This window comes from Thioalkalivibrio sp. ALE9, from assembly GCF_000377445.1.
Taxonomy (GTDB): domain Bacteria; phylum Pseudomonadota; class Gammaproteobacteria; order Ectothiorhodospirales; family Ectothiorhodospiraceae; genus Thioalkalivibrio.
The window spans coordinates 1-222548 of record NZ_KB898123.1 but is presented as its reverse complement, the minus strand read 5'-3'; the positions used below and the strand labels follow the sequence as shown (position 1 = coordinate 222548).

Sequence of the window (222548 nt, the reverse complement as noted above, 5' to 3'; positions counted from 1 at the left end):
TGATGAACGTGCAGGAGCTGGAGACCGCGGTCCGGCTGGGCCTGAATTTCGTGGTGCTGATCTGGAACGACAACGCCTACGGCCTGATCGAGTGGAAGCAGGTCCGCGAGTACGGGCGCAAGGCCTTCGTCGAATTCGGCAACCCGGATTTCGTCCAGCTGGCCCGCGCCTTCGGCGCCCGCGGCGTGCGCATCGAACCGGGAGACAGCCTCGAAATGGCCCTGCGCGAGGCCCTGGTGGAGCCGGGCGTGACCGTGATCGACTGCCCGGTCGACTACAGCGAGAACATGAAGCTGACGGAACGTTTGGGCGAGCTGGTTTGTCCATTCTGAGAACACGGACTTTCCCTCCAGCAGGAGACCTTTCGCGATGACGTCGATCGCGCCTGGCGACCGTCGCGCCACGCCCCCCGGCCCCGAAGGCGAGGCGCAACCGGAAACCGCCGCCCCGGAACAACTGAGCTACCAGCACGAACAGGGCAGCCAGCGCCTGCGCCTGCTGAGCTTCAATGCCCAGGTGGGCATCCACTCCTCCCGCCTGCATCACTACGTCACCAACAGCTGGAAGCACGTGCTCCCCTATGGCGGGCGCATGGACAACCTGGACCGGGTCGCGCGGTTCATCTCCGAGTTCGATATCGTCGGCGTGCAGGAGCTGGACGGCGGCAGCATCCGCAGCAATTTCGTCGATCTGGCGTCCTATCTCTCCGAGCGCGCGCAGTTCCCGTACACCTACAACCGGATCAACCGGGATCTCGGGCAGTTCGCCAAGCACTCCCTGGCCCTGTTCTCGCGTCTTGAACCGGACCGGGTCGAGATGCACCGCCTGCCAGGCGCCCTGCCGGGACGCGGCGCGATCGAGGCGCACTACGCGATGGGCGACGGAGACGAACTGGTCCTGTTCCTGCTGCACCTCGCCCTCGGCAAGCGGACCCGCAAGTCCCAGCTGGCCTACGTCGCGGAACACATCCAGGACCTCCCCCATGCGGTGGTCATGGGCGATCTCAACTGCCAGCAGGACAGCGAGGAACTGCGCCAGCTGGTCGCGCGCACCGGCCTGATGGAGCCAATGGCCTGCCCCGCGACCTACCCCGCCTGGGACCCGCGCCTGGTCTTCGACCACATCCTGCTGACCCCCGACCTGCATGTCAGCGACGTGCGCGTCTACAACGTTGCGCTGTCCGACCATCTCCCGGTCGGCATCGAGATCGAACTGCCGCAGCGCCAGGCCCTTCATGATCCAGCGCACTAAACCGTTGCCCGTATACGGGTACGATCCCGGTGGCATCTACCCGTATTACGCGTTTAAATAGACACGCCTCCTTTCCGGGATTTCCCGATGTCCGACAGCGATCTGCGTAGAACCATCATCGAGCTCGAACGCTTGCTGGACCGGGAACGGGCCCTGCAGGACACGATCCGCCGAGTCGCGCTGCGTTCGCTTGCGGTGGTGTCCGCCAAGGTGCCGGCACTGGAGGGCGCGGTCCGCGACCTGACCCGGGCCATCGAGTCCGACCCCGGCGACACCGCCTGGCTGGACCGCCTGAGCGGCCAGCTCGCTGACGCGGTACGTTCCAGCGACCATCGCCAGGATCTTGCCGAGGGCATCCTCGAGGTGGTGCGCCGCGGCCTGCACGGCTTCGAGTTCCTCGATTCCGAGGTGGACGCCCTGACCCGGGCCGCTGACCGCCGCGACAAGGCGGAGATCGAACGCACCCTCAACCGTCTGTTCACGGTCCTGCACGACAAGTGCCAGAAGGCCATGACCGAGCGCGAGGAGCTCACCGAGGTCGTCGGCGAGATCTGGCACCGCCTCGAGGATGTCGACACCGCCTTGTCCGAGGACGAGGCCCGCGGCGAACGCGCCCGCGAATCCGTGTCCGAGCTGCATGCCGGGATCTCCGGCGATGTCGCCCATATCAAGGGCCGGGTCGTCGACGTCGACGATCTGGCGACCCTGCGCACCGAGGTCAGCCGCGGCCTCGACCGCATGGTGGAGCGGGTCACCGCGTTTCGCGATGAACAGGAAACCGAGCTGCTGGCAGCACTGGAGCGCAACCGCGCCCTGCGCTCCAAGGGCCGCAGTCTGGAGGGCCAGGTGCAGGCCCTGCGCACGCGCCTGGAACAGGCCCGCGCCGAGGCCACGCGCGACAGCCTGACCGGCCTGCCCAACCGCACCGCCTTCGAACAGCGCCTGGCCCAGCTCCCGGCGGAGCTGAAAAAGGCCGGCGCCGCCTCCCTGCTGGTCTGGGACATCGACCACTTCAAGACCATCAACGACGAATACGGACACAGCGCGGGCGACAAGGTCCTGCGGGCGGTCGCCGAGATCCTGGCCGAAGGGGTCCGCGCACCCGACTTTGTCGCGCGCTACGGCGGCGAGGAATTCGTGATGATCCTCTACCGCGAACCCGCGGCCGCCCATACACAGGCGGACACTATCCGCGAGGCGGTCGATCGCCTGATCGTGCGCGCCGGGAACACCCGGCTGAAGGTCACCATCTCCGCGGGCCTGGCCGGCATCAATCCCGCCGCGACCCCGGAGGCGATCTTCGACGCGGCCGACCACGCCCTGCTCCAGGCCAAGAAACGCGGGCGCGACCGCATTGAACGCGCCAACGACTGACCGATCCCGGGAGACGCCATGCGCGGCACGCCCCCATCTCACCTGATCTTCGGCGAGGTCCTGTTCGACGGCTTTCCCGACGGCACGCGCGTCCTCGGCGGCGCGCCCTTTAACGTCGCCTGGAACCTGCATCAGCTGGGTGCCGCCGCCTGCTTTGTGGGCGGCATCGGCGACGACGCCGATGGCCGCCGCGTGCGGGAACGCATGCACCACATCGGGATGGATACACGCGGGCTGTACCAGCACCCCACGGCCCCAACGGGGGAGGTCCGCGTCACCCTGGAGCAGGGCGAGCCGAGCTACACCATCGTCCCCGGCCAGGCCTATGACGACGTCCCGGCGGACTGGGCGGAGCAGCTGCCGGCTACGGCCACGCTCCTCTATCACGGGACGCTGGCCCTGCGCACCGGCAATCGCGAGCTGCTGGAACGCCTGCGGGCCCGCTCACGCCAGCGCTTCGTCGACGTGAACCTGCGGGCACCGTGGTACGACGCCGACGACGTCCTCGCGCTGATCCGCGGCGCCGATGTGGTGAAGCTGAACACCGACGAGGCCGCGACCCTGGCCCCGGATGTCGCCGAGGCCGAGCGCCCGACCGCGCTGCTCGAACGGGCCGCGATCCGCTCCGCCCTGATCGTCACCCACGGGGCCGGTGGTGCCGCCATCCACGAGCCCGATGGCCAGCACTGGCAGGCACCCGCACCGCCCGTCGACGGGTTCCGCGACGCCGTGGGCGCCGGCGACGCCTTCGCCAGCGTCGCCATCATCGGGCTGCAGAACGCCTGGCCCTGGGCGACCACCCTGGAGCGCGCCCTCCGGTTTGCCGCCTCCGTCTGCACCCTGCAGGGCGCCACCACCGACGACCCGGCCTTCTACCAGCAGGCCACGCGCGACTGGCCCCGGGCCTGACGACACGCCGGGACGCCGGACACCCCAGCGTGAACCAAAAGGGACACCGCGACTTCACGCCCACGCGATTTGTTTGCGTCAGGAAGAACCTGGCTCTATATTTTCTATAGAAATACTCCTTCTTGTCCCGGAGGGCCATATGGAACAAACGGCAAACGCGGAACAGCGCCAGGAGGTACTCACCAGGGCTGTCGCGCAGGCCGGGGCACGGCTCGGCATGAAACAGTCGGAGCTGGCCCGGGCCCTGGGGCTGAGCCCCGCTACAATCAGCCGCATGTACGCCGGTGGTTATTTCCTGGACGAGCGCACCAAGCACTGGGAGATCGCGGCCCTGCTGGTCCGTCTCTACCGTGGGCTTGACGCCATCACGGCCGGCGACGAGCGTTCCCTTCGGGCCTGGATGCGCAATCCCAATGCCGACCTGCACGGTGTTCCGGGAGACCTGGTGGACAATGTGGCGGGGCTGGCTCGCGTAGTCGAGTATGTGGACGCACACCGCGCTCGCATCTGAAGCCGCGCCTGCGAACGGCGAGGGATGGCGGGTGGTGGAGCATCAGTACACCGTGTCTACCCGCAAGCTTGTGAGTACCCGGGACGAGCAGGAAGTGCTGGAGGCGATTCTGGAGGAGACCAAGCCCGCCTTTCCCGCCAATACGGCGCATTTGCATTACCTCCTCAAGACGCCGTTCCGCTATCCGCCGTCGCCCTTCGGTTCCCGGTTCCGTCGGCCACAGGAGGGGGAGGGCGTCTTCTACTGTGCCGAAGCCGTCCGCACCGGACTGGCCGAGTTCAGCTACTGGCGCCGACACTTTTTCGAGACGTCCCCGGGCACACCGTTACCTGAAGCCCACGAATCGCTCACGGTCTTCAACGTCGCCTGGCGCACCCCGAGTCACCTGGACCTGACCCGTCCGCCGCTCAACAAGGATCGCGCCCAGTGGACCCACCCGGACGACTACACCGCCACCCGGGCGCTCGCTGCCGAAGCGCGACGAGCCGGTATCCAGGCCATCCGTTATGAATCTGTGCGCGACCCTCAGCGAGGCGCCAATCTGGCGCTCCTGGCCCCGGCAGTATTCACGCAGCCGGAACCTCTTACCCAGCAAACCTGGTATCTCTACCTGGGCGCCAGCGAAAGCAACTGCATCCGGGCCGGCCGGGATGAGTCCTTTACCTTCCCGGCCTCGTCCTCCGCCTGATCCGCCCCCCGTAGGATTCCGGTCAGCGAGAGGCGTCAGGCCGGGGCCCGGTGAGCTCCATTCGGATGTTCTCGCAAATCCGGACAATGGCAACTGAGATCTCGGGGGAGAGCCCTGCGCCATCCTCGAGGCGGGCGGGCTCGATGCCGTGGACGATGACGTGCTGGGGAAGCTCGCCCAGGGAGCGAGCGAGTTCGACGGCTTCGGCGAGGCCGATACCGTGGGAGGAGTAGCGGGCGCCGCGCGGCAGGGGCTCGCGGGCGTCCAGGCGGTGCAGGGTGCCGGGGGCAGCGCCGGTGACGATGGCATCGACGAGGATCACCGGGTCGTGGCCCTGCCACAGCTCCATCAGTTCGGCGGGTTCGCCGTGGCTTTTCGCGGTGGCGAGGCCCGCCGTGCCTTCGAGTGCATCGATTACCGCGTGGCCGATGCCGTCGTCGCCGCGCCAGGGGTTGCCGATACCGATCACTAGCGGGCCCTTTTCAGTACTCACGAGCTTTGTCCCACGATGCGATTCGCTTGCCGGATCGGTTCCCAGCAAGAGTGATGGTCTCCGGCCAGCCCTGGGATGCCCAGGCTCGCTGGAACACGCTCCGGTACAGGCGTAACCTGAAAGACTCCCATCCCTCGGGGACAGTGTCAGACATGCCGGGCGACGACTTCGAAACGATTCTTGACCAGGCGCGAGCGCTCCCGGACTCGGAGCGTGCACGGCTGGTGCATGATCTTCTGGAGACCCTGGAGGGGGCGCCGGACACCGGCGTCGCCGCGGCCTGGGAGCAGGAGATTGCCCGCCGCCTTGCGCAGGTCGAGAGCGGGGACGCGGAAACCCTCTCGCGTGACGAACTCAATCGACGTTTGCGGGACCGGACCGGATGAGCATGGATGCCCATACTGGAGATCGTCGCCGCCGCGGCCGATGAAGCAGAAGCGGCGGCTGACTGGTACGAACACGAACAGCCCGGGCTCGGGCGGCAGTTTCGCGAGTCGCTGAACGCGGGCCTCGAACTGCTTGAAGACGGTCTGGTCTCCGGCAGCCCCATGCCGGGGCATCTAGGCCGGAAAGGCCTGCGCCGACTGGTGTTGCGCCGCTTCCCGTATGACATCGTCTTCCTCGGGTCTTCCCGCCGCATCATCGTCCTGGCCTTTGCTCATCACGCACGGCGCCCCGGCTACTGGCGCTCCCGTATGAAACGGTAGACCCCGCGGGTCTCGGGAGGCCCTGGCGCGTCCCCCACCCTGAAGTGGCGCTCATTGGCGGTCGACGGTGAGGTCGAGGAAGTGGGTGGCGCAGGAGATGCAGGGGTCGTAGTTGCGGATGGCGACCTCGCAGTGGTGGCGCAGTTCGTCGTCCGGCAGGTGGAGGTGGGTCTGCACCAGTTCGCGCAGGTCGGCCTCGATGGTGGGCTGGTTGACCGAGGTGGGCGGGACGATCTTGGCGTCGGTAATGAGGCCCGCGTCGTCGATGCTGTAGCGGTGGTAGCAGATGCCGCGCGGGGCCTCGGTGGCGCCGAAGCCGGTGCCGGCGCGCGGGGTGACCGGCCGCGCGGGTTCGGCCGGTGCGTCCCGGTAGCCGTCGACCAGACGCAGGGCCTCCTCGAAGGCGAGCACGATCTCGATCATGCGCACCTGGATGCTGCGGAACGGGTTGCGGCAGGCGGCGCCCAGCCCGGCGCGCTCGGCCAGTTCGGCGGCGCGCGGGGTGAGATGTTCGCGGTTCAGTGCGAAGCGCGCCAGCGGACCCATGAAGACCGGTTCGCCGCTGTCGGAGCGGTGGCTGTGCAGGGCGTTGGAGTGGGCCACGTGCTCCTCGGTGAAGACGTCGTCGTAGTCGCGGATGGCGGCGTCCAGCCCGCTGCTCGAGCCAAGCCGGCCGTGGGTGATCGGGTATTCGTCCGGGTGCACCAGCGATACGAACTCGTAGTCGCGTTCCAGGTTCGGGTAGTCGAGGGTGGCGAGGAACTCGGCGACCTCGCAGGACGCGTCCAGGCCCCAGGCCAGCTCCTCGCGCAGGCCGGCGACCTCGTCGGGCGTCGGCGTGCGGTAGAAGCCGCCGACCCGCAGGTTGACCGGGTGGATCTCGCGCCCGCCCAGAAGGCGCAGGATGGAGTTGCCGATCTTCTTGATGCGCAGGCCGTTGCGCACCATGTCCGGGTGGTCCTTCGCGGCGGTGACCGCGTCGGGATAGCCAAGGAAGTCCGGCAGGTGGAGCATGAACACGTGCAGGGCGTGGCTCTCGATCCATTCGCCGCAGTAGGCCAGCCGGCGCAGGTCCTGCAGCACGCCATCCACGGTTACCCCGCAGACGTCCTCCATCGCCAGCGAGGCGCCCAGCTGGTAGGCGATCGGGCAGATGCCGCAGATGCGCGCGGTGATGTCCGGGGCCTCGCGGAAGTCGCGCCCGCGCAGGAAACCCTCGAAGAAGCGCGGCGCCTCGAAGATCGACAGCTTCACCTCCTCCACGCGGTCGCCCTCGGTGCGCACGTACATCGCGCCCTCGCCCTCCACGCGCGCCAGGTAGTCGACTTCGATGGTGCGGGTCTCGCTCATGGTCCGTTTCCTGATTCTTCGCGCTCGCTCTCCTCGCGGAAGGCGTCGGCGCCGGCATTGAAGGTGCGGTAGAAGCGCACGCGGGTGGCGCGCTCCATGCCGAGGGCCTCCAGCTGCCCGGACAGGCCGGGCGCATTGGGCGTCTCCTTGGGGCCGAAGCAGCCGTAGCAGCCACGGTGGCAGCCGGGGCACAGCGCGCCGCAGCCGGCGTGGGTGACCGGGCCCAGGCAGGGCGTGCCGTGGGCGACCATCACGCAGACCTGCCCGGCCCGCTTGCACTCCTCGCAGACGCTGGCGCTGGAGACCTGCGGGCGGCGGCCGTAGAGGAAGGCGCTGATGACCTCCAGCAGCTGGTACTTGTCGATCGGGCAGCCGCGCAGCTCGAAGTCCACCGGCACGTGCTGGCTGATCGCATCCGAGGTGGCCAGGGTCTCGATGTATTCCGGGTGGGCGTAGACCTGACGGGTGAACGCCTCGACATCGGCGAAGTTGCGCAGGGCCTGGATGCCGCCGGCGGTGGCGCAGGCGCCGATGGTCACCAGGAACTTCGACGCGCGGCGGATCTCGCGGATCTCTTCGGCCGCCTCCGGCGTAGTGATCGAGCCCTCCACCAGCGTCAGGTCCCAGGGCCCATCAATGCGGGTGCGGGTGGCCTCGGGGAAGTGCGCGATCTGCACCCGGTCGGTCACCGCCAGCAGCTCGTCCTCGCAGTCGAGCAGGCTGAGCTGGCAGCCGTCGCAGGAGGCGAACTTGAATACGGCAAGGGTCGGACGTTCGGCACTCATAGTTCGCGTATCCGAAAGGCCGGCTCCATCACCGGGTAGGGGAACACGGGCCCGTCGCGGCAGACGAAGTGCGACCCGATCTGGCAGTGGCCGCAAAAGCCCACCGCGCAGCGCATATTGCGCTCCATGGAGACAAAGATGTCTTCCGGCTTGACGCCGCGTCGCTCCAGCGAGGAGGCCGCGAAGCGCATCATCACCTCCGGGCCGCAGACCATCGCCAGCGTGTTGCGCCGGTCGAAGCCGCCGCGATCGACCAGCTGGGTGACCACGCCGACATCGCCGCGCCATGCGGCCGTGCCGCGGTCCACGGTGATGCGCAGGTCGAGATCATCGCGCGCGCCCCAGGCCTCCAGCTCGTCACGGAAGATCATGTCACCGGGCGAGCGGGCGCCGTAACAGATCACCACATGGCCGAAGTCGTCGCGCCGTTCCAGCGCCGCATGGATTACCGGGCGTAGCGGGGCCAGACCGATGCCGCCGGCGACCAGCACCAGATCGCGGCCACGGGCCTGCTCCAACGGCCAGGCGGTACCGAACGGCCCGCGCAGGCCGACCACCGCGCCGGGTCCCAGATCCTGCATCGTGCGGGTCACGCTGCCCACCGCGCGGGTGGTGTGCACGATGCCGCCATCGTCGGTGATTGCGGACACCGAGATCGGCACCTCGCCCACGCCGAACAGGTAGAGCATGTTGAACTGCCCGGGGGTCGGCGGTGGCCCCGGGTCGACTCCCGGTTCGGGGTACAGCGTCCAGCTGAACATCTCGTTGCTGGCGACATCCGGGCGCACCGAATGGATGCGCCAGGGCTGCGGCGCCATCGCCTGTTCCGGCAGGGCGCTGTCGGCTCGGGGCTGCAGGGTCTCAGGTGCCATCCCCGGGCCCTCCGTGGCTGTAGATGTCCAGCGCCTGCAACCGCGCGGCCTGCAGCCGCTGCACGATCAGCGCGGAGAAATGTTTCATCAGCATGTAGCCGAACGCCGGGTCGGCCTCCATGTGTTCCCGCAGCACGCCGGCATCGAAGCGCAGGGTGTGCACGTCGGTCAGGGCGCGGGCGTCGTAACTGGCGCGATACGGCGGTAGCAGCCACGACCAGCCGAGGATGTCGCCGGGCCCCAGGGTCTGGAAGGTCACGCAGCCTTCGCGCAGCGGGCTCTCCAGCGCGACCTGGCCCTCTCGGATCAGCCAGAAGGTCTCCGTCGGCTCGTGGTCGCGCATCAGCCGCGTGTCCGCCGGGTAGCTGAGCTTCGCGGCGCAGGCCGCCAGCAGGCGCCGGTGTTCCGGCTCCATGTCGGCAAAGAACGGCTGGTCTTCGAGGATCGCCAGCAGCTCGTTCATGCCCGGCCCTCGGGATCACGGCGCACCGCGGTCACCTCCTCGGTGATGTCGATCCCGACCGGGCACCAGGTGATGCAGCGTCCGCAGCCGACACAGCCGGAGGTGTCGAACTGGTCGTGCCAGGTGGCGAGCTTGTGGGTGATCCACTGGCGGTAGCGCGCGGCCACCGAGTCACGGTGCGGCCCGCCGACCAGGTGCGAGTGCTCCTGGTTGAAGCAGGAGTCCCAGCGCCGCACGCGCTCGGTGCGCTGACCTTCCAGATCGGGCACCTCCTCGACCTGGGAACAGAAACAGGTGGGACAGACCAGGGTGCAGTTGGAGCAGGACAGGCAGCGCTCGGCCGTCTCTTCCCAGCGCGGGTGCTCGAAGGCCCGGTTCAGCACCTCGCGGGCGTCCGCCGGCATCTGTCGGCCCATCTTTTCCGGCGCCTCGGCCCAGACGCGTTCGGCGGCGGCGTGCTCGGCGTCCGTGGCCGGGCGCGGCTCCAGCCGGTCGAGCACCGCGCGCCCGGCCTCGCTCCCCGCCTCGGCGACCAGGAAATGCTGCGTGGCGTCGACCACCTCGGTCAGGGCCAGATCGAAGCCCTCCCGCGCACGGGGCCCAGTGTCCATCGAGGCACAGAAGCAGGTGCCGCCGGGCTCCGCGCAGTGGGCCGCGACCATGAACACATCCTGGCGACGCGCCGCATAGCCGCGATCCTGCACCGCCTGGCCGAGGAACACCCGGTCCTGCACGGCGATCGCCGCCAGCTCGCAGGCGCGCATGCCGATGAACGCGCGCCGGGGCGGTGCCGGCTCGCCCGGCTCGGTCACGAAGCTGCCGTCCGGCTGGCGGGTCAGTCGGAACAGGGTCTCCTCGGGCGGGAACAGGTACTTCTTCCAGGAATGCGGCCCGACCACGTAGCCGAACAGGGCCGCGTCGTCACGCTCGCGCAGGCGGTAGTGGCCGGGGGCGTGCTCGTCCCCCCAGCCCGCCGGCAGGTCATCCAGGCCTTGCACGCGGTCGTAGACGATCGCCCCGTCGCGCCGCCTCGGACCCACCACCTCGTAGCCATCACCGGCCAGCAGACGGATCAGCGTATCCACGGCTTTTGGCGAGATCACGTCCATCGGCGACTCCCGGTCAGTGGCTCCGAACGGCAGGCAAGCAGGCCCCGCCGACCCGGGTGCCACTCATATTGCGCCAGGTGCCGACCATGATCCAGCGCGTGACGGACTGGAAATAGCGCCGATACGTGCCACACTCCGGGAAAGACGTGATGCGATCTTGACGGCCGGTGGCCCGGAGGTGGCAGTGGCGATTTCGGGGGCGCCGGTGAAGCGCAACATCTTTGTGGTCGGTCTGGATGACTTTCATCTGGCCCAGCTCCGGACCCTGCCCGGGGCGGAGGACTATGCCTTCCACGCGCTCTTCACGCGCGCGGAGGTCAAGCCCTGTGCCCGGTTTCCGATCCAACGGATACTGACCGAGGGTCGCGAACGGTTGCAGCGGTTTCCCGGCACGGTGGATGCCGTGGTCGGATTCTGGGACTTCCCGGTGAGCACGATCCTGCCCATCCTGCGACAGGCCGCGGACCTGCCGGGGCCGACCCTTGAAAGCGTACTGAAGTGCGAACACAAGTACTGGAGCCGGCTGGAACAGGCCCGCGTGGTGCCCGAAAACATCCCGGCCTTCTGTGCGGTCAACCCGTTTTCCAGCGATCCCCTGCGCGAGGTCACGCTGGCCTTTCCGTTCTGGATCAAACCGGTGAAGTCGGTGCTCTCCTATCTCGGCTTTCGTATCGGCGATGCGGATGACTTCCGGCGTGCCATGCAGCGGATCCGCCGGGAGATCGATCGCTTTGGCGAACCCTTCAACCATGTCCTGGGGCACGCGACGTTGCCGCCGGAGGTGGCCGGAATCGACGGCAACCACTGCATCGTCGAGGCCCTGATATCGGAGGGGCGCCAGTGCACCCTGGAGGGGTATGCCTGGCAGGGCGAGGTCCGGATCTATGGTGCGGTCGACTCCCTGCGCGAGGGTGCGGCCGGCTCGTCGTTCTCGCGCTACCAGTATCCGTCGACCTTGCCGGATGGGGTGCAGGCGCGCATGGGCGAGATCGCGGACCGCGTGATCCGCCAGGTGGGCTATGACTGCGCCCCGTTCAACATGGAGTTCTACTGGGACGAGGCCACGGACCGGATCTGGCTGCTGGAGATCAATACCCGGATCTCCAAGTCCCACGCCCCGCTGTTCCGGATGGTCGATGGCTGCTACCACCACCAGGTGATGATCGACCTCGGACTGGGCCGCGAGCCCGCCATGCCGCATCGCCAGGGGGAATTCGCGTGTGCGGCCAAGTTCATGGTTCGGCGGCATCAGGACGCGCGGGTCGTGCGGGTTCCGACGGCATCCGAGATTGCGGCCGTCGAGGCCGAGTTCCCGGGACTGGTCATTCAGATCGAGGTCGAGGAGGGCATGCTGCTGTCGGAGCTGTGCTGGCAGGACAGCTATTCCTACGAGGTGGCGACACTGTTTCTGGGAGCTGCGAACCACACCGACCTGGAACGAACCTACGTGCGCGTCATGGAGCGACTGCCCATGGCATTCGAGCCCGTCACGCCCCGCCGTGAGGAGAACGTGCCGACGTGAAAACAGTCACCGACCTTTCCTGCCCCGTGGCAATCGAGGAATACATCCCGATCCCGCTGTCCGACGGTACGCACCTGGCCGCCCGACTGTGGCGCCCCGAGGGCGCCGAACAGCGGCCCGCCCCCGCAATCCTGGAATACATCCCGTATCGCCGGCGCGACTCGACCCGCCTGCGCGACGACGCGATCCACCACTACTTCGCCGGTCACGGCTACGCCTGTCTGCGGGTGGACCTGCGCGGATCGGGCGACTCCGAGGGGGTACTGGAGGACGAGTACCTGCAGCAGGAGCTCGACGACGGCGTGGAGGTCCTGCGCTGGATGGGCGAGCAGCCCTGGTGCAATGGCAGCGTCGGCATGATCGGCATCTCCTGGGGCGGCTTCAACGGCCTGCAGATCGCGGCATTGCAGCCGCCGGAGCTGAAGGCGGTGGTCAGCGTCTGTTCCACCGATGACCGCTACGCCGACGACGTCCACCACATGGGTGGCTGCCTGCTGGGCGACAACCTGTCCTGGGCCTCGACCATGTTCGCCTACAACTCCCTGCCCCCCGATCCGGAGATCGTGGGCGAGCGCTGGCGCGAGATGTGGTTCCAGCGCCTGGAGGGCAGCGGGCTGTGGCTGGAGAAGTGGCTGCGCCACCAGCGCCGCGACGACTACTGGAAGCACGGTTCGATCTGCGAGGACTGGTCCGCGGTGCAGATCCCGGTGATGGCCGTCAGCGGCTGGGCCGATGGCTACTCCAACGCCGTGTTCCGCCTGCTGGCCAACCTCCGGGCACCCCGCCTGGGCCTGGTCGGCCCCTGGAGCCACAAATACCCGCATCAGGGCGTGCCCGGCCCGGCGATCGGCTTCCTGCAGGAGTGCCTGCGCTGGTGGGATCACTGGCTGAAGGGCATCGACAACGGGATCATGGACGAGCCGATGCTGCGTGCCTGGATCCAGGACAGCGTCCCGCCGACCACTCGCTACGAGGAACGCCCGGGGCGCTGGGTGGGCGAACCCTGCTGGCCCTCGAAGAACGTCGAGATGGAGCCATTGACCCTGGCCTGGCCGGGGCGGCTGGAGCACGCGTCGGCCGCGTCTCCGGAGCGCGAGATGACGCTGCAGTCGCCACTGAGCGTGGGACTTTTTGCCGGCAAGTGGTGCTCGTATGCAGCGACACCCGACCTGCCGCACGACCAGCGCGAAGAGGACGGGGGTGCCCTGGTATTCACCAGTGCCCCACTGGAGGAACCGCTGGAGATCCTGGGTGCCGCAGTGCTGGAGTTGCAGCTACGGGTCGACCGGCCCGTCGCCATGGTGGCGGCGCGGCTGTCCGACGTGGCGGCCGACGACAAGGCCACCCGTGTCACCTACGGCCTGCTCAACCTGACCCACCGGGAAGGCGCGGAGAACCCGCAGCCGCTGGAGCCCGATAAAACCTACCGTGTCCGGATCAAGTTCAACGATGTGGCCCAGCAGTTCCCGGCGGGGCATCGCATTCGCTTGTCGCTGTCCACTTCGTATTTCCCGCTGGCATGGCCGGCGCCGCATCCGGTGCGGCTGCGGATCATGGCGGGCGCAAGCCGTCTGCTGCTGCCACGGCGGGGGCGACGGGAGGATCTCGACGCCCGCATCACCTTCCCGCCGCCCGAGGGCGGTCCACCCTCGACGTCCGTCCACCAGCTGACCCCCCAGCAGCACAACTGGCGCGTGATCCGCGACCTGGCCGAGGACGAATCAACCCTCGCGGTTACCAATGACGCGGGGACCGTCCGGCTGGATGACCTGAATCTGGAGATGCAGCGCAAGGCGCTGGAGTGGTACAGCTACCGCGGCGACGATTTCAACTCCGCGCGCGGGGAAACCCTCTGGGAACGTGGCTTCCGGCGCGGCGACTGGGAAGTGCGCACGGTGACCCGAACGGTCCTCACCTCGACCCCCACCGAGTTCCAGATCCACGCACAGCTGGATGCGTACGAGGGTGAACGCAGGGTATATGCCCGCAACTGGGATGTCCGGATCCCCCGCGACCTCGTCTGAACTAGCCAGCTTGAACCCCCGGAAAGAGCGCGGGGTCAGTGGAAAGCACCCTGCAGTGGCAGTAGGGGTGTAGGCGGCTTGTGTGGCGACCACATGCTGGAATCGCTACCGGAGCGTTTGCCACACGCAGTAGCGAACTCGCTACGTGTGGCTCGAAACCGAGTGTGGCCATCCCGACTCGCGAGCCAATCAGGGTGTAACCTTTCCCGGTTATGCTGGAGTTTGGCCCAACCACTGTCCGGGGGATGCGATGAAGGTCGCCGTCTTCAGTACCCAGCAGCATGATCGCGAGCACCTGATACCGGCGCTGGTGGCCGCCGAAATGGTGCCGGTGGTGTACGCCGAGCGCCTGACTGCGGAGACGGCGCACCTGGCCCGGGGTGCGGATGCGGTCTGCGTATTCACCAACGACGACCTGCACCGCCGGGTGATTGACGGGCTGGCGGATCAGGGCATCCACGTGATCGCGCTGCGCTGCTCCGGGTACGACAATCTGGATGTGGCGCGGGCCCGCGAGCGCGGCGTGCGCGTGGGGCGGGTTCCGGCCTACTCCCCGAACGCGATCGCGGAGCATGCCGTCGCCCTGTTGATGACGCTGAACCGCCGGGTGCACCGGGCCTGGGAGCGGACCCGACGCGGCGATTTCCGGCTCGACCATCTGACGGGCTTTGATCTCGTCGGGCGTACCGTGGGTGTGGTGGGCACCGGGCGGATCGGCCAGGCCTTCGCGCGGATCATGCTCGGCTTTGGCTGCCGGGTGCTCGCGCACGACCCGTACCCGAATGCGGAGCTGCAGGCCGCGGGGGTGGAGTATCAGGACCTGGACACGCTGCTGGCCGCGTCCTCGGTGGTGAGCCTGAGCTGCCCGATGACACCGGAGAACCGGCACATGATCAATGCCGACACCCTGGCGCGAATGCCGCGAGGGGCCTTTCTGATCAATACGGCGCGCGGGGCGCTGGTGGATACCGATGCCGCCGAGGTCGCACTGGACTCGGGTCAGCTGGGCGGATTCGCACTGGATGTCTACGAGGCCGAGGCGGGGCTGTTCTTCCACGACTGGTCGCTGGCCGGTCTGCCGGACCGGCGCCTCGCGCGGCTGATGCAGCGCGACGACGTGCTGGTCACCGGCCACCAGGCCTTCCTGACCCACGAGGCGCTGACCAACATCGCCGACACCACCGTCGCCAACCTGACCACCCTGCACCAGGACCCGGACGCGCAACCCGAAGGCCGCGTCGTCTGAGGCATCTCCCCGCGATCAGAACGCGAGCTGGAAGCCCGCCCCCAGCCCCGCACAAACGAGGATCAGCGGGATGATCCCGACGCGAAAGCGGGCCAGGGCGATGAAGGCGGCGATGCCCAGCAGGGCGGAGAACCATTCGAAGGCGCCGTCAAAGCCGTCGGGCCACAGCACGTGCCAGGTGAAGAAGACCGCGAGGTTCACGATCACCCCGACCACCGCGGCGGTGATGCCGGTCAGCGGCCCCGTGAAGTGCAGATCCCCGCGCGTGCGTTCGACCAGCGGCGCACCGACCAGGATGAACAGGAATGATGGCAGGAAGGTAAAGAAGGTTGCGACCAGCGCACCCAGCACGGCCGCCAGAAAGACCTGATCCGGACCCAGGAAGGCCTGGGTCCAGCCGCCAATGAAGCCCACGAACGTGACCACCATGATCAGCGGCCCTGGTGTGGCCTCCCCCAGTGCGATCCCGTCGATCATCTGCGCGGGACTCAGCCACCCATAGGTCTCCACCCCACCCTGGTAGACATAGGGCAGGACCGCGTAGGCCCCGCCGAAGGTCACGAGCGCCGTTTGGGTAAAGAATTGCCCCATGCGGGTCAGCGTGGCGTCCCAGCCGAACAGCGCGAGCAGGGCCCCGAACACGGCGGCCCACAGCCCCAGACCCACCACCAGAAAGCGAATCACCCGCGACCAGCGAAACTGCATCCAGGGGGCGGGTGGCGTGTCGTCATCCACCACCGCCGGGCCCCGCGACTCAACACTGCCGGCCCCGTGAGATTCGCCGTTCTGGAAGCGTTCTGGCCAGACGCGGCTGCCCAGCCAGCCGAGGATCCCCGCCGTGATGATGATGTACGGGAACGGGACGTTGAGGGCGAAGATGGCCAGGAAGGCCGCGATGGCCATTAGCCACAGCAGGCCGTTATTGAGCACCCGTCCGCCGATACGCCAGCCGGCGTAGACAATGATCGCGACCACGGCCGGCTTGATGCCGTAGAACACCGCCTCCACCGCCGGCACATCGCCAAAGGCCAGGTAGACCCATGAAAGCCCGGCGATCAGGAATAGCGAAGGCAGGATGAACAGCAGTCCGGCCATCAAGCCGCCCAAGGTCCCGTGCAACAGCCAGCCGAGATAGGTCGCCAGCTGCTGTGCCTCGGGACCCGGCAGGACCATGGCGTAGTTCAGCGCGTGCAGAAAACGCTTCTCCGAGACCCAGCGCCGCCGCTCGACCAGATCCTCGTGCATCATCCCGATCTGCCCGGCGGCGCCACCGAACGAAATGAAACCGAGTTTCAGCCAGTAGCGAAAGGCCTCGCCCCGGCCCGGTGCAGGCGGCGGTCCGGGCTGGACGTCTTGCCGGCTACGATAGTCGGTCATGGTCGATTGCCTTCATCAAAAAGGCCCGGCGCCTTGCGGGGCCGGGCCTCGGACTGTAAAGGGCGTAGGGATCAGCCCTCGTTGTGGTAACTGGTGATGCGCTCCACTTCGTTCTTCGCGCCCAGGACCACCGGTACGCGCTGGTGGATGCCCTCGGGGCTGATGTCCATGATGCGCTCGCGGCCGGTGGTGGCGGCGCCGCCGGCCTGCTCGATGATGAAGCTCATCGGATTGGCCTCGTACATCAGGCGCAGCTTGCCGGCCGTGCCCTTGGCTTGCATCTTCGTGTCCATCGGGTACAGGAACACCCCGCCACGCGACAGGATGCGATGCACCTCGGCCACCATGGAGGCCACCCAGCGCATGTTGAAGTCCTTGCCGCGGGCGCCTTCCTTGCCGGCCAGGCATTCGTCGATGTAGCGCTTGACCGGGGCCTCCCAGAAGCGGCTGTTGGACATGTTGATCGCGAACTCCTGGGTGTCTTCCGGGATCTGCACGCTGTCCTTGGTCAGCAGGAATTCACCGAAGTCCTTGTCCAGGGTGAACATCTTCACGCCCTGGCCGGTGGTCATCACCATCATGGTGGACGGGCCGTACAGGCAGTAGCCGGCGGCGACCTGCTTGGTGCCCGGCTGCAGGAAGTCCTCGGTCTTGGGATCGGTGACGCCCTCCGGGGCCTTCAGGATGGAGAAGATCGTGCCGACCGAAACGTTCACATCGATGTTCGAGGAACCGTCCAGCGGATCGAACAGCACCAGGTAGTGGCCGCGCGGCTCGTTGGCCGGCATCTCGCAGATCTCGTCCATCTCCTCGGAGGCCAGGCCGGCGGCGTGGCCGTTGTGGCTCAGGCTCTCGATGAACACCTCGTTGGTGATGATGTCGAGCTTCTTCTGCGTCTCGCCCTGCACGTTCTCGGAGCCGGCGGAGCCGAGCACGCCGACCAGATCACCCTTGTCAACGAGGTCGGAGATCTTCTTGCACGCCACGGAGATGTCGTTCAGCAGACCGGTGAATTCGCCGGTTGCGCCCTGGATGCCGCGCTGGGTTTCGATGATGCAGTTGGTCAGAGTGGTACCGATATGCATGATGCAATCCTGATGCTGTTGTGAATCGGGCGACACGGCGCGAAATGGGGCACAGCAGCCCCGTCGCGGGGCGAACGGCCCCGGCGCGCCGGGTGTCAAAGGCGGCATAGTGTAGCAAAAGCACCCGGAGGGGCCGATCCACGGTACTGATCGTGGCGTGATCGGCCTGGCACTGTGTTTGCTCGGCCTTCGGGAACCAACAGGAAATGGAGGATTCGCATGCCGCAGAACGCGCTGTACGCCCAGTCGGGCGGAGTCACTGCCGTCATCAACGCCAGCGCCTGGGGGGTGATCGAGGCGGTGCGCGCCCACCCGGCCCATTTCGGCAAGATCTATGCGGCGCGCGACGGCATCCTGGGTGTGCTGCGCGAAGAGATCATCGACCTCGACCAGGAGGACCCGCTGACCCTCGCCGCCCTGCGCCATACGCCGGGCGGTGCGTTCGGTTCCTGCCGCTTCGATCTGGGTGACCCCGACAAGGACCCGCAACAATACGAGCGCCTGGTCGAGGTCTTCCGCGCCCATGACATCGGCACCTTCTTCTACAACGGCGGTGGCGGCTCCATGGATACCGCCTTGAAGATCGCAAAGATGGGCGAGCGCATGGGCTTTCCGATCAAGGCGATTGGGGTGCCGAAGACGATCGACAACGACCTTGCCGTGACCGACTCCAGCCCGGGGTTCGGCTCGGCCGCCAAGTTCATCGCCACGGCAGTGCGCGAGGCCAGCCTGGACGTCGAGTCCATGCACACCAGTTCCACCAAGGTGTTCGTGATGGAGGTGATGGGTCGGCATGCCGGCTGGCTGGCGGCCGCCGCGGCGCTGGCGCAGGAGTTCGACGGTCAGCCGCCGATGCTGATCCTGTTCGCCGAGGTCCCGTTCGACCAGGACGACTTCCTCGACCACCTGAACCGGACCATCGAGCGCCACGGCTACTGCGTGGTGGTCGTCTCCGAGGGCATCAAGAACCCGGACGGGGAGTTGTTCTCGGTCGCGCAGAGTCACGACGTGTACGCCTATACCCAGCTCGGCGGTGCCGCCCCGCGCCTGGCCGAACTGATCCGCGAAAAGACCGGCCACAAGCTGCACTGGGCCGTGGTGGACTATATCCAGCGCGCCTCGCGCCATATCGCATCGAAGGTGGACGTGGAGCAGGCCTATGCCTGCGGGCGCGCGGCGGTGGAGGGGGTGGTGGCCAGCGAGGACGCCTTCATGCCGATCATTCGCCGGGACTCCAACCAGCCGTACCGCTGGAGCATCGGCTTTACCCCGCTGGAGACCGTCGCGGACATCGAGCAGGGCATGCCGCGCAACTACATCACCCCGGATGGCTACGGCATCACCCAGGCCGCGCGCGACTACCTGCGCCCGCTGATACAGGGCGAGGATGCCCCGCCATTCGAACGGGGCCTGCCCTGCTACCCGCGCATCCGCGGCGAGCTGTTGCCAAAACGCTGCCCGCCATTCGACGTGAAGACCGAGTAGATACGCGGACTACGGACCCTAAGGCCTCCCGGGGGTACAGCAAGCACCGGGGCCCTCCTGCTGGATCGGCGGACAGGGCACGGACCCGTAGGAACAGAAGACGCAGCAATCCCCCGGCAACGGCCTCAGCAGGGCACCGCAGCCGGTGCACTCATAGAACCACTGGCAGGCATCGGTGGGCATCGTCTCGGTCTTCTGATGGCCGCACTCCGGGCAGGTCAGGGTCGAGTCGGGGATGATCTCGTTCATATGCGTTTCAGGTCGGTTTGCGAGGATGGGATGCAAGATCCAGGCGGGCAGGCGAAAAACCCCGCCGGACAACCGGGATCGGCACAAAACGGGCGGTTCCGGAGTCTACAGCACTGCAAGCCCGCGCAAGACGGGCGCCAACACCGGATACCGGATGGAGGAAACGATGTACACGCGAATCCTGAACCGCACGTTTGCCCTGTCGGCCGCTAGCGTCCTGGCCGCCGCATTCCTGGCGCCAGGCCAGGTCGCCGCGCAGGGCGCCTATTTCGCGCCGGCCGATGGCTCGCCGGACGAGGTCACCTTCGAGTACCGCATGCGCGAATACGGCTGTGCCAACGTGCGCGGCCAGTGGCGGGCGACCAACAACACCGACGACTGGCTGGAGGTGCGCGTCACCAAGACCGCCTACAACTGCCCCGGCGAGTTGGAGGACGATGTCCGCACGACCACCCGCCTGTGGCGCACCCTCGGTCCGGGCGAGACCCAGGAACGCACGCGTGACAACTCGGTGTGCGGTGGGGCCTGGGCGCGCGGGGTCGAGGTCCTGGAGTACGAGATCAACGTGGTTGACGCCCCCGACGAAAGCTGAGGCCTGTGATTCCGGCCGCGATTTTTCTTCGCGGCCGGTTCCCTTGCGCCGTGGGCGCGCTACACTCGTAAGCGTTATGCACCCCGTCCCCATTCGAGGAGTCTGTCCATGCGCGTCCCTTCGTTTCGCCAAGTCCTGTCCGCCCCTGCGGCCTTCCTGGTCGCGCTGACGCTGACCCTGCTGCCCGCCACTCCGGCCTTCGCCGGCGTGGGCATGCTCGACACCGGCAGCATGATCCAGCAGGCCAGCGCGGATGACACCCGCGCCCAGTTGCTGGAACAGCTCAATGACGCCGAGGTCCGTGCCCAATTGATCGAGATGGGGGTCGACCCCGAACGGGCCGAGCAGCGCGTGGCGCGTCTGACCGACGAGGAACTCGCCCGCCTGGAGGCGCACATGGAGACCGACCCGGCCGGCGCCGCCAGCGCCCTTGGTGTGGTCGCCATCGTGTTCGTGGTGTTCGTGATCCTCGATGCGGTCGGCGTGACCGACATCTTCTCGTTCGTGGGTCCGGCGCGCGCCAACCGCTGACGCGGTCATGGCATCGTGGAACCGACGGCGAGCCTCCGGGCTCGCCGTTCTTGTGTTCGGCCTGGTGATGGGCGCATTCGCCCTGGGCGGTTGCGCCACCGCGCCGCAGAGCGCGAGCCTGGCGAGTGAACGCCCGGCCGACCTGCCGACCCGCGTGGAACTGACGGACACGCCCTTCTTCCCGCAGGAGCAATACCAGTGCGGCCCCGCCGCCCTGGCCACGGCCCTGAACGCCCGCGGCATCGACGCCGCGCTGGATGACCTGATCGAGGAGGTCTACCTCCCCGGCCGCGAGGGCAGTCTCCAGGCCGAGATGCGCGCGGCGGTGCGGGCCCGCGACCAGGTCGCCTACCGCATCGAGCCGCAACTGGAAACCGTCCTGCGCGAAGTGGCCGCCGGCAACCCGGTGGTGGTGTTCCAGAACCTCGGCGTGGCCCTGATCCCGGAATGGCACTTCGCAGTGGTGATCGGCTATGACCTGGAAGATCGCGAGATCTTCCTGCGCAGCGGCCCCATCCAGCGCCATGTGAACTCGTTTGCCCGCTTCGAGCGGACCTGGGCCCGCGGGGAACGCTGGGCCTTCCTGGTGATGGCACCGGACACCCTGCCGGCAACGGCCACGCCCCTGCGCTGGCTGCGAGCGGTCAACGAGCTGGAGCAGACCGGACGCCTCGCGGCGGCCGCCACTGGCTATGAAACGGCGATGGAGCGCTGGCCCGACGAGGCCATCCCCTATGTGGGCCGGGCCAACGTGGCGTTTGCCCAGGGCGACCTGACCACGGCCGAGGACGCCCTGCGGAACCTCGTGGAGCGTGATCCGGCGCGTCACGAAGGGTGGAACAACCTGGCGCATGTACTGATCGCCCGCGAGTGCGGTGAGCAAGCGCGCGAGGCGGCAAGCTGTGCGGCCGGTCTGGCGGGGCCGGGCAGCTACGCTCGCACCCTCGGTGCGGCGGCGGATGCGCCGGACACGGGGGCCGAATGCCGCGCCCTGCCGCCTTGTGCCGCGACGATGGACTCCGCGGCTTTACCGGAGCGCCATTAGGCAGGTGCACGCTTGCGCGGGGCACGCCGGTCCTCTCCGGCCGGGGCGTGTGCGGCGCGCCTACTTGCGCTTCTCGAGCGTCTGTTCAGCGTGCTTGAGGACCAGGCCCAGGTTCTGTTTCTCGACGTCCGTGACCTGCGGGTCTTCCTTCACGGCGTGGCGCAGGTGTTCCACCAGTTGCGCCAGTTCGTCGCGCGAGATCTGGTGAAAATTGAAGCCGCCACCGTAGCGGGACTCGAGCTGATCCCAGTATTCGGCAAGCGGAGGGCGGTAGTCGTCACTCATGGGGCATTCCCTGGTTGCGGTGCGGCGGGCGCATTTTGTCTGCTTGCGGTGCTTGGGGTCTAATGGGGGCTTTCCCGGCCGGCCTTTCGCCCATGTCCGTTACCGCTATCTACCCCGGCACCTTCGATCCCATCACGCATGGTCACACCGATATCGTGCGCCGGGCCGCCCGCCTGTTCGATCGCGTGGTGATCGCGGTGGCCGCCAATCCCAACAAGGGCCCGGCCTTCCCGCTGGAGACGCGCGTGGCCCTGGCCCGCGAGGCCGTGGGCGAAATCCCCGGCGTCGAGGTGCAGGGGTTCAACGTACTGCTGGCGCATTTTGTCCACGCCCAGCGCGCCAACGTGATCCTGCGCGGTTTGCGGGCGGTGTCCGACTTCGAACACGAATTCCAGCTGGCGGCGATGAACCGCCAGCTGGCGCCGGAGGTCGAAACCCTGTTCCTGACACCGGCCGAGGAATACAGCTTCGTCTCCTCGAGTCTGGTACGGGAAATCGCCCGTCTGGGTGGCGACGTCTCAAAATTCGTGAGCCCCGGCGTGGCGCGCATGCTGGCCGAACAAAACGGCCTGGAGCGCTAGCGGCCGGGCCCTGCGACTGGATACGAGGATTGGCCCATGGCCCTGATGATCACCGACGAATGCATCAACTGCGATGTCTGCGAGCCCGAGTGCCCGAACGAGGCCATCTACCCGGGTGACGAGATCTACGAGATCGACCCCAATCTGTGCACGGAATGTGTCGGGCACTTCGACGAGCCGCAGTGCCAGGATGTCTGCCCGGTCGACTGCATCCCGCTGGACCCGGATCACAAGGAGACCCGCGAACAGCTCCAGGCCAAGTATGAAGCCCTGATGGCCGCGAAGTAGGCAACCTCGTGGACTGGCATCGACCCCTCCTGCGCGGCGCCGTCCTTGTCACCCTGGCACTGGCCGCCCCGCTGGCCTGGGCCGGGCCCGGGCAGCATGCGGTGGCCACTGCCCACCCCGCGGCCAGCGAGGCCGGCGAGGCCGTGCTGCGCGACGGCGGCAATGCCTTCGACGCCGCCGTGGCCATCACCGCCGCGCTGGGCGTGGCCGAACCCTATGGCTCCGGCCTCGGGGGCGGCGGGTTCTTCCTGCTGTACGAGGCCGACTCGAACCGCAGCGTGATGGTCGACGCCCGCGAGACCGCCCCGGCCGCGGCGCATCGCGACATGTACCTGGATGCGGAAGGCGAGGTGGTCGACGGACTGTCGCTGGACGGCGTGCTGGCGGCGGGCATCCCCGGCATGCCGGCCGGCCTCGATCACATCGCGCGGAACTACGGGCGTCTGTCGCTGGCGGACAGCCTGGCCCCGGCGATCCGTCTGGCCGAAGACGGTGTCCCCGTCAGCGGTCGCTATCGGCAGATGGCGGGGTTCCGCCACCAGGCCCTGCGCGACGGCGCAGACGCGCGCGACATCTACCTGGACGACGGCCAGCTGCCGGACGAAGGGGCGCCCCTGCGCCAGCCGGATCTGGCCGCGACCCTGCGGCGCCTGGCGGACGCCGGCCGCGACGGGTTCTATACCGGTGAACTGGCCGAGCAGCTGGTCGCGGGGGTGCGCGAGGCGGGCGGCATCTGGACGCTGGACGACCTCGCCGGTTACGCGGTGGTCGAGCGCGACCCGATCCGACTCGATTACCACGGGGCCGAGATCACCACGGCATCCCCGCCATCCTCCGGGGGGGTGGCACTGGGGCAGATCCTGAACATCCTTTCATTCTATGACCTCGAGGCGCTGGCGCCGGACATGCGCGCCCATCTGACCATCGAGGCCATGCGCCGCGCGTACCGCGACCGGGCCGAGTATCTGGGCGATCCGGATCATGTCGAGATGCCGCTGGAGCGGCTGTTGTCGCGCGACTACGCCGCCGGACTGCGCGCCACGATCCATCCGGACACGGCCACCCCCAGCCGCTACCTGCCGCTGTCGGTGGATCCGAAGGCCGACCACCCGGAGGCCGCCGCCACCGAGAGCCGCCAGACGACGCATTTCTCCGTGATCGATGCCGAGGGCAACCGCGTCGCGGCCACCCTGACCCTCAACTACCCCTTCGGCGCCGGCTATGTGGTGCCCGGCACCGGTGTGCTCCTGAACAACGAGATGGACGACTTCTCGGCGAAACCGGGCGAGCCCAACGCCTACGGCCTGGTCGGCTTCGAGGCCAACGCCATCGCCCCGCAGCGCCGGCCGCTGTCGAGCATGAGCCCGACCTTCGTCGACACCGGCGAGCGGGTGGCGATCCTGGGGACGCCCGGGGGCAGCCGTATCATCACCATGGTGCTGCACGGCATCCTCGGGGTGCTCGAGGGACAGTCCATCGAGGATGTGGTGGCGGCTCCGCGCTATCACCACCAGTACCTGCCGGACCGGGTCGAGCACGAGACCGGCGCCTTTGATGCCGAGTTGCGCGGCCAGCTGGTCGCGCGCGGGCACCAGCTGGTGCCTCAGGTCCGCCCGTTCGGCGACATGCACGCCATCCTGTGGGAGCCCGAGGCCGACCGTCTGGAGGCCGCCTCCGACCCGCGCGGTGAGGGCGAGGCGCGCGTCTTTCAGCTCCCGTAACCCTCATTGTGGAAGGAACGCGGCAGTCGCGGGTACCCCGAGAGCTCGCCACGTCGCTGTGCGACTCGCGATGACGGGGGATAGCGGCGAGGAATACGTTCAGGGGCGCGCCGGATGCCACCCACGCAAAAAGCCGCGCCCGTTTGCGGGGCGCGGCTTCGCGATTCAGCTATCCGCGGCCGGCGCGAGGCCGGCCAGATGGCCGGGGGCTTAGCCCTGGGCCAGGTCGCGGATGCGGGCGTTCAGACGGCTCTTGTGACGGGCCGCCTTGTTCTTGTGGATCAGGCCCTTGCTCACGGTCTTGTCGATCACCGGCACGGCCGACTTGTAGGCCTCGGCGGCAGCCTGGGCATCGCCCTTGTGCAGCGGCTTCAGCACGGCCTTCATGGCCGTACGGAAACGGGAGCGCAGCGCCATGTTGTGGGCGCGGTTCTTGACCGCCTGACGGGCCCGCTTACGGGCAGAAGCAATATTCGCCAAAGTACTTCCCTCGCGTTGAATCGCTAGGTTCTGGAAAAGGCGGCAGAGCATACCGCCGGGCCGGCTGCGCGTCAACCGGGAGCGGGGCGTGGCGGGAATGACAGGGGGGTTCCGGGGCGTCTACTCTAGAAAGAAACAACACCATACAAAGGAGACCACGATGAACCGCTTTCCCCGGACCCTTCAAACCACCTCGGCAACCGCCGCGGGCATGGCCCTCCTGCTGGCCACCCTGCTGGTCGCGAGCCTGGCCTTCATGCCCCAGGCCAAGGCCTTCGAGCCGGAGGCCAAGGTGGTCTATCACGCCGACTTCGCCGACCCGCGCCGCTTCTCCGCGATGCTGACCAGCATCAATAACATGATGACGCACTACCAGAACGAGTTCATCGACGCCGACGTGCGCATCGTGTTCGTGGCCCACGGCATCCGCTTCCTGACCGACGACAATCTCGCCGATACGCCGTTCGAGGCCGACGAGGAACTGAAGGAAGAGCGCGAGACCCTGCGCGGCCGCCTGATGAGCCTCGCAAGCACCCATGGCGTGAAGCTGGAACTGTGCGAGATCACCCGCTCGCAGATCGGCCTCGACGAGGATCTGATCTACGACCACGTGAATTTCGTCCCCTCGGGCGTGGTGCGCGTGGCCGAACTGCAGAACGAGGAAGGCTTCGCCTACATCAAGATCGAGTGATCGCCGTTCGGCTTGATGCTCACAAGCCCCGCCTCGGCGGGGCTTTTTTGTGTCACCACGAAGCGCACGAAGATACGAAGGGGATCAAGGGCGTTTGCACCAGAAACCCTGCGAAGAGGGGCAGGATGTGGCGAGCGCGGCGAATCGCATCGTGTCGCTATTGAGTACGTCATCGCGAGGAGCGAAGCGACGCGGCGATCGGGTTGGGACTCCCGCCAGTGTTAGCGAAAAGATTGCCGCGCGACGCTCACAATGCCAGCCCTGTTAATCCAGCCCTTCTCTTCCTGTCTCCCCACCTTCCTGTAAATCGCCCTGGCCCTTCTCCGTGCCCTCTGTGTTCTCCGTGGTGCAATAAGCGGCATTCCGCCTAACCCAGAACCTCCAGTTTGGCGAAGCTGAGCACCAGCCACTTGGAGCCGGCGTGGGCGAAGTTCACCTGTACCCGCGCCGAGTTGCCGGAGCCCTCGAACTGGGTGACCAGGCCCTCGCCGAACTTCGCGTGATGCACACGGGCGCCGATGGCCAGGCCCGCCGCGGAGGCCTCGGCGGCCTGTGCATCCATGGACCCGAAGCCCGCCGTCTTCTGCCGGGCCGCCGCAAAGCGTCCGGCGCCGTAGGGCGAGGCCTGCGGGCGCAGTACCTCCAGCGCGTCCTCCGGGATCTCGTTGATGAAGCGCGAGGCGACGTTGTAGGACTCGCGCCCGTACAACCGACGGGTCTCGGCGTGGATCAGGTACAGCTCCTTCTCGGCGCGGGTCATGCCGACGTAGGCCAGGCGGCGCTCCTCCTCCAGCCGTCCCGGCTCCTCCAGCGAGCGCGCGTTGGGGAACAGGCCCTCCTCCATGCCGGTCAGGAAGACCAGCGGGAACTCCAGGCCCTTGGCGGAGTGCAGGGTCATCATCTGCACCGCGTCCTCGTGCGGGTCGGCCGCGCCCTCGCCGGCCTCCAGCGCCGCGTGGGCGAGGAATTCGGTCAGCGGATTGCCCTCGCCTCCCTCGCTCTCGGCGGTGGATTCCATGTCAAAGGCGCGCGCCGCCCCCACCAGTTCGTCCAGGTTCTCGAGGCGCGCCTCGCCGCGCTCGCCCTTCTCCTTCTTGTAGTGCTCGCGCAGCTGGGCGCGTTCGATCGCCTGCTCCACCTGGTCCGCCAGCGGCTGGCGCGGGAGCTCCTGCTGCAGATCGCGGACCAGCTGCACGAAGCCGGCGACCGCGTTGCGCGCACGCCCGGGCAGGGCGTCGGCATCCACCGCGTGGGCCGCCGCCTGAAGCAGGCTGGTGTCCGCCGCCTGGGCCGCCTGGCGCAGGCCCTCCAGGGTCTTTTCGCCGATCCCGCGCGGCGGCTGGTTGACCACGCGCAGGAAGGCGGCGTCGTCATCGCCGTTGCCGGCCAGGCGCAGGTAGGCCAGGGCGTCGCGGATCTCCTGGCGCTCGAAGAAGCGCAGGCCGCCGTAGACGCGGTAGGGCATGCGCCGGCCGATGAAGGTCTCTTCCAGCACGCGCGACTGGGCGTTGGAGCGGTAGAGCACGGCGCACTCGCGGTACAGCCCGCCCTCGTCCACATGGCGGGCGATGGTCTCGGCGATAAAGCGCGCCTCTTCCTGCTCGTTCAGCGCGGTGTACAGGCGCACCGGCGCGCCCTCCTTGTCCTCGGTCCACAGCTCCTTGCCGAGGCGGCCGGCGTTGTGGCGGATCAAGGCGTTGGCCGCGTTCAGGATGTTGGCGCTGGAACGGTAGTTCTGCTCCAGGCGCACGACCTGGGTGCCCGGGTAGTCCTGCTGGAAGTGCTGGATGTTCTCGATCTTCGCGCCGCGCCAGCCGTAGATGGACTGGTCGTCGTCGCCCACCGCGAACACCGGGCTGTCGCCGGCCAGCAGGCGCAGCCAGGCGTACTGGATGTCGTTGGTGTCCTGGAACTCGTCGACCAGCACATGGCGAAAGCGCGTGCGGTAGTGCTCCAGCAGCGCCTTGTTGTCGCGCAGCAGCTCCAGCGAGCGCAGCATCAGCTCGGCGAAGTCCACCACCCCGGCGCGCTCGCAGGCCTGCTGGTAGGTGGTGTAGACGCGCACCCACTGGCGCGCGACGGGGTCGCCGGTATCCGGCAGGTGTTCCGGGCGCGAGCCCTCGTCCTTGCGCGCGTTGATGTACCACTGCGCCTGCTTCGGCGGCCAGCGCGCCTCGTCCAGTTCCAGGCCGCGCAGCACGCGCTTGACCATGCGCAGCTGATCGTCGGAGTCGAGGATCTGGAAGCCCTGCGGCAGTTTCGCCTCCTGCCAGTGCTGGCGCAGCAGGCGGTGGGCCAGGCCGTGGAAGGTGCCGACCCACAGCCCGGTGGCCGGGTGGCCCAGCAGCGCCTCGATGCGCCCGCGCATCTCGGCCGCCGCCTTGTTGGTGAAGGTGACCGCCAGCAGGCTGTGCGGGGCCACGCCCTCCACGCCGATCAGCCAGGCGATGCGGTGCACCAGCACGCGGGTCTTGCCGGAGCCGGCGCCGGCCAGTACCAACAGCGGCTGCGGCGGGGCGGCCACGGCCTCGCGCTGGGCCGGGTTCAGGGAATCAAGCAGGGGGGAGACATCCATGCGCGAATGGTAGGGAAACCCGGCCGGAATCGCACGTTCCACATGCGGGCCGTGTGCCTTCGGCCGGGCAAACGCGCTACTCTCGAAGTCAGCCCGCGTCGAAGCGCCAGGGTGCCTGCAAGGAACCTCGCACGCCGACGGAGTCACAAGGGTAGTCGCATCAGGAATGGGAAGACCGCGAATGAACGAGATGCCATCCCGGCACCGGCTGGACAGCCCCGTCTCCGGCCAGGAACTGCACCCCGACAATCTGGCCTTTGCCGAGGGTCTGCTGGAGCGCTACCGCGAGGACCCCGATTCGGTCCCGCCCGCCTGGGCCGACTATTTTCGCTCGCTGGAAGGTGTGTCGCGGCCGGAACGCCGCCGGCGTTCGACCGACCGTCCGGACCTGGCGCACGAACAACTGCAGATCCGGGTGCTGCAGTTCATCAACGCCTACCGCTATCTCGGGCACTTCGGCGCCCGCCTCGACCCGCTGGAACGCGAGTCCCCCGAGCCGCCGCGCGAGCTGAGCCGCGAGCATCACGGGCTGGACCAGGTCGGCCCGGACATCACCTTCGATCCGGGTTCCCTGTTTATCGAGGGGCGCGTCTCGCTCGATACCATCGAGCGGGTCCTGAAGGAGACCTACTGCGCCAGTATCGGCGCGGAATACATGCACCTGATGGCCACCGACGAGAAGCGCTGGCTGCAGGAACGCCTGGAGTCCGCGCATGGCCGGTTCGGCTTCGACGACGAGACGCGCCTGGCCATCCTCGAGCGTCTCACCGCGGCCGAGGGCCTGGAGCGCTACCTGCACCGGCGCTATGTCGGACAGAAGCGTTTCTCGCTGGAGGGCGCGGAGAGCCTGATCCCGCTGCTGAATGCCCTGGTCCAGCGTGGCGGCGCGCGCGGGCTGCACGAACTCGTGGTCGGCATGGCCCATCGCGGGCGCCTGAACGTGCTGGTCAACCTGTTCGGCAAGTCGCCGGAAGAACTGGCCAACGAATTCGAGGGCCGGCCGCGTGACGATCGCGGTACCGGGGACGTGAAATACCACATGGGATTCTCGTCGGATCTGGATACGCCGGGCGGGCCGGTTCACCTGGCGCTCGCCTTCAATCCGTCGCATCTGGAGATCGTCACCCCGGTAGTCGAGGGCTCGGTGCGCGCGCGCCAGGTCCGCGTTGGCGATCGCAAGGGCAACCGCGTGATGCCGGTGGTGATCCATGGCGATGCCGCGTTCGCCGGGCAGGGCGTGGTCATGGAGACCCTGAACATGTCCCAGACCCGGGGTTTCTCCACCAAGGGCACCGTGCACGTGGTGGTGAACAACCAGATCGGGTTCACGACATCGACCCTGAAAGACGCACGTTCGACCCATTACGCGACCGATGTGGCCAAGATGGTGAATGCGCCCATCCTGCACGTGAACGGCGACGACCCCGAGGCCGTGGTGTTTGTCACCCAGATCGCGCTGGACTACCGCATGCGCTTCGGCAAGGACGTGGTGATCGACCTGGTCTGCTATCGCCGCCAGGGGCACAACGAAGCCGACGAACCGGCCGCCACTCAGCCGCGCATGTACCACCGCATCCGCGAGCTGCCGACCACCCGCGAGCGCTACGCCACGCGCCTGATCCGCGACGGCCTGACCACCGAAGAGGCCCAGGATCAGGCCCTGGAGGACTACCGCGGCCGGCTGGATGCCGGACAGCCGGTGGCGCTGTCGCTGCTGCGCGAGCGCAATGGCCATACCGGGTCTTCGACCAACTGGGGCCCCTACGTGAACCAGACCTGGGACCAGGACGTGGAGACCGGTGCGCCCGCCGAGCGTCTGGCGCGCACCCTGGAGCAGCTGTCCACGCCGCCGGAGGGCTTTCGCCCGAACGACCGCGTGCAGAAGATCCTGGAGGCCCGCGTCGCCATGGCGCGGGGCGAACAGCCGCTCGACTGGGGCGCGGCCGAGACCCTGGCCTATGGGGCGCTGATCCAGGATGGCTACCGTATCCGTCTGTCCGGACAGGACTCCAGCCGGGGCACCTTCTTCCACCGCCATGCGGTGCTGCACGACCAGGAGACCGGGAAGGCCATCGTGCCGCTGCGGCGTCTGGACCCGGACCATCCGCGCTTCCTGGTAATCGACTCGCTGCTCTCCGAGGAGGGCGTGCTGGCCTTCGAATATGGTTACGCCACCGCCGCCCCGGAGGCCCTGGTGATCTGGGAGGCGCAGTTCGGCGACTTCGTGAACGGCGCCCAGGTGGTAATCGACCAGTTCATCTCCTCCGGGGAGCAGAAATGGGGCCGCCTGTCCGGTCTGACCCTGCTGCTGCCGCACGGCTACGAGGGGCAGGGTCCGGAACACTCCTCGGCGCGCCCGGAGCGCTTCCTGCAGCTCGCGGCGCAGGAGAATATGCAGGTCTGCGTGCCGACCACGCCAGCGCAGATGTTCCACCTGCTGCGCCGCCAGATGCTGCGCCCCTACCGCAAGCCGCTCATCGTGATGACGCCGAAGAGCCTGCTGCGACACAAGGACGCGGTCTCCGACCTCGATGCCCTGGCCAGCGGCCAGTACCAGACGGTCATCGACGACGCCGGCATTGACGACCCGAACCGGGTGAAGCGCGTCCTGCTCACCAGCGGCCGCATCTTCTACGACCTGGCCGCCCGCCAGGCCGAGGGCGAGCACGCGGACACGGCCATCCTGCGCCTGGAACAGTGCTACCCCTTCCCCGAGGCACGCCTGACCGAGCTGCTGGGCCGCTACCCGGAGGCGGACGAGTTCGTCTGGGTCCAGGACGAGCCGGAGAACCAGGGGTATCTGGAGTTCGTCGCGCCGCGCATCAACCCGCTGCTGGCGGTACGCGGCCAGACCCTGCACGCGGTGGCGCGGCCCCCGGCCGCGGCCCCTGCCGTCGGCTACCCCGAGGTGCACAAGGCCCAGCTGAAGGATCTGCTCGAACGTGCGTTCGGGCCCATCAGCTCGCGGGACACGCCGCACCCGACGCCCTGAATCTTCGAAACTGACGTACAGCACAAGGAAGCGAGATGGCAACCGATCGCACCCCGATCCAGGTCCCGGAACTCCCCGAATCGGTCGCCGACGCGACCGTAATCGCCCTGCACAAAAAGGCCGGGGACCCCGTGAAGCGCGATGAACTCATTGCCGAGCTGGAGACCGACAAGGTGGTCCTCGAGGTGTCGGCGCCTGGCCCCGGCACCCTGGTGGAGCTGTCCGCCAGCGAGGGCGACGTGGTCAAGGCCGATGCCGTGCTGGGCTATCTGGGGCCGGCCGAGGCCGCGCCAAAGGATGAGGAAGACGAGTCCGGTGACGAACCGGAGCCGGCGAAGACCGCGGCTCAGGGGCAGCCTGCCGAGCCCGCCCCGGCTGCCGACGCACAGGAGGAGCGCGCCGACGCGCAGCCCGCTGCCGAGTCCGCAGCGTCCGGTACGGGCGCGGATGATGCCGGCAGTGCGCCGCCGCCCTCTCCCTCCGTTCGGCGCTTGTTGCAGGAGGCCGGGCTCAGTGCCGGGGAGGTCGAGGGCACTGGGGAAGATGGGCGCATCCAGCGCGAGGATGTGGAGCGCGTTCGTGACCAGCGGGCCGCGGGTTCCGGGACCCGTACGGGTGCGCAGGCGGAAGACTCCGGTTCGGCCGCCCGCACGGCGCAACGCCCGACCGAGCCGACGGACCGTGCCGAACGCATCGAGCGCGTGCCCATGACGCGGCTGCGTGCGCGCATCGCCGAGCGCCTGCTGGAGGCCAAGCAATCCACCGCGATGCTGACCACCTTCAACGAGATCGACATGTCCGCGGCGATGGCCCTGCGCGGGCGCTACAAGGAGACCTTCGAGAAGCGCCATTCCATCAAGCTCGGCTTCATGGGCCTGTTCGTGGCCGCGGCCACGCGGGCGCTGGAGCGCTTCCCGGTGATCAATGCCGCGCTGGACGGCGAGGAGATTGTCTACCATCACTACAGCGACATCGGGATCGCGGTGTCGTCACCGCGCGGGCTGGTCGTACCGGTGCTGCGCGATACCGGCAACGCCAGCGTCGCCGACATCGAGCGCCGCATCCGCGACTTCGCCGAGCGTGCCCGCGACGGCAAGCTGGATATCGACGAGCTGCGCGGGGGCACCTTCACCATCACCAACGGCGGTGTGTTTGGCTCGCTGTTCTCGACGCCCATCCTGAACCCGCCGCAAAGCGCGATCCTGGGCATGCACGCGATCAAGGAGCGCCCCGTTGCGGTGGACGGCGAGGTGGTGATCCGGCCGATGATGTACGTAGCTCTATCCTACGATCACCGTCTGGTGGATGGCGCCGATGCGGTGCAGTTCCTGGTCGCCATCAAGGACGCCATCGAGGACCCGGCGCGCCTGCTCCTCGACGTCTGACCCCGGGCGCCGGACCGCTCCCCGTAGGAGGCCAGCCCTCTGGCCGATGGGGCGTTGGACAGGTCCCCATCGGCCAGAGGGCTGGCCTCCTACTGTCTGCAGCGACACGGCCCATGCATGAACGGGCGACGCTGCCTGTGGGGTTCAGGTGCGATCGACGGGGCGACGGTACGGGCCAGGGCGCAGGCCGAATAGCAGCATGGCGGCGCCAACCAGGCCGAGCGGCCAGGCCGGCCAGGCCAGGCCGAGCCAGGTGGACACGTCGAGCTGGGTGGCCAGCCCCGCCAAGGCGAGCAGTCCCGCGCCCCCCCAGGCCTCGTGGCGCCGACGGTTCTGGCGGCGCAGGCCTTCCTCCAGGTCACGGATCTGCTGGCGCAGAGCGGCGTCGCGCTCGGCGCGCTGCTCTTCGACCGTCAGGGCCTTTTCCAGGTGCATGGGCATCTCGGGCAGCTGGGCAAGCAGGCGCGGCAGGTGCTGCTGCGCATTGCGGATGAACGCGCGCACGCCCATGCGTTCGTGCATCCACTTCTCGATGAATGGCTTGGCGGTGGTCCACAGGTCCAGCTGCGGGTACAGCTGGCGGCCCAGACCCTCAATGTTCAGCAGGGTCTTCTGCAACAACACCAGCTGTGGCTGGACCTCCATGTTGAAGCGCCGCGCGGTCTGGAACAGGCGCAGCAGGACCTGGCCGAACGAGATCTCGTCCAGTGGGCGCTGGAAGATCGGCTCGCAGACGGTGCGGATGGCCGCTTCGAACTCGTCCACGCGGGTGTCTTTCGGCACCCAGCCGGACTCCACGTGCAGTTCGGCCACGCGGCGGTAGTCGCGGTTGAAGAAGGCGTGGAAGTTTTCCGCCAGATAGCGCTGGTCGGAGTCCAGCAGCGAGCCGACGATGCCGAAGTCCACCGCCAGGTAGGTCGGGTCGTCCGGGTGGGTGGCATCGACGAAGATGTTGCCCGGGTGCATGTCGGCGTGGAAGAAGTTGTGCTGAAACACCTGGGTGAAGAAGATCTCCACCCCGCGCTCGGCCAGCAGCTTCAAGTCCACGTTGCGCTCGCGCAGCGCGGCGATGTCGGCCACCGGGATGCCGCCGATGCGCTCCATCACCAGCACGCTGCGGCGCGTGTAGTCCCAGATGATCTCCGGGATGTACAGCAGGTGGCTGTCCTCGAAGTTGCGGTGGATCGCGGCGGCGTTCGCGCCCTCGCGGATCAGGTCCAGCTCGTCGGTGACGGTCTTTTCGTATTCGTCCACCACCTCGCGCGGGCGCAGGCGCTTGGCCTCGGACCAGTAGCGATCGGCCAGGTCCGCGATCAGGTGCATCACCTCGAGATCGGCGCGGATGGTCTTGAGGATGCCGGGGCGCACGACCTTGACCACGACCTCGCGCCCGTCCTGCAGCGTGGCCGCGTGTACCTGGGCGATGGAGGCCGAGGCGATCGGCGTGTCCTCGAACGTGGCGAAGGCGATCTCGATCGGACGCTCGAGTTCGGACTCTATCAGCGCGCGCGCCTGCTCGAACGGGAACGGGGGCACCCGGTCCTGCAACCGGGCCAGCTCCACCGCGATGTCGTCCGGCAGCAGGTCACGCCGGGTGGACAGCATCTGCCCGAACTTGATGAAGATAGGCCCCAGGTCCTCCAGTGCGCGGCGGATGCGCTCGCCGCGCGTACCTTCGGTACGGCGAAACCAGTTCCAGGGCGCGAGGTAGAGCAGGAAGCTGAGCGGGCGCAGCGGCTTCAGCGTAAACAGGATGACGTCCAGGCGATAGCGCACCAGGACCCGCGCAATGGTCCACAGCCGCAGGCCCCGGTACAGCGCGCGGCGCATCAGGACTGCCGGTCGTCAGGTGCGGAGGGCTGTGCCTCCAGACGGCGCAGCCGGGCATCTAGGCGGGCGACCCCGTCACGCAGGTCGGCGACGTCCTCGGCAAAGGCCTCGAAGGCCCCGCCGGCCGGCAGCCACTCGAGCTCGTCGCGCAGATAGTCGGCGGTATCCTCGGCGGAGCGGCGGCCGAGGTGGCGCAGGCTGCCGCGGGCCTGATCGAGCAGGTGGCGCAGCGGTCCGGCGGCCCCGGCGCCGGCAAAGCGCTCGAACAGCCCCTCCCAGTCGATTCCGGAATCCCGCAGCGCATGCTGCAGATCGGAGAGCACGGTGGCGTCACCGGTGATGGTCAGCCCGGAACGGTCGTCGCGGGCCAGCGCTGCGGCCAGCGACAGGGGCGAGCCCGCCAGCTGCACATCCACCGGCTCCTCGACACCGCCGATGACCTGCAGTCGGTCGGCGGCCCCGACCAGCGAAAGGGCCAGCCCCGGGGGCTCGATCACGATGGCGATTGCGCGCCCGGCCAGGCGCGCCCGGTCCTTCTCCGGCGCGCTCGCCAGGTGTTCGTTCAGCGTGGCCTCGATCAGGGCCGTGAACGGACTGGGCAGAGCGAAGGGTTCGGCCATGAAAACGTTACAGTTTTGTGCCGCGATGCAGCGCGACGATGCCGCCGGTCAGGTTGTCGTACTCGACCCTCTCCAGGCCGGCGTCGCGCATCATCCCGGCCAGGGTCTCCTGATCCGGGTGCATGCGGATGGACTCCGCCAGGTAGCGGTAGCTGTCCGCATCGTTGGCGACCAGCTTGCCCATCAGCGGCAGCATCTTGAACGAATAGACATCGTAGAGCGGGCGCAGCGGCGCCATCGGCTGCGAGAACTCCAGCACCAGCACGCGCCCGCCCGGCTTGATCACCCGGCGCATCTCAGCCAGTGCGCGTTCCTTGCGGGTCACGTTGCGCAGGCCGAAGGCGATGGTTACGCGGTCGAAGTAGTCATCCGGATAGGGCAACTGTTCGGCGTCCGCCTGCACGAAGTCGAGGTTGCCCACATGGCCCTCGTCCAGCATGCGGTCGCGCCCGGCCTCCAGCATCGAGGCGTTGATGTCGCAGACCACGATCTGCCCCTTCGGCCCGACACGTGGGGCGAAGGCCCCGGCCAGGTCCCCGGTGCCCCCGGCCAGGTCGAGGATCTTCATGCCCGGGCGCACCCCGGTGCGCTCCAGGGTGTAGCGCTTCCAGATGCGATGGATGCCCATCGACATCAGGTCGTTCATCACGTCGTAGCGCGATGCGACCGAATGGAAGACCTCGCCGACCCGCGAGGCCTTCTCGGACTCGGGTACGGTCTGGTAGCCGAAGTGGGTCTTGCCGGGTTCTTCTTTCATCAAGCTGCCGTTGTCAGTGCGTCTTGCGCTCGTGGCCGGCCTCTTTCAGCCGATCCAGATAATCCTGCCACAGACTTTCCTGCTCCGTGCCGAGCTTGTGCAGATAGTCCCAGTCGTAGATGCCGGTGTCGTGACCATCGGAGAACACCAGCTTCACCGCGTAGTTGCCGACCGGCTCGATCGCGGTGATGTTTACGTCCTCCTTGTCCACCTGCAGCACCTCCTGGCCCGGCCCGTGCCCGCGCACCTCGGCCGAGGGCGAGTACACGCGCAGGAACTCGCAAGGCAGCTCGAAATGCGAACCGTCGGAGTAAGTCAACTCCAGGATGCGCGACTTCTGATGCAGCTGGATATCGGTGGGTCGGTGCGTACTGCTCATGCAGCCTCCAGAATCCTCGGTCCGGGCGAGCCCGGAAAGATCGTGCGCGACCGCCCGCAGCGGCCACCTTCAACAGGCTGCGAGGATACCAGCCCTGCAGACCGGCGTGGCATCTCCCCGCGCATCAAAGGCCTGCCGCCCGGCAGGAGGGATCGCGCGGGCGATCCGGAACTCCGTGCGACAACGCTACTCGGCGTCGCGGCCCCGCTCGGGGACCGGGGGCGGCGTGGCGCGGGAGGACACGCTGAGGGCGGTGACGGTGACCAGGATCAGGGCCATGCCGATGATCTGAACCAGTGCCAGGCTTTCGTGCAGGATCACCACGCCGAACAGCGTGGCGGTGACCGGTTCGATCATCGCGACGATCGAGGCAACGGCGGGGGCCGTAGTCCGCAAGCCATTGATGTAGAACGCGAACGACAGCCCGGCACCGAAGATGCCGAGGGCCAGGAACAGCGGCCAGTCGGAGGTGCTCAGGACCTCCACCATCTGGGTATTGTCGCCCGGCAGCATCAGCAGGATGACCAGCACACCGAAGGCAATCGTCAGGATCGCTTGCGGGCTGCCGTGCTGCCCGGCGTATTTGAAGCCGAAGATGAAGATCGCGTAGGACAGGCCCGCCAGCAGGCCGGCACCGGCGCCGATCAGGGTCACATTGCCCGCTCCGGTGTCGTAGATCTGGGTCAGCAGCACGATGCCGACCATGACCATCGCGATGGCCACCAGCTTGAGCGTGGTCGGGGATTCCAGCCGCAGGGCGAAGGAGATGATGTAGACGAACACCGGGGCGCAGTACATCAACGTGGCGGCGACCGCCACACTGCCATGCGCGATGCTGAGGAAGTAGAACGCGAAGTTGCCGGCCACGCCCAGCCCGGCCACGGCCGACCAGAACCACATCTTGCCGCTGCCCAGCCCGCTGCCACCGGGACGCCAGGCGAGCCAGATCAGCACGAACAGCAGGCCGATGGCACCGCGGTAGAACGAGACCACGAAGGCGTCCCAGCCCTCGGCCATCAGGATGCCGCCGATCCCGCCGGACAACCCCCAGAAGAAAGCCGCCAGCACCACGAGTCCAACACCGAGGCCCATCAATCACTCCCTTTGATCGCTGGATGTAACGGGCCGTAGTCGGTGACTCGACGTGGCCAGCAATGGCGGGTATTCGGCCACGGGAGCGACCGGGCCGGCCTTCGAAACAAGCGTCACATCTTACAGGGAGGCCCGACACGGTTGGAAAGACCCGGCGCCGAACGTCGGCTCCGGTGGAATGCCCCGCATCCGACCGGTCGCTGGGGCCGGCCTTCCGGCACAAGGGCATTTTTTGCGCCCGCAGTGGTCTCATACAGTATGAATGGACGAGCACCCTCGCTCGCCCCGATCGTCAGCAGGTCTCCCCGATGTCCGAACGCTCCCCTCCGATTGCCTGGACCCCGGCAGTTTTCTTCGTACTGACCAACCTGGCCGCCGTCACGCTGGTGCCGTGGTGGTGGTTCACCCAGGGTTTCAGCGGCGCGGCCTGGCTGTTCTTCGGGCTGTTCCTGGTGCTGAGCGGGCTGGGCGTCACGGTCGGTTATCACCGGCTGTGGGCGCACCGCACCCTCAAGGCGCGTGGGCCTCTGCGCGTTCTGCTGGCACTGAGTGGCGCCCTGGCGCTGCAGAACAGCATCTACAACTGGGGCGCGCGGCATCGCGTGCATCATCGCTACGTGGATGACGTGGACCGCGATCCGCATTCGATCAAGCGCGGTTTCTGGCACGCCCACATGGGCTGGATGCTGCGCAACTGGCCCACCAGCGAGCCCGACTATTCGCGCGTGAAGGACCTGGCGAAGGACCCGGTGGTAATGTGGCAGCACCGTCATTACTGGACGCTCGCATGGGGGCTGAACCTGGGCCTGCCGCTGCTGCTGGGGCTGGCGTTCGGCGATGTGGTCGGCATGCTGCTGCTGGCCGGCGTGCTGCGCCTGGTGCTCAGCCACCACTTCACGTTCTTCATAAACTCCCTGGCGCACTGGTGGGGCCGGCGCCCCTACAGCGACGAGAACACCGCCGTGGACAACGGCCTGGTCGCCCTGCTCACCTGGGGCGAGGGGTACCACAACTTCCACCACGCCTTTCAGGCGGACTACCGCAACGGGGTGCGCTGGTGGCAGTACGACCCCTCGAAATGGCTGATCAACCTTTTTGCCTGGACGGGACTGGTGTATGACCGGCGCTGGACGCCGCGATTCAAGATCCTGCGCGCGCGGCTGCACACCGAGTTTCGCCGGCTGCTCAACGCCGACACAGCGGGCGCAATCCACGACAACTGGCGCGCGACCCTGGAGCGCGAGTACCAGCGCTTCCGTGAAATCGTGAACCAGTGGCAGGAGGTCCACGCGCGCAACATACGGGCCGGTCGCGAGGTCCTGAACGACCGCTGGCTGCGCACGGAACTGCACACCCAGTTCAAGGAGCTGGAGTATCGCCTCAAGATGCAGCGCCGCCGCCTGCGCGCTCTGTCCGCCTCACGCCGTACCGCCTCTGCATGAGCGCGGGCGCCGGATGACGCGGCCGAACGCCTTCCGGTTCAATCAGCACCCCAGCTTGGAAGCAACCCGATCGGCCACCTTGCCGCGGACCACGACCTCGTCGGCGCCCGCCTGGCGCGCGGCCTTGAGCATGGCCCCTTCCACGTGCGGGCCAAAGGCCAGGATCGTTGCGTCCGGGTAGCGCTCGCGCCAGCTCGATACCGCTTCCACGCCACGGCTGCCGAGATCGACCACCACCAGGTCAGGCGCCTCCGGTGTCTGGCTGGAGGTGACCACGGCGCCGGCCGAACGCCAGCGCGACTCCAGCCGTACGCGGGTCATCAGATCCGGGGTGTCGAGGTTAATCTGCATGAGGTCTCCCGAGGGGGTCGGCTGGTGGAAGGGGTCGCGCTTTACGGAGACTTGGCCGGACACGGGCAGCCTTGCCCGTAGGATCGCTTCAGCGCTGTCTCGTGGCACACACTCTAAACTATCGGGATCGTCACTTTGCCGACCCCGACTAGCCAGCGATTGGCCCCGACAGCAACGGAGAACGGATACATATGGCCCTGAGCGAATTCGAGCGCAAGCGGATTGAAAAAGTGATGGAGGGGTTCATGGAAAGGCGCCGACCGCCCGCCCATGTTCGAGACCGTCTGGACCTTGTCTGGCGTCTCGAAGGCCAAAGCGTGGTGCTGTACGAAGTGCGCCCGCTGATGGATGCTCCCACAAGGGTCATGGAACACCCGGTGTTCAAGGCCACGTTCGTGCGCAAATCGGGCCGTTGGAAACTCTATTGGCAACGGGCAGACCTGAAGTGGCACGGCTACGACCCACACCCGGAACTGGCCTCGCTGGAGGATGTGCTGAGTGTGGTGGAGAAAGACGAGTACGCCTGCTTTTTCGGATAGGGGAACACGGATGCACGAGTTTTCGTTGATGGCCGACCTGATGCGCAAGATCGAGCAGGTGGCGGCGGATAACAACGCCGAGCGGGTCACCCGGGTGCGGGTCTGGCTGGGCGCGCTGTCGCACATCACGCCGGAGCATTTTCGCGAGCACTTCGAGGATGGCACCCGCGGCACGCTGGCCGAGGGCGCCGAGCTGGAGGTGGAGACCTCCGACGACGAGACCCACCCCGAGGCGCAACAGATCCTGCTGCGGAGCCTGGACGTGGCGTGAACACGCCCGCGACACTTAGCCCGGCGCGGGAGCGCTGGCGCCTGGTCGTCACCGGCCGGGTGCAGGGCGTGGGATTTCGCCCATTCGTCGCGGCGCTGGCAAAACGGCTGGCGCTGGTCGGCACGGTCGGCAACACGCCCGAGGGCGTGGTGATCCAGGTCGAGGGGGACGCGGCTCGCCTGGATGCGTTTCGTTCGGCACTGGCGCAAGAGGCGCCGGTGGCCGCACGTGTCAATGACATCTCTGTCAGCCCCGTAACCCCCACCGGCGCAGCCGGCTTCCGGCTCACTACGGGGCCGAACCGAGGCGGCGCCCCGGCCCTGGCCCCGGACCGCGCCCCCTGTCCCGACTGCCTGGCCGAGATCCGAGACCCGACGGCGCGGCGCTACCGCTACCCGTTCACCGCCTGCACGGCCTGCGGCCCGCGCTGGAGCATTGCCACGGCGCTGCCTTGGGATCGTGCCGGCACCACCCTTCATGACTTCCCGCTGTGCCCGGCCTGTCGTGCGGAGTTCGAGAACCCGGGGGATCGGCGCTTCCATGCCGAGGCGATGGCCTGCCCGGACTGCGGGCCCCGGCTCCTGCTGCGCGCGCCGGACGGCACCGAACAGGCCACCGGGGATGCGGCACTGGAGGCCGCTGTGGCGGCCCTGCGCGCGGGGCAGATCCTGGCCCTGAAGGGCGCGGGCGGGTTCCAGTTGCTGGCGGACGCCACCCGCGAGGAGGCCATCGCCCGCCTGCGAGCGCGCAAGCAGCGCCCGGAAAAGCCGCTGGCGGTGTTGCTGCCGGACGGCGACTGGCTGGATTGTCTGGCCCACGTATCCGATGCGGAAAGGGGCCTGCTAGATGCCCCGGAGGCTCCGATCGTGCTGGTGGATCGCCAGCCCGGCGCGCCGCTGGCCGACAACATCGCCCCGGGGCTGAACCGCCTCGGGCTGATGCGGGCCGCCACACCGCTGCACCAGCTGCTGCTGGACGCACTCGCGACCCCGCTGGTCTGCACCTCCGGCAACCGCAGCGGCGAACCGCTTTGTATCTCCGGCGAGGAGGCGGTGGCTCGGCTGGGCGGGATCGCGGATGCCATCCTCGACCACGACCGTCCGATTGCGCGGCCGCTGGACGACAGCGTGTTCCAGATCGCGGCCGGGCAGCCGCAGTGCCTGCGCGTGGGACGGGGAGCCCTGCCCCTGCGCATCCCGCTGCCGCAGCCCGGCCCGGTCACGCTGGCGCTGGGCGGCCACCTCAAGGCGGCACCGGCGCTGGCCCTGAACCGCGAGGTCGTGGTCGGCGCCCACGTCGGCGACCTCGACAGCGATCCGGCCCTGCGCCGCCTCGACAGCGAGGCCCGCGCGCTGGCCGGGCTCTGCGGCGTGCAGACCGAGCGCATCACATGCGACCGACACCCGGACTATGCCTCTACCACACTCGCCGAGCGCCCGGGCGTGCCGGTCTTCCCCGTGCAGCACCACCACGCCCATGCCGCGGCCTGTCTGGCCGAGCACGGGGTGCAGGACCCGGTCCTGGCGCTGGTCTGGGACGGCGCGGGGCTGGGTACGGACGGGACGCTCTGGGGGGGCGAGTGCCTGACCGTGGACGCCGATGGTGGCTGGAAGCGCCTGGGCCATCTGCGCCCGTTCCGCCTGCCGGGGGGCGAGGCCGCAATCCGCGAGCCGCGACGCGCGCTGCTGGGGCTGCTGCATGCGCACTTCGCGGGCGATACGGCGGCCCTGGCGGCCAGCCCGGCGCGGGCCCTGTTCGACGATGCCGAGTGGCCAGCGCTGCTCCGCGCCCTGGATCGCGGCGTCAACGCGCCCTGGACCAGCAGCGTCGGGCGGCTGTTCGATGCTGTGGCGGCCCTGACCCGGCTGCGCACCGGTGCCGGCTTCGAGGGGCAGGCCGCGATGCTGGTGCAGCAGGCAGCAGAGGCCGCACCGGGCACGGTGGATGGCCCGGATCTCGTGCTGGATAACGCCATGCCCTGGCAGGCGGACTGGGGCCCGCTGATCACCGCCCTGCTGGCGGCGAAGGCGGCCGGTGCCACCCCCGGGGCGATCGCCGCGCGGCTGCATAGCGCACTGGCGCGGTTCGCGGTGGCGGCCGCCCGGACGGGCGAACGAGAAACCGTGGCATTGACCGGCGGATGCTTCCAGAATCGGGGACTGCTGCAACAATGCGTGGACGCCCTGCAAACCGCCGGCTTCCGCCCGTTGTGGCCGCAGCACATACCGCCGAACGACGGCGGGCTGGCGCTCGGTCAGGCGGTGATCGCGCGCCGGGCCGCTGTGCCACCGAACGGAGACTGAGCCGATGTGCCTTGCCATCCCCGGTCGTATCGACAGCGTGGAAGGTGACGACCCGCTGTTCCGCCAGGCGCGCGTGGCCTTCGGCGGCGTCACCCGCACGGTCTCGCTGGCCTGCACGCCGGAGGCCGGGCCGGGCGACTACGTGCTGGTACATGCCGGCATCGCGATCGCCACCATCGACGAGGCCGCGGCCGAACGCACCCTGGCCGCACTGCGCGAGATCCCCGAGCACGAGCCGCCCGCGCCGGAGGGCCCGTGAGGCACCTCGACGAATACCGCGACCCGGCGCTGATCCTGCGCCAGGCGGAGGCGATCCGCGCGGCCTGCACCCGGCGCTGGACCCTGATGGAGGTCTGCGGCGGCCAGACCCACGCGATCCTGCGCCACGGGCTGGACGACCTGCTGGCGGGCTCGGTCGAGCTGCTCCACGGGCCCGGCTGCCCGGTCTGCGTGACCCCGACCGAGACTCTGGACCAGGCCGTGCTGCTGACCCGCCGCCGGGAGGTGATGCTGTGTACCTTCGGCGACATGCTGCGCATCCCCGGCGCACTGGGCGACCTGAACGCCGCGCGCGCGGCCGGCGGCGATGTGCGCGTGATCTACTCGCCGCTGGATGCGGTCGCCCTGGCGCGCGAACACCCGCAGCGCGAGGTGGTGCTGCTGGCGGTGGGCTTCGAGACCACCGCCCCGGCCGCCGCGATCGCGGTACTGCAGGCCGAGGCCCTGGGGCTGCCCAACCTGTCGCTGCTGGTCTCGCACTCGCTGGTACCCCCAGCGATGGAGGCTCTGCTGACGGATCCGGACCACCGTATCCAGGGGTTCCTGGCCGCCGGGCATGTCTGCACCGTGGAGGGGGCGGCGGCCTATCAGGCAATCGCCGAGCATTTCCGGGTGCCCATCGTGGTGACGGGTTTCGAGCCGGTGGACCTGCTGGCCGGCATCCGGGCCTGCGTGGAACAACTGGAACGCGGCGAGGGCCGGGTCGAGAACCGCTATGACCGGGCCGCCCGCGACGACGGCAACGCGGCCGCGCGCGATGCGGTCAGCCGCGTGTTCGAGCCGGTCGAACGTGAGTGGCGCGGCATGGGCCGCCTGCCCGCCAGCGGGCTGGGTCTGCGCCCGGCCTATGCCCGCTTCGATGCGGTCGCGCGTTTCGGGATCACGGCCCCCGCGACCGGTGCGGACGGGCCCTGCATCGCCGGCGAGGTGCTGCGCGGGCTGCGCCGACCGACCGATTGCCCCGCCTTCGGCCGCGAGTGCACCCCGGACACTCCGCTGGGCGCGCCGATGGTGTCCTCCGAGGGGGCCTGTGCCGCCTATCTGCACTACCGGGGCGGGGCATGACCACTGAGGCGGTCCGCCTCGCGCATGGCGGCGGGGGTCGGCTGCAGGGGAAGCTGCTGGACGAGGTGATCCTGCCGGCACTGGGCACCCCGGCCCGCGGCGCCCCCGATGCGGCCGTGCTCGACGCACCGGACGGACGCCTGGCCATGACCACCGACAGCTTCGTGGTGCGCCCCCTGTTCTTCCCTGGCGGCGACATTGGCCGCCTCGCGGTGCACGGTACGGTCAATGACCTGGCGATGGCCGGGGCGCGGCCGCTGTGGCTGACGCTGGGGCTGATCCTCGAGGAGGGGCTGCCCCTGGAGGACCTGCGGCGCATCCTCGCCTCCGTAAGCGCGGCCGCCGAAGAATGCGGCGTCCGGGTGGTGGCCGGCGATACCAAGGTGGTCGAGGCCGGGCGCGGCGACGGGGCCTACCTGAATACCAGCGGGGTGGGCATCGTGCCGGAGGGGGTGCGGATCGCACCGGACGCGATCCGGCCCGGTGACATGCTGCTGGCCAGCGGTGACCTGGGCCGGCATGGCGTCGCCATCCTGGCCGCGCGCGAGGGACTGGGGCTGGACCCGCCGATCCCCAGCGACAGCGCCCCGGTCGCCGGGGCGGTGGCCGCGCTGCTGGCAGCCGATGTGCCCGTGCATGCCCTGCGCGACCCCACCCGCGGCGGCACGGTGGCCGCGCTGCAGGAACTGGCCCACGCCTCCGGCTGCCGCCTGGTTCTGGACGATGGGGCCATCCCGGTGCGCGCGGACGTGCGCGGGGCCTGCGAGATCCTCGGTCTGGACCCGCTGCACAGCGCTTCGGAGGGCCGCTTCCTGGCTGCTGTGCCGGAACCCGCGGCCGAACAGGCACTGGGCGTGCTGCGGTCACGACCGGAGACGGCCGGTGCCGTTGCGATCGGCCAGGCCAAGGCGGGCGAGCCCGAGGTCATCCGACGCCTCGCGACCGGCGTGGAACGCCGGGTGATCCTGCCCGCCGGCGAGCAGTTGCCCCGCATCTGCTGAGTCGCTGTTTGCAGCGCCTGCCGAGGGACCACGGAAACCGCCCGATGGAGTGCTCACGACGACACGGGATCACGCGCATGACGGCGGCGGCCGCCGGGCGTTATGGTGATCCCCCCGGTTCAATCAGGAGGAACCCCCGATGTCGATGCGCCCGTTGATTCCCGCAGTCCTCACGCTCGCCAGCAGCCCCGCTCTGGCCCACCCGGGGCACGGCCATGGCGAAGGGTTCTCGTTGCTTCACTTCCTGAGCGCTCCGGAACACGCGTGGCCGCTGGGCCTGGGCCTTCTGGCCATGGCGATCATCGTGGGGCTGTTTGCCCGACAGTGGCACCGCAAGCGCCCGCGGCGCTGAGCTCAGGGCGGAGAGGACGCGCCCTTCGCCGGCCACCAGTAACGCTGTTCGTAATCCCGGTCGCGATCGCGGACCGGCACCGGGGCGAAGCCCATGGCGGCGAAGAAACCGGCGGCGGAGGCCTGGGCCTTGACCAGCACCCCGGCGACACCGGCCTCCCTCGCGGCGGCGCGACTGGCCTCGACCAGTTGCCGCCCCACCCCCTGCCCGCGCGCGGCGCGCCCGACATAGAGGCCGTGGAGCAGAAGGCCATCCGGTATACCCTCCGGCAGTTCTTGGGCCCCCGCCGCCTCCCAGGCCGCGACGCCGACCACGTCGCCTGCGCACTCCAGCACGACCATGTCGAGGAACATCCGGTCGGCCTCGGTGTAGCGGTAGGCCGGCAGGGCCAGGCGGCGCACGCGTTCGGGCAACGGCCAGTCCTCAATCGCCTCGGCGACGAGGCGGTTGATGGCATCGAGATCCTCTGGGCGCGCGGCACGGGCAGTCAAGGTGGTAAGGGAGGTTGTGGTTTCGGGCATCGGTCATCAGGTTTGTCGGCACGGTTCCTGCTCGGACCTTTTGCGCAACGCGAAGTGCCAAACGCATGGAGCCACGAGGCCCTTCACGACAACGAAACCCCCGATCGGGGATAATCCGCGCCGCACCGAAAGGAGACGACCCCGCACCATGACGGAACTGAAGAAGGCGATCGAGCACCAGCGCGAGTACCTCGAGAACAAGCTGCAGGAGCCTCTGGCCAACATCGCGCGTCGGCTGTCCGCGGTCTGGCCGCGCCGCGAGGACCTGGACTCGATTCTGGAAGAGGCGATCCGCCAGATCCCTGAGGCCACGTTCGTCTATGCCCTGAATACCCGGGGCATCCAGCTCTCCGACAACATCTCGCGCAGCGGCGTACTGCCGGAGCATTTCGGGCGCGACCGGTCACAACGCCCGTACATGAAGGAGGTCGTGCCGGCGACGGGCTTCCTGCTTTCGGATGCCTACATCAGCCTGCTCGGACGGCGGCCCTCGCTGACCGCGCTGCAGCTGGTTCGCGACAGCGACGGCAATGCGCTGGGCTTTCTCGGAGCGGACTTTGACCTGCGCAACCTGCCCGACTTTTCCGAGGACCTGTACGAAGAGCCGAACGAGTGGCGGCAGATCAAGGGCGATCCGTCCATCCGCGGCACGCTGTTCCTGCAGAGCCGTACCGAGAGCCTGATGGACCAGAACATGGATACGGCCCTGGCCATCATCGAGGAACTGTTCACCGAGCGCGGGGTGTTCCAGGGGGTATTCCACTTCTCCAGTTCACGCGCCACGCTGTGGACCACCGAGGACCCGTACCGCTACCGCATCCTGACCCACGAATCCCTCGGCGATCCCGACGTGTGCCTGGCGTTTCCGCACGAGCCGTACCCCGAGGAGGCACTCATCCCGAAGGACGAGGTCGGCCGGGTACTGGAGGGGCTGAAGGCCTTGCGCTACGCGGACGAGACCATCTACCTGCGCTCCGCCTCCATCAACCTGTTCAACGGCATGGTCAGCCTGACCTTCTCCTGTGACGGCTCGCACTACATGACCTGGGACGAGTTTCTCGGCCGCTCCATCGAGTTCTGGATCGGCGCCACCGGGTAGGTGTCTGGCCCCCTGACGGGTCAGTGATGGTGATGGCCACCGGCCCCATGGCCCTGTCCATGGCCATGACCCATCCCTCCATCGGCTCGCCGGACTTCGGCCTCCACGGTGAACACCTCGCCTGAGCGGGTATGCAGCTCGATAGAGACTTCCTGGCCCTTCTGCAGGGGCTCGTGGAGGTCAATCAGCATCACATGCAGGCCGCCTGGCTGCAGCGCAACTTCGCCACCGGCCGGAATGGTGATGGCTTCCACCTCGCGCATGCGCATCACGCCCGCGTCGTCTTCCACATGATCGTGAAGCTCGGTGACCGCCGCCACCGGCGACGACCCGGACACGATCTCGATGTCTTCTTCCGTCGTGTTGCGCAAGGTCATGTAACCCGCGGTGCTGGGCATTCCGGGGGGCATCAGGCGCACCCAGGGCCGTTCATCGATCTCGACGCCCTCCATGCAGTCACAGAACCCCGGCTCTTCGTGGCCCTCAACATGATGGGCATGTACACCGGATGTGGCGAACAGACCGACCAGCGCGAATGCGCAAAGCGTGCGAATGGATGTGTTCATTTCTTGCTTCCTCGTAGTGGGCCGCCGGCGCAACCCATGCGCCCGATATTGGCTCAGAATTCCACGGTCCAGTTGGCCCATAGCGTTCGCCCCGGCTCGTTGATGGAGCGTGTCGCGGTGCCGAGCTCGGCCTGACCGCGCTGGATATGCTCGCGGTAGCTGCGGTCGAACAGGTTGTCGATACCGAAGGTGACCCGCGAGTTTCCGAAGACCTCCATCCCGACATAGACCGCGGTGGTGGCAAATCCGGGCGTTTCCTCGGTATCAAAGCTGTAGATGGTGCCGTGATCGAGGTGGATGCGGTCCTGGCGCGCAACGCCGCGCACCTGCGCCCCGGCAAAGCGGTTCCCGGCCGCGTACTCCAGGCCCAGCGTCAGCTCGGCAGGGGGCGTCTGCGCCAGAGGCACGCCATCACTGTCATTCCGGGCACGCACCCAGGCGGCGCTGGCGCGGGCGGTCCAGCTTGGGTGCAGCGCCCAGGCCAGGTCCAGCTCGGCGCCATAGGTGGTGGCATCGACGTTGCGCGCCTCGGGGGCGTCGCGGGCGATCAGGATGTAGTCATCGAACTGACCGTAGAACACGGCCAGCGACCCGGTCAGATCGCCATGATGCACCTGTACGCCCAGATCGAGCTGGGTGAGCGTCTCGGTCTCCAGCTCGAACACGCGACGGCGTTCCCAGAAGTCGGCGGCGCGTTCGGCCCGCCCGATACCCAGGTACCCGGTGGCCGGCCAGGCCGCGAAGTCCTGTTCGACCCGCAGGAAGCCGCTCATCTGGTTGCTGCTGTCGACGCTTCCGGTCGCGGCACCACCAAACCCGTTTTCGGCCTGGGCTTCGGCCCGCGAGCGATCCACGCGCAGCCCCGTGACCAGGCGGCGGGTATCCGTCAGCGGATACTCCAGCTCCGCGAACACGCCGGTATCGCGGAATCGGGCGGTGTCGTTACGTGGCACGTCACGCCAGCCGAGCGCCGCCATGCCCATCAGGCGGTTTCCCCGGTGCCGGTTACGCTGATATTCGGCCCCCGCGTGCAGCAGGGCCTCGCCCGGCAGCACGAAATCAGCGGCGAGGCGCGCCCCGGTCGTCACACGGTCGGGGTAGCTGACCATCGGCATGCCCGGTGGCTCGCGCAGCGTGAAGTTGTCCATCACGTGGTCGATTTCGTTGTAGAAGACCCGGGCCTCGATCTGGTCCAGCCAGGGTGCGAGGCGCTCTCGGGTCACGGCCAGGCTGTAGCCGGTGCGCTCGAATTGCGTGCCGTCCATGCCCCGATCGTCGTAGGCGGCTTCGGCATCCGAGCGGTCCAGGGTGAACTCGACCAGAGTGTCGTCATCCGGGCGCCATCCGACAATGCCGGTGCCACTCCAGCGCGAGTACTGCGAGTGCACGCTATTGCCGTCGCCATCGCGATAGTCGGACTGGTCGGACAGGGTGCCAATGCCGCGAATGTAACCGTGCTCGTTTCCGGTCGCGATATCCGTGACCAGATCGAAGCGGTCGAAGCGACCCACGGTGATCCCCGTAAAGCCCCGGACCTCTCCGGCGGTTTCGAACCGCGGGGCCTCGCGCTCGAAGCGCACCACGCCGGCGGGGCTGGCACCATAGCGCACGCTCTGCGGTCCCTTGGTGACCTCGATATGTTCGTAGGCCTGCGGATAGACATAGGCGGTTGGCGGGTCCATCCGCCCCCCGCAGCCGCCGAGGATCGGGGCGTCGTCCAGCAGGATCGACAGGCGCGAGCCCCCCAGCCCACGCAGCTCCGGGTCTCCACTGGTGCCGCCCTTGCGGCTGACCGTGAACCCCGGGATGGAGCCGAGATAGGCGCCGCCGTCGTGGGCGGGCAGCGGGAGGCGAGGCTGGCGCGGGTCGGTGGTCACCACGCCTGGACCGGTCATGGGCGAAGCCGTGATGACGACCGGGCTCAGCCGCGGCAGTTCATCGGCTGCCAGGGGCGTAACGGCGAGTATCAGGCCCGCACCCATCATCAGACAGCCCGGCAAGGCGTATCGCGCTTTCATTGCATCCTGCTCCTTTGTCCATCAGGAGCCTGGACAAAGGCAAACCCCGTGCCAGCCCGCGTGGGCCCTCTCAACACACTGTTCGGAGGAGTGTTTTGCGCGCGGTCGCTCCGTAGGAGCCTAAGCCGAGGGTGTGGCAAATGCCATACCGGGCGCGGCAAAGCTCGCACTTTGACTGCTGCCGCGCCGCGTCGCATGCCTTGCCAGACGGGCCGGGTCCGGGCAGGCTTTCAGTCCTGTTAATCCGGTTAGATGTTGTCTGATGGACGTCCCTCCCGAACTGATTGGTGACTCCCCCGAACTGCAGGCGCTGATGCGGCAGGCGAGTCTGGTTGCGCGTACCGACGCGACCGTATTGGTTCAGGGCGAGAGCGGAACCGGCAAGGAACGGCTGGCGCGCCGGATCCATGCGCACAGCCGGCGCAGTGCGGCACCGCTGATCAGCGTGAACTGCGCGTCCCTGCCGGCCGATCTGGTCGAGTCGGAGCTGTTCGGTCACCGTCGCGGGGCCTTCACCGGGGCACACGAGGCCCAGTCCGGCCTGATTCGCCAGGCCGATGGCGGCACCCTGCTGCTTGACGAGATCGCCGAATTGCCTCCCGGGGCACAGGCCAAGCTGCTGCGTTTTCTGGAGAGCGGCGAATGCCAGCCGCTGGGGGCGGCTCGCCCCGAGAAGGTGGATGTCCGCATCATCGCCGCGACCCACCAAGACCTGAACCAGCATGTGACCGAGGGCCGGTTCCGGGCGGATCTGTTCTTTCGTCTGTTTGTGGTGCCGCTGGAAATGCCACCCTTGCGGCAGCGCCAGGGCGATGTGCGGCGTCTGGTGGAGCATTTCCGCCTGGAGCTCGCCAACGCCCATGAGCTTGAACCACCACACTTCACGCCAGAGCTGTTGCGCTGGCTCGAACGCTGGCCATGGCCTGGTAACGTGCGTGAGCTGAAGAACCTGGTCGAGCGCTGTGTAATCTTCATGGCCGGTCAGACGATCCGGCCGCAGGATCTGCCGGATTCCTGGATGCAGTCGCCGCGCGACCAAAAACACGGTCCGTGGGTGATCCCGCCCGACGGTCTGAGCCTGGAACGCCTGGAGATCGACCTGATCCGGCAGGCCCTGGAGCGTACCGCCGGCAATCGCTCGCGGGCTGCCCGCCTGCTCGGGATCACACGCGACACCCTGCTGTATCGCATGAAGAAGAACGCGATTTCATAGCCCCTGCCCGCCCGGCTCCCGGTGTTGTCTTCGGGTAGGTATCGGTGCTTTTACCCCTCCGGCAAACGACGTGCTCTGGGGCAGTTTATCCCTCGCTCAAACCCGGCCCACGGATTCTGCCCAGACGGGCAGCACCTTTCATAGGGTGGGCGCGTGGTCACGGAACTACCACCGCGAGAGCGATTCGGAGCCTGTCGGGTTTCGACGATCGTCGCGAGCGCAGGGCAGCAGATCAGTCCCAGATCCGACAGGCTCCTAGCCAACCGCTGCAGGGCCTGGCAGGCACGAGCCGACTGCGCGATCATGGCGGGACTGCCAACCGGGAATGGCTATGGAAACCGGATACGCCAGGGAGACAGGTGGCCGCGCCGAGCAGCAGGATGCGGTGACCGTGCTGCACGGGCCCGACGGGCAGAGCGCGTTGCTGCTGGTGGCCGATGGCATGGGCGGCCACGAGGGCGGGGCGCAAGCGTCGCAGACGGCCGTGGCGACGGCCGAACGCCTGTGGAATCGCTGCGCGGGGCGGACCGCGGATGGCCCTGCCCTGCTGGAGAGCCTGTTCCACGAGACCCATGCGGCCCTGCTGGAACAAGGCGGCGCCGATCCGGCCCTGTGCCCCGGAACCACACTGGTAGCCCTGTACGTTACGCCGGACTCGGCCTGCTGGGCCCATTGCGGCGACAGCCGCCTGTATCACATCGAGGGCGACCGCCTGCAGGGCCGCACGCGCGACCACACACGGGTGCAGCAGCTGGTCGACCAGGGGGTGATCCGCGAGGCGGAGATGGCCACGCACCCGGAGCAGAATCGCTTGCTGCAGGGTCTGGGCGTGGTCGACCCCATACGGGTCGACCATGACGCGGCGCCCGTGACCGCCCAGACCCGCTTCCTGCTGTGTTCCGACGGCTTCTGGGAACAGTTCGCGCCGGACGCGATCGTCGAACTGCTGGACCATCCCGATCTGGGCACCGCGACCACCGAGGCGGCCCGCGAGGCGGCGCGGCGCGCCGGGCCCGGCGGCGACAACGTGGCGCTCGCCACCTGGCGGGCGGCGCGACCCCGTGGCCGGTTCTGGCGCCGGCACCTGAAGGCCCGTATCCAGCCGACGCTGGCGCTGTTGCTGCTGCTCGCCGCGGCGCTGGCGATCCTGCTGTGGCCGCTGGACTGATGCCGATCGTATACTCCAGGCGCCGCACCGCGCCCGAACCGAAGATCTTGCCATGACGCAGTTCCGCACCCTGCCTTTACGCCTCGTTCTGCTCGCCGCGCTGGCCGGGCTGCTGCCCGGTTGCGCGCAGTTGCAGGGGGTATTCAACCCGGATGCGGAGGCCGAGGAAGAAACGGCGCCTGCGGAACCCCCCGCGCCCGAACCGGCAGCGGAAGAACCGGAGATCGAACGTCTGGAGATCGCCGAGATCGTGCAGCTCCTGCAGCGCGGCGAGATGGACCGGGCACAGGTCGCGCTCGACCGGATCCTCGCGGACGAGCCGCGGAACCACGCCGCCCGTCATCTGCGCGAGCAGCTTTCCGGGGATCCGCGGGCCATGCTCGGCGAGGCGCATTTCGAGCACACGGTGGAACCGGGTGAGACGCTGGCCCGACTGGCCCGCGAACACCTGGGCGATGCCAACCGCTTCGTGATCCTCGCGCGGTACAACGATCTCGAGCGCCCGGACCGATTGCTGGTCGGGCAGCGACTGCGCATCCCCCGGGATGCCTCCTCGCTGCCGCGCGACGCGAGCGACCTGGATGATCAGCTGACCGCGCTGGACCCGGATGCCGCGCCCGGCGCGGGCGAGGACGGCCTGCGCCGGGCCCTCGAGGCCGACCTGGCCGCGGAGCGTTTCGGCGCGGCCCTGGAAGTCGTGGAGCGGGCCCGCGAGCACCCCGAGGCGGAGACGCAATGGGCCGACTGGCTGGAGCCCCTGGCACTCGAGGCGGAGAAGGGCTACTGGTACCAGCGCAGCCTGGAGGCCCGGTCAGCCGGGGACACCGCGGAGGCGCTGGAGGCCTTTGGCGAGGTGCTCGCCCGGGACCCGCAGCATTCCGGCGCCCGCCAGCACCACGCCGAACTGGAGCAACAGCACAAGGAGGCCCTGCATGCAGAGGCCATCGTGCGCTACCGCAACCAGGACCTGGATACCGCGATCGCGCTGTGGGACGAGGCGCTGGCGATCGACCCCGAGTTCGAGGCGGCCCGCGGGTACCGGCTGCGCGCGCTGGAACTGCAGCGCCGGCTGGACGCCCTCGACGGTTAAGGAAACACTGATCCCTGTACACGCTCGCGCTCGAGTCGCTTTTGCGTGCGTTTAATGCGCGGTGACCGCCATGCAGTCATTCTGCACAAGGGAGCCGCAACGCCGTTCGCGCACCCGTTTTTGATAGCAACGGGCGGCCGAGCCCCTTCGGGGTTGGTACCCCAGGTTTTCCGATTCTGCGTTGCGCCCCAAATCCATCCGAAACGGGCCGGTAGAACCACTACCCGCTGCACGATGCGCCTGGTCTCGGAAAACCTGGGGTGCCAACGCGAGCGTGTACAGGGATCAGTGTTTCCTTAGTCGGTTCCGGTCCGTCTCGGGGCCGCCTCGGACGGCAGGTCCTCGGGGGCCAGTTCCTGGGTCCGGTCCCCGGGAGATGCTGCGTGGCCGGTGCCGGGTTCGCTCACCCCGTCCGTGCGCCGCTTCATGCGCGCCTCCAGCGAATCCGCCATCGCGTTGTAGGCACTGAAGACACGTTCGAAGTCATCCCGACGCCGGGCCCGGATGCGCGTGTCCAGCCGTCCCTGACCGATCTGGTCCAGGGCGCCGCGCAGGCGGTCCAGGGGTTCCTGCAGGCGCCGGGCCAGGACGTAGGCCCCCAGCAGCACCGCGAGCAACGTGACCAGGGTGAGCATCAGCAGGGCCATGAACGTGGCCTCGTTGGCCGCACGCAGCGACCCGGTGGACAACCCGACCTGGAGCTGGCCGATGTGGTGATCCTGGTAGCGCACCGGGGCCTCGAACAGGAACAGCTCCCCGCCATCCGGCCCGGCCACGGACCACACGGCCTGGCCGTCGCGGCGCTGGAGGAGATGCTCCTCGGGCGGCGGCTGATACGGCTGGCCCATGGCCTCGGGATCGCTGCTGGCCACCACCCGTCCGCGATGGTCCGCCACGCTCAGCAGGGCGATCTCGCGGTTGGCCTGCATGTCGCGCAGGCGGCCCTGGACCGCGATGGTGTCCTCCAGCAGCAGGTCCTCGGCGCTCTCCACCGAGATGATCTGGGCGAGCGTGGAGCCATAGTCGAAGGCCAGGTCGGTCATCACCGCATTCTGCTTCTGGTGGACCAGGGCCCCGCCGACGACCAGCGTGACCGCGACCAGGACCCCCATCACCGCCGCCCAGCGCAACCGCAACGGGACGATGCGGCGGCCCGCCCCGGCCCGCTCACGTTCGCTGCGTTGCTCTTCGATGCGTTCGAGGTCCACCAGCAGTTCGCCCGCCGACTGATAGCGCTGGTCCGGGTCTTTCGCCAGCAGGCGCACTACCAGCTCGACCAGTTCCTGCGGGCAGTCGCGCACGATGACTCGGGGTGACGGTACGGGGTCCCGGACCACCCGGGTCAGCAGCGTCTCGACATCGTGGCCACGAAACGGCGTGGCGCCGGTCAGGAGTTCGTACAGCACCACGCCGACCGAATACAGGTCGGCCCGCGCATCCGTGGGCTGGCCGCGCACCTGCTCCGGGGCCATGTAGTGTGGGGAACCGGCGACATAGCCATCATCGTCGGCCCGCCAGTCGGGGTCGCTGAGGGTGCGGGCGATGCCGAAGTCCATCACCTTGATATTGGCCGTGGCGCTGGTGACGATGATGTTTTCCGGCTTGATATCCCGGTGCACCACACCATGCCGGTGCGCGTAATCGAGCGCTTCCACCAGCTGGATGGCGATCTTCAGGACATTGCGCAACAGCAACGGACGGAACTGGTCGGCGAATTCCGCGAGCGTAATTCCGTCCAGCAGCTCCATCGCGATGAACGGCTGGTGATCCGACTCGCCGACATCGAAGATGGTGACGATACCGGGGTGGGTCAGCGTGCCGGCCGCGCGGGCCTCGGCCAGGAAGCGCCGGCGATACTCGGGGCGGCAGGCGTAGTCGGGCTGCAGGGATTTGATGGCCAGCGGCCGGCGGATGTCCGGGTCGTAACCACGATGGATCACGGCCATCGCACCGCGACCGATCTCCTCGCCGACCCCGTAGCGCCCGATCCGCTGCATGGGGGAGCCGGGCCCGGCCCTCAGGCTGTCTCGAGCAGGATGCGCGCGATCACCGCCAGCACCAGGACCACGACCGCGATACCGAGCCAGCGCCAGCGCGACCGGCGGCCACCACCGGGTCGGGCATCGGAGCCGTCATCGCGGCGGCGGAAGACGAACTCGGCACGCCCGAAACGGACATGGTCGCCGTCCTTCAGCACGGCCTCGTGCACCTTTTCGTCGTTCACCCAGGTCCCGTTGGTGGAGAGCAGGTTGACCACCCGGCACTCGCCCCCGTCGTTGACCAGCCAGGCATGCTGCGAGGACACGCTGCCCTCCTGCAGGACGATGTCGTTGTCCGCCTGGCGACCGACCGAGCGCTTGCCCGGCTTGAGCGTCAGGCGCTGCTGGCCGAAGGGCTCGGAGAGCCCCACCAGCACCGGATGGCCACCGGGCGGGGTCTCCTCGCCGGCGGGATCGGCTACCGCCTCCGGCTCGGGCACGGCCTGCCCCTGAAACAGCATCGTGCCCTGCGGCCCGCTGCGGCCGGCATCCCTGCGTCGTCCCTGATCGCTCATACATCCCCCTGCTTCTCGAGCCGTGACCCGGCCCTGCTCTTCGGGCTTGCACCCGGTCGAGTATGCACGGGCTGCACGCGCCAAAACAACGAATGCGTCACAGCATGAGGCGGCCTGCTATGCTCCGGAGACCCACCCGTCACGACCAGCCAATACGACAAGGAGTCTGAACATGGAACAGGACGCAACCAGCGGGGCCGACCTCCGCGGACTGATCGAACCACTCGTTCGCGGGAAGTTCTGGATGCAACTGATCGGCATCATGCTGATCATCTCCGGCGTACTCACCGCCCTGTCGATCATCGGCATCATCATCGCGTGGATCCCGATCTGGGCTGGCGTGGTCCTGATGCAGGCCGCCGGTGCCTCCCAGCGCGCCTTCGAAAGCGGCGACCCCGAGGCGATCAAGTACGCGCTCGGGCGCCTGCGGATCTACTTCACGATCTTCGGTGTGCTGCTGCTGATCTACCTGATCCTGATGGTGCTGGGCATGATCTTCGGGATCGGTGCCGGACTGATGGGTATGGGCGGCATGAGCGGCGCCATGTAGTTACCCTCGCCCGCGGCTCGGGCCAGAAGAGGAGTCAAGGCTTGGATAACACCAGGCGCCCACGGGCCCTCTGGGACCCGCTGCACCGGGAAGACACCGCGGTTCAACAGGCGTTCGACGCCTGGCATCGCCAGGCGCGCATCCCGCAGGTCCGCTATGTCGCGCTGCTGACGGCCCTGATGTACCTCCTGTTCAGCGCCGTCGAACAGTCTGTGGCGGCGGACCTGCACAGCGAACGACTGGTCGCGCATGCGATGCTGGTGCCCGGCCTGCTGCTGGCGGTGGCCGCGATGAGCCTGCGGGCCCCCCTGCAACGGCCGATGTGGGCCCTGCTGATGGTAGCGCCGGTGATCGCGAATGGCGCCAATCTCTATCTGAACACCGGGTCGCCGCAGTTCCTGGTGTTCGCCCCCGAGATCTACCTCAGCATCATGTGGACCTTCGCGATATCGGGCCTGCCGCTGCGCCCGGCCACGATGGCCGCCACCGCCATCGTTGCCCTGGTGATTGTCGCCGCCTTCCGCGATCCCATGCAGGGCGAGCTGATCCAGCTGCATCTCCTGTGGGTGCTGGCCGCCTTCAGCTTCGGCGCGCTGAGTGCCTTCATGCTGGAGCATGCGCGCAAGCACAGCTTCCTGCAGCAACGCCAGCTGGAACGCTCGGCGCAGGTCGACGAGCTGACCTCGCTATGGAACCGCGCCCATATCGAGCGCCTGTTCGAGGCGGAGCGGGCCCGCACCGAGCGCTACGGCGAACCGTTTTCGGTGATCCTGATGGACATCGACCACTTCAAGGCGGTGAACGATACCTGGGGGCACAGTGCCGGTGACCGCGTGCTGCGACAGTTCGCGGACCTGCTGCGCCAGAATCTGCGCGAGGTGGATGCGATCGGCCGGATCGGGGGCGAGGAGTTCTTCGTGCTGCTACCGCAGACGCCCGTCACGCAGGCACAGGGGGTCGCCCGTGACCTGCAGGCCCGTATCAATGCCTTCGACTTCGAGACGGTCGGGCGGCGCACCGCGAGCTTCGGCGTGACCGAATACCGGCCGGGTGAAAGCCGGGTCGACACCTTTGATCGTGCCGACCAGGCCCTGTATGCGGCGAAGGAGAACGGCCGCGACCGCATCGAGGTGCGGTAGGGCGTCCTGACCCGGGCCAGCCCCGCTGGCCTACACCTCGCGGTAGATCTTCGCGCCCTTCTCGACGAACTCGACCGCCTTTTCCTGAAGGCCCTTCTTCAGGGCCTCGTCCTCCGAGATGCCCTGGGCCGCGGCGTAGTCGCGCACGTCCTGGGTGATCTTCATCGAGCAGAAGTTCGGGCCGCACATGGAGCAGAAGTGGGCGACCTTGTGCGCCTCCTTCGGCAGGGTCTCGTCGTGGAATTCGCGTGCGCGCTCCGGGTCCAGCGCCAGGTTGAACTGGTCCTCCCAGCGGAACTCGAAGCGCGCCTTGCTGAGTGCGTTGTCCTGCAGCTGCGCGCCGGGGAAACCCTTGGCCAGGTCGGCGGCGTGGGCGGCGATCTTGTAGGTGATGATGCCGTCGCGTACGTCCTGCTTGTTGGGCAGGCCCAAGTGTTCCTTCGGTGTCACGTAGCAGAGCATCGCGGTGCCGTACCAGCCGATGTTGGCCGCGCCGATGCCGGAGGTGATGTGGTCGTAGGCCGGGGCGATGTCGGTCACCAGCGGGCCGAGGGTGTAGAAGGGCGCCTCGAAGCAGTCCTCCAGCTCCTTGTCGACGTTCTCCTTCACCTTCTGCAGCGGGACGTGGCCGGGGCCCTCGATCATCACCTGCACGTCGTGTTCCCAGGCCTTCTGCGTCAGCTCGCCCAGGGTCTCCAGCTCGCCGAACTGGGCGGCGTCGTTGGCGTCGGCCAGACAGCCGGGGCGCAGGCCGTCGCCCAGCGAGAAGGAGACATCGAACGCCTGCATGATCTCGCAGATCTCGTCGAAGTGGGTGTAGAGGAAGTTCTCCTGGTGATGCGCCAGGCACCACTTGGCCATGATCGAACCGCCGCGGGAGACGATGCCGGTCACCCGGTCGGCGGTCAGCGGCACGTACTGCAGGCGCACGCCGGCGTGGATGGTGAAGTAGTCCACGCCCTGTTCGGCCTGCTCGATCAGGGTGTCGCGGAACAGCTCCCAGGTCAGGTCCTCGGGCTTGCCGTCGACCTTCTCCAGCGCCTGGTAGATCGGCACGGTGCCGATCGGCACCGGCGAGTTGCGCAGGATCCACTCGCGGGTCTCGTGGATGTTCTTGCCGGTGGACAGGTCCATCAGGGTGTCGCCACCCCAGCGCGCGGACCACACGAGCTTCTCCACCTCCTCCTCGATCGAGGAGGTAACCGCGGAGTTGCCGATGTTGGTGTTCACCTTCACCCGGAAGTTGCGGCCGATGATCATCGGCTCGAGCTCGGGGTGGTTGATGTTGGCCGGGATGATCGCGCGGCCGCGGGCGATCTCCTCGCGCACGAACTCGGGGGTGATTTCATCCGGGATGGAGGCGCCGAATGATTCACCGGCGTGCTGCCGCAGCAGCTTCTGGTAGCGCGGGTCGGCGCGCAGCGCCTCGAGGCGGTTGTTCTCGCGGATCGCGACGAACTCCATCTCCGGGGTGATGATGCCCTGGCGGGCGTAGTGCATCTGCGAGACGTTCGCGCCGGCCTTCGCGCGGCGCGGCGGGCGGATGTGCTCGAAGCGCAGGCGGGCGAGCTCCGGGTCGGCGGCGCGGGCGCGGCCGTACTCCGAACTCGGGCCGTCCAGCCACTCGGTGTCCGCGCGTTCGTCGATCCACGGGCCGCGCAGGTCCGCCAGGCCCCGGTGCAGGTCGATGCTCGCCTCGGGGTCGGTGTAGGGGCCGGAGGTGTCGTACACCGGGATCGGCGGGTTCTCCTCGGGCGTGCCGGAGGTCATCGTCGGCGTCTGCGCGACCTCGCGATACGGCACGCGGATGTCCGCGCGCGACCCCTCGACGTAGCGCTTCTCGGAGTTCGGGAACGGGCGGGTGACCTCCGCGGAGACCTCGGCGGTCTTGCGGGCAAACGACTCTGGGATGGCGCTCATGATCGGACCTCTGCTGTCGCGTGAGGCGAAGGGAGCGCGGGCAGGGCGATCGCGGGGGCAGGGACCCCGGGTACAGCAGACCGTTGACCGAGCTTCCCTCCGCCGGTGTTAACCGGTTCAGGTTCAAGGGGACTCTCTCAGCCCGCATCCACGGCGGGCACCCCCAGCTCTGATCCACGAGTCTAGCGCAGAACGGCGGCCTCGACACGAACAAGTCCGCGCGGGCCACGGTGTTTTGCGTTAGATTATGGCTTTGTGACAACCTTCGCGCCGCCATGTCCCCCAAGAACTTCGTCTTCGAGCTGTTTGGCCGTTCCCCGGTGCGCCCGCTGCAGGCGCACATGGAGAAGATCCGCGCCTGCATCGCCGAGCTCCCCCCGTTCATGGAAGCCATGGCGCGCGATGACTGGGAGGCAGCGCGCGAGCAGCAGCGCAAGATCGCGAAGCTGGAGCGCGAGGCCGACCGCCTGAAGAAGGACCTGCGGCTGCACCTGCCCAAGGGCATGATGCTGGCGATGTCGCGCCGCGACGTGCTGGATACCCTGCTGATCCAGGATCGCATCGCCAACATGGCGAAGGACATCGCCGGGCTGATGCTGGGCCGCCAGATGCAGTTCCCCGACAACATGCGGGAACCGATCAAGCGTTTCCTCGACCGCAGCGTGGATGCGGTCGATCAGGCCGGTCGGGCGATCAACGAACTGGACGAACTGGTGGAGGCGGGTTTCCGCGGACACGAGGTCGAGGTCGTCAACGGCATCCTTACCGAACTGGACCAGATCGAGCACGAATCCGACGAGGCCCAGCGCGAGGTGCGCGAGATCCTGTTCGCCCAGGAGGCGGAGCTGCCCCCGGTTAACGTGATCTTCATGTACCGCGTGATCGACTCGATCGGCGAGCTGGCCGACCTGGCCCAGCGTGTAGGCAGCCGCCTGCAACTGATGCTGGCGAAGTAACAGGCCATACCAAGTAAGGAACCGAGGACCGCATGGAATACAGCACCCTGTTGCTCGGCCTTGCAGTGATCTTCGGCCTGTTCATGGCCTGGGGCATCGGCGCCAATGACGTCGCCAATGCGATGGGTACCTCGGTCGGCTCGCGCGCGCTGACCATCCGCCAGGCGGTCTTTGTCGCCGCGATCTTCGTATTCTCCGGGGCCTGGCTCGCCGGCGGCGAGGTCACCCAGACCATCCGCAGCGGGATGGTCGACTCCAGCCTGATGGCGGACAACCCCGAACTGCTCGTGTACGGGATGCTGGCCGCGCTGGCCGCAGCCGGAACATGGCTGCTCGTGGCCTCCTACTTCGGCTGGCCGGTCTCCACGACCCACTCCATCATCGGCGCGATCGTCGGCTTTGCCGTGGTGGGGCTGGGGTTCGAGGTGGTGCGCTGGGAGCGCGTCGGGACCATTGCGATGTCCTGGGTGGTCTCGCCCATGGTCGGCGGCATGATTGCGTTTGCCCTGTTCCGCAGTGTGCAGATCCTGATCCTGGACACCGTCGATCCGCTGAAGAACGCCAAGCGCTGGGCCCCGCTATACATCTTCCTGACGGCCTTCGTCACCGCCCTGGTCACGATGTTCAAGGGGCTGACCCATGTCGGGCTGGATCTGACGACGCTGCAGGCCTATGGCTTCGCCATTCTGATCAGCGCGGTGGTGGTCGTGCTCGGGATGATGGCGATCCGCCGCCTGCGCTTCGACGACCCCACGGGCGTGGGCGAAGAGGGCTCCCATTTTGCCAATGTCGAGAAGGTGTTCGGCGTCCAGATGGTGGTGACCGGCTGCGCGATGGCCTTCGCCCTGGGCTCCAACGACGTCGCCAATGCGGTGGGGCCGCTAGCCGCGGTCGTGGACGTGATCCAGACCGGCGATGTGAGCACCGAGACGGTCGTGCCGATGTGGGTGCTGCTGCTGGGCGGGTTCGGGATCGTCTTCGGCCTGTTCACCTACGGCCACAAGGTCATCGCGACCGTCGGCACCGGCATTACCCAGCTCACGCCCAGTCGTGGCTATGCGGCCACGGCCGCGGCGGCGGCGACCGTGGTGCTGGCCTCGGGCACCGGCTTGCCGATCTCCACCACGCACACCCTGGTCGGCGCGATCCTCGGGGTGGGCCTGGCGCGCGGGATCGCCGCGATCAACCTGGGGCTGGTGCGGATGATCTTCCTGTCCTGGATCGTGACCCTGCCGGCCGGGGCCATCCTCGCGGTGGTCTACTTCTACATCCTGCGCGGCATCCTCGGGTAAGCTCGGGGCATTCATTCCACACCCCGCACGCATTCCGTCCGGTCAGGACGAACAACTCAGCTGGATGCCGCTGGCCCACGCCGGGGGCAGATCGGCATAGGCCTCGAACTCGGGCTGCTCGTCGAACGGCCGGGCGAGAATCCGCTGCAGGCGCAGCACCTCGGAGGGATCACCGGCCTCGGCCCGCTCGATTGCGGCCTGCGCCAGGTGGTTGCGCAGGATGTACTTCGGGTTGACCGCGTTCATCGCCGCCCGGCGCGCATCCGCCGCCCGGGCTTCCTGCGCCAGGCGTGCCTGGAAGCGCGACCACCATGCCTGCCAGGCGTCCCGATCCTCCAGTTCCGATTCCAGCTGCGCGCGCGTCTCCGCCTGCTCCAGATCCGGCAACTGGCGGAAAAAGCGGGTGTAGTCCACGCCCTCGGCCGCCATGCGGGCCAGCAGGTCCTGGATCAGGGCCTCGTCGCCTTCCTGCGCCGCCTGCAGGCCGAGTTTCGCCCGCATGCGCGCGAGCCAGGCACGGCGGTACTGCGGCTGGAAATCCTGCAGCAAGGCCTTGGCGCGCTCGATCGCCGCCTCCCGGGTAGGGTCGGCGAAGTAAATCACCAGGGTCTCGGCCAGGCGGATCAGGTTCCACTGCGCGATCTGCGGCTGCTGATCGAAGGCGTAGCGCCCGCCCTGGTCGGTGTGGTTGCAGATGTAGCCGGGGTCGAAGGCATCCATGAAGGCGAACGGACCATAGTCGATGGTCAGCCCGGCCAGACTCATGTTGTCGGTGTTCATCACCCCGTGACAAAACCCGATGGCCTGCCAGTCCGCGATCATCTCCGCGGTGCGTCCAATCACCGCCTCCAGCATCGCAGCCACCGGATCTTCGGCATCCACCAGCTCCGGATAGTCGTGCGCCAGGGCATAGTCGATCAGCTCCTGCAGGCGCGCGCTGTAGCCGTTGTAGTGGAAGTACTCGAAATGGCCGAAGCGGAGGAAAGACGGCGCCGCCCGCAGCACGATGGCCCCCGGTTCGATACGCTCGCGATAGACCCGCAGACTGGAACCAAACAGCGCCACGGCCCGCGTGGTAGGCACACCCAGCGCCGCCATCGCTTCGGAGACCAGGTACTCGCGCACCGAGGACCTGACAACCGCACGACCGTCCGCCCCTCGCGAGTACCGGGTTGGCCCAGCCCCCTTGACCTGCAGTTCCCAGGTCTCGCCCCGGGCGGTTCGGACCTCGCCGAGCAGCTTGGCGCGACCATCCCCCAACTGTGGCACGAATACTCCGAACTGATGACCGGCATACACCGATGCCAGGGGTTCGGCGCCCGGCAGCTCGCTCCCCCGGGTACAGGCCCCCAACCACGGATCGCGCTCCAACGCGGCCGGGTCCAGGTCCAGGCGACCGCACATGTCGGGGCTTGCGGCCAGGCAGTTGGCGCCGGGAAACGGGGCCGGGGCGGGCCGGTCATAAAAGGCCTCCGGCAACCGGGCGAAGCGGTTGATCCACTCCAGTTCCGTTTCGGGGAGGTCAGATTGTGCAGGGTCGTGGACCGACATGGGGCAGCTCGGCAGGTTGCGGTGTCAGGGGTTATCATGCGCGTCGCAACGACCCCGGTTCAGGAACCCACGGCGGTCGCACGTTCATTCCCCGGCCGGGGCCCGTGGCCACCGGCCGTCCGCATGCATCCCGGAGGCAAGCCCCGTGTCCGAACAAGACAACCCCAAGCCGCAGAACCTGAAGACCAGCGAACGCCTGGTGTGGCTCGGCTTCATGCTGTTCTTCGTGGTCGTGCTGGCGATCTACATCGCCCGCGGCAACGGTCTGGAACAGGATCTGTCGGAGGCCAACCGCGACCTGCTGCAGGCGCAGATGCAACTGCAGCAGTACACCCGCCACGAAGTGCCGCGCCCGGTGGAACTGGGTCTGACCAACGCCCACATCCAGGACCTGCAACGCCGCGGCATGGTGCGCCCGAATGAGCGCCTGGCCGACGACCTGATGCCGCAGACCGACCTGATCCCCCACGAGGCCCCGGCGGGCGAGGAATACGCCTTCCGCCGCGACGGCATCCACATACTCAACCACCAGTGGGTGCTGGCGAACTTCGAGGGTGACTCCGCGCATGGCCAGTTGCTGCTGGCCTACGAGGTCGTCCACGGCAACGTGCACTGGGAAGTGCTGGAGTCCACGCTGGATCGCAGGTAAGGCTCGCGGCGAACGGGGTCGCGCTCTCCCCGTGTCCGTCCGGCAAGGCCCTCTGCGTCAGGTATCCGCGCGGGCCAGCGCGGCCAGGTTTTCGCGCGCCGCTGCGGCCTGGCGGCGGACCTGGTCCGGGGCGGTCCCCCCGGTGAGGTTGCGCGCGGCCGCCGAGCCCTCCGGTGTCAGCACCGCAAAGACATCCTCGCCCACCGCCGGGCTGATCGCCTGTAGCTCTGCCAGCGGCAGCTCCGCCAGATCCACTCCGCGTTCCTGGGCGATGCGCACCGCCCGGCCGACCACCTCGTGGGCGTCGCGAAAGGCCACGCCGCGACCAACCAGGTAATCCGCCAGGTCGGTCGCGGTGGCAAACCCCTTGCGGGTCGCGGCCAGGGTATTCTCCCGCCGCACCTCGAGGTTCGGCACCATGTCGCCGAAGGCGCGCAGCGACCCGAGCAGGGTATCGACCGTGTCGAACAAAGGCTCCTTGTCCTCCTGGTTGTCCTTGTTGTAGGCCAGCGGCTGGCTCTTCATCAGGGTCAGCAGGGACATCAGGTGGCCATAGACGCGGCCAGTCTTGCCGCGCACCAGCTCGGGCACGTCCGGGTTCTTCTTCTGCGGCATGATCGAGGAACCGGTGCAGTAGCGATCCGGCAGGTCGATGAAGGCGAACTGGGCGCTGGTCCACAGCACCAGCTCCTCGGCCTGGCGCGACAGGTGCATCATCAGGGTCGCCGCGGCCGCGGTGAATTCGATGGCAAAGTCACGATCGGAGACGGCGTCCAGGGAGTTGCGGGTCACGCCATCAAAGCCCAGCAACTCGGCCGTGTATTCGCGATCCAGCGGATACGGCGTACCGGCCAGCGCGGCCGCGCCCAGCGGCAGGATGTTCACCCGACGACGCGCGTCACGCAGGCGCTCGGCATCGCGCTCCAGCATCTCGTACCAGGCCAGCATGTGGTGGCCGAAGGTGACCGGCTGCGCGGTCTGCAGGTGGGTAAAACCCGGCATCACCGTATCCGCCTCGCGTTCGGCCAGGGCGACCAGACCGTCCTGGTAGCCGCGGATCAGGCGCAGGATGTCGTCGATGCTCGCACGCAGCCACAGCCGGATGTCGGTGGCGATCTGGTCATTGCGCGAGCGCCCGGTGTGCAGCTTCTTGCCGACGTCACCGATGCGCTCGATCAGCCGTGCCTCGATGTTCATGTGCACGTCCTCGCGCCCGACCTGCCAGTCGAACGCACCGGCGGCGATCTCGTCGCGGATCGCGTCCAGCCCCTCGAGGATCTGCGCGGCCTCGTCGTCGGTCAGCACCCCGACCTTCGCCAGCATGCGTGCATGGGCCTGGGAGCCCTGGATGTCCTCGCGATACAGACGGCGGTCGAACGCCACCGAGGCGGTGAAGCGCTCGACGAAGGCATCGGTCGGCTCGGAGAAGCGTCCGCCCCACAGCTTGGCCTCGCCGGAGGCGGCGGGTGTGGCGGCTGGCTTGTCGTGCGGGGAATCCTGCGTCATGGTGCTTCCTGAAGGGACTTGGAAAGACACGGAAGTATACGGGCACAAAGGGGGGGTGAACATGGCACGACCACGTCCCCGGAACGAGGCCCGGTACCAGGGGAGCAACTGACGCATGGCCCAGGGGGACTCCGCCAGGCAGACCAACGGGGAGCTGTCGCCGCTGCCGGACTTCTGCAGCGCCGAGACGCTGCTGCGCGTGCTGATGGTGGCCGTGCTGCTGGCGCTGGCGGTAGCCCTGCTGCGCGGCGGGGGGCAGGACTGGCTGTCGGCCCTGGCGCTGCACGCCCTGTTCATCTTCTGGGTGGCGCTGACCAGCCTTCTGATCCTGTGCGCCCTGAAGCGCCCGCTGCACCGGCTCCCCCTGACCGCCCAGATCGTGCTGCCGCCACTGGTGCCCATCGCCAACACGGCCATCGTCTATCGTCTGGCGGAGGAGCTGGTGCTGGCCGACCCGGCCCTGCGCTGGCCGGTGATCGGTGTGGCGACCATCCTCAGCCTGGTGGCGATGCACTACCTCTACCTGCAGGCGGCCTGGCAGCGCGAGACCCGGGCCGTGGCCGCGGCCCGCGAACAGGCGATGCGCGCCCGCCTGCGCCCGCACTTTCTCTACAACAGCATGAACACCATCGCCGGCCTGTGCCGCAGTGACCCGGAACGGGCGGAGCAGATCACCCTGGATCTGGCGGACCTGTTCCGCGCCACCTTCGCCACCGGGGACCGCCACTCGCTGCGCGAGGAGCTGGAGCTGGTCCGCGCCTTCCTCGGGATCGAGCAGACCCGCTTCGGCGAGCGCCTGGAACTGGACTGGGACTGTCCCGACCATGCCGGACTGGACGTGCCGGTGCCCACGCTGTTCCTGCAGCCGCTCGCGGAGAACGCGATCCAGCACGGGATCGCCCCGGCGCGCGGAGCGGGCCGCATCTGGGTACGCTGCCGCATGGACTCGGGCCGGGTGACGCTGATCCTCGGCAACAGCGTGGACGCGCAGGCCCGCGGCGAGGGTACCGGGACCGGCACCGAGGCCGTGCGGCTGCGACTGCAGCATGCCTTCGGTGAACGGGTACACTTCGAAACCGACGGGGGCGACGGGGCGTTCGAGGTCCGCATCCGGCTGCCCCTCGCGACCCGGGAGGGAACCCCATGAACGACCGCCCACTGGACTTGCTGGTCGCCGACGATGAACCCATCGCCCGCCAGCGCCTGAGCGCCCTGGCCCGGGAGCTGGGGCATCGGGTGGTGGCAGAGGCCGCGCACGCCGGTGAGGTCGAGACGCGCCTGCGAGACCACACGCCCGATGCCCTGCTGCTCGATATCGATATGCCCGGCGAAACCGGGCTGGAGCTCGCGCGGCGCCTGCATGCCGCCGACCCGGGGCTGACCGTGATCCTGGTCACCGCCCATGATCGCTTCCCGCTGGAGGCCTTCGAGGCGGGGGTGCGCGACTATGTGCTGAAGCCGGTACGCCGCGAACGACTGGACCAGGCGCTGCAGCGCGCGGTGCAACAGAAGCAGGGGCGGGTCGAAACCTTTCCCAACGAGGTGCACATCACGGTGGGTCGGCGCGAGGAGCGCGTCCCGCTGGAGCGGGTCGATATCTTCATCGCCGAGGGCGGCTACGTGATGGCGCGTTCCGCGCGCCTGGCGGGTTTTGTGGATGGCCGCCTGCGGGATCTGGAGAGTCTCTACGGCCCGGCGCTGTTGCGGGTGCACCGCGGCTGCCTGGCGGTGAAGGCGTCGATCAAGGGGATCGAAACCCTCGGACCTACCGACAACCGCCTGTTGTTCCACGACGACCTGGACCCGATGCCGATCAGCCGCCGCCAGCTCCCGCGGGTGCGCGAGTACCTGCGCAACGGCACCTGACTACCTGGCCCGCCCCGGACATCCGGCGGATCAAGGCCGGGGAAACGCGCGGGATTCGGGGCCGACCGCCATGATCGTTATACTAGTGCGTTTTGAACGCCCGGCCGCCTGCGCCGTGGCTCGCCCGGACAACCCATGAAGCCTGTACGCATCGCCACCCGAAAGAGCCCGCTTGCCATGTGGCAGGCGGAACATGTCGCCGCCCGCCTGCGCGCCCGCGAACCCGAGCGTCCGGTCGAACTGGTCGGCATGACCACCCAGGGCGACCGCGTGCTGGACTCGCCGCTGGCCCGGATCGGCGGCAAGGGGTTGTTCGTGAAGGAGCTGGAGATCGCGCTGCTGGAGGACCGCGCCGACATCGCGGTGCACTCGGTGAAGGACGTACCGATGGAGCTCCCGGAGCAGCTGGAACTCCCCGTGATCCTGGACCGCGAAGACCCGCATGATGCGTTCGTGTCCAACCGCTACGCCCATGTCGACGAGCTGCCGCAGGGCGCGCGGGTGGGCTCCTCCAGCCTGCGCCGCCAGTGCCAGCTGCGGGCCCGGCGGCCGGACCTGGAGGTGCGCGACCTGCGCGGCAACGTGAACACGCGCCTGGGCAAGCTGGATGCCGGCGAGTACGACGCGATCCTGCTGGCCGCGGCCGGGCTCAAGCGCCTCGGGTTCGACGAACGCATCCGCTCCTGCCTGGAGCCGGACGTCAGCCTCCCGGCGGTCGGCCAGGGGGCCATCGCCATCGAATGCCGCGCGGGCGACCGCGCGATCGGCGACCTGATTGCGCCTCTCAACGACCCCGACACCGCCGACCGCGTGCGTGCCGAACGCGCCTTCAACCGCCGTCTGGAGGGCGGCTGCCAGGTGCCGCTGGCGGCCCATGCCACCCTGGCCGGTGACCAGCTGCACCTGGACGGACTGGTGGGCGCGGTGGATGGCAGCCGCCTGCTGCGCCGCCAGGTGGACGGGCCGCGCGGCGAGGCCGAGGCCCTGGGGATTCGCCTCGCGGACATGCTGCTGGAACTGGGGGCGGGTGAACTGCTCGCGGCCGCCCACCGCGAACACGGCCAGGACACGAAGGGGTAGACGCATGACCGCATCCGAAGACGAGAACGCCGTGGCCACCGAGGGTCAGGGTCCGCTGGCCGGCCTCGGCATCCTGGTGACCCGCCCGGCCGCCCAGGCCGAGCCCTTTTGCGAGGCGCTGGCGGCGGAGGCCGCAACGGTGATCCGTTTCCCCGTGCTGGAGATCCTGGCCCCCAGCGACCCCACCAACCTGCGCGAGATCCTGGAGCGGCTGGAGGACTTCGACATCGCGGTGTTCATCAGCCCGAACGCGGTGCAGCGCGTACTCAACCTGGCACTGGCGGAGCGCGACTGGCCGGCGACCACGCAGATCGCCGCCATCGGTAACCGCACCGCGCAGGAGCTGAAGGGCTTCGGTCGCCCGGCGGATATCCTGCCCCCGCGGCGTTTCGACAGCGAGGCGCTGCTGGCGCAGGAGGCCATGCAGGACGTGGCCGGCAAGCGCGTGGTGATCTTCCGCGGGGACGGCGGGCGCGAGCTGCTGGGCGACACGCTGAAGGAACGCGGCGCCGAGGTGACCTTTGCCGAGGCCTACCGCCGCGGACGCCCCGAGGGCGATACCGGCGAACTGATGTATTCCTTCTCGCGCGGGCAGATCGACATCATCACCATCACCAGTGGCGAGGGCCTGCGCAACCTCTACGAGATGGTCGGCAAGCTGGGCCGCATGTGGCTGCGCAAGACCCCGCTGGTGGTCGGCAGCGAGCGCATCGCCGAGATCGCGCGGGAACTCGGCTTCAAGGCCGCGGTGGAAACCGCCGAGGACCCCACCGACACCGCCATGCTGGCCGCCGTCCACCGCCTGGCAGACCAACTACGCACGGACCGCACCTGATCATCCACCACGACAAGAGCCTTTCACAGGAAGACTGGAAGATCGGAAGGTTCTACAGCTTGGGCGTTGACCAAACGATCAACGCCTTGCAAGCACCAGCGTCAGGGAACTCTCTGATGCCCCCAAGAAATCTTCCTGTCTTCGCGTCTTCCTGTTCAGGCTTTTCGCCCTTGAATTTCTTCGTGCCTTCGTGCGCTTCGTGGTGAACAAGCCCTGCGAACGCCGGCGAATTTACTCGGCCGGGGTGGCGGGCTCGAAGCTGTCGTAGTAGAGCTGCTCCTGCGGCAGGCCGGCGGCGCGGAAGGCCTCGCGGGCGGCGTGGATCATGGCCGGAGGCCCGGCCATGTAGACGTCGAAGCCGGACAGGTCCGGATATTCAGCGAGCACCGCGTCGTGCGGCCAGCCGCTGACCGCGGCAAAACCGGCGGCCGTCTCGGCCGGGGTATCGGACAGGACCGGCGTGAAGCGGAAATACTCGGCGTGCTCGTCCGTCATTCGGGTGAGCCAGTCCGGGGCATAGATGCCTTCCGCCGCGCGCGCGCCCCAGAACAGGTGGTGCGGCCGATCCAGCCCCTCCGCGGCCAGGTGATCCAACATACCCTTCAGCGGTCCGAAACCGGTGCCGCCGCCGACGAACAGGCGCGGCCTCGGCGATTCCTCGTCGACGAAGAAACTGCCGAGCGGGCCCTCGATGCGCAGCAGGGCCTTGGGCTTGAGCTCCTCGAACACCATGGTGGAGAAACGCCCGCCCGGCATCTGCCGCACGTGTAGAACCAGCTGGGCATCGTCATGCGGGGCGTTGGCGAGCGAGTAGCTGCGGCGGTCGCCGCCCTTCAGCAGCACGTCCAGGTACTGCCCGGCCAGGAACTGCAGGCGTTCGGTGGCCGGTAGCTGCAGGCGCAGCTCCATCACATCGTCCGCGAGGCGGTTCAGCTCCGCCACACGGCACGGCAGGGTCTTGACGACGATATCCCGGGCGGCGCCGATCTCGCGCACCTCGATCTCCAGATCGTCCACCGGCACGGCCTGGCAGAACAGGGCCATGCCGTCGGCCAGTTCGGCGTCGGTGATGCCCTGCGGCCGGGTCGGTCCGTGATCGACTTCGCCCTGCAGGACCCGCCCCTTGCAGGAGCCGCAGGCGCCATTGCGGCAGCCGTAGGGAAACGCATAGCCCTGGCGCAGGGCGGCCTCGAGGACGGTCTCGTCGTCCTCGACCTCGAACACGTGGCCACTGGGCTGAATGGTGACATCGAACGCCATGGAAACCCCCGGTCGCGGAAAGCCGATCATTCTCGCCAGGAGCAAGCGGAACGCAAGCAACCGCAATCCCGCCGGGTGGCCCGGATGGAGATCTCGCGGAAACCAGCCCTGGGGGTTTCGCCCCGCGAGCGGGTTGGGCAGAATCGGATACGTTCCACAAAAACGACAAGGGAATGCCATGCGTCATTTGCTGATTGCGGCCGGGGCCGGCCTGCTGCTCGCGACAGGCTGTGCCTCCAACGAGACCCGTTCCACCGATTCCAGCGACCGCGCGGCGGAGGCCGAGGCCCCGGCCGCGACCGCGGATGTCCCGGCGGACGCACCGGTGATCCGGGTTGCCCATTCGGTGCCCTACAGTGCCGATGCCACCATCGCCAGCAATATCCGTCAGGAGTGCAACCTGGAGGAACAGTTCTCCGAGTTCATCGCCCACTATGGCGCCGACCAGGGCCTGCGCTTCGAACGCGAGGCGAGCGTCGACCCCTCCGCCGGGGGTCAGGTACTGGTGGTGGAACTGACCGACGCGGTCAGTGGCGGCAATGCCTGGATCGGCCATCGCAAGGTCACCGAGGCCGCCGGCACGCTCTACAGCGATGGTGAGGAAGAGGCCAGCTTTACCTCGCGGCGCTTCTCCGGTGGCGGTGCGTTTGGAGGCTTCAAGGGGTCGTGCTCGGTGCTCGGCCGCACGGTACAGGCGATGGGCCGCGATATCGCGACCTGGTCGGCGGCGCCGGAGGATGGCGCCCACCTGGGCGACTAGTCGCAGGCGGCGGGAGCCCGCGCAACCCGCGGGCCTGGTGCGTCGTCCGTCACCCGCTGCATCCAGTCGACCAGACGGGTGGCGGTGGTCGGCCAGTCCGGGGCGTGCAGGAGCAGGTGCGGCCAGTGCGGTTCGGTCCAGACCTCCGCCCGATGCCCGGGGTGCGCGCGGGCGGCGGCGCATACCGAGGGTTTCAGGATCGTCCCGTCCTGCTCGCCCCACAAATAGACTACCGGGACCGTCACGTGGTGGATGTAATCGGTGGCGTACTGCGCGAGCCAGACCACGCCGGCATAGGTATCCAACCGCACTCGGCGGATGACCTGCGGGTCGTTGGCGAATCGCTCCACCGCGGCGGGGTCCAGGCTGTCGGCGTAGTCGGGGTCGATGGTGAGCGTCAGGCCCCCGGCCAGGGTCTCGCCGGTGCGCACCGCGGCGTCCCAGAACCCGCGCGCGGGTATGCCGCCACGCAGGCCCGGGGCCACCGCGATCACGCCGGCGACATCGAGTTCCGGATACGTCGCGAGGCTCGCCAGTGCGGCCGAGCCCCCCATGCTCTCCCCCAGCAGGAAGACGGGCCGGTCCGGATCCTCCGCGCGGGCGGCATGGACCATCGCAACCACATCCTCGATCACGGGCTGCATCCCGGGCCAGCGCCCATGCGGCTCGCTGGCGCCATGCCCGCGCTGATCCAGGGCGTGAACGCTGTACCCGCGTTCGGCCAGCCACGGACCGAGGGAGGCATACGCCCCGGCATGGTCGCGGAAGCTGTGCAGGGCGATCACGACCGCGGCCGGGGCATCGGCCGGCCAGTGGCGGATGCGGTCGGGCGCAATCGCGGTCGCGGTGGGGGTTTGCTCTGCAGGGGTTGAGTCCGCCCGCATCGAGTCACGCTCCGGGACGGCGGCACAGCCGGCCAGGGCCAGCAGCACGCCCGGCAGCAGCCAGCCACCGGCCCGGACAGCGCGGCGGCTCACGCGTCATAACCCCAGGTCATCCCAGATCTCGTCAACCCGGCGTTTCACCGCCTCGTCCATGGCGATTGGCCGCCCCCATTCGCGATCCGTCTCGCCCGGCCACTTGGAGGTGGCGTCCATGCCCATCTTCGATCCGAGCCCGGACACCGGGGAGGCGAAGTCCAGGTAGTCGATCGGGGTGTTTTCCACCAGCGTGGTATCCCGCGCCGGGTCCATGCGCGTGGTGATGGCCCAGATCACGTCATTCCATTCGCGGGTGTTCACATCGTCATCGACCACGATCACGAACTTGGTGTACATGAACTGACGCAGGAACGACCACACGCCCATCATCACGCGCTTGGCATGGCCCGGGTACTGCTTGCGCATGGAGACTACGGCAAGGCGGTAGGAGCAACCCTCGGGGGGCAGGTAGAAGTCCACGATCTCCGGGAACTGCTTCTGCAGGATCGGGATAAAGACCTCGTTCAGGGCCACGCCGAGGACGGCGGGTTCATCCGGGGGGCGGCCGGTGTAGGTGGAGTGATAGATCGGGTCGTCGCGGTGGGTAATCCGGTCAATGGTGAACACCGGGAACTCGTCGACCTCGTTGTAGTAGCCGGTATGGTCGCCGAACGGGCCTTCGGGCGCGGTGTCGCCCGGGTGGATATGGCCCTCCAGCACGAACTCGGCCGACGCCGGCACCTCGAGGTCGGAACCCATGCAACGGGTAACCTCCGTACGGCTGCCACGCAGCAGGCCGGCAAAGGCATATTCCGACAGGGTGTCGGGCACCGGGGTGACCGCGCCGAGGATGGTGGCGGGGTCGGCGCCCAGGGCTACGGCAATCGGGAACGGCTCGCCGGGATGGGCGCGGGTCCACTCCTGGAAATCCAGCGCGCCGCCACGATGCGACAGCCAGCGCATGATCACCCGGTTGCGACCGATGACCTGCTGGCGATAGATGCCCAGGTTCTGGCGTGACTTCTCGGGGCCGCGCGTAACCACCAGGCCCCAGGTGATCAGGGGCCCGGCGTCCCCGGGCCAGCAGGTCTGCACCGGGAGGGTCGACAGGTCGACCGCGTCGCCTTCGATCACATGGCGCTGGCAGGCGGCCCCGCGGGTCTTCTTCGGGGCCATGTCCAGGACCTTGCGGAAGACCGGCAACTGCTCCCAGGCGGCCTTCAACCCCTTGGGCGGATCCGGCTGTTTGAGGAAGGCGAGCAGACGTCCCACCTCACGCAAAGCCTCGACCGAGTCCTCGCCCATACCCATGGCCACCCGCTCGGGAGTACCGAAGAGATTGGCCAGAACCGGGATGTCGGATCCGGTGGGGTTCTCGAACAACAAGGCCGGGCCGCCGGCGCGCAAGACGCGGTCGGCGATCTCGGTCATCTCGAGGTTCGGGTCCACCTCGCGGGTGATGCGACGCAGCTCGCCGCGCTGTTCGAGGCCGTCGATGAAATCACGCAGATCCTTGTACTTCACGGGTCGCTCCCAGTGGTCAGGCGGGCCGGTGAGTGGTCTCGGCTAGTCGGAGAATTCCGCCCAGACCGGGGCATGGTCGGAAGGACGCTCCCAGGAGCGCGGTTCGCGATCGATGCCGGCGGCCTGCAGGCGCGCCTGCAGTGGCGCGCTGGCCAGGACCAGGTCGATCCGCAGGCCGCGGTTGCGGCGGAACGACGCGGCGCGATAGTCGAACCAGGAGAACTCCGCCTCCGGCTGGTCGAAGGCGCGGAAGGTATCGACCAGGCCCAGACCGGTGAGGGCTGCCAGGGCCTCACGTTCGGGCGTGGAGCAGAGGATGCGTTCGTGCCAGGCCTCGGGGTCGTGGACATCACGATCGTCGGGGGCAATGTTGAAGTCGCCCAGAACCACCAGATTCGGATGCCGAGCGATCTCGTCGGCCAGCCAGTCGCGCATGCGTGCCAGCCAGTCGAGCTTGTAGGCGTATTTCTCGGTGCCAACGTTCTCGCCATTGACCACGTACAGGTTGACCACGCGGATGTCGCCGATGGTGGCGGCCAGGATACGGCGCTGGGCATCCTCGAGCCCGGGCGGATCGGTGACGACCTCGGTCGCCTCGGTGCGCGACAGGATCGCCACGCCGTTGTAGGTCTTCTGGCCCGAGTACACCACCTGGTAGCCGGCGTCCTGAATGGCGGACACGGGGAAGTTCTCGTCGGTCAGCTTGGTTTCCTGCAGCGCCAGGATGTCGGTGCGCGAGCTCGAGAGCCACTCGAGCACCTGCGGCAGGCGAACCTTCAGCGAATTGACGTTCCAGCTGGCGATCTTCACGCGGCGTCCTCCAGGCCGCTGTGGCGCAACAGGGCATCGATCTGGGGATCACGACCCCGGAACGCCCGGAAGGAATCAGCGGCGGGCCGCGAGGCTCCCGCCTCGAGGATCTCGTGCAGGTAGGCGGCGCCGACTTCCGGGGAGAACAGGCCTTCTTCCTCGAAGCGGCCAAAGGCATCCGCGGACAGGACCTCGGCCCACTTGTAGCTGTAATAGCCAGCGGCATAGCCGCCGGCGAAGATGTGGCCAAAGCCGTGGGCGAAGCGGTTGAATTCCGGCGGATGCACCACCGCGATCTCTTCCCGAACCGCCTCCAGCAGGTGCTGGATGGCGGCCGCGTCGCCCGGGGGCGGACCGGCGTGCAGGCGCATATCGAACAGGGAAAACTCGACCTGGCGCAGCAGCTGCAGGGCGGCATGGAAGTGACGCGTGCCCAGAAGACGCTGGTAGAGGTCCTCGGGCATCGCCTCCCCGGTCTCGTGGTGACGGGCAAACAGGTCCAGGGCCTCGCGCTCCCAGCACCAGTTCTCCATGAACTGGCTGGGGAGTTCCACCGCATCCCACTCGACCCCGTTGATGCCGGCGATGTCCGGTTCGTCGACGCGGGTCAGCATGTGGTGGAGTCCATGCCCGAATTCGTGGAACAGGGTGATCACCTCGTCATGGGTGAACAGGGCGGCCTTGCCGTCCACCGGAGGGGTGGAGTTGCAGGTCATGTACGCGACCGGCAGTTGGGCGCGATCACCCGAGACAAAGCGGTTGCGGCAGACATCCATCCAGGCGCCCCCGCGCTTGTTCTTGCGGGCGTAGAGATCGAAGTAGAAGCCGGCGCGTTCCGCGCCTTTCGCGTCAAAAATACGGTAGAAGCGGACATCATCATGCCAGGTCTCGACGCTGTCGTCGGGCTCGAAGCGGACCTGGAACAGGCGCTGGACCAGGCCGAACAGGCCGTTCACGGCCTGGTCGGCGGGGAAATAGGGCTTCAGCATCTCCTGACTCAGGCCCAGGCGCCGTTCGCGCATCTTCTCCGCGGCGAAGGCCATGTCCCAGGCCTCCAGCGTCTCCAGATCGAGCTCGTCCCGCGCAAAGCTCTGCAATTCCTCGAGGTCGCGTTCCGCCCGGGGGCGTGCGCGGTGGGCAAGATCCAGCAGGAACCCTTCGACCTGTTCGGCGCTGGTGGCCATCTTGGTCGCCAGCGAACGCTCGGCATAGTGGGCGAAGCCCGTCAGATCTGCCTTTTCCGCGCGCAGCTGCAGGATCTCGACCATGATCTCGGAGTTGTCATGGTTGCCGGCCCCCGGCCCGCGGTCGGAGGCTCGCGTGGTGAAGGCCTCATAAACCCGGTAACGCAGCTCGCGATCCTCGGCATGGGTCATCACCGCGAGGTAACTCGGGATGTCGAGGGTGACGACGAAGCCCGACTGATCATGGTCGCGGGCGTTCTGGGCCAGCATGGCGCGATCCGACTCGGGGATGCCCGCCAGGGCCGCGGGATCATCGGTCTGCCAGGTCCACGCCTGGGTGGCATCGAGCACATTCTCCTCGAAACGAGCAGTGAGCTCGGACAACCGGGCGTTGATCGCGCGCAGCCGGTCGCGCTGGGGCTCGGGAAGGTCCACGCCGCTGAGATGAAAATCGCGCAGCATGTCGTCCAGGACCTTGCGCCGGGGGGCCGGGAGATCTCCATATTCGTCGCTGTCGGCCAGGGCACGGACGGCGCGGTACAGTCCCTGATGCTGCGAAACCCAGCTGCCATAGTCGGAAAGCAGGGGCAGGCTGGCGTTGTAGGCCTCGCGGATCGCGGGGCCGTTCATCACCGCGTTCAGGTGGCCGACCGGGGACCAGACGGCATCCAGACGGGCATCCAGTTCCTGCAGTGGTCGGATCAGCGAATCCCAGCTCGGCTGGTCCCCGGCCGCTTCCACGAGACGGTCGATCTCGGTTCGATTCTCGACCAGCACGGTTTCCACCGCCGGCAGCACGTGTTCGGGTTCAATGGAGCGGAAGGCGGGCAGCCGGTCGGTCTGCAGCAGGGGATTGGACACGGTCTCTCCAGGGGTCGGGTGAGCCAGGGTCGCGCGAACCGGTCAGAACATACGGGCGCGACTGCCTGCGGATTATGCCATTCGGACCGCATCCCCGGGAGGGTGTTCCCCCTGGGGATGCAAGCCGGTTCAGGCCGAGGTGTCCGGTGGGGGTCCGATGGGATCGAAGGTTTGATAGCCCGCGAGGCGCGCCAGGGGACCCAGGGCCCAGTGCCTGCGCAGGGCGGAAAAGTCGGCTACCGCGGCGTTGTATCGCGCGAGGGCGTCAGTGATGGCCTGATCCAGGGCCGCAACGCGTTCCGGTGTGCGCTCGACAACCGCCGATGGAAACTCGTTTTCGTCTGATAATTCAGATAGATAGGAGTCCCACGTGGTTCGAATGCTGCGCTCGGTTCGGGCCAGCGCGGGGAGATCCCCGCGGCGTCGGGCAGCCTCCTGCGCACGCAGGGCGGTCTGGACGTCGACGAGCGGATCGGGGTCGGCCAATCCCATCATGTGCAGGAGGCCGTTGCGTTGCGTAAGCAGTGTGTCCAGGCGATTCCAGGCGGATACCACCCGGCGTTCGTGGATTGCCAGGTGGGTGTGCACCCGGAAGCCGACGAGGCTCAGGACCACCAGCGTGAGGATGACAGCCAGAACCTCCATGCGCAGGGGCTACATTCGGGGCGAGGCGGGGCCCGTCAGATATCGACGTTCTCCGCGCTCAGCGCCCGTGTCTCGATGAAGTCGCGTCGGGGTTCGACCTGATCCCCCATCAGGGTGGTGAAGATCTCGTCGGCCCGGATCGCGTCCTCGACACGCACCTGCAAGAGGCGGCGGGATTCGGGATTCATGGTGGTTTCCCACAGCTGGTCCGGGTTCATTTCGCCCAGACCCTTGTAACGCTGGGTGGCCAGGCCGCGGCGGCCTTCGTGCAGGAGCCATTCCATGGCTTCCGAGAATCCCTCAATCAGGTGGACCCGCTCGCCGCGCTTCATGTAGGCGCCTTCGTCCAGCAACGCATTGAGTCGGGCGGAGAGGTCCAGCACAGCCTGGAAATCACGCGAGGCCAGCGTATCGTCGTTGATGTACTGGGACAGCGCCGCGCCGTGCTCGATCCGGTCCAGGCTCAGCTGGGCATGGCCGTCGCGGTCGGTCACTGCCCCCAGGCTGTAGCGCGTCGCGCCGGCCTTGTCGCTGGAGAGCCCCTCGAGGATGCGGCCGAACCAGGCCTGCACCTCCGGATTGGTGACGCTACGCGGCTCCGGGATGGCGTCGGCCTCGAGCATCGCCCAGAGGATGCGCGGGTCGTACATGCGGCCCAAGCGCTCGACCGCGCGGGCGGCCTTCTGGTAGCCCTTCACCAGATCCTCGAAGGCCTCGCCGGTAATGGGCGGGGCATCCGGGCTGGGATAAAGCGCGGCACCATCCAAGGCCAGAGAGATCACGATCTCGCCCATCTCGGCCTCGTCGCGCACGTATTGTTCGCGCTTGCCCCGCTTGATCTTGTACAGCGGTGGCTGAGCGATATAGACATGGCCACGTTCGATCAGCTCCGGCATCTGGCGGAAGAAGAACGTGAGCAGAAGGGTTCGGATATGGGAGCCGTCCACGTCGGCATCCGTCATGATGATGATGCGGTGGTAGCGCAGCTTGTCCGGGTCGTACTCTTCCTTGCCGATACCGCAGCCCAGGGCGGTAATCAGGGTCCCGACCTCAGCCGAGCCGAGCATGCGGTCAAAGCGCGCCCGTTCGACATTCAGGATCTTGCCCTTCAGCGGCAGAATGGCCTGGAAATGACGGTCCCGCCCCTGCTTGGCCGATCCGCCCGCGGAGTCGCCCTCCACCAGGTAGAGCTCGGACTGGGCCGGATCCTTCTCCTGGCAGTCGGCCAGCTTGCCGGGGAGCCCGGCGATATCCAGGGCCCCCTTGCGGCGGGTCACCTCGCGGGCCTTGCGGGCGGCCTCGCGAGCACGCGCGGCGTCCAGGACCTTCTCCGTAATCGCCTTGGCCTCCTGCGGATTCTCCAGCAGGAAGTTGTTGAGGGCGTCCGACAGCACACTCTCCACAATCGGCTTGACCTCCGAGGAGACCAGCTTGTCCTTGGTCTGGGAGGAGAACTTCGGATCGGGCACCTTCACCGACAGTACGGCCGTCAGGCCCTCGCGCATGTCGTCGCCCGCCGTGGCCACCTTGGCCTTCTTGATCAGGCCTTCGGTCTCCAGGTACTGGTTGATGGTCCGCGTCAGCGCCGCGCGGAAGCCCGCCATGTGGGAGCCACCATCGCGCTGCGGGATGTTGTTGGTGTAGCAGAAGATATTCTCCTGGTAGGAGTCATTCCACTGCAGCGCCACCTCGACCGCATAGTCATCTCGCATCTGGTCGGCATAGACCACGGTGGGATGCAACGCGGTCTTCTTCTGGTTGAGATGCTCGACGAAGGCCCGAATCCCGCCCTCGAAGACGAACGTCTCCTCGCGGTTGTCGCGATGATCGCGCAAGGTGATGCGGACCCCCGAGTTCAGGAACGACAGTTCGCGCAGACGCTTGGCCAGCACCTCGTAGTGGAAATTGATGTCGGTAAAGATCTCGGGGCTGGGCCGGAACCATACGCGGGTGCCGTGGCGGTCGGTCGTGCCGGTTTCGGCCAGCGGCGCCGCGGGGACCCCGAGGTGGTAGGTCTGTTCGTGGCGCTTGCCGTCGCGATGGATCTCGAGGCGCAGCTCTTCTGAAAGGGCGTTCACGACCGAGACACCCACACCGTGAAGCCCGCCGGAGACCTTGTACGAGTTGTTGTCGAACTTTCCGCCGGCGTGCAGGACGGTGAGGATGACCTCGGCCGCGGACTTGCCTTCTTCTTCATGGATATCCACCGGGATACCGCGACCGTTGTCGCTGACGGAGACCGCGTTGTCCTCGTGGATCGTGACCTCGATGCTGTCGCAGCAACCGGCCAGGGCCTCGTCGATGGAGTTATCGACGACCTCGAAGACCATGTGGTGCAGGCCCGTCCCGTCATCGGTATCGCCGATGTACATCCCGGGTCGCTTGCGCACGGCGTCGAGACCCTTGAGGACACGGATCTGGGAAGAATCGTAGGCGGCGGGATCTTGGGATTCGATATCGGACATGCAGGTGGTCATCCGGCGAGTTGCAGACACGCCAGTATAGCGCAAAGACGGGGGCAACCGGTGGGCGGGCTTCGAGAGGCTACAGGAGCCTCGGGGCAGGCGGGATTCGGGAAAGAAAGAGCGATCAGGCGGGGTTGGCCGGTGTGACGCGGCCATGTTTCACGTGGAACAATTCGCCCGCGTCCGCTCCGACCAGCCCCGGCACCGCATCCTCCACGGCCGTCACCAGGATCTGCCAACCGGACTCCCTCAGTCCGGCCATCAGCCCCTCCACCGCCTCCCGGTCCAGTTCGGAGACGACATCGTCCAGCAGCACCACGGGTGCCCGACCGCACTCGCGTTCCAGCATTCGGGCCTGCCCCCCAACCAGCGCTGTCACGACCCGCTTTTGCTCCCCCCGGGAGGCCTCGGCTGCCGCCCGCCCCGCCAACCGGAGGTCGATATCCGCCCGTTGTGGCCCGACCTGCGCGAACCCGCGCTCCTCGTCGCTGCCCCGGCTACGCTCCAGGGCCTCCCCAAGACTGCGGTCCCGATCCCACCCCATGCGAACCCGCAAGCCCAGGTCGCCCAGCCGGTCGCCAAACCCGAATCGTTCCGCTGCCTCTGCGGTGCCCCCTTCCCAAGCCTCGACGTATCGCGCCCGCGCCTCGCTGATCGCCACCCCGAATTCCACCCACGGGCGTTCAAACTCCCGGGCGGCAGCCCGGTCGCCGGTGCGGAGGGCCGCATTGCGCTGATCGTGGGCGCGTTTCCAGCGTTGCCAGTTCTCACGGTATCCCGGGATTGAATGAAAACAGCCCCAGTCCAGCAGACGACGCCGCTCCTCCGGCCCCCCGGTCAGCAATTCGAACGAACCGGCATGCAGGGTGCGCACCGGCAGCCATTCGGCCACCGTCGCATGGCCCTCCATCCAGCGACCATCCAGGCGGGATCGCCGCGTCCCATCCCAGACGACGCCCAGGCGGTGCGCCCCGCCACGCCCGTCGCGGACCTCTCCGCCAACCCACAGCGACTCGCCGCCCGTACGCAATACCCGCCGCAATTGCTGCGTCCGGAACGAACGCCCCGCCGCGAGGATGTGGACGGCCTCAAGCACCGAAGTCTTTCCCGCGCCATTCGGGCCAATCAGGCGATTGATCCCCGGCCCCAGTGCCAGCGTCTGCTCCTCGAGATTCCGCACCCCCTGCCACCAGAGCGACTCCAGCACACAACCTCCAGCCTACGGAAACACGAATTCATCGACACGCTCGCGCTCGAGTCGCTCTTGCGTGCGTTTAATGCGCGGTGACCGCCGTGCAGTCATTCTGCACAAGGGAGCCGCAACGCCGTGCGCGCGCCCGTTCTCATTAAAAACGAGCGGCCGAGCCCCTTCGTTGATTCGGTTGCGGGGTTGGCGCCCCCTGTTCCCCGATCCTGCGTTGCGCCCCGAATCCATCAGAAACGGGCGGGTAGAACTACCCGATGCACGACGCGTCCGGTCTCGGAAAACCCGGGATACCAACGCGAGCGTATACATGGATCGGTGTTTCCCTAGAGCCGCATCGGCATGACGACGTAGCGTGCCCCGCCCGGCGGTTCCGCCTGGATCAGGATGGACGAGTTGCCGTCCCGCAGCCCGATCCGCACCTGGTCGGTCTCCAGCACATTCAGCACATCCGCGAGGTAGCCCAGGTTGAACCCGATCTCCATCGGGCCCCCGTCGTATTCCGCCTCCACCGACTCCTGGGCCTCTTCACGATCGGCGTTATGGGTCATGACCTGACACCCGCTCTCGCCCAGCACCATCCGCACGCCCCGATACTTGTCGCTCGCGACGATCGCGACGCGCCCCAGTGCCTGCTTCAGGATCTCGCGGTCCACCCGCAGGGTGGCCGGAAGGTCCGCCGGGATCACCCGTTCGTAGTCCGGAAACCGCCCTTCGATCACCTTGCTGCGCAACACCGCGCTGCCGAGTTCGAACACCACCTGGTCTTCCCCAAAGCCGATGCGCACCGACGTGTCGTCATCGGCCAGGTTACGCCGCAGTTCGGCGACGGCCTTGCGCGGCACGATGCGTTCGATCCGCTCCTCCACCGGCTGTTCCAGCTCCACCTCGGCGAGCGCCAGGCGATGACCATCCGTGGCTACCGCCCGCAGACTGTTGCCACTGGCGACCAGGAGAAGCCCTTGCAGGTAGTAGCGCACGTCCTGCTGAGCCATGGAGAACATCGTGGCCTCGAGCAATCGCCGTAGCCGATTCTGCGGCACATCCAGCACGACCTCAGACCCACGCGCCTCCCAATCGGGAAAATCTGCCCCCGGGAGCGTGGCCAGACTGAAGCGCGAGCCCCCGAAACCGACCGTCATGCGTTCGCCCTCGACCTTCGCGCGAATCTCGCTGTCGGCCGGTGCGGCCTTGACCACGTCGAGCAGCTTGCGAACCGAGACCGTAACATCGCATTCCCCGGGAATTGAGCCCTCGGCGCCGGCCTGCCAAGCGAGTTCGAGATCGGTGGTGTCCATCCGGATCGCGCCATGGTCATCCGGGCGCAGGCGCACGTTCCCGAGAATGGGCATCGTCAATCGTTTCTCGGCCGCGCCCACAATCCGTTGCAGCGCTTCGGTCATCGTCTCGCGATTGAAAGACAGTTCCATGGCGATGTCCTGTATCTAGTCTGTTTAGATATTCATCTAGTGATAATAAGAGGCCGACTTCCCTGTGAAGAAAACCCTATATCTTCTTTTTTATCAGAAACTTAATTCTGTCCCTTGGGGTTCTTCTACCTCTGTGAAGCCTGTTGCCAACCTGTGGACAGTTTGCCCCCTCGATTTTTCCCCGCATCCATACCGGTGTTGCACCCAGCTTATCCACAGGTTTCGGCCCACCGGAATGCCCCGCGTTCAACTGCTCAATGTCCGCAACAGGTTGGAGTAGTCCTCGTCCAGGCTCGCATCCGCCTCGCGCAATTCCGCAACCTTCCGGCAGGCATGGATCACGGTGGTGTGGTCACGCCCGCCGAAGGCCTGGCCGATCTCCGGGAGGCTGTGCTGGGTCAGTTCCTTGGCCAGTGCCATCGCGATCTGACGCGGCCGGGCGATGGATCGGCTGCGTCGGGTGGAGAGCAGATCCGCGACCTTCACGCGATAGTAGTCCGCCACGGTCTTCTGGATATTCTCCAGGGTAATCAGCTTGTTCTGTACAGCCAGCAGGTCACGCAGCGCGTCCTTCGCGAAGTCCAGCGTGATCGGCTTCCCGGTGAAATGGGCGTTGGCGATCACCCGACGCAGCGAGCCTTCCAGTTCGCGGATGTTGGACCGGATGCGCTTGCCCATGAAGAAGGCCACCTCGGTGGGAAGCTCGATCCCGGCCTGCTCGGCCTTGCGCTGGAGGATCGCAACGCGCGTCTCCAGTTCGGGCGGTTCGATCGCGATCGTCAGGCCCCAGCCAAAGCGCGACTTCAGCCGTTCCTCGAGACCCTCGACCTCTTTCGGGTAGCGATCCGAAGTGAGGATGATCTGCTGCTGGCCTTCCAGGAGGGCGTTGAAGGTATGGAAGAATTCCTCCTGCGACCGCTCCTTGCCCGCGAAGAACTGGATGTCGTCAATCAGCAGGGCGTCCGCGGAGCGGTAGTGCTGCTTGAACTCGTCGATCGCGTTGTGCTGCAGCGCCTTGATCATGTCCGCCACGAAACGCTCGGAGTGCAGGTAGATGATCCGCCCCTCCGGATGCCGCGCCAGGATGCTGTGCCCGATCGCGTGCATCAGATGTGTCTTGCCCAGCCCCACGCCGCCATAGATGAACAGCGGGTTGTAGGCGACCCCGGGATTTTCCGCGACTTGCAGACTCGCGGCGCGCGCCAGTTGATTGGATTTCCCCTCGACAAAGGTGTCGAAGGTGAACGCGGGGTTCAGGTTGCTGACCGGGCCCTGGGGTCGGGGTGGCGGGCTCGCCTTTTCCGCCGCGGCGCGCTCGCGCTGGGATTCGTGGGGATCGGGGGCCGGGGTCGTCGGCAGTTCCGCACCGCCGATGCCGAGGCGCACACGCCGACCGGCCGGGTCGTTCGCGGGCTGCAGCTCGCTCACCGTTTCCTCGATCGAGGCCAGCAGGTGGTCGCGCACGTGCTCGAACACAAACTGATTCGGCGCCAGCAGGCGCAGCGCGCCCTCCGACTCCTCGGCATGCAGCGGCCTCAGCCAGGTGTTCAGTTGTTGCTCGCTGACCTTCCCCTGCAGGCGGTCCAGACAGGCTGTCCACAGGGCATTGGCTGACACGCGTTTGTCTCCGGGGCGGCGGGGAATGAAAGTCCCCGAGTCTACGCCGATGCGGCCCCACGGTGCCAGCGGCTTCCCGACCCCGAGATTGACTTTGTCCCCGGATAGCGCTAGTTTTCACCGCCCTTTAACCAAGCGTCACGGGAACCGACATGAAGCGCACTTTCCAACCCAGCCGGCTCGTCCGCGCCCGCACGCACGGCTTCCGGGCCCGCATGGCCACCCGTGGTGGCCGCAAGGTCCTGAACGCCCGTCGCGCCAAGGGCCGCAAGCGCCTCTGCCCGTAAACCGGGCGGCGCGCCGGCTCCCGTGACCGCGGCGCCAGCCATCCAGACCTTTCCGCGCCGCGTCCGTTTGCTGACGGGTGCGGATTATCAACGCGTATTCGAGGATGCCCGGCGTCAGCGCGGTCGCGACCTGACATTGCTCTACCGGCCTTCGGAGACCGGCGAGGCGCGCCTGGGCCTGGCCATCGGCAAGCGGCATGTGCGCCATGCCTCGGACCGCAACCGGATCAAGCGCATCGTGCGCGAGGCATTTCGCCAGCGCCGCACCCTGCTGCCGCCGGTCGATATGATCGTGCTGGCCCGGGGCGGCGCGGCGACCGCCGACCGGCGCGCGCTGCGCGCCGAAATCGACAGCCTGCTGGAACGTCTGCAATGAGCCTGCCCCGCAAGATTGCCCTGCTGCCCGTGCGGGCCTACCAGTACGGGATTTCGCCGTTCATGGCCCCGCACTGCCGTCACTACCCGACCTGCTCGGCGTATACCGTCGAGGCGGTCGAGACCCACGGCGTCCTGCGGGGCTTCTGGCTGGGTCTGCGGCGTATCCTGCGCTGCCACCCCTGGTCCCCGGGCGGTTATGATCCGGTTCCGGCACCGCGTTCCGATTCTCCCAGCACTCGATCCTCAAAGTAGTCGCGCTCATGGATAACCTTCGTCCCCTCCTGTGGCTAACCCTGGCCTTTGTCCTGTTCCTGATGTGGCAGGCCTGGAATCAGGATTACGGCACTCCCTCCCAGCCGGATCGTACCGCCGAGCAGGCCGAGGAGGATCCGGACGCGCGGCCGGAGGATGTGCCGGATGCGCCGCAGTTCGAGTCGGAGGACCAGCCGCGCGCGGACGATGCGCCACAGGTCAGTACGCTGCAGGAGCCGGACCGCCGCCAGATCACGGTGCGCACCGACACCCACGAGATCCTGATCGATACCCGTGGCGGTACGCTCCTGCGGGCGGACCTGCTGCAGTACCCGCGGGACCTGCAGGACGATCCGCTGGTCCCTGTGCGCCTGTTCGACCATCGGGTCCGGGGCTATGTTGCCCAGAGCGGCCTGACCCATGATCGGGTCAACGACCGTTCCATGGAGGGTCGCGCCCCGTCGCATCACGCCAATTTCCAGGTCGACCAGGACCGCTTCGAACTGGCCGAGGGTCAGGACACCCTCGAGGTCCCGCTGCGCTGGACCTCCGAGGATGGCGAGATCGAGGTCATCAAGACCTATACCTTCACCCGTGGCTCGCATCTGATCGAGGTGGACTACGAGGTCCACAACCGCTCGGATTCCACCTGGAGCGGTCGCCAGTACCGTCAGCTGCGTCACGGCCCCACGCCCGACCGCGAGTCCTGGTGGCTTTACACCTTCACCGGTGCCGCCTATTTCGATGGGAGCTACGAGCGCGAACGCTTCGAGTCGCTGCGCGACGACCCCATCCAGGCGCGCATCCAGGGTGGCTGGGTCGCGATGATCCAGCACTACTTTGTGTCCGCCTGGGTCCCGGGCGAGGACGAGGTCAATGCGCTCTATGCCCGCGCGGTGCCGGGCGAGGTGGGTGACGAGTACCTGATCGGCCTCCACTCCGAATCGATCCAGATCCCGGCCGGCTCCAGCGGCGCGTTTTCCACCCGCCTGTGGGTGGGGCCGAAGCTGCAGGACGAGCTCTCCCAGATCGCACAGGGTCTGGAGCTGACCGTCGACTACGGCATCTTCACCTTCCTGTCCAAGCCCCTGTTCTGGCTGCTGGACAAGATCCATGCGGTGGTCGGCAACTGGGGCTGGGCGATCGTCATCCTGACGATCCTGATCAAGCTGGCGTTCTTCAAGCTCTCCGCGACCAGCTACCGCTCGATGGCGCGCATGCGCAAGGTCGCGCCCAAGCTGCAGGCCCTGAAGGAGCGCTACAAGGACGACAAGCAGCGCATGAACCAGGCGCTGATGGACCTGTACAAGAAGGAGAAGATCAACCCGCTGGGTGGCTGTCTCCCGATCCTGGTGCAGATCCCGGTATTCATCGCCCTGTACTGGGTGCTGCTGGAGAGTGTGGAACTGCGTCAGGCCCCGTGGTGGCTGTGGATCCAGGATCTGTCCTCACGCGATCCGTACTTCATCCTGCCGATCCTGATGGGCGTGTCCATGTTCGTGCAGTACAAGCTGAACCCGCCGCCGATGGATCCGGTGCAGCAGAAGATCTTCATGGCGCTGCCGTTCGTGTTCACCGTGTTCTTCGCCTTCTTCCCGGCAGGTCTGGTCCTGTACTGGTTCACCAACAACCTGTTCTCCATCGCCCAGCAGTGGTACATCACGCGCAAGATCGAGGGCGGCGAGGACCCGGACAAGCAGAAGAGCTGACCGGGCCGTGACCGTGGCGGACACCATCGTCGCGGTCGCCACCCCGCCGGGGGTCGGCGGAATAGGCGTCGTGCGCCTGTCGGGCGCCGAGGCGCTGGAGATCGCACGGCGCCTGACCGGGCGCGACAGCCTGCGACCGCGCCATGCCCACTACGGCCGCCTCATCGATCCGGCCAGTGGCGAGGCCATCGACGATGGCCTGATCCTCTATTTCCCCGCCCCCCATTCCTTCACCGGCGAGGACGTGGTCGAGCTACAGGGGCACGGCAGCCCGGTGCTGCTGGAGGCGCTGGTCGCGGCGTCGGTCGATCTCGGGGCCCGCCGCGCGCGGCCGGGCGAATTCACCGAACAGGCCTTTCTGAACGGCCGCCTCGACCTCGCGCAGGCGGAGGCCGTCGCCGACCTGATCCATGCCCAGACGGCCGAGGCCGCGCGCCTGGCCCGCTCCAGCCTCGATGGTGCGCTGGCCGCGGAGCTGGAGCCGGTCTCCCGCGCGATCCGCGACATGCGCGTGGTCATCGAGGCCGAGATCGACTTCGGCGAGACCGATCTTGAATCCGAGGCGGCCCCGGACATCGCCCGGCGGGCGGAGGAACTGCACGCCACCATCGTCGCGTTGCTGGAGCGCCTGCGCCCGGCCCGGTACTTCGCCCAGGGCCTGCGTCTGGCCCTGGTGGGGGCCCCGAATGTCGGCAAGTCCAGCCTGATGAACCGCCTGGCCGAGAGTGAGGTGGCGATCGTCACCGACCGCCCCGGGACTACGCGCGATGTGCTGCGCTCGCCGATCGCCATCCACGGCATCCCGGTCGAGCTGATCGATACCGCAGGGCTGCATGCCAGCGACGACCCGGTGGAGCGCATCGGCATGGAGCGCGCCCGCGAGGCCGCGACCGGGGCCGATCTGATCGTGGAGCTGCGGGACCTGACCCGGCCGGAGGCCGTCCCCGATCTGGAGGCCGCGCCCGAGATCCCGCGTCTTACGGTCTGGAACAAGCAGGACTGCGTTGCAAAGGATTCCCTTCCAGGCGAGGGGATCGCCATCTCCGCGCGCACGGGTGCGGGCATCGAAGCACTGAAGCAGGCGATCGTCGAGCGCCTGGGTGCCGGCGAGGGCGGGCAGCAGCGATTCAGCGTGCGCGCGCGCCATCTCGATGGTCTGCGTTCGGCCGCCCACCACCTGGCCGCGATCGACGCGCAGGCCCCGCCGGATGTGATTGGCGAAGAGCTGCGCCTGGCCGAGGCCGCGCTGGATGCCCTGCTGGGTCGCCAGGACCACGAGGCCCTGCTCGGCGAGATCTTCGCCGGGTTCTGCATCGGCAAGTGATGGCGCAGGGAAACATGGATCCCCATGCGGCCGCTTCGACGCCGCCGCCACTCCTGCTAAACTGCTGATTTTACGTTTTCGGGCCGACCACCGGCCGGGCTTGCAGAGGTCATGGCAGAAACATTCGATGTCATCGTGATTGGCGGCGGACACGCCGGCACCGAGGCCGCACTGGCCGCGGCGCGCGCGGGTGCGCGCACGCTGCTGCTGACCCACAACCTCGAGACCATCGGCCAGATGAGCTGCAATCCGGCGATCGGCGGCATCGGCAAGGGCCACCTGGTGAAGGAGATCGATGCCCTGGGGGGCGTGATGGCACGTGCGGCGGATGCCGCCGGCATCCACTTCCGCATCCTCAACCGGCGCAAGGGCCCGGCGGTGCGCGCGACCCGCGCCCAGTCCGACCGGCAGCTCTACCGCCAGGCCATTCGCCAGTTCGTGGAGGCCGAGCCGAATCTGGAGATCTTCCAGCAGCCGGTGGCCGACATCACCATGGAGGGCGATCGTGCGACCGGCGTGGTCACCGAGGCGGGGACTGCGTTCCAGGCCCACGCCGTCGTGCTGACGGTGGGGACCTTCCTCAACGGCCAGATGCATACCGGGCTGACCCAGCAGCCGGGCGGCCGCGCGGGCGATCCGCCGAGCGTGCGCCTGGCCGCGCGCCTGCGCGAGATGGCCTTTGCGGTCGGGCGCCTGAAGACCGGCACCCCGCCGCGCATCGACGGGCGCAGCGTCGACTTCGCGCGCCTCGAGGTGCAGCCGGGAGACGACCCGCGCCCGGTGTTCTCGTTCACCGGCTCGACCAGTGATCACCCGGCCCAGCGCCCCTGTCACATCGCACGCACGAGCGAGAAGACCCATGACCTGATCCGGGCGAACCTCGATCAGGCGCCGATGTATTCCGGCCAGATCGACAGCACCGGACCGCGCTACTGCCCCTCGATCGAGGACAAGGTGGTGCGCTTTGCCGACAAGACCAGCCACCAGGTCTTCGTCGAGCCGGAAGGGCTGACCACGCACGAGCTCTACCCGAACGGGATCTCCACCTCCCTGCCGTATGCGATCCAGGTGCCGCTGGTGCAGAGCATCGAGGGATTCGAGCACGCGCGCATTACTCGTCCGGGCTACGCGATCGAGTACGACTACTTCGACCCGCGCGGCCTGCGCCCGTCGCTGGCCACGCGCGAGGTGGCCAATCTGTTCTTCGCCGGGCAGATCAACGGCACCACCGGATATGAAGAGGCCGCGGCGCAAGGCCTGGTCGCCGGGCTCAATGCCGCCCGCCTGACCCGGGACGCCGAACCCTGGATCCCGCAGCGTTCCGAGGCCTACATCGGTGTGCTGATCGACGACCTGGTCACCCGCGGCACGCAGGAGCCCTACCGTATGTTCACCTCGCGCGCCGAGTACCGGTTGCTGCTGCGCGAGGACAACGCGGATCTGCGCCTGACCCCGGTCGGCCGCGAGTACGGCCTGGTCGACGATGCCCGCTGGGCACGGTTCGAGCGCCGCGCCGCGGCGATCGAGTCGGAGATGACCCGCCTGGCCCAGACCCGACCGGACCGCGATCAGCGTAGCCGCCCGGCCCTGGTCGAGCTCCTCGGCAAGGCCCCGGACCCGGATGCGACCCTGCTCGATCTGCTGCGCCGGCCCGAAGCCAGCTACGACGCCCTGATGCAGGCGCTCCCGGAACTGGATACGGGCTGCACGCCGGACGTGCGCGAGCAGGCGGAGATCCAGGCCCGGTACGCCGGCTACATCGAGCGCCAGCAGGCCGAGATCGAGCGCCAGGCCAGCGCCGAGCAGACGGCCCTGCCGGACGGTCTCGACTACGACCGGGTCCACGGCCTGTCCAACGAGATCCGCCAGAAGCTGGCCGAATTCCGTCCGCATACCCTGGCCCAGGCCCAGCGCATTCCCGGCGTGACCCCGGCCGCGCTCTCGGCCCTGGCCGTACACCTAAGGACACACTGATCCATGTACACCCTCGCGTTGGTACCCCAGGTTTTCCGAGACCAGGCGCGGCGCGCAGCGGGTAGTGGTTCTACCCGCCCGTTTCTGATGGATTCGGGGTGCAACGCAGGATCCGAAAACCTGGGGTGCCAACCCCGAAGGGGCTCGGCCGCCCGTTGGTATCAGAAACGGGCGCGCGCACGGCGTTGCGGCTCCCTTGTGCAGAATGACTGCACGGCGGTCACCGCGCCTTGTTGGCACGCAAAAGCGACTCGAGCGCGAGGGTGTACATGGATCAGTGTGTCCTTGGAGCAGCGCGCCAGTGGCGAGTGAGGACTGGGGGGCGCGGCTCGCGTCCTGTGCCGATGCCTGGGACCTGGATGCCCGCGCCCGCGAGGTGCTGGCGACCTACCTCGCCGAGCTCCAGCGCTGGAACCGGGTGCACAACCTTACCGCGGTGCGCGATCCCGCCTTGCTGATTCCACGTCACGTACTCGACAGCCTGACCCTGCGCCCGTATCTTCAGGGCGAGCGCGTGCTCGACGTGGGCACCGGGGCCGGGCTCCCGGGATTCATCCTGGCCGCGACCGAACGCGAGCGCGACTTCTGTCTGCTGGACAGCGCGGCCAAACGCATCCGCTTCCTGCGTAACGTGATCGGCCTGACCGGTCTGGCGAACGCCGAGGCGATCCACGCGCGCATCGAGGACTTCCACCCCGAGGCGCCGTACACCACCGTGCTGTCGCGGGCGTTCAAGGCGCCGGCCGAGATGCTCGCGCGGGTCGCACACACCGTGGCGCCCGGGGGCCGGGTGCTGGCCATGCTCGGCCAGAGGTGGGTGGTCGAAGACCCCCTGCCGGCCCCCTGGACGTACCGCCGGGTGGATCCGGTTACCATTCCCGGCGAGGTGGCCGAGCGCCACGTTGCCATTATCGAGAGAACCTGAGCCGTGACCGATACACTGGCGATCACCAATCAGAAGGGCGGGGTCGGCAAGACCACCACCTGCGTCAACCTGGCCGCATCGCTGGCGCGCCTGGGCAAGCGCGTACTGGTGGTGGACATGGACCCCCAGGGCAATGCCACCACCGGCTCCGGCGTGGACAAGCATGCCGACGACCCCACCTCCTGCGAAGTGCTGCTGGGCCAGGCCACGGTCGCAGAGGCCGCCCACCGCGTGGAGGCCGGCTACGACCTGGTCCCGTCGAACGGCGACCTGACCGTGGCCGAGGTCCGGCTGATGGAGGCCGATCGCCGCGAATACCGCCTGCAGGATGCGCTGGGCGCGGCCGCGGCGAACTACGATCACATCCTGGTCGACTGCCCGCCGTCGCTGAACCTGCTTACCGTCAATGGCCTGGTCGCCGCCGACGGCGTCGTGATCCCGATGCAGTGCGAGTACTACGCCCTCGAGGGCCTGACCGCCCTGATGCGCACCATCGAGAGCATCCAGCGCGGGCCCAACCCGAAGCTGCGCATCTCCGGTCTGCTGCGCACCATGTTCGATCCGCGCAACCGCCTGTCCGGGGACGTCTCCGAACAGCTGACCGGCCATTTCGGCGACCGCGTGTTCCGCACCGTGATCCCGCGCAACATCCGCCTGGCCGAGGCCCCCAGTTTTGGCCAGCCGGCCTTGTTGTATGATGCCTCCTCGCGCGGCGCGGTGGCCTACCTGGCCCTGGCCGGCGAGATGTTGCGGCGCTGACGCCGCCCGTCCCCCCAACCGACTGTCTGCAGGAACGATCGACCATGGCGAAACGTGGACTGGGCCGCGGCCTCGATGCCCTCCTCTCCGGCGCCCAGGCCGGCGGCGACGAAGCCGACAGCCTGGATCAACTCCCGATCGAGCAGATCCGGCGTGGCAAGTACCAGCCGCGCGTGCATATGGCCGAGGCCGCCCTGGCGGAACTCGCGGACTCCATTCGTGCCCAGGGGATCGTGCAGCCAGTCGTCGTCCGGCGGCTGGAGGATGGCTACGAACTGATCGCCGGCGAACGCCGCTGGCGCGCGGCCCAGATCGCGGGGCTGGAGACGGTGCCGGCGGTGGTGCGCGACATCCCCGACCAGGCCGCCGCCGCGATGGCCCTGATCGAGAACATCCAGCGCGAGGACCTGAACCCGCTGGAGGAGGCACAGGCGATCCGGCGCCTGATCGGGGAGTTCGAGATGACCCACCAGGCCGCGGCCGATGCCGTGGGCCGTTCGCGCACCTCGGTGACCAACCTGCTGCGCCTGCTGGAACTCCACGACAGCGTGAAGGAACACGTCAACGAGGGCCGCCTGGAAATGGGCCATGCGCGCTGCCTGCTCGCTGTTCCCCTCGACGATCAGCCGGGGGTTGCCGCCACCGTGGTCAAGCGCGGCCTTTCCGTACGCGCGACCGAACAATTGGTGAAGAAGGTCCTGGCCGCCACCCCGGAGCCGAAGAAGGACACCGGACCCTCGCCCGAAGTCCGGCAACTGGAAAGCCGCCTGTCCGACCAGCTCGGCGCCCCGGTGCAGGTGCGCTACAACCGCCAGGGCAAGGGCCGCCTGGTCATCGAGTACAACAGCCTCGACGAGCTCGACGGGATCCTCGAACACATCCAGTAGAGGCCGCGGACTCCCCGCGCCAATCCTCCCGGCAACGCCGTCCGCGCGCCCCGCCCGCACCGGGCCCAAACCCCTGCTTACAGCCCCATAACGGTTTGACCTAATAGAAGGGCGCTCTTATACTACGCGCACTTTTTGGGAGAGGGGTGGGTGTGCCCATCCGCTGAATGACACCGCGACGCTTCAGACACGCCTTACAATCGCTGGGTCTGCAGCTCGCCTTAACGCTGATTCTGTCGGGCCTGCTTCTGGCCCTGTTCCCCCCGATCGTGGCGATCTCGGCCGCGGTGGGCGGCATGACCGCGACCCTCGGCAACGCCGTGGCCGCGGTCGTCGTGTTTCGGCCCTATCGAGCCGATCAGGTGGGCTCGCTGACCGCCCGCATGATGGGCGCCCAGCTGGGACGACTGGCAATCATCGCGGTGGCATTCGGGGTGGCGTTCGCTTACCTGGACGAGCCGGACCTACCGGCCCTGTTCGGCATCTTCCTCCTGGTGCACCTGGCCCCCCTGTGGTGGCTGCACCGGGTTTCTGATCAAGCAATGACGAGATAACTGCATGGCTTCAGAAAGCGAACTGCCCACGATGGAAGAGCACATTGCTCACCATCTCACGAACCTCACCTTCGGGCTCCACCCCGAGAACGGACTGAGCTTCGCCTCGACCAGCACCGAAGCCGCCGAGATGGGCTTCTGGGCGATCCATGTCGACTCCATGCTCTGGTCGATCGGTCTGGGTCTGCTGTTTCTCCTGACGTTCCGCGCAGCGGCCAAGAAGGTCACCGCCGGCGTCCCGGGCGGCTGGCAGAACTTCGTCGAAATGACCATGGACTTCGTCAACGACAACGTCCGTGGTTCCTTCAAGCACAAGAACGACATGGTCGCGCCGCTCGCGCTGACCATCTTTGTCTGGATCTTCCTGCTCAACCTGATGGACCTGGTGCCGGTGGATCTGCTGCCGCACATCGCCTATCTGCTGGGCATCCCGTACTTCAAGATCGTGCCCACCACGGATATCAACGTGACCGCCGGCCTCGCGCTGGGCGTGTTTATCCTGATCATCTACTACTCGCTGAAGATCAAGGGCCCGGTCGGCTTCATCAAGGAACTCACGGGTATCCCGTTCCAGACCAACATCGTGTTCCTGAAGCCGATCTTCTGGACGATCAACTTCGTCCTGGAGTTCATCAACCTGCTGGCCAAGCCGGCCTCGCTCGCCCTGCGACTGTTCGGCAACCTCTACGCCGCGGAGATGATCTTCATCCTGATCGGCGTGATGTACTCCGCGGGCCTGATCCTGGGTCTGGCCGGCGGCGTGCTGCATGTCGGCTGGGCGATCTTCCACATCCTCGTGGTGCCGCTGCAGGCCTTCATCTTCATGGTGCTGACCGTCGTCTATCTGGACATGGCGTACAGCGAAGACCACTGATTCCGATCTTCCTACTCAACTGACTGTTTCAACACTCGACTGGAGATACAAAAATGGAAATGGCAAACGCTCTGATCGTTCTGGCTGGCTCTCTGCTCCTGGGTCTGGCCGCTGTCGGCGCCGCGATCGGCGTGGGCACCCTGGGTGGTCGCTTCCTGGAAGGCGCCGCGCGTCAGCCGGAACTGATCCCGATGCTGCGTACCCAGTTCTTCATCGTCATGGGTCTGACCGACGCCGTGCCGATGATCGGTGTGGGTATCGGCCTGTACGTTCTGTTCGCCCTGGGCTAAGAGGCTGACCGAGTCCCGAGGATCCCTCACACTCGTCAACCCGAGGTAGCAGGATGAATATCAATCTGACCATCATCGGCCAGCTGCTCGCGTTCAGCGTCTTCGTGTGGTTCACGATGCGCTACGTCTGGCCGCCCATGTCCAACGCCCTGGAAGAGCGTCGCAAGAAGATTGCCGACGGTCTCGCCGCAGCGGAGCGCGGCGAGAAAGAGCAGGAGCTCGCCCAGGAGCGTGCGACCGAGGTGATCAAGGAAGCCAAGCAGCAGGCCAACGAGATCGTCGCCTCCGCCCAGAAGCGTGCCAACGATCTGGTCGAGGAGAGCAAGACCACGGCCCGCGAGGAAGGCGACCGCATCAAGGAAGCGGCGCAATCCGAAATCGAGCAGGAGCTCAATCGCGCGAAGGAAGAGCTGCGCAAGCAGGTCTCCGAACTGGCGGTTGCCGGCGCCGAGCAGATCCTGGCCAAGGAGATTGACGCCAAGGCCCACGGCGATCTGCTCAAGAAGCTCGCGGCCAAGCTCTAAGGAGACGTTATGTCAGACCTGATTTCGGTCGCCCGACCCTACGCCCGCGCGGCATTCGAGCGGGCCCGCGAGGCCAAGGATCTCGCCGGCTGGGCCGAGCAGCTCGAGTTGCTGGCGGCGATCGCCAGCGACTCGCAGATGCACAGTCTCCTCTCCAACCCGCGGCTCCCGCGTGCCGATCGCGCCCAGCTGGTGCTGGACGTGGCCGGTGACAAGGTCGGTGCCGAGGCCGGCAATCTGGTGCGCCTGCTGGCGGAGAACGGCCGCCTGCCGGCCCTGCCCGCCGTCCGTGACGCCTTCGAGGAACTCAAGGCCGCCGCGGAACAGCGCGTGCACGCCGATGTCACCGCCTTCCGCAAGCTCACGCAGGCGCAGGAGAAAGAGATCCACGACGCCCTGGTCAAGGGCCTGGGCTGCGAAGTCGATCTCGAATGCTCAGTCGACAGCTCCCTGCTGGGGGGCGCCATCATCCGCGCCGGCGACCTGGTAATCGACGGCTCCGTGCGAGGCCAGCTGAACCGCCTGGCTGCCAATTTGAGTCGCTAAGAGGATATTTAACATGCAACTGAATCCCTCCGAGATCAGTGATCTGATCAAACAGCGCATCGAGAAATTCGATGCCTCCTCCGAGGCCTCCAACGAGGGCACCGTGGTCAGCCTGACCGACGGTATCGCGCGTGTGCACGGCCTGGGTGACGTCATGCAGGGCGAGATGCTCGAGTTCCCCGAGGACACCTTCGGCATGGCGCTCAACCTCGAGCGCGACTCCGTCGGCGTCGTGATCCTGGGTGACTACAAGCACATCAAGGAAGGCGACACGGTCAAGTGCACCGGCCGCATCCTCGAGGTCCCGGTGGGCGAGGCCCTGCTCGGTCGCGTGGTGGACTCCCTGGGTCGCCCGATCGACGGCAAGGGCCCGGTGAACACCGACGTGACCAGCCCGATCGAAAAGATCGCCCCGGGCGTTATCGAACGCCAGTCCGTCGACCAGCCGCTGCAGTCCGGCATCAAGGCGATCGACGCCATGGTTCCGGTCGGCCGCGGCCAGCGCGAGCTGATCATCGGCGACCGTCAGACCGGCAAGACCGCCGTGGCGATCGACGCGATCATCAACCAGAAGGACTCCGGCGTTAAGTGTATCTACGTCGCCGTGGGCCAGAAGGCCTCGTCGGTTGCGTCCGTGGTGGCCAAGCTGGAAGAGGCCGGCGCGATGGAGAACACCATCATCGTCGCCGCCAACGCCTCCGAGTCGGCCGCGATGCAGTTCATCGCCCCGTATGCCGGCTGCGCGATGGGCGAGTACTTCCGCGACCGTGGCGAAGACGCCCTGATCGTCTACGACGACCTGACCAAGCAGGCCTGGGCCTACCGTCAGGTCTCCCTGCTGCTGCGCCGCCCGCCGGGCCGCGAAGCCTATCCGGGCGACGTCTTCTACCTGCATTCGCGTCTGCTGGAGCGGGCCTCCCGCGTGAACGCCGAGTACGTGGAAGAAAAGACCAACGGCGAGGTGAAGGGCCAGACCGGTTCGCTGACCGCGCTGCCGATCATCGAGACCCAGGCCGGCGACGTGTCCGCGTTCGTGCCGACCAACGTGATCTCGATCACCGACGGCCAGATCTTCCTCGAGACCGACCTGTTCAACTCGGGTATCCGTCCGGCGATCAACGCCGGTCTGTCGGTCTCCCGCGTGGGTGGTTCGGCGCAGACCAAGATCATCAAGAAGCTCGGTGGTGGCGTGCGTCTGGCGCTGGCCCAGTATCGCGAGCTGGCGGCATTCTCGCAGTTTGCCTCCGATCTGGACGAACTGACCCGCAAGCAGCTGGATCGCGGCAAGCGCGTGACCGAGCTGATGAAGCAGGGTCAGTACCAGCCGATGTCCATTGGCGAGATGGCCTTCTCCCTGTATGCCGCGAACGAGGGCTACCTCGACGACGTCGAGGCGGAAAAGGTCGTGAGCTTCGAAAAGGAACTGATCGCCTATGCGCGTTCCTCGCAGAAGGAGCTCCTGGACGAAATCAACAGCACTGGCGACTACAACGACTCCATCCAGGAAAAGCTGAAGAAGGCCCTGGAAGAGTTCAAGGCCAAGCACAGCTGGTAACGGGAGCACGCAATGGCGGGCACTAAGGAGATTCGGACGCAGATCAAGAGTATCCAGAATACTCAGAAGATCACCAAGGCGATGGAGATGGTCGCCGCGTCCAAGATGCGCAAGGCCCAGGACCGTATGGAAGAGTCCCGGCCCTACGCGCAGAAGATCCACGACGTGATCGGTCACGTCGCCATGGCGAATGCCGAGTACAAGCATCCGTTCATGGTTGAGCGCGAAGTGAAGCGCGTGGCGCTGATCATCGTGTCGACCGATCGCGGCCTCTGCGGCGGGTTGAATACCAACCTGTTCAAGAAGGCTGTCGGCGAGATGCGCCGGTACCGCGACGAGGGTGTCGAGGTCGATCTCTGCGTGGTGGGCAACAAGGCGCTGCAGTTCTTCAAGCGCCTTGGCGGCAACATCGTGGCCGAAGCCAAGGATCTCGGTGACCGTCCGCACATCAACGACCTGATCGGGTCGATCAAGGTGGTGCTGGACAACTTCCGCGACGGCAAGGTGGACCGCGTCGTGCTGCTGGAGAACAAGTTCGTCAACACGATGACGCAGCAGCCCGAGGTGACCCAGCTGCTGCCGACGGCGCCGAGCCGGGACGAATCGCTCAAGCACCACTGGGATTACATCTACGAGCCCGACACGCATCCGGTGATGGATACGCTGCTCGAGCGCTATGTCGAGTCCCTGATCTACCAGGCGGTGGTCGAGAACGTGGCCTGCGAAATGGCCGCGCGCATGGTGGCGATGAAGTCCGCCTCCGACAACGCCGGCACGATGATCAAGGACCTGCAGCTCGTCTACAACAAGGCGCGCCAGGCCGCGATCACCCAGGAGATCTCCGAGATCGTCAGCGGCGCGGCCGCGGTCTAGCGCCCGCCGTCACGTATCGGTCGACTCGGCACGAATTACGACTTACGAGGATGAACAAATGAGTTCTGGAAAGATTGTCGAAATCATCGGCGCCGTCGTGGATGTGGAGTTCCCCCACGGCGAAGTGCCCAAGGTCTACGACGCCCTGACCCTGGAAAACGGCCTGACCCTGGAAGTCCAGCAGCAGCTGGGTGACGGTGTCGTGCGCACGATCGCCATGGGGACCACCGAGGGTGTGAAGCGTCAGACCCCGGTCACCGCGACCGGCAAGCCGATCTCCGTGCCGGTCGGCAAGGGGACTCTGGGCCGCGTGATGGACGTCCTCGGTCGTCCGGTGGACAACGCCGGCGACGTGGAGGCCCAGGAGACCTGGTCGATCCACCGCGCCGCCCCGACCTTCGACGAGCAGGCGGGCTCCACCGAGCTGCTGGAAACCGGCATCAAGGTCATCGATCTGCTGTGCCCCTTCGCGAAGGGCGGCAAGGTCGGCCTGTTCGGCGGCGCCGGCGTGGGCAAGACCGTCAACATGATGGAGCTGATCCGCAACATCGCGATCGAGCACTCCGGTTATTCGGTGTTTGCCGGCGTGGGCGAGCGTACTCGTGAAGGGAACGACTTCTATCACGAGATGAAGGACTCCAACGTCCTCGACAAGGTGGCCCTGGTCTACGGCCAGATGAACGAGCCGCCGGGCAACCGTCTGCGCGTCGCGCTGACCGGTCTCACCATGGCCGAGTTCTTCCGTGACGAAGGCCGCGACGTGCTGATGTTCATCGACAACATCTACCGCTACACCCTGGCCGGGACCGAGGTCTCCGCGCTGCTGGGTCGTATGCCGTCCGCGGTGGGTTACCAGCCGACCCTGGCGGAAGAGATGGGTGTGCTGCAGGAGCGCATCACCTCAACCAAGAAGGGTTCGATCACTTCCATCCAGGCCGTCTACGTGCCGGCGGATGACTTGACCGACCCGTCCCCGGCCACGACCTTTGCGCACCTGGATGCGACCGTCGTGCTGTCGCGCCAGATCGCCGAGCTGGGGATCTACCCGGCGGTGGATCCGCTGGATTCCACCTCGCGCCAGCTGGACCCGCAGATCATTGGCCAGGAGCACTACGACACCGCCCGTGCGGTGCAGGGTACCCTGCAGCGCTACAAGGAGCTGAAGGACATCATCGCGATCCTCGGGATGGACGAGCTGTCGGAAGACGACAAGCTGGTCGTGGCCCGCGCGCGCAAGATCCAGCGCTACCTGTCGCAGCCGTTCTTCGTGGCCGAGGTCTTCACCGGGGCGCCCGGCAAGTACGTGTCCCTGAAGGACACCATCCGTGCGTTCAAGGCGATCGTCGACGGTGAATACGACCACCTGCCGGAGCAGGCCTTCTACATGGTCGGCACCATCGAGGAAGCCGTCGAGAAGGCCGAGAAGCTCGGCTAAGGAGCAAGGCGTTATGCCCATGAATATGCATGTGGATGTGGTCAGTGCGGAGGAGTCCATCTACTCCGGTACGGCCCTGATGATCGCCGCGCCCGCCGAAGGTGGCGAGGTCGGCGTATATGCCGGGCATACCCAGATGCTCGCCCGGCTCAATCCGGGCGAACTGCGCATCCAGGAAAAGGAAGGCGCCGAGCCGCAGCCGGTGTTCGTCTCCGGCGGCATCCTCGAGGTCCAGCCCTACCACGTAACCGTCCTCGCGGACACCGCAGTGCGGGCCAAGGACCTCGACGAGGCCGAGGCCCTGGAGGCCAAGAAGCGCGCGGAGGAGGCCCTGGAGAATTCCAAGGCCGACTTCGACTACGCCAAGGCTCAGGCGGAACTGGTCGAGGCGGCCGCGCGCCTGCAGATGATCCAGAAGCTGCGCCGGAAATAATCCGGCGAATTGCGACGGATGACCTACCCCAAGGGCCAACCATCTCGGTTGGCCCTTTATCATTGCAGCCATGCCTGAAATGACACCCCTCCATCTCGTGGTACTGGCCGCCGGCAAGGGCACGCGCATGCGTTCGCGCAAGCCGAAGGTCCTGCAGCCCCTCGCCGGCCGGCCCCTCCTTGCACATGTCCTCGACCGCGCGGCCGCGCTGGACGCCGCCGCCTGCCACCTCGTGGTGAGCCACCAGCAGGAACGCGTGCGCGCCGCGTTCGCGGAATCGACGCTGCCCCTCGACTGGATCGATCAGGGTGAGCCCCGCGGCACGGGACACGCGGTGTTTCGCGCGCTGGAACATGTCCCCGAGGCAGCGCGCGTGCTGGTGACCTACGGCGATGTGCCGCGGATCCCGGTCGCCGACCTCGAGGCCTGCGCGGCGGGCGATGGGGTGACCGTGCTCGCCGCGCGTGTTGCCGATCCCGGGGGCTACGGGCGCCTGATCCTGGCCCCGGACGGCGCCCTCGAGCGAATCGTCGAGGACAAGGAGGCGTCGATCGACGAACGGGCCGTGGATCTGATCAATACCGGGGTCCTGGCCGCGCCGGCGGGCGATCTGCGCCGTTGGCTGGCTGCCTGCGAGCCGGCACCGGGTGGCGCGCGCGAGTGGTACCTGACCGACGTGGTCGCCGCGGCCCGCGCCGACGGATCCGCGGTCACGGTTGCCGAGAGTCGGGATCCGGCCGCGGTGCTCGGCGTGAACGATCGCGCCCAGCTGGCCGTCCAGGAACGGCTCTACCAGAAGGCGCAGGCCGCCGACATGATGCGCGACGGCCTGGCACTGGCCGATCCCGACCGTGTCGATGTCCGAGGCGTTCTCACCTTCGGGCAGGACTGCACCCTGGACGTGAACGTCGTGATCGAGGGCACGGTCACGCTGGCGGATGATGTCTACATTGGCCCCGGCTGCGTGCTGCGCGACTGCCAGATCGGGTCGGGCACGCAGATCGCGGCGCACAGCATCCTCGAGGGGGTGCGGGTGGACGCGGATGCCCGGATCGGGCCGTTTGCGCGCATCCGGCCGGGCACGGTTCTCGGCACGGGCGCGCGGGTCGGCAACTTTGTGGAGATGAAGAACGCCACCCTCGGTCCGGGAGCGAAGGCGAATCACCTGACGTATGTCGGTGATGCCCGGGTGGGCGCGGGCGCGAACCTGGGCGCCGGCACCATCACGTGCAATTATGACGGGGCCAACAAGCACCACACCGAGATCGGCGAACGGGCCTTTATCGGCTCGAACACCGCGCTCGTGGCGCCCATCCGCATCGGCGATGATGCCACTGTGGGTGCCGGGTCCACCCTGTCCGACGACGTCGAGCCGGGTGCCCTGGCGCTCACGCGCGCCCGGCCCCGCACCATCCGCGACTGGCCGCGTCCGAAGAAGACCAGCAAGAACAAGGAGAGCTAACCCATGTGCGGTCTGGTGGCAGGCATCGGCGAGCGCAACCTGGTCCCCGTCCTGGTGGAAGGGCTTCACCGCCTGGAGTACCGGGGCTACGACTCCGCCGGCGTAGCGGTGGTGAACGACGGGGCGGTTGCGGACATCCGCGCCATCGGCAAGGTGGCGGCGCTGGAGCAGCGCATCGACGCCGCCGGCCTGCAGGGGCGCGTGGGCATCGCCCACACCCGCTGGGCCACACACGGTGCCCCGAGCGAGGAGAATGCCCACCCCCATCGCTCGCGGGATGGCCGCGTGGCGATCGTGCACAACGGCATCATCGAGAACCATGCGGACCTGCGCTCGCGACTGGACGCAGCGGGCTGGCCCTGCGTGTCGGCGACCGACAGCGAGGTCATCGCCCACCGGCTGGAACAGGCGCTGGAGGCCGGTGCCACCCCGCGAGAGGCGATGCGCAGCACCTGCGCCGAGCTCCAGGGGGCCTACGCCATCGCCGCGGTGTTCGCGGACTTCCCCGACGAGCTGATCGTCGCCCGCTCCGGGAGCCCGGTGCTGCTCGGCCTGGGGATTGGCGAGACCTTTGCCGCCTCCGACGTGCAGGCCCTGCTCCCGGTGACCCAGCGCTTTGTCGACCTCGAGGACGGCGACATCGCCCGTCTGACCCGCGCCGGCGTCGAGGTCGAGGATGCGCGCGGGGCCCCGGTCGAGCGCGGCATCCGCGAGAGTCGGTGCCAGGTGAACGTCGCAGACCGTGGCGAATACCGGCATTTCATGCTCAAGGAGATCTACGAGCAGCCCCACGCCCTCGAGGAGACGTTGTCCGGTCGCCTCGGCGAAGCGGCCATCCTCGAAAACATCCTCGGCCCGGGCAGTGACGAACGGCTCGCCGCCGTCGCCGCCGTCCAGATCGTGGCCTGCGGCACCAGCTATCACGCCGGCATGGTCGCGGCCCACTGGATCGAGGAGCACCTGGGCCTGCCGGCGCGGGTGGAGGTCGCCAGCGAGTACCGCTACCGCCGCCATGTCCTCGCCCCCGGCACGCTGCTTGTGGTGATCTCCCAGTCCGGTGAGACAGCCGACACCCTCGCGGTGCTGCGCCAGTCCCAGGAGGAGCCGTTCCTCGCCCGCCTGGCCATCTGCAATGTCCCCGAGAGCACCATGGCGCGCGCGGCCGACCTGATCCTGATGACGCACGCCGGCCCGGAGATCGGTGTCGCCTCCACCAAGGCCTTCACCACCCAGCTCGCCGCCCTGGGGATCCTGGTCCTGCTGCTGGGTCAGGTCGCGACGGCCGCCCGGATGCCGGCCAGCGACCGTGCCGCCGCTGTCGCGGCCCTGCGGGGTCTGCCGGATCAGGTCGCGCGGATCCTCGCCCTGGACACCCCCATCGCGCGGATCGCCGAGGACCTGCTGGAACGCCAACACGCCCTGTTCCTGGGCCGGGGCGCGTATTTCCCGATCGCCCTGGAGGGTGCCCTCAAGCTGAAGGAGATCTCCTACATCCACGCCGAGGCCTATCCCTCGGGCGAGCTGAAACACGGCCCGCTGGCCCTGGTCGATACGGAGATGCCGGTGATCGCGGTCGCCCCGGACGACGCCCAGCTGGAAAAGCTCTCCAGCAACCTGCAGGAGGTTCGGGCGCGGGGCGGGCAGCTGATCGTGATCGGCGAATCCAGCGCCGCACGGGCGCTGGCCCCGGAAGACACCTGGATCGGCCTCCCGCAGAACGAGGCCCTCAGTCCCTGGCTGGCGCCGGTCCTGTTCACCATCCCGCTGCAGTTGCTCGCCTATCACACGGCCGTGCTGAAGGGCACCGACGTGGACCAGCCGCGCAACCTCGCGAAGTCGGTCACCGTCGAATAACGCGCCGCGCCAAACCGCTCGTTCCATCAGGAAACGCTTGTATTCGCGCCCCGGGTCGGCTAGATTCGGGCGCGCTTGAACAATCTGTCACAGGAGTCCCTCATGGATCAGCAAGAGCTCAACAACCGCTGCGTCACCCTGTTCCAGTCCCCGCGCATCCAGACCAAGCTCTGGAACCCGCGCATGTTCTGGGAAGTGGGCCGCAAGCTGAACACCACCCCGGACGAACTGACCCAGCCGAAGGTCGACCTGTGCGAGCTGGAAGTGATGCTCTCCGCTGCCGCCTACGAGCCGTCGCAGTGTGCCGACAACCTGAACCAGCGCGAGGCCGGCCGTGCCGACTTCATCCGTCGCGCGGTCCAGTCCGGCCAGCGTCCGTTCCTGCGCCGCGCGGCCTGATCCGCGCCCGCAGCGAACCCCGCGCTGTCCCTGGAGACCCGGCCCTGTGCCGGGTCTCTTCGTTTCCGGCCCCGCAAACCATTTTGGTCACCACAGAGCACACACAGGACACGGAGAAAGTACGGAGGGGCTTGGAGCGAATCCCTTCGTCGGGCCGCCGGCGCGGCCACGGCATCCGCAGCACGCGAGCCGGGACCTTCTCTGTGTCCTCTGGGCCCTCTGTGGTGCTATCGCCCTTCTTCGTGCCTTCGTGCACTTCGTGGTGCAACCCGCCCTTGCCCTCTGGTTCCGTCGCCCGTCGCGTCGCGGGTTACTGGCCACGGGCCTCCAGCCAGAAGGTGACCGGCCCGTCGTTGGTCAGGCTCACCTGCATGTCCGCGCCGAAGCGACCACTGGCCACCGGTGCGTGGCGTTCCCCGGCCCGCCGCACCAGATAGTCGAACAGTGCCGCCCCGTGTTCCGGGGTGGCGGATCCCGAGAAGCTCGGGCGCATCCCCTTGCGGGTGTCGGCCGCGAGGGTGAACTGCGGCACCAGCAGCAGCCCGCCCCCGGTCTCGGTCAGGCTCCGGTTCATCCGCCCCTCGGCGTCGGCGAAGACCCGGTAGCCCAGCAACCGGTCCAGCATGCGCTCTGCGCCCGCCTCGGTGTCATTCGGCTCCACCGCGACCAGCGCGAGCAACCCCGGCCCGATGGTCCCGACCGCCTCCCCGTCGATCGCGACCCGGCCCTCGGTGACGCGCTGGATCACCGCGATCACGCGCGCGCTCCCCCGGTCCCGGGCTCCACCTGCCCCGCCAGGTCGGCGGCCAGCCGGTCGGTCGCGGCCACCAGGCGGCGCAGGATCCCGGGCTCGGCGGCCGAATGGCCCGCATCCGGCACGATGTCCAGCTGCGCCTGTGGCCAGGCCCGGTGCAGCGCCACCGCCTGGTTGACCGGACAGACCACGTCATAGCGCCCGTGCACCAGCGTCCCGGGGATCCCCGTCAGCCGCCCGGCGTCGCGCAGCAGCTGGTCCGGCTCGAGGAAGGTGTCGTGTTTGAAATAGTGGCACTCCAGCCGCGCGAGGCTGACCGCGACGTCCGGGTCCTCGAAGTGGGCAATGACATCGGGGTTCGGCACCAGACAGGATGTACGCCCCTCCCAGCCCGACCAGGCCCGGGCCGCGGCCTCGCGCACCGGGCGTTCCGGCGAGGTAAGCCGCCGGTAGTAGGCGCCCACCATATCGTCGCGCTCGGTCTCGGGGATCTGAGCCTCGTACTCGGCCCAGGCCTCGGGGAACAGACGGTCGGCCCCGGACTGGTAGAACCACTGGATATCCTGCGGCCGGCACAGGAAGATCCCGCGCAGCACCAGGCCCAGCACCCGCTCCGGATGCGTCTCGGCGTAGGCCAGGCCGAGGGTGGAGCCCCAGGACCCCCCGAATACCACCCAGCGCTGGATCCCCAGGTGCTCGCGCAGGCGCTCGATGTCCGCGACCACGTGCCAGGTGGTGTTCGCCTCCAGACCGGCATGCGGGGTCGAGCGCCCGCAGCCCCGCTGGTCGAACAGCACGATCCGGTAGCGTTCCGGGTCGTAGAAGCGCCGGTGCCAGCCCTCGCAGCCCGAGCCCGGTCCGCCATGCAGGAATACCACCGGGATCCCGTCGGGATTGCCGCACTCCTCGAAGTAGAGTTCGTGGCCGTCGCCGACCGCCAGGCGGCCCATCCCGTGGGGTTCGATCTCGGGGTACAGTGCGTCCATCAGGGGTCTCCGGCCAAAACCCCGAGTGTCGCCAAAAAGTCCCGCGGGCGAAAGACTACTCCGGGTCGTCGATCACCCGCCCGCGGTAGACCCGGCGTTTGTGGGTGGGCCGGCCCCCTGCGGATGGCGCCGCGTCGGTCCCGGCGGGCGGCTCACGCCGCGGCGCGTGCAGATACCCCGACCCTTCGAGCTGGCTGCGCAGGGTCAGCGCCGCGGCCTGCACCAGGCTCGACTGCGAGCGCGCCGCATAATCCAGAATGGTCTCCATGAAGTCCGGGTCACTGACCGACAGCCGGGCCACTGCGGGGAATTCGGCCCGCATGTTCCGCCGCAGTTCGGCGGCCAGGCTGAGGCTCTTGCGGTCGTGCATGGGGGTCCCCGGTGGACATGGGTGTTCCCGAGCTCATGCAAACCCAATGCCACGGCGGGACCCGCCGCGCAGGCCCAGCGTGCGCCCCGGTCGCCGCGATCCCGCACCGCGATCCCGCACCCTGGCGGCGCAACGCTTGCCCGGCCACGGTGCATGCGCGGCCCGCTGCGCCCCAAAGCCTGGCGTGCCCTCTCCCCGGATTGGCATGCCGGTGCTTGCGTGCCGGGCGGCGGCGGCCTATGTTGCGGCCCCATGGAGACACCCGCCGTTCCCGCCTCGATTCGCCGCCTCGCCGGCCGCGCCATCGCCGACTTCGACATGGTGCGCGAGGGCGATCGCATCCTCGTCGGCCTGTCCGGCGGCAAGGATTCCCTGACCCTGCTGTGGCTGCTGCACAACCTCGCACGCCGGGCCCCGGTGCACTTCGAGGTCGGCGCGGTCACCATCAATCCGGAGATCGAGGGCTTCGAGCCGCAGCGCCTGCTGGACTATCTCGCCGCCTACGGCATTCCCTATCACTTCGTGTCCGAGCCGATCGCCGAGCTGGCCGACGCGCACATGGACAACGACTCGTTCTGTTCCTTCTGCTCGCGCATGAAGCGCGGCCTGATGTATCGCACCGCGCGGGAACACGGCTACAACGTGCTGGCGCTGGGCCAGCATCTGGACGATCTCGCCGAGAGCTTCATGATGAGCGCGTTCCACGGCGGCCAGTTGCGCACCATGAAGGCCCACTACGCGATCGATGCAGGCGACCTGCGGGTGATCCGCCCGCTGGTCTACGTACGCGAGCGCCAGACGCGGGACTTTGCCGAGGCCGCCGGGCTGCCGGTGATCCTCGACAACTGCCCCGCCTGCTTCGCGATGCCCACCCAGCGCGAGCACATGAAACAGCTCCTGGCGCAGGAGGAGGCGCAGCACCCGCGCTTGTTCCGCAACCTGCGCACGACCCTCAAGCCGCTGATGACCGAAGGCGGCATTCCCCCGCGCGAGCCGCCATCCGCGACCATCGAACCCGAAGCCCCCGAACATGGCCCGACGTCGGCATCTGCGTGATCGCCTGATCGGGGGTGGCCTGCGTCTGCTCGCGCGCCTCCCGCTGCGGGTCAACCACGCCCTGGGCGGCCTGGTGGGGGCGCTGGTCTGGTACCTGCCGACCCGCTCGGCGCGCATCACCCGAATCAACCTGGCGCTGTGCTTTCCGGACAAGGACCCGGCCTGGCGCCGGCGCGTCGGACGGCGTTCCCTGATGGGCATGGGCCGTGCCCTGACCGAGTCCCCCTGGCTGTGGCAGGCACGCCCGGAGACGCTGGAGGCGCTGGCGGTCCAGCCGCCGCACTACGCGCGCCTGCGCGACCGTGCCGCCGGCCGTGCCCTGTTCCTGTGCGCCCCGCATCTCGGATCCTGGGAGTTCGCCGGTCTGCACGCCGCCCGCCACGGGCCCATGGCCACCCTGTACAGCCCGTTCAAGACGCCGGAGATCGATCGCTGGGTGCGCGAGGCCCGGGCCTCCACCGGCGCCGAGCTGGCCCCGGCCGATCGCAGCGGCCTGCGTATCCTCCAGCAGGCCCGCGATCGCGGCGCGATTATCGGCATCCTGCCGGACCAGAGTCCCAAGGGCGCCTCGGGGCAGCACGCCCCGTTCTTCGGCCGCCCGGCCCTGACCATGACCCTGCTCCCGCGCCTGCTGCGCGGGCGCGGGGATCACGTGGTCTTCCTGTTTGCCGAGCGCCTGCCCGGGGGCCGGGGCTTTCGCTATCACGAGGTCGAGGCCGGGCCGGAGGTGGCCGACCGCGACTTCACCCGCGCGGCCGCGGCGATCAACGCCCATGTGGAGACGCTGGTGCGGCGCTGCCCCGAACAGTACAACTGGGCCTACAAGCGCTTCCACCCGCCGCCCGAGGGCTGGCCGGATCCCTACCGCCCGGGGGCGCCCGAGTAACGGCGCGGCGCGGCGTCAGAGGATGTAGCGGGACAGGTCCTCGTCCTCGACCAGATCCCCCAGGCGCTGATCGACGAATTCGCGGTCCACGATCACGGCGCCGTCCACGTCCGGGGCGCGGTAGGCGACGTCCTGCAGCAGGCGTTCGAGCACGGTGTGCAGGCGGCGGGCGCCGATGTTCTCGGTGCGCGCGTTCACGTCATGGGCGATCTCGGCCAGGCGGCGCACCCCGTCCGCCTCGAAGCGCAGCTCCACGCCTTCGGTCTTCATCAGCTCGGTGTACTGCTCGGTCAGCGAGGCGGTGGGTTCGGTCAGGATGCGCACGAAGGCGTCCGCCGACAGCGCATCCAGCTCCACCCGAATGGGCAGCCGCCCCTGCAGCTCCGGCACCAGGTCGGAGGGCTTCGACAGGTGGAAGGCGCCGGAGGCAATGAACAGGATGTGGTCGGTGCGCACCATGCCCAGCTTGGTGGACACGGTGGTGCCCTCGATCAGCGGCAGCAGGTCGCGCTGCACGCCCTCGCGCGAGACCTCGCCGCCGTTCGATTTCTCGCTGCCCTTGGCGACCTTGTCGATCTCGTCGAGGAACACGATGCCGCTTTGCTCCACCCGCTCGATGGCGCGCTCCTTCAGGTCTTCCTCGTTGATCAGGCGCGCGGCCTCCTCCTCGATGAGCAGCTTGCGGGCCTCGGCGATCTTGAGCCGCCGCGAGCGGGTCTTCTGACCGCCGAGGTTCTGGAACATCGACTGCAGCTGACTGGCCATCTCCTCCATGCCCGGCGGTGTCATGATCTCCACACCCTGCGGGTTCTGCGAGACCTCGATGTCGATCTCGCGCTCGTCCATGTCGCCTTCGCGCAGGCGCTTGCGCAGCTTCTGCCGGGTCTCGCTGCCGGCGTCCTCCGGCTCGGACTCGGTGAAGCCGGCATTGCGCGGGCGCGGCAGCAGGGCGTCGAGGATGCGTTCCTCGGCGGCGTCCTCGGCCTTGACGCGGTTTTCCTTGATGGCCTCGTCGCGCAGCTGCTTGACCGCGGCCTCGGCCAGGTCGCGGATGATCGATTCGACATCGCGGCCGACATAGCCGACCTCGGTGAACTTGGTCGCCTCGATCTTGATGAACGGCGCGCGGGCCAGCTTGGCCAGGCGCCGGGCGATCTCGGTCTTGCCGACACCGGTCGGGCCGATCATCAGGATGTTCTTCGGCGTGACCTCGGGCTGCAGCTCCGGCGGCAGCTGGCGCCGGCGCCAGCGGTTGCGCAGGGCGATGGCGACGGAGCGCTTGGCCTCGTCCTGGCCGATGATGTAGCGGTCCAGTTCCTGGACGATCTCGCGGGGGGTCATGTCGGTCATGGCAAAAGGGGCCTTGGTCGGATCGGGTCGTCCGGGGCCGGGCGCGTTACTCCGCGTCCAGGCTCTCCAGGGTGATGTTGTGATTGGTATACACGCAGATGTCGGCGGCGATGTTCAGGGACTTCTCCACGATCTCGCGCGCCGAAAGGTCGGTGTTCTGCAGCAGGGCCTGGGCGGAGGCCTGGGCGTAGGGCCCGCCGGAGCCGATCGCGATCAGTGCGTTCTCCGGCTCGATCACGTCGCCGTTCCCCGAGATCACGAACGAGTTCTCGCGGTCGGACACGGCCAGCAGGGCCTCCAGCTTGCGCAGGGCGCGGTCAGTGCGCCAGTCCTTGGCCAGCTCCACCGCAGCCCGGGTGATATTGCCGGAGTGCTTCTCCAGCATGCCCTCGAAGCGCTCGAACAGGGTGAAGGCATCGGCGGTGCCGCCGGCAAAGCCGGCCAGGATGCGGTCGTGATAGACCCGGCGCACCTTGCGCGCGTTGCCCTTCATCACGGTGTTGCCAAGGGATACCTGGCCGTCGCCCCCGAGGGTGACGGCGCCGTCCTTGCGGACGCAAACGATGGTGGTGCCGCGAAACTGTTCCACGGGGTTCTCCTGTCCGGCTGTGTATCGGGGGCACGGTGTTGGGTCGCGGCGACCCGGGATCGTTCACCCGGCGGGTGCGATCGCGGCCGGATCAATCTCTCCGGCGGGCCCGCGGATGGGCGGCATCATACACCTGTGCCAGATGCTGATAGTCGAGATGGGTATAGATCTGGGTGGTTTCAAGGTTGGCGTGGCCCAGAAGTTCCTGGATGGCCCGCAGGTCGCCGCTGGATTCCAGCAGATGGCTGGCAAACGCATGGCGCAGCCGGTGCGGGTGCAGGCGCACGTCCAGCCCGGCGCGGCGTCCCGCCTCGGCGACGCGGCGCTGCACTGCGCGGTTGCTGATGCGCGGGCCGCGACGGCTGACGAAGACCGCCCGCTCGTCCGGCGCTGCCCAGTCCCCCCGGTGCCGCAACCAGGTGCGCAGGGCCTCGCGCGCCTTGCGCCCCACCGGGACGCTGCGCTCGCGCCGGCCCTTGCCGAGCACCCGCACCAGTCCCGCGTCCAGGTCGAGATCGGTCAGATCCAGCCCGGTCAGTTCCGACAGGCGCAGCCCGGAGGAATACAGCAGCTCCAGCATCGCCTGGTCGCGGGCGGCCAGCGTCGGGTCCGGGCCCTCGGCCGGGGCCAGGGCCTGCTGTGTCTGGTCGACATCGAGATCGCGCGGCAGGGCGCGCCCGGCCCGGGGGCCGCGCATGCCGGACGCCGGGTTGGCGGGCATGCGCCGCTGTTCCACCTGGTAGGCAAAGAAGCCGCGCGCAGCGGACAGGAAGCGCTGAATGGAGCGCGGGTGATGACCCTGGCGCGCCAGTTGCCCGGCGATGCGGCGCATGTCGGCCGGCCTGAGCGCCTCCCAGGGGCCGTGATGCAGGCCGCGCAGGCGCGTCAGGTCGCGTCGGTAGGCCTTGACGGTATGCGGCGAATGGCCGCGAACGTCGCTCAGGTGGCCCAGAAACGCCGTGATGTCCGCATCCTGCGCGGGCGCGTCCCCGGTCGCCGGGTCAGGCCGCGGCGTGGGTCCGCTCGACATGGCAGCGGATCGACTCGGCCAGCAGGTCGCCGATGTGAGTCACAAAATAGGTGCCCATGTCGGGCTGGAAGCGGTCCGCGGATTCGCTCGCCAGGCCGAGCACGCCGATCCGGTCGGCGTCATCGCCCAGGGGCATCAGGATCGCGGATCCGATCTCCTCGGCATCGTCGAACAGTACATCCAGCATCTCGGCGGGGACCCGGCCACACTGGGCCTTGCCGCGGCTGAACAGCGGGTCGAAGGTGCCCAGCTCACCCTTGTCCAGCGCATGCAGGTCGTCGACCTTGCGATGCGCCAGGCGGATGCTGACGCGCTCCGCGCCCAGCTCGTTGCGCAGGGCGTCCTGGGTCAGGGCCAGCACGGCGTCCAGGTTCTCGGCGCGCATCAGGGTCTTGGCCAGTTCGTGCAGGTGCTGGCCCATGCGTTCGTTGTCGCGGGCGCGCTCGACCAGCTCGCCCATGTGCTGCTCCATCGCGCGGTGCTTCTCGCGCAGCAGCGCGACCTGGCGCTCCAGCAGCGAGACGGCCCCGCCGGATGGGTGGGGGATGCGCAGGATGTCCAGCAGCGGCAGGTGGTCCTGGAAGAAATCCGGGTGCGCGCGCAGGTAGGCCTCGACGTCGGCGGCGCCGATCGGGGCTTGCGGGTTCTTTTTCGGCGAGCGGGTCTTCGCGGTCTCTGCAGCAGAGGCGTTGGAGGATTGCCCAGTCATAGATCGATCCAGCCGTTGAATACCGTGGTGGCCGGCCCGGTCAGCCAAACCGGTGCCTCGGCCTGTCCGTCCCAGCTTAGCACAAGGGTCCCGCCCGGCAGGGCCACCTCGACGTCATCGTCGACCAGTCCGCGGCGGCGCAGCACGGCCATCGCGGCGGCCGCGCCACTGCCACAGGCCAGCGTCTCGCCGACTCCGCGCTCGAATACCCGCAGGTCGACATGGCCGCGGTCGCGCAGCGCGGCGAAGCCGACGTTGACGCGCCGCGGGAAGCTCTCGTGGCGTTCGATGATCGGGCCGATCTCGGCCACCGGGGCGCGCGCGACGTCGTCGACCAGGATCACCGCATGGGGGTTGCCCATGGACACCGCGCCGAGGGTGATCGAGTGGCCCTGCACGTCCAGGGTGTAGGCGTCGGCTTCGGCCTCGGCGACCAGCGGGATGCGCGCCGGCGCGAACTCGGGTCGGCCCATGTCCACGCGCACCCGCTCGTCGTCCTCGACATGCAGCACGATGCGCCCGCCCAGGGTCTCGACCGGGATCTCGCGGGCCTCGGTCAGGCCCTGCTCGCGCACGAAGCGGGCGAAGCAGCGCGCCCCGTTGCCGCACTGCTCCACCTCGGAGCCGTCGGCATTGAAGATGCGGTAGCGGAACAGTGCCTGCGCCGGATCGCTCGGCGCCTCCACCAGCAGCACCTGGTCGCAGCCGATGCCGAAGTGGCGATCCGCGAGATGGCGCAGCGTCGATGCGTCCAGCCGGACCGACTGGCGGATGCCATCGATCACCACGAAATCGTTGCCCAGCCCGTGCATCTTGGTGAATTCGAGACGCATCAGCGGTGCCCCGGCAGGTGACCGAAAATGATCATGTGGCGGTCCGACGTGACGTGGACGGTAAAACCGTCGAGGCCGGCGGCGGCCAGCTGCGCGCGCACCTCCTCGGGCGTGAAGGCGGCGTGCAGGGAGTGCTCGAAGTCGCGCCGCAGGACGTCCGGGTCATCGGCTGCGTACTGCGCGACCAGGGCCTGGACGGACTCGGTCGAGTCCGGGCGGCGCAGGTCCATCACGAATACCGCTGCCCCCGGTGCCCCGTCGCGGCGGATCGCCTGCCACAGCACCGCGGGGTCGTGCAGGTGATGCAGCAGGGAGTTGCTGATGATCGTGGCATACGGGGCGCGCGGGCCGCGGGCCTCGGGCAGGCAGCCCTCGGCCAGATGAACCCGCCGCGCGGCCGGGTGACCGGCCATCAGGGCGTCGCCGGCGGCCAGCATCGCGGGCGCGCCGTCGAGGCCGTCCACCTCGCAGTCGGGGTAGCGCGCGGCGAAGCGCAGCGAGACGTCACCCGGGCCACAGCCGAGATCCAGCACCGGCCCGGTCACCGGGCCCGGGAAGACCTCGGCGAAGGCATCCACGAAGCCCTCGTGCGGGGCGGCGAAGTCGGCCTCGGCGTAGGCGCGTGCCTGCGCAGGCTCCAGCATCAGCTCCGGTTCGGGCTGGCGCGGGATCACGGGGCCACGCTCCCGGGCGGGTCCGTGTCATCCGGGTCCACGTCTTCAGAATCCTGGGGCAGCATGCTCTCGCGCATCATCAGGTGATCCACCTGCTCGCGGCGGTTGATGATCTGGAAGTGGTCGCCGTCGACCATCACCTCCGGCGGGCGCGGCCGCGAGTTGTAATTGCCGGCCATCACATAGCCGTAGGCCCCGGCAGAGCGCACCGCGAGCAGGTCACCGGCGGCCAGCGCCAGTTCGCGCTCGCGGCCGAGGAAGTCGCCGGTCTCGCAGACCGGGCCGACGATGTCGTAGGTCCGCGTCGCCGTGTCGTCGCGCTGTACCACCGGCACGATCTCCTGCCAGGCGCCGTACAGCGCCGGGCGCAGCAGGTCGTTCATCGCGCCGTCGACGATCGCGAAGTCATGCGCCTCGGTGTGCTTCAGGTATTCCACCCGGGTCAGGAACACGCCGGCGTTCGCCGCGATGGCGCGGCCCGGCTCCAGCAGCACCTTCAGGCTTCGTTCGCCCAGCACCTCGCGCAGGGCGCTGGCCCAGACATCGGGCTCCGGCGGCGTCTCGTCGCGGTAGCGCACGCCCAGGCCACCGCCGACATCGATGTGTTCGAGTGTGATGCCGTCCTCGGCCAGCTGATCCACCAGCGCCAGCACACGCTTGAGGGCATCGGTGAACGGATCAATGCGGGTCAGCTGCGAGCCGATGTGGAAGTCGACGCCGGTGGCCGCCAGGTGCTGGCTGTCACGCACCCGGGCATACAGCGCCGGCGCCTCCTCGATCGCCACACCGAACTTGTTCTCGCGCAGCCCGGTGGCGATGTAGGGGTGGGTCTCGGCATCGACGTCCGGGTTCACCCGGATCGACACCGGGGCCTGAATGCCGAGCTCTGCCGCGACCGTCTCCAGCCGCTCCAGCTCCGGCGCGGACTCGACGTTGAAACAGTGGATGCCGACCTCCAGCGCGCGGCGCATCTCGGCGGCGGTCTTGCCGACGCCGGAGAACACGATCTTCGCCGGGTCGCCGCCGGCGCGCAGCACGCGTTCCAGTTCGCCGCCGGAGACGATGTCGAAGCCGGCGCCCAGGCGCGCGAGCACGTTCAGCACCCCCAGCGCGGAGTTCGCCTTCACCGCGAAGCAGACCTGGTGCGGGGTCCCGATCAGCGCCTCGCTGAACGCGCGATAGTGGCGCTCCAGCGTGGCACGGGAATACACGTAGGCCGGGGTGCCGACCAGTTCGGCCAGGCCGTCCAGGGCCACACCCTCACAGAACAGCGTGTCGCCGTGGTAGTCGAAATAGTCCATCTAGTGGTCCTTCAGCGGGATCATTGCGGGTTGTGCTCCTCGGCTTCCTCGTCATCGGGCAGGTAGAGATCGCCCTTCTGGCCGCAGGAGGCGAGCATCTGCATCGTGCCGAGTACGACGATCACGGCGATCAACAGCCATTGGGCCTTGCAGGAAAACATGGTCGGGTCCGGGGTCTACGTTGCATGGAAAGGCGATAGTGTGCCATTGATACGCCGCTGGCTTCAGGTGCCAGGGCCCCTGACAGGCCGTTGCATCCCGATGAAATTCACCCGATTTCGAATCGCGATGATTCGTTCATCAATGATTCAGCGAGGTTTGGGACGATGCATCTGCGAGACCAGCAAAAAGACCACTGAAGCTGGTCAGGGGGCGGATTCCGGTCCGCAGGGAATAGACCCCTGCAGGTCGCCGTCCAAAGCAACAGGCGTCACAGCGGTTCACCGCGAAGACGTCCCGGATTATCCGGAACTGACCCACAAGATGAGAGGAGATCATCCATGATTAGCACCAAGCGCCGTGTCTTCCTGAAAGGCACTCTCGCCGCCGGTACTGTCGGTGTCGCCGTCGGGGCCGGTCTGCTCGCCCCGAGCAAGCTGCTTGCCGCCTGGCCGTCCGAAGCCTTCGCCGCCGAAGGTCTGGAAGCCGCCTTTGAAGCGGTGACCGGTTCCAGCGACATCGCTGACGGTGACGTCACCCTGAGCGCCCCGGAAATCGCCGAGAATGGCGCCGTGGTCCCGGTGTCCATCGAGTCCAGCCTGGACAACGTGACCGAAATGGCCGTGTTCGTCGAGCTGAACAACCAGCCGCTGACCGCCCACTACGTCCTGGGTGATGGCGCGCATGCGAACGTCTCCGGCCGTATCCGCATGGGCGAGTCCTCCAACGTGGTCGCCGCCGTGAAGTCCGGCGACACCTGGTACAAGACGGTTCAAGAAGTGAAGGTCACGGTTGGTGGCTGCGGCGGCTAACGCCGACCCCGAACCGCTGATCCGAACACTACTGGAGGTTTAAGATATGTCTATTCGAGTTCGCGCCCAGGAAAGCAACGGCGTTATCAATATCCGTGCGCTGATGAGCCACGACATGCTGGTCCCCGACGATGACGGTGGCCCGCACTTCATCGAGACTGTGGAAATTGCGCGTAACGGCACCACCGTCGTCACCGCCAACTGGAACTACACCGTCTCCCGCAACCCGTTCCTGCAGACCGAGATCGACGGCGCCTCTGGCGACACTGTGTCCATCTCCTGGACGGACAACAAGGGTGAATCCGACTCGACCGAGGTCGAAGTGCGGTAATCAGGAGCATTCATGCTCTTGGATCAAAGCCGGGGCTTGCCCCGGCTTTTTTTGTGCCCGGGTTCGGCCCGTCGCACCCCGGTCTTTCTGGCCTACACTCCAGACAGGCCCATGCCGAGCGACGAGCCATGCCACCCCCTTCTCCTCCGCGAACGCCGGATGCCGAACCCGTCCTGCGCCCGGCCCTGCTCCTCGAACCCCACCAGCCCCTGTGGCAGCGCCTGCCGCGGCGCGACGCCGAAGGCCGTCGGCTGGCGGACTTCATGATGCTGATCCCCGGTCTGCGCCAGCGCCCGCGCGCGGAGATCCACGCCCGCGCCCGCGCCATCGAGCGGGTCCTCAATGGCTACGGGGCCGATATCGCGTTCGTCGAACTGAACCTGAAGCTGAATACGCTGTGGGTCTCGCTGAGCGCGCGGCCGGGGATCTGCAGCGAACTGCCCTGCGCCATCCAAGAGGCCGTCCCCGAGGCCTTGCTGGTCGGCCCGAAGCTGGGGTCGCGCGGATAAGTCCCGCAGTCATACCGGGCGCGGGCCAGCCTTGCTACACTGGCGTTTTATCGTGCCTGAACCGGAACATGACTGAACGCACCGCATCCGTCCGCCGCGACACCCTGGAGACCCGCATCGCCATCGAGCTCAACCTCGACGGCACCGGGCAGAGCCACCTCGAGACAGGCATCCCGTTCCTCGATCACATGCTGGATCAGGTTGCCCGCCACGGCCTGGTCGATCTCGACGTGCGTGCCGAGGGCGATCTGCATATCGATGCCCACCACACGGTGGAGGACATCGGCATCACCCTGGGCCAGGCGCTGGCGCAGGCGCTGGGCGACAAGAAGGGCATCCGCCGCTACGGCCATGCCTACGTCCCGCTGGACGAGGCCCTGTCGCGCGTGGTGATCGACTTTTCCGGGCGCCCGGGGCTGGAGATGCACGCCGACTTCCGTCGCTCGCACATCGGCGAATTCGATGTCGACCTGTTCCACGAGTTCTTCCAGGGCCTGGTCAACCACGGCTGGATGACCCTGCACATCGACTGTCTGCGTGGTGACAATGCCCACCATGTCGCCGAGACCATCTTCAAGGCCTTCGGACGTGCCCTGCGCGTGGCGGCGGAGATGGATCCGCGCTCGGCGGGCATGATGCCGTCCACCAAGGGAACCCTGTAACGGACAAGGGACGAGACCCGGCCATGGAAACTGTTGCCGTCATCGATTACGGCATGGGCAATCTGCACTCGGTCGTGCGTGCGCTGGAGCACGAGGCCGCGGCCGATCAGCGTGTGCTGCTCACGGACGACCCCGAGACCCTGCGCGAGGCGGACCGCCTGGTGTTCCCCGGCCAGGGGGCGGCGGGGGACGCCATGCAGGCGCTGGCCGGGCGCGGCCTGGATCGACTGCTGCCGGAGCTGGCGGCGGACCGGCCCTTCCTCGGCCTGTGCCTGGGCCAGCAGATCCTGATGGACACCAGCGAGGAGAGCGGCGGGGTCGACCTGCTGGGCATCCTGCCGGGCCGGGTGGCGCGCTTTCCCGCGATGGAGGGTGCGGATGGCCGCCGCCTGAAGATCCCCCACATGGGCTGGAACCGCGTGCTGCCGGCGCGGGAGCACCCCCTGTGGCACGGTCTGCCGGAGACGCCCTGGTTCTACTTTGTCCACAGCTACCGGGTGCAGCCCGAGCGCGAGGCGGATGTGGCCGGGCGCACCGATTATGGCGAGACCTTTGCCTCGGCACTGGCACGGGGCTCGTTGTTCACCATGCAGTGCCATCCGGAGAAGAGCGCCGCCTGCGGGCTGCGCCTGCTGCACAACTTTCTGCGCTGGGACGGAGACGGTCCCGGGGCGTCGTGAGGAGTCGAAGATGCTGGTCATCCCCGCAATCGATCTGAAGGAAGGCAAGTGCGTTCGCCTGCGCCAGGGGAACATGGACGATTCCACGGTGTTCGGCGAGGACCCGGTGGAGATGGCGAGACGCTGGGTGGACGCCGGGGCCGAACGCCTGCACATCGTGGACCTGGACGGCGCCTTCGCCGGCCAGCCGCGCAATGCCCAGGCGGTGCACGCCATCGCGAAGGCCTTCCCCGACCTGCCGATCCAGATCGGCGGCGGGGTGCGCGACGAGGACACGGTACAGGCCTACCTCGATGCCGGGGTCGAGTTCGTGATCATCGGCACCCGGGCGGTCAGCGCCCCGCACTTCGTGAACGACCTGTGTCTGGAGTTTCCCGGTCGCATTATCGTCGGGCTGGACGCCAAGGACGGCAAGCTCGCGGTGGATGGCTGGTCCAAGCTCTCGCACCACGACGTGATCGACCTGGCCCAGCACTTCGAGGCCGACGGCGTCGTGGCCTTCGTCTACACCGACATCGCCCGCGACGGGATGATGAAGGGCCCCAACGTGGAGGCCACCGCCCGCCTGGCGAGCAACGTGCGCGTGCCGGTGATCGCCTCCGGCGGTATCAGTTCACTGGACGACATCCGCAATCTGGCGGCGCGCGAGGAAGACGGTATTACCGGCGCGATCGTCGGCCGGGCCCTGTACGAGGGCGCCTTCACCCTGGAGGAGGCCCGCGCGGCCGCCGGGAGCTGAGATGCTCGCCAAGCGCATCATCCCCTGCCTGGATGTCGACGCCGGCCGCGTGGTCAAGGGCGTCAACTTCGTCGGCATCCGCGATGCCGGGGACCCGGTGGAGATTGCCCGGCGCTACAACGCGCAGGGCGCGGACGAGATCACCTTTCTCGACATCACCGCCTCCAGCGACGACCGCGAGACCATCCTGCACGTGGTCGAGGCGGTCGCGCGCGAGGTCTTCATCCCGCTGACGGTCGGGGGTGGCGTGCGCGCGGTCGAGGATATCCGCCGCCTGCTGAATGCCGGGGCCGACAAGGTCTCCATCAATACCGCCGCGGTGCACCGCCCGGAGCTGGTGCGCGAGGCCGCCGACTGGGTCGGCAGCCAGTGCATCGTGGTCGCGATCGACGCCAAGCAGGTCAGCACGGGGACTGAACCCCCGCGCTGGGAGGTCTTTACCCACGGCGGGCGCCGCGAGACCGGGCTGGACGTGGTCGAGTGGGCGCAGCGCATGGAGTCCCTGGGGGCCGGCGAGATCCTGCTGACCAGCATGGACCGAGATGGCACCCGCATCGGGTTCGATCTGGCCCTGACGCGCGCGGTCAGCGATGCGGTGGGCATCCCGGTGATCGCCTCCGGCGGCGTCGGTGAGCTCCAGCACCTGGTGGAGGGCGTGACCGAGGGCCATGCCGACGCCGTGCTGGCGGCCAGTATCTTTCATTTCGGCCAGCACACCGTGGGTGAGGCCAAGGACGCGATGGCGGCGGCCGGTGTGCCGGTGCGACCGAACGATGCCGAGGTGGCCACGCAATGACCGAGTCCGCGCCCAACCGTCCCGCCGGCGCCGAGGTGCTCGCCGCACTGGCCGAGGTCATCGAGCAGCGCCGTCAGGCCGACCCGGAGCAGTCCTATGTGGCGAAGCTCCACGCGCGCGGCCTGGACGAGATGCTGAAGAAACTGGGCGAGGAATCGGCGGAGACCCTGATCGCCGCGAAGAATGACGACACCGACGCCCTGGTGTCGGAAATGGCCGACCTGTGGTTTCATGCCCTGGTGGTGCTCGCGGCGCGCGGCCGGCACCCGGACGATGTCCTCGACGAACTGGCGCGACGTTTCGGCCTGTCGGGTGTCGCGGAGAAGGCCGCGCGCGAAACGAGTGGACGTCGCTCCGATCACTGATGATCTCCCGGCGGCCTTTGACTGGCTCCGGTAAAGCGTTCGTTCATGTTGCTCGGCTACACTGCGGTCACCGCGTCGGGTCCACGCGCCAGAGCAATCCGGGCGCGAGCATGTACATGACCCGGCGTGCCGCACAGTTGATTATGGGCCTGGCGCCGTTCAGGCTAACCCCAAAGTCGTTTTACCGGAGACAGAATCCATGGGTATCGGTGGTATCAGTATTTGGCAGCTCCTCATCATCCTGTTGATTGTCGTGCTGCTGTTCGGCACCAAGAAGCTGCGCAACATGGGGGGGGATATCGGTTCGGCGATGAAGAACTTCCGCCAGGCGGTCAAGGACCCCGACGCCGAAGAGAAGAAGGAAGGCGAAGACGGCGAGACGCGCGAGGTCGAGGACCAGACGGACGACAAGGGTCGCGTGGTCGACGCCGAGGTCAAGAAGAGCAGCGAAAAGGATTCCGACGCCTCGCAATCGGACAAGAAGTCCTGAGCCTCGCGCCCGGCGCGGTGGCCCGGCTCGAACGGCGGTAGTCCATGTTCGATATCGGCTTCTGGGAAATCATCATCATCGTGCTGGTGGCGCTGCTGGTCGTCGGGCCGGAGCGGCTGCCCGGGCTTGCGCGCGAGATCGGGCGCTGGGTGGGCAAGACCCGGCGTTTCGTGCACAGCGTGCGCTCGGATTTCGAGCAGGAGCTGCAGACCGACGAGCTGCGCAAGATGCTGAAGAGCCAGGATCGCGAGATCCGCCAGCTCAAGAACATGATGGACGAGACCGAGACCAGCCTGCGCGAGGAGTTCGAGGACACCGAGCGTGGTCTGCGGGAGGACATCGAGGGTCAGCCGAAGACGGGCAAGCACCTCTCGGACTCCGAGCAGAAGGCGCTGGCCGAGAAGAAGCCGGCCAAGCCGGCGGTGCGCGACAAGCCTTCGATGCGCAGCCCCGACGCGGCGGTGCGCGGTGGCGACGATGAAACGCCGGATACCGACGCCGAAGCCGACGAACCGGCCGAGGTGCGCCGTGTGCCCACGCAGGGCGATCTGGACGGCAACCTGATGACCGACGACCCGGCGCTGGCCGCCGAGCAGAAGGCACGGGCGGCCGACGGGCCGCGTCCGGAGCGCAAGAAGCCGGCGGTGCGCGAACGCCGGACCCCGGATCCCGCGGACGAGGGCGCGCGCCCGGCGCGGGACTCGACGACCGACACCACTCACGACGACCAGACCCCTGACAAGCACTCATGAGCAAGACCAAACCGGGGGTCGAGCCGAGTCCGGAAGCCACCGAGACCCTGCTCACGCATCTGATCGAGCTGCGGGACCGCATCCTCAGGATGTTCATCGCCATCCTGGTGGTGTTCCTGATCCTGTTCCCGTTCGCCAATCCGATCTACACCTGGCTGGCCGATCCGCTGATGCAGCATCTGCCGGAAGGCACCAGCATGATCGCGATCGACGTGGCCGCGCCGTTCCTGATCCCGTTCAAGCTGACCCTGCTGCTGGCCGTGGTCCTCAGCATCCCGTACCTGCTGTACCAGGTCTGGTCCTTCGTGGCCCCGGGTCTGTACGCCCACGAAAAGAGCATGGCGCTGCCGCTGGTGGCCTCGTCCACCATGCTGTTCTACCTCGGGATGGCGTTCGCCTATTTCGTGGTGTTCCCGCTGATCTTCGCGTTCTTCACCGCCACCGCGCCCGAGGGCGTGTCGGTGATGACCGACATCTCGCGCTACCTGTCGTTCGTCATCATGCTGTTCATCGCCTTCGGCATTGCCTTCGAGGTGCCGGTGGCGACCATCCTGCTCGTCTCCATGGGGGCGACCACCCCGGCCAAGCTGGCGCAGAAGCGCCCCTACGTAATCGTCGGGGTGTTCCTGGTGGGGATGGTGCTCACCCCGCCGGATATCATCTCGCAGACCCTGCTGGCGCTGCCGATGTGGCTGCTGTTCGAGATCGGCCTGATCCTGTCGCGGATCATGGAGCGCAAGAAGGCCGAACGGCGCGCTAGCGCGGGCGGTGACGCGGACACGGGCGACGACGACGGCCCGGATGATGACGGCCCGGGTGGTGGCAAGCCGCGGGGTGGCGGCAGCGGCGGCGGATCGCGCAAGACGGCCGCGGCGAGTTCGGCGGCGACGGCATCCGGGACGACCGGGACCGCCGCCGGGGCGGGCGAAAGTGCCACGGCGGCCGCGCGTACCGGGTACACCCCGCTGACCGATGACGAAATGGATGCCGAGCTGGACCGCATCGAGGAAGAGCAGGCTGAACTGCGCCGCCAGCGGGCCGCCCGCGATTCCGGGGGCACGCCCGCCGGCTCTGGAGAGCAACCGGCGATCTCCGGCACGGAGGGCGACGACACCCCGCCCGGCGCCGATTCGGACCCCGGGGACGCCTCAACCGAGGCGGATGACACGCAGCGCGATCGCTGAACCGGCCGGGGCACCCGCGATTTGTGCGGCCCGGCGCCCCGCCAAGCATCGGAAGTTGCTAAAATACCCGGGTAACCCATTGACCCAGGTAATGATCCCGCGATGGCCGATCCGCGTTCCACCCCCCGCCGCCCCGTCCTGCTGATCGTGATGGACGGAGTCGGCGTGAACCCCTCCAAGCTGAACAATGCCTACGCCGAGGCCGACACCCCGCGTCTCGACGAGTATCTCTCGACCCATACGCACACCACCCTGGATGCCTGTGGCCGCGCGGTCGGGCTGCCGGACGGGCAGATGGGCAACTCCGAGGTGGGGCACCTGACGCTGGGCGCGGGGACCGTGATCAACCAGGACCTGGTGCGCATCGACGACTCCATCGCCGACGGCAGCTTCTACGAGAACGACGCCCTGGTCAGCGCCGCCCGGGCGGCCGCCAACAACGACCTGCCCCTGCACCTGATCGGCCTGGTCTCCGATGGAGGCGTGCACTCGCACATCCGCCATCTGCGCGCCCTGGTCGAGATCTGCCAGCGCGAGGGCGCGCGGCCGATGGTGCACATGATCACCGACGGCCGCGACACCGCCCCGCGCTCGGCGCTGAACTACCTCGACCCGCTGGAGGAAGAACTGGCCAACGCCGGCGGCGCCATCGCCACGGTCTGTGGCCGCTATTACGCAATGGACCGTGACAAGCGCTGGAAGCGCACCGAGAAGGCCTTCCGAGCGATCGCCTATGCCGAGGGCGAGTCCGCCGGTTCCGCCCGCGAGGCCATCGAGGCCGCCTACGCGGCCGGCGAGGACGACGAATTCATCAATCCGCGCATCATCAACGGCGGTGCCCCGCTGGGCGAGGATGCGGTCTGCGTGCTGTTCAACTTCCGCAACGACCGCCCGCGCCAGCTCACGGCTGCCCTGGGCATGGACGACTTCGACGGATTCGACCGCGGCGACTTCCATCCGGTGTCCGAGACCTGTCTGACCGAGTACGATCCGCGCTTCCTGTCACCGATCGCCTTCCCCCCGGAGCGTCCGTCGACCACCCTGGGCAGTACCATCGCCTCCGCCGGCATCCCGCAGTTCCACTGCGCCGAGACCGAGAAGTACGCCCACGTGACCTTCTTCTTCAACGGCGGCAAGGAAGAGCCCTACGCAGGCGAGCAGCGGGTGATGGTCCCCTCGCCGTCCGTCGATACCTACGACGAGCAGCCGGAGATGAGCGCGCGGGAGGTGGCTGACGAGACCATCCAGGCGATGCAGAGCGGGCGCTACGGGTTCATCCTGGTCAACTTTGCCAACGGCGACATGGTCGGGCACACCGCCAAGCGCGAGGCGCTGATCCAGGCGGTCCAGACCCTGGACCAGGAGGTCGGTCGGGTCCTGGACGCCGCGCGGGAGCTGGAATACTCCGCGATCGTGACCGCCGACCACGGCAACTGCGACGAATACGTCGACCCGGTGACCGGCGCCCCGCACACCCAGCACACCATCTACCCGGTGATGTGCATGATCACCGACTCCCAGCGCTGGCGCCTGCGCACCGGCGGCGGCCTGGCCGATGTCGCCCCGACCGTGCTGGAACTGATGGGGGTGCCCAAGCCCGCCGCGATGGGTGGCCAGAGCCTGCTGCTCGAGGAAGTGCCGGAGTCCGCGTGAGCCCGATGATGCATACGCGCTACGCCGACATCCCGGCCTATGACACCAAGGACGGCTCCCAGATCCGCGAGCTGATGCACCCCGATGTGCACGGCAACGCCGCCCAGAGCCTGGCCGAGGCCGTGGTCGAGCCCGGTGCGATCACGCGCCTGCATCGCCACGCGCGCACCGAGGAGCTCTATCACGTCACCCGTGGCCAGGGCGAGATGCGCCTGGATGAGGCGACCTTCCCGGTGACGGTGGGTGACACGGTCTGCATCGCGCCCGGCACGCCGCATAACATCCGCAACACCGGCGCCGAGCCCCTGCATATCCTGTGCAGCTGCTCGCCGGCGTACTCGCACGACGACACCGAGCTCCTGTAGCCCGTTCTGCGCGCTCATCCGCACCCGTCCTTGCGAGGACCGCCGCCGTCGAAGCGGAAAGGCTGCGTTGAACGGCCGCGGGGCGAACGAAGCAAGTAACCGCCGGCCGGAGCCACCGACGGGTGGGGCGGGCCGGCGGCTTTCTACCGCGCTGGGAGATTGCTTCGTCGGCTGCACCTCCTCGCAATGACGGAGGTGGACGCTGAAGCGGTGGTGCGCGTCTCCCTAAACGCCGTACTCGGCGCGGTAGGCGCGCAGGGCCTCCAGGTGTTCCGGCGCGCGGCCGGTCTCCTCGAGCATGCGGACCAAGTCGCCCAGCCGGGCGACGCGCACCACCTGCAGGCCCAGATCGGCCTCGACCTCCTGGATCGCGGAGCGCTCGCCGCGGCCGCGCTCCTCGCGGTCCAGCGCGATCGCCACGCCGACCGGGGTGGCCCCGGCGGCCCGGATCAGGTCCACCGATTCCCGGATCGCGGTGCCGGCGGTAATCACGTCGTCCACGATCAGCACCCGACCCTCCAGCGGGGCGCCGACGATGTTGCCGCCCTCGCCGTGGTCCTTGGCCTCCTTGCGGTTGAAGGCCCAGGGGCGGTCCATGCCGTGGTCGCGATATAGCGCCTCGGTGACCGCCGCGGCCAGCGGAATGCCCTTGTAGGCCGGACCGAACACCAGGTCGAACTCGATACCGGAATCCCTGATCGCCTGCGCATAGAACTCGCCCAGCCGCGCCAGGTCCGACCCGCGATTGAACAGCCCCGCGTTGAAGAAGTACGGGCTCACCCGTCCGGACTTCAGTGTGAACTCGCCAAAGCGCAGGACATCGCGTTGCAGGGCGTATTCCAGAAAGGCGTGGGCGGTCATCGGGGCGGCTCCGGTCGTGAAACGCCGTATTCTGACACACCCGCTTGCGGATCCGGCATCCGTGCGGTCCCGGGGCCTTTTCCGCGCCCGCGCGCACGGGTATTGTTCCCCGCCATGCGCATACTCTCGATGAACGCCAACGGCATCCGTGCCGCAGCCCGCAAGGGCTTCTTCGACTGGCTCCCGTCCACCGAGGCCGACGTGGTCTGTATCCAGGAGACCAAGGCCCAGATCCACCAGATCCAGGGCGAGCCGTTCCATCCACCCGGCTACCACAGCGTCTATGTCGATGCCGTGAAGCCCGGCTACAGCGGCGTGGCGCTGTACAGCCGACGCCAGCCGGACGAAGTCGTGACCCGCATCGGCTTCGAGGAGGCCGACAACGAGGGCCGCTATGCCGAGATGCGGTTCGGTAACCTGTCGGTGGTCTCGCTCTACCTGCCCTCGGGGTCTTCGGGCGATCATCGCCAGGACTCCAAGTGGCGCTTCCTCGAGTTCTTCCGCCCCTGGCTGGCGGAACGCATGCAGGACGGGCGTGAATGGGTCATCTGCGGCGACTGGAACATCGCCCACAAGGAGATCGACCTCACCAACTACAAGTCCAACCGCAAGAACTCCGGCTTCCTGCCGGAGGAGCGGGCCTGGCTGGACCACCTGTTCGACGAGATCGGCATGGTCGACGTGTTCCGCCGGCTGGACGGGCGCCCCGAGCAGTACACCTGGTGGTCCAACCGCGGCCAGGCCTGGGCCAAGAACGTGGGCTGGCGGATCGACTACCAGATTGCCACCCCGGGCATTGCCGCCACCGCGTGCGATCCGTACATCCACACCGACGACCGCTTCTCCGACCACGCGCCGTTCTGGATCGACTATGACTACCAGCCCTGACCGGGGCCTGTGCCGCGCATGACCGACGCCGCCGAAGCGCAACGGCCCCCGCGCCGCGACTGGCGCGCGGCCCTGGCGGTCTACCGCCATCCGCGGGTCATCGGCATGCTGTTCCTCGGCTTTGCCGCGGGCTTGCCGCTGCTGCTGACCGGCGGCACCTTCACCGCCTGGCTGCGCGACCTTGGTGTGGAGCTGGCCTCCATCGGCTTCCTCTCCTGGGTCGGCATGGCCTACAGCATCAAGGTGTTCTGGGCCCCGGTGGTCGACCGCCTCGCCCTGCCGGTCCTGACCCGAGTGTTCGGGCGTCGCCGTGCCTGGATGCTGTTCGCCCAGGCCGTGATCATCCTGGGCCTGGCCGGGATCGCCCTGACCGACCCGACGGAGCAGCTCTGGCTGGTGGCCGTCTGGGCCGTACTCACGGCCTTCGGCGCCGCGACCCAGGACATCGCCATCGATGCCTACCGCATCGAGGCCGTCAGCCAGGAGCGCCAGGGCGCGATGGCCGCCGCCTACGTGTTCGGCTATCGCGTGGCCCTGCTGACCGCCGGGGCCGGGGCGTTGCATATCGCCGCGATCGGCAGCTGGAGCCTCTCCTACGGCGCGATGGCCGCCCTGATGCTGGTGGGCGTCGTCTGCACGCTGATCGTCCGTGAGCCCGAGGTGGCCCGGCGCGACTCCGCCACGGCCCGACTCGAGGACCGCGTGGTCCACTACCTCAACAACACCTCCGATACGGGCTGGTGGCGCGGCCTGAAGGCCTGGTTCATCGGCGCGGTGATCTGCCCGTTCGTCGAGTTCTGGCAGCGCTTCGGGAAGATCGCCCTGGTGGTGATCGCCTTCATCGCCGTGTTCCGCATCAGCGATATCTTCATGGGCGTGATGGCCAATCCGTTCTATCTGGACATCGGCTTCACCAAGGACGAGATCGCCAACATCGCCGCCGCCTTCGGCCTGGCCATGACCCTGACCGGCGCGGCCCTCGGCGGCCTGCTGGTGGTGCGCTTCGGCATCATGCGCATGCTGATCGCGACCGCGATCCTGGCCCCGTTGACCAACCTGACCTTCTCCTGGCTGGCGACCCTGGGGCCGGAGACCTATGGCCTGGTCTTCGCGATCATGGCCGACAATCTCTCCGGTGGCATGGCGATCTCGGTGTTCATCGCCTATCTCTCAAGCCTGACCAACAGCGCCTACACCGCCACCCAGTACGCCCTGTTCAGCTCCATCATGACCCTGCCCGGCCAGTTCCTCGCCGGCTTCACGGGCGTACTCGCCGAGCACATCGGCTGGGTCTGGTTCTTCGCCAGCTCCGCCCTGATCGGCATCCCCACCATCCTGCTCGCCTTCGCCCTGATGCGCTGGGCCAATCCCGACCGCATGCCCCAGCCCGGACGTCCGGACCTCGCCGAGGCCCCCGCCCGCGACTAGCCGGCCGAAGGCCTCGCGGCCGGACAGCAAAAAGCCCGCATCCGTGGATGCGGGCTCGAGTGACGCCAGCGGGCCGCCGGGTGGCGGCCGCGTACTCTCGTCCTAGAAGTAGTACCCGAAGTTGATATTGACCCGGGCCTCCCAGTTGTCGTCCTCGTTGGCGCCCAGGCGATCCCCGAACGGGTTGTCGCCGCGGCGGTTCCCGCCGACGAATTCGTTGCCGTTGGAGTAGGCCAGGTCCGTGTAGATGTACCAGTTACCCCGGGCCCAGGCGGCGCCCAGCACCAGCATGTCGCTGTTGTTGAAGTCGCTCTCGCTCTTCACGATTGAGGACACCTCGGCGTACGGGATTACGTAGTCCAGCCACGGGATGTTGCTGGTTTCCTGGTAGTAACTGAGCGATACAGCCGGGATCCAGCCCTCGGCGGCCACGGTGTTGGGGAAGTCGTAGGCGCCCATCTGGACCAGCTTGTCGGTTCCCAGCGGCTGGTTCGCGTCCACGTCGAACTTGTAGTAGGTCAGCTGGCTGGCCAGGGTCCAGTTGCCCCAGTTGTTGACCATGTGGCCGGAGACCGCGTAATGGTCGCCATCACTCTGCGGACCCTTGCTCTTCAGCTCGCCGTATTGCGCGGAGAAACCGACGTCGGTATTTGCGTTCGGGATGCTGTAGATGCCGCGCACGTTGAACTGGTTGCGTTCTTCGTAGCCGTCGCCCGATTCGTTGACGACGTCATAGGAGTACCGCGCACTGTCCCGGGTGTCGCCCGAGTAGTGGCCTTCATCTCGCGCGTAATAGCCGAAGTCCCAGGTCCAGTCGCCCATCGGCATGGTGTACTTCACGCCGAGGTCCATGTCGTCGGACAGACCCACGTAGTAATGCTGGTCGAAGAACCAGCTCTGGGAGACACCGTAGGGGCCCGGGCCGAAGGGCACGCGGTTGACGCCCACCTGCAGCTGGCTCTCGTTCTCGAAGTTATAGCCGACCCAGCCGGTGTGCAGCATGTTGTAGCCGTCATACCAGCGGTACTCCAGCTTGCCGAGCCAGGGACCGTTCTCGTAGTCGAGGTTGATACGGGCGGTGTCGAGCAGAAAATTGCCGCCCTTGTCCCATGAGCGTCGATCGGAGTCGGGATAGTCGCCAATGACATAATTGGCGCGCAGTGCGCCGCCGATCGACAGGTTGCCGACCTGGATGCTGTCGTATTCGGCGGCGGCGACATTCGGGCCCAGGAACAGGGCCAGGGCAACGGCACCGGACAGGGGTGCCAGGGTCCAGCTCATCGTCTTCTTCATTGTGATTCCTCTTCTGGTCGGGCGGTTCGGGTGTCGCCAGTGGCCTTACCGGGCGGACACGAAGTGCACGGTGCGTCCCTGGCTGCAACCGGTGGTCTGCGGACCACGCGGGCAAATGCGTTGTAAACACGATACGCAGCCCCGGCGCACTGTGGTGTGACCACGACACCCGCCCCGTGTTCCTTTTCTTGGGCGGGATGCCCTCCAGCTGACCGATGCCCGGCGTACCGGGTCGGTCCTCTGAGCGGGGCAGGCTCCCCAATCCACCTGTTTAGAGCCCATGGCCGGATTTCGCCAGCCGGTGCGTAAGTTGCAATGGAACTATTTTTGTACAAAAATAACTAAACGAGTGATTCAATTGCGGGAAGTTTCGATGACATCCACCCAGGCCGTGCCCCAGGCACACGACAACGAATCCGGTGCCGCCGTCGGCACGAGTGGCGAGCCGGATCTGGCGCGTTCGGTGATCCGCCAGTTGCGGGTGATCATCCGCGCGCTGCAGGGGCACTCGCGGACGGTCGAGCGGGCCTGTGGGATCAGCGCCTCGCAGCTGTGGGCCCTGTGGGAGCTGCAGCGCACGCCGGGGCTTAACGTCAGCGACCTGTCGCGTCGGCTCTCGGTGCATGCCTCCACGACCTCCAACTTGCTGGACAAGCTGGAGCACCGCGGGCTGATCGAGCGCCGCCGTCCGGAAAAGGACCAGCGCATCGTGCGGCTCTATGTCACCGATGCCGGCCTCGAACTGCTGGACCAGGCCCCGGCCGCGCCACAGGGCGAACTGAACCGGGCCCTGCAGTCGCTGCCGAAGGGATGTCTGGAGGAACTCGACCAGAACCTCGACCTGCTGGTCGAGGCGATGAACACCACCGAGCCCCGGGCCGGGCTGCAGCCGTTCGACGGCAAGGCCTGAGCCCGGGCCCGTCCGGAGGCCCCGATGCGCATCCTTCGTTCCCTCCTGCCCGCGCTGCTCTTCCTGCCGCTTGCGGCGGGCGCCCAGCCGGTCTTCGACGCCCCGCCGGAGCGCTCCACCGATGGCGGATTCACCCTCGCCTGGGAGGCGGACGCGGCGGTGGTGCTGGAGCAGGCCTCGGGGCCGGATTACGCGGATGCACGCATGATCTACCAGGGTGGTGACACCAGTACCGTCATCAGCGGGCTGCCTGATGGCGAGTACCGGTTCCGCCTGCGCGCCGCGGATGCGGATGCCTGGGCCGACCAGACCACCGTCACCGTCGAGCATCACAGCCTGGCCCGCGCCTTCGGCTTCTTCGCGGTGGGCGCGATCGTTTTCCTGGTCCTGATCGGGGCCATCCTGCGCGGACGTCCGCGCGACTGACGCACCCGGTCCGTCCCGCGCGATACGCTGCGAGGCAGCACCCTCGCGTGATCGAGACGGACCCGCTTCCGGAGGGTTCCATGACGGATCTCAAGATCAACATGCAGCGCCTGCAACAGGACATCAATGATCTCGGGCAGATCGGCCGCGATGCCGACCGCGGCCTGCATCGCCGCGCCTTCAGCGAGGGCGATCGCGCCGGGCGCGAGTGGTTTCGCGGGCGTCTGGAGGCCGCCGAGCTGGATGTCTGGCAGGACGGAGCCGCCAACCTCCACGGCCGCCTGGAGTACGACGGCAAGCGCCCGGTGGTGGCCATGGGCTCGCACCTGGATACGGTGCCCGGGGGCGGTCCGCTGGACGGAGCCCTGGGCGTACTGATCGGGCTGGAGGTCCTGCGCACCGCCAAGGAGAACGCGGTCGATCTGGAATACCCCCTCGAGGTGATCGACTTCACTGACGAGGAAGGCCGCTTCGGTGGCATGTTCGGCTCCCAGGCGATGGCCGGCAAGCTGACTCCGGAGAGCATCAGCCATGCCCGCGATCTGGAGGGTGTGACCCTGGTCGAGGCCATGGCCAACTGGGGCCTCAATGCCGACGACGCCCTGGCCGCCCGACGCGATCCGCACACCCTGCATGCCTTCATCGAGACCCATATCGAGCAGGGGCCGGTCCTCGACCGGCGCGGCCTGAGCGTGGGCGTGGTCGAGGCGATTACCGGGCTGTTCAAGTGGGAGGTGCGCCTGAAGGGCCAGCCGAACCACGCCGGTACCACCCCGATGGACATGCGCATCGATGCCTTCCAGGGGCTGGCCGAGTTCGGCGGCGAGATCAATCGCCTGCTGGAAGAGCACGGCAGCCCGAACTCACGCGCCACCATCGGACGCGTGGAGCTCTCGCCCGGCGCGCCGAACACGGTACCCGGGGTGGCGACCTTTTCCTTCGAGGTGCGCGACACCGACGAGAAGGTCCTGACCGCGCTGGCCCATGCGGCGCGCCGCACCCTGTCGAGCCTGGCGCGGCGGCGTGATCTGATGTTCGAGTTCGACGTGCTCTCCGAGATCGACCCGGTGCGCTGTGACCCCGGCATCGTGCAGACCATCGAGGCGCAGGCCGAGCGCATGGGCATGGAGTACATCACCATGCCCAGTGGCGCTGCCCATGACACCCAGAGCATGAGCCGGATCACCCGTACCGGCATGATCTTTGTGCCGAGCCTCCAGGGGCGTAGCCATTCCGCCGCGGAATGGACAAACTGGGAGGACATCGAGATCGGCGCCAACCTGGCCCTGCAAAGTGCCCTGGCGCTGGCGGCCCGGCAATAAACCGCGACGAGAGGAAACGCCCGGAATGGCCGACAACAACAATGTTTCCCGCCTGACCGACTACGACTCCCTGGATCCGCTGCGCGAGCAGTACCAGGAGAGCCTGATCACCACGCCGGTCCTGCGCCGGGAGCTGCGGGAGCACCATGTCGCGCTGCTTTGCATCGACCTGCAGTACCTGGATGCCGCGCGCGGGCACGGCGTGTTCGCGGATTCCGCCGAATCCGGTGTGCCGCTGGAGGCCCAGGAGTACTACTTCAACCGCCTCGAACAGACGGTGCTGCCCAATGTGCGCCGCCTGCAGGATGCCTTCCGCGAGGAGGGGCTGGAGGTGATCCACACCCGCATCCGCTCGCTGACCCACGACGGCCGCGACCGCAGCCCGGGCCACAAGCGCCTGAACCTGCACGCGGCTCCCGGCTCCAAGGACGCCGAGTTCGTCGAGCAGGTGGCCCCGGTGGGGGACGAGATCGTGCTGGACAAGACCGCCAGCGGGGTCTTCAATTCCACCAACCTGCACTACATCCTGCGCAACCTGAATATCTCTGCTTTGTTCATCGTGGGCGTGTATTCCAACGAGTGCGTCTCCACCGCCGTGCGGGATGCCTGTGACCTGGGCTTTTATGTCACCCTGATGGACGACGCCACGGCCACGGTGACGCCGGAGATGCAGAAGGCCACGATCACCACCATCAAGGACCGCTACGCCCGGGTGATGACCACGGACGAGGCGATCCGCGAGATCAAGAAGGTGCAGGAGGCCTCGTGACCGGTCTCGACGACCCCATCCTGCCCACCTCCCTTGCCTGGGGGCTGCTGGCGGCGTTCAGCGTCCTCTGGGTGGTGCTGGGCTGGTGGCTGGGTCGTCGCAACAAGACCGCCGAGGACCACATGCTGGCGGGCCGCAATGTCGGCCTGGCGCTCGCCACCGCCACGGCGATGGCCACCTGGGTCACCGCCAATACCACGATGACCGCCCCGCAGCTGGCGCTGCAGCTTGGTGTCTGGGGCATGCTCGGGTATTCGCTGGGTGCGCTGGGCCTGATCCTGTTCGCGCCGCTGGCGCGGCGCATCCGCGAGCTGATGCCCCGCGGCTTCACCTCCGGGGACTTCATCCGCCTGCGCTTCGGCACCTTCACCTGGCGCGTGTTCCTGGTGGTCTCGCTGATCTACGCCTTTGGCTGGCTGGTCTCGATGGCGATGGCCGGCGGGGTGCTGATCAATGCCCTGGCCGGGATCGACTATCGCGTGGGCATGACCGTGATCCTGACCGTCTGCGTGATCTACACCCTGCTGGGCGGTCTGCGCGCGGTCATCGGGACCGACTTCATCCAGACGGTCATCATTGTCGCGGGCGCGGCGTTCATCGCCTGGCTGACCATCGACAAGGTCGGCTTCGAGGCGATCCACTTCAACCTGATGGAAGAGCGCCCGGAACTGCTGAGCCTGCTGTTCCCGGCCGCGATCATGTTCCTGTTCAACAACCTGCTGTTCGGCGTGGGCGAGATCTTCCACTCCAACGTCTGGTGGTCGCGCGCCTTCGCCTTCGGCCGCAACGTGGGCTTTCGGGCCTATCTCTTCGGCGGCCTGCTGTGGCTGCCGATCCCGATTGTTGCCGGCTTTATCGCGCTGGCTACGCCGGCGCTGGGGATCAACGTCCCCGCCGCGGACATGGTCGGGCCGCTGGTGGCCGCCGAGGTGCTGGGTCTGACCGGTGCGATCGTCGTGTTCATCGTGGTCTTCGCCGCGCTGGCCTCCAGCCTCGACTCGCTGCTGGCGGCCACGTCCGATCTGGTGACCCGCGACATCTACCGCGGCCACATCCGTCCGCGGGCCAGCGAGCAGCACCAGTTCCACGCGACCAAGGTGATCGTGGTGCTACTGGGGCTGCTGACCTGGCTGGCGGCCAGCTACCGCGGCGAGGTCCCGATCGTCGGCTCGCTGGCGGAGCTTTTGTACTTCACCGGGGCCTTCGTGGCCTCCGCGATCTGGCCGATCGTCGCCGGCCTGTACTGGAAGCAGGCGAACCCGCAGGGTGCCGCCTGGTCGATGATACTGGGGTCCGGTATCGGGCTGGCCAGCTATTTCCTGATCGGGTTCTACGTGGCCGCGCTGGTCGGGGCCGCCGTCTCGCTGGCGGTGATGGTGCTGACCACCTGGCTGATGCCGCGGCCGTTCGACTGGGGCCGGCTGGCCCGTTCCGACGCCGAGGTGCCGGCATGACGATCTCGACAACCGCACTGTCCGTGATCGTGGTCATCGCCACCAGCGTGGCGACCCTGACCCCGATCCTGCTGATTGCCCTGTTTATCCGCGACTGGAAAAAAGGACGCCTCTGGTGAACTACACCGAAGATCCCCTGCACGTGCTCCACCCGAAAGACGGCGCCGCCGGTACCGACCGGCCGCGGGCGTTGCTGGATGCGGTGGAGGAAGACCCGGATCCGCTGCTGAAGCTGGCCGCGGCACACGTGGTCTCCAGCCAGCAGTTCAACCGCGAGGAACTGCTGCAGCTGTTCCGGCTGGCCGCCCAGTACGAGACCACGCCCGCCCTGATGCATCTGCCGCTGGCGGGCAAGATCCTGATCAGCGCGTTCTACGAGCCGTCCACCCGCACGCGGCTGTCGTTCGAGAGCGCCTGGCACCGGCTTGGCGGCGCGGTGATGTCGATCACCGACCCCAAGAGCACCGGCATCGCCAAGGGCGAGTCGCTGGCGGACATCGCCGAGATGTTCAACAACTACGGCGACGTGCTGGTGCTGCGCTCCTCCGATGGCGAGGCCGCGCACAACATGCTGGAGAACCTGCGCATCCCGCTGGTCAACGCCGGCAACGGCATCGACGAGCACCCGACCCAGGCGCTGGCGGACGTCTACACCCTGGCCAAGTGGCGCCCGGAGCTGTTCACCGGCCCGGTCGCCCCGGAGGACCGCATCAAGGTCGGCATCATCGGGGTGCCCTCGCGCATGCGCACGGTGCGCTCGCTGCTGCGCCTGCTGAGCCTGTTCCCCGAGGCGATCGAAGAGGTCGTGATCATCTCGCGCGAGGACGAGAACTTCGATCCCGGCCAGCGCGAGGAACTGGCGGAGGCCGGCCTGAACCTGCGCGTGGTGCACGAGCTGGACCCGGTGCTGCCGGAGCTGGACGTGGTGTACATCAACGCCATTGCCTGGGTGGGCGATACCTTCGAGTCCATGGGTGAGGGCCTGAAGCTGGACCGCAACTCGCCGCTGAAGAAGGGCGCGATCATCATGCACCCGTTGGCGCGCGGTGCGGAGCTGTCGACGGATCTCGATAACACCCCGCACAACTGGTACTTCGCCCAGGCCCGCGGGGCGGTGTTCGTGCGCATGGCGCTGCTGACCAGTGTGGTCCGCCGCATCAGCGCGGTCATGGACACTCCGGAAGACTGAATCTCGTACTGAACTGAACCGCGAGTGGCGTGGCGCGCCGGAACGGACCGGGCCGCGCCCCGCTCGCATCGAACGGATAACCAAGGAGACATGCCATGTGTGGCATCGCCGGAATCTTTAACGCCGACCCGAACCGCAAGGTCGACCCGCAGACCCTGGTCAACATGGCCGCGATCCAGTATCACCGCGGGCCCGACGGCTTCGGCTACAAGACGCAGGACGATCGTGGCGTGGGGTTTTCCCACGCGCGGTTGTCGATCATCGACCTCGACGAGAACCGCGGGCGCCAGCCGTTCTGCATGACCAACGGCGAGATCATGACCGCGGTCAACGGCGAGCTGTACGACTACAAGCGCATCCGCACCGACCTCACCTCGCGCGGAGTGAAGTTCCGCACCAAGAGCGACTCCGAGATGGTGATGCACCTGTACCAGCGCGAGGGGCTGGAGGACGCGGTGAAGCACTTTCGCGGCGAGTTCGCGATCTCGCTGTATGACCGCAAGCACGACCGGCTGATCCTGATCCGCGACCGCTTCGGCATCAAGCCGCTGTACTTCACCGAGGCCAACGGGAGCTTCGTGTTCGGCTCCGAGCTGAAGGTGTTGTTCGCCAATCCCGACGTCCCGCGCCAGTTCGCCGATGATGGTCTGTACCACCAGCTGATGCAGACCATGGTGCCCGGCACCACCGCCTTCGAGGGCATCCAGCAGGTGAAGCCCGGGCACATGGTGATCGTCGAGCGCGCCCACGGGAAGCTGAAGGTCCGCCAGGAAAAGTACTGGGACATGGACTTCCCGCTGGCCTCCGAGCGTCCGCCCGAGAGCGAGACCGACGAGAACTACTGGATCGAGGGCGTGCGCGAGAAGCTGATGGAGGCCGTCCAGCTGCGCCTGGAGGCCGACGTGCCGGTCGCCTGCTACCTCTCCGGGGGGATCGACTCCTGCATCACCCTGGGGCTGGCCTCGGCCAGCCAGCAGTCGCCGGTCAAGGCCTTCACCATCGGCTTCGACAACGACGACTACGACGAGACCGCGATCGCCCGCGAGATGGCCGAGAGCGTCGGCGCCGACCAGGACATCATGACCCTGAACGCCGACCACCTCTACGACAACTTCGAAGAGGCGCTGTGGCACGCCGAGCGCACCATCTACAACACCCTCGGCGTGGCCAAGCTGCTGATGAGCCGCCACGTGAACAAGGCCGGTTACAAGGTGGTGGTCACCGGCGAGGGCTCGGACGAGTTGTTCGGTGGCTACCCGGCGTTCCGCCGCGACATGTTCCTGCACGGCCTGGACACCCTGCCGGAGGCCGACCGTCAGGCCTGGCAGCAGATGCTGAACGAGTCCAACGAACTGGTCTCCGGCGCGATGCTGGCCGAGGACGAGGTGGATGACCCCGAATTCACGAAGATGATGGGCTTCACCCCGTCCTGCCTGCAGCCGTGGCTGGCCGCCGCCGACCACGTGCCGGGCCTGCTGCACCCGAAGCGCCGCGAGCGCATGCAGGGCTACCAGCCGGGCAAGGCCATCGCCAACGCCCTGGACAACGACATGCTGGAAGGCCGGCACCCGCTGGACAAGGCCCAGTACGTCTGGATCAAGACCATGCTGGAGGGGCAGATCCTGACCTGGGGCGGCGACCGCATGGACATGGCCAACTCGATGGAGGCGCGCCCGCCGTTCCTCGATCACCACCTGGCCGAGTTTGCCGCCCACCTGCCGCCGACCATGCGCATCAAGGGTCCGACCGAGAAGTACGTGCTGCGCGAATCCATGAAGGGCCTGCTGCCCAAGGTGCTCTACGAGCGCGAGAAGTTCGCGTTCATGGCACCGCCGGCGCACACCGACCCGGTCAAGTGGGCCGCGATGAAGGCGCTGGCCGATCGCTACCTCGCGCCGGATAAGGTCGAGGAGGCGGGTCTGCTGGATCCGGAGGGCGTGCGCCAGGTGTTCGAGCTGCACGAGTCCGAGGATACCCCGGCCGCGACACAGGTCCAGCTGGACGCGGTGATCAACCACATGATCGGGGTCCAGGTGCTGTACGAGAAGTTCGTGGCCACCGACATCCCGGCGCTGGCACAGCAGAAGGCCGAGGAGTTCGGCTGGCACGCCTGATTGCCGATGAACGGTCAGAGGCCCGGGAGAGTCCTTCCGGTGCCACACGAGAAGGCCCCGCGGATCGACCATCCGCGGGGCCTTTTTTGCGATGCCCGATCCGGCATCGCCGGTCGTGTCGGCGAGCAGGGCTTCTCCCTGGTGGAGCCCGAGCCCGGACACAAAAAAGCCGCCGGCCCCGGAGGGCGCGGCGGCGGATGGCCTCGCGGCCCCGAGGGGCCGGAAGCGGACGCCTTACAGGCTGTAGTACATGTCGAACTCGATCGGATGGGTGGTCATGCGCATCTGCGTGACGTCTTCCATCTTCAGGTCGATGTAGGCATCGATCATGTCGTCGGTGAACACGCCACCCTGGGTCAGGAACTCGCGATCCTGGTTCAGGGCTTCCAGCGCCTGGTCCAGCGAATGGCAGACCTGCGGGATGCCCTTTTCCTCTTCCGGCGGCAGGTCGTAGAGGTTCTTGTCCATCGCGTCGCCGGGGTGGATCTTGTTCTGGATGCCGTCCAGGCCGGCCATCAGCATCGCGGCGAACGCGAGGTACGGGTTGGCGGTGGAGTCCGGGAAGCGCAGCTCGATCCGGCGCGCCTTCGGGTTCATCACGAACGGGATGCGCAGCGAGGCCGAGCGGTTACGGGCGGAGTAGGCCAGCATCACCGGCGCCTCGAAGCCCGGCACCAGACGCTTGTAGCTGTTGGTGGACGGGTTGGTGAAGGCATTCAGCGCACGGGCGTGCTTGATGATGCCGCCGATGTAGTACAGCGCGGTCTCGGACAGGCCGCCGTAGAGGTCACCGGAGAACAGGTTCTTGCCGTCCTTGGACAGCGACTGGTGCACGTGCATGCCGGAGCCGTTGTCGCCGACGATCGGTTTGGGCATGAAGGTCGCGGTCTTGCCGTGGATGTGGGCCACGTTCTGCACCACGTACTTCAGGATCTGCACCTCGTCGGCCTTCTGCGTCAGGGTCGCCGGGCCCACGCCGATCTCGCACTGGCCGGCGGTGGCCACCTCGTGGTGGTGCACCTCGGTCTCCAGACCCATCTCGGTCATCACTTCGCACATGGTGGAGCGGATGTCGTGCAGGCTGTCGACCGGCGGGACCGGGAAGTAGCCGCCCTTCACGCCCGGGCGGTGCCCGATGTTGCCGTCCTCGTAGACGCGCTCGGAGTTCCAGGACGCCTCCTGGGAGTCCACGCGGCAGTAGGAACCGGACAGGCTGGTACCCCACTTCACGTCGTCAAAGATGAAGAACTCGTTCTCCGGACCGAACAGCGCGGTGTCGGCGATGCCGGTGCTCTGCAGGTAGGCCTCGGCGCGGCGCGCCAGGGAGCGCGGGCAGCGGTCGTAGCCCTGCATGGTGGCCGGCTCGACCACGTCGCAGCGGATGTTCATGGTCATGTCTTCGAAGAACGGGTCGATCACGGCCGACTCGGCGTCCGGCATCAGGATCATGTCGGACTCGTTGATCCCCTTCCAACCGGAGATCGAGGAGCCGTCGAACATCTTGCCTTCCTCGAAGGTCTCTTCGTCGATGTCGTGGGCCGGCATGGTCACATGCTGTTCCTTGCCCTTGGAGTCGGTAAAGCGGAAGTCGACAAAGCGCACTTCCTTTTCCTTGATCTGGTTCAGCACGTCGGCTGCGGACATGGGGGTCTCCTTGGTCTTCACTTGAGTCTTCGATTTTGGCCGGCCGGCCAGTTGGCCCCTGCACGGCTTCGTGGGTCATTATGCAGGCATCATGCCATCCGGCCCGATTCGGCCCGGGCGCGCGAAAAACGGGCACCCCGGGTGCCGCGCCGCCTCCTCTTTGCACCAACATGGTGCCGTATATGCACAACGATAGTGCTTGCTGGGGTGTGCCGCACCTAATGAGTGCACGGACGATAGAGTAGCGTGACCTCGCCCAGCATGTCGCCCACCTGCGGGTGGGCGTGCAGCCGGTCGGCCAGGGCCCGGGCCCGCGCCTCCAGGTCCGGGGCCGCGGTTGCCCCGTCAAGGCGCAGGGTCAGCGTCATGTGCACCCGGCCGCCCAGGTAGTGCAGGGACAGGTGCTCCACCGCGTCCAGCTCCGGGGTGTCGGCCCAGGCCTCGCGCAGGGCCTCTACCAGTACCGGCCGTAACGGCAGCGTCGAGCTGCGCGCCTGCTCCGCGTCATTCTCCGGGTCCACGTGCACCGTGATGTCGTTGACCCGCTCATGCTCGTCGGTCACCGAATGGAACACCGCATCGGCGATCCGATGCCCCTCGGAGACCGAGATCATCGGCGCGACCTGGATGTGCACATCGGCCACCACGTCGCTGCCGTGGCGGCGGGTGCGCAGCATGTGCGCATCCTTCACCCCGGGCACGTCCAGGATGGTGCGGTGAATGCGATCCACCTTCTCCGGCTCCAGCGCGGTGTCGATCAGCTCCGCCGCGGCGCGCACGATCAGGCGCCCGGCGATATGCAGGATGAACAGGGCGACGATCAGCGCCGCCAGGGCGTCCGCCCACGGGAAGCCGGCGACCGCCGCGCCCACGCCGACCAGTACGAACAGCGACGAGATTGCATCCGTACGGTGGTGCCAGGCATTGGCATCGAGCATCCGCGAGCGCAGGCGCTTCGCCACTCGGTGGGTGTACTGGTACAGGCCCTCCTTCGCGACCAGGGTCAGCGCGGCAAAGAAGATGGCCATATTGGCGGGACCGGTCATGGCCTCGGGGTCGACCAGCCGGCTGCCGGCTGCCCAGGCGATCCCCAGCCCCGCGGCTGCCAGAAAGACCCCGACGATCACCGTTGCCAGGGTCTCGATGCGGGCATGGCCGTACGGGTGGTCCTGGTCGGGGGACGCCGCAGCCTTGCGCGCCGCGAACAGCACGACACCGTCGGTGATGAGGTCCGACAGCGTATGCACGCCGTCCGCGACCAGCGCCTGCGAGTTCAGAAGCCAGCCGCTAAGTAGCTGCGCGACGGCGAGAAAGCTGTTCACGGTCGCGCCCACCAGCGTCACCCGGCGCGTATCCCGATAGCGCTGGCCGTTCTCCGCGGTCACCGTCGGCTCCGAATTGGCGTGGGGCTCGCTCAGGGCGGTTCTCCCGAACCGGATCAAGCCTCCAGTATGGGCGCCTTCCCGGCTGGCGCAAAACCGTCTGCCGCCACAGGGAAGTGCCGACTCGCGCGGGCGTCTCCGCGTTTCGCGCTGACGCTGACGGTGGCCGAGGCTGGAGCCCGGCCGATATACTGTCCGCTTTGCCCTGACCCGGGATCCCGCATGGCGCACGAACGCACCCCGTCCAGCAGCAGCCCCACCTTCCAGGACCTGATCCGTCGCTTGCAGGACTACTGGAACGACCACGGCTGCGTGGTCCTGCAGCCCTACGACATGGAAATGGGGGCCGGCACCTTCCATCCGGCGACCTTCCTGCGCTCCATCGGGCCGGAGCCGTGGCGCGCGGCCTACGTGCAGCCCAGCCGCCGTCCTACCGACGGTCGCTATGGCGACAACCCCAACCGCCTGCAGCACTACTACCAGTTCCAGGTGCTGCTGAAGCCGTCGCCGCCGGACATCCAGGACCTCTACCTCGGCTCCCTGGAGGCGCTGGGCTTCGACACGCTCACCCATGATGTGCGCTTCGTCGAGGACAACTGGGAATCTCCGACCCTCGGCGCCTGGGGCCTGGGCTGGGAGGTCTGGCTGAACGGCATGGAGGTCACCCAGTTCACCTACTTCCAGCAGGTCGGCGGGCTGGACTGCCATCCGGTCTCCGGCGAGATCACCTACGGACTGGAGCGCCTGGCGATGTACCTGCAGGGGGTGGAGAGCGTGTTCGACCTGGTCTGGACCGTCGGCCCGGACGGCCGCCCGGTGACCTACGGCGACGTCTACCACCAGAACGAGGTGGAGCAGTCCACCTACAACTTCGAGCATGCCGATCGCGACGCCCTGTTCGCCGCCTTCGATCAGCATGCGAACGAGAGCGATCGCATGATCGAGCTGGGCCTGCCGCTGCCGGCCTACGAACAGATGCTGCGCGCCTCGCACAGCTTCAACCTGCTGGATGCCCGCGGTGCGATCTCGGTCACCGAGCGCCAGCGCTACATCCTGCGCGTACGCGAGCTGTCGCGAAACGTTGCGCAGAAGTATTACGAGTCGCGCGAGGCCCTGGGCTTCCCGCTGTGCGCCGATGACGACACCAACAAGCCCGACGCCGCCTGAACCCTATTTCCCGGATCGCGCGCCCTTGCGCGCGGTCGTGATGGACCCGACACGGACCCGACATGGCTGAAGCCCGCGAACTCCTGATCGAACTGGGCACCGAAGAGTTGCCCCCCGCCGCCCTGCCGCGCCTGCGTGATGCCCTGGCCGAGGGTCTGGCCAACCGGCTGAGCGAGGCCGGGCTGGAGCCGGGCGTGCCCGAGACCTTCGCCACCCCGCGCCGGCTGGCGGTGCTGTTCCCGGACGTCCCGGGGCAGCAGCCGGACCAGTTGCAGGAGCGTCGCGGCCCGGCTGTGGCCGCCGCCTTCGATGACGCCGGCGAGCCGACCAAGGCGGTGTTGGGCTTTGCCCGCTCCTGCGGAGTGGAGGTCGAGCGCCTGGAACGCGAGACCACCGACAAGGGCGAATACCTGGTCTTCCGCCAGATGCAGCCGGGCCGCGCCCTCGGCGAGCTGCTGCCGGAGATGCTGGAGGCCGCGCTAGAGGCCCTGCCCACGCCCAAGCGCATGCGCTGGGGCAGCAGCCGCACCGAGTTCGTGCGCCCCGCGCACTGGCTGGTCGTCCTGCACGGGACCGAGGTGCTGGAGATGACGGTGCTGGAGCAGACCGCCGGGCGGGCCACGCATGGTCACCGCTTCCACCAGCCCGGCGCGCTGGAGCTGAAGCGCGGCAACGACTACGCCGAGCGGCTGCGCAGCCCCGGCTTTGTCGAGCCGTCGTTCGAGGCGCGGCGCGAGAACATCCTGGCCCAGGTGCACGAACAGGCCAAGGCCCTGGGCGGGCGCGCACTGGTGGATGCCGACCTGCTGGACGAGGTGACCGCACTGGTAGAGTGGCCGGTGGCCCTGACCGGCGGCTTCGACCCGCGTTTCCTGGATGTCCCGCAGGAGGCGTTGATCTCCACCATGCAGGACAACCAGAAATACTTCCCGGTGGTCGACGAGGCCGGGCGCATGCAGCCGCACTTCATCGTCATCAGCAACATCGAGTCGCGGGACCCGCATGCGGTGCGCGACGGTAACGAGCGCGTGCTGCGCCCGCGCTTCGCCGATGCCGAGTTCTTCTGGCAGCAGGACCGCAAGAAGCGTCTGGAGGAACGGCTGGATGCGCTGGACTCCGTGGTGTTCGAGAAGCGCCTGGGCACGCTGCGCGACAAGTCCGTGCGGCTGGAGGCCCTGATGCAGCGCCTGGCCGGCCTGATGGGGCTGGATGCCGGGCTGGCCGCGCGCGCCGCGCGCCTGGCCAAGTGCGATCTGGTGACCCAGATGGTCTTCGAGTTCACCGAACTGCAGGGCACGATGGGCCGCTACTACGCCCTGCACGACCGCGAGGATGAGTCTGTCGCGGCTGCAATCGAACAGCACTACTGGCCGCGCCAGTCCGGTTCGGAACTGCCGGATGTCCCGCTGGCCCAGGCCCTGGCGCTGGCGGACCGGCTGGATACGCTGGTCGGGATCTTCGCGATCGGCAAGCAGCCCACCGGCACCAAGGACCCGTTCGCCCTGCGCCGCGCCGCGCTGGGGCTGGTGCGCATCCTGGTCGAGCGCGAACTGCCGCTGGCCCTGACCCCGCTGCTGCAGGCCGCGGCCGAGCCGATCCGCGAACGGGTGCCGGAGGCCGACCAGGCGGTGGAGCCGGTCCGCGAGTACATCCTGGAGCGCCTGCGCGGCTACCTGCTGGAGCAGGGCCAGGCGCACGAGACCATCGAGGCGGTGGCCGCGGTCGCGCCCGATACCCCGCTGGACTTCGTCCGCCGCGTGCGCGCGGTTAGCCTGTTCCGCGAGCGCCCGGAGGCCGAGGCCCTGGCTGCGGCGAACAAGCGCATCCACAACCTGTTGCGCAAGGCCGGCGAGGAGGCCGAGGCCGACCTCGACCCGGAGGCCCTGGCGCTGGACGAGGAGCGTCAGCTTTACCAGGGCCTGCAGGCGGTGCGTCCCGGCGTCGAGCAGGCGGTGGCCGATGGTGACTACCTGCACGCCCTGGGCGAGCTGGCGGGCCTGCGCGATCGCGTCGATACCTTTTTCGACCAGGTGATGGTGATGGCCGAAGATGCCGCCGAGCGGCGCAACCGTCTGGCCCTGCTGCGTGAACTGCGCCGCGCGTTCGAGACCGTGGCCGACATCGGCCGCCTGGCCACGGGATAGCGCCGCCGCATGCTGCCCCTGATCCGCGGTCTGCTGTTCCAGCTCGGGTTCATCAGCTCGATGCTGGTCTTCGGCGTGCTGGTGCCACCGCTGATCTGGCCGTTCTCGCGCCGCATCCGCTACCGGGTGCTGACGCAGTGGGGGCGCTTCAATGTCTGGTGGCTGCGGGTCACCTGTGGCGTGGACTACCGGGTGCGCGGCGCCGAACACATCGATGCGTCGCGCCCGCATGTGGTGCTGTCCAAGCATCAGTCGGCCTGGGAGACCGTCGCCTTCGTCGCGATCTTCCCGATGCAGACCTGGGTGCTCAAGCGCGAGCTGATGCGTATCCCGGTCTTCGGCTGGACGCTGGCGATGATCGATCCGGTGCCAATCGATCGCGAAGGCGGGCGCCAGGCGCTGGAGAATCTGGTCACCGAGGGCCGGCAGCGCCTCGACGAGGGCCGCTGGGTGATCGTGTTCCCCGAGGGCACGCGCGTGGCCCCGGGCGAACACGGGCGCTACCGCCAGGGCGGCGCGATGCTGGCCGCGCGTACCGGTTACCCGGTGCTGCCGGTGGCGCTCAACAGTGGCAGCTTCTGGCCGAAGAAGGGCATCCGGCGCTACCCCGGCACCATCGAGGTGGTGATCGGCCCGCCGATCGAGACCGCCGGGCGCAAGCCGGTGGAGGTGCTGGCCGAGGCCGAAGAATGGATCGAGACCACCATGGCCGGGATCGAGCCGCGTCCCGCCCGTCCGTCATCGGAGCCCGCACATGGCGAATGAACCCGTGATCAGCGCGCCGCTGGTCGAACTGCGTGACCGGACCATTTACCGCATCGGGGATGGTTCGCCGGCGGTCTGGCTGATCGACGACCTCGAATTGGGCGGGATCCTGGTCAACGCGCCGGCGTATTCGGAACCCCTGCTGGCGGCGATCCGGGCCATCACCAGGCCCGCCTACCTGTTCCTGCCCAGCCGCCATGGGGCACAGGACCTGGAGGCCTGGCGGGCGGCTGGCCTCGAGACCCTGGCGTTCGAGGCGGAGGCCCCGGCGATCCGCGCGGCCGGCGGCGAGATCGATATCGCCTTCAACCGCAAGCAGCGCCTGTCCCGCACCATCGATTTCCTGCCGATGGCCGGGGTGACCGAGGGCACCTGTGCCCTGCGCCTGAAGAACCTGCCGGGAGTCGTGTTCTTTGGCCCGGCGCTGGCACCCGGGGCGGATGGCTGGCCCACGCTGACCCAGAATCCGGAGGACCATTCCTTCGAGGCGCGCCTGTTCGGCGCCCTGGGCGTGAAGGACCTGAAGTTTGCCTATGCCTTCTGCGACCGCTTCGATCCCGCCACCACGCAGTATGGCCCGGACGCCGACCAGCACATCCAGGCCCGCATCGAGGCGGTATTCGACGAATAGCATCTTCGTAGGGGGTGGGGTTGTCTTGGCCTGTAGGAGGCCAGCCCTCTGGCCGATGAGGTCGGGCCGCGCCGTATCGCTCAGGGGGCTGAGCTCCCACAGGGCAGGACGGAACCCGTGGGTGCAGGGGTCTGACGGAGCGAGCCGTGTATGGCGGTCAGGCGCGGGCGATCAGGCTCTGGATTACGTGGCCGGCGGCGGTCAGGCCGAAGATCGCGGGCAGGTAGGAGATCGTGCCGTTGACCGAACGCGGCCGGCCGCCGTCCCCCACCGGGCGGTGTTCGGTGCCCTTGCGCGGCTGTTCGATGGAGAACACCACGGGGTAGTCGAGATGCGCGCCCAGGCGCCGCAGGCGCTTGCGCATCTGGCGCGCGAGCGGGCACACGCGCGTCCCCGCCAGCGGCCCCACGCGCACGGCGGTGGGGTCGATGCGCCCGCCGGCCCCCATGCTCGAGATCACGCCCTGCCCGCGCGCCTGGGCCGTCGCGACCAGCGCGGCCTTGCAGACGATGGAGTCGATCGCGTCGAGTACGAAGTCGGCATCCTCCGGGACCAGGTCGCCGATGGTATCGGGCTGGAGGAAGTCGTGGCGGATCGTGAGCTCGATGTCGGGATCGATGTCGTGGATGCGGTTCGCCATGATCTCGGTCTTGGGTCGGTCCACGGTGGAGCGCAGCGCGACCAGCTGGCGATTCAGGTTGGAGGCGCCCACCACGTCGTGATCCGCCAGGGTCATGCGCCCGACGCCGGCGCGGGCGATGGCCTCGGCGGCGTAGCTGCCGACCCCGCCGAGACCGGCGATGAACACATGCCGGTCCCGCAGGCCGGCCGCAACCTCGTGCCCCAGCAGCAGGTCGGTCCGTTCGGTGTAGGGATTGTGGGGGGCGGCGGAACTCATGCGTCGGGACCGGTCGGAAGCCGGAGGACCCGGCGTGCGTTTTGTGACGTGATTATAGCCATCTCTTCGGGATCCATGTCCCGCAGGGCCGCGAGCCGGCGATTGACCTCGGCCGTCATCGCCGGTTCGTTGCGCTCACCCTGATGTCCGGCCAGGGGCTGATCGGGTGCATCAGTCTCCACCACCAGGGTCTCCAGCGCCGCGTCGCGCACCACGCGGTGCAGCTTCTGCGCCCGCTCGAAGGTCACCGGGCCGCCGATGCCCAGGCAGAAGCCCAGGTCGGCCGCCTGGCGGGCCTGCTGCGGGCTTCCGATGAACGCATGCAGGATGCCGGTCAGGCCTGGTTGCTGGCGCAGGCCCTTCAGCACCGCGTCCAGCGCGCGCCGGCTGTGGATGATCACCGGCAGGTCGCGTTCGCGGGCGATGGCCAGTTGCCGCGTGTAGAACCGCCACTGGCGGTCCCAGTCGAGACCCTCCTGATAGCCGTCCAGCCCGATCTCGCCGACCGCAATGGTCTCGGGGTGCGTGTCCAGCCAGGCCTCCAGGGCGTCGAGGTCCGCGTCCGCATGTGCCTGCAGGAAGATCGGGTGCATGCCGTAGGCGACATGCAGGCCCGCGTGCTGGCGGTACAGGGCGTCGAGGTCCGGCCAGCGCGCCCGGGTGACGCCCGGCAGGACCAGCTCCTGAACCCCGGCGGCGCGGGCGCGGTCCAGCACGGCCGGGCGATCCGGATCGAACGCGTCCAGGTCCAGGTGGACATGCGTATCGATCAGGTTCATGGGGGGTGGCCTACGGACAGGGGTAGGTATAGCGGGCGTGGATGGCCTCGATGGCCTCCAGCACGGCGTCGGACAGGGTGATGTCCACCGTCGCGATGTTCTCGCGCAGCTGCTCCATGGTGGTCGCCCCGATCAGGTTGCTGGTCACGAAGGGCTGCTGGTTGACGAAGGCCAGCGCCAGCTGGGACGGGGTCAGGCCATGTTCGTGCGCCAGACGTGCGTACTCCGCGGTGGCGGCCAGGCCGCATTCGTTGCTGTAGCGCTGGAAGCGCTCGAACAGCGTCAGGCGTGCCCCCTCGGGCTTTGCCCCGTCCAGGTACTTGCCGGAGAGCATGCCGAAGGCCAGCGGCGAGTAGGCCAGCAGGCCGGCATCCTCGCGGATGGCCATCTCGGCCAGCCCCGCCTCGAAACTGCGGTTGAGCAGGTTGTAGGGGTTCTGGATGGAGACGATGCGCTCGGACAGGCCACGGTCATGGGCGCGGATCCACTCCATGAAGCCCCACGGGGTCTCATTCGAGATGCCGATGGTGCGCACGCGGCCGCTCTCGACCACCGCCTTCAGTGCCGCCGCGGTCTCCTCGATCGGGGTCGCGGCATCATCCGGCTTGTGGGCGTAGCCGAGCTGGCCGAAGAAGTTGGTGGCGCGCGCCGGCCAGTGGACCTGGTACAGATCCAGGTAGTCGGTCTGCAGGCGCCGGAGGCTGTCGTTCAGGGCCTGCTCGATGTGTTCGCGATTCAGCTGCGGACCGCCGCGCAGGTAGTCGATCATGCCGGGGCCGGCGACCTTGCTGGCCAACACCACCTGATCGCGGTTGCCGCGCTTGGCCAGCCAGTTGCCGATGTAGCTCTCGGTCAGGCCCTGGGTCTCCGCGCGCGGCGGAACCGGGTACATCTCGGCGGCATCGATCAGGTTTACGCCCTGGTCGAGGGCGTAGTCCAGCTGTTCGTGGGCCTCGGCCTCGTTGTTCTGCTCGCCCCAGGTCATCGTGCCCAGGCCGATCAGGCTGACCTCGATCTCGGTGCGTCCCAGTTTGCGGTATTGCATGCGGTCCCCTTGGCGGTTCAGGTGAACAGGGTCAGGACCCCGGTATAGCCGTACAGGCGGTTGGCGAAGATCTCGCCATTGGCGAAGAAGCCGACCAGGGGCACGTCGCCCAGGTGTTTCTGCACGATGCCCAGTTCCGTGCCTTCCTGGGCGAATTGGTGGCGCCCGCGCCCCACGCAGGAGACATAGATCGCGCCGCGAATCCCGTTGGGTGCCTGGGCGCGGATCTGCTCCAGCATGCGCTCGAGGTCCTCGATGGCCGCCTGGCCGTCGCGGCGCACGAACAGGATCTGCGAGCCCGGCTCGAGCATCTCGCCGACGGCCAGCACCTGCTGGTCCAGGTCGATCCCGATGATGTTGCGCACGCGGTAGTCGCCGGTGTCCGACCCCGGGATCGGAAAGCCCACCAGGATGTAGCCCAGCGCCCGCTCCAGGTCGCGCGACAGCACATCGCCGATGATGCCCTTGAACGCCGGCAGGGCCTGCTGGCCGTCCAGGCGCACGATGATATTGCGCCAGGTCTCGGTCAGCTCGTGCTGGCCCGGGAGTGGCGTGCAGCCCTGGCTGTGGCGTGCGGCGATCGCGACATCGTCGCGCAGCGCCAGCCCGGTGATGCCGGAGGCGGCGACGCCGTCGGCGATCTGCACCACGCCGTCGTCCCCGGAGTTGACTCCGCCGGTCGCGAACCAGGCGGTGCGCTCGCCGATCTCGGTCAGGATGCCCTCCAGCCCTTCCATGCGCGGGTCGGCGTTGAGGATCAGCCGGCCCGGGGTCTGCGGGTCGAGGAACCCGTCGAGTTCCTTCACGAGCTCGTCGAAGCCGCGCACCGGGTGATAGATCACGCGGACGCTGGCGGCCGGAAACTCGCCGATCATCAGGGTCGCGCCGGTCTGTTCGTAGAGCTCGTCGTGCGGGCCGATCACGGCCATGGCCATGCCGCCGACGAAGTGATCCACCCCCAGCCCCTCGCGCAGGTGTTTCAGCAGGGTGCGGGCGTGGCGGCTGAGCGCATCGGAGAGGTAGATGAAACCGACCCGCACCTGATCCCCGGTGCGCGGCGGCTGTTCGCCCAGCTCGGCGATCAGGGCGTCGGCCAGGGCCCGGGGTTCCTCGCCGCGGGCGGTGGCACTGCGAAAGGCATTGGTCATAAACCGAGTTGCTCCAGCATGCTGAGGGCCTCGTTGTCGTCGACCGGCAGGCCGGGGTGCGCGTTCAGGCCGCCGTCTTCGGTGAAGACCAGACGGGCGTGGTGGCGGGTGTCCAGTTCTTCCAGGAACCAGGCGATCTCCGAGGGATGCACCGCGTGTTCCCCGCGCTGCAGGTGGCGCACGAGGATGGCGTCCTCGCGCACGTCGAGAAACAGGGGCTGCGGCAGCTCCAGTGGCAGGATATGGGTCTGCACCAGCCACTCCACGGGGCTCGGCCGCCGCCGTGGCAGCGGGCGGCTGTCGATGCGGAAGTGCCCGCCGCCGCCCGGCTGCTTCAGGAGCTCCTCCAGCCAGTCGCCGGTGAAGCCCTGGTGAACGATCAGCGAGCGACCGGTGTAGCGGCCGCGAAAGCGCTCCATCTGCTGGGCCGGCCGTGGCCCGAAGAGTCCGAACACGCCTACTCCGTCCTGTCCGTTAAAGCCCGAATCCTAGCGGAATGGCGGGCCCGAAACGAAAAAAGCCCCGCCGGAGCGGGGCTGGGGAACTTCCCGGGAGCCGGGGAGACGCCGGGCGGGCGTCTCCCGGCAAATCAGCCGCGACGCGACAGCATGTCGTGGATGATCGGCGCGAGGATGACCTCCATCGCGAAGCTCATCTTGCCACCGGGCACCACGATGGTGTTCGGGCGCGACATGAACGAGTTCGGGAGCATGTTCAGCAGGTAGGGGAAGTCCACGCCGAGCTTCTTCGGATCCTCGAAGCGGATTACCACCATGCTCTCGTCCGGGGTGGGGATGTCGCGGGCGATGAACGGGTTGGAGGTGTCCACGGTGGGCACGCGCTGGAAGTTGATGTCGGTGCGCGAGAACTGCGGGGTAATGTAGTTCACGTAGTCCGGCATGCGCCGCAGGATCGTGTCCACGATTGCCTCGGCGGAATACCCGCGCTCGGCGTTGTCGCGGAAGATCTTCTGGATCCACTCGAGGTTCACGATCGGCACCACGCCGATGCCCAGGTCCACATGCTGCGCGGCGTTCACTTCACCGTCGGCCACCAGTCCGTGCAGGCCTTCGTAGAACATCAGGTCGGAGCCCGGCTGGATCTCTTCCCAGGGGGTGAACTCGCCCGGGCCGAGGTTGGTGCCGAGGCGCTCGTTGTGCTGCGCGGCTTCCTCGTCGGAATGCAGGTAGTAGCGCTTCTCGCCCTGGCCGGTCTCGCCGTAGGTCTTGAACAGGCCCTCGATGCGCTCGAACAGGTTGGCTTCGGGCCCGAAATGCGAGAAGTGATGGTTGCCTTCGTCGCCGGCCTTCTGCATGGCCTCCTTCATCGCCTTGCGGTCATAGCGATGGAAGCTGTCGCCCTCGATCACGACCGGGTTGATCTGCTCGCGACGGAAGATCGACTCGAAGGAGCGCTTGACGGTGGAGGTGCCGGCACCCGAGGAACCGGTCACCGCAATCACGGGATGCTTCTGGGACATGGGATTTCTCCTTGCAAACGGGTTGCACAAAGGTCGTTGAAAGAAAGCCTAGAAAATCAGATTGAGCATGAACATGGCGACCACGGCGAACAGGATGGTCATGATGCCGCCGGCCTTCATATAGTCCTTCACCCGGTAGCCGCCGGGGCCCATGATCAGGGCGTTCACCTGGTGGGTCGGGATCAGGAAGGAATTCGAGGTCGCGATCGCGACGGTCAGCGCGAACACGCGCGGATCGGCGTCCATGCCCGCGGCCTGCGCGGCGATCGCGAAGTTGATCGCCAGCGGCACCAGCAGCACGGTCGCGCCGACGTTGGACATGACCAGAGTGAAGAATGTGGCCAGCGCGAAGATCGTCGCCTGCAGCACCCAGGGCGGCACGGTCCCCAGCATCTCGAGCGTGTTCTGCGCGATCCATGCCGCGGTACCGGTGTTCTCCACCGCCATCCCCAGCGGGATCAGCGAGGCGAGCAGGAACACCGTCTTCCAGCTTACCGCGCGATAGGCACTGTCGAGGCTGATCACGCCGGTCAGGATCATGCCCAGCGCGCCGGTCAGCAGGGCCACCGACAGCATCAGGTCGGTGAACACGATCAGGCCCACGGTCAACGCCAGGAAGAACAGGGCATGCGGCACCTTGGACGGGCGCAGTTCCTCGTGCGGGTAGTCCGAGGTGATCACCACGAAGTCGCGATCCTGTTCCAGGCGCGCCAGGGATTCCCAGGTGCAGTGCACCACCAGGATGTCGCCCGGTTCCAGCGGGATGTCGCGCAGGCCCTCGCCATAGGTCTCGTTGCCGCGCTGGATGCGCATCACCGACAGCCCGTAGGTCTGGCGCATGGCCAGCTCGGTCACGGTCTTGCCCGCCAGGTTCGAGCCCGGCGCGATCGCCACCTCGGCGACCCCGGAACGTCCGCTGTCCAGGGCGTTGGCGAACACGTCCAGGTTCGTCGAGGGGCGCTTGCGCGTGCCCTCGCACAGCTTTTCCATCCGCGCGGGGCTGGCCAGCACCGCCAGATGCGAGTTGGCCTGGATCTCGTAGCCGGTCCACGGCGCCATGCGCAGCTCGTCGCGGACGTAGGTCCCGACGATCGCGATGCCGGTCTCGCGTTCGATCTCGGCCACCGTGCGCCCGACCATCGGGTCGTTTTCCGGGACGAACAGCTCGTGGATCTCGTAGGACAGGCCGTACACGCGCTGGAAGTAGTCCTGCGCGTTCTCGCGCTGCGCCGACTTGGTCTTGACCGAGGGCAGGACGAAACGCCCCAGCAGCACGAAATAGACGATCGCCGTGGCCAGCAGGGCCAGGCCGATCGGGGTCACGTCGAACAGCTGGAACGGCTCCATGTCGGAGGGCAGCAGGTCGTTCAGCAGGATCAGCGGGCTGGATCCGACCAGGGTGATGGTGCCGCCCACGATCGCCGCGAAGCCCATCGGCATCAGGAGGCGCGACAGCGGGATGTTCAGGCGGTTGGAGATGCGGCTCATCACCGGCATGAACAGCGCGGCGGCGCCGATGTTCTGCATGAAGCTGGAGATCACGCCGACCGTGCCGGAGACCGTCGGGATGATGCTCTTCTCCGTGGTGCCGCCCACCCGCATGATGAACGCCGCGACCTTGTGCATCACGCCGGTCTTGTCCAGGCCGGCGCCGATGATCATCACCGCGATGATCGAGATCACCGCGTTGGAGGCAAAGCCGCTGAACAGTTCCTCCTGGCCGACCAGCATCCCGAGGCCCGGCACCAGCGTCAGCAGGCCCAGCAGCACCATCACCGAGATGGCCGCGAGGTCCACCCGGATGATTTCGGATACAAACAGGAAGATCGTGAACGCGAGCAGCGCGAGCACCACGATCATCTCGGTGGTCAGCGTAAGGTTTTCCATGTTCCAGTCGTGTCCTGAAGACCCGCGCCGGACGGCACGTGGCCGGAAGCCGAAGGGGACGCGCGCCGGGCGCGGGCGCCGAGGCGGGTCGGAGGAAACGGGTTCCGCCTTTCCCTTGAAAGCGCGGGATTATTTCATCCCGCGGGCACGGACGCAAAAAACGCGCCGTGGGTGGCTGCGCCATGGCACCCGCCGTACTGGCGTTTGCCGGCATGTCGGTTATGCTGAGCAAAAAGTCTAGGTGGAGACCCCGTATGCCCGAATCCGATGCCCCGCTGTGCCGTTTCGAGACCATTGTCCTGGCGACGGATGGCTCCGAATTCAGCGCTGCCGCCGAGAATGTGGCGCTGGACCTGGCGCAGCGCTGCGGCGCGCGCCTGGTGGTCGCCCGCATCATTCCCACGGACACCCAGCACGACGCCCTGTCGCCGCCGCGCAGCCACGAGGCGAGCGTGGCCGGCCAGGCCGATCTGGATGCGCTGGAGAAGCGCGCCCGCGAGGCGGGCATCGACGCCTCAATGATCCTGCGCCACGGGGTCGACCGGCATCAGGAGATCGTCGCCATTGCCGAGGAGTACAAGGCCGGCCTGATCGTGATCGGCCGGCGTGACCGGGGCGATCTGTCACGCCTGATGGTGGGCGACGCCACGCGCAAGGTGATCGGTCTGGCGCCCTGCAACGTAATGGTCGTCCCGCGCGGTGCCGAGGCCCCGCACCGCGGGCTGCTGGTCGGGACCGACGGCTCCGAACTGGGCGACCAGGCGGTACGGGCTGCGATCGAACTGGCGGGTTACTGCGACCTGCCCCTGACGATCGCCACGGTGGCGGTGCCGGGCCAGAGCGACGAGCGCCGCCAGGAGGGCGTGGAGGCGGTTCAGCGCCTGCAGGGCGAGGCGCGCGAGCAGGGCCGGAAGGCGGATGCCACCACCGAGGAAGGCCGGCCGGAGCTCGCGCTGGTGGAGATCGCCCGGCGCGACCAGCGCGACCTGATCGTGCTCGGCAGCCATGGCCGCACCGGCCTCAAGCGCCTGCTGATGGGTAGTGTTTCCGAGCGCGTGATCGGCGGGGCCGAGTGCCCGGTGCTGGTGGTCAAGAACGCCTCAGGGAAACCCTGAAATCAGCGGTTCCCTGAGGCCTCAGGCGGGTTCGTTCGTCCGCCGGTAGAGCAGATCGGCGACCTGATGGCCGCGGCCGACCCCGCGGCGCTCGAACTTCGTCACCGGGCGTTCCGGCGGCCGACCCGGCGCCGGAACCGGGCCGTCCGGCGCAAACCACGGCGCGCATTCCTGCATCACCGCGACCATGTGCTCGGCATACTCGGCCCAGTCGGTGGCCAGGTGCAGCCGCCCGCCCGGCCGGATACGCGTCGCCAGATGACGCACGAAGGCCGGCTGGATCAGGCGCCGCTTGTGGTGGCGCTTCTTGTGCCAGGGGTCGGGGAAGAACACCTGTACGCAGTCCAGGCTGCCCGGCGCCAGATAGTGCTCCAGCAGTTCCACCGCATCGGCGTCGCTGACGCGTACATTGGTCAGGCCGCGCTGTTCCACCTCGCGCAGCAGATGCCCGACCCCGGGCCGGTGCACCTCGGTGCCGATGAAGTCGCGTTCCGGCTGCTGGTCCGCCTGCTCCGCCAGGCTCTCGCCGTCGCCGAAGCCGATCTCCAGCGTGACCGGCGCCGTGCGCCCGAACACCGCCCCCAGATCCAGGGGCGCCGCGGGCTCCGGGAGCTGCAGGCCGAAGCGCGGCAGCAGTTCGTCCAGCGCGCGTTGCTGGCCCGGCGTCAGCCGGCCCTCGCGGCGCACGAAGCTGCGGATACGTCGGTAGAACGGCTTCCCGTCCGCCGCGGAATCGATCGTTTCGTCCATGTTCAGCTGAAGAACAGGCCGGTCTGCGGCGAGGAGGCCGAGGCGTAGCGGCGTGGCGCCATGCGCCCGGCAAGGAAGGCCTGGCGCCCGCCGATGATCGCGTGGCGCATGGCCGAGGCCATCATCACCGGGTTGTCGGCGGCGGCGATGGCGGTGTTCATCAGGACGCCGTCACAGCCCAGCTCCATCGCGATGGCGGCATCCGATGCGGTACCGACGCCGGCATCCACCAGCACGGGGACCGTGGCGTTTTCGACGATCTCGCGGATGTTGTAGCGGTTCTGGATGCCCAGTCCGGAGCCGATCGGCGCGGCCAGCGGCATGATCGCCAGGCAGCCGATCTCTTCCAGGCGCTTCGCCAGCAGCGGGTCGTCGGTGGTGTAGACCATTACGTCGAAGCCCTCGGCGACCAGGGTCTCGGCGGCCTTTACGGTCTCGAAGACGTCCGGGTACAGGGTCTTCTCGTCGCCCAGCACCTCCAGTTTCACCAGGTTGTGCCCGTCCAGCAGCTCGCGTGCCAGGCGGCAGGTGCGGACCGCGTCCTCGGCGGTAAAGCAGCCGGCCGTGTTCGGCAGCAGCGTGTAGCGCTCCGGCGAGATCACGTCCAGCAGGTTGGGTTCGTCCGGATTCTGGCCGATGTTGGTGCGGCGGATGGCGACGGTCACGATCTCCGCGCCGCTGGCCTCGATGGCATCGCGGGTCTGGTCCAGGTCGCGATACTTGCCGGTGCCCACCAGCAGGCGGGAGGTGAACTCGCGCGAGCCCACGCGGAAGAGATCGTCGGCAGACGCGGCGGCCGGTTCGGTCATGGTAATTCCTTCGTTGAAAGTAGTTACGGACGGGGGCTCGGACTCATCCGCCCCCAATCGCCTGCACGATCTCCACGCGATCGCCGGGATACAGCGGGTGCGCGGCGTGTTCGCTGCGCGGCACCAGCTCCTCGTTGACCTCCACTGCCAGGCGCCGGCCACCGAGGCCGCGTGCCTCGATCAGCGTGGCCAGCGTGGCCTCGCGATCGTCGGGGAGCTCGAAGGGTTCGCCGTTCAGCTGGATCTGCATGGTTCTTCGTCCGGCGTTCAGGGCCGTTGAGCCGGAGGCCGACAAGGCCTACAATCGCCGGCTCAAGCGGGTGTAGTTCAATGGTAGAACGGGAGCTTCCCAAGCTCTTAATGTGGGTTCGATTCCCATCACCCGCTCCATCTTTTCGTATTCTATCAGGCTTCCCGGCCGTATCGATCGCCTTGACCTGTCTCAGGGGCGGGATATGGACTTGCTCCAGAGCCCTGTTATATCTTCGGAATCATGAACATCGACTCCCACAATCCGGATCTGCTGTCGGTCGAAGCGGCGCGCGAGCTCCTGCGCGAACATGCGATTTCCCCGACCGAGCAGCGCGTCGAGATTGCCCGCGTGATGTTCGCCCGCCATCAGCACCTCAGCGCCGAGCAGATCCTCGCGCAGTTGGTGCGGCATTCCTCGCGGGTTTCCAAGGCCACGGTCTACAACACCCTGAACCTGTTCGCCGAGAAGGGCCTGGTACGCGAGGTCCTGATCGACCCCGCGAAGCTGTTCTACGACTCCAACCTGAATCCGCACCACCACCTGTTCCATACCGATACCGGTGAACTGGAAGACGTGGACCCGGCGCGGATCGACATCTCCGACCTGCCCCCGCTGCCGGAAGGCAAGGAACTGCAGGGTGTGGATGTCGTCATCCGTGTGGGCAGCCGGCGCTCCTGAATCCGGTCGTCCGGCCCCGCCGGATTGTGGTCGATCCCGGCCCCCGCTATCATGTCGCGCTTCGCCGGTGTAGCTCAGTTGGTAGAGCAATCGATTCGTAATCGATAGGTCGGAGGTTCGACTCCTCTCGCCGGCACCAAACTTGCTGTCATCGTCGGATCAAGGGGACGATGACAGACCAGAGCCAGGGACAGGTCCGCCCTATTCGGACCATCGGAAGGGCGGTGTTGGTGGCACCGCCCTTCTTTTTTGCGTCCCCCGCTCGAATGTCGAGGCGTACTGCCAAGTGGCACGTACTGACTGGCTACGGACGGCATGTACAGCCACCCGATCCTTTACTATCCCATATCGGAATCCACAGTCAAGAAAGGGTTTGCGTGTCTGCGGTGATCCGGCACGTTGGCTAGGACCGGCCCGGTTGGGGGAGGTGGTCAACTGGAGGGCGTCGCAAAGTCATCGCCTCCTACGGCAGGAACCGACTCTCAGCGTATTCCGTGGTGTGGGGGCTCGGCGCATTGGACCACTCCGGTGGCGGAGTCCAGTGTTCCAGCCAGCCTGCGAGGGTGTCCGGTGGCATCGGGCGGGCGATGGCGTAGCCTTGGCCATTCTCGCAGCCCATGGCGAGCAGCGCCCGGCCCTGTTCGACGGTTTCTACACCCTCGGCGATCACTTGCCGGTTGAAGGTTTGGGCAAGTGCCAGCACCGCTTCCACGATCGCGCGGTCATCGGCGTCATCCAGCATGTGCTCGACGTAGCTGCGGTCCATCTTGAGAACGGTCGCGGGCACGCGCTTGATGTAGGTCAGCGAGGAATAACCGGTACCGAAATCGTCGATGCTCATGGCGACGCCGACTCTGCGTGCCGCCTGCATGCTCGTTTCGGCGGCGTCGGGGTTGTCGAAGGCCGTGCTTTCGAGTACCTCGATTTCCAGGTCCTCGCGTGGAATCTGTGGGTGCTGGTCAAGGATGTCTTCGAGGCGTGTAGCAAAGTCCTGCGCCTCCAACTGCATCGCCCCGATGTTGACGCTGACCTGCAACTTCAGGCCGCGTTCGCGCCACGCCTCCATCTGCTGCAGAGCCTTCTCCAAGACGAACTCGCCGAGATCGACGGATACCGGATCTTTCTCAATGGCTGGGAGGAATTCGCCCGGTGGCAAGCGTCCGTGAGTGGGATGGTCCCAGCGGACCAGTGCTTCGACCCCCAACACCTCGCCGGTGCGCATATTCACTTTGGGCTGGTACTCCAACACGAGTTCGTGATTTTCTAAAGCGCCGCGAAGCGCGTTGATCATGCGGTTCTGGCCGGCCATCTGCTCGTATTGCCGGTGGTCAAAATAATCCCAACGCTGTTGGCCGCGCAGTTTGACTTCGTACAGGGCGTGATCGGCCTGGCGCAGCATGGTATCGGGGTCCAGCGTACGACGCGGTGGGCGGACGGAAACGCCCGCGCTCACTCGTACATCCACGGTTTCGCCTCCGGATATCGGGATTGCGTTACCGGCGTCCACGACGGTTTCCATGATCTGGTCGAGTTCAGCAATGGATTTCGTATCCCGCAGCACGAGAATAAACTCATCCCCGCCCAACCGGCCGATCAGGGTTCCCGGATTCAGCGTCTCGCACCAGCGCCGAGCCAGGTGGACCAGAACCTGATCCCCGTTGTGTGTGCCCAGGCGTTCGTTCAGCGCGCCGAATGCGTCGAGATCGATGGAAACGACGGCCAGCGGGGCATCGTTCGCACCGGCTGTCTCCTCCAGGGCTCGCATCACGCCGGCCCGGTTTGGCAACCCGGTCAAATGGTCGTTGAACGAGCGCCATTCGAGTTCATGGCGATGCTCCAGCTCATGGGTCATATCTTCGTAGAAAGCGATGCGCAGGCGTTCCTCCCGTGCTCCGATCTCGCCGCCGCAGGTGATGCGGACAGGAACCTCGCGCTCGTCCGAGGTCTGGATGCGTGAGTAGATCGACTGTCGCTGCGCATCCGTGTGGTTGAGGTCGACGAGGCGCGACGACACCCGTTCGCGTTCCGCCTGTGGATGGAGGTCCGTTAGACGCTGGCCGCAGAGTGCGTTGGTGGAACGGCCAAGCAGGGTCGCGGCGGCTGAGTTGGCATTCACTATCCGGCCGTTTTTGGCAGCTACCAGAAACAGGGGGTGGATGAAAGACTCGAAGAGAGTGCGAAAATGGTTCTCGGCTTCTGTCTGGCCGCGTGAAGCCAGTTGTTTGGCAAACTCGGTGACCTGGCGTTCTACACCGAGATACATGTTGAGCAGAGAATCCAGGCTTTCCGATGACCGGTCCCGAAGGTGCCGCCGCGCCCGTTCACGGGCATCGGCGATTCCCATGCCGGCATCGATCGCACTGATCGCGGCGGCCATCTGTTTGTCGCTGCGCAGGATGTGCAGGGTCAGCCAGCGAACCAGGAATTCCAGCAACGGTTGCAGGCGGTATTCTTCGGGGCCCTGCAGGGCGGCGATTCGGTTCAGTTCCTCGACGAACCCGGCGTGTGCACGACAGTGGTCGTTAAACCATTCGTCATCGCGGAAGGCCTGTTCCCATATGCCTTCCTCGGTCTCGAAGTGGTAACGCGCATAGTCCCGCAGTTCCGCGACGATCTCGTCGGCCGTGGTTTCATCGGTGCCTTCCAGGACCGTGCGGGCCAGGCGGTTGATGAGGTCGACCAGATGACGGTGCTGATGGTCCACCTTGGGGATATGGGTCAGGAACTCATGGTTCCAGGGAAAAATCTCGAAGGTTTCGGTGTCCATCGGTGTTCTCGTCCTGCGGCCAATCCGTCTTGCTCGGTCTTTCCATCATTCGAGGTCCCACGGCAATCGGGGCCGCAAGACCCTTGAACGACGCCCTCCGGATGGCCATGGACGTTCCCGAGCCCTGCCACCTTAACTACCTTATCGTAAAAACCATGAGAGGAGAATGGGTTAAGTCGGCGCCTGATTGTTGGCTTGCCGCTAGGACCGGCCTGGTTGGGGAAGGTGGTCAACCAACTGGCGCAGCTGCCCCATGTCGGGTTCGACGTATTGCATCGTAGTCGATAGGTTGGTGTGTCCCAGCAGGTGCTGCAGCGCGCGAAGCGGAGGGTTCTCCTGACGCCCCACCTCGGTCCCCAGCGTATGCCGGAGACGGTGCGGCGAAATGGGCTGACCCAAGACCTCGCTCAGCTTCCGGAAAAAGCCGCTGACCTGCTCAACGCGAATGCCCTTCCCCTGGTAGCGCGCTTCGCCCCGATGCAGGCCCAGGTCGAACACTTGCGAGTGCTCAAGGCCCCGAGGCCCGCGGAGCGCGATGGTCTGGTCATACAGTTCCCGCAATGGCTCAAGCAAGGGCGCTGGAACCGGAATATCCCATTCGCGGTGGGTCTTCGATCCCGCCACCGATAGCCGCAGTACGTTCTGGTTCCAGCACACGTCGCCCCACGTTAGTGCCACCAGTTGCCGCCGTCGCATACCGGTGTAGTAGAAGGTGAGCAGCACCGCGAGCCAGAACCAGCGGGGCTCAAGGCATCGATTCTCGGAATCATCGAGCGCCGCGATCGCCTGATCCAGAAGGTCGCGCGAAACGGTCTTGATCCGGCGATCTTCAGGAGCCGCATCGACCCGTTCCAGGGGGTCATGGCTGATCCATTCCGCTTCCATGGCGAAGCGCCACATCGCGCGGAAATGGCGACGGTAGTAGTTCCAGGTCGTCGCGCGGGCGCGCTGCAGGACCTGGCTGCGCCATTCCAGCAGCGTGTCGCGCTGAATCTCGTCCAGCGTCCTGACGCCCATGTCGTTTTGAAACTGTCGAACAACCTGTTGGTATCGGATGGCGGTATCGGGCCGCAAAATCCGCTCGCGCAGATAGATCTGCACCAGGTCGTCGAGGGTGCGGTGGGTTTCCATCGCGGGCATGCCCTCCCCTGTAACGGGTTCAAGTCACGCCCCTGGCATCACTGAAGTTAGCACACGGTCTCCCTTCCAGGCGCGCGTCCACACGTATTCAGCAGTGAAACCGCCTATTCCGTTCGCGATGGAGCCGAAACTTCCTGGGAGGATTGACGTCGTTCGCGCAACGCCTCGCGTACGATCTCTACGCTTTCGGGGGCCTCGATGCCAAGGCGCGCCTTGCGATGATCGACGTACTCCATACGGACAGGGCCGTCCGGGTGATGAAGCGTGATTCGGCTACCTGCCGTGTCCCACTCGACATTGAGGCCGGGCGCGCACGCCGACAGTCGAAGGGGTGCTTCCTGGGTCTGCACCGCAACCACGAGGGCGCTATCCCCCACGTACAGTGCTTCCCCGTCCTTAAGGGTCAAAACCAACATCCTTTTCCTCCTCCTTGCGTCCTTGCCTGTTTGCCATCTCCCTCTGCGTTTCTTCCGAATATTCGGTTTTTATGATTCCGGAAGAAGCCTCGCAGATTATTCCGTTATGGCTCCCGTGTCACACGTCCATAACTATCCGGGCAAGACGGCTAGCTCACGCTTCGGCGGCGGGTGTCAGGTGGTCGTTGGGTGAGGGTGTCCAGTCTGGACCGAAGACAACGGAGACGTCGCGGATCAGGAGACCGTTGATCCGGCTGGTCTGGCGTTCGCCCCTCACCACATAGCGATGGATGTTGGTGCCGTCTGAGGATTTCTTGTGCAGCTGCAACCGCTGAAAGCGCTTCTGGGCAGCGTTCCACGTGTGGCCAGTCGCACTCGCAAAGTCGCGGAAGATCCCGGGGCTAACGAGCAGTACGCCCTCGGGAACTACGTGGATCCGTGCTTCACGCGTGTTCACCAGGAGCGACCCGTCCGCGACACCTCGTCGGATCCATTCGAGACAGGCACCCCCCGGGTCTTCAGGCAAGGGGGCGTCCGCACCCGAATCGCAGGACCGCATCGGCTGCGGTGGTGGCTCGGCCGTCGGTTCGTCAGGGGTTTTTTCCAGGACGCCGTCGAGCCCCGGAGGGAGCGGCAGATCGTCAACACCGCCGGATACGGGCGGGCAGCGGGTCGAGTGACGTTCCTTCGCCTCCTCAGACTGACTTGTCTGGATTGCGACGGTCCTCGCCGTGGGCGGATCTGCCGCGGGGGCGGCCGTCTCTTCAGGTGAAGAGCGGCTTGGCGATCTGTCGCCAGACTCCGTTGTCCCCTCGACCGATGGCTCGCCAAGCGGAGTCACGGAACCCTCGAACACCATCGGCATCGCATCAGGATCGGACCAAATGCGGGCCACCGGCAGGCGGATGAGAGTCAGCTCGTGCGACCAGCCGTCACTGGCAACCCGGGCCCTCCAGATGGCGCGGTCCCCGTTGGCGGTCAGCACTCCGTGCTCCTGCAGTGTGTCGAAGATCCGGTCGTTGTTTGAAGGAATGCCGGAATGCCCCTCCTCCCGGAGCTGTGCCCGCAGCGCGTCGGCTGCGCGCTTCGACACGAGCCACAGATCCGACTCCGTGCGCCAGCCTGCCGCCCCATTGCGGTTCAGCGGCAGATCTTCGCTGCTCAATAGGTGCCGAAGCGATGTCATCAACTTCTCGTGAAGCGGCTTCGTAGGCGTGGGCAGTCGGTCCGGTGATTCGCCGCCCAGGTTTCGCGCCACCGACTCCCGGTCGGCCTGCAGGATGATCTGTCCCAGTGCCCCCGCATCCTCCATGTGCCCGTGGATTGCATGGACCCATGACTGCAGCAGCTCCTGGTGTTGAGCGATCCAGGACATGCCTTCCGGCGGTAGGATCCCATGTGCGACGAGACTGGAGACCGATTCGTGGAGCTTGTGAACGCGACCGCGTCGGTACCGCACGGAATACCAGTGCGCATCCGGGCGCTCGGTCATCGGCCCGTGCCAGGGTTCCCAGCGCCCCAGGCGGTTGCCCAAGGCGTCGTACAGGGCGATCTCCTGGTCAACCACGGGCTTGCCCACGTCGTGCAGCAGAGCGGCCGTGAACACGCCGTAGGACCATGCGTCCGCCTCATGTGACAAGCGCTCGGGTTCCGCGCCGGGTGGCAGGACGTACCCCCGGCGGATCTGCAGCGCCTTGAGGACCACCTCAAGGCCGTGGTCCAACATGCCGCCGCGACCCGAATGGTGGTGAACCTCCGACGCTGGCACTTCCTGGACGAATGCCGCGTACTGGCGCAGGCTCGCGGCGACATACCGTTCGGCGCACTCCGACGGGAGCGCGAGCAGGCCGGTGATCTGGCGCAGGAGCGCCTGACGGTGGGGTGGCTGCAGCAGGTGTTCGGCAGTCTGGACTGGAAGTAGGCCTTCGCGGGGCGTGCCCGTTGGCGGCCGTGAAGCAGGTTCTCGACGGCGAAATAAGCGCAGCATTGGGAGGTCTTGTAGGGGCCCGCGCGTATGGTGCTCGGGATCGACACCGAATTCCGTTGGAATCCCTGAATCGCCGCGCCCTGTTTTTCACATATGGATCCGATAACCTCCTGCCTACGAGGCGCAACTGGCGGGGCTTCTGCGGAATGGTTCTATGTGCGGACGAATGACGCGCTACAGTGCGACCAGCGAGCTGGCCATGCGGTACTTCCAGGTGCCGGTCGACGCGGGGTTCGACGCACCGCGGTACAACGTTGCGCCCGGTACTGATCTCGAAGCGTTTAAGGCCGGCGAGGATACGCCTGCCGCCTTCCAGCCGATGTTCTGGGGCTTTCGGCCGAAGCGAGTTGAGGATGGCCCGCGCCCCATCAATGCCCGGGCCGAGAAGGTTGCCACCAGTCCCTACTTTCGGTCCGCGTTCGCCCGCCGGCGGTGCATCGTGCTGGCCGATGGCTGGTACGAATGGCGAAAGACCGAGCAGGGCAAGCAGCCGTACTACATCACGCTCGCCGAGAATGCGCCGCAGGACATCCTGATGTTGGCGGGTATCTGGGAACCCACGACCGACGGCGGGGCCTGTTGCGCGATCATCACCGAACCCGCTTCAAATCGCCTTGCGCATATCCATGACCGCAAGCCGTTGGTGCTAGACGCGGAGTGTCGGTGGGACTGGCTCGATCCCGAGTTAAGTGAGCGGGAGAGTATCCGGGAGAAAACCGTTCGTTTGAACCCCGACGCGCTCGTCTATCACCCGGTGTCGACTCGCGTGAACCGCCCGGTCGAGGACGATCCGGAGCTGATCGAAGCGATTGCGTGACGGGGGAGGGTCGCAACGTTTGGTAACGGTGCCCATCAGCGGGTCAGGACTGCCCCGGGGCGACAGAAAGGGTCGCCTCTGAGCGGCAGACTGGAGTGTCAGTGTCCAGCTATGTTTCGCTCGGGCGTTCGCGGGCCAACATGGATTGGTGGACAATGCCTCCAACCAAACCGCCTTCCTCGGGTCGGTCAATAAAAGTACAGGAGAGTAGCCGTTGAACACGGAGAATCACTCGGAGACGGCGGCGTGGATCTGGTCGGTGGCGGATCTGCTGCGGGGGGACTTCAAGCAGTCGCAGTACGGGCGGGTGATACTGCCGTTCACGCTGTTGCGGCGGCTGGAGTGCGTGCTGGAGCCGACCAAGGACGACGTGCTGGCCGCCGCGAAGGAGCACGAGAACAAATCGGAGAGCGTTCGCGAGCAGCTCCTGCTGCGCAAGGCGGCGCAGCCGTTCTTCAACACGTCGCCGCTATCGCTGGGCAGTCTGTCGGATACGCAGACGGCCGAGGACCTGATGAGCTACATCGAGTCCTTCAGCACCCATGCGCGCGAGATCTTCGATCACTTCCACTTCGAGGACTTCGTCGAGCAGCTCGCGTCCAATAACCTGCTGTACCAGGTGGTGCAGCGCTTTGCCGCGATCGACCTGAGCCCGGCGCGCATCACCAACTTCGGCATGGGCCTGATCTTCGAGGAGCTGATCCGCAAGTTCGCGGAGAGCTCCAACGAGACGGCGGGGGAGCACTTCACCCCGCGCGACATCGTGCACCTGACCACCTCGCTTGTGCTCACCGGGCAGGAGCACAAGCTCAAGCCGCACAGTATCGTCACCGTTTACGACCCCACCTGCGGCACCGGCGGCTTCCTGTCCGAGAGCGACGAATACGTCCAGCAGATCAGCCAGGACGTGACCGTGTCTCTCCACGGGCAGGAGTTGAACCCCGAGTCCTACGCCATCTGTAAGGCAGACATGCTGGTGAAGGGTCAGGACGTCGAGAACATCAAGCTCGGCAACACCCTTTCCGACGACCAGCTCGACGAACTGCAGGCCGACTTCATGCTCGCCAATCCGCCGTTCGGCGTGGAGTGGAAGAAGGTCCAGAAGCAGGTCACCGACGAGCACCAGCACAAGGGCTTCAACGGCCGCTTCGGCCCCGGCCTGCCGCGCGTGTCGGATGGCTCGCTGCTGTTCCTGTTGCACCTGGTCAGCAAGATGCGCGACCCGCGCAAGGGTGGATCGCGCATCGGCATCATCCTCAACGGCTCGCCGCTGTTCACCGGCGGGGCCGGCAGCGGCGAGTCCGAGATCCGCCGCTACCTGCTGCAGCACGACATGGTGGAGGCCATCATCGGCCTGCCCACCGACATGTTCTACAACACCGGCATCGCCACCTACATCTGGGTGCTGAACAACCGCAAGCCGGCCGAGCGCCGCGGCCATGTGCAGCTCATCGACGCCACCGAGCGCTACGCGAAAATGCGCAAGTCGCTCGGCTCCAAGCGCCAGTACATCGACGACGCCAACATCGACGGCATCGTGCGCAGCTACGGCGCCTTCGAGGAAAACGACAAGAGCAAGATCTTCCCCAACGAGGCCTTCGGCTACCGCCGCATCACCGTCGAGCGCCCGCTACGCCTGAACTTCCAGGCCAGCCCCGAGCGTATCCAGCGCATGCTGGCCGAGAAGCCCATCCAGAGGCTCGACGAGACCACCCGCCTCGGTGTGCAGGCCGCCTGCGAGCGGCTGGACGCGGACCACGTCTACACCAACCGCGAGGCCTTCCTGAAAGACCTGAAGGCCGAGCTGAAAGACCTCGGCATCAAGCTGGGCGCGCCGGCCCTCAAGTCCATCTGGAACGGCCTGAGCGAACGCGACCCCGAAGCGGACATCTGCACCGACAAGAAGGGGAACCCGGAACCCGACAGCGACCTGCGCGACACCGAGAACGTCCCGCTGGGCGAGGACGTGTTCGAGTACTTCGAGCGCGAGGTGAAACCACACGTCCCCGACGCCTGGATCGACGAGGACAAGCGCGACGAACAGGACGGCGAGATCGGCGTCGTCGGCTTCGAGATCCCCTTCAACCGCCATTTCTACGTGTTCAAGCCCCCGCGCCCCCTGGAAGAGATCGACGCCGACCTGAAGGCCGTCACCACCCGCATCAAGCAGATGATCGAGGAGTTGTCGGCGTGAGCTTCCCGACGTATCCCGAGTACAAGGACTCTGGCGTCGAGTGGCTGGGCGAGGTGCCGGCGCATTGGGACGTTACGCGTTTCAAGTCCATTTTCCGTGAGCGAACCGAACGAAGTAAGGATGGGTGTGGAGAGCTCCTTTCTGTTTCGGCCTACTTTGGTGTGAGGCCGCGCTCACTTTCGATTGAAGAGGGTGAGTTTCTAAGTCGGGCGGAATCGCTAGAAGGGTATAAGGTTTGCGATCCAGGAGACTTGGTTATTAATATAATGCTCGCGTGGAATCGCGGGCTCGGTGTTGCGTGGACTTCAGGAATAGTAAGTCCATCGTATAGTGTCTTCTCGGTCATTGATGGATCGAATGCCCGTTTTCTGGAGTACTTGGTCCGCTCCGACGAATGCACTCGTTACTTCAAATTACATTCCCATGGCGTTATTGACTCTCGTCTCCGGTTATACCCGGAGGTGTTTGGGCGGCTTAGCGGTGTTCGCCCCCCTCGTGATCAGCAAATCGAGATCGCACGCTTCCTCGACCACGAGACCGGGAAGATCGATGCGCTGATCGAGGAGCAGCGGCGGCTGATCGAGCTGCTGAAGGAGAAGCGGCAGGCCGTGATCTCCCACGCCGTCACCAAGGGCCTCGACCCCAACGTGCCCATGAAGGACTCCGGTGTCGAGTGGCTGGGCGAGGTCCCAGCGCATTGGAGTGTTGTGAAGGTCAAGCACGCCGCCAAACTCGAAAGCGGTCACACCCCAAGCAAGGCGAACCCGGAATATTGGGATGGGGGTATTCCGTGGGTCTCCCTCAATGACAGCAAGGCGCTGGCAAAAAATGACCATATATCCGATACGCGTTTTTCTATAAGCATTGAAGGAATCAACAATTCTTCAGCCAGAATGCTGCCGCCAGGTGCGGTTGTATTTACCCGAGACGCAACAATTGGACTTGCAGCGATAACAACCAAGGAAATGACGGTTTCCCAGCACCTGATTGCGTGGCTGTGTGACCCGAATCGGTTGCTTTCGGAATACCTTTTGTTGGTGTTCTATGGAATGAAGGGCGAGCTTGATAGGCACACTTTTGGTGCGACGCTCAAAACGATCGGCATGCCTGACATTAGGCGCTTGTTTATGCCGCTTCCTCCTCTCTCCGAACAGAAGCGGATCATAGATTCAGTGTTTGAAAGGAGGACGAGGCTCTCCGAGATGGTTGAAGAAGCGGACAAGGGTATTCGTCTTTTGCGCGAACGCCGCTCGGCCCTGATCTCAGCCGCCGTTACCGGTAAGATCGACGTTCGGGGTTGGTCGGCCGGGACCGAGGCGGATGAGCCGGAGCTGGCGATGGTCGCCGAGGAGTCGGGCGGGTATTCAGCGCAAGGCGGTGCTCAATGACCCAGGGCCGCAGCATTCGCCTGTTTCTGGTGGATGGCACGCCGCACGGGTTGCTGACGGCGGAGATCATGAACTGGACCGGCCATGTGCTGACCGGGCCGCGCGGGAAGCTGAGCGAGCTGGTGCAGCGCCCGGAGTGCGGTCGCACTGGGGTGTATTTTCTGGTGGGGCCGGATGCGGAGAACAGCGTGCGCCCGCAGGTGTACATCGGCGAGTCGGATGATGTCGGTAAGCGGCTCAAGCAGCACAACCGCACCGAGGAGCAGGGCGGCAAGGACTTCTGGGAGAAGGTCTGCCTGATCACCAGCAAGGACCAGAACCTGACCAAGGCCCACGTGAAGGTCCTGGAGAGCCTGCTGATCCAGCAGGCCCAGCGCGTGGGCCGCTGCACCCTGGTCAACGGCACTCGCCACGACTACATCGGCCTGCCCGAGGCCGACCAGGCCGACATGGCCTTCTTCCTGGAGCAGATCCGGACCGTCCTTCCGGTACTCGGCTTCGAGTTTCTGCGCGACTCCAGCCGTCCCCCATCCAAGGATGTTGTCGCGGGCTCGGTACCTGTATCCAGCCCGGACGAGGCCTCACCACGCTTCCGTATGGCGCTACCCAAGAACGGCATCACCGCCTACGGGCAGGAGATGGACGGCGAGTTCTTTGTCCTGGAGGGATCACAGGCTCGTGAGGCGTGGGTGGGGCCGACGCCCCACGGGTATCAACGCCTGTTCGAGCAACTGGTGGAGGAAGGGGTGCTCGTACCGGAAGGCAACGGCCCTATGCGGTTTTCACGCGACTACGCATTTTCCAGCCCCAGTGCCGCCGCTGCTATGGTGGTCGGAAGAACCGCAAATGGCCGCAAGGAATGGCAACGCGAGGACACCGGCCAAGCCTACGGCGAATGGCAGGAACAATTGGTCGCCGAAGCGGCGGATACAAGCCCCGAAGAGCCCTGAGCGAAAAGGAACGGAATGGCGGACAGCAGGGAAGCACAGTTCCAGCAGGACATTATCGACGCGATGACCGCCGATGGCTGGCTCACCGGTCCGGCCAGCGGCTATGACGCCGCGAACGCGCTGTACACCGAGGACCTGGTCGGCTATCTGCAGGAGGCCTGGCCGGAACGCTGGGAGAAGTTCGCCGCGAAGAATCCGCAGGACCCGCAACGGGCCCTGGTGCGTGCGGTGACCCGCGAGCTGGAGCGCGGCGGCACGCTGGACGTGCTGCGCCACGGGGTGAAGACGCCCGGCGTGAAGCTCGATCTGTGCAGCTTCAAGCCCGACCACGGCATGAACCCCGAGTCCCAGGCCCGCTACGGCGCCAACCGCCTGCGCGTGGTGCCAGAGGTCTCGTACTCGCCGCATGCGCGCAGCGGGGAGTACAACCCGCGGCTCGATCTGGTGCTGTTCGTCAACGGCATCCCCACCGGCACGCTGGAGCTAAAGAGCGAGTTCAAGCAGTCGGTCGAGAATGCCAAGCGCCAGTACCGGCGCGACCGCCCGCTGAAAGACCCGGTCACCCGCAAGCCCGAGCCGCTGCTCACCCCCAAGCGTGGGGCGTTGGTGCATTTCGCGGTCAGCCAGCACGAGGTGGCGATGGCGACCCGCCTGGCCGGCAAGGACACCTTCTTCCTGCCCTTCAACCAGGGCACCGAGGACGGCGGCGCCGGCAACCCCGCGCCCCCGAACCCGGACAGCTATGCGACCGGCTACCTGTGGCAGCAGGTGTTCCAGCCCGATGCCTGGCTGAAGGTGCTGGGGCGCTTCCTGCATTTGGAGCAGAAGACGGTCGAGGACTTCCACGGCAAGCGGAGCAAGAAGGAGACCCTGATCTTCCCGCGCTTCCACCAGTGGGACGTGGTGAACCAGTTGATCGCAGCCACGCGGGAGGAAGGCGCCGGGCAGCGCTACCTGATCCAGCACAGCGCCGGATCCGGCAAGTCCAACTCCATCGCCTGGATCGCGCACCAGCTCGCCTCGCTGTACGACGAGAGCGGCCAGAAGCTGTTCAACTCCGTGGTGGTCGTCACCGATCGCACGGTGCTGGACAGCCAGCTCCAGGACACCATCTACCAGTTCGAACACGCGCATGGGGTGGTGCGGCCCATCACCCGCGATGTCGGCAGCCAGAGCAAGTCAGAGCAACTGGCCGAGGCGCTGGCCGAGCAGACGCGCATCATCATCGTGACCATCCAGACCTTCCCGGCGCTGTTCGACGCGCTGGATAAGCGCCCGGAGCTGGCCGCCGGGCGCTACGCGGTGATCGCGGACGAGGCGCACTCCTCGCAGACCGGCTCCTCGGCCACCAAGCTCAAGGCCATCCTGGGCACCGACAAGCCGGAGGATGAAGAGATCAGCGCCGAAGAGCTGATGGATGCCGCCGTCGCCTCGCGCAAGCCGACCGAGCGCATCAGCTACTACGCCTTCACCGCGACGCCCAAGGCGAAGACCCTGGAGCTGTTCGGGCGTCCACCGGATCCGGAGCTTCCGCCCTCGGCGGACAACAAGCCCGAGCCGTTCCACCTGTACTCCATGCGCCAGGCGATCGAGGAAGGCTTCATCCTCGACGTGCTGAAGAACTACACCACCTACTCGACCGCCTGGAAGCTGGCGCACCCGCATGGCGACGACGAAGAGGTGGAGTCGCGCAAGGCCTCGACCAAGATCGCCCGCTGGGTGCGGCTACACCCGTACAACATCAGCCAGAAGGTCGAGGTGATCGTCGAGCACTTCCGCGCCAACGTGCGCCACCTGCTGGACGGGCAGGCTAAGGCCATGGTGGTGACGGGCAGTCGGCAGGAGGCGGTGCGCTACGCGCTGGCGATGCGCGAGTACGTCCAGGACAAGGGCTATGGCGACGTGCACGCGTTGGTCGCGTTCTCCGGCTCCGTGCTGCCGGATGACGTGATCCCCGAGGAGGCGACCGAGCACAGCTCGCTGCTGAACCCGGGCCTGAAGGGGCGCGACCTGGCCGACGCGTTCAAGACCGCCGAGTACAACGTGATGATCGTGGCCAACAAGTTCCAGACCGGGTTCGACCAGCCCAAGCTCTGCGCCATGTACGTGGACAAGAAGCTGCAGGGCGTGGAGTGCGTGCAGACGCTCTCCCGCCTGAACCGGACCTTCCCGGGCAAGGAGGACACGTTCGTCCTCGACTTCTTCAACGACGCCGAAGACATCCTCGAAGCCTTCCGCCCCTACTACAACAAGGCCGAGCTGGCCGACGTCTCCGACCCGAACGTGGTCTACGACCTGCAGCACAGCCTGGACGCCTCAGGCATCTACCACTGGGACGAGGTGGAGAACTTCGCCCGGGCGTTCTACGACCCGAAGGCCGGCGCCAGCCAGCTCAGTTACTACTGCCAGCCCGCGAAGGAGCGCTACCACACCCGCTACAAGGCGGTGCTGGAGCAGATCCAGACCTGGAAGGCCGCCCATGCCGAAGCCGAGTGCAATGGCGACAAGACCGGCCTGCACCGGGCCGAGCAGGAGCTGAAGGACGCGCACATCACCCGCGATGAGTTGGACCTGTTCCGCAAGAACCTCCAGAGCTTTGTGCGCAGCTACGAGTTCCTCTCGCAGATCGTCGAATTCGAAGACCGCGAGCTGGAACAGCTATGCGTGTACGCCCGCGCCCTGCACCCGCTGCTGCGCACCGAAAACCTGGAAGAAGACGCGATCGACGTCTCCGAACTGGAGCTGACCCACTACCGCCTGAACAAGCGCGCCGAACACCAACTGAACCTCGGAGAAGAGGGTGAGGACTACGACGGCCTGAAGCCCGTCTCCGACGTCGGCTCCGGCAAGCCCCACGACCCGGAAAAGAAACGCCTCTCCGAGATCATCGACCAGCTCAACGAACTCTTCGGCGCCGAGGTGAGCGACGCGGACAAGCTCCAGTTCGCCAACGGCATCGCCGACCGCATCCGCCGCGACGACGCCGTCATGGCCCAGGTCGAGAACCACAGCCCCGACCAGGTGATGCACGGCCTGTTCCCCAAGCGCGTCACCGACACCGTCCTCGACGCCATGACCGACCACGAAAAACTCTCCATGCAGGTCCTCGACGATCCCGAACGGCAACGCGACTTCGCCCTACTGATCCTGCGCCTGCTGACCGCCGGGACAGGGGATCAACGCCCTACCCCCACGAGGCCCGCTCAATGAACACGCGCCTCAGGGCATTGGCGCTCGCTTCGGCAGCCCGGGAGCTGAACCGCACCACGCCGCAATCCCTCCATTCGGTTCGCCAAGATGGCTTCCATCCGCGCGTTGGCAACCGAACGGTATGGAGCGCCTTGCTTGCGGGATATCACGGCCATGTCGGTGTTATCCAGAATCTGTATAGCGCCACTATCCCAGATTCTGTCTAATACACTGTTAGGCGTAAAAAATGAGAACGAAAGAGCAAGCAGAAGAGTTCATCGAAACCAGTCGCCCCGCCATTGAACACCTATTCGGCGCATTAGATGAGTACAACAAAGTTCTCGAAAGCGCGCAGATTACGGTTGAGGAAATTGAAAGTTCAAAGCGGCTCTTGTCTGAACTGTTTATGTATCGTGATCAGTGGTCGCCCAATGCAAATCACCACTATGCGCAGTACATGATGCGAATGGAAGAGTTGGAAAAACAAAAGGCAGCGGCTGAAGAAGAGGATGCGGAAAAATTAGAGAAAGCGCTTTTCAATATAGGGTCAACGGTTGAATCTATGTCTGGCCTGGCCGGTGCTGTCTTGCAAATTGGCAAACAGGCACTCTCCATAGGCCACGAAGGAAAGCCGAATCTCCCTGCGGCAAGAACGATTGGCACACAAAATATCATCGAGGTGGTTTGGGAGGGGCGTAATCACGCGATGCATTGGGATGAAGGCGCCCCAAGAACACGAGTCAGAAATATGCTCAATGCATTAGCAATTGACCTCAACATTACAATAGAAGTAGGCAAGAACAACTGTCTGTCGATACTGGGCGCTTTGGAATGGAAGAAACCAGAAGATGTTCTGTCGGACCTCAAAGCACTGGTGCAATGAAATGCCTAATCTACTGTTAGGTGCAGAAAGGCGAACGCGATGAGTCCAAGCGACAAAGAAATCGTATTGCAACCAGCAAACGTCGTTGCGCGTGTCGATGGTCATTGGCTAAAGCGTTACGCGGAGGATTTCCTCGCTGCTGCTCAAGCTTTTCGAGCTCCCAAGAATCGGTTTTCCCCTGTTCGGTATTATCTGATATGCCATTCCATTGAGTTGGCGTTGAAAGCGTTTCTGTTCACTGCTGGATACAAGAAGAAAAATCGGAAGAAGCTGAATCACGATTTGGTGAAGGCATTAAATGCCGCAGAAGGAGCTGGCTTGGCCGAACATTTTCAAATCACCCACGAAGAGCGACAGTCAGTCGAAAAGGCAAACAAGCTTTATCCGAAGAAAGAGTTTGAGTATTTCGAAAGCCTGGAAACAATCTATGATCCACATGATTTCGATCTCGATGTGTTGGATCAATTTGCACAGAGGCTTATTGAGAAGATTGAAGAGCCGATTAAGGCAACAGTCTTTGAGTAACGAGCATAGTTGGAAGCGTGAGCGAAGAAAATGCACCTAACAAAGCGGTCAAGCCATTCGTCGCTCTGCTCCTCATTCGGACGCTCAGCACTCCGCGCCTGCTCGGGCATGGCTTCGCCATTGTTGCCCGAGCAATCGCTCCATGCTGAGCGCTGCTTACCTCGGCGTTAGCTCCTGGAGAGAGCATGGATTTCAAGACCTTCGTGGATATTCTTGCCTCGCTTGCGGCGATTGTGGCTATTATCTCTGTTTTGGTCGGGTGGTACCGCAGCACTAGGAAACCCTTGAAAATTGTTCGAGTGCTCGTGCACAAGGCGTCGGAAGATATGACGTTCATCTTGGTGACGAAGAATCGACAGCCTTATCCGGTTACGACCAAGCGCATTGACTGTTATAAGAGAAAAATATTTGAGGTCCAGAAAAAGGTCGGAGGCGAGCCGGAGTACTCTGAACGTCTTTCCAGTCGAGAGGCGCTGTTCATGGGGAAGTCAGAGTTTGAAGTACCTGCAAAGGCGAACACAGATCTTCGCATAAAGGTGAGCGGAACCGCAGACATTCCGAACCGCCTGCTTTTTTCTATGGATACCTCTCATGGCTATCACGAGCTTTGGTGCGACGAAATTAGCGTCCTAGAAGTAGGAAGGACTGAAGTTTACAGCGTGGATTACAAGAACAAGTACAAATCAAAGTTGGCGGCAAAGGTGATGTACCGCTGGAGATTAGTGCAAGAGCTAACCAGGCGCTGCAGCCGACGGCTTCGCCGCAGCTGAGCTTCAACGTTCGGCGTCGTAAGGACGAAATATGACACAAGATGAACGATTGGATGCGCTGGAGAAGATGGCGTTGGATCAAGGTCAGGAGCTAATGGCCATGGATATCCTGCTTCGATCTCTGGTAGCCACTTCCTCCGACCACCAAACGCTTGAGCGGGTATTGCAAACGGTGGCGGACAATACGGTCCACCAAATTCGAGACCATGGATTTGAGACCGGGAGAAGCCCGCAGTCGGCGCGTGGGTTAGAAGCCGGTGTGCGGAAGCATATTGATCGCTGGCTAGGGATCCTTCGCCAAGATGGCTAACGTTTCCGTCACCAGTAGCGGCCGTTGTGGGACCACCGAGATAGAAGCAGTGAGGTGGGCTTGGCGGTGGTTGGAGATTGAGTCTTTATGCTACACAACTGCACAGCCCAACAATGCGCTCCAGCCGACCGCTCAACCGCTACGCGGTTTCGCGTCGGCTGAGGCTTAGCGTTATGCGTACTCTCAGTGGAGGCAATATTGAACGAAGATGGGTTCTATTTGAAGGTTGCCCGGTCGCTATCTGGTTGCCAGCTGGTTGAGCAGGAATTGAAGCTTTACATAACTGAAGCACTTCAATTGGTGCAGAAACGAGTCGCACACCGGATGCCATTCAAGATGAGTGGTTCTGACTACGAAGATGCATCCCTTGAACGCCTGATCAGTACATTTCAAAAACTCAACGATAACGATGAGTTGGTTAAAAAACTGAACTCTTTCAAAAGAGAGCGGAACTTCCTTAGTCATCAGGGGATTACTCATTGTTTGGATTATGAAGGCGAATTGTTCGAGTCAACAGCCGAGGAGTTTCAGCAGCGCCTTGAGGATATTCAGTCAGAGGCAGATAGGCTGCGGCTGGCAATCCATGAAGAGGCTAACAAATTCAGAGGATTTCTGTGGTTCGAGGATGTGCCAAACGCATAACTATGTCTTTCAGCCTGCAGCGGCTTCGCTCCGCTCCGCCACTGCAGGCTGAAAGCAGCCGTTATGGCTGAATACCAATAGGAAAACTTAATGTCAAATCTCGTTTATGTGGATAACTCCAATGTTTGGATCGAAGGTATGCATGTGGCAGCCGCTGAACACGGAAAGGCACCTGATGTTTGGGCTGCTGTTCAGAACCGAATTTGTGACTACGATTGGAAAATTGACTTCGGCAAGCTATTTGAATTTGCGGCTGGAGATCGGGCGGATGTTAAGAGGTCCGTATTGTTTGGTTCGAGACCTCCAAAGAACGACTCCCTTTGGAACGTTGCTCGTGATCGGGGGTTTGAAGTAATTGTTCACGACAGAAACGTAGCGAATAAAGAGAAGAAGGTGGACTCTGAGATCGTCACCCAAATGATGGCGGACTCGTATACAAAGCTCGAAGAGGGCGATGAATTTACCTTGGTGGCCGGTGATGGAGACTACGTCCCCACCGTTGAGCATTTGGTTGAGCGCGGTATAAAAGTGACCGTTATTTTCTGGGATCATGCGAATCGAGAACTTAAAGAAGCATGTTCCGAGTTCATTTCGTTAAATCAATATCTTGAGCACCTGTCTGTTCAGCCATAACCAGGGGCTGCAGCCGACCGGTTTTCCGCTTCCGCTACAAACCGGCGGCTGAGCCCGGCGTAGGGCCGACAATAGGAGTACGAGGTGGTTTGGACAGAATGGGGCAGGTTGACACGCTTCCTCGAAAGCGCCCGGATTGCATTCGCGCGGGAGCATCAGCTCTGGGGCGCCCTGGAGCTGGCTGACACCGCGTCACCAAAGATCCACGTCAAAAATGACGAGGCAACCTATCAAGCCTCTCTCATTCAACACCGCGAGGCGGTCTCCGACTCGTGGCTTGTCCACGCCTCCGTGCTGCTGTCCTACTACGCCCTCGCGGAGGCGGCCGCGGCCGACAAGCTTGGCGTCGATGATGTCGCTGATATCGGTGGAATCGAGGTATGGGGGCAGCGACTTCTTGAAGCTGCCAATGCTGACTGGAAGGACGTCAAGGACGGCAAGGCTGGTGCGGTCGAGGTGGCGGTGGTCCGAAATGCAATCGCCCATGGCGAGCGGTGCTACTCACAACGTGGCATCAACCGGCTGACGGCTTCTGGTATCGCCACTACAGCCGACCCTGGCGCTCCTGTGCTCGTGGACTACCCTGCGCGACACGAGTACAGAGCGCGTCTCAGAAGCCTCCTGCGCGTGGGGCAGGTGCGAGGGGCCGAGCACTCTGGGGAAGATGGGGCGGCCCAACAACGAACGGCATGAACCTGATGGCGCGACGCGCCGCGGCTGATGTGAGCTTAGAACGGCTGGAGGAGGCATGCGTGCCTAGCAAAATTCCAAATTCAGTGATTGGTGCCGTGGCTTCGGTCATCGCGGCTCACTACTACAGTCACTCCACGCTCAACTCACTTTTCATGGAGAGTGGCGCGCCAGGTGATGTGCCGCTCGGCAACTGTGAAACCAAGTGCGCGGCATGGCTTCGTCGGTCCAACGAAGACCCGTCCGTCAATGCACTCGCAGTACTTGGACAAGTTATCCAGAAGTTCATGGATCAAGAGCCTTCAGATTCGAGACCTGAAATCGCGGAAGGACAACGCCGCATTCGTGAAAGCCTCGCGAAAAACCAGCTTACTTACCAAATCAACGGCCTCGTCACTCTTGCCGGTACGAGTCTCGCTACCAATACACTCGCGGATTACCTGAAGGCTGGTGACTTCGCATCTATTGAGGCCGAGTTTGACCGGGCAATCAATCAGCTCGATGGAGACCCTCACGCAGCTATAACAGCGGCCAGCTCAATAATCGAGGCGCTCTGCAAGACGTACATGGACACGTTCGGTCTTGAAATGCCAGCAAACCAGTCCATTGGTCCGGTATGGCGCATAGTTCAAGGGCATCTTGGGCTCAACCTAGACTCGACACTTCGGGATGATCAGAAACGCGTCTTGCAAGGGCTGGCATCCATAGTTGACGGTGTCGGTGCATACCGCACCCACATCGGCTCCGCTCACGGCCGTGGTCTCAATCCCCCACAGATTGCTGTTCCCGAGGCCCGACTCGCCGTAAATGCGGCTCATTCGCTGGTTATTTTTGTCATGGAGCTATGGCATGCAGCGCGGTCGCCCAGCAAGGCGCTCCAGCCGACGTCAGGCGGCGATGCGGCCTTCCTCGGCTGAGCGCAGGCGTCTGGTCGGTTCTGAAACTATGCAGGCTTGCGCGCGTGGACTCGACTTGTCGGCACCCCTTTTAGGATAAGCCCCTTGCCATTCTCTCTACCATTCCCTTCCCGGGCTTTTCCCTTTTGCCCTACGCGTCGTGCGACCAGCCGGTGTAGCCGCGCCTGACTTTGGCCGCGGCCCTTTGCCCCAGGGTCGCCTTTGCCTCCGCGATCGTGCTGCACCAGTCTTCGTGACTGGTTCCAGGTTGTCCGATGCGGCCCCATTCGCGACAGACGGCAGACCTGCCGAGAAGGCTATTCAACATCTGGACCCCCTAGATAATCCTCCCAGTATAGCGAATCAGAATCGTCTAGCGATGCACTCCAATCGTCTTGCAGTTGCCCGCATTCCGGACCTGGCGAGGGCAACAGACTGGCGTTTGGGTCTTCTTCGAGGGCTTCCATTTCAGCCTCGAATCGGCCTACTTCTTCCGCCTCCTGCCAGGACACATGGATATATGCCTTCCAAGCGGCTGCGAGTTTTTGAATAAACTCTTTCCGGCCCGGTGCCGCCGCAATGCTTGCCCGCTGCGCCTCTGTCAAGGTCTTGTAATCAAGCTGATCCGCGCGATGTCTTCGTCTTGGCCTGGATCGGGTAGAGTCAATTAAGTGTAAAAAAAATGCTTGGCCAGGCGTTTCTGGTGCTATGTACCCTTTGTCTAGGGCTTCACACCAAGTGCCGTACTTCCGGATTAGAGCACTTTGTTCTTCACTAAGTGTATTGTTGCGGTATACGTAATCTCTTAAGAAAAACTTGCGTCCCAAGTAGTCCCGATGCTTCGAAGAGTGCATATCAATCTCTCCCGAAATGAAGTGTGAAAAAACCCGAGGCGGCTCGGCCTCGATTCTTTACGGCTGGCCAAGGGGCTGGTCAAAGGCGCGACAGATGGTCTACTCGGCGCTAATCTTGAAATGCTCCAAGACCGCGCTGCAGCCATACGAGGATTTCACTGGGACCGAAGCCATTATCCCGTCTGAACCAAGACAGGTGAAGAACTTACTCCATTGGGCGCGTAGGTTTCGGCGGTGTCGTCCGTGGTGCCGCACCACTCTGCGCGAGTGTTTCCGGGGCGTCCGATGCGGCCTGATTCGCGACAGACGGCATACCCACCGAAAAGGCCTCGCTGAATGAATATCTGGTAGAACCGGAATTGGTTGCGGTCAGGAGCGACCTTGCGCAGGCGGATCTCATTCATCGCTATTATCACGGAGCGCGGCTCGACCGCCGGGAAAGTGGCGATAGAGCGTGGCGGGCGAAACACTCAGCTGCTTGGCGAGTTCCCGCATGGGAGCATCGGAATGGGAAAGGACTGTCCAAGCAAAGGCCAGCTGTTCGTCTGTAAGCGCTGGGGGCCGTCCGCCGGTGCGGCCACGCTGGCGCGCGGCGTCTAGGCCCGCACGGGTCCGCTCCTGCATGATGGAGCGCTCGAACTCGGCCACTGCGCCAAATACGTGAAAGACCAGCTTCCCGCCTGGCGTCGTCGTGTCGATGGACTCGGTGAGGGACTGGAACTCAATCCCGCGCTCCTCCAGATCCCCAACGGTGGTAATGAGCTGCCGCATGGATCGGGCAAGCCTGTCCAGTCTCCAGACCACCAGGACGTCGCCCTGCCGCATGTAGTCCAGGGCCTCCCGAAGCTGCGGGCGATCACGCTGGGCTCCGGATGCGCGGTCCTCGTAGATCCGGTCGCACCCGGCCTGCCGCAGGGCATCGGTCTGGAGCGATGGGTCTTGGTCACGGGTTGAAACGCGCGCGTACCCGACTTTCATGGGTCCTCTCTCTCAAAACTCACCTCTATGCTAGGTTTTGAGACACAAGGTTTCAAGAGACAGTTTTGAGGCACTTTGGCGGGGGTGATGCGGTGGCGTCGCGGTGTCCGGCTCAATTCTCTCGAAAACGATCGTTTTTGCGACGGGTGGTTCATTGGTCGGCGGGGTGGACTCGGGGCCGAATACCGAGCTACCTTAGTAAAAGGTAATACCACGTAATACGAGAGCCACCATGGCAACGTCCCTGAAAATCGACGACGCATTGAAAGGTCGCCTCCAGGATCTGGCCACCCAACGCCGACGGTCGCCCCACTGGATCATGCTCGAAGCCATCCGCCAGTACGTTGACCGCGAGGAGGCCCGCGAGAGCTTCAGGCAGGAAGCCCTGGCGTCCTGGTCGGCCTACCGGGAAACCGGCCAGCACCTGACCGGGCAGGAAGCCCGCGACTGGTTGAGCACATGGGGCACTGACGATGAAGGGGCCGCGCCCGAGTGCCACGAGTAATCGTCACTGCGGGCGCCGTAGAAGGTTTGGAGCGGTGCAGGCGCTCTCTCGCCACGAAAGCCCCGGATGCCACCCGGCGCGCGGGTCAGGCGATCGAGCGGCAATTCCTGCTGCTGGAAACGGCCCCCGATATGGGGCGACCGGATCCTGAAGTCCCCGAACTGCGTGAGTTGGTGATTGCCTTCGGCGACTCCGGATTTGTGGCTCTGCACCGACACGAACCGGCCGACGATGCCGTGTATGTCCTCGCCTTCCGGCACCAGAAAGAGGCGGGTTACTGAATCCGGAGCCTGAGCATCAACCGCGTGTGCCGCGCTTGCGTCCATGGCTCGGCTGCGCTAAACGTGTAGTAATAGCCACAAAGAAACCATGAGTCGCGTATGGGCCTCCTTCTAACTCTGATCCTTCTGTTCCTGGTCGCAGGTGTAGGGACCGCCGTGCGCCAACATGGCTGGGCTCAAGGTGTACGCCGCTATGGCGCAGGCTTGGCCGGATTAGGTGCGGGCGCGGCGCAGGCTGTTGGTTTCACTGGCGATGCCCCTAGGAACAGCCAGGACGCCGAGGAGCCCGACCCGGAATACGAGTCCGTTGAAGGCGCGACCGGAATTGACGGTCGGACTGACTCTGGATTGGAGATTTATGCCCTTCAAAACTCGTCACGAGAGCTGGATCCTTCGCACCCGTATCATGGGTACGTTCGCGGACTAGAACCCTTGGAGACTCAGTTGGCCATGAGCCAATACGAACTCCTCGAAACCGACGAAGATCGCTAGACTCTGCCTCAGTTTTTGCGCTTTCCATCTAGTGGGTGTCGGCGCTATCGACGGCGGCTGCCCTCCATGAGCTTGCCGCCGGCACTAGACCCCGCTCTACCGCCCGCGCTCTCCATGCTCCCACTTACGTTACGAGCAGAGTTGGTGGCTTCGCCCAGCTTATAGCCAGCCCATCCCACGATCATGCTGAACACCAAGGGAAGGCCGATGTGCAGGAGCCCGGTCGCCATGGTGATCATGCTGTCCTTCATGCCCAGGTCTGGTGAAAATAACGAACCGAACGGCACATTCAGATAACCTGCGCCGCCCGGATACAGAGCGGCCGCCATGTTGTCCTCCAGCCAACGGCTGATAGCCCACAGGTAGCTCCAGAAGGTGACCGTCAGGATTGCCATGGTGGCGGCGAACACGGGCCCCCAGGAGTACAGAGACACCACGAGCAGGATCGGCAGTAGCATGTAGATCCCCATCAGAAGGAAGCTCTGCACGATCGGGGCCGCTTCGCGGATCGTAAGCATCATCGGTCCGTGCGAGAACATTTCCTGCTGAGCCAGACCGAGCGAAGCCGTCAGGCGGGAATACAGTCCCGCATTCGTGTCGGAGTTGACCAGGCCGCTCGTGATGTGAGGCGCCCGGACGGCCGACTCCTCGACCAGTCGCCGAATCATCCGATCCTCAAGTTCCTCGTTCGACGTCCCAAACCACCCGGACATGCTATCCCGGGCGCTCTCCCAAAACGTTGGTTCCATTTGCTCCAGGATCTGCCCCCGCAGGCCCGGGCCCGTATCCCCGTTCCACCAGTCCTCGCACGTTGGGCGCCCGTAGTCCGGCTCGGCCCCCTCGTTGTAGTCGGGGTCGTCGCGTGCGGCGATGTAATCAAATCCCGGGACGGGGCTTGCCGCTCGATAGTAGTCGTAGAATCCTTCGGTCTGCAGATACACGCGGGAACCGACGAACTCCGGGTCATCGATGCCGTGCTGATCCAGAAGGGCCGAAACGTCCGGGCGATCATTCTGGTAGCGGGACCGGGCCCGGACAAAGCATTCGTTCGTAAAACGCTGGACGTTCTGCGCCACTTCCGGGTCCGAGATCCGCTGGAGATCCAGCTCGATCCGTGTCCGGACCATATCCTCGGGGCACCCGATCCCCGCAATCGCCGCACCCGTGATCCCCTTCGAGATCGCCATGGTTGCGTACCACCAGACCGGCACGGTGGCGTTCGTAACATCGAAGGCATCCTGGTAGGTGGTGTCCTCGATGTCGGAAACGCCGGGTGTCTGATTGCAGGCGTTCTCAAACTCCAGCTCACTGAGCGTGAGGGGCCAGATCGGCTGTGCAGCCAGCACGACGACCGAGAGCGCCTTGACGATCTCGACCTCCATCATGTGGACGGATTTCCGGCTACCGGCCTTCGCCTCCTGCCCGGTGTAGTTGTCCACGAACGCCCGGATCACGATGATCAGGAAGGGGATGAACGCGATCCCCGAGAACACAAGGATGTCCCACAGGTTCTGGAACTGCATCCATCCGAAGATGGTTGTGAAGGCCTCAAGGGGATGACCGACATTCATACCATTAGCTCCACTGCACGCCCCAGCAGGTTCTGTCCCAGCAGGATCTCCAGGATCACGAGCCAGCCCGCCACTCTCCATCGCGCGTCCACCAGACGCTTTTGCGACTCCGGCGGCAGGTGCCCGCCGAGCCATCTGACCCAGTAGCGCCAACCCAGCACCACGGCGGCGATCAGCAGCCAGCGCCAACCGGCCAGCAGCCATTCAACCCGGTCGAGACGCGCCCGCACGACCTCCGCGCCTTCGATCATGTTCCACGCGAGTCCCGCCACGATGACGATCGCAAAGGCGGCGGTGACCCCGATCAGGAGGTGGAGTGGGATACGGGCTCTCATGGCCGTGGTACCACGCCGCCACGCATCGGAGCGGTTTCAAGCGGGTGAGGCGATGGCGTTCCCTCGGAGGCGCGGGAGCGGCGCTGCGCTTCACGCAGGATCGACCCGGCCGTATTCGACACCACGGCCTGACGCGCCTCGATCTCCATCATCAGCGTGTCGATCTCGGAGGTGATCTCCTCGATGCCGTCCCGGATGTCTTCCCGAGCGACCCCGGCCGCGTCGATCTCTGGCGCCTTCCGGCCGCTCAGTAGCATGCGGCGGGTCAGGAGGGCCTGCTCCATCGTGCGCGCCGTTGCGACCTCCTGTGCGAGCCGCCCGGCCGCCACCATGCGGTCGGATTCCGGGAGTTCACGCAGCGCCTCGATCAGGCCGCGCGATACCGCCACGCCGGGTGCCGAGACGTCGCGCAGATTGCTCCGCGTGGGATTGGTCGCCCCCGAGACGAGCTGCATCAGATCCTCGCGGACCTGCTGGTTGGTTTCTTCGAGGATGGGCAGGAGGCCTACGCCGGGGGTGGTCTCGCTTTCGCACCCCTGGCAGGTGCGGATGTGCTTGTCTCCGAGCACCCGGGTTGCCCACTCCTGAGCCTCCTGCGGGCTGCTCCAGGTCCGTGCCAGGAGGGGTGTTTCACCACCGCCTGCATAGGGTGTGCCGGCGTTCGGGGGCCGGTCCAGGGTGATGTTGTAGCCCGCCTTGACGGTGTCGCTGATCACGTCAATCGGCTCCTGGCCCTGGCCGCCCCGGCGGCCCCCGATCCATTCGGCCCCGCTATTCCCGGCGTCCTGATCAATCTCCTCCTGGACCTGCACGATGTCGCCCCCGGAGCCCATGGCTGCACGCCAGTCATCGCCCTTCGAGAGCGTGACCCACTCCTGGTAGGGGTTGCGGCCGTCGGCGATCGCGGCCTCCATTTCCTCGCAGCTCTGCGTCGCGAGCGAAAGCTCTTCCTCGGCGCGCAGCAGGTTGTTCTGGAACAGGTCGTACAGTCCCGGATTGGACCGCTGGAGCACCATGGCCGGCAGGGAGGCGATTGCATTCGTGGCGGCTTGGACCATCTGATCGACCATGTCTTCCATGCCCTGAGCGACTTCGTTCAGGGTGTTCTCGATGCTCAGCAGGGGATCGAAGCTGCCACAGCTATACCCCGCACTGGCCTCCGCGCCGAAGGCCAGCCGGGTCGTGGTGACATTGGGATTCGGAGCATTGGAAATGGGCTCGGCACCGCCCACTTCGTAGTACCAGAACCCGTCTTCGGACGGCACGAGGGCATGGCCGGCGGTAGGTCCCCAAAGCGCCGCGCAGGCTGTAGCAGCGATCAGTGTTTTCCGCATCCGCATGATCCGTCTCCTAGAACGTGACAGAGCCGAGGTAGACCTGGCCCCCGATTTCGCAGCAGTTGTACGGGCGCCAGAGCGTCCAGACGTAATTGCCCTTGAGGTTGGTCTTGTCGCTGGACCAGCCATCTTTGTCTTCGGTGTCGTCTTCCCCAAACACTTCGCAGGTGTTGGTGCTTGTGGGCATGTGCATCTGGAAGGTGCCGGTCTCTTCGTCCCGCTCCATCAGTTCGGGGGGGAGCCACACGCGGTAACCGTCCTCATGCACCACGTCGTCGCCCGGGAGCTGCTCGTAGACATGCCCCGACTGGCTTTCGCGCGTGGTGATGTCACCCGCCCGCTGCGCGACGATCGCGGCGGCCTTGGCATCCTCCGGCTGGGAGACGTAACCCGAGCGGGGGTACACCGCGCCCCAGGTGTAGTCGTCCCAATCTCCGATCTCCCGTTCACCCTCCTGGAGGGATTCGAGGTAGAACATTTCGGGCACCGCGTAGCGCCAGGCCAGTACGCTGGTCGCGGACTGGTAGTAGGGGTGGAAGGCTTCGGCCGTGGCCGCGCCCGGACAAATGTACGGGACGTCGATGTACTCCAGGATCTCCATGAAGGGGTGCCCGACTACATCCGCTTCCTTGAATCGAAGCTGACGGGCATCGCGGGAATGGCGCCCCTCCAGCGTGTTCCCGCCTCCCACGAAGGCATCGAACGACAGGATCGATTCGGCGGCGGATTCCTGTGCGGACCCTAGCGCTCCCCGGATCTCGGCCCACGGGTTTTCGCCGGTGTTCTGGTAGGCCGAAATGACGGCGTCCGGGACGTAGTGCCGGATCCGCTCGGTGGTGACCACGCTGCACCCGGTAATGGTGCAGCGCAGCCACAGACAGACCCCGATGATCTCCCAATTCAGGCAGGACGAGAGGGCGCTGCTCGTCTGTGAAGTGATCTCGGAGGTACTAATGGTGTCCGGATCCTCGGCCTTCGCGGGGCTGCCCACCAACAGGCAGAGCGCGGCCACGATTCCGGCGCCGATGCGGCGCATGGACCCCCGGATCATTGCCGCCACCGTTCATACTCGCGCAGGCCGCGCGCGAGGTCCGTTGTGCCATACACCACGGCCTGGCCGTCGAAGACGATGGCCGGTACTTGTTCAATGTTCAGACGATAGGCGCGCAGCAGCGGATCGTAGGCGGCTTCGAGATCCCGATGCGCCCGGGCGTCCAGGCGCTCCTGAGCGATCGCGGCCGCGGCCTCGGGGTCGGCTGGAAGCCCCTGACTCAGGGCCTCCGTGGCTCGGTCCACGGCGTCCACATGATGGATCTCGATGGGGATCCCCCGGCGGTCGGCCGGCGTGGTGGATACGGTCGTACCGGTGGTCACGAAGACCTCGATCTGCCCCGGGTCGGCACTGGCGGGGCTGATCCCCACCAGGAGCAGCACGGCAATCATTCGTCGCATGAGCGGCCTCCTGCGCTGGATTTCGAGGGAAGTTGCAGCTGCGCCCGGAAGCGCCGTTGGGGTTCGTTCAGCATGCGCTCGCACACCCGGCCTTCTGCCTCAGCCAGACGGATCGCCAGATCCCGAAGCGGACCCTTGAGCGTCTCGGCCTGCTCGAACTCCCGGGCCAGTGTCACGGGCGAATGCCCGTGCAGTGTCAGTTCCATCAGCACGCCGTCGCGTTGGGCATCGGTAAGCCAACCGCCCTTGTGGATCAGCTGGCCCTCGCCCTGCAGCGGGAGGGTGTGGATCTCCAGGTGCTCCGGGATGCCGTCGTGGCCGGGCATCAGGAACAGGCCCTTGCGACCCCCGGCGACCAACAGCCATTCGGTCCAGGCGAAGTCGGTGGCCCAAAGGGTGTGTTGATTGATCACGGCGCGTCTCCTCCGATCCGGCGCGCGACTTCTTCGGCGGCTTCGACTTCCGAGCACGCCAGCTCGTCCATGATCTTTCGGCGCTCCGATTTCTCGTGCTTCTCGGTCATCGCCAGGGCCAGGGCGATCGGGGGTGGGACGTTGCGGAACAGCGTTTCAACCTGGTCGGCCAGGACCACGCCCTCGACGTACTTGCCGGGTTCCTTGCGGGCTCCGAGCAGCAGGCTCTTCTGTTCGCTGGTGAGGTCCTTGAAGCGGGCGATCTGCTCGATCTCCTCCTTCGGCATCACCAGGCACATCCACCACTCCATCATGTTGAGCATCTTCCGGGACGCATCCGGGAAGTCCTCCAGGTTCTGCGTGGCGATCCAGAACCAGGCCCCGAGCTTGCGCCACATCTTCGTGATCTTGACGACGTAGGGGGCGAGCAACGGATTGGTCGTGATCATGTGCCCCTCGTCGGTGAGCACGAGGGTCGGGCGTTCGGAGTGCTGGTGTTGCTCGACCAGGTCGTTGATATGGTTCATCAGGCCGACGTAGGCCACCGTGAGCTGATCCTCGTAGCCCTCGCGCGCCATGATCCCCATATCGACGATCGTGACGTCGGCCTCCGGCCAGCGCTCGCCGGCCCGGTTGAAGACCTTGCCGGCGAACCCGTGACAGAACACCTCCATCGACTGCGCCATTTCGCTGACGCGCTTGCGGCGTTCGGGGGAATCTTCCTCCTTCGCGACCTCGTGCAACCCGGCGACCACGTCTTCGGTCAGGACCTGTTCGCGCCCCGCCGCGCGGACGTTCTTGGCGGCACGGAGGATGCCGTTGGCGATGGCCGTGTTGTCCGGGCGGCGCATGTGCGCCTCCTCGCGAGGATCGCCCCCGGTGATCATAATTTTGGCCGCGATCTGCATTTCGCCGAGCAGGTCGCGCCCCTCCTCGATGTCGTCCTCCTCGTCCTCGTCGGGTTCTTCTTCCTCGATCTTCCTGTCCACCAGGGGGTCATCGAGGAGTTGGGTCGCCGCCGCGAACGGCGGCAGGCTGACCCGCTCCTTGGGGGTGAGGGAGACCTGATTGACCGAGACGCCACGGTGGTCCAGGTACTGACCCAGCAGACCAAACGAGTTGCCCGCCTCGATGATGAAGATCCGGGGGCGGTAGACCGCCACCATCTGGAGGATCAGATAGGTGAGCAGGGCGGATTTGCCGGCCCCGGTGGGGCCGAGGATCAACGCGTGGGCGTTCTTCTTCCGGTCCGAGGGATGCAGCGGATCGAACATCAGGGGCTCGGCGCCCCGGTTGTAGAACAGAAACCCGGCGTGGTCCGTCCCCTTCGTGCGGCCGTAGAGGGGGAGCAGGGCGGCGAGGTGGTCGGCATACACGTAGCGGCTCCGGCGCGTGACGCGCTCCAGGGCCGGGTCATAGGCCATCGGGAGCGCGCGCAGATAGGTGTCCAGCGGGAGCAGCTCGGCCTCTCGGGTGATGATCTGGAGGCCGTTTGCCACCAGACGCGAGGCCAGCTCGTTGCGCCGACGCACCAGCTGCGTGTCGTCCTCCGCGCGGATATAGAAAGCGATTTGGGTGGGGTAGAGCTTGTTGCCGCGCGCGAGTTCTTCCTGCGCGGTCTCCACCTCCTCCAGTGCCAGCCGGGATTCGATGTTGTCCCCACGGGACGCGGCGTGGATCTGCCCGATATGGTTGGAGACCTGGTCCTGCGGCTGGATGGTGATCGTGACCGAGAGGATCGTGCCTTCGGGGGCACGGTCGAACAGCGCATAGATGTTCTCGCCGGCCTGGCGTTCCGCCGTGAAATGCCCGGTCTTGGGGGCTTGCCGCAGACTCTGGACGTTCAGCACCGCATGGGGCATCCCGTCGAAGCGCCAGACGCCGGCCTCGGCATCCGACACCGGCATCGAATAGGTGAACAGTTCGGCCAGGTCGCGGCCGAACGGGAGATCCTCGTCCCCCGGATAGGGGGCGACGTTCAGCAGCTTCTCCGGGTCGCCATCGGCCACCTCGGGGCGGGGGTTGAACCACGGGACGAGCCATTCGTACAGGTCCTGCGCCTTGCAACGCTTCACGCCGACTCCAACGGCCTCCAGGGAGGTCGCCCATTGGGCGGCCACCTGGTTGAGGGTCTCCTCGGGGGACAGATCACCCGCGATCGAGCGGCGGTACAGGCACGCGCGCACGCGCCGTTTCTGCCCGCGCCACGCGCCGCCGGTGACCTGCTGATCGACGAAGAGACCGCCCTCCTGCGAGATCCGGTGCAGATGGTCGTCCACCTCCGCGAGGTAGGCGTCCCGAAACGGATTGTCTTCGGACCGCTCGCGGGAGTAGGACCGGATATGGTCGGTGACCCCGCCCAGCGCGGGATCGTCCTGCACGAACACCTGCAGCACCCACGGGGCCCCGTCCACTTCGGGAACCGAATCGGTCAGCGCGCCCTGGATCTGCTGGCGCAGGTCCTCCATGTACTCGGGCGTGCGCGCCTCGGAGCTGGCCGGGATCAGCTCGAACAGCGCACCGACGCTGTTGCGGTCTTCCAGGAGAAACACCTGAGTCGCCGGGTCGTAGTCCGTCCACGGCAACAGGTCCGTGAACGAGTTGGGCCGGCGGTAGAGGTCCTTGACCTCGGCCTGCGTCACCGGACGCGACCCGCCCAGGTTCGGGTCGGGCCCCTGATTCTCGTCTTCATCCCTTGCCGAACGGCCGGGGAGGAGCGAGGTGAGCATTTTCAGCATCATCGGGCTCCCGCCTCTCCGGGGAGTGCGTAGTGGTGGCGGTCATACATCGGGAACGACGTCGAATACCCGGGCACGGGCACCTCGTCGCGACCGGCCAGGTGCGGGTAGACGAACATCACCAGGGTCGGATTCGGGACCCGACTGAATCGCGTCTCGATTTCGTCCTGGGCGGATCGGGTGTAGCCCGCGAGATCCGCCGTGCCCTCCTGGACGTCTCGGCCGATCGGCTGTTGCAGCGCCTGACGCGCGGCATCGACATCGGTGCGCCCCATGGACTCGAAGTGTCCTTCGTACACCTCGTCCATAGTGGGGCCGTCCTTCGGGATCACCTTGTCCGCCGAAGTGGAGGCGCAGCCGGCGGTCAGGACCGCACTAATCAAGAGTGCGATGGGTAGAGCGGCGCTCGAACGCTTCATGGGAGACCCTTCTGCCTTCAAGTTCATAATCGATCCTCAGTTCCCGGTCGAGGTGGACGGCGACCGTCTCGCCGGCGGGGGCGAAGACCGCGTCGAAGTGGCTTTCCTGGCGCTCCCGCAGCCACTGCGCGACTTCGCGGGCGGCACCGGAAGCCGCGCGGCCGGCAATGAACTCCCCGGTGTCGCCGGTGACGATGTTCTGTGTGAACCCCTCCTGACCCACGATCTGCGTGGTCTGAGCGGCAGCGGCGGCGTCCGCAGCGGCTTGTGCCGTCACGATGCCGGTGGCCTGCGCCAGGTAGGCCGGTGCATTGGAAATGCGATCGCCCGGGATGCAGGGAACGCCCTGCTCGTTGGAGATCCAGCCGAGGGTGTCACCGGAATCCCCATCGGGATCCGGCAGAGTGCGAACGGTGCCGTCCTGAAAGACGAAGGTGACCGACTCCACCGAGCCCCGGACACAGGACAGTGTCCAGTCGCCCATCGCGGTCCCGGAGAAGATCATCCCCTCGATATTGGGGATGTCGATGTCGTTGGCGGCCAGGTTGCGTTCGCCGACGATCACCTTGAACGGCACCGGGTCTTCGACCGTCCCGCCGTGCGGTACACGCCCGATCAGGGCCGTCATGGCAGTGGAGCCCATCAGGGTCGAATTGCGCGGCACCGTGTACCGGGGATCTTCCTCCGGCGTATCCGTGCCGGTGGCGCGCGCCGCCGTGTCGCGGGCGTGCTCCACGCCGGCGGCGCCGCGATCCCGGATGGTGCCGGCCACCGACCGGCTGCGATCGAGGAGTCCGCCCCCTTCTTCTTCTGGGTCATAGCCCACGGGATTCGTCCAACGCAGGGTGTCGGCGGACTCGGGTTCGGCCGTGCGCGTGCGGTCCTGAATGACCGGGGCCTCGTCTTCCCGAATGCCTAGACCGATCGGAATGTCGCTCCCGGGCACCAGGTCGGGATCCTCTTCTTCCCGCTGCTCCAGCTGCTGGCCCATGTCCTGTACGCGGGAGCTGAGCTGGTCCATGCGCCCGAGGAGTCCCTCCAGGTGGCTCTGGCGCTCGGGGTCCGGCTCCTGCCGTGCTTCCTCGGCCAGCTGCTCGCGCATCCGCTGGTTGTCTTCGCGCAGTTCGCGCAGCTGTCGGCGCGTCTCGCGCTGCTCGGCCGTCAGGGTGCGGATGGTGTCGGTGGCCGTGTCCGCGTCCGGTTGCGCCGCCGCCTGCCGCTGGTCCAACGAGTCCGGTGCCTCGGCCGTCGGCTCGGTGCCGCAGGAGCGAAGCATCACCAGGATCATCAATGCGCCAACGGCCAGGCCGATGATCGGCAGAAGTCGATTGCCCTTGGTGGAAACCATCAGCGCACCCCCCAAAAGCTCTCGTCAAAGGGGCGATCCGACACGACATACACGGCGGTCGTGTCGGCTTCGTGGCCGGCCGGGTGCAGCCGTGCATGCTGAAAGGTGGCCGTCAGCCAGTCGCCCCGCAGGTCGCGGGGGTCGAGCGTCACCGGGGATTCCGTGGCGTTGCGTAGCTTGACGGCGGTGACGTACCAGCGCCCGCCGCGCCAGGCCGCGAGCGGTTCGGCGGTGACGGCCGCGCCCCGGACCAGGCGGACCGGTTCCTGGTTCAGCGAAACCTGGCGCACGCCAGGCATCTGCGGGGCGAGCCGGCTGGGGCCATACAGGGATTGGGACGCGAATCGCGTCAGCGCCACGTAGTCCAGGTTTTGGTGGTCGGGTTTGGCGTCGGGGACGTCCGTCGCGTGGTCCCGCCGACTCCCCGGCCGATGAATGACGACCTCATTGGCGCGGGCGCCGTCCTCGGCCGAAAGGTCGAGCATGAACGTCGCCCCGGATTCGACATCGGCAATGACGGCGCGGGCGGGGCCGAACGAGGATTGCGCCTTGAGGTACACAATTCCGTCGTTCGAGAACACGCGGACCTGATCATCAATGTGAGGTGGAAGCCCCACGCGGACGTGCCCGGCCGGGAAGCGGATCAGCCGCTCCTGCCCGACGGGCAGGGTGACCTGGACGGGCGTACCGTCCCACGTAATGCGGTCGGGGCTGTCGCCGGCGGTGGCCGACACCGGCCCCGCGAGGGCCGCGATTAGGGCAATGGCGAGGATCGGTCGCATTACTGCTCCTCCTCCGGGTCGATGCGATAGGGATCTTGGACGAAGCCCGCGAGGGCGAGCCCCCAGGGGTTCGCTTCAGGGTCGATGTCGTAGGCGACCACCCGCAGGGGGTAGCGGATGAACACCTGCTTGACGCGCTCGCCGTCGATGCGCTCCTCGACCTCCACGTCCAGCCATACGGTCCACGTACCGTCGCCCGTGGCTTGCACGCGATCCGGGGTGTAACGCAGGCCGTCGATCTCCCGGATGAACCGACTGCGATGCCGCAGCTCGCCGCTGCGCGCGCGTTGCTCCCGGTCCGCTTCGAGGGTTTGCTGAAAGCGCGGCGTCAGGAACGCCTGCAGCGACCAGAGATTGTCCGAGTAGTCCTCGCGGCCGTCCTCGGGCCAGCGATGGACCTGCTGCCAGATATAGAACGCGAAGGTGTACACCGACGCGGGATGCACCTCTCCGGCTTCCAGAACCCCGCCGGTCCGAAGATCCGGGGGGATGTGCACGGTCAGGCGGTCGGGGGCCTGCTGCCATCCAAACCACAGGCCGAGGGCCACGACTGCCATGACGGCAATGACGCCCCGGAGGGTGTTGATGTGCGATCGGGCACTGTCGAGTTCCTTGCGGTATCTCACGAACGTCTCCCCAGGTCCCAGGTCCCGCTGCGCAGCGTCACCGGGACCTTGCGCAGGCCGCTCCGGTGAAGGGCGAGCATGGCGCGTTGTTGGTAGTAGCCGGTGGGGCGGCCCCGCTTGATCTTCTGGAAGATCGTGGCGGTGATGAATACGGTCCCCAGCACGGCGACCGCCGCGAATCCGACGCCCATCATCGGAGCGCCGACCACGAAACCGAGCAGGATCCCGACGGGTAGCCAGCCGATCACGGCGAGCACGAGAATGGCGAGCAGCTCACTGGAGGAGCAGCCACGAAAGATGGGCGGCTCCTCGTTGAGCCGTTCGGCCATTCGGTTTTCGAGTCCGGGTGTCGCCATGACGAAGAAGCTCAGGACTCCATGATCGACATGGCTTGAGTGACGAAGAAGCTCAGGACGAGGAGGATCACGGCACCCACCACGCCAAGCAGACCCACCTCGCCCCATTCGGCCTTTCCTTGGCGGGCCTCGTTGAACTTGGTCAGCGCGGTCCAGGACACCCACAGGAAGGAAGCGATGGCGATCAGCGTCCCGAGGAGGGTCGCTCCCTCGTAGAGGTAGCCGCGCATGAGGTCGATCCAGTTGCCGGCCGTGAACCCTCCGTCGGGCTCGGGGGCCGTGGGCAGGTTCTGCGCCCAGGCGGGTGTCGTGTGCAGGGCGACCACCACGCCACTCAGGAACATGGTGCGGGCGCGAGCCCAATAGCGTTTACAGGTACTCAACATCGTTGTGTCCTCCTATGGACGGATGAAATAACCCACGAGCATCACCACCACGGCAGCTCGAATGGCGACCCACAACAGGTCCAACATCGGTATTTCGCGGTCACTCCAGGCGCGGAACTGGCCCATCACGACCCACATGAGCCAGATTAGGTAGGTGACCGCGACAATCGCCGCGATCGCGAGCCCGAGATCGGCGCCACTCGCGCCGGCCCACTGCTCGAACTGACTGGAGGCGTCGCCACTCACCGGCGGTAATCACCACTGAGGGGCTCGACCCGGCGCGGTTGGGCGCGCGGTGCCCGGAGGTGCTCCTCGATGCCGGCCTGCACCCGCTCCAGGTCTTGGCGCAGCCAGTCGTACTGGAAGCGGATCCGTGCGTCGGGGTCGGCATGGGCTTCGGCCTGATCGACCAGCGCGTGCAGGGCCTGGATCTCGTGCGCGAGTCGGCTCAGGCTCTCGCGTTCCGCATCGCGGTCGGCCAGGGCCGCCGGTGTGAGGGTGATCATCACCACGCCCGTAGCGAGCGCGACCAGGGTTCTGTGCATGGCGTGTGACTCCGAGGCGTTAGCGTGAGACACAGTCTTCTGATTCCCGGCCGTGGCGACTACGAAAAATCCTCAAACCATTCGCGAGGGTTTTTCCGGCGCCCGGGTTGAGCCCCTGCGCCGTGCGATTCGAGCCTTCGGAAAGGGCGGGTTTGGCGAGGGTGAAACGTGGGTGGGCCGAGCAGACTGCATCGCAAGCCCGAGCGGGAGTGCGGCGTCGAACGTTGGTGGTAAGGGGTTTGGCGTCCGGCCGTCCGGGGGTGGAGAAACGCGGTGCGCTCGTGACACTCGCAGCGGTGGGTGGGGTTCTCAGAGGTACTTCTTGAAGCTCGAAGCGGTAATGGCGATGGTGATCGCATTGAGCAGGGCAAACGGGAGAATGACCCAGTTTGGGTGGACCGAAAACGGCAGCGCGAGGTAGACCACCCAGGCCATGGCGATCGAGGGCGCCATCAGGCGTTTCGCGTGGTGATAGACGAACGACGATTCGCGGCCGCCTCCCCAGCGGCGCAGATCGCGCTGCACGAGTCCATCGACCAGGGCCACCATGGCGAAGAGGACGAACACCGGCATGGCGAGGGTCAGCACCCCCAGGCGGAGGGCGAAGACCTGCGTGATCGCCATGCCGGCCAGGACATAGGGCTCGATGGACTGATAGCCGTTGCGCAGGGAGTGCACCATCCGGCCATCCTCGGGGTGCGCGGGAATCGACAGCCACTCCACGAGCGAGTGGATCCCCGTGTACTCAAATAGGAAGCGATAGGACACCTCCGCGAAGCTGCGCGCGTAGCTCCCCGGATCCGCGGTCAACATGGACTGGCGAAAATCCTCGTTGAGGTAGCCGATCTCGCGTTCGAGCATCTGCTGGCTGTGCTGGATGCCCTGGTCCGGCCAGATCCAGGTCATGCCGACCCATTCCGCCACCAGGGAAAAAAGCAACGCCGCGAGCAGCCACAGGACGACCTGCCCCGCGAGGTTCAGCGTGCGCCCGATCAGCCCCGGCTCGCGCTGCTGCGCGGGGTGTTTCGATGCCTGTCGGTTCGCGCTCGCCATCAGGCGGATTCCTGCGGAGCGACCGGCATGGCGGTGTCCTGCCACCAATGCTCGGCGGTGGTGTAATCGCGCTGCATGCGCTCGGCGATGTCGGCGAGCGATCCGGGCATCACCGGATCCGCTTTACTGTCCGGGAGCGGCATGCGGATCTTCCAGAGCTGTCCCCCCTCGATCAGGGCGAACGCCTGACCCTTGGGCAGGGTGACGATGTCGGACGGCGTGAGCAGCGGGACCTCGGTTACCGTGATGCGGTCTTCGTTGCGGCTGGAGAAGTGCTGGTCGGATTCGGGATCGGCCGAGTCGTTGGTGCCGGATACCTGCATGAGCGTGTTGATCTCGACCTGCGGAAGTTGCTCCGTGAGCATTTCGGCCGTCTCGTACTCCTTCACCCGCAGCATGACCAGCGTGTTGAAGTTACCGGCCACCTGGCCGGCCTTGGGCTTGGATCCGATCCGGGCCTCGACGTCGGACCAGGTCTGCGTATAGGCCGTGACCTGGAACCCCGCTCCACCGGCCTTGTTCAGCAGGGGGATGAACTCGTCGCCGATCAGCTCGTTGAACTCGTCGGCATGCACGTTGACGGTCGGGAGTCCCGACCGGCCACCGTCCGGCAGGCCGTCGTCCTGCCCATGCTTGTACAGCTGACCCGCGACGGAGCAGAGATCCGCGAACATCGAGTTGCCCACGGCCGCCGCGACGTCGGCATCCGAGAGCGCGTCGAGGCCCACGTAGACGATGCCGCCGGTGCGGATGATCTCCCGCCAGGAGAAGATCGGGCGAGGGTCGTCGGTGTCGAGATAGTCGGGGGCGATCAGCTCCGCCGTCTTGCCGGTGGTCAGCTTTTCCATCAGGGGGAGCAGCGAGGCCACGATCTTGTCGAAGTAGGTCTTGTCGTACTCGAACGCGCTGCGCAGGCCATCGGCCACGGGGTCGAACAGTCCCTGCTCCTTGGCGTAGAGCATCAGGGCAACGGCTCGCCGGTCCCGGCCCTGCAGGTTGCGCGGTAGCTGGCGTTCGTTGGTGTTGGCCTCGCGCCGCTCCACTTCCTCCTTCCAGCCTTCGGGGGCCACGCCGGGGAGCCAGTGCTCGTAGTATTCGATCAGCAGCGGCTCGATGTAGGTGATGTGCCGGAGGATCTGTTGGTAATCGGGGCGTCGGCCCAGCGCCACGATCGCCTGAGAAACGATGTTCACGAACCGCCACGCGAACTCCTTGAAGGCGGCGCTGTTGCCTTCGCTCGGGAGCTGGTTCGAGACACGGGTGGCGACCTCGGTGATCCGACTGAACGACCCGACGGCGTTGTAGCGAGCGGAGTGGTCCGGGTAACCGAGGTGAAACATATAGAACTGGTCTTCGCGCCCCGCGCGGCGGGCCTCGGCATACATGCGCTTGAGCAGCTCGGCATCCCCCTTGGGGTCAATGACGATGGTGACGTCGCCGCGTCGGATGTCCTGAGTGATCAGGACCTCGGCCAGCCGCGTCTTGCCCACCCGGGTCGTGCCCAGGACCAGGGTATGCCCCACGCGCTCCCCGAGATCCGTCCAGGCATCTTCCTCGTCCGGCTCAACGGCGTGCAGCGCGGGTTTCCCGCCCACGGGAGGCAGAGGGGCCAGGGGGTTCCACCAGGATCGCTTCCCGAGTGCGCGCGCAATGCCGCGCAGCCCGGGCGTGGACTCCCACTGGACCTCCTTGCGGCGGGCCCAGCGGTACAGGGGGCCGGGATCCACGTAATGCTGGACTTCCGGCCGGATCGTGTCCCGCAAGCGCTGCGTGTGCTTCTGCGTCCAGCGAAACCCCCGTCCGAGGTAGAGCTTCCGGCGCGAGACGGGGATCTGTTTCGCGCTCATGGAGAACTCGGGCAGCTGTCGGAGGTGGCGGTGATACCGGACGATTCGCCACCCCTGCCGCGCTCGGTGTACGGCCAGTGCCCCGAGCATCAAAGCCGCGACCCAGGCGATCGAGGGGGTCATCATCAGGGCCCAGGGCGCGGCGACCGCGATGACGGCGGCGGCGCCGGCCACAAAGGCGGAGTAGAACTCGACCGGCGGCCGTAGCAGGGCCTCGACGGGCAGCTGGCTCACTGTTCGATTCCCTCGCGCGAGATCAGGACCGGGTAGACGTCGAGCTGCAACCGCTCGGCGAGATCATCGCCGTGCGAGAGTTGGACCGGGATCCCGTGCGCGGTGTCGCGCACCCGTTCGAGGTCCTCGGGGGTGTCCGCCTGAACGAGCATGCACACGGCCCCCGCCTGCATGAGCGCGACCCGGTGGTGTTCCAGCCAGGCGAGCGATTGCGAGTCCGATCCCACCAGGCAGAGCGGGCGCGGCATATTCCGGAGTGTCTCGCGCACATGCGCCGGTGGCTGCCCCTGCAGCGGTGCCACGCGCAAGCGGGACGGCTCGATGGGCAGCATACGCTCGGCCGCGTCGTTCAACGGGGGGAGCGCGGCCGTATTGCGAGGTGTCGGCTCCTCGGCACCCTCCAGGCGCTCAAGGTACGGGCCTGCCGGTTGGCCTTCGCCGGTATCGAGGATCACCTCCAGGGCCTGCGCAGAAGCGGGCACAAGGAGGAAGGACAGCAGAGCGGCCATAAGGGGTTTCGGAATCACGGCAGAGCCTCCAGATGGTGTTGGACGCGGGCCCGGTGGCGGGCGGCGTTGGTGGTGTTCGAGGGCGCGTGATAGAGGCCGCTGGCTTCCAGCCAGTGGCCGCTGCGTTCGTACTGCTCGCGCAGGATGGCGGCACCGATGCGGAGGTTCCTATAGGGGTCGAGGGCCAGGGCCGGGTCCTGGAGCCGTTCCTCGTGCCAGTGCCAGTTGACCTGCATGAGTCCTATATCGATGTTCCGCTTCCCGGCCGCGAGGTGGCGTTCCAGGGCGTCCAGCGCCTCCTGGTACGTTCGGTATCGCTCCGGCCGCCCACCTACGTTGAGGGTCCAGGGCCACGGCCGCGCCGCACCCGTGGACAGCCGTGCGCCGGACTCGGCGGCGGCGAGGGCGTACAGGACATCGGCCGGAACACCCTCGGCCTGAGCGACACGGTGATAGCCTTCAGGAACGCCCGCTGCCGCCCGGGTCGCAAGCGCTAGGGCAAGACCGGCTGCCAGCGCTGCCCGGATTGCCGCAACAGCGAGGGCGTGTCGTGATCGGCCAGCGTGCCGTCGTCGTGATTGAGGGTGATACGACCGGCTCGCACCAGATCGATCGGGACCGCGTTCTCCGCCGCCCATCGGCGCACCTCCTGATCCGCATCGGTATCCGTCAGAAAGACGTCCAGCCGCCATTGGGCCCCGTCCTGCAAGCGCTCCACGGCGCGTTCCAGGATGTCCCCGCAGCGGTTGCAGTCGCGGGCGGCGACCAGGACCACGCGATCATCCGCACCGAGGTCGTCCAGGGTGGAGGTCCTCGGCTCACTCATGCGGGGTGTGGCACCCGTCGCGGAGCCGGACCGGTCACGCGGCTCGATCAGCACCCTGTCCGGGTAGAGGCGATCCCACGCGGCATCGTAGGCATGCTGGAAGGCCAGTTCTCCGGTGACGCGATCCCGCTCCTGCTCCACGGCCAGCTCGGCGTAGTACCGACGTTCGCGCTCGGTCTCTGCATGAATCCCCAGGACCCATATCGGGTCCAGATCCGGCGACCAGAGTCCCCGTGGACCCTCCATGATGGCGTCGTAGCGTTCCCACTCGGCGTCGGAGAGATCCCAATGCTGTGTTCGGGCCGGTGCCGTTTCGACGCCTTCGGACGCTCGGGCCTCGGCGCGGGTCGCGTCGGACTCGACCGAACTGGCCTGAACGGTGCCGGACAGTCCGGCCGTCACCAGCAACGCGATCACGGAGTAGCGAGGCCGGGTCATGGGCGCCCCCGCATGCAGGGGCGCCCATCAATGAAATAGACCCGCTGTTCCCATTTGGACGAAAGATCGGCTTCGACCCGGGTTCGCTCGGCGACCTGGTCAAGGCAGGTCGGCGGCGGCTCGGGAATCGCGACGGGCTCGACGGGGGGCGGCTCGGGTGCCACCTCGGGTTCCGGATCGTGCGTGGCCGCGATGACGCCGACCCCAATCAACAGCAAAACGACAGCTCCACCCATGATGATCTCCTGCTCCTACTCGTCGTGGATGGCGAGGGCGTGCATGAACCCGCGTGGGTGCCGAAGGACCGCGACGCCGGCATCCGGATCGAGGCTTTCCAGCGTCCATTGCCCGTAGCGTCCACCCACGCGGATCCGTTCGCGGCCATTCGCGCCTTCCAGGATGGCGAAGTGGCGAGCCCCCCAGTGTTCGATACCCGTCAGGGTGGCGTTCGGTTCGGGGGTTTCGGGTGCTTCCTCCAGACGGGCGACGCGCCGCTGCGTGGCGCTCAGATCGCCCCTCAGCGCCTCGATGGGCTCCAGGGTCTCCGAGGACTCCACCTCGGCACGGAGATCCATCAGTTCACCCTGCAGAGCTTCCAGTCGGTCGGTCACGGCCTGATCGGGGCCCTGGTTGTCGATCGCAGACTCCAGCCCGTCGAGCTTGTCGCGGAAGTCGCGTTGCTCGGAGCGCAGCTCACGCAGCTCCTCGTCCTGACTGGCGACCCGCGCCTCCAGGGAGGCGAGCAGCATTTCCTGTTCGTTGAAGTCCGCTCCATCTGCCTCCGCGACCGGTTCGGCCGGCACGGGCTCGGGTTCCTCGGTTTCGGCCCCTCCGCCGCCGATGAACATCAGGAGCAACCCCGTTACGACGGCGAGGCCGACGACCGGCCCCGCGATCTTGAGCCAGCGCGGGATGGGCTGAGGCGCTGGACGATGGTCCGACTTCTCGTTCGTGCTCATTGATCACCTCGCAGAATCGACCGGGCGCGGGACGGGGCATACCGGGCGGCCACCTCGTCGCTGGGGATCTCCAGTTCGGCGCCGGTGCGGAGCTGATTCGGGTTCGGCGCATTGGCCGGGAAGAACGCGTGCGGGTTGGCCTCGAACAGCGCGGCGGCCATGCGCGACGGCTGCTCCGGCGAAATCGCCTCGGCGATGGAACCGAGGGTCTCGCCGCGCTGAACCGGACCATACAGGCGGGCTGTTGGGGGCTGTGGCGCGAGCACGTCGCGCACGGTGTCGGCTTTGATCGCGTGACCTCGCGCCCGTGCGGACTCGGCATAAGGCGCACGCGGCTCGTAGGAGATTTCCCGCATGGCGGGATCGACGACCAGGCGCCAGGTGGGGCCGGCGAGGGTGGTCAGCGCATTCTCAAGGCTCAGGGGCCCCAGCTCTCGATGCACCTCGGGAAGCGGTCGGGTCAGGAGCACCCGCATGGCCGGGTCCGCCTTGGCCGGGTCCTCCAGTCGATACCCGCTGTGTGTCAGGAGGTAGGTGAGCGCGGAGCCGACGTGCCGGACGTCCGACGGGAAATCCATCTGGACCGTGACCTGCAGGGGCTGCACCTGCTCGGGTGCGGGCGCATCGGTGGCGGTGAGGTATCGACCCACCTGAATGTCACTGGCCGCAGCGGTTCCCCAGGAGGTGAACGCCAGCGCCACAAGGAGTGCGGGTAACCGTGTTCGCATGTCTTGCCTCGCCTGCTTGGAATAAAGACCCGCGCCAAAGGAGGCGCGGGCACCAGCCCTAAGGGGTATGGGCTGCCCGCCGCCAAGGCAGCGGACGTCGCCAATTCTCCGGGTCCCGCGTGTGGCGACTACGAAAAATCCTGAAGCGAGCGCGAAGGGTTTTTGAGTTATCCACAAAAACTGGGGATAACTGCATGGGAAAGAGAGGGAAGAAAGCGAGGGAACAAGGACTTGCCAGGCGTGGGCAAAACGTAACCAGCCACCCCGGTTGGGTCGGGGGTGGCTGATCCGCGAGTTGACTTCGATTGAGGTGCTTCAGGACCGGGCGCGTCGATTGTGCGAGGGCCCGGTCGAGTGGGAGGTTTCCCCAGGGCGGAGCGATCTCACCCTCCTGCAGTAGCGAGTCGTATTCCGGCGATCCATGGTTTTGGGGGGATGGATCTATCTCGAATGGCGCGGCAGTACCGCACAAAGGGACCCACGCTGCATCTGGCGGTGGGCGGCCAGTGATTTGAATCACGGAGACCAGGGTCTCCCCACGGCGGGCGCTATGCACCGACCGTGGGGAGACCCCCCTAAACCATTCGAGAAGAACTCGTGCCGGGCCCGGAGGGCCCAACGAGTTGACTTGTGAACCTCCACCGAGGCTCGGTATTGATCGACTGACCCGAGCCAGGGACAAAATTGGATCAGCCGACAGCGCCGCGCCGCAAAGGGGCAAATGCGGCACCCCCACTCTCGGCGCGTAGGGGCTTTTGCCGACGGGCGTCGGCAAGGGGCCTGATACGCTCAGGCGGGCGGTGTAATACGCATTCAACCGCAAGGGCCCATTCCGGGCAATCCTCCAGACTGCAAATGCTGAATCTCCGCCGTCATTCCCGAGGGTCGCGGTCGGCCCTCGGGAATGACGGCCCGAAGGCCGTCAAGATTAGATCCAGCGGAAGACGTGCTGCAGTCGCTCCCCGTCGTCGCACGGAAGTTCGACCACGTCCGCGCGCGCATTGCTCCACGTAGTTCCGCCGAGTGCCTTCGCTTCCTTCCGTAGCGTCCTCAGTCTCCCGAGAGCGTCCGGAGCAGGAAGCGTGGCGACGTAATCGCCCACCAGGGGTGAGCCCTCGTCGGACACCCGCAGGGTGCGGTATTCCGGCGAAGGAAGCGATGCCGCCACGATCCGAGGGAAATCGATCATCCCTAAAACCGCGTTGGCGGCCTCCGCTCGGCTCAGTCGTGGTAGGCCCTCGGCATCACAGTCCATGTCGAGAAACACCCCATTGGGGTCATTCCAGGCGGCCCAGGCAAGCAGTTCCGCGCGTGTGCCGACCTCCAGGAGTCGCTTCTGGTACAGCGGGTCGCGATACAGCTCCGCGAGTTCATAGGTGTGCATGTGTCTGTCTCCTGCATGGAGGGGACAGACCGCCCCCACGGGGACGGTGTCCCCTTGGGGTGAATAAAAGTCATGGACCCACCGGCAATACCGATGGACCGATCGCCCCCCTTGGTAAAGAGGGCTGGCTTACGTGGTGACGGGTTTCGTCACGAAGTCGAGGGGGTGGTTGCCCATATCTCCGAAGAACTGCTTGTACTCACGGAGCAGAGCCTCCAAAAGCCACGGCTTGTCCGCGACTTGATGGTGGGCTTCCGGTTTCAGGGGCTCCCCAGCCATGGACACGACGAGATCGCCGTTGCCATCCAGTTCGAGGATCAGCGTTTTGCCGTCCGGTCGTTCGATCAGGCTGGGTCCCTGGTTGAGACGAACGAAATGGCTCGCCAAACGGGGAAGCATGGGCTGCTCGTGGTAGAGGATCATTCCATTGACCGCCTCGGCGACGGTCTTCGTGATGTCCCAGACCTCGAACTCGGGCCCTAACAGCTTTGCGAAACAAACGGGGATGTATTCCCCGTCTCGGGTCGCAAGCGACACCCGAATGATGTCGCCCTCCGACCCGCCCGGATGGGCGTAGACGGCGCAGTGGTGGATCTGTGAAAGATACTCATGGAGGCCTTGGCCGTTCATGTCGCGGGGCTTCGACCAGTATTCAATGCTGTTCTCCGGATGACGGCACGCAACGGCGTTTTCGATGAAACGCCGGAAGTTGTCCACGGTGTCCAGCAGTTGCCCGTCCAGGGGTTCCCAGGCATGAAATTGAGAGTAGCGCATGTGTCTGTCTCCGAATGGAGGGGACAGACCGCCCCCACGGGGAGCGGTGTCCCCGTGGTGGGTGAAGTGAATGGATCGACCGGCGAAGCCGGCGCACCCCTGCCCGATCCGGGGGTGCTTTCAGGGGCCTGATACGCTCAGGCGGGCGGTAAAGCCGTCATTCCCGAGGGTCGCGTGCGGCCCTGGGGAATGACGTCCCCGAAGGGGCGTCGTTTTAAGGAATGGGACTCCCCGGAGACGGTCCGGTGGTCACATCAACTGCAGCATGGCGAACATGGAGGCCAGGATCGCGCCGGTTTGAATGAGCAGGGCCCGGTACATTTCGGCACGGGTCACGAACGCCTTTAGGTCCTCCTTGGAGGCCATACGCGACTCGATCGAATCGATCCTCGATCCGATCTCCCGGAGGTCCTCCTTGGAGGCCATACGCGACTCGATCGAATCGATCCTCGATCCGATCTTCCGGAGGTCCCCCTTGGAGGCCATACGGGCTTCCAGTTCTCGGAGGTCCTCCTTCGTGGCCATCTGCTCGCGAAGGAGCCGGAAATCCTCCTTCGTGGCCACCCTCGATTCCATGAGCTCCAGCATCGCCTGCGCTTGCACTTCCGCCTGCTCCTCCGATACACCGGCGGAGCGGAGCTTCTTGACGTAGGCATGGGTGTCGAACGCAATCATGCTTTCCATTATAGCGGTCTCCTCAGAGTGTCGGGACAGACCGCCCCACGGGGAGCGGTGTCCCCGTGGTGGGTGAAGTAAATGGACCGACCGGCGGTGCCGGGCCCCGCCTCCCGGTCCGGAGGGGCTTTAAGGGTGCCTGATACGCTCAGGCGGGCGGTAAAGCCGCCATGCCCCAGGGCCGCGCGCGACCCTGGGGAATGACGGCCCGAAGGCCGTCAGGGTAGATGCTGCGAACAACATTCGATGCTCGCGGCTCATGGCAATGTGACCACTAGGCCACTTCGAGCTGGTCATGCGGATCCATGGACACGACGATTTGGGCGTTCTCCCATCCGTCCGGCCAGTGATCGGCCATGCCGTTTTGCCGGTAGTCCTCGCCGAACGCATCGGAGAAAAAGCCCCAGCAGGAATCCACCTCGACCCCGTTCTCATAGACGACGTATCCGTACACCTCGCCCTGCAGGTATTGGTCGTAAGTGGCGACCTCGGCCTCCAGGATCGAGCGGATTCGCGCCTCCCGTCTCGGGCTCAGACGCTTCCACCCGAACGCGCGGCGGGCGTCTTCGCGGGTCACGTAGATCCACCCGACCTGACCGCTATCCCATGGACAGCTGAATGGTCGGGTGGACATCGTGACCCCCGAGTGGTCATAGAGGTAAAGCGGCACCATGATCATGTATCGATCGAGGATCGCATCCACCTTCTCTTGTTGGAACTGGATCACCTGTTGGCTGTGCTCGTGCAGCCGCTTCTCCAGGCGAGGCTCGGTGGAGTCCAGACGGTCCCACAGTCGGTCGGCGAAACGCTCGACCTGATCTTCAATGGAGGGGTTGAACTCGCATGCCACCTGCAGCGCCCACTCGCGGGGGCTGTCTGCCGGCTGTTCGTCTCCCAGTTCATAGCGGCTGTGCCAGCACACCATGTTACCGAGGAGGTTGTCGCAGTCTTCGCGTGGGTTGAAGGGGTCCGTGTCGGGGACGATGTGAATCAGCATGGACATGGTCAGTCTCCTGCATGGAGGGGACAGACCGCCCCCACGGGGAGCGGTGTCCCCGTGGTGGGTTGAGAGCCGTCAGGCCGCGCGGGCGGACGAGACGGATAGGAGCCGAATGGATCCGTTGGGTTGAATACCGATGCGGTATCGAGTGCCAGAGCGACACAGCTCGAATCGTCCCCGGGAAATCGGTTTCAGATCGGCAATGCGCGCATGAGCAATCGTTTTGATCAGCATAGGTCTATCTCCTGCATGGAGGGGACAGACCGCCCCCACGGGGGACGGTGTCCCCGTGGTGGGTGAAGTGAATGGATCGACCGGCGAGCCGGCGCACCCCTGCCCGATCCGGGGGTGCTTTCAGGGGCCTGATACGCTCAGGCGGGCGGTAAAGCCGTCATTCCCCAGGGCCGCGCGCGACCCTCGGGAATGACGCCACCCCGCGCCAGTGGCGGGAGTGGCGGTTGGTCAATGGCGCCGACGGTTTTGCCGGCGGGCGATCAGGTAGGCGCCGATCATCACGATCCCGATCAGTGCCAGCCCAATGAACACGCCGAAGTCTTCCATAAGCATCATCTTAGCTCTCCCGGCAGCCCACGAGCCAGAGGATCAGGCCCAGGACCACGGTGCTGAGTCCTCCTGCGGTGAATCCGCGGTCGATGAACAGAGTCAGGATCCCGGCAACAGCCAGCAGTATTCCAGCCTGCCGCAGGCCTTCCTGGATTCGTGCGAGATTGAACATGGTCAGTCTCCTACATGGAGGGGACTGACCGCCCCCACGGGGAGCGGTGTCCCCGTGGGGGGTGAAAGCGTGCTCGCCCAGCAGATCGCTGGGTGAGCACGGACGGAGCGACAAGGGTTATGCCGCGACGGACTGATGTGGCTGCATCGAGTCCCGCAAGGCTGCCAGCGCACGCCCGAGGTGCATTCCGACGGCTTCAAATGCGGCGTACACCACAGACTGACCCAGGATTTCATGCGCGCGCGTGGCGGAGAGCCCTTCGATCAGGGACTCGGGAACCGCTTTTACGCGTGCATGCTCCTTCGGCGTCAGCAACCGCGTGAGTGCCGGGTCGCTCGGATGTCGAATGAACGGCTCGGTGGACCGCGCCTTGGCGTACCCGCGCCCGATGGTCCCAAGGCTTTCCTCGGATCCATCGAGGAGCTGCCGCCGAAAGCCTTTACCGGCGGCCTTGTCGCGGACCTCCTTCTCGGCCAGGTAGCTGTAGGCCTTCCAGGCAGGATCGTCAGGGTCGATGTCCTCCAGGATGTCCCGGATACACGACTCACGATCCCGAACGGCACGCAGCCCGTCGAACGCGAAGGGCACCTCCGGGTTGGTTGCAATCATGCAGAACCGATTGCGCCGCTCCATCGAGCCCAGCTCAAATCCGTCGAGAACCGTCTCGTGCAGCTCGTAATCGAGGCTGCTCAAGATGGACCGGATCACCGTCATGCTGGTCGTGGTGCCGTACTGAGGCACGTTCTCCAGCAGGATCACACTCGGCCGCAAGGTCTGAATCGCCGCGAGGAACGCGACGAACAACGGACCAGCGGTTTCGTGCTCCTCGGCTTTCGCCAAGCGGTTTTTCGCTCGACCCGAGAGGGAGGCCCCTGTGCAGGGAAGCCCCGCCGCGAGGATGTCGATGGCCGGTAGCTTGCGCCATTCAACGTCCTGCATTGGGGCCTCGATGGCAATGGAATCCGACTTCCAGATCGGATTGTTCGCCAGCGATGCCTCCAGGTAGTCACCGTCCGACTCGTTGGCAAAGGCCAGCTCGACGGGGACACCGGCGGCGGCCAGGCCTCGATGGAGCGCGTGGTCCAGAATGCCGCCACCATGGGCCAGAGACGCCATGCGTAGCGGCTCGCCTTGATTCAGGCGTTGTAGAAGCCGTTTCGAGCGTTCAGCCGTTGCTCGATCGTGATGGTGGACCCGGATCTCGATCGAGCCAGGACGGATAACGACGCGGACCCGTTTCGCTTCGCCAAAAGCGGTCACCAGTGTTTCGCCCGACACGTCGATAACGGGCAATTCCTGGTCGCCGCGTTTGCGACGGGACACCCTCCGATCACCCGTTGGGGTGAATCGAAGGGTGAGGCCGTCATGCGAGCCCTTCACGTTATCGAGACTTGTAAGCTCGAAATGCTGGCCGGGACTGATTCCGGCCCGGGCCAGGCGGCGGCCTTCCAGCCATAGCCGCTTGGTCCCCTTGCGTTCGCCCAGGGTCGTGTAAATCACTGTCGTTGCCATAGGTCTATCTCCTGCATGGAGGGGACAGACCGCCCCCACGGGGAGCGGTGTCCCCGTGGTGGGTAAAAGATATGGACCGACCGGCTTGGTGCCGACGCACCCCTGCCCGATCCGGGGGTGCTTTCAGGGGCCTGATACGCTCAGGCGGGCGGTAAAGCCGTCATTCCCCAGGGCCGCGCGCGACCCTCGGGAATGACGCCCCCGAAGGGGCGTGTGGTCAAGCGGCTTGCTTGCCGGTCGCAACCGCCAAAGCCAGCGATTCGATCGGCTCGATTTCGGCGAGAAACGCCAGGTGTTCGAGTGCCTGAGCACGCAGGGCACCGGGCGACGTGTCCATCGGCTCCAGGGCGTGCGAGTTGAGCAGGAATACGCCCGGGCCATGGCACACCATGATCCGGGTCGCGTCCGAGCCAAGGGCGTACAGCCCTCGGTCCATGGGGACCAGGTCCCCAAGAATGGAGTGATGTTGAGATTCCACGGTCAGTCTCCTGTATAGAGGGGCGACCGCCCCCAAAGGGGCCGTCGCCCTTTTGGGGAATGGAATGCCGTTGGCTAGTCGATCGCGCGAAGGATCTCGCCGGACTCGTCGTGGTCCAGCGCGTAATCCCTCAACCAGTGGTACAGGTTGACGTGCCGATCTTCGCGAAAGCGCCAGGCCATCGCGTTGAAGGCAAACAGGCAGGCAATGATGCCCGCCGCATCCGGACTCAATTCGCCCTCGTAGCCGTTACCGGGCACCACGATCCGCAGGTTCCGTTCCTGTTCGGGTGCCATGTAGAAACCACCGTTGGAAAGTTCGTAGAACTCCCAAAAGCCGCCCTTGTAGGCTTCCGCCAGGGTTCCCAGCGAATCGAAGACGCTATTTTCAAATGCCAGGGCATGTGCCCCGAGATACCTCGGCAGGATCTGGATCCGTTCGAGTTCGGGGACGCGGTGGCGGTGAATCGCAAGATCCGTCTCAGTGCAAAACGTCATGGTCTATCTCCTGCATGGAGGGGACAGACCGCCCCCACGGGGAGCGGTGTCCCCGTAGTGGGTGAAGTGAATGGATCGACCGGCGAGCCGGCGCACCCCTGCCCGATCCGGGCGTGCTTTCAGGGGCCTGATACGCTCAGGCGGGCGTTCTAGGGATGGGCCCGCTGTGTCCAGGCACCCGTATTCAGAGCCTCCGTGGTTGCCTCCTCCGTGGCGAAATACTCCAGGGATTCGCGCGACAACGGAGTCCCGTCCAGGGGGTCCGCCGTACCGACATACCAACCCTTGGCGGATGCCATGGGCTGGAGTTCGACATGGTGGCCGAAGTATTCAAAAGCGATCTTCCCGTACATCCTCGCCTCCTGTTATCCGTACCGGATCCGGTGGAACACCTGGAGTTCTTCCTCCACGGAAAACCCCTTGAGGTGGTAACTCCGGATCTCCTGATCCCCGGTCTCGAAATCGATCTCGGGTTCAGTGGAGAACCACAGGTCGATGCCGGTTGGGGGATCACTGGAGGGGTGAACAGCTCCCTTGCGATTGAGGAACGCCACGGCCGCTTCGACCGCCGACCGGTCCTCGGGATCTTCGGGGTCCATTCGGACGCCCTCGGAATCGATCCATCCCCGCTGGGAGGGTTCGCCAAGTTCCAGATCGACGGGCTTCCATCGCTCGAACGTGATCTTGATACGCGCAGTCATGGTCTGTCTCCGAATGGAGGGGACAGACCGCCCCCACGGGGGACGGTGTCCCCGTGGTGGGTGAAGTGAATGGATCGACCGGCGAAGCCGGCGCACCCCTGCCCGATCCGGGGGTGCTTTCAGGGGCCTGATACGCTCAGGCGGGCGGTAAAGCCGTCATTCCCCAGGGCCGCACGCGGCCTTCGGGAATGACGGCCCGAAGGCCGTCAAGGTTGAGAGTGGATTCATCCGGTAGCTTCGGACTGTGCCTCGGCCTCCGGCCGCAGGTGTTCAGCGGCTTTCCGGGCTTGGCTTGCGGCCCGGAAAATGGCCCGCTTGTCCTCCTTGAGCTTCCGGACCCAGGAGCCGATGTAGCCCTCGTGGCGAAGATCCCCCTGGATACCGATCTCGGCACACAGGAAGGCTGCGCCCAACTCGGCGACCAGCTCCTCGAACGCATAGCGTTCGGACCCGAAGTGATCAAACTCCACGATCCCCTCGCGCGCGAGGCGGGACTCGTGCCCCGTCCAGTGCGTGAGTTCGTGGAGCGCCGTGGCGTAATAACCGGCCTCTTCCCGAAACGACGTCTTCGGGGGCAACTGGATGTAATCCAGCTCGGGCGAATAGAACGCCCGGTCGCCTCCATGTCGGATCAGAGCCCCGGAGGACTCCAGCACCGAGTCCGCCGCCTCGATGGGCGTGAAGCTCGGTTCCAGAGCATCCCCGGTGGGACCCACGCGATACCGATCCTCCAGATCATCGATCTGGTCCACGTTGAAGAGCTTGAAGGCCCGAAGGATCGGCACGGTTTTCATCACCGGCTCGCCCTTCTCGTCCGTCACCGGCTTGCCATCGCGGTCGGTCTTCTGCCGCTGGATTGGCTTGAAGAACACGGCCAGCGTGCTTTTCTCGCCCTTGCGTACCGAACCGCCGACGTTCGACGCCTGCTTGAAGGTCATCCACCGACTGGTGGAATACCCGTGGGCCACCTCCTGCATCCACAGGAGCATGACGTTGACCCCGTGATAGGGGCGATTGGTCGCGGCATTGACCGGCATTCCGCTCGCCAGTGCCGCCTTGTCGCCATCCCAGGGTTTGACCCAGGGCACGACTCCGTTTTCCAGGGCCGTGATGATCTGATCGGTCACTTCCTGGTACAGGTCCTTGGAGGCTTCTTTCTTGGACATGGTCTGTCTCCTGTGCATGAAAATTGGGGACAGACCGATCCCCGTGGGATCCGACTGCCCCACGGGGGTTGAAATGGTATGTTGACCGTTCGTACCCGAGCAGCGAGGCGCCGGTGATGAAGGTCATTGATGGTCAACGTTCCACCCTGGAACAGGCGCTGACGCGCGCCTTGTTCAGAGGCGAAACCGAGCGGTTCGAGCAGATCAACGATCAACTCAAACCACGCGCGGTGAAGCTCAGTGCGATTGCGACTTCAGATCGAGACGTGCCAGCAGCTCCTCGTCGATCAGACGAAGCGCAAGATTGATGTCGGCACGGCCCTCCCGAGTGCTCACCTGAGCGTTCAATGCTTGCTGACGCCGCTCCAGGATCTCCTGTTCGGTCGCCGCTTCCAGCCAGGCGATAAACGCCTTGATGGTTTCCTTGTCCATCGATGCTCTCCTGTCTGTGAACGGAGAGCGCCCCACCGGGGAGTGCTCTCCCCATGGTGGGTGAAGTGAATGGATCGACCGGCGAAGCCGGCGCACCCCTGCCCGATCCGGGGGTGCTTTCAGGGGCCTGATACGCTCAGGCGGGCGGTAAAGCCGTCATTCCCCAGGATCGCCCGCGACCCTCGGGAATGACGCCCCGAAACACAGCCGAACCCCAGGACAATGTCCCGGGGTTCGACGCGCTACAGCGGTCAGCAGGGTGCTTCAAGGCACCAGTGACGCGGAGGTGGAGTTACCACCCGAGCCGGGCGGCGTTTGTTGATGTCGGGCTGAGTGAACCGAAGGTCCACGCGTTCGCCCGCGCGCTTGAATGCCATGCCTTCGTGTTTCCGGCTGATGTGAAGTCCTCGCATGAGTCTGTCTCCGAGTGTTGGGGACAGACCGCCCCCACGGGGGACGGTGTCCCCGTGGTGGGTGAAGGAAATGGATCGACCGGCAGTGCCGGCACCCTTCTTCCCGATCCGGAAGGGTTTTAAGGGGCCTGATACGCTCAGGCGGGCGGTAAAGCCGTCATTCCCCAGGGCCGCACGCGACCCTCGGGAATGGCGCCCCCGAGGGGGCGCCGGCTCGATCAACCGATCCGCATTTGCAGATGGTCCAGATCGGACGTGGACAGCTGTTCCAGATCGGAATCCGTAATCGGCTCCAGGGTGCGGGTATCCAGTACCTGGAAACCGCACTTGAGGGCCTCGGAAACCGAGTCGAGCGAACGAAAGAGCTTGGTGATGGTGCGAGCTTTCATGGGGCTTCTCCGTCAGTTGTGGGACACCCCGATCCCCCCTGTCGTGGCAAGGGGGATCGGTGGTGCCCCACGACGGAGACACCCCGTTGCCAGGGGGTGAGAGGATCCCCCTGGCGAACGGTCTGCCGGATTCAGGCGGCGGAGCTTTCCGGTTCCTGAGTCGAGTCCGCCGATGCGGTGTGGACGGTTTCGCCGTCCACCTTGACCCAGGCGACCCGGAGCAGCCGAGCCTTCAACGAAACGCCGGTCTGGCCGGCCTTCTCGCCTTTCTGGTACTCGAACAGATCCGGGTACAGATCACCCAGCTTGAATCCGATGAGGACCTTGCGATCTTCATCGACGTAAGACTTGGCCGCCTTGATCAGACGCTCGGCTTCCTGGCCGCTTACGCGGCAATCAAACCGGGTCTTGTCCGGGGCGTCGGCGGACCCATGCAGCGCGACGATGTCGCACGCATAGAACGACGCGCCCTTCTTGGGGCTCACCTCGCGCACCCGATTCAGGTAGCCAAGGCCGGTGATGTGCAGATCGAAGTATTTGCTCTCAGACATGGTGTTTCTCCTATCAGTGATGAATCCGGAGAAACCATGCCCGTCCGGGGATTGGTTTCCCCGGGAGGGTGAAGGTAGCGTGAGGCGCTACTTTTTCTTGCTGCGACTGCTGCGAAGTTCCTGACGCCAGATCCAGACGTTCAGGGCGAGGAAGAAGACTCCAATGACCGTAGCCATGATGCCAACTGGGCCAATGTCGAACATTACTCTCCCCCTTCGAGCGGTGAGTTACCGTTTCTTGCGCCGTTCCTGACGCCAGCCAATGACGTTCAAGACGACGAAGACGACAAAAATAAGAGTGGCGATCAGCGCGAACGGCTCCATCACGACTCCTCCTCGTTGTGGATGTTTCCGATGACCAGGAGTGACACCCCGAGCGTGATCACGTAGAGCACGCTGATCAACGGCACCGCCTCCAGGAACAGCGCAATAACGCTCGCGACGATCATGCCGACGCCCATCTTGCGCGAATCTTCCTTGACGGTCTTGAGATTGACAAAGGGTCTTTTCACAAAGGCGCCTCCTTCGAGAATAGCCGAAAGAGACGCGCCCAACCGGGGGGAGGCTCTCCCCGGCGTGGGTGAATGGAATACAGCAGGACCGACTGGCTGGGCCAGCGCACCGCTACCCGGTCCGGGCGGTGCTTTCAGGGACCACGATGCGCTCGTGGCGGGCGGTAAAGCCGTGTAATGGCTCTAGTTTTAGCCTTCCCAATAATCGTCTGTCAATTCATGCGGGTCGAGTGGCCGCTCGATCTGGCGCAGTTCCCGCACATCGGCCTCCACCCATGCGTGGTCCCGCTCCCGGTAGAGCAGGCGCTGCATCGGGGCGTCGTCCGGAATATCCAGGACTTCGCAGATCCCGTGTTCCGGGTGTTCCACCGTGGCGCCGGAAGCGCAGTGATCGCGGCGCTCGATGGGGAAGCGGATGATCGCCATGGGCTCTCCTGTTGTCTGGCGCAGTCAGTCGAACTGCAGCTGCACCTTGCCTTCCGATAGTTTCGCACCGGCATCAAAGGTTTTGCCAGTCCGCTTGCTCTTGAGACCCTTGAGCTGTACCCGATCCCCCGCGAACAGCGTGAGCGCCTGGGCCTCGGTCAGCTTCTTGCCACTGACCTGCTTCCAGACGATGGCGTTGCACGCCTCGCACTGCCAGGCCTTGGGTGACTCCTTGATGTTGCCCTGCTGGGCGCAGCCGCACTGCCCGACCGGCCCCTGTTTCGGGGCCTTGCCGGGTTTCCCGCCCTGGTCGGGCAGGGTGGTTGTGCAGTCCGGGTAGCGGGTACAGCCCCAAAACGCCCCGGACCCGCCCTTGCGCCGCCGCATGGGGGCCGAGCAGGTCGGACAGGCGTTCTGGGCCTGCGCCTCGACCTGAACCGCATCGGCGCCCTGCTGTTGAACGTGCTGCACCAGCCGCTTGACCCATTCGGCCTGCCGCTGCAGGAACCCATCGATCTCGCCTTCTCCGTTGGCGATCTGGTCCAGAGCCTGTTCCCACAGGGCCGTGGTGGACGGGTCCTTCACCGGATCCGGCAGCGCATCGATCAGCGACCGGGCGGCGGCCGTGGACGTGAGCTTCTTCTTTTGCTCCTCCAGGTAACCGCGATCCATGAGGGTCTGGATGATCCCGGCGCGGGTGGCCTCCGTGCCGATGCCCGTGTTCTCTTTCAGGACGCGCCGCAGCCGCTCGTCCGCGATGGTGCGGGCGATGTTCTTCATGGCGGCCAGCAGCGTGCCCTGGGTAAAGCGTTCCGGCGGGGTGGTTTCCTTGTCGCGGATCTGCGCGCCGGCCAGGGAGACAGGGTCGCCCTTCTGCACGCTGGGAAGCGCCTGGGCGCTTTCGTTGCGCTCCTCGGCCGAGGCGTCCGTCTGGATCAGCACGCGCCAGCCGCTTCGGCGGTTCACCCGCCCCTGCGCACGGAACGTCTCGCCTTCGGCCGCGACTTCCAGCCGCGTCTGGTCGTACTCGTAGGCCGGGTAGAACTGCGCGATGAAGCGGCGCCGGATCAGGTCGTAGACCGCCTGTTCCCGCGACGACATGGCATGGACATCCGCAGCGGCGGTGGTCGGGATGATGGCGTGGTGCGCCGTGATCTTCGCATCGTTCCAGCAGCGCCCCTGCACGGAAGCATCCGCGCCTTCAACCAGGTGTTCGATGGTCGAGTCGCTCTGCATCAGTCCCTGCAGGACGTCGCGTGCCTCGCCGTGCTGGCTGACGGGCAGGTAGCGGCAGTCGGTCCGGGGATAGGAGGTGGCTTTGTGCTTCTCGTACAACGACTGTGCGGTATCGAGGACCTCCTGCGCCCCCATCCCCAGCCGTTTCGATGCCTCCTGTTGCAGCGTCGAGAGATCGTAGGGCAGCGGCGCGTTCTCGCGCTTGCGCTCGGTCTGCGCCAGGGTCACGGTGCCTTGCACCCCCTGTACACGCTGCGCCACAGAGGCGGCCGCCTGTTGACTGGTACAGCGGCCTTCGGCGTCACTCACTCCCTCGGGTGGCACCCATCGGGCCTCCCAGGAGCCATTCGTGTGGCCGCAGCGGACCGATACCTCGTAGTACGGCACGGGCTTGAACTGCTCGATCGCGCGGTCCCGATCGACCACGAGCTTGAGGGTGGGCGTCTGGACACGCCCCACGGACAGAACGCCGTCATAGCCTCGGGCCCGAGCCGCGAGGGTGTAGGCCCGTGTGAGGTTCATGCCCACGAGCCAGTCGGCACGGGCGCGCGCCACGCCGGCGCGGTACAGGGGATAGGTCTGATCCCCCGGGAGCAGGTTGGCGAGGGCCTTGCGCACGCTGGTCTCGTCCAGGGCAGCGAGCCAGAGGCGCTGGACGGGGCCCCGGTAGCCGCACAGCTCCAGGACCTCACGCGCGATCGTCTCGCCTTCCCGATCCGCGTCGGTGGCGACGACCACTTCGGAGGCCTGTTTCAGCAGGGACCGGATGCTGGAAAAGTGGCCCTTCACCTTGGGTCGCACGTTCATCCGCCACTGGTCCGGCAGGATGGGAAGCGTCTCCACGCGCCACTGCTTGAGCGCCGGGTCATAGTCTTGTGGCGGGGCCATTTCCAGCAGGTGCCCGAAGCACCAGGTGACTGTCACCCCATCCCCGCGAATACACGCATTTTCCTTGCGCGATACACCCAATACCCGCGCAATATCGCGGGCTTGGGAGGGCTTTTCCGCAAGAAACAGTCGCACGACCGGATTTACTCGACCGTGGAGCGCACTTTCGCGCGGAAGCGGTCCATGAACGCGTCCGTGGCCGGGAAGCCGTCTACGCTGTCCGTGCCCTCGTAATACTCCACGGCGATGTGACTGCCGCTGCCCTCCCGGGAAATATCCATCTGGACTACGCCGGCGTGACCGAGGATTTCGCGGTAGTCCCGCACGGAGTAGAAGGATCCGGGGTTTTCATGGAAATGGTAGGCGTCCGAGGCTTCCAGCCACGGCTGTCCGGCGGGATTGGTGCGCTGTTCCAGCGGCAGATACCCGAACTCGCGGCGGATGCGGTTGAAGGCGGTATCAACGTCGGTCGCGGTGGTGACCTCGAAGTTGAGGACCTCGTTCGCGTACTGCTGTTGGCCGCCGCCCTGGTTGTTGGACCCAGCCGTGGAGCTGCTGGAGGTCGTCGGGCGCGTCTCCTCAATCACGATGCAGCCGGACAGGGCCGCGATAGCGGCACCGGCGAGGAGGGTGCGGGTGATCGTTCCGTTCGTCATGGAGTGTCTCCTTCTTCCTTGGTTGGGTCATCGGCGGCTACGCGCGATGCGATCGTGGGTTCTGGCTTCGTGGGTACGCGGGTGACCGCGGCCCATTGCCCTCTGCGCCAGTCGGCGCTTTCGTCGGCCTCCTTCCCGGCCGCCTGGTCGCTGTGCGCCTCAAAGCGGGTCGTGGCGACCACGCGACCGAGTTCCACCAGTTGGGCTTGATACAAGGGCATGGCTCAGCGGACCTCGTCCGGGTGCGTCCACTCGCCGCACCAGTGGATCGCCTTCGTAAGGGGGAACGGTCCGTCGCTCTCGCCTATGGGCTGCAGCAGTCCCGGAGGGTGGCGCCGGCAGGAGCCCTCATTGGTGCCCAGACGGTGCCAGTAGATGCAGGCATCGCAGCGCGCACGGGCGAATGGGGTCTCAGGCATCCGTCCCTCCCGCGCGCTCGTCACGTTGCCGGAACGTCACGTCCTCGACGCGCGCAAGGTCCAGATCGACGGCGGACGCGCGGACTTCGAGGCGGGATCGCTCCTCGCCGGTCTCACGGTCACTCCATGTGGACTCGAACAGCTCTCCCTCGACGTGTACCCGAGCGCCCTTCGGCAGCAGGCGCGCGGCCTGTTCGGCACGGGGGCCCCACAGGGCCACGTCCAGCCAGAACCCGCCCTTATCTTCAAAGCCGCCGTTGCCATCGGGCTTCGGACGATCAAAGAAGATCCGGAGGTTGGTGACGGGGGTGGACTCGCCGCCGCGTTCGGCATGACGAAGCGTGGGTGCCGCGCCCAGATTGCCGCGACCGGAAAAGCTGTTGGACATGGATCTGCACCAGACATGGGTTCGATGCCAGCGTGCGCGGTGCCCAGGATGGAAGCTAGGCGAAATCCAGAAGGGGGTTGGGGTGGTTTTGACCGAACGCCGTGGTTCAACGGCGGGAGAAGGCCCAGGTGCTCTCGTAGATGGGGCCGGACGGTGCCATGGCGCCGTACTCCAGCCAGCGCGCATGAAGTCGAGTGCCCGGCACCAATAGCTCGGCACCTTCGGTCACAGCCTGGAGCGCCACTGTGCCATCCGCAAAAGCGCGGGTGCATCCTTTAGGATCGTTGCCACGCGTGCCATCCGCGTGGAGGACCCTCTCCAGATTCAACGTCACATATTCGTCGGCCTGCACCAGTACCGTCACGTCGAAATGGCATTCCGACCAGTGCGAGGCACCGGCCAACGTGATGCTCGCCAATAACAGGAAAGACAGCCCAATACCCACCAGGGGTTTAGAGAAAGCCGTCGTCATGCTGCCGATCGTCCGCCGCACCGCTCGCGCGGATTTTCGGATGCCCTCCAGGCGTTCGCGTTCGACGTAATCATCCTCCATGACGGCTGCCTCCGCGCCACTGGTCTTCCAACGCGTTGAGTGCCTCAATCTGTGCCACCAGGTCCTTGAGGCGTAGCCGTTCATAGTTCCTTGTGCGATGTTCAAACGTCAGCATCCGTCCCCTACGCTCGATCTTCAGCCACGCCAGACGCGTCCGCAGGGGCACACCCTCGCGGGAAAGTGCCTCCTGCAGCATGTCCGACGTAAACATCAGCCAGGACTGGCCGATGCCGTCGAATCCACGTAGACGCCACCGGAACACGGACCCGCCTTCCCGCCGGGAGCGATGGATCGCGGGATGTGCGACCCAGGGCCGCTGGTACGTGTTCTTGAACTCCTGCACCAGCTGGTCCATCTGATCATCGATCTGCCGTAGCTCGGTTTCGAGAACCTGCATTCGCTTACGTGCGTCAGCGAGTTTCATGTATCCCTCTCCAGTGGCCCCGCGCCCCCCTTACCCTTAAAGGGCCCTTTAGGGCATAACTACATGGCAGGCCTTCGGTTATAACTACTCTCCGTGCATCTGAGCCTGGCGATCCATCAAGGTCCATCACGTTCCGGTTTCCTGAGCCACGGGCGAGTCGTAGGACTCGGCGCGCTCGCCTGCAGGGGCATCAGTTTCATCGTCGTCCTCGTCGTCATAAAGCCCCGGGGGCGGCTCGCTGCGCGCCTTCGGGTCCCGAATGTCGGGTGCCACCGGCGCCCGCAGTTTCCCCTCCAGGACTTCCTTCGGCGGCATGCCGAGGTTCTCGATCGCCTGTCGGGCTTTCGCTGTGCCAGCGGCCACGTCGTCCCGGGTCACGCCCTGATACTGGAATCCCTGCGGAGCGTTGAACGCACTGCGGACCAGTCGGCCACCCTGATACAGCATCCTCTCGCTCTCGTCCCGGCCCATGAGCCCGACGTGGCGTGCGGTCAGGATGGCGCGTGCGGTTCGATCGAAGTCGGCGACCAGGTAGGCCCCCATGAAACCGTAGGGGTTCGAGAACTCCAATGGGACGGTGCACGGGCTTTGGCTCTGAGCCACGTCGATCTCGATTCCGGGCATCGAGGCCAGGAGTCGCTCGGTCTGTTCCCGGAGGGCATTGATGCCCTCGCGGTTCTCCGTGAGGGATTCATAGGTCTGGAGCAGTTTCCAATCCGCCCACGGATCATCCAGGGCGGCGGCTCGCCAGATCCGCCGCATCGTGGTCGCGAAGCGCACGAGTCCGATGATGGGTGCCTTCTTGTCGGTGGCTCCGCGTCCGTGTACCAGCCGCTGCGCCTGGCGCGTCTGGATCTCCATCGCGGCGGACCCGCGCAGGCCTCCGGGTGATGAACTGGCGGTACGCCAGTCCACGATGGGGTCGGCCTCGTTGGGCATGGGTTTCGTGTCGGCCATGGTCGCCTCCTAATGTCGTGAGTGCCGGGAGATCCCGGTCAGCGTGTTCTATCACCGCCCTCGGATTCCTGGCAGGCCAAATCCCAAATGGTCTGCCAGGGGGCTTCCGGGCGGTGATGATAAAGATCGGAACCTTCCATAAAGAGCCTGATGGCCGTGAGCGCGGACGCCTGGAGATCCGGATCGAGTCCTCGTAGATCGGACAGGTCGAGCGGCCATTCCGGCGCGTTGTAGCAGGCGAGCACCACGCGACGAACGGAGCGCGATTGTCCGCTGCGACCCAATGCGACGAGCAGCAGTCGATCCAGGGCCTGATCTGCGTCTACTGTGGCAATCCTCGGCACGGGCATTCCCCTCTGGTCTGGCTCAGGGTGGAACGGGGTTCCACCCCCTCTGGTCTGGCTCAGGGTGGAACGGGGTTCCACCCCCTCTGGTCTGGCTCAGGGTGGAACGGGGTTCCACCCCCTCTGGTCTGGCTCAGGGTGGAACGGGGTTCCACCCCCTCTGGTCTGGCTCAGCGCTCCCAAACCGCGTCCACGCGCCGCTGGATCTCCTCCTTCACCTCCAGGGGGCGTCGGATCCCGTGCAGCCGGATCTCGCCGGTCTCGCCGCCGCCCGCCGAGGACACCCGGACCTCGCCGATTCCGATCAGGCGATCGATGACCCCCTGTTCCAGGGTCGGGATCCGCGCATTGGCATAGCGCATCGTGCGGCGATGGCGCGCGATGATCCCGGTCTGCACCGTGACGCGATCCGGTTCGAGGGTGAATCGGTAGTAGTAGATCGCGAACACGATCCGGAACGCGGTGAGCACCATCCAGATCCCGAGGACCATCGACAGTGCTGCCTGCACGATGGGCAACTCGCCGATACCCGGGATGGTCATGCGCCACTCGGCAATGCTCGCACCTACTGGATCGGGCAACTGCCCCAGCCAAGCCACGATCTCCGGCGTCCAGGCCAGTACGGCGAGGAGCAGCACAAACTTGAGCACCGTGGGCCATACGCTGCGCAACGCCGGGCGCAAGGTATAGGTCGGCACCTCGGCGTCCGCATTGGCGGACTGGTCTCGGGGTGGCTCCCCGTCCGACGCCGGGCGGTGTTCCCGTGCGGCCTGTCGCAGTGACTCGCTTGGTTTCTCGTCGTCCGGCGGCCGAGGCGGGGGCTCGGGTGGTGAATCGGGATCGACCCGGGCTACGCCGTAGCCCGCGTGCTGGTCGCCCCAATGCACTTCGACCAACTCGTACCGCTGGTCGGTCTCGCGATTCAGCGCATCCCGGACTACCCGAGCCCGGCCGTGACTGAACGGCATGTCGTGTTCATCGAGGATCATGCCCCTGACTCCTTGGGTCGGTGGGTGCTGCGACTACGAGCCTTCTCCAATCGCTGCACCAGTTCGTTGTTCGCGTCGGGCTCGACCGTGACCACCTGCGCCTCGGCCTGCTGGACGCTTGCCTGATCGATCCGGCGTTCGCGCTCCGCCTGCTCGGCCTTGCGTCGCCGTCGTTCGGCCGCGTCCACGGCGTAGCTCGGCAGGAACTCGCCGCTGCGCGCCCGCTTGGCGACGGCACTCAGGTAGCGCAAGGGGTTGCGGATCGGATCCGTCTGAGCGCGATCCCGGATGGCACCGGCGACCTCGTCCAGGACCTGCTGGGCCTGGTCGGCGGGTAATCCCTGCAGGCATCGCTCAGCCAGCTTGCGGTGATCGGCGCCGAAGCTCTCGGGATAGTGCAGCTCAGCGGCGGCCTCCTCGCTGTCGCGCGCGCCCGGTGGTTCCAATACCTCAGAGGTAGGTTTTGTAGTAGTAGGTTTATATAAACTACTACTACCCCCGCGCGCGCGAGCCGAGTTAAGATTCTTAACTTGGTACGAAGTTTCTGTTTTTGAAGGATTTTCGTCGGGCGGGTCCACCGAGTTAAGATTCTTTACTCGGTGATCGGCGACCGAGTTAAGATTCTTTACTTGGCTCTCACCCGAGTTAGCCTCCTTAACTTGGGCACCGCAGGCCCGTCCCGAGGGGCTCGCGGCGGCTCGCACGGCCGGGTCGGCGCTCAGGGTGGCGAGGCGGCGCTCAAAGCGACCCCCGGTGTCCACGGGATCGGTGAGGTCGCGGTCGGCATCGAGGCGATGCTGGATCGTGGACAGCACCTGCTGCGCAGTCTCGCGCACCCGTCGATGGCCGTGATCGGTCAGGCTCTCCAGATAGGTGATGTACTCCGGATCGAGGTACATCGCCTCGGTGACGGATACCGCCTCGTCGTGGATCGCGTAGACGCTCCCCCGGTATCGGCCCTGACCGTCGCGGACGCGATCGCACAGCGAGATCCATCGAGTGATGCGCAGCATGGCGATGGCGGCGGCGATGGTGGGCCGGGACCCGAGGCCGGCGCGGCCGAACTCGTCATACGACGGGAATCCGGCGGGGGCCTTGGGATCCGAGGTCGCTTGGATCACCATCCAGGCGAGCTTGTCAGTCGGCCCCAGCTCGTCCGCGAATAGCAGCGCCCGGGGGTGGGAGTCATGCCAGTTCCCGAAATACAGGACTGCGCCTTCCTCCTCGCCGGCGGGGTCCGGCGGTCGATCCCGTAGCTGTCGCGCGGCGTCCTCCAGGTACGCCTTGAGTCCTCGGATGCGGGGTGTGATTTCCGCTGCACTCACGACGAGCCCCCGGCGGAATAGAGGTGGGTCCCGAACTGGTGATGCACCAGGTCCACCACGGGTTGCGTCGTCTTGGCCGGCGGATACGTTGGGGCCCGATCGGTGAGTGTTTGCTGACACTCCGCGACGAGGCGGTAAACCGCAGCGGCCGAGGTTTTCGTGCTTCGCGCGACGTGGAGATAGCGATCCGGATCGGGTAGGTCCTTCGGGGCGGCCCGCCATGCGTCCCACATCGCCTGAGCCTGTTCGGGCGAGGGGGAGCGCGGCCGACCGGGCTGCGAGGGCAGCCCGAGCACTCGCCGACGTCGGGCCACATCCGTTGTCGTCATGCCGAATAGCGCCTCCATCATCCGGGCGTCGGCCTGGTGCCGCAGCAGCTCGTCCTGAACCTGCCGGGACTGGACCTCGCCCCGCGCTCGTTCGATCAGCTGATCGAACCGATCGGCGTCGATCTGCAGATCAATGAACAGATGCCCGAGCCGCGAAATCTCGACCAGCTCGTCGAACGTCATGTCGGCGAGCGTCGAGGCTTGGTCCGGTGTGAGGCCCAATACGCTGAGGGCGTTCATGTCGGCGTCCTGCAGCCTGGACATGGCGTAGCGCAGGACATGGAGGGTGAGATCCGCTGTGCTGCTCATGGCTCAGCCCTCCCACGGATCGAGATCGTCCGCGTCGGCCTGGTGCTGCAGGTCGCGGCAGGCCTGGACGAGGGCGACGAAGTCGGCGAAATCGGGCTCGCGAAGGCACGAACTGACCATCCAGCCCAGCGCGCGCCAGGGTGGCTCGGGGATGTGCCGCGCGATGACCTCCTCCTCGTCGCCTCGGTGAATCGCTGAGGCCAGGCGATGGGTGGGGGCGGTCTGCAGGACGCGGTCCGGGTGCAGGCCGATCTGCGACCAGCTGAACAGCAGCCACCAGGTCCAGAGGCGGTAGTCGTTCTCCACCCCGTTCATCCTGGCCGCCGCCTCCTCGACCGTCTCGCTCGGCAGGTCGATGAAGTAGCCATAGCCGATGTCTACGGGCTGGATCTGATCGGCGTAGTGGTAGCGGGTGGCGATCTGCCGGGCCAACGTGTAGATCCGATCCCGTAGCTCCGCCACGGTTGGCGCGGGTCCGGGCGTGGGCGCGGGCTCAGTCGGTGCCGTGACCGGTGGGGCGGCAGGGGGCGGGTCACCTTCACCGGCTTCACCACCGGTAGCGGCACCGGAACGCTCGGGGTTCGCTCCGGGCACCCCGTCAGGTGGGGCATCCTGGACGGGCGGTGTCGGTTGGCCCATTGCGCCGGGATCGGCGTCCGAGGGCATGTCGGATGGGTCCGTCGTTCCCTCGGGGTCCTGCGTCGGCGGCGTATCGAGCTCCATGCGCACGGTGCGCAGATCGAGGGACAGATCCTCGGCCAGACGTCGCTCCAGCTCCTGCCGCGCGGCGCCGGGGTCCCAATCGGGCGCATCGGTAACGGCGAGCGACTCCTCGAACACCATGTCCACCGCATCCTGGGTGTGTCCATGGGACTCGCCGACGGCATGGGCCGAACGGTGGAGCTTGCGGAGTTTCTCGACTCCGTCGTTGCCGAGCCCGCCGTAGAGGGCCTGTGGGATGCACGGCAGTAGAGTCGTCGCGGCGTAGGAGAACCTTCTCAATAGCGTCCGAGAGGCCGTATAGCCGATCTCCTGTAGCCGCCGCTGGAGTTCGCTGCGGCTCAGGCTCTCGCCGACTTCCGCCTCGAACATTTCGCGGAGACGATCGACCGCGAGTGCGCGATCGATCAGCGACATCGTGCCGCGCATTTCGTTCTCGATCAGGTGCGCGCCCAGCACATCCTGGTCCGAGGTCCAGGGATGATAGAGGACATGCACCTGGCGATAGGCCTCGTCGCCGGTCTCCTCATAGAGTTCCTTGAGGATCTGCAGCCGCGTGTTCCCGCCGGCGCGCACCATATAGAGGTCGTCGTCCGGTCGCCGCGTGACCTCGATGGCGTTGTTAAGACGCTTCTGCGCCCGGATGGATGCCTTGATTTCGTCGTACTGCGGGTTGCGTTGCCGCCGAGGGTTGCCGTCATACGGCCGGATCCGGTCGATCTCCAGCACCATCTGCGTGACGGTCAGGGGATCTCCGGGCGGCAGCTCCTGCGCCGCCGAATCACCGAAATGGCCGACGGTCAGGCGGCTGCGCAGCTCCTCGGAACTCAGCTGTTTCTTAGCCATGTTGCGCCCCTCCCCGGATCAGGTGAGGCAGAAGCTCCTCGGTGAGGCGGCGCATGGTCTCGGCGCCGGACAGGGTGGGGCCTTGCCGGTGGGGCTCCCACCGATGGACGGGCACCTGCTGGGTGGCCGCCTCGCGGTAGGCCACGGCGGAGGGGATGTACGTATCGAGGATGGTGATCTGGCCGCGACTTTCACCGGTGGCCTCGCGCCGGAGTTCGTCCGCGATCGCGCGGCCGTCTCCGGTTCGGTCTACCCGATAGAGGAGGCCGCGCAGCGGACCGACCGGTGCGCCCATGGCCGCCATCGGTCGCAGCCGATCAAGCATCGACACGGTCCCGCGCGCGAACTCGCGGGCGGAGAGGATTTCCGGGGGGATAGGGGAGAGCAGGAAGTCTGCCGCCAGGACGGCGGCATCCTGCAGGGGGCCGACAGCCCCCTGGGTATCCAGCAGGACGACGTCATAGAGGTCGTCGTAATCCGCGAGGATGTGTTTGAGTCGCACGCGGCCGTCCGGCGTGTGCAGGATCCATTGCTGCAGCCGACCCTGGGGATCGTTGGACAGCACAATGTCGAGGGCCCCGTCGTGCTCGCCGTCGAGCGGGATGTCAATCGGAGTGACGGTGCCGTCGGTGTCCCCGTTGGTAATGAGTTCCGTGAGCCCCCCGGCGGCGATCAGGGCCGGGTCCACCGGGAAGTAGCTGGACAGGGTGGGCTGGATGTCGGCGTCGATCAGCAGGACCTTGTAGCCGAGGTCCGCGAGGTAGGCGCCGAGGTTGGCCGTGACGGTGGTCTTGCCGACACCGCCCTTGGTGCTGGTCGTCGTGATTCGGACTGTCATAATGGTGCCCCTTGGTACTGGTGTGTTTACCAGTCCTCACGGGTCACCTGACGTAACGCCCTTTATTGTTTGGTCACCGGCACCGATTCGTAATCGATAGGTCGGAGGTTCGACTCCTCTCGCCGGCACCATTTTCCCCTGCGCCCGGTGCGGCGCGTCTGCGTCAGTTTCGGCCGCCGCGCTGCGGGCGCCCGCCGCCGGAGCGCGGGCCACCCCGGCCACCTCCGCGCCGATCGTCGCGCGGCTTGCGCGGACGCGGCTTCGGTTTCACGGCATCCTGGAACAGCCGCTCGGGGTCGACGCTCGCGGTGGGGATGCGCTCGCCCAGATAGCTCTCGATGTCCGGCAGGTAGAAGGCCGAGTCCTCGCAGCCGAAGCTGATCGCGTCGCCCTCGGCGCCGGCGCGGGCCGTGCGCCCGATGCGGTGCACGTAATCCTCGCCGGACTGCGGCAGGTCAAAGTTGAAGACGTGACTGACCGCGGGGATGTGCAGCCCGCGCGCGGCGACATCGGTCGCCACCAGAAAGCGGTACTCTCCGGTGGCGAACTGTTCCAGCAGGGTCTGGCGCTTGCGCTGCGGCACGTCCCCCGACAGCAGCGCGGCCTTCTGCGCGTTCGCATTCAGCCAGTCGCAGACCTTCTCGGCGCCATGCTTGGTGTTCACGAACACGATCGCGCGCTCGGGCTCCAGGTCACGCGCGAGCCCCAGCAGCAGCGGGATCTTCTCGTCGTTGGCCGGGTAGTAGATCACCTGGCGCACGCGGTCCGCGGTCAGGGTCTCGGCCTCGACCTGGACCTTCTCCGGGTTGTTCATGTGCTCGAAGGCCAGCTCCATCACGCGGTAGGACAGCGTGGCCGAGAACAGCATGGACAGGCGCTCGCCGGGGGGTGCGCAGCGGCGCATCAGGAAGCGCACATCCTTGATAAAGCCGAGATCGAACATGCGGTCGGCCTCGTCCAGCACCACCACTTCGGTGTACTTGAGGCCGAAGACCTTCTGCTTGAAGTAGTCGATGATGCGCCCCGGTGTCCCGATCAGGATGTCCGCCCCGGCCTCGAGCTGCTCGCGCTGCGTGTCATAGCCGGTGCCGCCGTAGGCCAGGGCCAGCTTCAGCCCCGTCTCCGCGCCCAGCGACTCGGCATCCTTGTGGATCTGGATGGCCAGTTCGCGGGTCGGCGCCAGGATCAGGGCGCGCACGTCCGTGGGGCGGCGGTTCGGCGAGGGCGCCTGGCGCAGCAGCCGGTTGAAGGTCGCGATCAGGAAGGCCGCGGTCTTGCCGGTCCCGGTCTGCGCCTGGCCGGCGACGTCGCGCCCGGCCAGGGCGATCGGCAATGTCTGCGCCTGGATCGGGGTGCAGGTCTCGAAACCGGTGGCGCGGATGCCCGCCTGGACGGGTTCGGGCAGATCGAGCTGGTCGAAGCGGGGCGTGTCCTGGGCGGTTTCGGTCATCGGGTTCCTCGGGTGCTGCCTGTTACTTGAACTGTCCGGCGCTGATCGTCGATAGTAAGGCCGAGCAGCCGGCGGTGCGGGCTGTTCCCCCAACCCAAGTCATGAGGGCTCGGAGTGAGCGACAAAATTGTTTACACATCGGACGCCGGTTTCGACGAGGACGTCCTGAAGGCCGACCAGCCCGTCCTGGTGGACTACTGGGCCGAGTGGTGCGGTCCCTGCAAGATGATCGCGCCCATTCTGGACGAAATCGCCGAAGAATACGCCGGCAAGGTCAAGGTCGCCAAGCTGAACATCGACGAGAACCCGTCCACGCCGCCGAAGTTTGGCATCCGCGGGATCCCGACGCTCATGCTGTTCAAGGGCGGCGATGTCGAGGCCACCAAGGTCGGTGCCCTGTCCAAGTCGCAGCTGACCGCGTTCCTGGACCAGCACCTGTAATATCCGCGCCTGGCGGTCCGCCGCCAGGCCCAGCAGGCGCATGGCTTCGCCGGGCTTGCCCCGCGCCGCCGCCTCGCTTACCATCGAACGAGTTCGAGTGGCCGCCAGGCCATTCCCTGCCTCCTTCCAGTCAATCCGTGCGGCCACCCCCGGTCGCCGATCATCCACGTTGAATACAGCACCCCACGCATGAATCTGACCGAATTGAAGCGGATGTCCGCTGCCGATCTCGTGGCCTTCGCCGAAGAAAAGGGCATCGAGAACATGTCCCGCGCGCGCAAGCAGGAGATCATCTTTGCCCTGCTCAAGGCCCACGCCAAGAGCGGCGAGGCCATCTACGGCGACGGCGTCCTCGAGATCCTCTCGGACGGCTTCGGCTTTCTGCGCAGCGCCGACAGCTCCTACCAGGCCGGCCCGGACGACGTCTACGTCTCGCCCAGCCAGATCCGCCGCTTCGGCCTGCGCACCGGGGACACCATCTCTGGCAAGATCCGCCCGCCCAAGGACAACGAACGCTACTTCGCACTGCTGAAGGTCTCGGAGATCAACTTCGAGCCGCCGGAGAACGCCAAGCACAAGGTGCTGTTCGAGAACCTGACCCCCCTGCATGCCAACGAGCGCATGCGCATGGAGCGCGGCAACGGTTCCACCGAGGACATCACCGCCCGCGTGATCGACATCGTCGCGCCGTTCGGCAAGGGCCAGCGCGGCCTGATCGTCTCCCCGCCCAAGGCGGGCAAGACGCTGATGCTGCAGAACATCGCGCAGAGCATCGCCGCGAACTACCCCGAGTGCTACCTGATCGTGCTGCTGATCGACGAGCGCCCGGAGGAGGTCACCGAGATGGACCGCATGGTCCAGGGCGAGGTCGTCTCCTCCACCTTCGACGAGCCGGCCCAGCGCCATGTGCAGGTCGCCGAGATGGTGATCGAGAAGGCCAAGCGGCTGGTCGAGCACAAGCGCGACGTCGTCATTCTGCTGGACTCCATCACCCGCCTGGCGCGCGCCTACAACACCGTGGCGCCGAGCTCCGGCAAGGTGCTGACCGGCGGCGTGGACGCCAACGCCCTGCATCGCCCGAAGCGCTTCTTCGGCGCCGCGCGCAACGTGGAAGAGGGCGGCAGCCTGACCATCCTCGCCACCGCGCTGGTGGATACTGGCTCCAAGATGGACGAAGTGATCTACGAGGAGTTCAAGGGCACCGGCAACATGGAGGTGCACCTGGAACGCCGCATCGCCGAGAAGCGCATCTACCCGGCGATCAACGTGAACCGCTCCGGCACCCGCCGCGAGGAACTGCTGACCGCCCCGGACGAGCTGCAAAAGCTCTGGATCCTGCGCAAGTTCCTGCACGGCATGGACGACATCGAGGCCATGGAATTCCTGCTCGGCCGCATGCAGTCGTCCAAGACCAATTCCGAATTCTTCGACCAGATGAAGCGCAGCTGACCCGTCGTCCCCGTTGGTTGACTGCACCACAGAGGGCACGGAGAACACGGAGAAAGGAAGGCCGCACCGATAGCAGAGTGCGGCACACCAAGACGTTACCTGATTAGCAACGAGAGTCAGCTAGTCGCAGGAGCCGCTCGGGCACGGGCCGGCAGTGCGCGGCGGCGACCAGCAGTCGCGCCGGCAACGTCGCCAGATCAAAGCGTCGGTTGAAGCGGTAGGCGAATGCCGCGAGGTAACGGGCCGCGTACTTGGCGAACGCAAATGCATGGTAGCTCCCGCTCAGGCTGGTCTTGAGGTTGCCGAGCACGGTGTTGATCCATTGGAATTCGGGAAGATCCTGGGGTTTGCGCCCGGCCACGACCGTCGGCTGG

General features: G+C 66.5%; 236 protein-coding genes, 2 tRNA genes and 1 riboswitch (1 of these 239 running past the window's edge). Of the genes, 114 read left to right on the top strand and 124 right to left on the bottom strand.

From position 1 onward, the window contains the following. From D106_RS0104240 to D106_RS0104215, 6 genes are all read left to right on the top strand, one after another. Positions 1-332 carry the 3' portion of an acetolactate synthase large subunit gene (locus tag D106_RS0104240; protein ID WP_018867698.1) on the top strand. 1309 nt of this gene lie to the left of the window's left edge, so only the last 332 of its 1641 coding nucleotides appear in the window; its start codon lies beyond the left edge, outside the window; it ends in the stop codon at positions 330-332. A gap of 37 nt (positions 333-369) precedes the next feature. Further along, a complete protein-coding gene (locus D106_RS0104235) occupies positions 370-1251 on the top strand; it encodes an endonuclease/exonuclease/phosphatase family protein (protein WP_018867697.1) in 882 nt (293 codons plus the stop codon). A gap of 87 nt (positions 1252-1338) precedes the next feature. Beyond that, on the top strand, positions 1339-2625 hold the full coding sequence (locus D106_RS0104230; RefSeq protein ID WP_018879316.1) for a GGDEF domain-containing protein: 1287 nt from the start codon (positions 1339-1341) through the stop codon (positions 2623-2625). Positions 2626-2643: 18 nt separating this feature from the next. Continuing rightward, positions 2644-3534 carry a carbohydrate kinase gene (locus D106_RS0104225; protein WP_018879315.1) on the top strand — a complete coding sequence of 297 codons (891 nt, stop codon included), beginning with the start codon at positions 2644-2646 and terminating at the stop codon, positions 3532-3534. Positions 3535-3673: 139 nt separating this feature from the next. Beyond that, positions 3674-4045, top strand: a complete 372-nt coding sequence (locus D106_RS0104220; RefSeq protein ID WP_018867694.1) for an antitoxin Xre/MbcA/ParS toxin-binding domain-containing protein — start codon at positions 3674-3676, stop codon at positions 4043-4045. Then, positions 4017-4733 (top strand): RES family NAD+ phosphorylase, encoded by a 717-nt coding sequence (locus D106_RS0104215; RefSeq protein WP_231372848.1) that lies wholly within the window; start codon positions 4017-4019, stop codon positions 4731-4733. Before D106_RS0104220 ends, D106_RS0104215 begins: the two co-directional genes overlap by 29 nt. A gap of 22 nt (positions 4734-4755) precedes the next feature. Here the strand turns inward: D106_RS0104215 and D106_RS0104210 are convergent, their stop codons facing one another. Further along, positions 4756-5202 carry a hydrogenase maturation protease gene (locus D106_RS0104210; RefSeq protein WP_018879313.1) on the bottom strand — a complete coding sequence of 149 codons (447 nt, stop codon included), beginning with the start codon at positions 5200-5202 and terminating at the stop codon, positions 4756-4758. A gap of 176 nt (positions 5203-5378) precedes the next feature. Here D106_RS0104210 and D106_RS0104205 point away from each other — a divergent pair, with 176 nt between their 5' ends. Then, complete coding sequence (locus D106_RS0104205) at positions 5379-5612, top strand: addiction module protein (RefSeq protein ID WP_026280559.1); 234 nt, start codon at positions 5379-5381, stop codon at positions 5610-5612. Positions 5613-5618: 6 nt separating this feature from the next. Further along, positions 5619-5933 carry a type II toxin-antitoxin system RelE/ParE family toxin gene (locus D106_RS0104200; RefSeq protein ID WP_018879311.1) on the top strand — a complete coding sequence of 105 codons (315 nt, stop codon included), beginning with the start codon at positions 5619-5621 and terminating at the stop codon, positions 5931-5933. A 51-nt stretch (positions 5934-5984) separates the two neighbouring features. Here D106_RS0104200 and D106_RS0104195 read toward each other — a convergent pair whose 3' ends face one another. Genes D106_RS0104195 through D106_RS0104175 form a run of 5 tightly spaced genes read right to left on the bottom strand, consistent with a single transcriptional unit; the run spans position 5985 to position 10512 of the window. Next, positions 5985-7283 (bottom strand): Ni/Fe hydrogenase subunit alpha, encoded by a 1299-nt coding sequence (locus D106_RS0104195; protein WP_018879310.1) that lies wholly within the window; start codon positions 7281-7283, stop codon positions 5985-5987. Further along, positions 7280-8068 (bottom strand): oxidoreductase, encoded by a 789-nt coding sequence (locus tag D106_RS0104190; protein ID WP_018879309.1) that lies wholly within the window; start codon positions 8066-8068, stop codon positions 7280-7282. Before D106_RS0104190 ends, D106_RS0104195 begins: the two co-directional genes overlap by 4 nt. Next, a complete protein-coding gene (locus D106_RS0104185; RefSeq protein WP_018879308.1) occupies positions 8065-8940 on the bottom strand; it encodes an FAD/NAD(P)-binding protein in 876 nt (291 codons plus the stop codon). Before D106_RS0104185 ends, D106_RS0104190 begins: the two co-directional genes overlap by 4 nt. Further along, the gene (locus D106_RS0104180) at positions 8930-9403 is read right to left on the bottom strand and encodes a Crp/Fnr family transcriptional regulator (RefSeq protein WP_018879307.1); all 474 of its coding nucleotides are present in this window, start codon (positions 9401-9403) and stop codon (positions 8930-8932) included. Before D106_RS0104180 ends, D106_RS0104185 begins: the two co-directional genes overlap by 11 nt. Beyond that, positions 9400-10512 (bottom strand): sulfite reductase subunit A, encoded by a 1113-nt coding sequence (locus D106_RS0104175; protein WP_018879306.1) that lies wholly within the window; start codon positions 10510-10512, stop codon positions 9400-9402. The genes D106_RS0104180 and D106_RS0104175 overlap by 4 nt, the downstream gene beginning before the upstream one ends. 184 nt (positions 10513-10696) lie before the next feature. Between D106_RS0104175 and D106_RS0104170 the strand changes: the two genes are divergently transcribed. The 3 genes from D106_RS0104170 (at position 10697) to D106_RS0104160 (ending at position 15304) form a co-directional block, all read left to right on the top strand. Further along, the gene (locus tag D106_RS0104170) at positions 10697-12034 is read left to right on the top strand and encodes an acetyl-CoA carboxylase biotin carboxylase subunit family protein (protein ID WP_018879305.1); all 1338 of its coding nucleotides are present in this window, start codon (positions 10697-10699) and stop codon (positions 12032-12034) included. A 26-nt stretch (positions 12035-12060) separates the two neighbouring features. Next, entirely contained in the window at positions 12061-14058 is a 1998-nt protein-coding gene (locus D106_RS0104165) for a CocE/NonD family hydrolase (protein ID WP_018879304.1), read from the top strand. 250 nt (positions 14059-14308) lie between these two features. Next, complete coding sequence (locus D106_RS0104160) at positions 14309-15304, top strand: 2-hydroxyacid dehydrogenase (protein WP_018879303.1); 996 nt, start codon at positions 14309-14311, stop codon at positions 15302-15304. Between the two features lie 15 nt (positions 15305-15319). Here the strand turns inward: D106_RS0104160 and chrA are convergent, their stop codons facing one another. Further along, positions 15320-16681: a chromate efflux transporter gene (chrA, locus tag D106_RS0104155; protein WP_018877008.1), complete on the bottom strand. Its 1362-nt coding sequence runs from the start codon at positions 16679-16681 to the stop codon at positions 15320-15322. Positions 16682-16752: 71 nt separating this feature from the next. Continuing rightward, positions 16753-17766 carry a class 1 fructose-bisphosphatase gene (locus D106_RS0104150; RefSeq protein ID WP_018877009.1) on the bottom strand — a complete coding sequence of 338 codons (1014 nt, stop codon included), beginning with the start codon at positions 17764-17766 and terminating at the stop codon, positions 16753-16755. Between the two features lie 219 nt (positions 17767-17985). Here D106_RS0104150 and D106_RS0104145 point away from each other — a divergent pair, with 219 nt between their 5' ends. Next, positions 17986-19251 (top strand): 6-phosphofructokinase, encoded by a 1266-nt coding sequence (locus D106_RS0104145; protein ID WP_018879302.1) that lies wholly within the window; start codon positions 17986-17988, stop codon positions 19249-19251. A gap of 18 nt (positions 19252-19269) precedes the next feature. Here D106_RS0104145 and D106_RS0104140 read toward each other — a convergent pair whose 3' ends face one another. Next, positions 19270-19500 carry a GDCCVxC domain-containing (seleno)protein gene (locus D106_RS0104140; protein ID WP_018878207.1) on the bottom strand — a complete coding sequence of 77 codons (231 nt, stop codon included), beginning with the start codon at positions 19498-19500 and terminating at the stop codon, positions 19270-19272. A 154-nt stretch (positions 19501-19654) separates the two neighbouring features. Between D106_RS0104140 and D106_RS0104135 the strand changes: the two genes are divergently transcribed. The 3 genes from D106_RS0104135 to D106_RS0104125 all read left to right on the top strand — a co-directional run bounded on the left by D106_RS0104135 (position 19655) and on the right by D106_RS0104125 (position 21668). Next, complete coding sequence (locus D106_RS0104135; RefSeq protein WP_018867922.1) at positions 19655-20092, top strand: hypothetical protein; 438 nt, start codon at positions 19655-19657, stop codon at positions 20090-20092. A 108-nt stretch (positions 20093-20200) separates the two neighbouring features. Then, positions 20201-20623, top strand: coding sequence for a PA2779 family protein (locus tag D106_RS0104130; RefSeq protein WP_018867923.1), 423 nt, complete (start codon positions 20201-20203; stop codon positions 20621-20623). A gap of 67 nt (positions 20624-20690) precedes the next feature. Next, positions 20691-21668 carry a PA2778 family cysteine peptidase gene (locus tag D106_RS0104125; protein ID WP_051075169.1) on the top strand — a complete coding sequence of 326 codons (978 nt, stop codon included), beginning with the start codon at positions 20691-20693 and terminating at the stop codon, positions 21666-21668. Between the two features lie 60 nt (positions 21669-21728). Here the strand turns inward: D106_RS0104125 and D106_RS0104120 are convergent, their stop codons facing one another. Further along, positions 21729-21953, bottom strand: a complete 225-nt coding sequence (locus tag D106_RS0104120; RefSeq protein ID WP_018867925.1) for a hypothetical protein — start codon at positions 21951-21953, stop codon at positions 21729-21731. 92 nt (positions 21954-22045) lie between these two features. On the opposite strand from D106_RS0104120, the gene coaD reads away from it, so the two are divergent. Genes coaD through ggt form a run of 3 tightly spaced genes read left to right on the top strand, consistent with a single transcriptional unit; the run spans position 22046 to position 24543 of the window. After that, positions 22046-22534 (top strand): pantetheine-phosphate adenylyltransferase, encoded by a 489-nt coding sequence (gene coaD / locus D106_RS0104115; RefSeq protein ID WP_018867926.1) that lies wholly within the window; start codon positions 22046-22048, stop codon positions 22532-22534. 36 nt (positions 22535-22570) lie between these two features. Next, a complete protein-coding gene (locus D106_RS0104110; protein ID WP_017942992.1) occupies positions 22571-22822 on the top strand; it encodes a YfhL family 4Fe-4S dicluster ferredoxin in 252 nt (83 codons plus the stop codon). Positions 22823-22830: 8 nt separating this feature from the next. Next, positions 22831-24543, top strand: a complete 1713-nt coding sequence (gene ggt, locus D106_RS0104105) for a gamma-glutamyltransferase (RefSeq protein ID WP_018879301.1) — start codon at positions 22831-22833, stop codon at positions 24541-24543. Positions 24544-24753: 210 nt separating this feature from the next. Here the strand turns inward: ggt and rpsT are convergent, their stop codons facing one another. Further along, positions 24754-25023 (bottom strand): 30S ribosomal protein S20, encoded by a 270-nt coding sequence (gene rpsT, locus D106_RS0104100; RefSeq protein ID WP_018880926.1) that lies wholly within the window; start codon positions 25021-25023, stop codon positions 24754-24756. 160 nt (positions 25024-25183) lie between these two features. Between rpsT and D106_RS0104095 the strand changes: the two genes are divergently transcribed. After that, a complete protein-coding gene (locus tag D106_RS0104095; protein WP_018879300.1) occupies positions 25184-25714 on the top strand; it encodes a DsrE family protein in 531 nt (176 codons plus the stop codon). A gap of 367 nt (positions 25715-26081) precedes the next feature. Here D106_RS0104095 and uvrD read toward each other — a convergent pair whose 3' ends face one another. After that, positions 26082-28289: a DNA helicase II gene (uvrD, locus tag D106_RS0104090; RefSeq protein ID WP_026280558.1), complete on the bottom strand. Its 2208-nt coding sequence runs from the start codon at positions 28287-28289 to the stop codon at positions 26082-26084. 181 nt (positions 28290-28470) lie between these two features. On the opposite strand from uvrD, the gene D106_RS0104085 reads away from it, so the two are divergent. Beyond that, positions 28471-31281: a 2-oxoglutarate dehydrogenase E1 component gene (locus tag D106_RS0104085; RefSeq protein WP_018879298.1), complete on the top strand. Its 2811-nt coding sequence runs from the start codon at positions 28471-28473 to the stop codon at positions 31279-31281. Positions 31282-31316: 35 nt separating this feature from the next. Further along, on the top strand, positions 31317-32666 hold the full coding sequence (gene odhB / locus D106_RS0104080) for a 2-oxoglutarate dehydrogenase complex dihydrolipoyllysine-residue succinyltransferase (protein ID WP_018879297.1): 1350 nt from the start codon (positions 31317-31319) through the stop codon (positions 32664-32666). A gap of 144 nt (positions 32667-32810) precedes the next feature. Here odhB and ubiB read toward each other — a convergent pair whose 3' ends face one another. The 5 genes from ubiB to D106_RS0104055 all read right to left on the bottom strand — a co-directional run bounded on the left by ubiB (position 32811) and on the right by D106_RS0104055 (position 37344). Next, positions 32811-34496 carry a ubiquinone biosynthesis regulatory protein kinase UbiB gene (gene ubiB / locus D106_RS0104075; RefSeq protein WP_018878213.1) on the bottom strand — a complete coding sequence of 562 codons (1686 nt, stop codon included), beginning with the start codon at positions 34494-34496 and terminating at the stop codon, positions 32811-32813. Next, the gene (locus tag D106_RS0104070; RefSeq protein WP_018878214.1) at positions 34496-35116 is read right to left on the bottom strand and encodes an SCP2 domain-containing protein; all 621 of its coding nucleotides are present in this window, start codon (positions 35114-35116) and stop codon (positions 34496-34498) included. Before D106_RS0104070 ends, ubiB begins: the two co-directional genes overlap by 1 nt. A gap of 7 nt (positions 35117-35123) precedes the next feature. Further along, complete coding sequence (ubiE, locus tag D106_RS0104065; protein WP_018867569.1) at positions 35124-35873, bottom strand: bifunctional demethylmenaquinone methyltransferase/2-methoxy-6-polyprenyl-1,4-benzoquinol methylase UbiE; 750 nt, start codon at positions 35871-35873, stop codon at positions 35124-35126. A gap of 13 nt (positions 35874-35886) precedes the next feature. After that, entirely contained in the window at positions 35887-36252 is a 366-nt protein-coding gene (locus tag D106_RS0104060; RefSeq protein WP_018867570.1) for a gamma-butyrobetaine hydroxylase-like domain-containing protein, read from the bottom strand. A gap of 186 nt (positions 36253-36438) precedes the next feature. Continuing rightward, on the bottom strand, positions 36439-37344 hold the full coding sequence (locus D106_RS0104055; protein WP_018878216.1) for a DMT family transporter: 906 nt from the start codon (positions 37342-37344) through the stop codon (positions 36439-36441). Positions 37345-37652: 308 nt separating this feature from the next. On the opposite strand from D106_RS0104055, the gene D106_RS0104050 reads away from it, so the two are divergent. Further along, entirely contained in the window at positions 37653-38786 is a 1134-nt protein-coding gene (locus D106_RS0104050; protein WP_018879296.1) for an acyl-CoA desaturase, read from the top strand. A gap of 42 nt (positions 38787-38828) precedes the next feature. Here the strand turns inward: D106_RS0104050 and D106_RS0104045 are convergent, their stop codons facing one another. Continuing rightward, on the bottom strand, positions 38829-39137 hold the full coding sequence (locus D106_RS0104045) for a response regulator transcription factor (RefSeq protein WP_018867573.1): 309 nt from the start codon (positions 39135-39137) through the stop codon (positions 38829-38831). A 191-nt stretch (positions 39138-39328) separates the two neighbouring features. Between D106_RS0104045 and D106_RS0104040 the strand changes: the two genes are divergently transcribed. The 7 genes from D106_RS0104040 (at position 39329) to D106_RS0104010 (ending at position 44947) form a co-directional block, all read left to right on the top strand. Beyond that, complete coding sequence (locus D106_RS0104040; RefSeq protein ID WP_018877025.1) at positions 39329-39676, top strand: DUF3024 domain-containing protein; 348 nt, start codon at positions 39329-39331, stop codon at positions 39674-39676. Positions 39677-39686: 10 nt separating this feature from the next. Continuing rightward, the gene (locus D106_RS0104035) at positions 39687-39947 is read left to right on the top strand and encodes a hydrogenase maturation nickel metallochaperone HypA (protein ID WP_018863238.1); all 261 of its coding nucleotides are present in this window, start codon (positions 39687-39689) and stop codon (positions 39945-39947) included. Then, complete coding sequence (gene hypF / locus D106_RS0104030) at positions 39944-42250, top strand: carbamoyltransferase HypF (RefSeq protein WP_018879295.1); 2307 nt, start codon at positions 39944-39946, stop codon at positions 42248-42250. The genes D106_RS0104035 and hypF overlap by 4 nt, the downstream gene beginning before the upstream one ends. Positions 42251-42254: 4 nt before the next feature. Beyond that, positions 42255-42509: a HypC/HybG/HupF family hydrogenase formation chaperone gene (locus D106_RS0104025; RefSeq protein WP_018877027.1), complete on the top strand. Its 255-nt coding sequence runs from the start codon at positions 42255-42257 to the stop codon at positions 42507-42509. After that, entirely contained in the window at positions 42506-43594 is a 1089-nt protein-coding gene (gene hypD, locus D106_RS0104020; protein WP_018879294.1) for a hydrogenase formation protein HypD, read from the top strand. Before D106_RS0104025 ends, hypD begins: the two co-directional genes overlap by 4 nt. Further along, entirely contained in the window at positions 43591-44595 is a 1005-nt protein-coding gene (gene hypE / locus D106_RS0104015; protein ID WP_018879293.1) for a hydrogenase expression/formation protein HypE, read from the top strand. The genes hypD and hypE overlap by 4 nt, the downstream gene beginning before the upstream one ends. 139 nt (positions 44596-44734) lie before the next feature. Then, positions 44735-44947 carry a hypothetical protein gene (locus D106_RS0104010; protein WP_018867579.1) on the top strand — a complete coding sequence of 71 codons (213 nt, stop codon included), beginning with the start codon at positions 44735-44737 and terminating at the stop codon, positions 44945-44947. Between the two features lie 2 nt (positions 44948-44949). On the opposite strand, the gene D106_RS0104005 is transcribed toward D106_RS0104010, so the two are convergent. Beyond that, entirely contained in the window at positions 44950-45468 is a 519-nt protein-coding gene (locus tag D106_RS0104005; protein WP_018879292.1) for a GNAT family N-acetyltransferase, read from the bottom strand. Positions 45469-45616: 148 nt separating this feature from the next. Here D106_RS0104005 and D106_RS0104000 point away from each other — a divergent pair, with 148 nt between their 5' ends. Next, positions 45617-46567 (top strand): PDC sensor domain-containing protein, encoded by a 951-nt coding sequence (locus tag D106_RS0104000; protein ID WP_018867581.1) that lies wholly within the window; start codon positions 45617-45619, stop codon positions 46565-46567. Between the two features lie 20 nt (positions 46568-46587). On the opposite strand, the gene D106_RS0103995 is transcribed toward D106_RS0104000, so the two are convergent. Both D106_RS0103995 and D106_RS0103990 read right to left on the bottom strand, forming a co-directional pair. Next, positions 46588-47133 carry a copper chaperone PCu(A)C gene (locus D106_RS0103995; protein ID WP_018879291.1) on the bottom strand — a complete coding sequence of 182 codons (546 nt, stop codon included), beginning with the start codon at positions 47131-47133 and terminating at the stop codon, positions 46588-46590. A 53-nt stretch (positions 47134-47186) separates the two neighbouring features. Continuing rightward, positions 47187-49115 carry a TonB-dependent copper receptor gene (locus D106_RS0103990; RefSeq protein ID WP_026280557.1) on the bottom strand — a complete coding sequence of 643 codons (1929 nt, stop codon included), beginning with the start codon at positions 49113-49115 and terminating at the stop codon, positions 47187-47189. 298 nt (positions 49116-49413) lie between these two features. On the opposite strand from D106_RS0103990, the gene D106_RS0103985 reads away from it, so the two are divergent. The 3 genes from D106_RS0103985 (at position 49414) to D106_RS0103975 (ending at position 52622) form a co-directional block, all read left to right on the top strand. Continuing rightward, on the top strand, positions 49414-50364 hold the full coding sequence (locus tag D106_RS0103985; RefSeq protein ID WP_018879289.1) for a sigma-54-dependent Fis family transcriptional regulator: 951 nt from the start codon (positions 49414-49416) through the stop codon (positions 50362-50364). A gap of 331 nt (positions 50365-50695) precedes the next feature. After that, positions 50696-51532, top strand: a complete 837-nt coding sequence (locus D106_RS0103980) for a PP2C family serine/threonine-protein phosphatase (protein ID WP_018879288.1) — start codon at positions 50696-50698, stop codon at positions 51530-51532. Between the two features lie 52 nt (positions 51533-51584). Then, on the top strand, positions 51585-52622 hold the full coding sequence (locus tag D106_RS0103975) for a LysM domain-containing protein (protein WP_018879287.1): 1038 nt from the start codon (positions 51585-51587) through the stop codon (positions 52620-52622). 296 nt (positions 52623-52918) lie between these two features. On the opposite strand, the gene D106_RS0103970 is transcribed toward D106_RS0103975, so the two are convergent. Continuing rightward, positions 52919-54619 carry a serine/threonine-protein kinase gene (locus D106_RS0103970; RefSeq protein ID WP_018879286.1) on the bottom strand — a complete coding sequence of 567 codons (1701 nt, stop codon included), beginning with the start codon at positions 54617-54619 and terminating at the stop codon, positions 52919-52921. A gap of 20 nt (positions 54620-54639) precedes the next feature. After that, positions 54640-55122 carry an FHA domain-containing protein gene (locus D106_RS0103965; RefSeq protein WP_018867585.1) on the bottom strand — a complete coding sequence of 161 codons (483 nt, stop codon included), beginning with the start codon at positions 55120-55122 and terminating at the stop codon, positions 54640-54642. 226 nt (positions 55123-55348) lie between these two features. Here D106_RS0103965 and D106_RS0103960 point away from each other — a divergent pair, with 226 nt between their 5' ends. After that, positions 55349-55726 (top strand): DUF5362 family protein, encoded by a 378-nt coding sequence (locus D106_RS0103960; RefSeq protein WP_018879285.1) that lies wholly within the window; start codon positions 55349-55351, stop codon positions 55724-55726. Positions 55727-55767: 41 nt separating this feature from the next. Further along, positions 55768-56865, top strand: a complete 1098-nt coding sequence (locus D106_RS0103955) for a diguanylate cyclase (RefSeq protein ID WP_018879284.1) — start codon at positions 55768-55770, stop codon at positions 56863-56865. 30 nt (positions 56866-56895) lie between these two features. Here D106_RS0103955 and thiC read toward each other — a convergent pair whose 3' ends face one another. After that, on the bottom strand, positions 56896-58785 hold the full coding sequence (thiC, locus tag D106_RS0103950) for a phosphomethylpyrimidine synthase ThiC (RefSeq protein WP_018879283.1): 1890 nt from the start codon (positions 58783-58785) through the stop codon (positions 56896-56898). A 77-nt stretch (positions 58786-58862) separates the two neighbouring features. After that, positions 58863-58960, bottom strand: a riboswitch (TPP riboswitch). A 100-nt stretch (positions 58961-59060) separates the two neighbouring features. Between thiC and D106_RS0103945 the strand changes: the two genes are divergently transcribed. Continuing rightward, a complete protein-coding gene (locus D106_RS0103945) occupies positions 59061-59741 on the top strand; it encodes a TIGR00153 family protein (RefSeq protein ID WP_018879282.1) in 681 nt (226 codons plus the stop codon). Between the two features lie 32 nt (positions 59742-59773). Beyond that, the gene (locus D106_RS0103940; RefSeq protein ID WP_018879281.1) at positions 59774-61033 is read left to right on the top strand and encodes an inorganic phosphate transporter; all 1260 of its coding nucleotides are present in this window, start codon (positions 59774-59776) and stop codon (positions 61031-61033) included. 42 nt (positions 61034-61075) lie between these two features. On the opposite strand, the gene D106_RS0103935 is transcribed toward D106_RS0103940, so the two are convergent. Next, complete coding sequence (locus tag D106_RS0103935) at positions 61076-62584, bottom strand: YdiU family protein (RefSeq protein ID WP_018879280.1); 1509 nt, start codon at positions 62582-62584, stop codon at positions 61076-61078. 145 nt (positions 62585-62729) lie between these two features. Between D106_RS0103935 and D106_RS0103930 the strand changes: the two genes are divergently transcribed. After that, positions 62730-63233: a hypothetical protein gene (locus D106_RS0103930; protein ID WP_018878231.1), complete on the top strand. Its 504-nt coding sequence runs from the start codon at positions 62730-62732 to the stop codon at positions 63231-63233. 57 nt (positions 63234-63290) lie between these two features. On the opposite strand, the gene argH is transcribed toward D106_RS0103930, so the two are convergent. Beyond that, positions 63291-64739 (bottom strand): argininosuccinate lyase, encoded by a 1449-nt coding sequence (gene argH / locus D106_RS0103925; protein WP_018879279.1) that lies wholly within the window; start codon positions 64737-64739, stop codon positions 63291-63293. Positions 64740-64854: 115 nt separating this feature from the next. Here argH and D106_RS0103920 point away from each other — a divergent pair, with 115 nt between their 5' ends. From D106_RS0103920 to D106_RS0103905, 4 genes are all read left to right on the top strand, one after another. Further along, positions 64855-65886: a sensor histidine kinase gene (locus D106_RS0103920; protein ID WP_018879278.1), complete on the top strand. Its 1032-nt coding sequence runs from the start codon at positions 64855-64857 to the stop codon at positions 65884-65886. Next, the gene (locus tag D106_RS0103915) at positions 65883-66605 is read left to right on the top strand and encodes a LytTR family DNA-binding domain-containing protein (RefSeq protein ID WP_018879277.1); all 723 of its coding nucleotides are present in this window, start codon (positions 65883-65885) and stop codon (positions 66603-66605) included. Before D106_RS0103920 ends, D106_RS0103915 begins: the two co-directional genes overlap by 4 nt. 135 nt (positions 66606-66740) lie before the next feature. Beyond that, entirely contained in the window at positions 66741-67685 is a 945-nt protein-coding gene (gene hemC / locus D106_RS0103910; protein WP_081620055.1) for a hydroxymethylbilane synthase, read from the top strand. A gap of 4 nt (positions 67686-67689) precedes the next feature. Then, entirely contained in the window at positions 67690-68520 is an 831-nt protein-coding gene (locus D106_RS0103905) for a uroporphyrinogen-III synthase (protein ID WP_018879275.1), read from the top strand. 231 nt (positions 68521-68751) lie between these two features. On the opposite strand, the gene D106_RS0103900 is transcribed toward D106_RS0103905, so the two are convergent. Then, a complete protein-coding gene (locus D106_RS0103900; RefSeq protein ID WP_018876801.1) occupies positions 68752-69780 on the bottom strand; it encodes a CDP-6-deoxy-delta-3,4-glucoseen reductase in 1029 nt (342 codons plus the stop codon). A gap of 178 nt (positions 69781-69958) precedes the next feature. Between D106_RS0103900 and D106_RS0103895 the strand changes: the two genes are divergently transcribed. Next, a complete protein-coding gene (locus tag D106_RS0103895; RefSeq protein ID WP_018879274.1) occupies positions 69959-70540 on the top strand; it encodes a hypothetical protein in 582 nt (193 codons plus the stop codon). Here D106_RS0103895 and D106_RS0103890 read toward each other — a convergent pair. From D106_RS0103890 to dnaA, 9 genes are all read right to left on the bottom strand, one after another. Beyond that, positions 70537-71517, bottom strand: coding sequence for an alpha/beta fold hydrolase (locus tag D106_RS0103890; protein ID WP_018879273.1), 981 nt, complete (start codon positions 71515-71517; stop codon positions 70537-70539). The genes D106_RS0103895 and D106_RS0103890 overlap by 4 nt on opposite strands. 3 nt (positions 71518-71520) lie before the next feature. Next, complete coding sequence (gene ubiD / locus D106_RS0103885; protein ID WP_018867601.1) at positions 71521-72984, bottom strand: 4-hydroxy-3-polyprenylbenzoate decarboxylase; 1464 nt, start codon at positions 72982-72984, stop codon at positions 71521-71523. A gap of 42 nt (positions 72985-73026) precedes the next feature. Further along, positions 73027-73794: an exodeoxyribonuclease III gene (gene xth, locus D106_RS0103880; protein ID WP_018878235.1), complete on the bottom strand. Its 768-nt coding sequence runs from the start codon at positions 73792-73794 to the stop codon at positions 73027-73029. Beyond that, on the bottom strand, positions 73791-75839 hold the full coding sequence (locus D106_RS0103875; RefSeq protein ID WP_018879272.1) for a M3 family metallopeptidase: 2049 nt from the start codon (positions 75837-75839) through the stop codon (positions 73791-73793). Before D106_RS0103875 ends, xth begins: the two co-directional genes overlap by 4 nt. 129 nt (positions 75840-75968) lie before the next feature. After that, complete coding sequence (locus D106_RS0103870) at positions 75969-76484, bottom strand: hypothetical protein (protein WP_018879271.1); 516 nt, start codon at positions 76482-76484, stop codon at positions 75969-75971. Positions 76485-76519: 35 nt separating this feature from the next. Next, a complete protein-coding gene (gene gyrB / locus D106_RS0103865) occupies positions 76520-78949 on the bottom strand; it encodes a DNA topoisomerase (ATP-hydrolyzing) subunit B (RefSeq protein ID WP_018879270.1) in 2430 nt (809 codons plus the stop codon). A 124-nt stretch (positions 78950-79073) separates the two neighbouring features. Further along, on the bottom strand, positions 79074-80156 hold the full coding sequence (locus D106_RS0103860) for a DNA replication/repair protein RecF (protein ID WP_018879269.1): 1083 nt from the start codon (positions 80154-80156) through the stop codon (positions 79074-79076). Positions 80157-80479: 323 nt separating this feature from the next. Then, positions 80480-81583, bottom strand: a complete 1104-nt coding sequence (gene dnaN, locus D106_RS0103855) for a DNA polymerase III subunit beta (RefSeq protein WP_018879268.1) — start codon at positions 81581-81583, stop codon at positions 80480-80482. 246 nt (positions 81584-81829) lie between these two features. Continuing rightward, a complete protein-coding gene (dnaA, locus tag D106_RS0103850; protein ID WP_018879267.1) occupies positions 81830-83200 on the bottom strand; it encodes a chromosomal replication initiator protein DnaA in 1371 nt (456 codons plus the stop codon). A 152-nt stretch (positions 83201-83352) separates the two neighbouring features. Between dnaA and rpmH the strand changes: the two genes are divergently transcribed. The 21 genes from rpmH to D106_RS0103745 all read left to right on the top strand — a co-directional run bounded on the left by rpmH (position 83353) and on the right by D106_RS0103745 (position 102494). After that, the gene (gene rpmH / locus D106_RS0103845) at positions 83353-83487 is read left to right on the top strand and encodes a 50S ribosomal protein L34 (RefSeq protein WP_018141118.1); all 135 of its coding nucleotides are present in this window, start codon (positions 83353-83355) and stop codon (positions 83485-83487) included. 22 nt (positions 83488-83509) lie between these two features. After that, positions 83510-83863 carry a ribonuclease P protein component gene (rnpA, locus tag D106_RS0103840; RefSeq protein ID WP_018879266.1) on the top strand — a complete coding sequence of 118 codons (354 nt, stop codon included), beginning with the start codon at positions 83510-83512 and terminating at the stop codon, positions 83861-83863. Then, positions 83860-84117, top strand: coding sequence for a membrane protein insertion efficiency factor YidD (gene yidD, locus D106_RS0103835; protein WP_018878241.1), 258 nt, complete (start codon positions 83860-83862; stop codon positions 84115-84117). Before rnpA ends, yidD begins: the two co-directional genes overlap by 4 nt. A gap of 8 nt (positions 84118-84125) precedes the next feature. Further along, the gene (gene yidC / locus D106_RS0103830; RefSeq protein ID WP_018879265.1) at positions 84126-85826 is read left to right on the top strand and encodes a membrane protein insertase YidC; all 1701 of its coding nucleotides are present in this window, start codon (positions 84126-84128) and stop codon (positions 85824-85826) included. 7 nt (positions 85827-85833) lie between these two features. Further along, positions 85834-87150, top strand: coding sequence for a tRNA uridine-5-carboxymethylaminomethyl(34) synthesis GTPase MnmE (gene mnmE, locus D106_RS0103825; RefSeq protein ID WP_018879264.1), 1317 nt, complete (start codon positions 85834-85836; stop codon positions 87148-87150). 111 nt (positions 87151-87261) lie between these two features. After that, positions 87262-89124, top strand: a complete 1863-nt coding sequence (gene mnmG, locus D106_RS0103820; RefSeq protein WP_018879263.1) for a tRNA uridine-5-carboxymethylaminomethyl(34) synthesis enzyme MnmG — start codon at positions 87262-87264, stop codon at positions 89122-89124. A 301-nt stretch (positions 89125-89425) separates the two neighbouring features. Further along, entirely contained in the window at positions 89426-90049 is a 624-nt protein-coding gene (rsmG, locus tag D106_RS0103815) for a 16S rRNA (guanine(527)-N(7))-methyltransferase RsmG (protein ID WP_018879262.1), read from the top strand. Positions 90050-90052: 3 nt separating this feature from the next. Continuing rightward, entirely contained in the window at positions 90053-90808 is a 756-nt protein-coding gene (locus tag D106_RS0103810; RefSeq protein ID WP_018867614.1) for a ParA family protein, read from the top strand. Between the two features lie 44 nt (positions 90809-90852). Further along, positions 90853-91695, top strand: coding sequence for a ParB/RepB/Spo0J family partition protein (locus tag D106_RS0103805; RefSeq protein ID WP_018867615.1), 843 nt, complete (start codon positions 90853-90855; stop codon positions 91693-91695). Positions 91696-91862: 167 nt separating this feature from the next. Continuing rightward, positions 91863-92249, top strand: coding sequence for an ATP synthase subunit I (locus D106_RS0103800; protein WP_018867616.1), 387 nt, complete (start codon positions 91863-91865; stop codon positions 92247-92249). A gap of 31 nt (positions 92250-92280) precedes the next feature. Beyond that, entirely contained in the window at positions 92281-93123 is an 843-nt protein-coding gene (atpB, locus tag D106_RS0103795) for a F0F1 ATP synthase subunit A (protein WP_018879261.1), read from the top strand. Positions 93124-93176: 53 nt separating this feature from the next. Next, positions 93177-93413: a F0F1 ATP synthase subunit C gene (gene atpE / locus D106_RS0103790; protein ID WP_012983953.1), complete on the top strand. Its 237-nt coding sequence runs from the start codon at positions 93177-93179 to the stop codon at positions 93411-93413. Between the two features lie 53 nt (positions 93414-93466). Continuing rightward, complete coding sequence (locus tag D106_RS0103785) at positions 93467-93937, top strand: F0F1 ATP synthase subunit B (RefSeq protein WP_018867618.1); 471 nt, start codon at positions 93467-93469, stop codon at positions 93935-93937. 9 nt (positions 93938-93946) lie between these two features. Further along, a complete protein-coding gene (locus D106_RS0103780) occupies positions 93947-94483 on the top strand; it encodes a F0F1 ATP synthase subunit delta (protein ID WP_018867619.1) in 537 nt (178 codons plus the stop codon). A 13-nt stretch (positions 94484-94496) separates the two neighbouring features. Then, entirely contained in the window at positions 94497-96038 is a 1542-nt protein-coding gene (gene atpA, locus D106_RS0103775) for a F0F1 ATP synthase subunit alpha (RefSeq protein ID WP_018867620.1), read from the top strand. A gap of 12 nt (positions 96039-96050) precedes the next feature. Further along, positions 96051-96911 (top strand): F0F1 ATP synthase subunit gamma, encoded by an 861-nt coding sequence (atpG, locus tag D106_RS0103770; RefSeq protein ID WP_018867621.1) that lies wholly within the window; start codon positions 96051-96053, stop codon positions 96909-96911. A 58-nt stretch (positions 96912-96969) separates the two neighbouring features. Continuing rightward, positions 96970-98346, top strand: coding sequence for a F0F1 ATP synthase subunit beta (gene atpD, locus D106_RS0103765; RefSeq protein ID WP_018867622.1), 1377 nt, complete (start codon positions 96970-96972; stop codon positions 98344-98346). 13 nt (positions 98347-98359) lie between these two features. After that, positions 98360-98779, top strand: a complete 420-nt coding sequence (locus D106_RS0103760; protein ID WP_018867623.1) for a F0F1 ATP synthase subunit epsilon — start codon at positions 98360-98362, stop codon at positions 98777-98779. Positions 98780-98858: 79 nt separating this feature from the next. Beyond that, a complete protein-coding gene (glmU, locus tag D106_RS0103755) occupies positions 98859-100241 on the top strand; it encodes a bifunctional UDP-N-acetylglucosamine diphosphorylase/glucosamine-1-phosphate N-acetyltransferase GlmU (protein WP_018879260.1) in 1383 nt (460 codons plus the stop codon). 3 nt (positions 100242-100244) lie between these two features. Beyond that, positions 100245-102095 carry a glutamine--fructose-6-phosphate transaminase (isomerizing) gene (gene glmS / locus D106_RS0103750; protein ID WP_018879259.1) on the top strand — a complete coding sequence of 617 codons (1851 nt, stop codon included), beginning with the start codon at positions 100245-100247 and terminating at the stop codon, positions 102093-102095. A gap of 102 nt (positions 102096-102197) precedes the next feature. Then, positions 102198-102494 (top strand): hypothetical protein, encoded by a 297-nt coding sequence (locus D106_RS0103745; protein WP_017943077.1) that lies wholly within the window; start codon positions 102198-102200, stop codon positions 102492-102494. A 310-nt stretch (positions 102495-102804) separates the two neighbouring features. Here D106_RS0103745 and dtd read toward each other — a convergent pair whose 3' ends face one another. Genes dtd through D106_RS0103730 form a run of 3 tightly spaced genes read right to left on the bottom strand, consistent with a single transcriptional unit; the run spans position 102805 to position 104604 of the window. Next, entirely contained in the window at positions 102805-103251 is a 447-nt protein-coding gene (gene dtd, locus D106_RS0103740) for a D-aminoacyl-tRNA deacylase (protein ID WP_018878247.1), read from the bottom strand. Then, a complete protein-coding gene (pip, locus tag D106_RS0103735) occupies positions 103248-104234 on the bottom strand; it encodes a prolyl aminopeptidase (protein ID WP_018879258.1) in 987 nt (328 codons plus the stop codon). The genes dtd and pip overlap by 4 nt, the downstream gene beginning before the upstream one ends. Before the next feature lie 55 nt (positions 104235-104289). After that, complete coding sequence (locus D106_RS0103730) at positions 104290-104604, bottom strand: hypothetical protein (protein ID WP_018867628.1); 315 nt, start codon at positions 104602-104604, stop codon at positions 104290-104292. A 252-nt stretch (positions 104605-104856) separates the two neighbouring features. Here D106_RS0103730 and D106_RS0103725 point away from each other — a divergent pair, with 252 nt between their 5' ends. Both D106_RS0103725 and D106_RS0103720 read left to right on the top strand, forming a co-directional pair. Continuing rightward, positions 104857-105660, top strand: coding sequence for a tRNA 2-thiocytidine(32) synthetase TtcA (locus D106_RS0103725; RefSeq protein ID WP_018879257.1), 804 nt, complete (start codon positions 104857-104859; stop codon positions 105658-105660). After that, entirely contained in the window at positions 105635-106546 is a 912-nt protein-coding gene (locus D106_RS0103720) for a lysophospholipid acyltransferase family protein (protein WP_018879256.1), read from the top strand. Before D106_RS0103725 ends, D106_RS0103720 begins: the two co-directional genes overlap by 26 nt. Before the next feature lie 15 nt (positions 106547-106561). Here the strand turns inward: D106_RS0103720 and hslU are convergent, their stop codons facing one another. The 8 genes from hslU to D106_RS14600 form a co-directional block, all read right to left on the bottom strand. Continuing rightward, positions 106562-107896 (bottom strand): ATP-dependent protease ATPase subunit HslU, encoded by a 1335-nt coding sequence (hslU, locus tag D106_RS0103715; protein WP_018879255.1) that lies wholly within the window; start codon positions 107894-107896, stop codon positions 106562-106564. A gap of 46 nt (positions 107897-107942) precedes the next feature. Next, positions 107943-108485: an ATP-dependent protease subunit HslV gene (gene hslV, locus D106_RS0103710; protein ID WP_018141092.1), complete on the bottom strand. Its 543-nt coding sequence runs from the start codon at positions 108483-108485 to the stop codon at positions 107943-107945. 91 nt (positions 108486-108576) lie between these two features. Then, the gene (gene xerC, locus D106_RS0103705; RefSeq protein WP_018879254.1) at positions 108577-109515 is read right to left on the bottom strand and encodes a tyrosine recombinase XerC; all 939 of its coding nucleotides are present in this window, start codon (positions 109513-109515) and stop codon (positions 108577-108579) included. After that, the gene (locus D106_RS0103700) at positions 109487-110224 is read right to left on the bottom strand and encodes a DUF484 family protein (RefSeq protein WP_018867633.1); all 738 of its coding nucleotides are present in this window, start codon (positions 110222-110224) and stop codon (positions 109487-109489) included. Before D106_RS0103700 ends, xerC begins: the two co-directional genes overlap by 29 nt. Then, entirely contained in the window at positions 110221-111057 is an 837-nt protein-coding gene (gene dapF, locus D106_RS0103695; RefSeq protein WP_018867634.1) for a diaminopimelate epimerase, read from the bottom strand. Before dapF ends, D106_RS0103700 begins: the two co-directional genes overlap by 4 nt. Continuing rightward, positions 111057-111731: a trans-aconitate 2-methyltransferase gene (locus D106_RS0103690; protein WP_018876777.1), complete on the bottom strand. Its 675-nt coding sequence runs from the start codon at positions 111729-111731 to the stop codon at positions 111057-111059. Before D106_RS0103690 ends, dapF begins: the two co-directional genes overlap by 1 nt. Beyond that, the gene (gene lysA, locus D106_RS0103685; RefSeq protein ID WP_018867636.1) at positions 111728-113032 is read right to left on the bottom strand and encodes a diaminopimelate decarboxylase; all 1305 of its coding nucleotides are present in this window, start codon (positions 113030-113032) and stop codon (positions 111728-111730) included. Before lysA ends, D106_RS0103690 begins: the two co-directional genes overlap by 4 nt. A 20-nt stretch (positions 113033-113052) precedes the next feature. Beyond that, positions 113053-113193 (bottom strand): lipoprotein, encoded by a 141-nt coding sequence (locus D106_RS14600; RefSeq protein WP_018867637.1) that lies wholly within the window; start codon positions 113191-113193, stop codon positions 113053-113055. Positions 113194-113532: 339 nt separating this feature from the next. Here D106_RS14600 and soxY point away from each other — a divergent pair, with 339 nt between their 5' ends. From soxY to D106_RS0103615, 13 genes are all read left to right on the top strand, one after another. After that, positions 113533-114003 carry a thiosulfate oxidation carrier protein SoxY gene (gene soxY / locus D106_RS0103675; RefSeq protein WP_018867638.1) on the top strand — a complete coding sequence of 157 codons (471 nt, stop codon included), beginning with the start codon at positions 113533-113535 and terminating at the stop codon, positions 114001-114003. Between the two features lie 46 nt (positions 114004-114049). Then, entirely contained in the window at positions 114050-114334 is a 285-nt protein-coding gene (soxZ, locus tag D106_RS14185; RefSeq protein WP_038035779.1) for a thiosulfate oxidation carrier complex protein SoxZ, read from the top strand. 128 nt (positions 114335-114462) lie between these two features. Further along, positions 114463-114843, top strand: a complete 381-nt coding sequence (locus tag D106_RS0103665; RefSeq protein ID WP_018879253.1) for a hypothetical protein — start codon at positions 114463-114465, stop codon at positions 114841-114843. A gap of 68 nt (positions 114844-114911) precedes the next feature. Continuing rightward, positions 114912-115505 carry an imidazoleglycerol-phosphate dehydratase HisB gene (hisB, locus tag D106_RS0103660; RefSeq protein WP_018867641.1) on the top strand — a complete coding sequence of 198 codons (594 nt, stop codon included), beginning with the start codon at positions 114912-114914 and terminating at the stop codon, positions 115503-115505. A gap of 23 nt (positions 115506-115528) precedes the next feature. Next, positions 115529-116185, top strand: coding sequence for an imidazole glycerol phosphate synthase subunit HisH (gene hisH, locus D106_RS0103655; protein ID WP_018879252.1), 657 nt, complete (start codon positions 115529-115531; stop codon positions 116183-116185). 10 nt (positions 116186-116195) lie between these two features. Continuing rightward, on the top strand, positions 116196-116924 hold the full coding sequence (hisA, locus tag D106_RS0103650) for a 1-(5-phosphoribosyl)-5-[(5-phosphoribosylamino)methylideneamino]imidazole-4-carboxamide isomerase (RefSeq protein WP_018879251.1): 729 nt from the start codon (positions 116196-116198) through the stop codon (positions 116922-116924). A gap of 1 nt (position 116925) precedes the next feature. Next, positions 116926-117720: an imidazole glycerol phosphate synthase subunit HisF gene (gene hisF, locus D106_RS0103645; RefSeq protein ID WP_018879250.1), complete on the top strand. Its 795-nt coding sequence runs from the start codon at positions 116926-116928 to the stop codon at positions 117718-117720. Then, positions 117717-118085 (top strand): phosphoribosyl-ATP diphosphatase, encoded by a 369-nt coding sequence (locus D106_RS0103640; protein ID WP_018867645.1) that lies wholly within the window; start codon positions 117717-117719, stop codon positions 118083-118085. The genes hisF and D106_RS0103640 overlap by 4 nt, the downstream gene beginning before the upstream one ends. Before the next feature lie 199 nt (positions 118086-118284). After that, the gene (gene tatA, locus D106_RS0103635; protein WP_018867646.1) at positions 118285-118575 is read left to right on the top strand and encodes a twin-arginine translocase TatA/TatE family subunit; all 291 of its coding nucleotides are present in this window, start codon (positions 118285-118287) and stop codon (positions 118573-118575) included. 44 nt (positions 118576-118619) lie between these two features. Beyond that, positions 118620-119327: a Sec-independent protein translocase protein TatB gene (gene tatB / locus D106_RS0103630; RefSeq protein ID WP_018879249.1), complete on the top strand. Its 708-nt coding sequence runs from the start codon at positions 118620-118622 to the stop codon at positions 119325-119327. Next, positions 119324-120511 (top strand): twin-arginine translocase subunit TatC, encoded by a 1188-nt coding sequence (gene tatC, locus D106_RS0103625; RefSeq protein ID WP_018879248.1) that lies wholly within the window; start codon positions 119324-119326, stop codon positions 120509-120511. The genes tatB and tatC overlap by 4 nt, the downstream gene beginning before the upstream one ends. Positions 120512-120613: 102 nt before the next feature. Continuing rightward, complete coding sequence (gene gpmI, locus D106_RS0103620) at positions 120614-122164, top strand: 2,3-bisphosphoglycerate-independent phosphoglycerate mutase (RefSeq protein ID WP_018879247.1); 1551 nt, start codon at positions 120614-120616, stop codon at positions 122162-122164. An 8-nt stretch (positions 122165-122172) separates the two neighbouring features. After that, complete coding sequence (locus tag D106_RS0103615) at positions 122173-122529, top strand: cupin domain-containing protein (protein WP_026280556.1); 357 nt, start codon at positions 122173-122175, stop codon at positions 122527-122529. Positions 122530-122754: 225 nt separating this feature from the next. Here D106_RS0103615 and pyrE read toward each other — a convergent pair whose 3' ends face one another. Continuing rightward, a complete protein-coding gene (pyrE, locus tag D106_RS0103610; RefSeq protein ID WP_018879245.1) occupies positions 122755-123390 on the bottom strand; it encodes an orotate phosphoribosyltransferase in 636 nt (211 codons plus the stop codon). A gap of 114 nt (positions 123391-123504) precedes the next feature. On the opposite strand from pyrE, the gene D106_RS0103605 reads away from it, so the two are divergent. Together D106_RS0103605 and D106_RS0103600 are read left to right on the top strand one after the other, a co-directional pair. Beyond that, complete coding sequence (locus D106_RS0103605) at positions 123505-124278, top strand: exodeoxyribonuclease III (protein WP_255349377.1); 774 nt, start codon at positions 123505-123507, stop codon at positions 124276-124278. A gap of 18 nt (positions 124279-124296) precedes the next feature. Continuing rightward, positions 124297-125706, top strand: a complete 1410-nt coding sequence (locus D106_RS0103600; RefSeq protein ID WP_038028762.1) for an AmpG family muropeptide MFS transporter — start codon at positions 124297-124299, stop codon at positions 125704-125706. 102 nt (positions 125707-125808) lie between these two features. Here D106_RS0103600 and D106_RS0103595 read toward each other — a convergent pair whose 3' ends face one another. Beyond that, positions 125809-126999 (bottom strand): hypothetical protein, encoded by a 1191-nt coding sequence (locus D106_RS0103595; protein ID WP_018879243.1) that lies wholly within the window; start codon positions 126997-126999, stop codon positions 125809-125811. A 373-nt stretch (positions 127000-127372) separates the two neighbouring features. Between D106_RS0103595 and D106_RS0103590 the strand changes: the two genes are divergently transcribed. From D106_RS0103590 to asnB, 8 genes are all read left to right on the top strand, one after another. After that, on the top strand, positions 127373-127909 hold the full coding sequence (locus tag D106_RS0103590; protein WP_018879242.1) for a MarR family winged helix-turn-helix transcriptional regulator: 537 nt from the start codon (positions 127373-127375) through the stop codon (positions 127907-127909). Between the two features lie 24 nt (positions 127910-127933). Continuing rightward, positions 127934-128335 (top strand): hypothetical protein, encoded by a 402-nt coding sequence (locus D106_RS0103585; protein ID WP_018879241.1) that lies wholly within the window; start codon positions 127934-127936, stop codon positions 128333-128335. 80 nt (positions 128336-128415) lie between these two features. Continuing rightward, the gene (locus D106_RS0103580; protein ID WP_018879240.1) at positions 128416-129657 is read left to right on the top strand and encodes a Zn-dependent hydrolase; all 1242 of its coding nucleotides are present in this window, start codon (positions 128416-128418) and stop codon (positions 129655-129657) included. Positions 129658-129682: 25 nt separating this feature from the next. After that, positions 129683-130426, top strand: coding sequence for a cysteine hydrolase family protein (locus D106_RS0103575; protein WP_018879239.1), 744 nt, complete (start codon positions 129683-129685; stop codon positions 130424-130426). Then, positions 130423-131880, top strand: coding sequence for a sodium:solute symporter family protein (locus D106_RS0103570; RefSeq protein ID WP_018879238.1), 1458 nt, complete (start codon positions 130423-130425; stop codon positions 131878-131880). The genes D106_RS0103575 and D106_RS0103570 overlap by 4 nt, the downstream gene beginning before the upstream one ends. Then, the gene (locus D106_RS15340; RefSeq protein ID WP_018867660.1) at positions 131877-131999 is read left to right on the top strand and encodes a hypothetical protein; all 123 of its coding nucleotides are present in this window, start codon (positions 131877-131879) and stop codon (positions 131997-131999) included. Before D106_RS0103570 ends, D106_RS15340 begins: the two co-directional genes overlap by 4 nt. Then, positions 131996-133069: an aspartate carbamoyltransferase gene (locus D106_RS0103560; protein WP_018879237.1), complete on the top strand. Its 1074-nt coding sequence runs from the start codon at positions 131996-131998 to the stop codon at positions 133067-133069. Before D106_RS15340 ends, D106_RS0103560 begins: the two co-directional genes overlap by 4 nt. 95 nt (positions 133070-133164) lie before the next feature. Continuing rightward, on the top strand, positions 133165-135183 hold the full coding sequence (gene asnB, locus D106_RS0103555) for an asparagine synthase (glutamine-hydrolyzing) (RefSeq protein ID WP_018879236.1): 2019 nt from the start codon (positions 133165-133167) through the stop codon (positions 135181-135183). Positions 135184-135417: 234 nt separating this feature from the next. Here asnB and glnA read toward each other — a convergent pair whose 3' ends face one another. Further along, a complete protein-coding gene (gene glnA, locus D106_RS0103550; protein WP_018867663.1) occupies positions 135418-136827 on the bottom strand; it encodes a glutamate--ammonia ligase in 1410 nt (469 codons plus the stop codon). Between the two features lie 218 nt (positions 136828-137045). Further along, positions 137046-138269, bottom strand: coding sequence for a cation diffusion facilitator family transporter (locus tag D106_RS0103545; protein WP_018879235.1), 1224 nt, complete (start codon positions 138267-138269; stop codon positions 137046-137048). A gap of 162 nt (positions 138270-138431) precedes the next feature. Here D106_RS0103545 and glyQ point away from each other — a divergent pair, with 162 nt between their 5' ends. The 4 genes from glyQ (at position 138432) to D106_RS0103525 (ending at position 142916) form a co-directional block, all read left to right on the top strand. Further along, positions 138432-139376, top strand: a complete 945-nt coding sequence (gene glyQ / locus D106_RS0103540) for a glycine--tRNA ligase subunit alpha (protein WP_018867665.1) — start codon at positions 138432-138434, stop codon at positions 139374-139376. A 62-nt stretch (positions 139377-139438) separates the two neighbouring features. Then, positions 139439-141520 (top strand): glycine--tRNA ligase subunit beta, encoded by a 2082-nt coding sequence (glyS, locus tag D106_RS0103535; RefSeq protein WP_018878269.1) that lies wholly within the window; start codon positions 139439-139441, stop codon positions 141518-141520. Between the two features lie 9 nt (positions 141521-141529). Further along, positions 141530-142285 (top strand): 1-acyl-sn-glycerol-3-phosphate acyltransferase, encoded by a 756-nt coding sequence (locus D106_RS0103530; protein ID WP_018867667.1) that lies wholly within the window; start codon positions 141530-141532, stop codon positions 142283-142285. Continuing rightward, positions 142275-142916, top strand: a complete 642-nt coding sequence (locus tag D106_RS0103525; RefSeq protein WP_018879234.1) for a hypothetical protein — start codon at positions 142275-142277, stop codon at positions 142914-142916. Before D106_RS0103530 ends, D106_RS0103525 begins: the two co-directional genes overlap by 11 nt. A gap of 157 nt (positions 142917-143073) precedes the next feature. Here the strand turns inward: D106_RS0103525 and D106_RS0103520 are convergent, their stop codons facing one another. The 7 genes from D106_RS0103520 to D106_RS0103490 all read right to left on the bottom strand — a co-directional run bounded on the left by D106_RS0103520 (position 143074) and on the right by D106_RS0103490 (position 150153). Continuing rightward, entirely contained in the window at positions 143074-143814 is a 741-nt protein-coding gene (locus D106_RS0103520; protein WP_018879233.1) for a ThiF family adenylyltransferase, read from the bottom strand. Continuing rightward, positions 143811-144593 (bottom strand): TatD family hydrolase, encoded by a 783-nt coding sequence (locus tag D106_RS0103515; protein ID WP_018879232.1) that lies wholly within the window; start codon positions 144591-144593, stop codon positions 143811-143813. Before D106_RS0103515 ends, D106_RS0103520 begins: the two co-directional genes overlap by 4 nt. A 10-nt stretch (positions 144594-144603) precedes the next feature. Then, a complete protein-coding gene (locus D106_RS0103510; RefSeq protein WP_018879231.1) occupies positions 144604-145638 on the bottom strand; it encodes an NADP(H)-dependent aldo-keto reductase in 1035 nt (344 codons plus the stop codon). Between the two features lie 17 nt (positions 145639-145655). Beyond that, complete coding sequence (locus D106_RS0103505) at positions 145656-146786, bottom strand: FIST C-terminal domain-containing protein (protein ID WP_018879230.1); 1131 nt, start codon at positions 146784-146786, stop codon at positions 145656-145658. After that, the gene (locus D106_RS0103500) at positions 146783-147241 is read right to left on the bottom strand and encodes a hypothetical protein (protein ID WP_018878799.1); all 459 of its coding nucleotides are present in this window, start codon (positions 147239-147241) and stop codon (positions 146783-146785) included. Before D106_RS0103500 ends, D106_RS0103505 begins: the two co-directional genes overlap by 4 nt. Before the next feature lie 134 nt (positions 147242-147375). Continuing rightward, positions 147376-148266 (bottom strand): phosphoribulokinase, encoded by an 891-nt coding sequence (locus D106_RS0103495; protein WP_018879229.1) that lies wholly within the window; start codon positions 148264-148266, stop codon positions 147376-147378. A 48-nt stretch (positions 148267-148314) separates the two neighbouring features. Further along, positions 148315-150153 (bottom strand): SLC13 family permease, encoded by a 1839-nt coding sequence (locus tag D106_RS0103490; protein ID WP_018878800.1) that lies wholly within the window; start codon positions 150151-150153, stop codon positions 148315-148317. Between the two features lie 254 nt (positions 150154-150407). On the opposite strand from D106_RS0103490, the gene D106_RS0103485 reads away from it, so the two are divergent. Then, a complete protein-coding gene (locus D106_RS0103485) occupies positions 150408-151268 on the top strand; it encodes a universal stress protein (protein ID WP_018879228.1) in 861 nt (286 codons plus the stop codon). Positions 151269-151289: 21 nt separating this feature from the next. On the opposite strand, the gene trmB is transcribed toward D106_RS0103485, so the two are convergent. From trmB to thiS, 3 genes are read right to left on the bottom strand one after another with little or no spacing between them, the layout of a single operon-like run. Then, positions 151290-152018, bottom strand: coding sequence for a tRNA (guanosine(46)-N7)-methyltransferase TrmB (trmB, locus tag D106_RS0103480; protein WP_018879227.1), 729 nt, complete (start codon positions 152016-152018; stop codon positions 151290-151292). A gap of 2 nt (positions 152019-152020) precedes the next feature. Beyond that, a complete protein-coding gene (locus D106_RS0103475) occupies positions 152021-152827 on the bottom strand; it encodes a thiazole synthase (protein ID WP_018867678.1) in 807 nt (268 codons plus the stop codon). A gap of 43 nt (positions 152828-152870) precedes the next feature. Then, a complete protein-coding gene (thiS, locus tag D106_RS0103470) occupies positions 152871-153077 on the bottom strand; it encodes a sulfur carrier protein ThiS (RefSeq protein WP_018867679.1) in 207 nt (68 codons plus the stop codon). Positions 153078-153143: 66 nt separating this feature from the next. Here thiS and D106_RS0103465 point away from each other — a divergent pair. The 3 genes from D106_RS0103465 (at position 153144) to D106_RS0103455 (ending at position 153897) form a co-directional block, all read left to right on the top strand. Then, a tRNA-Gly gene (locus tag D106_RS0103465) sits at positions 153144-153217 on the top strand. Between the two features lie 103 nt (positions 153218-153320). Further along, on the top strand, positions 153321-153758 hold the full coding sequence (locus tag D106_RS0103460; protein ID WP_018876747.1) for a Fur family transcriptional regulator: 438 nt from the start codon (positions 153321-153323) through the stop codon (positions 153756-153758). 63 nt (positions 153759-153821) lie between these two features. Continuing rightward, positions 153822-153897: transfer RNA gene (locus D106_RS0103455), tRNA-Thr, on the top strand. 324 nt (positions 153898-154221) lie between these two features. Here D106_RS0103455 and D106_RS0103450 read toward each other — a convergent pair. The 4 genes from D106_RS0103450 to mobH all read right to left on the bottom strand — a co-directional run bounded on the left by D106_RS0103450 (position 154222) and on the right by mobH (position 160068). Next, positions 154222-156525, bottom strand: a complete 2304-nt coding sequence (locus D106_RS0103450) for an EAL domain-containing protein (RefSeq protein ID WP_018879226.1) — start codon at positions 156523-156525, stop codon at positions 154222-154224. Between the two features lie 201 nt (positions 156526-156726). Then, on the bottom strand, positions 156727-157665 hold the full coding sequence (locus tag D106_RS0103445; protein ID WP_018879225.1) for a site-specific integrase: 939 nt from the start codon (positions 157663-157665) through the stop codon (positions 156727-156729). Between the two features lie 104 nt (positions 157666-157769). Further along, on the bottom strand, positions 157770-158081 hold the full coding sequence (locus D106_RS0103440; protein WP_018879224.1) for a carbon storage regulator: 312 nt from the start codon (positions 158079-158081) through the stop codon (positions 157770-157772). Positions 158082-158235: 154 nt separating this feature from the next. After that, the gene (mobH, locus tag D106_RS0103435; protein ID WP_026280555.1) at positions 158236-160068 is read right to left on the bottom strand and encodes a MobH family relaxase; all 1833 of its coding nucleotides are present in this window, start codon (positions 160066-160068) and stop codon (positions 158236-158238) included. Positions 160069-160234: 166 nt separating this feature from the next. Between mobH and D106_RS0103430 the strand changes: the two genes are divergently transcribed. The 13 genes from D106_RS0103430 to D106_RS14585 all read left to right on the top strand — a co-directional run bounded on the left by D106_RS0103430 (position 160235) and on the right by D106_RS14585 (position 173976). Next, positions 160235-160885 carry an SOS response-associated peptidase gene (locus tag D106_RS0103430; protein WP_018879221.1) on the top strand — a complete coding sequence of 217 codons (651 nt, stop codon included), beginning with the start codon at positions 160235-160237 and terminating at the stop codon, positions 160883-160885. Positions 160886-161099: 214 nt separating this feature from the next. Beyond that, positions 161100-163079: a class I SAM-dependent DNA methyltransferase gene (locus D106_RS0103425; RefSeq protein ID WP_018879220.1), complete on the top strand. Its 1980-nt coding sequence runs from the start codon at positions 161100-161102 to the stop codon at positions 163077-163079. Beyond that, positions 163076-164467 carry a restriction endonuclease subunit S gene (locus tag D106_RS15225; RefSeq protein ID WP_231372847.1) on the top strand — a complete coding sequence of 464 codons (1392 nt, stop codon included), beginning with the start codon at positions 163076-163078 and terminating at the stop codon, positions 164465-164467. The genes D106_RS0103425 and D106_RS15225 overlap by 4 nt, the downstream gene beginning before the upstream one ends. Further along, the gene (locus D106_RS0103415) at positions 164464-165417 is read left to right on the top strand and encodes a GIY-YIG nuclease family protein (RefSeq protein WP_018879218.1); all 954 of its coding nucleotides are present in this window, start codon (positions 164464-164466) and stop codon (positions 165415-165417) included. The genes D106_RS15225 and D106_RS0103415 overlap by 4 nt, the downstream gene beginning before the upstream one ends. Positions 165418-165432: 15 nt before the next feature. Continuing rightward, positions 165433-168627, top strand: a complete 3195-nt coding sequence (locus D106_RS0103410; protein WP_018879217.1) for a type I restriction endonuclease subunit R — start codon at positions 165433-165435, stop codon at positions 168625-168627. A 226-nt stretch (positions 168628-168853) separates the two neighbouring features. Further along, on the top strand, positions 168854-169489 hold the full coding sequence (locus D106_RS15070) for a hypothetical protein (RefSeq protein WP_155986312.1): 636 nt from the start codon (positions 168854-168856) through the stop codon (positions 169487-169489). A gap of 39 nt (positions 169490-169528) precedes the next feature. After that, positions 169529-170014, top strand: coding sequence for a hypothetical protein (locus D106_RS15065; protein WP_155986310.1), 486 nt, complete (start codon positions 169529-169531; stop codon positions 170012-170014). A gap of 185 nt (positions 170015-170199) precedes the next feature. Then, positions 170200-170784 (top strand): hypothetical protein, encoded by a 585-nt coding sequence (locus tag D106_RS0103400; RefSeq protein WP_018879215.1) that lies wholly within the window; start codon positions 170200-170202, stop codon positions 170782-170784. A 31-nt stretch (positions 170785-170815) separates the two neighbouring features. Then, positions 170816-171094 (top strand): hypothetical protein, encoded by a 279-nt coding sequence (locus D106_RS0103395; protein ID WP_018879214.1) that lies wholly within the window; start codon positions 170816-170818, stop codon positions 171092-171094. A gap of 198 nt (positions 171095-171292) precedes the next feature. After that, the gene (locus D106_RS15060) at positions 171293-171736 is read left to right on the top strand and encodes a hypothetical protein (RefSeq protein ID WP_155986308.1); all 444 of its coding nucleotides are present in this window, start codon (positions 171293-171295) and stop codon (positions 171734-171736) included. A gap of 90 nt (positions 171737-171826) precedes the next feature. Further along, a complete protein-coding gene (locus D106_RS14590; protein ID WP_081620054.1) occupies positions 171827-172369 on the top strand; it encodes an NYN domain-containing protein in 543 nt (180 codons plus the stop codon). A gap of 84 nt (positions 172370-172453) precedes the next feature. Further along, complete coding sequence (locus tag D106_RS0103380) at positions 172454-173062, top strand: hypothetical protein (RefSeq protein WP_018879211.1); 609 nt, start codon at positions 172454-172456, stop codon at positions 173060-173062. Continuing rightward, positions 173059-173976, top strand: coding sequence for an abortive infection family protein (locus tag D106_RS14585; RefSeq protein WP_196994409.1), 918 nt, complete (start codon positions 173059-173061; stop codon positions 173974-173976). Before D106_RS0103380 ends, D106_RS14585 begins: the two co-directional genes overlap by 4 nt. Positions 173977-174106: 130 nt before the next feature. Here the strand turns inward: D106_RS14585 and D106_RS14580 are convergent, their stop codons facing one another. The 4 genes from D106_RS14580 to D106_RS0103375 form a co-directional block, all read right to left on the bottom strand. After that, a complete protein-coding gene (locus D106_RS14580; protein WP_081620053.1) occupies positions 174107-174283 on the bottom strand; it encodes a WGR domain-containing protein in 177 nt (58 codons plus the stop codon). After that, a complete protein-coding gene (locus D106_RS15055) occupies positions 174273-174809 on the bottom strand; it encodes a hypothetical protein (protein ID WP_155986306.1) in 537 nt (178 codons plus the stop codon). The genes D106_RS14580 and D106_RS15055 overlap by 11 nt, the downstream gene beginning before the upstream one ends. Before the next feature lie 173 nt (positions 174810-174982). Then, complete coding sequence (locus D106_RS14575) at positions 174983-175213, bottom strand: WGR domain-containing protein (RefSeq protein WP_081620052.1); 231 nt, start codon at positions 175211-175213, stop codon at positions 174983-174985. Beyond that, positions 175206-175787, bottom strand: coding sequence for a recombinase family protein (locus tag D106_RS0103375; protein ID WP_018879210.1), 582 nt, complete (start codon positions 175785-175787; stop codon positions 175206-175208). The genes D106_RS14575 and D106_RS0103375 overlap by 8 nt, the downstream gene beginning before the upstream one ends. 232 nt (positions 175788-176019) lie before the next feature. On the opposite strand from D106_RS0103375, the gene D106_RS0103370 reads away from it, so the two are divergent. Further along, a complete protein-coding gene (locus D106_RS0103370; RefSeq protein ID WP_017941422.1) occupies positions 176020-176292 on the top strand; it encodes a CopG family ribbon-helix-helix protein in 273 nt (90 codons plus the stop codon). A 26-nt stretch (positions 176293-176318) separates the two neighbouring features. Further along, on the top strand, positions 176319-176573 hold the full coding sequence (locus tag D106_RS0103365) for a type II toxin-antitoxin system RelE/ParE family toxin (RefSeq protein WP_018879209.1): 255 nt from the start codon (positions 176319-176321) through the stop codon (positions 176571-176573). Positions 176574-177109: 536 nt separating this feature from the next. Here D106_RS0103365 and D106_RS0103355 read toward each other — a convergent pair. From D106_RS0103355 to D106_RS0103080, 54 genes are all read right to left on the bottom strand, one after another. Beyond that, on the bottom strand, positions 177110-178636 hold the full coding sequence (locus D106_RS0103355) for a conjugal transfer protein TraG N-terminal domain-containing protein (RefSeq protein ID WP_018879207.1): 1527 nt from the start codon (positions 178634-178636) through the stop codon (positions 177110-177112). Continuing rightward, entirely contained in the window at positions 178633-178971 is a 339-nt protein-coding gene (locus D106_RS0103350; RefSeq protein ID WP_018879206.1) for a hypothetical protein, read from the bottom strand. The genes D106_RS0103355 and D106_RS0103350 overlap by 4 nt, the downstream gene beginning before the upstream one ends. Beyond that, the gene (locus D106_RS0103345; protein ID WP_018879205.1) at positions 178968-180236 is read right to left on the bottom strand and encodes an integrating conjugative element protein; all 1269 of its coding nucleotides are present in this window, start codon (positions 180234-180236) and stop codon (positions 178968-178970) included. Before D106_RS0103345 ends, D106_RS0103350 begins: the two co-directional genes overlap by 4 nt. 85 nt (positions 180237-180321) lie before the next feature. Further along, a complete protein-coding gene (locus D106_RS0103340) occupies positions 180322-181344 on the bottom strand; it encodes a TIGR03756 family integrating conjugative element protein (protein ID WP_018879204.1) in 1023 nt (340 codons plus the stop codon). An 11-nt stretch (positions 181345-181355) separates the two neighbouring features. Then, complete coding sequence (locus D106_RS0103335) at positions 181356-181751, bottom strand: TIGR03757 family integrating conjugative element protein (protein ID WP_018879203.1); 396 nt, start codon at positions 181749-181751, stop codon at positions 181356-181358. Then, on the bottom strand, positions 181748-182173 hold the full coding sequence (locus tag D106_RS0103330; protein ID WP_018158351.1) for a hypothetical protein: 426 nt from the start codon (positions 182171-182173) through the stop codon (positions 181748-181750). Before D106_RS0103330 ends, D106_RS0103335 begins: the two co-directional genes overlap by 4 nt. Then, positions 182170-184911, bottom strand: a complete 2742-nt coding sequence (locus tag D106_RS0103325) for a conjugative transfer ATPase (protein WP_018879202.1) — start codon at positions 184909-184911, stop codon at positions 182170-182172. Before D106_RS0103325 ends, D106_RS0103330 begins: the two co-directional genes overlap by 4 nt. Then, complete coding sequence (locus D106_RS0103320; protein ID WP_155983869.1) at positions 184911-185330, bottom strand: TIGR03751 family conjugal transfer lipoprotein; 420 nt, start codon at positions 185328-185330, stop codon at positions 184911-184913. The genes D106_RS0103325 and D106_RS0103320 overlap by 1 nt, the downstream gene beginning before the upstream one ends. Further along, on the bottom strand, positions 185287-186693 hold the full coding sequence (locus D106_RS0103315) for a TIGR03752 family integrating conjugative element protein (RefSeq protein ID WP_018879201.1): 1407 nt from the start codon (positions 186691-186693) through the stop codon (positions 185287-185289). Before D106_RS0103315 ends, D106_RS0103320 begins: the two co-directional genes overlap by 44 nt. Continuing rightward, on the bottom strand, positions 186678-187460 hold the full coding sequence (locus D106_RS0103310; RefSeq protein WP_018879200.1) for a TIGR03749 family integrating conjugative element protein: 783 nt from the start codon (positions 187458-187460) through the stop codon (positions 186678-186680). Before D106_RS0103310 ends, D106_RS0103315 begins: the two co-directional genes overlap by 16 nt. Further along, positions 187460-188086, bottom strand: coding sequence for a PFL_4703 family integrating conjugative element protein (locus tag D106_RS0103305; RefSeq protein ID WP_018879199.1), 627 nt, complete (start codon positions 188084-188086; stop codon positions 187460-187462). Before D106_RS0103305 ends, D106_RS0103310 begins: the two co-directional genes overlap by 1 nt. Then, entirely contained in the window at positions 188083-188415 is a 333-nt protein-coding gene (locus D106_RS0103300) for a TIGR03750 family conjugal transfer protein (protein WP_017926573.1), read from the bottom strand. Before D106_RS0103300 ends, D106_RS0103305 begins: the two co-directional genes overlap by 4 nt. A gap of 38 nt (positions 188416-188453) precedes the next feature. Beyond that, positions 188454-188828 (bottom strand): TIGR03745 family integrating conjugative element membrane protein, encoded by a 375-nt coding sequence (locus D106_RS0103295; RefSeq protein ID WP_018879198.1) that lies wholly within the window; start codon positions 188826-188828, stop codon positions 188454-188456. Between the two features lie 12 nt (positions 188829-188840). Then, positions 188841-189074, bottom strand: a complete 234-nt coding sequence (locus D106_RS0103290) for a DUF3262 family protein (RefSeq protein ID WP_018158359.1) — start codon at positions 189072-189074, stop codon at positions 188841-188843. Beyond that, positions 189071-189373 (bottom strand): RAQPRD family integrative conjugative element protein, encoded by a 303-nt coding sequence (locus D106_RS0103285; RefSeq protein ID WP_018879197.1) that lies wholly within the window; start codon positions 189371-189373, stop codon positions 189071-189073. Before D106_RS0103285 ends, D106_RS0103290 begins: the two co-directional genes overlap by 4 nt. A 309-nt stretch (positions 189374-189682) precedes the next feature. Then, a complete protein-coding gene (locus tag D106_RS0103280) occupies positions 189683-190426 on the bottom strand; it encodes a TIGR03747 family integrating conjugative element membrane protein (protein ID WP_018879196.1) in 744 nt (247 codons plus the stop codon). Continuing rightward, on the bottom strand, positions 190426-192507 hold the full coding sequence (gene traD, locus D106_RS0103275; protein WP_018879195.1) for a type IV conjugative transfer system coupling protein TraD: 2082 nt from the start codon (positions 192505-192507) through the stop codon (positions 190426-190428). The genes D106_RS0103280 and traD overlap by 1 nt, the downstream gene beginning before the upstream one ends. Then, positions 192504-193016, bottom strand: a complete 513-nt coding sequence (locus D106_RS0103270) for a PFL_4695 family integrating conjugative element protein (RefSeq protein WP_018878700.1) — start codon at positions 193014-193016, stop codon at positions 192504-192506. The genes traD and D106_RS0103270 overlap by 4 nt, the downstream gene beginning before the upstream one ends. A gap of 14 nt (positions 193017-193030) precedes the next feature. Beyond that, positions 193031-193429, bottom strand: a complete 399-nt coding sequence (locus tag D106_RS14570) for a transglycosylase SLT domain-containing protein (RefSeq protein ID WP_231372859.1) — start codon at positions 193427-193429, stop codon at positions 193031-193033. A gap of 80 nt (positions 193430-193509) precedes the next feature. After that, positions 193510-194280 carry a TIGR03759 family integrating conjugative element protein gene (locus D106_RS0103260; RefSeq protein WP_017926581.1) on the bottom strand — a complete coding sequence of 257 codons (771 nt, stop codon included), beginning with the start codon at positions 194278-194280 and terminating at the stop codon, positions 193510-193512. After that, positions 194277-194516 (bottom strand): hypothetical protein, encoded by a 240-nt coding sequence (locus tag D106_RS0103255; protein ID WP_017926582.1) that lies wholly within the window; start codon positions 194514-194516, stop codon positions 194277-194279. Before D106_RS0103255 ends, D106_RS0103260 begins: the two co-directional genes overlap by 4 nt. Positions 194517-194531: 15 nt before the next feature. Beyond that, the gene (locus D106_RS0103250) at positions 194532-195239 is read right to left on the bottom strand and encodes a hypothetical protein (RefSeq protein WP_018879193.1); all 708 of its coding nucleotides are present in this window, start codon (positions 195237-195239) and stop codon (positions 194532-194534) included. Beyond that, positions 195236-195940, bottom strand: coding sequence for a hypothetical protein (locus tag D106_RS0103245; RefSeq protein WP_018879192.1), 705 nt, complete (start codon positions 195938-195940; stop codon positions 195236-195238). The genes D106_RS0103250 and D106_RS0103245 overlap by 4 nt, the downstream gene beginning before the upstream one ends. 955 nt (positions 195941-196895) lie before the next feature. Beyond that, entirely contained in the window at positions 196896-197351 is a 456-nt protein-coding gene (locus tag D106_RS0103240; RefSeq protein WP_018879191.1) for a hypothetical protein, read from the bottom strand. A gap of 129 nt (positions 197352-197480) precedes the next feature. Then, positions 197481-198125: a hypothetical protein gene (locus D106_RS0103235; protein ID WP_018879190.1), complete on the bottom strand. Its 645-nt coding sequence runs from the start codon at positions 198123-198125 to the stop codon at positions 197481-197483. A gap of 249 nt (positions 198126-198374) precedes the next feature. Beyond that, complete coding sequence (locus tag D106_RS0103230; protein ID WP_018879189.1) at positions 198375-198809, bottom strand: hypothetical protein; 435 nt, start codon at positions 198807-198809, stop codon at positions 198375-198377. A gap of 265 nt (positions 198810-199074) precedes the next feature. Then, on the bottom strand, positions 199075-199803 hold the full coding sequence (locus tag D106_RS0103225) for a hypothetical protein (RefSeq protein ID WP_017926587.1): 729 nt from the start codon (positions 199801-199803) through the stop codon (positions 199075-199077). Between the two features lie 568 nt (positions 199804-200371). Next, complete coding sequence (locus D106_RS15175) at positions 200372-200536, bottom strand: hypothetical protein (protein WP_018878813.1); 165 nt, start codon at positions 200534-200536, stop codon at positions 200372-200374. A 117-nt stretch (positions 200537-200653) separates the two neighbouring features. Further along, on the bottom strand, positions 200654-202048 hold the full coding sequence (locus D106_RS0103210; protein WP_018879188.1) for a DNA cytosine methyltransferase: 1395 nt from the start codon (positions 202046-202048) through the stop codon (positions 200654-200656). Between the two features lie 217 nt (positions 202049-202265). Further along, a complete protein-coding gene (locus D106_RS0103205; protein WP_018879187.1) occupies positions 202266-202526 on the bottom strand; it encodes a hypothetical protein in 261 nt (86 codons plus the stop codon). Positions 202527-202600: 74 nt separating this feature from the next. Beyond that, positions 202601-203023, bottom strand: coding sequence for an antirestriction protein (locus D106_RS0103200; RefSeq protein ID WP_018879186.1), 423 nt, complete (start codon positions 203021-203023; stop codon positions 202601-202603). A gap of 149 nt (positions 203024-203172) precedes the next feature. Next, complete coding sequence (locus tag D106_RS0103195; RefSeq protein ID WP_018879185.1) at positions 203173-203376, bottom strand: hypothetical protein; 204 nt, start codon at positions 203374-203376, stop codon at positions 203173-203175. Positions 203377-203388: 12 nt separating this feature from the next. Next, entirely contained in the window at positions 203389-203724 is a 336-nt protein-coding gene (locus D106_RS0103190; RefSeq protein WP_018878817.1) for a hypothetical protein, read from the bottom strand. A gap of 224 nt (positions 203725-203948) precedes the next feature. Beyond that, positions 203949-204890, bottom strand: a complete 942-nt coding sequence (locus tag D106_RS0103185) for an ArdC family protein (protein WP_018879184.1) — start codon at positions 204888-204890, stop codon at positions 203949-203951. A gap of 237 nt (positions 204891-205127) precedes the next feature. Next, complete coding sequence (locus tag D106_RS0103180; RefSeq protein WP_018873964.1) at positions 205128-205322, bottom strand: hypothetical protein; 195 nt, start codon at positions 205320-205322, stop codon at positions 205128-205130. 631 nt (positions 205323-205953) lie between these two features. Beyond that, positions 205954-206124 (bottom strand): hypothetical protein, encoded by a 171-nt coding sequence (locus D106_RS15170; protein ID WP_017941450.1) that lies wholly within the window; start codon positions 206122-206124, stop codon positions 205954-205956. A 131-nt stretch (positions 206125-206255) separates the two neighbouring features. Next, the gene (locus D106_RS0103170; RefSeq protein ID WP_018879183.1) at positions 206256-206675 is read right to left on the bottom strand and encodes an STY4534 family ICE replication protein; all 420 of its coding nucleotides are present in this window, start codon (positions 206673-206675) and stop codon (positions 206256-206258) included. A 323-nt stretch (positions 206676-206998) separates the two neighbouring features. Then, positions 206999-207187 (bottom strand): hypothetical protein, encoded by a 189-nt coding sequence (locus D106_RS0103155; protein WP_018879180.1) that lies wholly within the window; start codon positions 207185-207187, stop codon positions 206999-207001. Positions 207188-207376: 189 nt separating this feature from the next. Then, positions 207377-207613, bottom strand: a complete 237-nt coding sequence (locus D106_RS0103150) for a hypothetical protein (protein ID WP_017926599.1) — start codon at positions 207611-207613, stop codon at positions 207377-207379. Between the two features lie 24 nt (positions 207614-207637). Continuing rightward, positions 207638-209872, bottom strand: a complete 2235-nt coding sequence (locus tag D106_RS0103145) for a DNA topoisomerase III (RefSeq protein WP_081620051.1) — start codon at positions 209870-209872, stop codon at positions 207638-207640. 8 nt (positions 209873-209880) lie between these two features. After that, the gene (locus D106_RS0103140; RefSeq protein WP_018879178.1) at positions 209881-210393 is read right to left on the bottom strand and encodes a hypothetical protein; all 513 of its coding nucleotides are present in this window, start codon (positions 210391-210393) and stop codon (positions 209881-209883) included. Beyond that, the gene (locus D106_RS15365) at positions 210390-210614 is read right to left on the bottom strand and encodes a hypothetical protein (RefSeq protein WP_017926602.1); all 225 of its coding nucleotides are present in this window, start codon (positions 210612-210614) and stop codon (positions 210390-210392) included. The genes D106_RS0103140 and D106_RS15365 overlap by 4 nt, the downstream gene beginning before the upstream one ends. Positions 210615-210617: 3 nt before the next feature. Further along, on the bottom strand, positions 210618-210812 hold the full coding sequence (locus D106_RS14565; protein ID WP_081619724.1) for an acyltransferase: 195 nt from the start codon (positions 210810-210812) through the stop codon (positions 210618-210620). Beyond that, positions 210805-211200 (bottom strand): single-stranded DNA-binding protein, encoded by a 396-nt coding sequence (gene ssb, locus D106_RS0103130; protein ID WP_018879177.1) that lies wholly within the window; start codon positions 211198-211200, stop codon positions 210805-210807. The genes D106_RS14565 and ssb overlap by 8 nt, the downstream gene beginning before the upstream one ends. A 106-nt stretch (positions 211201-211306) precedes the next feature. Continuing rightward, a complete protein-coding gene (locus tag D106_RS0103125) occupies positions 211307-211753 on the bottom strand; it encodes a hypothetical protein (protein ID WP_018879176.1) in 447 nt (148 codons plus the stop codon). Then, positions 211743-212150, bottom strand: a complete 408-nt coding sequence (locus D106_RS0103120) for a hypothetical protein (protein WP_018879175.1) — start codon at positions 212148-212150, stop codon at positions 211743-211745. Before D106_RS0103120 ends, D106_RS0103125 begins: the two co-directional genes overlap by 11 nt. Before the next feature lie 153 nt (positions 212151-212303). After that, positions 212304-213134: a PFL_4669 family integrating conjugative element protein gene (locus D106_RS0103115; protein WP_018879174.1), complete on the bottom strand. Its 831-nt coding sequence runs from the start codon at positions 213132-213134 to the stop codon at positions 212304-212306. Between the two features lie 38 nt (positions 213135-213172). Further along, complete coding sequence (locus tag D106_RS14560; protein WP_019584471.1) at positions 213173-213484, bottom strand: hypothetical protein; 312 nt, start codon at positions 213482-213484, stop codon at positions 213173-213175. A 164-nt stretch (positions 213485-213648) separates the two neighbouring features. Further along, positions 213649-214467, bottom strand: coding sequence for a PH domain-containing protein (locus tag D106_RS0103110; protein WP_018879173.1), 819 nt, complete (start codon positions 214465-214467; stop codon positions 213649-213651). Then, complete coding sequence (locus D106_RS0103105) at positions 214464-215792, bottom strand: STY4528 family pathogenicity island replication protein (protein WP_018879172.1); 1329 nt, start codon at positions 215790-215792, stop codon at positions 214464-214466. The genes D106_RS0103110 and D106_RS0103105 overlap by 4 nt, the downstream gene beginning before the upstream one ends. Continuing rightward, positions 215789-216430 carry a DUF2857 domain-containing protein gene (locus D106_RS0103100; RefSeq protein WP_018878662.1) on the bottom strand — a complete coding sequence of 214 codons (642 nt, stop codon included), beginning with the start codon at positions 216428-216430 and terminating at the stop codon, positions 215789-215791. Before D106_RS0103100 ends, D106_RS0103105 begins: the two co-directional genes overlap by 4 nt. 3 nt (positions 216431-216433) lie before the next feature. Continuing rightward, positions 216434-217996, bottom strand: coding sequence for a ParB family protein (locus D106_RS0103095; protein WP_018879171.1), 1563 nt, complete (start codon positions 217994-217996; stop codon positions 216434-216436). Further along, entirely contained in the window at positions 217989-218834 is an 846-nt protein-coding gene (locus D106_RS0103090) for a ParA family protein (protein ID WP_018879170.1), read from the bottom strand. Before D106_RS0103090 ends, D106_RS0103095 begins: the two co-directional genes overlap by 8 nt. A 163-nt stretch (positions 218835-218997) precedes the next feature. Further along, complete coding sequence (locus tag D106_RS0103080) at positions 218998-220284, bottom strand: DEAD/DEAH box helicase (protein ID WP_018879169.1); 1287 nt, start codon at positions 220282-220284, stop codon at positions 218998-219000. 114 nt (positions 220285-220398) lie between these two features. Between D106_RS0103080 and trxA the strand changes: the two genes are divergently transcribed. Both trxA and rho read left to right on the top strand, forming a co-directional pair. Then, complete coding sequence (trxA, locus tag D106_RS0103075; protein WP_018867682.1) at positions 220399-220725, top strand: thioredoxin TrxA; 327 nt, start codon at positions 220399-220401, stop codon at positions 220723-220725. Between the two features lie 189 nt (positions 220726-220914). Further along, entirely contained in the window at positions 220915-222174 is a 1260-nt protein-coding gene (gene rho, locus D106_RS0103070) for a transcription termination factor Rho (protein ID WP_018867683.1), read from the top strand. A gap of 103 nt (positions 222175-222277) precedes the next feature. On the opposite strand, the gene D106_RS14180 is transcribed toward rho, so the two are convergent. Next, positions 222278-222548, bottom strand: a 271-nt coding sequence (locus D106_RS14180; protein WP_018879168.1) for a transposase, incomplete at its 5' end; no start/stop codon positions are given.

What these genes read in the sequence shown, in the direction of transcription:
- D106_RS0104085 (WP_018879298.1), top strand. Translation starts at nt 28,471, where the DNA reads ATGAACGAGATGCCATCCCGGCACCGGCTGGACAGCCCCGTCTCCGGC.
- D106_RS0103575 (WP_018879239.1), top strand. Translation starts at nt 129,683, where the DNA reads ATGGCCGACAACAACAATGTTTCCCGCCTGACCGACTACGACTCCCTG.
- D106_RS15055 (WP_155986306.1), bottom strand. Translation starts at nt 174,809, where the DNA reads ATGCACTCTTCGAAGCATCGGGACTACTTGGGACGCAAGTTTTTCTTA.
- D106_RS0103780 (WP_018867619.1), top strand. Translation starts at nt 93,947, where the DNA reads ATGTCAGACCTGATTTCGGTCGCCCGACCCTACGCCCGCGCGGCATTC.
- D106_RS15170 (WP_017941450.1), bottom strand. Translation starts at nt 206,124, where the DNA reads ATGAAAGCTCGCACCATCACCAAGCTCTTTCGTTCGCTCGACTCGGTT.
- D106_RS0104000 (WP_018867581.1), top strand. Translation starts at nt 45,617, where the DNA reads ATGACGGAACTGAAGAAGGCGATCGAGCACCAGCGCGAGTACCTCGAG.
- D106_RS0103920 (WP_018879278.1), top strand. Translation starts at nt 64,855, where the DNA reads ATGGCCCAGGGGGACTCCGCCAGGCAGACCAACGGGGAGCTGTCGCCG.
- D106_RS0104070 (WP_018878214.1), bottom strand. Translation starts at nt 35,116, where the DNA reads ATGGCCGAACCCTTCGCTCTGCCCAGTCCGTTCACGGCCCTGATCGAG.
- mobH (WP_026280555.1), bottom strand. Translation starts at nt 160,068, where the DNA reads ATGCTGCGCTTATTTCGCCGTCGAGAACCTGCTTCACGGCCGCCAACG.
- D106_RS0103970 (WP_018879286.1), bottom strand. Translation starts at nt 54,619, where the DNA reads ATGCAGCGGATCGGGCGCTACGGGGTCGGCGAGGAGATCGGTCGCGGT.
- glmS (WP_018879259.1), top strand. Translation starts at nt 100,245, where the DNA reads ATGTGCGGTCTGGTGGCAGGCATCGGCGAGCGCAACCTGGTCCCCGTC.
- D106_RS0104140 (WP_018878207.1), bottom strand. Translation starts at nt 19,500, where the DNA reads ATGAACGAGATCATCCCCGACTCGACCCTGACCTGCCCGGAGTGCGGC.
- D106_RS0103485 (WP_018879228.1), top strand. Translation starts at nt 150,408, where the DNA reads ATGCCCGAATCCGATGCCCCGCTGTGCCGTTTCGAGACCATTGTCCTG.
- D106_RS0103230 (WP_018879189.1), bottom strand. Translation starts at nt 198,809, where the DNA reads ATGGAAAGCATGATTGCGTTCGACACCCATGCCTACGTCAAGAAGCTC.
- D106_RS0104035 (WP_018863238.1), top strand. Translation starts at nt 39,687, where the DNA reads ATGCACGAGTTTTCGTTGATGGCCGACCTGATGCGCAAGATCGAGCAG.
- D106_RS0103725 (WP_018879257.1), top strand. Translation starts at nt 104,857, where the DNA reads ATGGAGACACCCGCCGTTCCCGCCTCGATTCGCCGCCTCGCCGGCCGC.
- D106_RS15065 (WP_155986310.1), top strand. Translation starts at nt 169,529, where the DNA reads ATGAGTCCAAGCGACAAAGAAATCGTATTGCAACCAGCAAACGTCGTT.
- D106_RS0104180 (WP_018879307.1), bottom strand. Translation starts at nt 9,403, where the DNA reads ATGAACGAGCTGCTGGCGATCCTCGAAGACCAGCCGTTCTTTGCCGAC.
- D106_RS0103980 (WP_018879288.1), top strand. Translation starts at nt 50,696, where the DNA reads ATGGAAACCGGATACGCCAGGGAGACAGGTGGCCGCGCCGAGCAGCAG.
- D106_RS0103785 (WP_018867618.1), top strand. Translation starts at nt 93,467, where the DNA reads ATGAATATCAATCTGACCATCATCGGCCAGCTGCTCGCGTTCAGCGTC.
- D106_RS0103720 (WP_018879256.1), top strand. Translation starts at nt 105,635, where the DNA reads ATGGCCCGACGTCGGCATCTGCGTGATCGCCTGATCGGGGGTGGCCTG.
- D106_RS0103170 (WP_018879183.1), bottom strand. Translation starts at nt 206,675, where the DNA reads ATGTCTGAGAGCAAATACTTCGATCTGCACATCACCGGCCTTGGCTAC.
- D106_RS0104160 (WP_018879303.1), top strand. Translation starts at nt 14,309, where the DNA reads ATGAAGGTCGCCGTCTTCAGTACCCAGCAGCATGATCGCGAGCACCTG.
- chrA (WP_018877008.1), bottom strand. Translation starts at nt 16,681, where the DNA reads ATGACCGACTATCGTAGCCGGCAAGACGTCCAGCCCGGACCGCCGCCT.
- D106_RS0104055 (WP_018878216.1), bottom strand. Translation starts at nt 37,344, where the DNA reads ATGGGCCTCGGTGTTGGACTCGTGGTGCTGGCGGCTTTCTTCTGGGGG.
- D106_RS0103520 (WP_018879233.1), bottom strand. Translation starts at nt 143,814, where the DNA reads ATGAGTTCCGCCGCCCCCCACAATCCCTACACCGAACGGACCGACCTG.
- D106_RS0103195 (WP_018879185.1), bottom strand. Translation starts at nt 203,376, where the DNA reads ATGTACGGGAAGATCGCTTTTGAATACTTCGGCCACCATGTCGAACTC.
- D106_RS0103475 (WP_018867678.1), bottom strand. Translation starts at nt 152,827, where the DNA reads ATGACCGAACCGGCCGCCGCGTCTGCCGACGATCTCTTCCGCGTGGGC.
- glyQ (WP_018867665.1), top strand. Translation starts at nt 138,432, where the DNA reads ATGGCGCACGAACGCACCCCGTCCAGCAGCAGCCCCACCTTCCAGGAC.
- D106_RS0104095 (WP_018879300.1), top strand. Translation starts at nt 25,184, where the DNA reads ATGAACCGCTTTCCCCGGACCCTTCAAACCACCTCGGCAACCGCCGCG.
- rpmH (WP_018141118.1), top strand. Translation starts at nt 83,353, where the DNA reads ATGAAGCGCACTTTCCAACCCAGCCGGCTCGTCCGCGCCCGCACGCAC.
- D106_RS14590 (WP_081620054.1), top strand. Translation starts at nt 171,827, where the DNA reads ATGTCAAATCTCGTTTATGTGGATAACTCCAATGTTTGGATCGAAGGT.
- D106_RS0104050 (WP_018879296.1), top strand. Translation starts at nt 37,653, where the DNA reads ATGTCCGAACGCTCCCCTCCGATTGCCTGGACCCCGGCAGTTTTCTTC.
- tatB (WP_018879249.1), top strand. Translation starts at nt 118,620, where the DNA reads ATGTTCGATATCGGCTTCTGGGAAATCATCATCATCGTGCTGGTGGCG.
- D106_RS0104205 (WP_026280559.1), top strand. Translation starts at nt 5,379, where the DNA reads ATGCCGGGCGACGACTTCGAAACGATTCTTGACCAGGCGCGAGCGCTC.
- D106_RS0103935 (WP_018879280.1), bottom strand. Translation starts at nt 62,584, where the DNA reads ATGTCGGTCCACGACCCTGCACAATCTGACCTCCCCGAAACGGAACTG.
- D106_RS0104125 (WP_051075169.1), top strand. Translation starts at nt 20,691, where the DNA reads ATGGGCGCATTCGCCCTGGGCGGTTGCGCCACCGCGCCGCAGAGCGCG.
- D106_RS0103125 (WP_018879176.1), bottom strand. Translation starts at nt 211,753, where the DNA reads ATGGAGGATGATTACGTCGAACGCGAACGCCTGGAGGGCATCCGAAAA.
- D106_RS0103580 (WP_018879240.1), top strand. Translation starts at nt 128,416, where the DNA reads ATGACGGATCTCAAGATCAACATGCAGCGCCTGCAACAGGACATCAAT.
- D106_RS0103525 (WP_018879234.1), top strand. Translation starts at nt 142,275, where the DNA reads ATGGCGAATGAACCCGTGATCAGCGCGCCGCTGGTCGAACTGCGTGAC.
- atpA (WP_018867620.1), top strand. Translation starts at nt 94,497, where the DNA reads ATGCAACTGAATCCCTCCGAGATCAGTGATCTGATCAAACAGCGCATC.
- ubiE (WP_018867569.1), bottom strand. Translation starts at nt 35,873, where the DNA reads ATGAAAGAAGAACCCGGCAAGACCCACTTCGGCTACCAGACCGTACCC.
- D106_RS0103905 (WP_018879275.1), top strand. Translation starts at nt 67,690, where the DNA reads ATGACCGCATCCGAAGACGAGAACGCCGTGGCCACCGAGGGTCAGGGT.
- D106_RS0104135 (WP_018867922.1), top strand. Translation starts at nt 19,655, where the DNA reads ATGGAGGAAACGATGTACACGCGAATCCTGAACCGCACGTTTGCCCTG.
- soxY (WP_018867638.1), top strand. Translation starts at nt 113,533, where the DNA reads ATGATTAGCACCAAGCGCCGTGTCTTCCTGAAAGGCACTCTCGCCGCC.
- dnaN (WP_018879268.1), bottom strand. Translation starts at nt 81,583, where the DNA reads ATGGAACTGTCTTTCAATCGCGAGACGATGACCGAAGCGCTGCAACGG.
- mnmG (WP_018879263.1), top strand. Translation starts at nt 87,262, where the DNA reads ATGGCAGAAACATTCGATGTCATCGTGATTGGCGGCGGACACGCCGGC.
- dapF (WP_018867634.1), bottom strand. Translation starts at nt 111,057, where the DNA reads ATGCGTCTCGAATTCACCAAGATGCACGGGCTGGGCAACGATTTCGTG.
- D106_RS0103410 (WP_018879217.1), top strand. Translation starts at nt 165,433, where the DNA reads ATGGCGGACAGCAGGGAAGCACAGTTCCAGCAGGACATTATCGACGCG.
- D106_RS0104145 (WP_018879302.1), top strand. Translation starts at nt 17,986, where the DNA reads ATGCCGCAGAACGCGCTGTACGCCCAGTCGGGCGGAGTCACTGCCGTC.
- D106_RS14575 (WP_081620052.1), bottom strand. Translation starts at nt 175,213, where the DNA reads ATGAATGAGATCCGCCTGCGCAAGGTCGCTCCTGACCGCAACCAATTC.
- D106_RS14580 (WP_081620053.1), bottom strand. Translation starts at nt 174,283, where the DNA reads ATGTTGAATAGCCTTCTCGGCAGGTCTGCCGTCTGTCGCGAATGGGGC.
- D106_RS0103320 (WP_155983869.1), bottom strand. Translation starts at nt 185,330, where the DNA reads ATGAAGCGTTCGAGCGCCGCTCTACCCATCGCACTCTTGATTAGTGCG.
- hypE (WP_018879293.1), top strand. Translation starts at nt 43,591, where the DNA reads ATGACCACTGAGGCGGTCCGCCTCGCGCATGGCGGCGGGGGTCGGCTG.
- lysA (WP_018867636.1), bottom strand. Translation starts at nt 113,032, where the DNA reads ATGGACTATTTCGACTACCACGGCGACACGCTGTTCTGTGAGGGTGTG.
- tatA (WP_018867646.1), top strand. Translation starts at nt 118,285, where the DNA reads ATGGGTATCGGTGGTATCAGTATTTGGCAGCTCCTCATCATCCTGTTG.
- D106_RS0103310 (WP_018879200.1), bottom strand. Translation starts at nt 187,460, where the DNA reads ATGCGACCGATCCTCGCCATTGCCCTAATCGCGGCCCTCGCGGGGCCG.
- D106_RS0104045 (WP_018867573.1), bottom strand. Translation starts at nt 39,137, where the DNA reads ATGCAGATTAACCTCGACACCCCGGATCTGATGACCCGCGTACGGCTG.
- D106_RS0104235 (WP_018867697.1), top strand. Translation starts at nt 370, where the DNA reads ATGACGTCGATCGCGCCTGGCGACCGTCGCGCCACGCCCCCCGGCCCC.
- D106_RS0103095 (WP_018879171.1), bottom strand. Translation starts at nt 217,996, where the DNA reads ATGGCTAAGAAACAGCTGAGTTCCGAGGAGCTGCGCAGCCGCCTGACC.
- D106_RS0103915 (WP_018879277.1), top strand. Translation starts at nt 65,883, where the DNA reads ATGAACGACCGCCCACTGGACTTGCTGGTCGCCGACGATGAACCCATC.
- D106_RS0103515 (WP_018879232.1), bottom strand. Translation starts at nt 144,593, where the DNA reads ATGAACCTGATCGATACGCATGTCCACCTGGACCTGGACGCGTTCGAT.
- D106_RS0103805 (WP_018867615.1), top strand. Translation starts at nt 90,853, where the DNA reads ATGGCGAAACGTGGACTGGGCCGCGGCCTCGATGCCCTCCTCTCCGGC.
- glmU (WP_018879260.1), top strand. Translation starts at nt 98,859, where the DNA reads ATGACACCCCTCCATCTCGTGGTACTGGCCGCCGGCAAGGGCACGCGC.
- atpG (WP_018867621.1), top strand. Translation starts at nt 96,051, where the DNA reads ATGGCGGGCACTAAGGAGATTCGGACGCAGATCAAGAGTATCCAGAAT.
- thiS (WP_018867679.1), bottom strand. Translation starts at nt 153,077, where the DNA reads ATGCAGATCCAGCTGAACGGCGAACCCTTCGAGCTCCCCGACGATCGC.
- D106_RS15175 (WP_018878813.1), bottom strand. Translation starts at nt 200,536, where the DNA reads ATGTTCAATCTCGCACGAATCCAGGAAGGCCTGCGGCAGGCTGGAATA.
- D106_RS0103430 (WP_018879221.1), top strand. Translation starts at nt 160,235, where the DNA reads ATGACGCGCTACAGTGCGACCAGCGAGCTGGCCATGCGGTACTTCCAG.
- glnA (WP_018867663.1), bottom strand. Translation starts at nt 136,827, where the DNA reads ATGTCCGCAGCCGACGTGCTGAACCAGATCAAGGAAAAGGAAGTGCGC.
- D106_RS0104200 (WP_018879311.1), top strand. Translation starts at nt 5,619, where the DNA reads ATGCCCATACTGGAGATCGTCGCCGCCGCGGCCGATGAAGCAGAAGCG.
- D106_RS0103450 (WP_018879226.1), bottom strand. Translation starts at nt 156,525, where the DNA reads ATGGACACCGAAACCTTCGAGATTTTTCCCTGGAACCATGAGTTCCTG.
- pip (WP_018879258.1), bottom strand. Translation starts at nt 104,234, where the DNA reads ATGGACGCACTGTACCCCGAGATCGAACCCCACGGGATGGGCCGCCTG.
- D106_RS0103900 (WP_018876801.1), bottom strand. Translation starts at nt 69,780, where the DNA reads ATGGCGTTCGATGTCACCATTCAGCCCAGTGGCCACGTGTTCGAGGTC.
- D106_RS0104185 (WP_018879308.1), bottom strand. Translation starts at nt 8,940, where the DNA reads ATGGCACCTGAGACCCTGCAGCCCCGAGCCGACAGCGCCCTGCCGGAA.
- gpmI (WP_018879247.1), top strand. Translation starts at nt 120,614, where the DNA reads ATGGCCGATCCGCGTTCCACCCCCCGCCGCCCCGTCCTGCTGATCGTG.
- D106_RS0103250 (WP_018879193.1), bottom strand. Translation starts at nt 195,239, where the DNA reads ATGAGCACGAACGAGAAGTCGGACCATCGTCCAGCGCCTCAGCCCATC.
- D106_RS0104130 (WP_018867923.1), top strand. Translation starts at nt 20,201, where the DNA reads ATGCGCGTCCCTTCGTTTCGCCAAGTCCTGTCCGCCCCTGCGGCCTTC.
- D106_RS0103975 (WP_018879287.1), top strand. Translation starts at nt 51,585, where the DNA reads ATGACGCAGTTCCGCACCCTGCCTTTACGCCTCGTTCTGCTCGCCGCG.
- D106_RS0103285 (WP_018879197.1), bottom strand. Translation starts at nt 189,373, where the DNA reads ATGCACAGAACCCTGGTCGCGCTCGCTACGGGCGTGGTGATGATCACC.
- D106_RS0103115 (WP_018879174.1), bottom strand. Translation starts at nt 213,134, where the DNA reads ATGGCCGACACGAAACCCATGCCCAACGAGGCCGACCCCATCGTGGAC.
- D106_RS0104110 (WP_017942992.1), top strand. Translation starts at nt 22,571, where the DNA reads ATGGCCCTGATGATCACCGACGAATGCATCAACTGCGATGTCTGCGAG.
- D106_RS0104150 (WP_018877009.1), bottom strand. Translation starts at nt 17,766, where the DNA reads ATGCATATCGGTACCACTCTGACCAACTGCATCATCGAAACCCAGCGC.
- D106_RS0103300 (WP_017926573.1), bottom strand. Translation starts at nt 188,415, where the DNA reads ATGGCCGAACGGCTCAACGAGGAGCCGCCCATCTTTCGTGGCTGCTCC.
- D106_RS0103260 (WP_017926581.1), bottom strand. Translation starts at nt 194,280, where the DNA reads ATGACCCGGCCTCGCTACTCCGTGATCGCGTTGCTGGTGACGGCCGGA.
- D106_RS14565 (WP_081619724.1), bottom strand. Translation starts at nt 210,812, where the DNA reads ATGCCTGAGACCCCATTCGCCCGTGCGCGCTGCGATGCCTGCATCTAC.
- D106_RS0103415 (WP_018879218.1), top strand. Translation starts at nt 164,464, where the DNA reads ATGACCCAGGGCCGCAGCATTCGCCTGTTTCTGGTGGATGGCACGCCG.
- soxZ (WP_038035779.1), top strand. Translation starts at nt 114,050, where the DNA reads ATGTCTATTCGAGTTCGCGCCCAGGAAAGCAACGGCGTTATCAATATC.
- D106_RS0103100 (WP_018878662.1), bottom strand. Translation starts at nt 216,430, where the DNA reads ATGAGCAGCACAGCGGATCTCACCCTCCATGTCCTGCGCTACGCCATG.
- D106_RS0104220 (WP_018867694.1), top strand. Translation starts at nt 3,674, where the DNA reads ATGGAACAAACGGCAAACGCGGAACAGCGCCAGGAGGTACTCACCAGG.
- D106_RS0103460 (WP_018876747.1), top strand. Translation starts at nt 153,321, where the DNA reads ATGAACATCGACTCCCACAATCCGGATCTGCTGTCGGTCGAAGCGGCG.
- D106_RS0103940 (WP_018879281.1), top strand. Translation starts at nt 59,774, where the DNA reads ATGGAATACAGCACCCTGTTGCTCGGCCTTGCAGTGATCTTCGGCCTG.
- D106_RS0103080 (WP_018879169.1), bottom strand. Translation starts at nt 220,284, where the DNA reads ATGACCGAAACCGCCCAGGACACGCCCCGCTTCGACCAGCTCGATCTG.
- hisF (WP_018879250.1), top strand. Translation starts at nt 116,926, where the DNA reads ATGCTCGCCAAGCGCATCATCCCCTGCCTGGATGTCGACGCCGGCCGC.
- uvrD (WP_026280558.1), bottom strand. Translation starts at nt 28,289, where the DNA reads ATGGATGTCTCCCCCCTGCTTGATTCCCTGAACCCGGCCCAGCGCGAG.
- D106_RS0103595 (WP_018879243.1), bottom strand. Translation starts at nt 126,999, where the DNA reads ATGAAGAAGACGATGAGCTGGACCCTGGCACCCCTGTCCGGTGCCGTT.
- odhB (WP_018879297.1), top strand. Translation starts at nt 31,317, where the DNA reads ATGGCAACCGATCGCACCCCGATCCAGGTCCCGGAACTCCCCGAATCG.
- xerC (WP_018879254.1), bottom strand. Translation starts at nt 109,515, where the DNA reads ATGTCGAGCGGACCCACGCCGCGGCCTGACCCGGCGACCGGGGACGCG.
- D106_RS0103800 (WP_018867616.1), top strand. Translation starts at nt 91,863, where the DNA reads ATGACACCGCGACGCTTCAGACACGCCTTACAATCGCTGGGTCTGCAG.
- D106_RS0103445 (WP_018879225.1), bottom strand. Translation starts at nt 157,665, where the DNA reads ATGCCCGCGATGGAAACCCACCGCACCCTCGACGACCTGGTGCAGATC.
- D106_RS0103200 (WP_018879186.1), bottom strand. Translation starts at nt 203,023, where the DNA reads ATGACGTTTTGCACTGAGACGGATCTTGCGATTCACCGCCACCGCGTC.
- D106_RS0103110 (WP_018879173.1), bottom strand. Translation starts at nt 214,467, where the DNA reads ATGATCCTCGATGAACACGACATGCCGTTCAGTCACGGCCGGGCTCGG.
- D106_RS0103495 (WP_018879229.1), bottom strand. Translation starts at nt 148,266, where the DNA reads ATGTCCCAGAAGCATCCCGTGATTGCGGTGACCGGTTCCTCGGGTGCC.
- D106_RS0103225 (WP_017926587.1), bottom strand. Translation starts at nt 199,803, where the DNA reads ATGTCCATGCTGATTCACATCGTCCCCGACACGGACCCCTTCAACCCA.
- D106_RS0103640 (WP_018867645.1), top strand. Translation starts at nt 117,717, where the DNA reads ATGACCGAGTCCGCGCCCAACCGTCCCGCCGGCGCCGAGGTGCTCGCC.
- D106_RS0103335 (WP_018879203.1), bottom strand. Translation starts at nt 181,751, where the DNA reads ATGATTGCCGTGCTGCTCCTGGTGGGGATCAGCCCCGCCAGTGCCGAC.
- D106_RS0104215 (WP_231372848.1), top strand. Translation starts at nt 4,017, where the DNA reads ATGTGGACGCACACCGCGCTCGCATCTGAAGCCGCGCCTGCGAACGGC.
- D106_RS0103280 (WP_018879196.1), bottom strand. Translation starts at nt 190,426, where the DNA reads ATGGCGAGCGCGAACCGACAGGCATCGAAACACCCCGCGCAGCAGCGC.
- D106_RS15340 (WP_018867660.1), top strand. Translation starts at nt 131,877, where the DNA reads ATGACGATCTCGACAACCGCACTGTCCGTGATCGTGGTCATCGCCACC.
- D106_RS0104230 (WP_018879316.1), top strand. Translation starts at nt 1,339, where the DNA reads ATGTCCGACAGCGATCTGCGTAGAACCATCATCGAGCTCGAACGCTTG.
- D106_RS0103150 (WP_017926599.1), bottom strand. Translation starts at nt 207,613, where the DNA reads ATGGCGATCATCCGCTTCCCCATCGAGCGCCGCGATCACTGCGCTTCC.
- D106_RS0103745 (WP_017943077.1), top strand. Translation starts at nt 102,198, where the DNA reads ATGGATCAGCAAGAGCTCAACAACCGCTGCGTCACCCTGTTCCAGTCC.
- argH (WP_018879279.1), bottom strand. Translation starts at nt 64,739, where the DNA reads ATGACGCAGGATTCCCCGCACGACAAGCCAGCCGCCACACCCGCCGCC.
- D106_RS0103235 (WP_018879190.1), bottom strand. Translation starts at nt 198,125, where the DNA reads ATGCGCTACTCTCAATTTCATGCCTGGGAACCCCTGGACGGGCAACTG.
- D106_RS0104010 (WP_018867579.1), top strand. Translation starts at nt 44,735, where the DNA reads ATGTCGATGCGCCCGTTGATTCCCGCAGTCCTCACGCTCGCCAGCAGC.
- D106_RS0103340 (WP_018879204.1), bottom strand. Translation starts at nt 181,344, where the DNA reads ATGCGCCGCATCGGCGCCGGAATCGTGGCCGCGCTCTGCCTGTTGGTG.
- atpB (WP_018879261.1), top strand. Translation starts at nt 92,281, where the DNA reads ATGGAAGAGCACATTGCTCACCATCTCACGAACCTCACCTTCGGGCTC.
- D106_RS0103510 (WP_018879231.1), bottom strand. Translation starts at nt 145,638, where the DNA reads ATGCAATACCGCAAACTGGGACGCACCGAGATCGAGGTCAGCCTGATC.
- D106_RS0104195 (WP_018879310.1), bottom strand. Translation starts at nt 7,283, where the DNA reads ATGAGCGAGACCCGCACCATCGAAGTCGACTACCTGGCGCGCGTGGAG.
- D106_RS0103350 (WP_018879206.1), bottom strand. Translation starts at nt 178,971, where the DNA reads ATGAGAGCCCGTATCCCACTCCACCTCCTGATCGGGGTCACCGCCGCC.
- pyrE (WP_018879245.1), bottom strand. Translation starts at nt 123,390, where the DNA reads ATGACCGCCCACGCCTTTCTGGAATACGCCCTGCAACGCGATGTCCTG.
- ubiB (WP_018878213.1), bottom strand. Translation starts at nt 34,496, where the DNA reads ATGCGCCGCGCGCTGTACCGGGGCCTGCGGCTGTGGACCATTGCGCGG.
- D106_RS0103120 (WP_018879175.1), bottom strand. Translation starts at nt 212,150, where the DNA reads ATGCAGGTTCTCGAAACCGAGCTACGGCAGATCGATGATCAGATGGAC.
- hemC (WP_081620055.1), top strand. Translation starts at nt 66,741, where the DNA reads ATGAAGCCTGTACGCATCGCCACCCGAAAGAGCCCGCTTGCCATGTGG.
- D106_RS0103730 (WP_018867628.1), bottom strand. Translation starts at nt 104,604, where the DNA reads ATGCACGACCGCAAGAGCCTCAGCCTGGCCGCCGAACTGCGGCGGAAC.
- atpD (WP_018867622.1), top strand. Translation starts at nt 96,970, where the DNA reads ATGAGTTCTGGAAAGATTGTCGAAATCATCGGCGCCGTCGTGGATGTG.
- yidD (WP_018878241.1), top strand. Translation starts at nt 83,860, where the DNA reads ATGAGCCTGCCCCGCAAGATTGCCCTGCTGCCCGTGCGGGCCTACCAG.
- D106_RS0103760 (WP_018867623.1), top strand. Translation starts at nt 98,360, where the DNA reads ATGCCCATGAATATGCATGTGGATGTGGTCAGTGCGGAGGAGTCCATC.
- hisA (WP_018879251.1), top strand. Translation starts at nt 116,196, where the DNA reads ATGCTGGTCATCCCCGCAATCGATCTGAAGGAAGGCAAGTGCGTTCGC.
- D106_RS0103600 (WP_038028762.1), top strand. Translation starts at nt 124,297, where the DNA reads ATGACCGACGCCGCCGAAGCGCAACGGCCCCCGCGCCGCGACTGGCGC.
- yidC (WP_018879265.1), top strand. Translation starts at nt 84,126, where the DNA reads ATGGATAACCTTCGTCCCCTCCTGTGGCTAACCCTGGCCTTTGTCCTG.
- hslU (WP_018879255.1), bottom strand. Translation starts at nt 107,896, where the DNA reads ATGACCGACATGACCCCCCGCGAGATCGTCCAGGAACTGGACCGCTAC.
- D106_RS0103870 (WP_018879271.1), bottom strand. Translation starts at nt 76,484, where the DNA reads ATGGAGGTTCTGGCTGTCATCCTCACGCTGGTGGTCCTGAGCCTCGTC.
- D106_RS0104025 (WP_018877027.1), top strand. Translation starts at nt 42,255, where the DNA reads ATGTGCCTTGCCATCCCCGGTCGTATCGACAGCGTGGAAGGTGACGAC.
- D106_RS14560 (WP_019584471.1), bottom strand. Translation starts at nt 213,484, where the DNA reads ATGCCCGTGCCGAGGATTGCCACAGTAGACGCAGATCAGGCCCTGGAT.
- D106_RS0104005 (WP_018879292.1), bottom strand. Translation starts at nt 45,468, where the DNA reads ATGCCCGAAACCACAACCTCCCTTACCACCTTGACTGCCCGTGCCGCG.
- D106_RS0103590 (WP_018879242.1), top strand. Translation starts at nt 127,373, where the DNA reads ATGACATCCACCCAGGCCGTGCCCCAGGCACACGACAACGAATCCGGT.
- D106_RS0103615 (WP_026280556.1), top strand. Translation starts at nt 122,173, where the DNA reads ATGCATACGCGCTACGCCGACATCCCGGCCTATGACACCAAGGACGGC.
- D106_RS0103700 (WP_018867633.1), bottom strand. Translation starts at nt 110,224, where the DNA reads ATGACTGGGCAATCCTCCAACGCCTCTGCTGCAGAGACCGCGAAGACC.
- D106_RS0103585 (WP_018879241.1), top strand. Translation starts at nt 127,934, where the DNA reads ATGCGCATCCTTCGTTCCCTCCTGCCCGCGCTGCTCTTCCTGCCGCTT.
- hisB (WP_018867641.1), top strand. Translation starts at nt 114,912, where the DNA reads ATGACTGAACGCACCGCATCCGTCCGCCGCGACACCCTGGAGACCCGC.
- D106_RS0103180 (WP_018873964.1), bottom strand. Translation starts at nt 205,322, where the DNA reads ATGGACAAGGAAACCATCAAGGCGTTTATCGCCTGGCTGGAAGCGGCG.
- rho (WP_018867683.1), top strand. Translation starts at nt 220,915, where the DNA reads ATGAATCTGACCGAATTGAAGCGGATGTCCGCTGCCGATCTCGTGGCC.
- D106_RS15365 (WP_017926602.1), bottom strand. Translation starts at nt 210,614, where the DNA reads ATGCCCTTGTATCAAGCCCAACTGGTGGAACTCGGTCGCGTGGTCGCC.
- D106_RS0103370 (WP_017941422.1), top strand. Translation starts at nt 176,020, where the DNA reads ATGGCAACGTCCCTGAAAATCGACGACGCATTGAAAGGTCGCCTCCAG.
- D106_RS0103895 (WP_018879274.1), top strand. Translation starts at nt 69,959, where the DNA reads ATGCGTCATTTGCTGATTGCGGCCGGGGCCGGCCTGCTGCTCGCGACA.
- D106_RS0103960 (WP_018879285.1), top strand. Translation starts at nt 55,349, where the DNA reads ATGGAACAGGACGCAACCAGCGGGGCCGACCTCCGCGGACTGATCGAA.
- D106_RS0104060 (WP_018867570.1), bottom strand. Translation starts at nt 36,252, where the DNA reads ATGAGCAGTACGCACCGACCCACCGATATCCAGCTGCATCAGAAGTCG.
- D106_RS0103995 (WP_018879291.1), bottom strand. Translation starts at nt 47,133, where the DNA reads ATGAACACATCCATTCGCACGCTTTGCGCATTCGCGCTGGTCGGTCTG.
- D106_RS0103140 (WP_018879178.1), bottom strand. Translation starts at nt 210,393, where the DNA reads ATGACGAACGGAACGATCACCCGCACCCTCCTCGCCGGTGCCGCTATC.
- D106_RS0103375 (WP_018879210.1), bottom strand. Translation starts at nt 175,787, where the DNA reads ATGAAAGTCGGGTACGCGCGCGTTTCAACCCGTGACCAAGACCCATCG.
- D106_RS0103240 (WP_018879191.1), bottom strand. Translation starts at nt 197,351, where the DNA reads ATGCACACCTATGAACTCGCGGAGCTGTATCGCGACCCGCTGTACCAG.
- D106_RS0103605 (WP_255349377.1), top strand. Translation starts at nt 123,505, where the DNA reads ATGCGCATACTCTCGATGAACGCCAACGGCATCCGTGCCGCAGCCCGC.
- thiC (WP_018879283.1), bottom strand. Translation starts at nt 58,785, where the DNA reads ATGAGCGCCATCCCAGAGTCGTTTGCCCGCAAGACCGCCGAGGTCTCC.
- D106_RS0103440 (WP_018879224.1), bottom strand. Translation starts at nt 158,081, where the DNA reads ATGTTGGTTTTGACCCTTAAGGACGGGGAAGCACTGTACGTGGGGGAT.
- D106_RS0103185 (WP_018879184.1), bottom strand. Translation starts at nt 204,890, where the DNA reads ATGTCCAAGAAAGAAGCCTCCAAGGACCTGTACCAGGAAGTGACCGAT.
- glyS (WP_018878269.1), top strand. Translation starts at nt 139,439, where the DNA reads ATGGCTGAAGCCCGCGAACTCCTGATCGAACTGGGCACCGAAGAGTTG.
- D106_RS0103945 (WP_018879282.1), top strand. Translation starts at nt 59,061, where the DNA reads ATGTCCCCCAAGAACTTCGTCTTCGAGCTGTTTGGCCGTTCCCCGGTG.
- D106_RS14600 (WP_018867637.1), bottom strand. Translation starts at nt 113,193, where the DNA reads ATGTTTTCCTGCAAGGCCCAATGGCTGTTGATCGCCGTGATCGTCGTA.
- D106_RS0103270 (WP_018878700.1), bottom strand. Translation starts at nt 193,016, where the DNA reads ATGGCCGCTCTGCTGTCCTTCCTCCTTGTGCCCGCTTCTGCGCAGGCC.
- D106_RS0104225 (WP_018879315.1), top strand. Translation starts at nt 2,644, where the DNA reads ATGCGCGGCACGCCCCCATCTCACCTGATCTTCGGCGAGGTCCTGTTC.
- D106_RS0103985 (WP_018879289.1), top strand. Translation starts at nt 49,414, where the DNA reads ATGGACGTCCCTCCCGAACTGATTGGTGACTCCCCCGAACTGCAGGCG.
- gyrB (WP_018879270.1), bottom strand. Translation starts at nt 78,949, where the DNA reads ATGTCCGATATCGAATCCCAAGATCCCGCCGCCTACGATTCTTCCCAG.
- D106_RS0103965 (WP_018867585.1), bottom strand. Translation starts at nt 55,122, where the DNA reads ATGCTGTTTCAGGGGCAGGCCGTGCCCGAGCCGGAGGCGGTAGCCGAT.
- D106_RS0103295 (WP_018879198.1), bottom strand. Translation starts at nt 188,828, where the DNA reads ATGTTGAGTACCTGTAAACGCTATTGGGCTCGCGCCCGCACCATGTTC.
- D106_RS0103665 (WP_018879253.1), top strand. Translation starts at nt 114,463, where the DNA reads ATGCCACCCCCTTCTCCTCCGCGAACGCCGGATGCCGAACCCGTCCTG.
- D106_RS0103530 (WP_018867667.1), top strand. Translation starts at nt 141,530, where the DNA reads ATGCTGCCCCTGATCCGCGGTCTGCTGTTCCAGCTCGGGTTCATCAGC.
- atpE (WP_012983953.1), top strand. Translation starts at nt 93,177, where the DNA reads ATGGAAATGGCAAACGCTCTGATCGTTCTGGCTGGCTCTCTGCTCCTG.
- tatC (WP_018879248.1), top strand. Translation starts at nt 119,324, where the DNA reads ATGAGCAAGACCAAACCGGGGGTCGAGCCGAGTCCGGAAGCCACCGAG.
- D106_RS0103210 (WP_018879188.1), bottom strand. Translation starts at nt 202,048, where the DNA reads ATGGCAACGACAGTGATTTACACGACCCTGGGCGAACGCAAGGGGACC.
- D106_RS0103090 (WP_018879170.1), bottom strand. Translation starts at nt 218,834, where the DNA reads ATGACAGTCCGAATCACGACGACCAGCACCAAGGGCGGTGTCGGCAAG.
- hisH (WP_018879252.1), top strand. Translation starts at nt 115,529, where the DNA reads ATGGAAACTGTTGCCGTCATCGATTACGGCATGGGCAATCTGCACTCG.
- D106_RS14585 (WP_196994409.1), top strand. Translation starts at nt 173,059, where the DNA reads ATGAACCTGATGGCGCGACGCGCCGCGGCTGATGTGAGCTTAGAACGG.
- D106_RS0103190 (WP_018878817.1), bottom strand. Translation starts at nt 203,724, where the DNA reads ATGACTGCGCGTATCAAGATCACGTTCGAGCGATGGAAGCCCGTCGAT.
- D106_RS0103400 (WP_018879215.1), top strand. Translation starts at nt 170,200, where the DNA reads ATGGATTTCAAGACCTTCGTGGATATTCTTGCCTCGCTTGCGGCGATT.
- D106_RS0103490 (WP_018878800.1), bottom strand. Translation starts at nt 150,153, where the DNA reads ATGGAAAACCTTACGCTGACCACCGAGATGATCGTGGTGCTCGCGCTG.
- D106_RS0103325 (WP_018879202.1), bottom strand. Translation starts at nt 184,911, where the DNA reads ATGCTGAAAATGCTCACCTCGCTCCTCCCCGGCCGTTCGGCAAGGGAT.
- ssb (WP_018879177.1), bottom strand. Translation starts at nt 211,200, where the DNA reads ATGTCCAACAGCTTTTCCGGTCGCGGCAATCTGGGCGCGGCACCCACG.
- D106_RS0104120 (WP_018867925.1), bottom strand. Translation starts at nt 21,953, where the DNA reads ATGAGTGACGACTACCGCCCTCCGCTTGCCGAATACTGGGATCAGCTC.
- trmB (WP_018879227.1), bottom strand. Translation starts at nt 152,018, where the DNA reads ATGGACGAAACGATCGATTCCGCGGCGGACGGGAAGCCGTTCTACCGA.
- D106_RS15070 (WP_155986312.1), top strand. Translation starts at nt 168,854, where the DNA reads ATGAGAACGAAAGAGCAAGCAGAAGAGTTCATCGAAACCAGTCGCCCC.
- D106_RS0104175 (WP_018879306.1), bottom strand. Translation starts at nt 10,512, where the DNA reads ATGGACGTGATCTCGCCAAAAGCCGTGGATACGCTGATCCGTCTGCTG.
- asnB (WP_018879236.1), top strand. Translation starts at nt 133,165, where the DNA reads ATGTGTGGCATCGCCGGAATCTTTAACGCCGACCCGAACCGCAAGGTC.
- D106_RS0103505 (WP_018879230.1), bottom strand. Translation starts at nt 146,786, where the DNA reads ATGACCAATGCCTTTCGCAGTGCCACCGCCCGCGGCGAGGAACCCCGG.
- coaD (WP_018867926.1), top strand. Translation starts at nt 22,046, where the DNA reads ATGTCCGTTACCGCTATCTACCCCGGCACCTTCGATCCCATCACGCAT.
- D106_RS0103990 (WP_026280557.1), bottom strand. Translation starts at nt 49,115, where the DNA reads ATGGGTGCGGGCCTGATACTCGCCGTTACGCCCCTGGCAGCCGATGAA.
- D106_RS0103395 (WP_018879214.1), top strand. Translation starts at nt 170,816, where the DNA reads ATGACACAAGATGAACGATTGGATGCGCTGGAGAAGATGGCGTTGGAT.
- D106_RS0103355 (WP_018879207.1), bottom strand. Translation starts at nt 178,636, where the DNA reads ATGAATGTCGGTCATCCCCTTGAGGCCTTCACAACCATCTTCGGATGG.
- D106_RS0103255 (WP_017926582.1), bottom strand. Translation starts at nt 194,516, where the DNA reads ATGGGTGGAGCTGTCGTTTTGCTGTTGATTGGGGTCGGCGTCATCGCG.
- D106_RS0104190 (WP_018879309.1), bottom strand. Translation starts at nt 8,068, where the DNA reads ATGAGTGCCGAACGTCCGACCCTTGCCGTATTCAAGTTCGCCTCCTGC.
- D106_RS0104040 (WP_018877025.1), top strand. Translation starts at nt 39,329, where the DNA reads ATGGCCCTGAGCGAATTCGAGCGCAAGCGGATTGAAAAAGTGATGGAG.